Origin of the sequence: Arthrobacter sp. NPDC097144 (assembly GCF_044762205.1) — a bacterium.
Taxonomy (GTDB): domain Bacteria; phylum Actinomycetota; class Actinomycetes; order Actinomycetales; family Micrococcaceae; genus Arthrobacter_B.
The window spans coordinates 172,172-396,438 of the sequence record NZ_JBIWDW010000002.1; the positions used below are offsets into that span (position 1 = coordinate 172,172).

At 64.5% G+C, this 224,267-nt stretch carries 222 protein-coding genes, 2 tRNA genes, 3 pseudogenes and 1 riboswitch (2 of these 228 running past the window's edge); of the genes and pseudogenes, 140 read left to right on the forward strand and 87 right to left on the reverse strand.

What is annotated here, in order from left to right; all coding sequences use genetic code 11:
* From ACIQXM_RS04390 to nhaA, 14 genes are all read left to right on the forward strand, one after another.
* Positions 1 to 2,807 carry the 3' portion of an Rne/Rng family ribonuclease gene (locus ACIQXM_RS04390; protein ID WP_400928161.1) on the forward strand. Its footprint begins 844 nt before the window's first position, so 2,807 of the gene's 3,651 nt are visible here — the last part of the coding sequence; its start codon lies off the left edge, out of view; the stop codon is at positions 2,805 to 2,807.
* Between the two features lie 361 nt (positions 2,808 to 3,168).
* Positions 3,169 to 3,480, forward strand: coding sequence for a 50S ribosomal protein L21 (gene rplU / locus ACIQXM_RS04395; RefSeq protein WP_104053917.1), 312 nt, complete (start codon positions 3,169 to 3,171; stop codon positions 3,478 to 3,480).
* 91 nt (positions 3,481 to 3,571) lie between these two features.
* A complete protein-coding gene (rpmA, locus tag ACIQXM_RS04400; protein ID WP_104053918.1) occupies positions 3,572 to 3,835 on the forward strand; it encodes a 50S ribosomal protein L27 in 264 nt (87 codons plus the stop codon).
* Between the two features lie 107 nt (positions 3,836 to 3,942).
* Positions 3,943 to 5,517 (forward strand): GTPase ObgE, encoded by a 1,575-nt coding sequence (obgE, locus tag ACIQXM_RS04405; protein WP_400928164.1) that lies wholly within the window; start codon positions 3,943 to 3,945, stop codon positions 5,515 to 5,517.
* 51 nt (positions 5,518 to 5,568) lie between these two features.
* Complete coding sequence (gene proB, locus ACIQXM_RS04410; protein WP_400928167.1) at positions 5,569 to 6,825, forward strand: glutamate 5-kinase; 1,257 nt, start codon at positions 5,569 to 5,571, stop codon at positions 6,823 to 6,825.
* A 77-nt stretch (positions 6,826 to 6,902) separates the two neighbouring features.
* Positions 6,903 to 8,204 (forward strand): glutamate-5-semialdehyde dehydrogenase, encoded by a 1,302-nt coding sequence (locus ACIQXM_RS04415; RefSeq protein ID WP_400929503.1) that lies wholly within the window; start codon positions 6,903 to 6,905, stop codon positions 8,202 to 8,204.
* A 146-nt stretch (positions 8,205 to 8,350) separates the two neighbouring features.
* Positions 8,351 to 8,590 (forward strand): hypothetical protein, encoded by a 240-nt coding sequence (locus ACIQXM_RS04420; protein ID WP_400928170.1) that lies wholly within the window; start codon positions 8,351 to 8,353, stop codon positions 8,588 to 8,590.
* A complete protein-coding gene (gene nadD, locus ACIQXM_RS04425; RefSeq protein ID WP_400928173.1) occupies positions 8,562 to 9,281 on the forward strand; it encodes a nicotinate-nucleotide adenylyltransferase in 720 nt (239 codons plus the stop codon). Before ACIQXM_RS04420 ends, nadD begins: the two co-directional genes overlap by 29 nt.
* A 23-nt stretch (positions 9,282 to 9,304) precedes the next feature.
* The gene (locus ACIQXM_RS04430; protein ID WP_400928175.1) at positions 9,305 to 10,087 is read left to right on the forward strand and encodes a hypothetical protein; all 783 of its coding nucleotides are present in this window, start codon (positions 9,305 to 9,307) and stop codon (positions 10,085 to 10,087) included.
* Between the two features lie 21 nt (positions 10,088 to 10,108).
* Positions 10,109 to 10,507 carry a ribosome silencing factor gene (gene rsfS, locus ACIQXM_RS04435; RefSeq protein WP_400928177.1) on the forward strand — a complete coding sequence of 133 codons (399 nt, stop codon included), beginning with the start codon at positions 10,109 to 10,111 and terminating at the stop codon, positions 10,505 to 10,507.
* Between the two features lie 13 nt (positions 10,508 to 10,520).
* Positions 10,521 to 11,204 carry a histidine phosphatase family protein gene (locus tag ACIQXM_RS04440; RefSeq protein ID WP_400928180.1) on the forward strand — a complete coding sequence of 228 codons (684 nt, stop codon included), beginning with the start codon at positions 10,521 to 10,523 and terminating at the stop codon, positions 11,202 to 11,204.
* A gap of 165 nt (positions 11,205 to 11,369) precedes the next feature.
* Positions 11,370 to 11,445: transfer RNA gene (locus ACIQXM_RS04445), tRNA-Ala, on the forward strand.
* Positions 11,446 to 11,514: 69 nt separating this feature from the next.
* A tRNA-Ala gene (locus tag ACIQXM_RS04450) sits at positions 11,515 to 11,590 on the forward strand.
* Between the two features lie 187 nt (positions 11,591 to 11,777).
* Entirely contained in the window at positions 11,778 to 13,544 is a 1,767-nt protein-coding gene (gene nhaA, locus ACIQXM_RS04455) for a Na+/H+ antiporter NhaA (RefSeq protein WP_400928182.1), read from the forward strand.
* Between the two features lie 38 nt (positions 13,545 to 13,582).
* On the opposite strand, the gene ACIQXM_RS04460 is transcribed toward nhaA, so the two are convergent.
* Positions 13,583 to 14,182, reverse strand: coding sequence for a DUF1349 domain-containing protein (locus tag ACIQXM_RS04460; RefSeq protein WP_400928185.1), 600 nt, complete (start codon positions 14,180 to 14,182; stop codon positions 13,583 to 13,585).
* 180 nt (positions 14,183 to 14,362) lie between these two features.
* Between ACIQXM_RS04460 and ACIQXM_RS04465 the strand changes: the two genes are divergently transcribed.
* On the forward strand, positions 14,363 to 15,286 hold the full coding sequence (locus ACIQXM_RS04465; RefSeq protein ID WP_400928188.1) for an NUDIX domain-containing protein: 924 nt from the start codon (positions 14,363 to 14,365) through the stop codon (positions 15,284 to 15,286).
* Between the two features lie 19 nt (positions 15,287 to 15,305).
* Here ACIQXM_RS04465 and ACIQXM_RS04470 read toward each other — a convergent pair whose 3' ends face one another.
* From ACIQXM_RS04470 to ACIQXM_RS04480, 3 genes are all read right to left on the reverse strand, one after another.
* Positions 15,306 to 16,043, reverse strand: a complete 738-nt coding sequence (locus ACIQXM_RS04470; RefSeq protein ID WP_400928191.1) for a lysoplasmalogenase — start codon at positions 16,041 to 16,043, stop codon at positions 15,306 to 15,308.
* 87 nt (positions 16,044 to 16,130) lie between these two features.
* Complete coding sequence (locus ACIQXM_RS04475; RefSeq protein WP_400928194.1) at positions 16,131 to 17,438, reverse strand: D-arabinono-1,4-lactone oxidase; 1,308 nt, start codon at positions 17,436 to 17,438, stop codon at positions 16,131 to 16,133.
* Positions 17,435 to 18,712: an amino acid deaminase/aldolase gene (locus tag ACIQXM_RS04480; RefSeq protein WP_400928197.1), complete on the reverse strand. Its 1,278-nt coding sequence runs from the start codon at positions 18,710 to 18,712 to the stop codon at positions 17,435 to 17,437. Before ACIQXM_RS04480 ends, ACIQXM_RS04475 begins: the two co-directional genes overlap by 4 nt.
* A 225-nt stretch (positions 18,713 to 18,937) precedes the next feature.
* Here ACIQXM_RS04480 and ACIQXM_RS04485 point away from each other — a divergent pair, with 225 nt between their 5' ends.
* Together ACIQXM_RS04485 and ACIQXM_RS04490 are read left to right on the forward strand one after the other, a co-directional pair.
* The gene (locus ACIQXM_RS04485; RefSeq protein WP_400928200.1) at positions 18,938 to 20,020 is read left to right on the forward strand and encodes a fatty acid desaturase family protein; all 1,083 of its coding nucleotides are present in this window, start codon (positions 18,938 to 18,940) and stop codon (positions 20,018 to 20,020) included.
* A gap of 104 nt (positions 20,021 to 20,124) precedes the next feature.
* Complete coding sequence (locus ACIQXM_RS04490) at positions 20,125 to 21,234, forward strand: App1 family protein (RefSeq protein WP_400928203.1); 1,110 nt, start codon at positions 20,125 to 20,127, stop codon at positions 21,232 to 21,234.
* Positions 21,235 to 21,281: 47 nt separating this feature from the next.
* Here the strand turns inward: ACIQXM_RS04490 and ACIQXM_RS04495 are convergent, their stop codons facing one another.
* A complete protein-coding gene (locus tag ACIQXM_RS04495; protein WP_400928206.1) occupies positions 21,282 to 22,358 on the reverse strand; it encodes an aromatic acid exporter family protein in 1,077 nt (358 codons plus the stop codon).
* A 143-nt stretch (positions 22,359 to 22,501) separates the two neighbouring features.
* Positions 22,502 to 23,434, reverse strand: a complete 933-nt coding sequence (locus tag ACIQXM_RS04500) for a LysR family transcriptional regulator (RefSeq protein ID WP_400928209.1) — start codon at positions 23,432 to 23,434, stop codon at positions 22,502 to 22,504.
* Positions 23,435 to 23,827: 393 nt separating this feature from the next.
* Between ACIQXM_RS04500 and nrdH the strand changes: the two genes are divergently transcribed.
* From nrdH to nrdF, 4 genes are all read left to right on the forward strand, one after another.
* The gene (gene nrdH / locus ACIQXM_RS04505) at positions 23,828 to 24,073 is read left to right on the forward strand and encodes a glutaredoxin-like protein NrdH (RefSeq protein ID WP_400928212.1); all 246 of its coding nucleotides are present in this window, start codon (positions 23,828 to 23,830) and stop codon (positions 24,071 to 24,073) included.
* A 61-nt stretch (positions 24,074 to 24,134) separates the two neighbouring features.
* On the forward strand, positions 24,135 to 24,644 hold the full coding sequence (gene nrdI / locus ACIQXM_RS04510; RefSeq protein WP_400928215.1) for a class Ib ribonucleoside-diphosphate reductase assembly flavoprotein NrdI: 510 nt from the start codon (positions 24,135 to 24,137) through the stop codon (positions 24,642 to 24,644).
* On the forward strand, positions 24,641 to 26,779 hold the full coding sequence (gene nrdE, locus ACIQXM_RS04515) for a class 1b ribonucleoside-diphosphate reductase subunit alpha (protein ID WP_400928217.1): 2,139 nt from the start codon (positions 24,641 to 24,643) through the stop codon (positions 26,777 to 26,779). Before nrdI ends, nrdE begins: the two co-directional genes overlap by 4 nt.
* 60 nt (positions 26,780 to 26,839) lie before the next feature.
* Complete coding sequence (nrdF, locus tag ACIQXM_RS04520) at positions 26,840 to 27,814, forward strand: class 1b ribonucleoside-diphosphate reductase subunit beta (RefSeq protein WP_400928220.1); 975 nt, start codon at positions 26,840 to 26,842, stop codon at positions 27,812 to 27,814.
* 99 nt (positions 27,815 to 27,913) lie between these two features.
* Here nrdF and ACIQXM_RS04525 read toward each other — a convergent pair whose 3' ends face one another.
* From ACIQXM_RS04525 to ACIQXM_RS04535, 3 genes are read right to left on the reverse strand one after another with little or no spacing between them, the layout of a single operon-like run.
* Positions 27,914 to 28,480, reverse strand: coding sequence for an MOSC domain-containing protein (locus ACIQXM_RS04525; RefSeq protein WP_400928223.1), 567 nt, complete (start codon positions 28,478 to 28,480; stop codon positions 27,914 to 27,916).
* 60 nt (positions 28,481 to 28,540) lie between these two features.
* Complete coding sequence (locus ACIQXM_RS04530; protein WP_400928225.1) at positions 28,541 to 29,086, reverse strand: DUF1697 domain-containing protein; 546 nt, start codon at positions 29,084 to 29,086, stop codon at positions 28,541 to 28,543.
* A 1-nt stretch (position 29,087) separates the two neighbouring features.
* Positions 29,088 to 29,468, reverse strand: a complete 381-nt coding sequence (locus ACIQXM_RS04535; RefSeq protein WP_400928228.1) for a serine/threonine protein phosphatase — start codon at positions 29,466 to 29,468, stop codon at positions 29,088 to 29,090.
* A 100-nt stretch (positions 29,469 to 29,568) separates the two neighbouring features.
* On the opposite strand from ACIQXM_RS04535, the gene ACIQXM_RS04540 reads away from it, so the two are divergent.
* Both ACIQXM_RS04540 and ACIQXM_RS04545 read left to right on the forward strand, forming a co-directional pair.
* Positions 29,569 to 30,312, forward strand: coding sequence for a D-alanyl-D-alanine carboxypeptidase family protein (locus tag ACIQXM_RS04540; protein ID WP_400928231.1), 744 nt, complete (start codon positions 29,569 to 29,571; stop codon positions 30,310 to 30,312).
* 9 nt (positions 30,313 to 30,321) lie between these two features.
* On the forward strand, positions 30,322 to 30,522 hold the full coding sequence (locus tag ACIQXM_RS04545; protein WP_400928234.1) for a hypothetical protein: 201 nt from the start codon (positions 30,322 to 30,324) through the stop codon (positions 30,520 to 30,522).
* Here ACIQXM_RS04545 and ACIQXM_RS04550 read toward each other — a convergent pair.
* On the reverse strand, positions 30,519 to 30,932 hold the full coding sequence (locus tag ACIQXM_RS04550) for a MarR family winged helix-turn-helix transcriptional regulator (RefSeq protein WP_400928237.1): 414 nt from the start codon (positions 30,930 to 30,932) through the stop codon (positions 30,519 to 30,521). The genes ACIQXM_RS04545 and ACIQXM_RS04550 overlap by 4 nt on opposite strands.
* 283 nt (positions 30,933 to 31,215) lie before the next feature.
* Between ACIQXM_RS04550 and ACIQXM_RS04555 the strand changes: the two genes are divergently transcribed.
* Both ACIQXM_RS04555 and ACIQXM_RS04560 read left to right on the forward strand, forming a co-directional pair.
* Positions 31,216 to 32,199: a hypothetical protein gene (locus ACIQXM_RS04555; RefSeq protein WP_400928240.1), complete on the forward strand. Its 984-nt coding sequence runs from the start codon at positions 31,216 to 31,218 to the stop codon at positions 32,197 to 32,199.
* Positions 32,200 to 32,268: 69 nt separating this feature from the next.
* Positions 32,269 to 33,651 carry a CoA transferase gene (locus ACIQXM_RS04560; RefSeq protein ID WP_400928243.1) on the forward strand — a complete coding sequence of 461 codons (1,383 nt, stop codon included), beginning with the start codon at positions 32,269 to 32,271 and terminating at the stop codon, positions 33,649 to 33,651.
* Between the two features lie 19 nt (positions 33,652 to 33,670).
* Here ACIQXM_RS04560 and ACIQXM_RS04565 read toward each other — a convergent pair whose 3' ends face one another.
* A complete protein-coding gene (locus ACIQXM_RS04565; RefSeq protein ID WP_400928246.1) occupies positions 33,671 to 34,504 on the reverse strand; it encodes an SDR family oxidoreductase in 834 nt (277 codons plus the stop codon).
* Between the two features lie 627 nt (positions 34,505 to 35,131).
* On the opposite strand from ACIQXM_RS04565, the gene ACIQXM_RS04570 reads away from it, so the two are divergent.
* A complete protein-coding gene (locus tag ACIQXM_RS04570; protein WP_400928249.1) occupies positions 35,132 to 36,700 on the forward strand; it encodes a GH25 family lysozyme in 1,569 nt (522 codons plus the stop codon).
* Between the two features lie 164 nt (positions 36,701 to 36,864).
* The gene (locus ACIQXM_RS04575) at positions 36,865 to 38,247 is read left to right on the forward strand and encodes an S-layer homology domain-containing protein (protein ID WP_400928252.1); all 1,383 of its coding nucleotides are present in this window, start codon (positions 36,865 to 36,867) and stop codon (positions 38,245 to 38,247) included.
* A 70-nt stretch (positions 38,248 to 38,317) separates the two neighbouring features.
* Here ACIQXM_RS04575 and ACIQXM_RS04580 read toward each other — a convergent pair whose 3' ends face one another.
* Together ACIQXM_RS04580 and ACIQXM_RS04585 are read right to left on the reverse strand one after the other, a co-directional pair.
* Positions 38,318 to 39,298 carry an NAD-dependent epimerase/dehydratase family protein gene (locus ACIQXM_RS04580; RefSeq protein ID WP_400928255.1) on the reverse strand — a complete coding sequence of 327 codons (981 nt, stop codon included), beginning with the start codon at positions 39,296 to 39,298 and terminating at the stop codon, positions 38,318 to 38,320.
* Positions 39,299 to 39,412: 114 nt separating this feature from the next.
* Positions 39,413 to 39,751, reverse strand: coding sequence for a hypothetical protein (locus ACIQXM_RS04585; RefSeq protein WP_400928258.1), 339 nt, complete (start codon positions 39,749 to 39,751; stop codon positions 39,413 to 39,415).
* A gap of 73 nt (positions 39,752 to 39,824) precedes the next feature.
* Here ACIQXM_RS04585 and ACIQXM_RS04590 point away from each other — a divergent pair, with 73 nt between their 5' ends.
* Positions 39,825 to 40,562, forward strand: a complete 738-nt coding sequence (locus ACIQXM_RS04590; RefSeq protein WP_400928260.1) for an SOS response-associated peptidase — start codon at positions 39,825 to 39,827, stop codon at positions 40,560 to 40,562.
* A gap of 10 nt (positions 40,563 to 40,572) precedes the next feature.
* Here the strand turns inward: ACIQXM_RS04590 and ACIQXM_RS04595 are convergent, their stop codons facing one another.
* The gene (locus tag ACIQXM_RS04595) at positions 40,573 to 41,541 is read right to left on the reverse strand and encodes an aldo/keto reductase (RefSeq protein ID WP_400929506.1); all 969 of its coding nucleotides are present in this window, start codon (positions 41,539 to 41,541) and stop codon (positions 40,573 to 40,575) included.
* Positions 41,542 to 41,692: 151 nt separating this feature from the next.
* Between ACIQXM_RS04595 and ACIQXM_RS04600 the strand changes: the two genes are divergently transcribed.
* From ACIQXM_RS04600 to ACIQXM_RS04615, 4 genes are all read left to right on the forward strand, one after another.
* Positions 41,693 to 42,529 carry an aldo/keto reductase gene (locus tag ACIQXM_RS04600; RefSeq protein ID WP_400928263.1) on the forward strand — a complete coding sequence of 279 codons (837 nt, stop codon included), beginning with the start codon at positions 41,693 to 41,695 and terminating at the stop codon, positions 42,527 to 42,529.
* Between the two features lie 94 nt (positions 42,530 to 42,623).
* The gene (locus ACIQXM_RS04605) at positions 42,624 to 43,412 is read left to right on the forward strand and encodes a thioesterase family protein (protein WP_400928266.1); all 789 of its coding nucleotides are present in this window, start codon (positions 42,624 to 42,626) and stop codon (positions 43,410 to 43,412) included.
* 27 nt (positions 43,413 to 43,439) lie between these two features.
* A complete protein-coding gene (locus ACIQXM_RS04610; RefSeq protein ID WP_400928269.1) occupies positions 43,440 to 44,219 on the forward strand; it encodes a biotin/lipoate A/B protein ligase family protein in 780 nt (259 codons plus the stop codon).
* Between the two features lie 63 nt (positions 44,220 to 44,282).
* Positions 44,283 to 45,077, forward strand: a complete 795-nt coding sequence (locus tag ACIQXM_RS04615) for a winged helix-turn-helix domain-containing protein (RefSeq protein ID WP_400928272.1) — start codon at positions 44,283 to 44,285, stop codon at positions 45,075 to 45,077.
* Here ACIQXM_RS04615 and ACIQXM_RS04620 read toward each other — a convergent pair.
* From ACIQXM_RS04620 to ACIQXM_RS04650, 7 genes are all read right to left on the reverse strand, one after another.
* Complete coding sequence (locus ACIQXM_RS04620; protein ID WP_400928274.1) at positions 45,074 to 45,940, reverse strand: alpha/beta hydrolase; 867 nt, start codon at positions 45,938 to 45,940, stop codon at positions 45,074 to 45,076. The genes ACIQXM_RS04615 and ACIQXM_RS04620 overlap by 4 nt on opposite strands.
* An 89-nt stretch (positions 45,941 to 46,029) precedes the next feature.
* Entirely contained in the window at positions 46,030 to 47,460 is a 1,431-nt protein-coding gene (locus ACIQXM_RS04625; RefSeq protein ID WP_400928276.1) for a lipase maturation factor family protein, read from the reverse strand.
* Positions 47,461 to 47,524: 64 nt separating this feature from the next.
* Positions 47,525 to 48,148, reverse strand: coding sequence for a 3-hexulose-6-phosphate synthase (hxlA, locus tag ACIQXM_RS04630; RefSeq protein WP_400928279.1), 624 nt, complete (start codon positions 48,146 to 48,148; stop codon positions 47,525 to 47,527).
* A gap of 47 nt (positions 48,149 to 48,195) precedes the next feature.
* Positions 48,196 to 48,798, reverse strand: a complete 603-nt coding sequence (gene hxlB, locus ACIQXM_RS04635) for a 6-phospho-3-hexuloisomerase (RefSeq protein WP_400928282.1) — start codon at positions 48,796 to 48,798, stop codon at positions 48,196 to 48,198.
* Positions 48,798 to 49,625 (reverse strand): SDR family oxidoreductase, encoded by an 828-nt coding sequence (locus ACIQXM_RS04640; RefSeq protein WP_400928285.1) that lies wholly within the window; start codon positions 49,623 to 49,625, stop codon positions 48,798 to 48,800. The genes hxlB and ACIQXM_RS04640 overlap by 1 nt, the downstream gene beginning before the upstream one ends.
* Before the next feature lie 74 nt (positions 49,626 to 49,699).
* On the reverse strand, positions 49,700 to 50,365 hold the full coding sequence (locus ACIQXM_RS04645; protein WP_400928288.1) for an SDR family NAD(P)-dependent oxidoreductase: 666 nt from the start codon (positions 50,363 to 50,365) through the stop codon (positions 49,700 to 49,702).
* A 102-nt stretch (positions 50,366 to 50,467) separates the two neighbouring features.
* On the reverse strand, positions 50,468 to 50,890 hold the full coding sequence (locus ACIQXM_RS04650) for a winged helix-turn-helix transcriptional regulator (protein WP_400928291.1): 423 nt from the start codon (positions 50,888 to 50,890) through the stop codon (positions 50,468 to 50,470).
* Positions 50,891 to 51,002: 112 nt separating this feature from the next.
* Here ACIQXM_RS04650 and ACIQXM_RS04655 point away from each other — a divergent pair, with 112 nt between their 5' ends.
* Positions 51,003 to 51,875 carry an oxidoreductase gene (locus ACIQXM_RS04655; protein ID WP_400928294.1) on the forward strand — a complete coding sequence of 291 codons (873 nt, stop codon included), beginning with the start codon at positions 51,003 to 51,005 and terminating at the stop codon, positions 51,873 to 51,875.
* Here ACIQXM_RS04655 and ACIQXM_RS04660 read toward each other — a convergent pair.
* The 10 genes from ACIQXM_RS04660 to ACIQXM_RS04705 all read right to left on the reverse strand — a co-directional run bounded on the left by ACIQXM_RS04660 (position 51,872) and on the right by ACIQXM_RS04705 (position 58,110).
* The gene (locus tag ACIQXM_RS04660; RefSeq protein ID WP_400928297.1) at positions 51,872 to 52,456 is read right to left on the reverse strand and encodes a recombinase family protein; all 585 of its coding nucleotides are present in this window, start codon (positions 52,454 to 52,456) and stop codon (positions 51,872 to 51,874) included. The genes ACIQXM_RS04655 and ACIQXM_RS04660 overlap by 4 nt on opposite strands.
* A gap of 483 nt (positions 52,457 to 52,939) precedes the next feature.
* Complete coding sequence (locus ACIQXM_RS04665; RefSeq protein WP_400928300.1) at positions 52,940 to 53,227, reverse strand: helix-turn-helix domain-containing protein; 288 nt, start codon at positions 53,225 to 53,227, stop codon at positions 52,940 to 52,942.
* 7 nt (positions 53,228 to 53,234) lie between these two features.
* The gene (locus ACIQXM_RS04670; RefSeq protein ID WP_400928303.1) at positions 53,235 to 53,486 is read right to left on the reverse strand and encodes a hypothetical protein; all 252 of its coding nucleotides are present in this window, start codon (positions 53,484 to 53,486) and stop codon (positions 53,235 to 53,237) included.
* Between the two features lie 471 nt (positions 53,487 to 53,957).
* Complete coding sequence (locus tag ACIQXM_RS04675; protein WP_400928306.1) at positions 53,958 to 54,509, reverse strand: GNAT family N-acetyltransferase; 552 nt, start codon at positions 54,507 to 54,509, stop codon at positions 53,958 to 53,960.
* 266 nt (positions 54,510 to 54,775) lie between these two features.
* Positions 54,776 to 55,294 carry an RNA polymerase sigma factor gene (locus ACIQXM_RS04680; RefSeq protein ID WP_400928309.1) on the reverse strand — a complete coding sequence of 173 codons (519 nt, stop codon included), beginning with the start codon at positions 55,292 to 55,294 and terminating at the stop codon, positions 54,776 to 54,778.
* A 2-nt stretch (positions 55,295 to 55,296) separates the two neighbouring features.
* The gene (locus tag ACIQXM_RS04685; RefSeq protein ID WP_400928311.1) at positions 55,297 to 55,893 is read right to left on the reverse strand and encodes a hypothetical protein; all 597 of its coding nucleotides are present in this window, start codon (positions 55,891 to 55,893) and stop codon (positions 55,297 to 55,299) included.
* A gap of 157 nt (positions 55,894 to 56,050) precedes the next feature.
* Complete coding sequence (locus tag ACIQXM_RS04690) at positions 56,051 to 56,491, reverse strand: cytidine deaminase family protein (RefSeq protein ID WP_400928314.1); 441 nt, start codon at positions 56,489 to 56,491, stop codon at positions 56,051 to 56,053.
* A gap of 184 nt (positions 56,492 to 56,675) precedes the next feature.
* A complete protein-coding gene (locus ACIQXM_RS04695; RefSeq protein WP_400928317.1) occupies positions 56,676 to 57,131 on the reverse strand; it encodes a cytidine deaminase in 456 nt (151 codons plus the stop codon).
* Positions 57,132 to 57,292: 161 nt separating this feature from the next.
* Entirely contained in the window at positions 57,293 to 57,616 is a 324-nt protein-coding gene (locus tag ACIQXM_RS04700) for a hypothetical protein (RefSeq protein ID WP_400928319.1), read from the reverse strand.
* A gap of 317 nt (positions 57,617 to 57,933) precedes the next feature.
* Positions 57,934 to 58,110: a hypothetical protein gene (locus tag ACIQXM_RS04705; RefSeq protein WP_400928322.1), complete on the reverse strand. Its 177-nt coding sequence runs from the start codon at positions 58,108 to 58,110 to the stop codon at positions 57,934 to 57,936.
* Positions 58,111 to 58,924: 814 nt separating this feature from the next.
* Here ACIQXM_RS04705 and ACIQXM_RS04710 point away from each other — a divergent pair.
* Both ACIQXM_RS04710 and ACIQXM_RS04715 read left to right on the forward strand, forming a co-directional pair.
* A complete protein-coding gene (locus ACIQXM_RS04710) occupies positions 58,925 to 59,962 on the forward strand; it encodes a hypothetical protein (RefSeq protein WP_400928324.1) in 1,038 nt (345 codons plus the stop codon).
* Positions 59,963 to 60,205: 243 nt separating this feature from the next.
* The gene (locus ACIQXM_RS04715; protein WP_400928327.1) at positions 60,206 to 61,216 is read left to right on the forward strand and encodes a hypothetical protein; all 1,011 of its coding nucleotides are present in this window, start codon (positions 60,206 to 60,208) and stop codon (positions 61,214 to 61,216) included.
* Between the two features lie 124 nt (positions 61,217 to 61,340).
* On the opposite strand, the gene ACIQXM_RS04720 is transcribed toward ACIQXM_RS04715, so the two are convergent.
* The 4 genes from ACIQXM_RS04720 to cynR all read right to left on the reverse strand — a co-directional run bounded on the left by ACIQXM_RS04720 (position 61,341) and on the right by cynR (position 65,615).
* Positions 61,341 to 61,817, reverse strand: a complete 477-nt coding sequence (locus ACIQXM_RS04720) for a hypothetical protein (RefSeq protein ID WP_400928330.1) — start codon at positions 61,815 to 61,817, stop codon at positions 61,341 to 61,343.
* A gap of 1,809 nt (positions 61,818 to 63,626) precedes the next feature.
* Positions 63,627 to 63,965, reverse strand: a complete 339-nt coding sequence (locus ACIQXM_RS04725; RefSeq protein ID WP_400928333.1) for a hypothetical protein — start codon at positions 63,963 to 63,965, stop codon at positions 63,627 to 63,629.
* Positions 63,962 to 64,426 (reverse strand): type II toxin-antitoxin system Phd/YefM family antitoxin, encoded by a 465-nt coding sequence (locus ACIQXM_RS04730; protein ID WP_400928335.1) that lies wholly within the window; start codon positions 64,424 to 64,426, stop codon positions 63,962 to 63,964. Before ACIQXM_RS04730 ends, ACIQXM_RS04725 begins: the two co-directional genes overlap by 4 nt.
* 232 nt (positions 64,427 to 64,658) lie before the next feature.
* A complete protein-coding gene (gene cynR, locus ACIQXM_RS04735) occupies positions 64,659 to 65,615 on the reverse strand; it encodes a transcriptional regulator CynR (RefSeq protein WP_400928337.1) in 957 nt (318 codons plus the stop codon).
* Between the two features lie 123 nt (positions 65,616 to 65,738).
* On the opposite strand from cynR, the gene ACIQXM_RS04740 reads away from it, so the two are divergent.
* The 4 genes from ACIQXM_RS04740 to ACIQXM_RS04755 all read left to right on the forward strand — a co-directional run bounded on the left by ACIQXM_RS04740 (position 65,739) and on the right by ACIQXM_RS04755 (position 68,248).
* A complete protein-coding gene (locus ACIQXM_RS04740; RefSeq protein ID WP_400928339.1) occupies positions 65,739 to 66,326 on the forward strand; it encodes a carbonic anhydrase in 588 nt (195 codons plus the stop codon).
* An 82-nt stretch (positions 66,327 to 66,408) separates the two neighbouring features.
* A complete protein-coding gene (gene cynS, locus ACIQXM_RS04745) occupies positions 66,409 to 66,879 on the forward strand; it encodes a cyanase (protein WP_400928341.1) in 471 nt (156 codons plus the stop codon).
* A gap of 512 nt (positions 66,880 to 67,391) precedes the next feature.
* Complete coding sequence (locus tag ACIQXM_RS04750; protein WP_400928344.1) at positions 67,392 to 67,859, forward strand: GNAT family N-acetyltransferase; 468 nt, start codon at positions 67,392 to 67,394, stop codon at positions 67,857 to 67,859.
* 11 nt (positions 67,860 to 67,870) lie between these two features.
* Complete coding sequence (locus ACIQXM_RS04755) at positions 67,871 to 68,248, forward strand: GNAT family N-acetyltransferase (protein WP_400928346.1); 378 nt, start codon at positions 67,871 to 67,873, stop codon at positions 68,246 to 68,248.
* 220 nt (positions 68,249 to 68,468) lie between these two features.
* Here ACIQXM_RS04755 and ACIQXM_RS04760 read toward each other — a convergent pair whose 3' ends face one another.
* From ACIQXM_RS04760 to ACIQXM_RS04775, 4 genes are all read right to left on the reverse strand, one after another.
* On the reverse strand, positions 68,469 to 69,032 hold the full coding sequence (locus ACIQXM_RS04760; protein WP_400928349.1) for a hypothetical protein: 564 nt from the start codon (positions 69,030 to 69,032) through the stop codon (positions 68,469 to 68,471).
* Between the two features lie 457 nt (positions 69,033 to 69,489).
* Positions 69,490 to 70,050, reverse strand: coding sequence for a hypothetical protein (locus ACIQXM_RS04765; RefSeq protein WP_400928352.1), 561 nt, complete (start codon positions 70,048 to 70,050; stop codon positions 69,490 to 69,492).
* Positions 70,051 to 70,204: 154 nt separating this feature from the next.
* The gene (locus ACIQXM_RS04770) at positions 70,205 to 70,825 is read right to left on the reverse strand and encodes a hypothetical protein (RefSeq protein WP_400928354.1); all 621 of its coding nucleotides are present in this window, start codon (positions 70,823 to 70,825) and stop codon (positions 70,205 to 70,207) included.
* A 175-nt stretch (positions 70,826 to 71,000) separates the two neighbouring features.
* Entirely contained in the window at positions 71,001 to 71,225 is a 225-nt protein-coding gene (locus ACIQXM_RS04775) for a hypothetical protein (protein ID WP_400928357.1), read from the reverse strand.
* 354 nt (positions 71,226 to 71,579) lie between these two features.
* Between ACIQXM_RS04775 and ACIQXM_RS04780 the strand changes: the two genes are divergently transcribed.
* From ACIQXM_RS04780 to ACIQXM_RS04795, 4 genes are all read left to right on the forward strand, one after another.
* Positions 71,580 to 71,930, forward strand: coding sequence for a VOC family protein (locus tag ACIQXM_RS04780; RefSeq protein ID WP_400928359.1), 351 nt, complete (start codon positions 71,580 to 71,582; stop codon positions 71,928 to 71,930).
* A 621-nt stretch (positions 71,931 to 72,551) separates the two neighbouring features.
* Positions 72,552 to 73,562 (forward strand): NAD(P)-dependent alcohol dehydrogenase, encoded by a 1,011-nt coding sequence (locus ACIQXM_RS04785; RefSeq protein ID WP_400928361.1) that lies wholly within the window; start codon positions 72,552 to 72,554, stop codon positions 73,560 to 73,562.
* 58 nt (positions 73,563 to 73,620) lie between these two features.
* Complete coding sequence (locus ACIQXM_RS04790) at positions 73,621 to 73,953, forward strand: ArsR/SmtB family transcription factor (RefSeq protein WP_400928364.1); 333 nt, start codon at positions 73,621 to 73,623, stop codon at positions 73,951 to 73,953.
* 386 nt (positions 73,954 to 74,339) lie between these two features.
* Positions 74,340 to 75,854 carry a DHA2 family efflux MFS transporter permease subunit gene (locus tag ACIQXM_RS04795; protein WP_400928367.1) on the forward strand — a complete coding sequence of 505 codons (1,515 nt, stop codon included), beginning with the start codon at positions 74,340 to 74,342 and terminating at the stop codon, positions 75,852 to 75,854.
* 144 nt (positions 75,855 to 75,998) lie between these two features.
* On the opposite strand, the gene ACIQXM_RS04800 is transcribed toward ACIQXM_RS04795, so the two are convergent.
* Positions 75,999 to 76,391, reverse strand: coding sequence for a MerR family transcriptional regulator (locus ACIQXM_RS04800; protein WP_400928370.1), 393 nt, complete (start codon positions 76,389 to 76,391; stop codon positions 75,999 to 76,001).
* 190 nt (positions 76,392 to 76,581) lie between these two features.
* On the opposite strand from ACIQXM_RS04800, the gene ACIQXM_RS04805 reads away from it, so the two are divergent.
* The gene (locus tag ACIQXM_RS04805) at positions 76,582 to 77,244 is read left to right on the forward strand and encodes a GNAT family N-acetyltransferase (RefSeq protein ID WP_400928373.1); all 663 of its coding nucleotides are present in this window, start codon (positions 76,582 to 76,584) and stop codon (positions 77,242 to 77,244) included.
* On the opposite strand, the gene zapE is transcribed toward ACIQXM_RS04805, so the two are convergent.
* Together zapE and ACIQXM_RS04815 are read right to left on the reverse strand one after the other, a co-directional pair.
* A complete protein-coding gene (gene zapE, locus ACIQXM_RS04810; RefSeq protein WP_400928376.1) occupies positions 77,231 to 78,313 on the reverse strand; it encodes a cell division protein ZapE in 1,083 nt (360 codons plus the stop codon). The two genes, ACIQXM_RS04805 and zapE, sit on opposite strands and share 14 nt — an antisense overlap.
* A gap of 61 nt (positions 78,314 to 78,374) precedes the next feature.
* On the reverse strand, positions 78,375 to 78,959 hold the full coding sequence (locus ACIQXM_RS04815; RefSeq protein WP_400928378.1) for a TetR family transcriptional regulator: 585 nt from the start codon (positions 78,957 to 78,959) through the stop codon (positions 78,375 to 78,377).
* 276 nt (positions 78,960 to 79,235) lie between these two features.
* Here ACIQXM_RS04815 and ACIQXM_RS04820 point away from each other — a divergent pair, with 276 nt between their 5' ends.
* From ACIQXM_RS04820 to ACIQXM_RS04855, 8 genes and pseudogenes are all read left to right on the forward strand, one after another.
* The gene (locus ACIQXM_RS04820) at positions 79,236 to 79,679 is read left to right on the forward strand and encodes a nitroreductase/quinone reductase family protein (protein ID WP_400928380.1); all 444 of its coding nucleotides are present in this window, start codon (positions 79,236 to 79,238) and stop codon (positions 79,677 to 79,679) included.
* On the forward strand, positions 79,676 to 80,416 hold the full coding sequence (locus tag ACIQXM_RS04825; RefSeq protein ID WP_400928383.1) for an SDR family oxidoreductase: 741 nt from the start codon (positions 79,676 to 79,678) through the stop codon (positions 80,414 to 80,416). The genes ACIQXM_RS04820 and ACIQXM_RS04825 overlap by 4 nt, the downstream gene beginning before the upstream one ends.
* A gap of 222 nt (positions 80,417 to 80,638) precedes the next feature.
* Complete coding sequence (locus tag ACIQXM_RS04830; RefSeq protein WP_400928386.1) at positions 80,639 to 81,076, forward strand: hypothetical protein; 438 nt, start codon at positions 80,639 to 80,641, stop codon at positions 81,074 to 81,076.
* Positions 81,077 to 81,347: 271 nt separating this feature from the next.
* A pseudogene (locus tag ACIQXM_RS04835) lies at positions 81,348 to 82,278 on the forward strand (NAD(P)-dependent oxidoreductase); the annotation flags it as partial.
* 1 nt (position 82,279) lies between these two features.
* Positions 82,280 to 83,125: pseudogene (locus tag ACIQXM_RS04840) on the forward strand (D-alanine--(R)-lactate ligase); the annotation flags it as partial.
* Positions 83,122 to 83,790: a D-Ala-D-Ala dipeptidase VanX gene (gene vanX, locus ACIQXM_RS04845; protein ID WP_400928388.1), complete on the forward strand. Its 669-nt coding sequence runs from the start codon at positions 83,122 to 83,124 to the stop codon at positions 83,788 to 83,790. The pseudogene ACIQXM_RS04840 and the gene vanX, both read left to right, overlap by 4 nt.
* Positions 83,791 to 83,819: 29 nt before the next feature.
* A pseudogene (locus ACIQXM_RS04850) lies at positions 83,820 to 83,963 on the forward strand (UDP-N-acetylglucosamine--N-acetylmuramyl-(pentapeptide) pyrophosphoryl-undecaprenol N-acetylglucosamine transferase); the annotation flags it as partial.
* Positions 83,964 to 84,102: 139 nt separating this feature from the next.
* A complete protein-coding gene (locus ACIQXM_RS04855; protein ID WP_400929509.1) occupies positions 84,103 to 84,180 on the forward strand; it encodes a hypothetical protein in 78 nt (25 codons plus the stop codon).
* An 84-nt stretch (positions 84,181 to 84,264) separates the two neighbouring features.
* Here ACIQXM_RS04855 and ACIQXM_RS04860 read toward each other — a convergent pair whose 3' ends face one another.
* Positions 84,265 to 84,981: a DUF998 domain-containing protein gene (locus ACIQXM_RS04860; RefSeq protein ID WP_400928391.1), complete on the reverse strand. Its 717-nt coding sequence runs from the start codon at positions 84,979 to 84,981 to the stop codon at positions 84,265 to 84,267.
* 53 nt (positions 84,982 to 85,034) lie between these two features.
* Here ACIQXM_RS04860 and ACIQXM_RS04865 point away from each other — a divergent pair, with 53 nt between their 5' ends.
* Positions 85,035 to 85,661, forward strand: coding sequence for a TetR/AcrR family transcriptional regulator (locus ACIQXM_RS04865; RefSeq protein ID WP_400928394.1), 627 nt, complete (start codon positions 85,035 to 85,037; stop codon positions 85,659 to 85,661).
* Here ACIQXM_RS04865 and ACIQXM_RS04870 read toward each other — a convergent pair.
* Positions 85,658 to 86,497, reverse strand: coding sequence for a MerR family transcriptional regulator (locus tag ACIQXM_RS04870; RefSeq protein WP_400928396.1), 840 nt, complete (start codon positions 86,495 to 86,497; stop codon positions 85,658 to 85,660). The genes ACIQXM_RS04865 and ACIQXM_RS04870 overlap by 4 nt on opposite strands.
* Before the next feature lie 212 nt (positions 86,498 to 86,709).
* On the opposite strand from ACIQXM_RS04870, the gene ACIQXM_RS04875 reads away from it, so the two are divergent.
* Entirely contained in the window at positions 86,710 to 87,093 is a 384-nt protein-coding gene (locus ACIQXM_RS04875) for a cupin domain-containing protein (RefSeq protein ID WP_400928399.1), read from the forward strand.
* A gap of 47 nt (positions 87,094 to 87,140) precedes the next feature.
* Here the strand turns inward: ACIQXM_RS04875 and ACIQXM_RS04880 are convergent, their stop codons facing one another.
* Entirely contained in the window at positions 87,141 to 87,482 is a 342-nt protein-coding gene (locus ACIQXM_RS04880) for an NUDIX domain-containing protein (RefSeq protein WP_400928402.1), read from the reverse strand.
* Positions 87,483 to 87,583: 101 nt separating this feature from the next.
* On the opposite strand from ACIQXM_RS04880, the gene ACIQXM_RS04885 reads away from it, so the two are divergent.
* Positions 87,584 to 87,931: a hypothetical protein gene (locus tag ACIQXM_RS04885; protein WP_400928405.1), complete on the forward strand. Its 348-nt coding sequence runs from the start codon at positions 87,584 to 87,586 to the stop codon at positions 87,929 to 87,931.
* A gap of 196 nt (positions 87,932 to 88,127) precedes the next feature.
* On the opposite strand, the gene ACIQXM_RS04890 is transcribed toward ACIQXM_RS04885, so the two are convergent.
* Positions 88,128 to 88,901: an SAM-dependent methyltransferase gene (locus tag ACIQXM_RS04890; RefSeq protein ID WP_400928408.1), complete on the reverse strand. Its 774-nt coding sequence runs from the start codon at positions 88,899 to 88,901 to the stop codon at positions 88,128 to 88,130.
* A gap of 79 nt (positions 88,902 to 88,980) precedes the next feature.
* Positions 88,981 to 89,505: an AAA family ATPase gene (locus ACIQXM_RS04895; RefSeq protein ID WP_400928411.1), complete on the reverse strand. Its 525-nt coding sequence runs from the start codon at positions 89,503 to 89,505 to the stop codon at positions 88,981 to 88,983.
* Between the two features lie 40 nt (positions 89,506 to 89,545).
* Between ACIQXM_RS04895 and ACIQXM_RS04900 the strand changes: the two genes are divergently transcribed.
* Positions 89,546 to 89,983: an MmcQ/YjbR family DNA-binding protein gene (locus ACIQXM_RS04900; protein WP_400928414.1), complete on the forward strand. Its 438-nt coding sequence runs from the start codon at positions 89,546 to 89,548 to the stop codon at positions 89,981 to 89,983.
* Positions 89,980 to 91,320 (forward strand): replication-associated recombination protein A, encoded by a 1,341-nt coding sequence (locus tag ACIQXM_RS04905; protein ID WP_400928417.1) that lies wholly within the window; start codon positions 89,980 to 89,982, stop codon positions 91,318 to 91,320. Before ACIQXM_RS04900 ends, ACIQXM_RS04905 begins: the two co-directional genes overlap by 4 nt.
* Before the next feature lie 51 nt (positions 91,321 to 91,371).
* On the opposite strand, the gene ACIQXM_RS04910 is transcribed toward ACIQXM_RS04905, so the two are convergent.
* Positions 91,372 to 91,956 (reverse strand): ArsR/SmtB family transcription factor, encoded by a 585-nt coding sequence (locus ACIQXM_RS04910; RefSeq protein WP_400928420.1) that lies wholly within the window; start codon positions 91,954 to 91,956, stop codon positions 91,372 to 91,374.
* Between the two features lie 74 nt (positions 91,957 to 92,030).
* On the opposite strand from ACIQXM_RS04910, the gene ACIQXM_RS04915 reads away from it, so the two are divergent.
* Positions 92,031 to 93,284 (forward strand): MFS transporter, encoded by a 1,254-nt coding sequence (locus tag ACIQXM_RS04915; protein WP_400928422.1) that lies wholly within the window; start codon positions 92,031 to 92,033, stop codon positions 93,282 to 93,284.
* A gap of 85 nt (positions 93,285 to 93,369) precedes the next feature.
* Here ACIQXM_RS04915 and ACIQXM_RS04920 read toward each other — a convergent pair whose 3' ends face one another.
* From ACIQXM_RS04920 to ACIQXM_RS04950, 7 genes are all read right to left on the reverse strand, one after another.
* Positions 93,370 to 93,822, reverse strand: a complete 453-nt coding sequence (locus ACIQXM_RS04920; protein ID WP_400928425.1) for a hypothetical protein — start codon at positions 93,820 to 93,822, stop codon at positions 93,370 to 93,372.
* A gap of 112 nt (positions 93,823 to 93,934) precedes the next feature.
* Positions 93,935 to 95,209: an MFS transporter gene (locus ACIQXM_RS04925; RefSeq protein WP_400928428.1), complete on the reverse strand. Its 1,275-nt coding sequence runs from the start codon at positions 95,207 to 95,209 to the stop codon at positions 93,935 to 93,937.
* A gap of 32 nt (positions 95,210 to 95,241) precedes the next feature.
* A complete protein-coding gene (gene argE, locus ACIQXM_RS04930) occupies positions 95,242 to 96,414 on the reverse strand; it encodes an acetylornithine deacetylase (protein WP_400928430.1) in 1,173 nt (390 codons plus the stop codon).
* Between the two features lie 169 nt (positions 96,415 to 96,583).
* Positions 96,584 to 97,213 (reverse strand): hypothetical protein, encoded by a 630-nt coding sequence (locus ACIQXM_RS04935; protein WP_400928432.1) that lies wholly within the window; start codon positions 97,211 to 97,213, stop codon positions 96,584 to 96,586.
* A gap of 56 nt (positions 97,214 to 97,269) precedes the next feature.
* On the reverse strand, positions 97,270 to 97,977 hold the full coding sequence (locus tag ACIQXM_RS04940) for a sortase domain-bontaining protein (protein ID WP_400928435.1): 708 nt from the start codon (positions 97,975 to 97,977) through the stop codon (positions 97,270 to 97,272).
* Between the two features lie 24 nt (positions 97,978 to 98,001).
* A complete protein-coding gene (locus tag ACIQXM_RS04945; RefSeq protein WP_400928437.1) occupies positions 98,002 to 98,778 on the reverse strand; it encodes a hypothetical protein in 777 nt (258 codons plus the stop codon).
* Positions 98,779 to 99,095: 317 nt separating this feature from the next.
* Entirely contained in the window at positions 99,096 to 99,992 is an 897-nt protein-coding gene (locus ACIQXM_RS04950; RefSeq protein WP_400928440.1) for a LysR family transcriptional regulator, read from the reverse strand.
* 165 nt (positions 99,993 to 100,157) lie between these two features.
* Between ACIQXM_RS04950 and ACIQXM_RS04955 the strand changes: the two genes are divergently transcribed.
* Complete coding sequence (locus ACIQXM_RS04955; RefSeq protein ID WP_400928443.1) at positions 100,158 to 101,039, forward strand: DMT family transporter; 882 nt, start codon at positions 100,158 to 100,160, stop codon at positions 101,037 to 101,039.
* Here ACIQXM_RS04955 and ACIQXM_RS04960 read toward each other — a convergent pair.
* Positions 101,016 to 101,270, reverse strand: a complete 255-nt coding sequence (locus ACIQXM_RS04960) for a hypothetical protein (RefSeq protein WP_400928446.1) — start codon at positions 101,268 to 101,270, stop codon at positions 101,016 to 101,018. The two genes, ACIQXM_RS04955 and ACIQXM_RS04960, sit on opposite strands and share 24 nt — an antisense overlap.
* 179 nt (positions 101,271 to 101,449) lie before the next feature.
* On the opposite strand from ACIQXM_RS04960, the gene ACIQXM_RS04965 reads away from it, so the two are divergent.
* On the forward strand, positions 101,450 to 101,911 hold the full coding sequence (locus tag ACIQXM_RS04965) for a hypothetical protein (RefSeq protein WP_400928448.1): 462 nt from the start codon (positions 101,450 to 101,452) through the stop codon (positions 101,909 to 101,911).
* Here ACIQXM_RS04965 and ACIQXM_RS04970 read toward each other — a convergent pair.
* Entirely contained in the window at positions 101,815 to 102,390 is a 576-nt protein-coding gene (locus ACIQXM_RS04970; RefSeq protein ID WP_400928451.1) for a GNAT family N-acetyltransferase, read from the reverse strand. The two genes, ACIQXM_RS04965 and ACIQXM_RS04970, sit on opposite strands and share 97 nt — an antisense overlap.
* A gap of 83 nt (positions 102,391 to 102,473) precedes the next feature.
* On the opposite strand from ACIQXM_RS04970, the gene ACIQXM_RS04975 reads away from it, so the two are divergent.
* Together ACIQXM_RS04975 and ACIQXM_RS04980 are read left to right on the forward strand one after the other, a co-directional pair.
* The gene (locus tag ACIQXM_RS04975) at positions 102,474 to 103,094 is read left to right on the forward strand and encodes an ArsR/SmtB family transcription factor (RefSeq protein WP_400928454.1); all 621 of its coding nucleotides are present in this window, start codon (positions 102,474 to 102,476) and stop codon (positions 103,092 to 103,094) included.
* Positions 103,091 to 103,303, forward strand: coding sequence for a hypothetical protein (locus tag ACIQXM_RS04980; RefSeq protein ID WP_400928457.1), 213 nt, complete (start codon positions 103,091 to 103,093; stop codon positions 103,301 to 103,303). The genes ACIQXM_RS04975 and ACIQXM_RS04980 overlap by 4 nt, the downstream gene beginning before the upstream one ends.
* 24 nt (positions 103,304 to 103,327) lie before the next feature.
* On the opposite strand, the gene ACIQXM_RS04985 is transcribed toward ACIQXM_RS04980, so the two are convergent.
* The 3 genes from ACIQXM_RS04985 to ACIQXM_RS04995 all read right to left on the reverse strand — a co-directional run bounded on the left by ACIQXM_RS04985 (position 103,328) and on the right by ACIQXM_RS04995 (position 105,496).
* Positions 103,328 to 103,975: an MBL fold metallo-hydrolase gene (locus ACIQXM_RS04985; protein ID WP_400928460.1), complete on the reverse strand. Its 648-nt coding sequence runs from the start codon at positions 103,973 to 103,975 to the stop codon at positions 103,328 to 103,330.
* Entirely contained in the window at positions 103,976 to 105,061 is a 1,086-nt protein-coding gene (locus ACIQXM_RS04990; RefSeq protein ID WP_400928463.1) for an S-(hydroxymethyl)mycothiol dehydrogenase, read from the reverse strand.
* Between the two features lie 162 nt (positions 105,062 to 105,223).
* Entirely contained in the window at positions 105,224 to 105,496 is a 273-nt protein-coding gene (locus ACIQXM_RS04995; RefSeq protein ID WP_400928466.1) for a mycoredoxin, read from the reverse strand.
* A gap of 97 nt (positions 105,497 to 105,593) precedes the next feature.
* Here ACIQXM_RS04995 and ACIQXM_RS05000 point away from each other — a divergent pair, with 97 nt between their 5' ends.
* Positions 105,594 to 106,394: an SOS response-associated peptidase gene (locus ACIQXM_RS05000; protein WP_400928469.1), complete on the forward strand. Its 801-nt coding sequence runs from the start codon at positions 105,594 to 105,596 to the stop codon at positions 106,392 to 106,394.
* A 25-nt stretch (positions 106,395 to 106,419) separates the two neighbouring features.
* Here ACIQXM_RS05000 and ACIQXM_RS05005 read toward each other — a convergent pair whose 3' ends face one another.
* On the reverse strand, positions 106,420 to 106,914 hold the full coding sequence (locus tag ACIQXM_RS05005; protein WP_400928472.1) for a VOC family protein: 495 nt from the start codon (positions 106,912 to 106,914) through the stop codon (positions 106,420 to 106,422).
* 133 nt (positions 106,915 to 107,047) lie between these two features.
* On the opposite strand from ACIQXM_RS05005, the gene ACIQXM_RS05010 reads away from it, so the two are divergent.
* The 3 genes from ACIQXM_RS05010 (at position 107,048) to ACIQXM_RS05020 (ending at position 110,360) form a co-directional block, all read left to right on the forward strand.
* Positions 107,048 to 109,288 carry an MMPL family transporter gene (locus tag ACIQXM_RS05010; RefSeq protein ID WP_400928475.1) on the forward strand — a complete coding sequence of 747 codons (2,241 nt, stop codon included), beginning with the start codon at positions 107,048 to 107,050 and terminating at the stop codon, positions 109,286 to 109,288.
* 9 nt (positions 109,289 to 109,297) lie between these two features.
* Positions 109,298 to 109,639 (forward strand): chorismate mutase, encoded by a 342-nt coding sequence (locus ACIQXM_RS05015; protein ID WP_400928478.1) that lies wholly within the window; start codon positions 109,298 to 109,300, stop codon positions 109,637 to 109,639.
* A gap of 127 nt (positions 109,640 to 109,766) precedes the next feature.
* Entirely contained in the window at positions 109,767 to 110,360 is a 594-nt protein-coding gene (locus tag ACIQXM_RS05020) for a DUF2087 domain-containing protein (RefSeq protein WP_400928480.1), read from the forward strand.
* On the opposite strand, the gene ACIQXM_RS05025 is transcribed toward ACIQXM_RS05020, so the two are convergent.
* Positions 110,361 to 110,855: a DUF2776 family protein gene (locus ACIQXM_RS05025; RefSeq protein WP_400928482.1), complete on the reverse strand. Its 495-nt coding sequence runs from the start codon at positions 110,853 to 110,855 to the stop codon at positions 110,361 to 110,363. It lies immediately after the preceding gene.
* Between the two features lie 167 nt (positions 110,856 to 111,022).
* Between ACIQXM_RS05025 and ACIQXM_RS05030 the strand changes: the two genes are divergently transcribed.
* From ACIQXM_RS05030 to pdxS, 8 genes are all read left to right on the forward strand, one after another.
* Positions 111,023 to 112,732, forward strand: a complete 1,710-nt coding sequence (locus tag ACIQXM_RS05030; RefSeq protein WP_400928485.1) for an MDR family MFS transporter — start codon at positions 111,023 to 111,025, stop codon at positions 112,730 to 112,732.
* Positions 112,733 to 112,759: 27 nt separating this feature from the next.
* Positions 112,760 to 114,397, forward strand: a complete 1,638-nt coding sequence (locus ACIQXM_RS05035) for an MDR family MFS transporter (RefSeq protein WP_400928488.1) — start codon at positions 112,760 to 112,762, stop codon at positions 114,395 to 114,397.
* Positions 114,398 to 114,557: 160 nt separating this feature from the next.
* Positions 114,558 to 114,869: a DUF6504 family protein gene (locus ACIQXM_RS05040; RefSeq protein WP_400928491.1), complete on the forward strand. Its 312-nt coding sequence runs from the start codon at positions 114,558 to 114,560 to the stop codon at positions 114,867 to 114,869.
* A gap of 12 nt (positions 114,870 to 114,881) precedes the next feature.
* The gene (locus tag ACIQXM_RS05045; protein WP_400928494.1) at positions 114,882 to 118,328 is read left to right on the forward strand and encodes a DNA polymerase III subunit alpha; all 3,447 of its coding nucleotides are present in this window, start codon (positions 114,882 to 114,884) and stop codon (positions 118,326 to 118,328) included.
* Between the two features lie 79 nt (positions 118,329 to 118,407).
* A complete protein-coding gene (gene thrS, locus ACIQXM_RS05050; protein WP_400928497.1) occupies positions 118,408 to 120,420 on the forward strand; it encodes a threonine--tRNA ligase in 2,013 nt (670 codons plus the stop codon).
* An 18-nt stretch (positions 120,421 to 120,438) separates the two neighbouring features.
* Positions 120,439 to 121,041 (forward strand): HIT family protein, encoded by a 603-nt coding sequence (locus ACIQXM_RS05055; RefSeq protein WP_400928500.1) that lies wholly within the window; start codon positions 120,439 to 120,441, stop codon positions 121,039 to 121,041.
* A 3-nt stretch (positions 121,042 to 121,044) separates the two neighbouring features.
* Positions 121,045 to 121,647, forward strand: a complete 603-nt coding sequence (gene pgsA / locus ACIQXM_RS05060; protein ID WP_400928503.1) for a phosphatidylinositol phosphate synthase — start codon at positions 121,045 to 121,047, stop codon at positions 121,645 to 121,647.
* A 148-nt stretch (positions 121,648 to 121,795) separates the two neighbouring features.
* Entirely contained in the window at positions 121,796 to 122,737 is a 942-nt protein-coding gene (pdxS, locus tag ACIQXM_RS05065) for a pyridoxal 5'-phosphate synthase lyase subunit PdxS (protein WP_400928505.1), read from the forward strand.
* 57 nt (positions 122,738 to 122,794) lie between these two features.
* Here the strand turns inward: pdxS and ACIQXM_RS05070 are convergent, their stop codons facing one another.
* Together ACIQXM_RS05070 and ACIQXM_RS05075 are read right to left on the reverse strand one after the other, a co-directional pair.
* Positions 122,795 to 123,535, reverse strand: coding sequence for a GNAT family N-acetyltransferase (locus ACIQXM_RS05070; RefSeq protein ID WP_400928507.1), 741 nt, complete (start codon positions 123,533 to 123,535; stop codon positions 122,795 to 122,797).
* 47 nt (positions 123,536 to 123,582) lie between these two features.
* Positions 123,583 to 125,601: a M3 family metallopeptidase gene (locus ACIQXM_RS05075; protein ID WP_400928510.1), complete on the reverse strand. Its 2,019-nt coding sequence runs from the start codon at positions 125,599 to 125,601 to the stop codon at positions 123,583 to 123,585.
* A gap of 113 nt (positions 125,602 to 125,714) precedes the next feature.
* On the opposite strand from ACIQXM_RS05075, the gene ACIQXM_RS05080 reads away from it, so the two are divergent.
* Positions 125,715 to 127,001, forward strand: coding sequence for a CapA family protein (locus tag ACIQXM_RS05080; RefSeq protein WP_400928513.1), 1,287 nt, complete (start codon positions 125,715 to 125,717; stop codon positions 126,999 to 127,001).
* A 250-nt stretch (positions 127,002 to 127,251) separates the two neighbouring features.
* On the opposite strand, the gene ACIQXM_RS05085 is transcribed toward ACIQXM_RS05080, so the two are convergent.
* Entirely contained in the window at positions 127,252 to 128,022 is a 771-nt protein-coding gene (locus tag ACIQXM_RS05085) for a type 1 glutamine amidotransferase (RefSeq protein WP_400928515.1), read from the reverse strand.
* Entirely contained in the window at positions 128,019 to 129,290 is a 1,272-nt protein-coding gene (locus tag ACIQXM_RS05090; RefSeq protein WP_400928518.1) for a MurT ligase domain-containing protein, read from the reverse strand. The genes ACIQXM_RS05085 and ACIQXM_RS05090 overlap by 4 nt, the downstream gene beginning before the upstream one ends.
* Before the next feature lie 116 nt (positions 129,291 to 129,406).
* On the opposite strand from ACIQXM_RS05090, the gene pdxT reads away from it, so the two are divergent.
* The 9 genes from pdxT (at position 129,407) to ACIQXM_RS05135 (ending at position 139,653) form a co-directional block, all read left to right on the forward strand.
* Positions 129,407 to 130,093, forward strand: coding sequence for a pyridoxal 5'-phosphate synthase glutaminase subunit PdxT (gene pdxT, locus ACIQXM_RS05095; protein ID WP_400928520.1), 687 nt, complete (start codon positions 129,407 to 129,409; stop codon positions 130,091 to 130,093).
* A gap of 3 nt (positions 130,094 to 130,096) precedes the next feature.
* The gene (locus ACIQXM_RS05100; protein WP_400928523.1) at positions 130,097 to 130,852 is read left to right on the forward strand and encodes a YebC/PmpR family DNA-binding transcriptional regulator; all 756 of its coding nucleotides are present in this window, start codon (positions 130,097 to 130,099) and stop codon (positions 130,850 to 130,852) included.
* Between the two features lie 7 nt (positions 130,853 to 130,859).
* Positions 130,860 to 131,465 carry a crossover junction endodeoxyribonuclease RuvC gene (ruvC, locus tag ACIQXM_RS05105; RefSeq protein WP_400928525.1) on the forward strand — a complete coding sequence of 202 codons (606 nt, stop codon included), beginning with the start codon at positions 130,860 to 130,862 and terminating at the stop codon, positions 131,463 to 131,465.
* Positions 131,466 to 131,550: 85 nt separating this feature from the next.
* A complete protein-coding gene (gene ruvA, locus ACIQXM_RS05110) occupies positions 131,551 to 132,180 on the forward strand; it encodes a Holliday junction branch migration protein RuvA (RefSeq protein WP_400928528.1) in 630 nt (209 codons plus the stop codon).
* 1 nt (position 132,181) lies between these two features.
* The gene (gene ruvB, locus ACIQXM_RS05115) at positions 132,182 to 133,261 is read left to right on the forward strand and encodes a Holliday junction branch migration DNA helicase RuvB (RefSeq protein ID WP_400928531.1); all 1,080 of its coding nucleotides are present in this window, start codon (positions 132,182 to 132,184) and stop codon (positions 133,259 to 133,261) included.
* Positions 133,262 to 133,519: 258 nt separating this feature from the next.
* The gene (yajC, locus tag ACIQXM_RS05120) at positions 133,520 to 134,014 is read left to right on the forward strand and encodes a preprotein translocase subunit YajC (protein WP_400928534.1); all 495 of its coding nucleotides are present in this window, start codon (positions 133,520 to 133,522) and stop codon (positions 134,012 to 134,014) included.
* Between the two features lie 89 nt (positions 134,015 to 134,103).
* The gene (gene secD, locus ACIQXM_RS05125; protein ID WP_400928536.1) at positions 134,104 to 135,819 is read left to right on the forward strand and encodes a protein translocase subunit SecD; all 1,716 of its coding nucleotides are present in this window, start codon (positions 134,104 to 134,106) and stop codon (positions 135,817 to 135,819) included.
* A gap of 2 nt (positions 135,820 to 135,821) precedes the next feature.
* Entirely contained in the window at positions 135,822 to 136,862 is a 1,041-nt protein-coding gene (gene secF / locus ACIQXM_RS05130) for a protein translocase subunit SecF (RefSeq protein WP_400928539.1), read from the forward strand.
* Between the two features lie 475 nt (positions 136,863 to 137,337).
* Positions 137,338 to 139,653 carry a RelA/SpoT family protein gene (locus ACIQXM_RS05135; protein WP_400928541.1) on the forward strand — a complete coding sequence of 772 codons (2,316 nt, stop codon included), beginning with the start codon at positions 137,338 to 137,340 and terminating at the stop codon, positions 139,651 to 139,653.
* A gap of 38 nt (positions 139,654 to 139,691) precedes the next feature.
* Here ACIQXM_RS05135 and ACIQXM_RS05140 read toward each other — a convergent pair whose 3' ends face one another.
* The 3 genes from ACIQXM_RS05140 to ACIQXM_RS05150 all read right to left on the reverse strand — a co-directional run bounded on the left by ACIQXM_RS05140 (position 139,692) and on the right by ACIQXM_RS05150 (position 142,713).
* The gene (locus tag ACIQXM_RS05140) at positions 139,692 to 140,327 is read right to left on the reverse strand and encodes a hypothetical protein (RefSeq protein ID WP_400928544.1); all 636 of its coding nucleotides are present in this window, start codon (positions 140,325 to 140,327) and stop codon (positions 139,692 to 139,694) included.
* 83 nt (positions 140,328 to 140,410) lie between these two features.
* The gene (locus ACIQXM_RS05145; RefSeq protein WP_400928547.1) at positions 140,411 to 141,859 is read right to left on the reverse strand and encodes a DUF349 domain-containing protein; all 1,449 of its coding nucleotides are present in this window, start codon (positions 141,857 to 141,859) and stop codon (positions 140,411 to 140,413) included.
* Between the two features lie 53 nt (positions 141,860 to 141,912).
* Complete coding sequence (locus ACIQXM_RS05150; RefSeq protein ID WP_400928550.1) at positions 141,913 to 142,713, reverse strand: peptidylprolyl isomerase; 801 nt, start codon at positions 142,711 to 142,713, stop codon at positions 141,913 to 141,915.
* Between the two features lie 188 nt (positions 142,714 to 142,901).
* On the opposite strand from ACIQXM_RS05150, the gene hisS reads away from it, so the two are divergent.
* Positions 142,902 to 144,248 carry a histidine--tRNA ligase gene (gene hisS, locus ACIQXM_RS05155; RefSeq protein ID WP_400928553.1) on the forward strand — a complete coding sequence of 449 codons (1,347 nt, stop codon included), beginning with the start codon at positions 142,902 to 142,904 and terminating at the stop codon, positions 144,246 to 144,248.
* A gap of 61 nt (positions 144,249 to 144,309) precedes the next feature.
* Here the strand turns inward: hisS and ACIQXM_RS05160 are convergent, their stop codons facing one another.
* Positions 144,310 to 145,044: a response regulator gene (locus ACIQXM_RS05160; RefSeq protein WP_400928556.1), complete on the reverse strand. Its 735-nt coding sequence runs from the start codon at positions 145,042 to 145,044 to the stop codon at positions 144,310 to 144,312.
* Positions 145,041 to 146,399: a histidine kinase gene (locus ACIQXM_RS05165; RefSeq protein ID WP_400928559.1), complete on the reverse strand. Its 1,359-nt coding sequence runs from the start codon at positions 146,397 to 146,399 to the stop codon at positions 145,041 to 145,043. Before ACIQXM_RS05165 ends, ACIQXM_RS05160 begins: the two co-directional genes overlap by 4 nt.
* 134 nt (positions 146,400 to 146,533) lie before the next feature.
* Between ACIQXM_RS05165 and ACIQXM_RS05170 the strand changes: the two genes are divergently transcribed.
* Both ACIQXM_RS05170 and ACIQXM_RS05175 read left to right on the forward strand, forming a co-directional pair.
* Positions 146,534 to 147,109: a hypothetical protein gene (locus ACIQXM_RS05170; protein ID WP_400928562.1), complete on the forward strand. Its 576-nt coding sequence runs from the start codon at positions 146,534 to 146,536 to the stop codon at positions 147,107 to 147,109.
* A 31-nt stretch (positions 147,110 to 147,140) separates the two neighbouring features.
* Positions 147,141 to 148,154: an adenosine deaminase gene (locus tag ACIQXM_RS05175; RefSeq protein WP_400928565.1), complete on the forward strand. Its 1,014-nt coding sequence runs from the start codon at positions 147,141 to 147,143 to the stop codon at positions 148,152 to 148,154.
* Positions 148,155 to 148,169: 15 nt separating this feature from the next.
* On the opposite strand, the gene ACIQXM_RS05180 is transcribed toward ACIQXM_RS05175, so the two are convergent.
* Entirely contained in the window at positions 148,170 to 149,480 is a 1,311-nt protein-coding gene (locus ACIQXM_RS05180; RefSeq protein WP_400928568.1) for an APC family permease, read from the reverse strand.
* 165 nt (positions 149,481 to 149,645) lie between these two features.
* Here ACIQXM_RS05180 and aspS point away from each other — a divergent pair, with 165 nt between their 5' ends.
* Positions 149,646 to 151,442 carry an aspartate--tRNA ligase gene (gene aspS, locus ACIQXM_RS05185; protein WP_400928571.1) on the forward strand — a complete coding sequence of 599 codons (1,797 nt, stop codon included), beginning with the start codon at positions 149,646 to 149,648 and terminating at the stop codon, positions 151,440 to 151,442.
* 110 nt (positions 151,443 to 151,552) lie between these two features.
* On the opposite strand, the gene ACIQXM_RS05190 is transcribed toward aspS, so the two are convergent.
* Both ACIQXM_RS05190 and ACIQXM_RS05195 read right to left on the reverse strand, forming a co-directional pair.
* The gene (locus tag ACIQXM_RS05190; RefSeq protein WP_400928573.1) at positions 151,553 to 152,206 is read right to left on the reverse strand and encodes a hypothetical protein; all 654 of its coding nucleotides are present in this window, start codon (positions 152,204 to 152,206) and stop codon (positions 151,553 to 151,555) included.
* A 279-nt stretch (positions 152,207 to 152,485) separates the two neighbouring features.
* Positions 152,486 to 152,992 (reverse strand): flavin reductase family protein, encoded by a 507-nt coding sequence (locus tag ACIQXM_RS05195; protein WP_400928575.1) that lies wholly within the window; start codon positions 152,990 to 152,992, stop codon positions 152,486 to 152,488.
* A 56-nt stretch (positions 152,993 to 153,048) separates the two neighbouring features.
* Positions 153,049 to 153,167, reverse strand: a riboswitch (SAM riboswitch).
* 105 nt (positions 153,168 to 153,272) lie between these two features.
* Here ACIQXM_RS05195 and ACIQXM_RS05200 point away from each other — a divergent pair.
* Together ACIQXM_RS05200 and ACIQXM_RS05205 are read left to right on the forward strand one after the other, a co-directional pair.
* Positions 153,273 to 154,109 (forward strand): PhzF family phenazine biosynthesis protein, encoded by an 837-nt coding sequence (locus ACIQXM_RS05200; protein ID WP_400928577.1) that lies wholly within the window; start codon positions 153,273 to 153,275, stop codon positions 154,107 to 154,109.
* A gap of 9 nt (positions 154,110 to 154,118) precedes the next feature.
* Positions 154,119 to 155,195 (forward strand): nitronate monooxygenase, encoded by a 1,077-nt coding sequence (locus tag ACIQXM_RS05205; protein ID WP_400928580.1) that lies wholly within the window; start codon positions 154,119 to 154,121, stop codon positions 155,193 to 155,195.
* 18 nt (positions 155,196 to 155,213) lie between these two features.
* Here the strand turns inward: ACIQXM_RS05205 and ACIQXM_RS05210 are convergent, their stop codons facing one another.
* The gene (locus ACIQXM_RS05210) at positions 155,214 to 155,849 is read right to left on the reverse strand and encodes an acVLRF1 family peptidyl-tRNA hydrolase (protein WP_400928583.1); all 636 of its coding nucleotides are present in this window, start codon (positions 155,847 to 155,849) and stop codon (positions 155,214 to 155,216) included.
* Positions 155,850 to 156,081: 232 nt separating this feature from the next.
* Here ACIQXM_RS05210 and ACIQXM_RS05215 point away from each other — a divergent pair, with 232 nt between their 5' ends.
* The 13 genes from ACIQXM_RS05215 (at position 156,082) to nusB (ending at position 168,510) form a co-directional block, all read left to right on the forward strand.
* The gene (locus ACIQXM_RS05215; RefSeq protein ID WP_400929512.1) at positions 156,082 to 157,371 is read left to right on the forward strand and encodes a replication-associated recombination protein A; all 1,290 of its coding nucleotides are present in this window, start codon (positions 156,082 to 156,084) and stop codon (positions 157,369 to 157,371) included.
* A 288-nt stretch (positions 157,372 to 157,659) separates the two neighbouring features.
* Positions 157,660 to 158,286, forward strand: a complete 627-nt coding sequence (rpsD, locus tag ACIQXM_RS05220; protein WP_152227785.1) for a 30S ribosomal protein S4 — start codon at positions 157,660 to 157,662, stop codon at positions 158,284 to 158,286.
* A 173-nt stretch (positions 158,287 to 158,459) separates the two neighbouring features.
* Complete coding sequence (locus ACIQXM_RS05225; protein ID WP_400928586.1) at positions 158,460 to 158,834, forward strand: DUF948 domain-containing protein; 375 nt, start codon at positions 158,460 to 158,462, stop codon at positions 158,832 to 158,834.
* A gap of 27 nt (positions 158,835 to 158,861) precedes the next feature.
* Positions 158,862 to 159,116, forward strand: coding sequence for a hypothetical protein (locus ACIQXM_RS05230; protein ID WP_400928589.1), 255 nt, complete (start codon positions 158,862 to 158,864; stop codon positions 159,114 to 159,116).
* Between the two features lie 83 nt (positions 159,117 to 159,199).
* Complete coding sequence (gene alaS / locus ACIQXM_RS05235) at positions 159,200 to 161,893, forward strand: alanine--tRNA ligase (RefSeq protein ID WP_400928592.1); 2,694 nt, start codon at positions 159,200 to 159,202, stop codon at positions 161,891 to 161,893.
* Between the two features lie 2 nt (positions 161,894 to 161,895).
* The gene (gene ruvX / locus ACIQXM_RS05240; protein WP_400928595.1) at positions 161,896 to 162,477 is read left to right on the forward strand and encodes a Holliday junction resolvase RuvX; all 582 of its coding nucleotides are present in this window, start codon (positions 161,896 to 161,898) and stop codon (positions 162,475 to 162,477) included.
* The gene (gene mltG, locus ACIQXM_RS05245) at positions 162,474 to 163,700 is read left to right on the forward strand and encodes an endolytic transglycosylase MltG (RefSeq protein WP_400928598.1); all 1,227 of its coding nucleotides are present in this window, start codon (positions 162,474 to 162,476) and stop codon (positions 163,698 to 163,700) included. The genes ruvX and mltG overlap by 4 nt, the downstream gene beginning before the upstream one ends.
* Positions 163,701 to 164,591, forward strand: a complete 891-nt coding sequence (locus ACIQXM_RS05250; RefSeq protein WP_400928600.1) for a shikimate dehydrogenase family protein — start codon at positions 163,701 to 163,703, stop codon at positions 164,589 to 164,591.
* Positions 164,592 to 164,623: 32 nt separating this feature from the next.
* Entirely contained in the window at positions 164,624 to 165,838 is a 1,215-nt protein-coding gene (aroC, locus tag ACIQXM_RS05255) for a chorismate synthase (RefSeq protein ID WP_400928602.1), read from the forward strand.
* A complete protein-coding gene (locus ACIQXM_RS05260) occupies positions 165,822 to 166,346 on the forward strand; it encodes a shikimate kinase (protein WP_400928605.1) in 525 nt (174 codons plus the stop codon). Before aroC ends, ACIQXM_RS05260 begins: the two co-directional genes overlap by 17 nt.
* A 4-nt stretch (positions 166,347 to 166,350) precedes the next feature.
* Entirely contained in the window at positions 166,351 to 167,472 is a 1,122-nt protein-coding gene (gene aroB, locus ACIQXM_RS05265; RefSeq protein WP_400928608.1) for a 3-dehydroquinate synthase, read from the forward strand.
* A gap of 67 nt (positions 167,473 to 167,539) precedes the next feature.
* Entirely contained in the window at positions 167,540 to 168,103 is a 564-nt protein-coding gene (gene efp / locus ACIQXM_RS05270; protein WP_400928610.1) for an elongation factor P, read from the forward strand.
* The gene (nusB, locus tag ACIQXM_RS05275; protein ID WP_290167614.1) at positions 168,100 to 168,510 is read left to right on the forward strand and encodes a transcription antitermination factor NusB; all 411 of its coding nucleotides are present in this window, start codon (positions 168,100 to 168,102) and stop codon (positions 168,508 to 168,510) included. Before efp ends, nusB begins: the two co-directional genes overlap by 4 nt.
* Positions 168,511 to 168,636: 126 nt before the next feature.
* On the opposite strand, the gene ACIQXM_RS05280 is transcribed toward nusB, so the two are convergent.
* A complete protein-coding gene (locus ACIQXM_RS05280; RefSeq protein ID WP_400928613.1) occupies positions 168,637 to 169,866 on the reverse strand; it encodes a PrsW family intramembrane metalloprotease in 1,230 nt (409 codons plus the stop codon).
* 236 nt (positions 169,867 to 170,102) lie between these two features.
* Here ACIQXM_RS05280 and pyrR point away from each other — a divergent pair, with 236 nt between their 5' ends.
* From pyrR to ACIQXM_RS05345, 13 genes are all read left to right on the forward strand, one after another.
* Positions 170,103 to 170,684 carry a bifunctional pyr operon transcriptional regulator/uracil phosphoribosyltransferase PyrR gene (gene pyrR, locus ACIQXM_RS05285; protein WP_400928616.1) on the forward strand — a complete coding sequence of 194 codons (582 nt, stop codon included), beginning with the start codon at positions 170,103 to 170,105 and terminating at the stop codon, positions 170,682 to 170,684.
* On the forward strand, positions 170,681 to 171,679 hold the full coding sequence (locus ACIQXM_RS05290; RefSeq protein WP_400928619.1) for an aspartate carbamoyltransferase catalytic subunit: 999 nt from the start codon (positions 170,681 to 170,683) through the stop codon (positions 171,677 to 171,679). The genes pyrR and ACIQXM_RS05290 overlap by 4 nt, the downstream gene beginning before the upstream one ends.
* Positions 171,676 to 173,034, forward strand: a complete 1,359-nt coding sequence (locus ACIQXM_RS05295) for a dihydroorotase (RefSeq protein ID WP_400928622.1) — start codon at positions 171,676 to 171,678, stop codon at positions 173,032 to 173,034. Before ACIQXM_RS05290 ends, ACIQXM_RS05295 begins: the two co-directional genes overlap by 4 nt.
* The gene (locus tag ACIQXM_RS05300; protein WP_400928625.1) at positions 173,022 to 173,540 is read left to right on the forward strand and encodes a hypothetical protein; all 519 of its coding nucleotides are present in this window, start codon (positions 173,022 to 173,024) and stop codon (positions 173,538 to 173,540) included. Before ACIQXM_RS05295 ends, ACIQXM_RS05300 begins: the two co-directional genes overlap by 13 nt.
* Before the next feature lie 38 nt (positions 173,541 to 173,578).
* Positions 173,579 to 174,715, forward strand: a complete 1,137-nt coding sequence (gene carA, locus ACIQXM_RS05305) for a glutamine-hydrolyzing carbamoyl-phosphate synthase small subunit (RefSeq protein ID WP_400929515.1) — start codon at positions 173,579 to 173,581, stop codon at positions 174,713 to 174,715.
* A complete protein-coding gene (gene carB / locus ACIQXM_RS05310; protein ID WP_400928627.1) occupies positions 174,715 to 178,011 on the forward strand; it encodes a carbamoyl-phosphate synthase large subunit in 3,297 nt (1,098 codons plus the stop codon). Before carA ends, carB begins: the two co-directional genes overlap by 1 nt.
* Positions 178,004 to 178,942, forward strand: a complete 939-nt coding sequence (gene pyrF / locus ACIQXM_RS05315) for an orotidine-5'-phosphate decarboxylase (protein WP_400928630.1) — start codon at positions 178,004 to 178,006, stop codon at positions 178,940 to 178,942. The genes carB and pyrF overlap by 8 nt, the downstream gene beginning before the upstream one ends.
* 189 nt (positions 178,943 to 179,131) lie before the next feature.
* Positions 179,132 to 179,449, forward strand: a complete 318-nt coding sequence (gene mihF / locus ACIQXM_RS05320) for an integration host factor, actinobacterial type (protein WP_400928633.1) — start codon at positions 179,132 to 179,134, stop codon at positions 179,447 to 179,449.
* A gap of 65 nt (positions 179,450 to 179,514) precedes the next feature.
* A complete protein-coding gene (gene gmk / locus ACIQXM_RS05325; protein ID WP_400928636.1) occupies positions 179,515 to 180,084 on the forward strand; it encodes a guanylate kinase in 570 nt (189 codons plus the stop codon).
* A gap of 39 nt (positions 180,085 to 180,123) precedes the next feature.
* Complete coding sequence (gene rpoZ / locus ACIQXM_RS05330) at positions 180,124 to 180,384, forward strand: DNA-directed RNA polymerase subunit omega (RefSeq protein ID WP_152217989.1); 261 nt, start codon at positions 180,124 to 180,126, stop codon at positions 180,382 to 180,384.
* 59 nt (positions 180,385 to 180,443) lie between these two features.
* Positions 180,444 to 181,706, forward strand: coding sequence for a bifunctional phosphopantothenoylcysteine decarboxylase/phosphopantothenate--cysteine ligase CoaBC (gene coaBC, locus ACIQXM_RS05335; RefSeq protein ID WP_400928640.1), 1,263 nt, complete (start codon positions 180,444 to 180,446; stop codon positions 181,704 to 181,706).
* An 82-nt stretch (positions 181,707 to 181,788) separates the two neighbouring features.
* Positions 181,789 to 183,015 carry a methionine adenosyltransferase gene (gene metK / locus ACIQXM_RS05340; protein ID WP_400928643.1) on the forward strand — a complete coding sequence of 409 codons (1,227 nt, stop codon included), beginning with the start codon at positions 181,789 to 181,791 and terminating at the stop codon, positions 183,013 to 183,015.
* A 13-nt stretch (positions 183,016 to 183,028) separates the two neighbouring features.
* Positions 183,029 to 185,137 carry a primosomal protein N' gene (locus ACIQXM_RS05345; RefSeq protein ID WP_400928646.1) on the forward strand — a complete coding sequence of 703 codons (2,109 nt, stop codon included), beginning with the start codon at positions 183,029 to 183,031 and terminating at the stop codon, positions 185,135 to 185,137.
* 14 nt (positions 185,138 to 185,151) lie between these two features.
* On the opposite strand, the gene ACIQXM_RS05350 is transcribed toward ACIQXM_RS05345, so the two are convergent.
* Positions 185,152 to 185,559 carry an Hsp20/alpha crystallin family protein gene (locus tag ACIQXM_RS05350; RefSeq protein ID WP_400928649.1) on the reverse strand — a complete coding sequence of 136 codons (408 nt, stop codon included), beginning with the start codon at positions 185,557 to 185,559 and terminating at the stop codon, positions 185,152 to 185,154.
* Positions 185,560 to 185,707: 148 nt separating this feature from the next.
* On the opposite strand from ACIQXM_RS05350, the gene ACIQXM_RS05355 reads away from it, so the two are divergent.
* On the forward strand, positions 185,708 to 186,139 hold the full coding sequence (locus tag ACIQXM_RS05355) for a MarR family winged helix-turn-helix transcriptional regulator (protein ID WP_400928652.1): 432 nt from the start codon (positions 185,708 to 185,710) through the stop codon (positions 186,137 to 186,139).
* Between the two features lie 110 nt (positions 186,140 to 186,249).
* The gene (locus tag ACIQXM_RS05360) at positions 186,250 to 187,269 is read left to right on the forward strand and encodes an NADP-dependent oxidoreductase (RefSeq protein WP_400928655.1); all 1,020 of its coding nucleotides are present in this window, start codon (positions 186,250 to 186,252) and stop codon (positions 187,267 to 187,269) included.
* Positions 187,270 to 187,359: 90 nt separating this feature from the next.
* On the opposite strand, the gene ACIQXM_RS05365 is transcribed toward ACIQXM_RS05360, so the two are convergent.
* The 3 genes from ACIQXM_RS05365 to ACIQXM_RS05375 are packed head-to-tail and all read right to left on the reverse strand — an operon-like array spanning position 187,360 to position 190,228.
* Positions 187,360 to 188,439, reverse strand: a complete 1,080-nt coding sequence (locus tag ACIQXM_RS05365) for a glycosyltransferase family 4 protein (RefSeq protein WP_400929518.1) — start codon at positions 188,437 to 188,439, stop codon at positions 187,360 to 187,362.
* A 2-nt stretch (positions 188,440 to 188,441) separates the two neighbouring features.
* Complete coding sequence (locus tag ACIQXM_RS05370; RefSeq protein WP_400928658.1) at positions 188,442 to 189,392, reverse strand: alpha/beta fold hydrolase; 951 nt, start codon at positions 189,390 to 189,392, stop codon at positions 188,442 to 188,444.
* Positions 189,392 to 190,228: an aldo/keto reductase gene (locus ACIQXM_RS05375; RefSeq protein ID WP_400928661.1), complete on the reverse strand. Its 837-nt coding sequence runs from the start codon at positions 190,226 to 190,228 to the stop codon at positions 189,392 to 189,394. Before ACIQXM_RS05375 ends, ACIQXM_RS05370 begins: the two co-directional genes overlap by 1 nt.
* A 287-nt stretch (positions 190,229 to 190,515) precedes the next feature.
* Here ACIQXM_RS05375 and ACIQXM_RS05380 point away from each other — a divergent pair, with 287 nt between their 5' ends.
* Complete coding sequence (locus ACIQXM_RS05380) at positions 190,516 to 191,256, forward strand: MIP/aquaporin family protein (RefSeq protein WP_400929521.1); 741 nt, start codon at positions 190,516 to 190,518, stop codon at positions 191,254 to 191,256.
* 61 nt (positions 191,257 to 191,317) lie between these two features.
* Positions 191,318 to 192,838: a glycerol kinase GlpK gene (glpK, locus tag ACIQXM_RS05385; RefSeq protein WP_400928663.1), complete on the forward strand. Its 1,521-nt coding sequence runs from the start codon at positions 191,318 to 191,320 to the stop codon at positions 192,836 to 192,838.
* 110 nt (positions 192,839 to 192,948) lie between these two features.
* Here the strand turns inward: glpK and ACIQXM_RS05390 are convergent, their stop codons facing one another.
* The gene (locus ACIQXM_RS05390) at positions 192,949 to 193,116 is read right to left on the reverse strand and encodes a hypothetical protein (RefSeq protein ID WP_400928666.1); all 168 of its coding nucleotides are present in this window, start codon (positions 193,114 to 193,116) and stop codon (positions 192,949 to 192,951) included.
* Positions 193,117 to 193,260: 144 nt separating this feature from the next.
* Here ACIQXM_RS05390 and ACIQXM_RS05395 point away from each other — a divergent pair, with 144 nt between their 5' ends.
* The 3 genes from ACIQXM_RS05395 to ACIQXM_RS05405 all read left to right on the forward strand — a co-directional run bounded on the left by ACIQXM_RS05395 (position 193,261) and on the right by ACIQXM_RS05405 (position 197,602).
* Complete coding sequence (locus ACIQXM_RS05395) at positions 193,261 to 193,830, forward strand: GNAT family N-acetyltransferase (RefSeq protein ID WP_400928669.1); 570 nt, start codon at positions 193,261 to 193,263, stop codon at positions 193,828 to 193,830.
* A gap of 232 nt (positions 193,831 to 194,062) precedes the next feature.
* Complete coding sequence (gene leuS, locus ACIQXM_RS05400; RefSeq protein WP_400928672.1) at positions 194,063 to 196,561, forward strand: leucine--tRNA ligase; 2,499 nt, start codon at positions 194,063 to 194,065, stop codon at positions 196,559 to 196,561.
* Positions 196,562 to 196,624: 63 nt separating this feature from the next.
* Positions 196,625 to 197,602 carry a DegV family protein gene (locus ACIQXM_RS05405; protein WP_400928674.1) on the forward strand — a complete coding sequence of 326 codons (978 nt, stop codon included), beginning with the start codon at positions 196,625 to 196,627 and terminating at the stop codon, positions 197,600 to 197,602.
* A gap of 38 nt (positions 197,603 to 197,640) precedes the next feature.
* On the opposite strand, the gene ACIQXM_RS05410 is transcribed toward ACIQXM_RS05405, so the two are convergent.
* Positions 197,641 to 198,135 (reverse strand): hypothetical protein, encoded by a 495-nt coding sequence (locus ACIQXM_RS05410; RefSeq protein WP_400928677.1) that lies wholly within the window; start codon positions 198,133 to 198,135, stop codon positions 197,641 to 197,643.
* Between the two features lie 367 nt (positions 198,136 to 198,502).
* Between ACIQXM_RS05410 and bsh the strand changes: the two genes are divergently transcribed.
* From bsh to holA, 5 genes are all read left to right on the forward strand, one after another.
* Positions 198,503 to 199,450, forward strand: coding sequence for a choloylglycine hydrolase (gene bsh / locus ACIQXM_RS05415; protein WP_400928680.1), 948 nt, complete (start codon positions 198,503 to 198,505; stop codon positions 199,448 to 199,450).
* A gap of 305 nt (positions 199,451 to 199,755) precedes the next feature.
* Positions 199,756 to 200,541: a helix-hairpin-helix domain-containing protein gene (locus ACIQXM_RS05420; RefSeq protein WP_400928683.1), complete on the forward strand. Its 786-nt coding sequence runs from the start codon at positions 199,756 to 199,758 to the stop codon at positions 200,539 to 200,541.
* Between the two features lie 385 nt (positions 200,542 to 200,926).
* Positions 200,927 to 203,476 carry a ComEC/Rec2 family competence protein gene (locus ACIQXM_RS05425; protein WP_400928686.1) on the forward strand — a complete coding sequence of 850 codons (2,550 nt, stop codon included), beginning with the start codon at positions 200,927 to 200,929 and terminating at the stop codon, positions 203,474 to 203,476.
* A 140-nt stretch (positions 203,477 to 203,616) separates the two neighbouring features.
* Positions 203,617 to 204,459: a transporter substrate-binding domain-containing protein gene (locus tag ACIQXM_RS05430; RefSeq protein ID WP_400928689.1), complete on the forward strand. Its 843-nt coding sequence runs from the start codon at positions 203,617 to 203,619 to the stop codon at positions 204,457 to 204,459.
* A 119-nt stretch (positions 204,460 to 204,578) separates the two neighbouring features.
* Entirely contained in the window at positions 204,579 to 205,613 is a 1,035-nt protein-coding gene (gene holA / locus ACIQXM_RS05435; RefSeq protein WP_400928692.1) for a DNA polymerase III subunit delta, read from the forward strand.
* Between the two features lie 128 nt (positions 205,614 to 205,741).
* On the opposite strand, the gene rpsT is transcribed toward holA, so the two are convergent.
* Together rpsT and ACIQXM_RS05445 are read right to left on the reverse strand one after the other, a co-directional pair.
* Complete coding sequence (rpsT, locus tag ACIQXM_RS05440) at positions 205,742 to 206,002, reverse strand: 30S ribosomal protein S20 (RefSeq protein WP_400928694.1); 261 nt, start codon at positions 206,000 to 206,002, stop codon at positions 205,742 to 205,744.
* A 240-nt stretch (positions 206,003 to 206,242) separates the two neighbouring features.
* Complete coding sequence (locus ACIQXM_RS05445) at positions 206,243 to 206,875, reverse strand: type II toxin-antitoxin system PemK/MazF family toxin (RefSeq protein WP_400928697.1); 633 nt, start codon at positions 206,873 to 206,875, stop codon at positions 206,243 to 206,245.
* A 174-nt stretch (positions 206,876 to 207,049) separates the two neighbouring features.
* On the opposite strand from ACIQXM_RS05445, the gene lepA reads away from it, so the two are divergent.
* Positions 207,050 to 208,903 (forward strand): translation elongation factor 4, encoded by a 1,854-nt coding sequence (lepA, locus tag ACIQXM_RS05450; RefSeq protein ID WP_400928700.1) that lies wholly within the window; start codon positions 207,050 to 207,052, stop codon positions 208,901 to 208,903.
* Entirely contained in the window at positions 208,900 to 210,132 is a 1,233-nt protein-coding gene (hemW, locus tag ACIQXM_RS05455) for a radical SAM family heme chaperone HemW (RefSeq protein ID WP_400928702.1), read from the forward strand. The genes lepA and hemW overlap by 4 nt, the downstream gene beginning before the upstream one ends.
* Before the next feature lie 136 nt (positions 210,133 to 210,268).
* On the opposite strand, the gene ACIQXM_RS05460 is transcribed toward hemW, so the two are convergent.
* The gene (locus tag ACIQXM_RS05460; protein ID WP_400928705.1) at positions 210,269 to 210,694 is read right to left on the reverse strand and encodes a DUF4870 domain-containing protein; all 426 of its coding nucleotides are present in this window, start codon (positions 210,692 to 210,694) and stop codon (positions 210,269 to 210,271) included.
* A gap of 150 nt (positions 210,695 to 210,844) precedes the next feature.
* On the reverse strand, positions 210,845 to 211,687 hold the full coding sequence (locus ACIQXM_RS05465) for a DUF3097 domain-containing protein (protein ID WP_400928708.1): 843 nt from the start codon (positions 211,685 to 211,687) through the stop codon (positions 210,845 to 210,847).
* 201 nt (positions 211,688 to 211,888) lie between these two features.
* Here ACIQXM_RS05465 and hrcA point away from each other — a divergent pair, with 201 nt between their 5' ends.
* The 3 genes from hrcA to ACIQXM_RS05480 all read left to right on the forward strand — a co-directional run bounded on the left by hrcA (position 211,889) and on the right by ACIQXM_RS05480 (position 214,946).
* Positions 211,889 to 212,902 carry a heat-inducible transcriptional repressor HrcA gene (gene hrcA / locus ACIQXM_RS05470; protein ID WP_400928711.1) on the forward strand — a complete coding sequence of 338 codons (1,014 nt, stop codon included), beginning with the start codon at positions 211,889 to 211,891 and terminating at the stop codon, positions 212,900 to 212,902.
* Positions 212,903 to 213,034: 132 nt separating this feature from the next.
* On the forward strand, positions 213,035 to 214,180 hold the full coding sequence (gene dnaJ, locus ACIQXM_RS05475; RefSeq protein WP_400928714.1) for a molecular chaperone DnaJ: 1,146 nt from the start codon (positions 213,035 to 213,037) through the stop codon (positions 214,178 to 214,180).
* Between the two features lies 1 nt (position 214,181).
* Entirely contained in the window at positions 214,182 to 214,946 is a 765-nt protein-coding gene (locus tag ACIQXM_RS05480) for a 16S rRNA (uracil(1498)-N(3))-methyltransferase (protein WP_400928717.1), read from the forward strand.
* An 82-nt stretch (positions 214,947 to 215,028) separates the two neighbouring features.
* On the opposite strand, the gene ACIQXM_RS05485 is transcribed toward ACIQXM_RS05480, so the two are convergent.
* Positions 215,029 to 215,970: a GerMN domain-containing protein gene (locus tag ACIQXM_RS05485; protein ID WP_400928720.1), complete on the reverse strand. Its 942-nt coding sequence runs from the start codon at positions 215,968 to 215,970 to the stop codon at positions 215,029 to 215,031.
* Between the two features lie 327 nt (positions 215,971 to 216,297).
* Between ACIQXM_RS05485 and ACIQXM_RS05490 the strand changes: the two genes are divergently transcribed.
* From ACIQXM_RS05490 to recO, 7 genes are all read left to right on the forward strand, one after another.
* Positions 216,298 to 217,347, forward strand: a complete 1,050-nt coding sequence (locus ACIQXM_RS05490; RefSeq protein WP_400928723.1) for a PhoH family protein — start codon at positions 216,298 to 216,300, stop codon at positions 217,345 to 217,347.
* Positions 217,344 to 217,817: an rRNA maturation RNase YbeY gene (gene ybeY, locus ACIQXM_RS05495; protein WP_400928726.1), complete on the forward strand. Its 474-nt coding sequence runs from the start codon at positions 217,344 to 217,346 to the stop codon at positions 217,815 to 217,817. The genes ACIQXM_RS05490 and ybeY overlap by 4 nt, the downstream gene beginning before the upstream one ends.
* Positions 217,814 to 219,151: a hemolysin family protein gene (locus ACIQXM_RS05500; RefSeq protein ID WP_400928729.1), complete on the forward strand. Its 1,338-nt coding sequence runs from the start codon at positions 217,814 to 217,816 to the stop codon at positions 219,149 to 219,151. Before ybeY ends, ACIQXM_RS05500 begins: the two co-directional genes overlap by 4 nt.
* A complete protein-coding gene (gene era / locus ACIQXM_RS05505) occupies positions 219,144 to 220,073 on the forward strand; it encodes a GTPase Era (RefSeq protein ID WP_400928732.1) in 930 nt (309 codons plus the stop codon). The genes ACIQXM_RS05500 and era overlap by 8 nt, the downstream gene beginning before the upstream one ends.
* 124 nt (positions 220,074 to 220,197) lie before the next feature.
* Complete coding sequence (locus ACIQXM_RS05510) at positions 220,198 to 221,727, forward strand: LCP family protein (RefSeq protein ID WP_400928735.1); 1,530 nt, start codon at positions 220,198 to 220,200, stop codon at positions 221,725 to 221,727.
* 166 nt (positions 221,728 to 221,893) lie between these two features.
* The gene (gene leuA / locus ACIQXM_RS05515) at positions 221,894 to 223,636 is read left to right on the forward strand and encodes a 2-isopropylmalate synthase (protein ID WP_400928737.1); all 1,743 of its coding nucleotides are present in this window, start codon (positions 221,894 to 221,896) and stop codon (positions 223,634 to 223,636) included.
* Between the two features lie 76 nt (positions 223,637 to 223,712).
* Positions 223,713 to 224,267, forward strand: partial view of a DNA repair protein RecO gene (gene recO, locus ACIQXM_RS05520; RefSeq protein ID WP_400928740.1) — the 5' portion only. It continues 198 nt past the right edge of the window; only the first 555 of its 753 coding nucleotides appear in the window; its start codon is at positions 223,713 to 223,715; its stop codon lies off the right edge, out of view.

A 224,267-nucleotide genomic window follows, 5' to 3' on the forward strand; every position in this document is an offset into this window, starting at 1 on the left:
TTGTCCGCCCCGCCCCGGTGCATGACGCCGGCGAGGCCGCAGATGAGGACGAGGATTCCGAAGAGAACCGCAGCCGGCGGCGCAGCCGGCGCGGGCGCAACCGTACCCGCACCGACTCCCAGCACGCTTCCGCAGGACACGCTGCAGAAGCCGAAGGCTCCGCCAAGGAAGCCCCGGAGGAAGCTGCAGCCGGACCGGAAAAGCCCGCCGGAGAGGAAGGCCACGAGGGCGTGACCTCGCGCCGCCGTCGCCGCCGCCGCCGCGGTGACGCCGATCTGGAACTGACCGGCGGAGCCGACGACGATCCGCCCAACACGGTGACCCGCGTCCGTGCGCCGCGTGCCCACGCCGACGCTCCGGTGTCCGACCGCGTCACCAGCGTCAAGGGTTCCACCCGGCTCGAAGCCAAGAAGCAGCGCCGCCGCGAGTCCCGCGAGTCCGGCCGCCGCCGCCACGTGATCACCGAGGCGGAGTTCCTTGCCCGCCGCGAGTCCGTCGACCGGCAGATGATCGTCCGCCAGCGCGACGAACGGATCCAGATTGGCGTGCTCGAAGACGGCGTCCTCGCCGAGCACTTCGTGTCCAACACCCAGCAGGACTCGCTGATCGGCAACGTGTACGTCGGTAAGGTCCAGAACGTGCTGCCCAGCATGGAAGCCGCCTTCGTGGACATCGGACGCGGCCGCAACGCCGTGCTGTACGCCGGTGAAGTCAACTGGGACGCAGCGGGCCTGGACGGCCAGCCGCGCCGCATTGAACTGGCACTGAAGTCCGGCGATTCCGTCCTGGTGCAGGTCACCAAGGACCCGGTGGGCCACAAGGGCGCCCGCCTGACCAGCCAGATCTCCCTGCCGGGCCGGTACCTCGTCTACGTGCCGGGCGGTTCCATGACCGGCATCTCCCGCAAGCTGCCCGACGTAGAGCGCAACCGGCTGAAGAAGATCCTCAAGGACCACCTGCCCCAGGATGCGGGCGTCATTGTGCGCACCGCGGCCGAGGGAGCCAGCGAGGAAGAGTTGATGAATGACATCAACCGCCTGCGGGCACAGTGGGAAACCATCGAGGCCAAGGCCAAGTCCACCAAGACGCTGGCGCCGGAACTGCTGTACGGCGAGCCGGATCTGACCATCAAGGTGGTCCGGGACGTCTTCAATGAAGACTTCTCCAAGCTGATCGTTTCGGGCGAAGAAGCCTGGGACACCATCGAGGCCTACGTCACGTACGTAGCGCCCGATCTGGTGGGACGTCTCGAGAAGTGGACCAAGGACGAGGACATCTTCGCTGCCAGCCGCATCGACGAGCAGATCGCCAAGGCACTGGACCGCAAGGTGTTCCTGCCCTCCGGCGGTTCGCTGGTCATTGACCGCACCGAAGCCATGACCGTGGTGGACGTCAACACCGGTAAGTTCACCGGCTCCGGCGGCAACCTGGAAGAAACCGTCACCAAGAACAACCTGGAAGCGGCCGAGGAGGTTGTCCGCCAGCTGCGCCTGCGGGATATCGGCGGCATCATCGTCATCGACTTCATCGACATGGTGCTCGAAGCCAACCGCGACTTGGTGCTCCGCCGCCTCGTTGAGTGCCTGGGCCGAGACCGGACCAAGCACCAGGTGGCCGAGGTGACTTCGCTGGGTCTGGTCCAGATGACGCGCAAGCGCATGGGAACCGGCCTGCTGGAAGTGTTCGGAGAAGAGTGCGAGGCATGTGCCGGCCGCGGTGTCATCACCCATGACATCCCCGTCGAGCACCGCCGCAGCACCAGCTACAACGGCAACCCCGCAAACAGCGTGGTGGCGCACGCCGTGTCTGAGGAGAACCACCAGCAGCACCTGAAGCAGGAAAAGCAGTCCCGCGGTGACCGCAAGCGCAACCGCAGCCGCGGTTCCGGTGCTCCGCAGCAGGCCTCCGCCCCGGCCGTTGAAGCCCCGGCCAAGACGGAGGAGCCGGCGCAGGACGACGCCGAGCGGTTGGCGAAGGCCGAAGCCGCGCGTGCCGCGCTGGCAACCATTGCTGCCGCCACCGCTGCCGCCCACGACACCGTTGAGGCGGGGGAGAGGTCTGCGGGCCGCAGCAAGCCCGAACAGGCTGCAGCGGCTTCGGCCGACGAGGCTTTGGCTGAGCCGCTGAATCCCGATGCGGGAGCCGTCCTGAAGATCCAGGGCGAAACCGTGGTGGTTCCGCGCCGTGACCGTCGTGAGCCGGTACGGGAAGAATCCCGCTTCACGCTGGAGAACCTCGCCGAGGCCTTCAACGATGTCGCTGCCGCTGCGGCACCGGAGCAGCAGAAGTCCCAGGGGATGCAGTCCCAGGAGAAGAAAACCCAGGAGCAGAGTTCCCGGGAGAACAAATCCGAGGACAAGCAGGCTGAGGCCGGAAACGGACAGCCTGCAGCCCGGGCACCCCGCCGCTCCCGCCGGAGCAGCGCTGCCGCACGCAGCGTCCAGGCTCCTGCAGCCGCGGAAACACCGGCTGCAGCCAGGGAAGTTCCGGCTGCCGTCCAGCCTGCGGCAGCAGCCCCCGCGAAGTCTCAGGCTCCCGAAAGGGCAGCCGCACCCGCGGCTTCGGCAGCTCCCGCTGCGGCACCCACGCGGACGCCCCGCCGTCGTCGTGCGGCGGGCAGCCCCCAGGGAGCGGCCGGTGCCGATGCCATCCACACCGGCCCCGCCGAGTCCGCACCTGCGCTTCCCGTGGCCGTGCGCCATGCTGCTGCCGCTCCTGCGGCAGCGCAGAAGCAGGAGAAGCGCCGCGAGTCCGCCGGTGCCGCTCCGGTGATCCTGGGTGTCGGCGTCCCGGCGTCCGAGCTGTAGGCTCCGTTTCGGAGCCTTGCCGGCCCGAATACTAGGAGGCGGCCATCCCCGCAGCGGGGGTGGCCGCCTCTTTCTCTGCCCTTGGGCTGTCCTCAGCCCGCTCTCCGCCTGCCTTCCGGCGACGGTCAGGCGGAAAATGCTATAAAGTAGTACAAGAGCAGTGACGTCCGAAAAGGCGGCGCGCCTGGAAGCCCCCAGCATTTGCGGGTTATCGGTTGCGTAGCGTAACCTTGAACTTCGGTGCGAACGCCTTCGAAACCGTTTTCGGTACAGGGCGTGACTGCATGGCGCAAGGCGGGCAAATATCTAGCCCAGCCAAATGCGCATCCAAGTATTAACGTCGAGAGAAGTGAGTTCCCAAGTGGTGTACGCGATTGTCCGCGCTGGCGGCCGCCAAGAAAAGGTTTCCGTCGGAGACCTCGTAACCCTGGACCGCGTCCCCGGTGGAGCCGGCAGCACATTTGAGCTGCCCGCCCTGCTTTTGGTTGATGGCGACCAGGTCACCTCTTCCGCACAGGACCTGGCCAAGGTCACCGTGACGGCAGAGATCGTTGAGAATTTTCGGGGTCCGAAGATTGTCATCCAGAAATTCAAGAACAAGACCGGCTACAAGAAGCGTCAGGGCTACCGCTCCTCGCTGACCAAGGTCAAGGTTACGTCCATCAACTCCTGATTCTCGTGCCGGCTCCACTGGGAGCCGGGAACGCGGGAAGCATCCCGCCCCTGAGTTTCATAATCAGTAAAGCAAAGGCAGGCAGTAGAAAATGGCACATAAGAAAGGTGCGAGTTCCACTCGCAACGGTCGCGACTCCAACGCCCAGTACCTCGGCGTAAAGCGTTTCGGCGGCCAGGTTGTCAAGGCAGGCGAAATCATTGTTCGCCAGCGCGGCACCCACTTCCACCCGGGCGAGGGCGTTGGCCGCGGAGGCGACGACACACTGTTCGCCCTCGAAGCAGGCGCAGTTGAATTCGGCAGCCGTCGTGGCCGCCGCGTCGTGAACATCGTGGCTGCTGCAGCCGCCGAGTAATCACCGGCAAATTAGCTTTTCCGACGGGGCGGGCCTGATGGTCCGCCCCGTCGTCTTTTAAGCCAAGTAGAATTGGCATGATCAAGTAGTTCCTTTGAAGGAGAACCATGGCCAGCTTTGTAGACCGCGTAGTGCTGCATGTTTCGGGCGGTACAGGCGGCCATGGTTGCGTGTCCGTCAAGCGTGAAAAGTTCAAGCCCCTGGGCGGGCCCGACGGCGGAAACGGCGGCGACGGCGGCGACGTCATCCTGCGTGTTGACTCCAGCGCCACCACGCTGCTCGACTACCACCACGTCCCGCACCGCCACGCCACCAACGGCGGCAACGGCATGGGTGACTGGCGCAACGGCAAGACCGGCGAAACGCTGATCCTGCCGGTGCCGGACGGCACCGTAGTGAAGAACAAGGACGGCGAAGTCCTCGCCGACCTCGTTGGCGAAGGCACCGAATACATTGCCGCTGCCGGCGGCCAGGGCGGCCTGGGTAACTCCTCGCTGTCCTCGCAGAAGCGCAAGGCTCCCGGCTTTGCCCTCCTCGGCATTCCCGGCGACGAGCGGGACATTGTCCTGGAGCTCAAGTCCATTGCCGACATTGCCCTGGTGGGCTTCCCGTCCGCCGGCAAGTCCTCGCTGATCGCCGCGATGTCCGCTGCCCGGCCCAAGATTGCCGACTACCCGTTTACCACCCTGATCCCGAACCTGGGCGTGGTGGAAGCCGGCGATGTCCGCTTCACCGTTGCCGATGTTCCCGGACTCATCGAAGGCGCCTCCGAGGGCAAGGGCCTGGGCCACAACTTCCTGCGCCACGTAGAGCGCTGTGCCGCGCTGGTCCATGTGCTGGACTGTGCTGCCCTGGAAACAGACCGCGATCCGCTCGGTGACCTGGACATCATCGAAAAGGAACTGGACAAGTACACGGTGGACATGAGCTTCGCCGGCACCGACGGAGACGTTGTGCCGCTGAACCAGCGTCCGCGCCTGGTGGCCCTGAACAAGGTGGACGTCCCCGACGGCCGCGACATGGCCGAGTTTGTGCGCCCGGAACTGGAGAAGCGCGGCTACCGCGTCTTCGAAGTCTCCGCGTCCAGCCACGAGGGCCTGAAGGCCCTGGGCTATGCCATGGCGGAAATCGTCCGTGACGCCCGCACCGCCGTGAAGGCTGCCCCGCCGCGGGTCAAGACCCCCACCCTGCGCGTACGCAACGCTGACGCCAAGGGCGGCTTCACCATCCGCAAGGAAGAGCGCAACCTGGAACCGCTGTTCCGCGTCCTCGGTGACAAGCCGGTGCGCTGGGTGCAGCAGACCGACTTCACCAACGATGAAGCCGTGGGCTACCTGGCCGACCGCCTGGCCAAGCTCGGTGTGGAAGACAAGCTCTTCAAGGCCGGCGCCAAGCCCGGCGATGCCGTGGTGATCGGCGAGGGCGACGGCGTCGTCTTCGATTGGGAGCCGACCATGATCGGCGGCGCGGAACTGCTTGCAGCTTCCCCGCGAGGCTCGGACATCCGCATCGAAGAGTTCTCCCGGCCCACCCGTGAAGAGAAGCGCGAAGACCACCAGCAGCGCCGCGATGCCCGGGCGGCAGCGCGTGCAGAGCTGGAAGCCGAGCGCAAGGCCGGAATCTGGACCGAATCGGTGAACTATAAGCACAATCCGCCGGCAGCGCCGAAAGACGGCGAATAGCGGCTTAACACAGCCCGCAGGGGCGCGGAGTACGCATAAAGTGGTGGGGACATGACTGACAACACAGCCTCCCCCCTCACTGCTTCCGCGCCCCGGCGTTCGCTTCGATCCCGCAGCGGGCTTGCCCGCGCCCGGCGCATAGTCGTGAAAGTGGGCTCATCCTCCCTAACCTCCGTTGCCGGCGGCATCTCCGATGAAGCGCTGTCCCGCCTCGCGGATGTCCTCGCGGCACGCCATGCCAGGGGCACGGAAATCATCCTGGTGTCATCCGGTGCTATTTCCGCAGGCCTCGCACCGCTGGGACTGACCAAGCGTCCCACCCAGCTTTCCTCCCAGCAGGCCGCGGCCTCCGTGGGGCAGGGACTGCTCATGGCCCGGTACACCCAAGCCTTCGGAAAACACGGAGTCACTGTGAGCCAGGTCCTGCTCACTGTTGAAGACCTGATGCGGCGCACCACCCACGTCAACGCCAACCGCGCCATGGAACGGCTGCTGAACTTCGGCGTCGTGCCCATTGTGAATGAAAATGACACCGTGGCCAGCCACGAGATCCGTTTTGGCGACAATGACCGCCTGGCCGCCCTTGTGGCCCACCTGGTTAAAGCCGACGCGCTGATCCTGCTCTCCGATGTCGACGCGCTCTATGACGGCCCGCCCTCCGAGGGCGCCGTGCGGATTCCCGAAGTCACCGGCATGCAGGATCTCGAAGACGTGCGCATCGGCAAGGTTGGCGGCGCCGGCGTGGGGACCGGCGGCATGGCCACCAAGGTGGAAGCGGCCACCATCGCCGCCCAGTCCGGTATTCCCGCCCTGGTCACGTCCGCGTCCAACGCCGGTGCCGCCCTGGCCGGGGAGGACGTGGGAACCTGGTTCACCGGCCGCGGCCGCCGGCAGCCGGTGCGGCTGCTGTGGCTGGCCCACGTGGCCCGGATCCAGGGCACGCTGGTGGTGGACGACGGCGCCGCCAAAGCCGTGGGGGACCGGCGCCGGTCGCTGCTGGCCGCGGGAATCACGTCCGTGGAAGGACACTTTGAGCCCGGCGATCCAGTCGCCATTTCCGATCAGGCGGGCAGCGTCATTGCCCACGGCCTGACCAACTACGGGTCCGATGAGCTGCCGCAGATGCTCGGCCGGTCCACCCGCGAACTGTCCAAGGATCTGGGCCGCAGCTATGAACGTGCGGTGGTGCATGTGAACGACCTGGTTCTCCTGCAGGACCACGGGTCCGGTGCGCCGGCCCCGGAAGTCCCGGGGCCGGCGTCCTCCGCCGTTGCACCCGCCGCAACCGCCAATACACTGGGAGCATGAGCGCCGTGAATGCACGCACTGGGACTGTTGAAACTGAAACTGCTGAAGCCGCGGCTGAGGCACCTGACACTGCCGGAATGGATGCTGCCGCAGTTGGTGCAGCCGGAACCGGCAACGCCGAGGAGGTCGAGTCGGGCGTTCATGCCCTGGCAGACCGCGCCCGGACCGCCGCCCGCCGCCTGGCCCGGGCAAACCGTGCCGTCAAGGATCTGGGCCTGCTGGAGATTGGGCGCAACATCGTTGCTCAGCGGGACCTCGTGCTTGCCGCCAACGCCCGGGACCTTGCGGCCGGCCGGGACAAGGGAACGTCTGCAGCGCTTCTGGACCGGCTGACGCTGACCCCTGAGCGCCTTGACGGGCTGGCGTCAGCTCTGGAGATGCTGGCCGGACTGCCGGATCCCGTGGGTTCCGTTGCCCGCGGACAGACACTGCCCAACGGACTGCGGCTGCGGCAGGTGCACGTGCCGCTGGGCGTGGTGGCGGCCATTTATGAAGCCCGTCCCAATGTCACCGTTGATATTGCCGGCCTGGCGCTGAAGAGCGGCAACGCCGTCCTCCTCCGCGGCGGAAGTGCAGCTCAGAACACCAACGCGGTGCTCGTGGACATCATCCGGGACTCGCTGGACGCCGTCGGCCTGCCGGCAGATGCCGTGCAGAGCGTGGATGCGTACGGCCGTGCCGGCGCCAATGTCCTGATGCGGGCCCGCGGAAAGGTTGACGTCCTGATTCCCCGCGGCGGCCGCGACCTGATCCAGACGGTGGTGGCCAACGCCTCCGTTCCGGTGATTGAAACGGGTGAAGGCAACGTCCATATTTACCTGGACGAGAGTGCGCCGGCGGAAATGGCCGTGGACATCCTGCTCAACGCCAAGACCCAGCGCCCCAGCGTCTGCAATACGGTTGAAACCCTCCTGGTCCACCGCGGTGCCGCCGCTGCCGGCGCCGTCCTGTCCGCGCTGGCCGCGGCCGGTGTCCGCCTGCACGCCGATGAGCGGATCCGTGCCGTGCTTCCCGCAGGAGTAATGGCCAGCGAGGCCGGCGAGGATGACTGGGGGCGTGAATACATGGATCTGGACCTCGCTGTGGCAATGGTTGATGACCTGGACGAAGCCCTTGCCCACATCCGCCGCTGGACCACCGGCCATACCGAAGCCATCATCACCAATGATTTGGCCAATGCCGAACGTTTTATCGCGGAAATTGATTCAGCCGCGGTAATTGTGAATGCGTCCACCCGGTTTACCGACGGCGGCGAATTCGGCCTGGGCGCGGAGGTGGGCATCTCCACCCAGAAGATGCACGCCCGCGGGCCGATGGGGCTGCGGGAACTGACCACCACCAAATGGATTGTCCAGGGCGACGGGCAAATCCGGACCTGAGCCGCGGCGGGGGAAGCCGGTGAGGGCTGTACCCGCCGCGGCGGCGGGTACAGGGTGCCTGCGCTTACGCGTAGACTTGGAGGAAACCATTACTGTGCCTGCTGACGCGGGCGATCTGATTATTCAAAGCTCCTGAGGGGAAATCCATGCTGATCCAGCTTTCCAGCGCTGTACTTGCTGCCAGTGAAACGGCCGAAGAACACGTGTCCATTCCGATGGACCCGGTCATGTACGGCGTCATCATCATGGGCGTCCTGCTGGTTCTGATGTTTGCCACCATTTCCTTCACGAGCGTGGGAAACCGGCACGACGCACCTGCCGAGCACATCGATCCCCAGCGGCAGTTCCCGAACAAGCATGACCACGGCCAGGGCATCGAGGGCTGATTCCTCCGTGGAATCAGTGGGAACGTTCATCTCGGCGGCACCGCCGGAGCAGGATTCCGAGAACCGCCGGGTGCGCCTGGGAGTGATGGGTGGAACCTTCGACCCGATCCACCACGGCCACCTGGTGGCAGCCAGCGAAGTGGCGTCCGTCTTTGACCTGGATGAAGTGGTATTCGTGCCTACGGGGGAGCCCTGGCACAAATCATCGCGGGAAGTCAGCCCGGCGGAGCACCGCTACCTGATGACCGTCATTGCCACGGCGTCCAATCCGAGGTTTACCGTCAGCCGGGTGGACATTGACCGTCCCGGGCCGACGTACACCATTGATACCCTGCGGGACCTGCGCGAATCCCGCCCGGAAGCGGAACTGTTCTTCATCACCGGAGCTGACGCCATGGCCCAGATTCTGTCCTGGAAGGACATCCAGGAGCTGTGGTCGCTCGCCCACTTTGTTGGCGTTACGCGTCCGGGCCACGTACTGGAAAACATGGGCCGCGACGACGTCAGCCTGCTGGAGGTTCCGGCCATGGCCATTTCGTCCACAGACTGCCGGGAGCGGGTGGCGGACGGGGAACCGGTTTGGTACCTCGTCCCCGACGGAGTGGTGCAGTACATCGCCAAACACGGACTCTACGCGGCTGAACCCCAGCAGGCCGAGCAGTCTGCAGCCACCTCCGAACCAGTAGCTTGAACAACAAAACCGATGGGCAGGAAATGACTAAGGGTCAAAAGTCCGCCGACGCACCGCCGCGCAGCAGCGGTGCGTCTGACGTACCGGTGGACGCCGCTCCGCCGACCCGCCGCCAGCTGAGGCTCCAGCAGCAGCAGCAGCAGCAGCGTGCCGGTGCCGTGGAGGAGACCACTGCCGCGACCGTCGTCGATGCTCCGCCTGCAGCCCTGAACCCGGTGCGGGAGGGCGGGCGCCGGGACCGCCGCCGTCGTGCGGAGCTGGAAGCGCGGGCGGGACTGCAGGCGCAGGCCCGCAACCAGGCCGCAGCAGTGGAGGCCATCCAGGCCAAGGCTTCCGGGGCCGGCCCGGAACGGCCCGCCGGCGGCAGCGAGCCCATGGCGCCGGTCAATGACCCCGCCGCCGCGCATAACCTGGCCATGGTGACACCGCTGGAATTCGTGAGCGTCCCCGGAATGGACCGGCCCGTCATGAAGCGGCCGCCAACCTCGCATATTCCCGTTGTCACTTCGGCCATCCCGGTGCAGTCAGCCAAGGCGGGACCAGGCACGGCGGCCGGGACGGATTCCGGAGGCAGTGCTGCCGCAGACGGCAGTGTGCCCACCGATGACAGTGCACCCATAGATTCTGCCGGCGGAGCAAAGCCCGTCGGTGCAAGAAGCGCTTTCGGGCTTGACCCGTTGGACGTGTTGACGGCCGGACTCGGCCGTACCCGGCGACTGCGTTTTGTATCGCTGGGCATTGGTGGTTTGGGCATTCTGGCCCTGATCATCGCAGGAGTAATAATCGTCGGCGGCTCCGGCAGCTGATGTTAAACAAGGAGACACACTTTGAGTGCCACTGAATCATCCATTGACATTGCACGGGTGGCCGCGCAGGCAGCCTCCGGGAAGCTGGCCAACGACATCGTTGCCATCGACGTCAGTGACCGCCTTGCCATCACGGATATCTTCCTGATCGCTTCGGCTTCCAACGAGCGCCAGGTCAACGCCATTGTTGACGGTGTTGAAGAAGAACTTGCCAAGAAGGGCCTGAAGCCGGTCCGCCGTGAAGGCCGCAGTGAGGGCCGCTGGGTCCTTCTGGACTACGCGAACGTTGTTGTCCACGTCCAGCACGAGGAAGACCGTGTCTTCTATGCGCTGGAACGCCTGTGGAAGGACTGCCCCGCAGTTGACCTGCAGATCGAGGGGGCAGCCGTCTCGGCTCCCGCCGCTCCGGACGCCGAGTAGTTCCGGACTTCCAGTGACTTCCTCCGCCGCCTGGGACCCCGCCCGTACGGGAAAACGTGTTGTCTTTTGGCGGCACGGCCGTACGGAGTGGAACCGCGCCGGCAGGTTCCAGGGCCAGCAGGACATTGCCCTGGATCCGTCCGGCGCCCACCAGGCCGTAGAGGCGGCTGCGGTACTGAGGCATCTGCATCCCGACGTCGTCATCTCCTCGGATCTGGGCCGTGCACTCGCTACGGCCCAGGCGCTGGGGGAGGCCGCGGGGAAACCCGTGGGTACGGACCGGCGGCTGCGGGAAACTTACGCCGGAGCCTGGGAAGGGATGCTCTTTGCGGACATCGCCGCACAGTTTCCCGAGGAACAGGCCGGGTGGGCGGCAGGCAGCGGTGATGTGCGTGCAGGCGGGGGAGAGAGTCGCGTTGATGTAGGCCGGCGCGTAGCGGAAGCCGTGACCGACGCCGCCGACGCACTGGCACCCGGAGGAACACTCGTGGTGGTAAGCCACGGAGGTGCCATCCGGGCCGGGATCTGCGCGCTGCTGGGGTTGCCCACCGATTCATGGACCGTTATCAGCGGCGTGTCCAACTGCCACTGGTCTGTCCTTGAGGAGCGGGATACCTCAGGCGGAGGTGTCCGCTGGAACCTGGCCCAGCACAACGTGGGGCTGGATTCCGTTCCCAGCGGACCGCTGGAAGGGTAGCTCTCCGGAAGAGCATCCCGCCAGGCTGAATGGACGGTCCAGGGGTGCGAATTTCACCGGTGTAGTTCGATTTTGCACTCTGTTATTTCTGTACTAAAGTAGAGGAGTTGCTTCGGCCCGGGGGATACAAATTCCAACGGTTCGGGCATAGTTGAAATAGATTTTGGGGCTGTGGCGCAGCTGGTAGCGCACCTGCATGGCATGCAGGGGGTCAGGGGTTCGAATCCCCTCAGCTCCACCAAAACTTTCGGGTAACCGGAAGATTTGCGGTGGAAATCCGATTGCGAAAGCATAGGACAGCACTTGTTTTGGGGCTGTGGCGCAGCTGGTAGCGCACCTGCATGGCATGCAGGGGGTCAGGGGTTCGAATCCCCTCAGCTCCACCAAAACGAATAAATGAAATGCCCCGCCTTCCGGCGGGGCATTTTTTATCTCTGCTTTTCAGGCGTCACCGGGAACGAAGTCCATGGTTTTGACTGCTGCCGGTGCTGGTCCCGGCGGCCGTCACGGCGCAGAATGCTTGGATGGGTAAATTCTCGGAACTTCCACGCCGCCCCCGCGGGGCGGCCTGACGTGGAAAAGGTCTCCGCTTCTCTGCTCCTGGCATTCACCGCACTGGCGCTGATCTGGGCCAACCTGCCGTTCGGGGACTCCTACGCGCAGTTCTGGGCCACCGCCGTCGACCTCCGAATCGGCGGAACCTCCGTGGAAATGTCCCTGCATGACATTGTGAATGACGGTTTGATGGCGTTTTTCTTCTTCACCGTCGGTCTTGAAGTGAAGCGGGAATTCACCATCGGCGAGCTGACTGAACCCGCGCGGGCTGTGGTTCCGGTGGCGGCAGCCCTGGCCGGACTCGTGGTTCCGGCAGGCATCTTCCTGCTGCTGAATCCCAGCGGTGAAAACGCCGCGGTATGGGGCGCCGTGATTTCCACTGACACCGCCTTCCTGGTGGGTGCGCTGGCGGTGGCCGGGCCCAAATTTCCCGGCCGTCTGCGGGTGTTCCTGCTGACGCTGGCCGTGGTGGACGACGTCGGTGCGCTGGCCGCGATTGCCGTCTTCTACACCGCCGGCCTGGAGCTGATTCCGCTGCTCGCGGCGGTGTTCCTCCTGATACTGGTGGGACTCGTGCGATTCCTCCCGCTGGGCCGCGGACCCGCTTACGCTCTGCTCAGCCTGGCGGCGTGGGTGGCGCTGTACGCCTCTGGAGTGCACCCCACACTCGCCGGAGTGGCCGTAGCCCTGCTGATTCCCGTCTATCCGCCGCGGCGCGGACACGTGGAACGGACAGCTGAACTGGCACGGGCATTCCGGCAGTCACCAAACCCCGAGTATGCGGCCGCCACGGCCAAGAGCCTGAAAGAGTCCATCTCCATTAATGAAAGGCTCCAGCGGTCCTACGGTCCCTATGTGTCCTTCCTCATTCTGCCGCTGTTTGCCCTGGCCAACGCAGGCGTCCGCTTGGACGGTGCCACTCTGGCAGCGGCGGCAACGTCCCGGCTCACGTGGGGCATCATCATTGCCCTGGTGATCGGAAAAGCAGTGGGTATCACCGGGGCCACCGCGCTGTTGCGGGTCACGGGCATCGGGCAGCTGGCGCCCGGGCTGACCTTGGCCCGGGTGGGCGGGGGAGCGGTGCTGTGCGGAATCGGCTTCACCATCTCCCTGTTCATTGTGGGGCTTGCCGTGGAGGACCCCGCGCTGCAGTCGCAGGCCCGGGTGGGGATCCTCGCCGCTTCCGTTATTGCCTTTGCAGTGGGTTGGGCCTGGTTCCGCGTCGTTGACCGGCTGCAGCCGCCGTCGTCCGTTGGGCGCTTCCTGGTGCGGCCCTTCGACCCGGAACGGGACCATTTTCGCGGTGATCCCCGGGCGCCCCTGCAGCTCATTGAATACGGGGACTTCGAATGTCCCTTCTGTTCGCGGGCCACCGGTTCCATCGACGAGGTGCTGGAACACTTCGGTCCCCGGCTGGTCTACGTGTGGCGGCACCTGCCGCTCACCCGGGTCCATCCGCACGCGGAGGAAGCCGCGCGGGCCAGCGAAGCCGCAGACCGGCAGGGGGCCTTCCGGGAATACGCACAGCACCTCTTCCGGCACCAGGACCAGCTGGAGGCCGAGGACCTGATTGGCTACGCGGGGGACCTGGGACTGGACATGGAGCAGTTCCGGGACGATCTGCAGTCTGCCGCGGTCCACAACCGGGTGGAGGATGACGCGTTGGACGCGGAGTTCATGGACCTATCCTCCACACCCACGTTTTTTGTTGGTTCGGCACGGCACACCGGCCCGTTTGATGCCGCCGCGCTCATCAGTGCGCTCAACGCGTTGCCGCAGCGGTGACATCCGCGGCGGGAGGGCTCGCATCAGGGCGTTCAGGATCAGTGAAGCGAAGCATCGGCATCCGTCACCTCCCAGGAATGGAACCGTACAGTGAGCCCGGCCCGGGTGGGAGCACACAGGAACGGGCCGGCCTCGGCCTTTCGATCAGCGGTGAACGGGACCACCCGCACAAACTGCAGCGGTGCTTCCGCGATTCCGGCCCGGATAATGAGGGCGTCGGCGGTGCGGCTGACCCGAACGGTGACTTTGTGCCCGTCCCAGTCCTGGACGGGGGCAACCGACCAGTCCGAAGCACCATAGGTGACGACGGCGCCCACTTGGAGCACCCCGTCCGAGCGTTCGAGTCCGGCTTTGATCCATGTGGAGCCGTCCACGCGGACGAACACACCGGCCTGGTCAAACTGGGCGGGGAGGTTCGCGGTGAAAGTAACTTCCACGGCGGAGCCGACACCAAAGGCCGACAAAAGGGCGTGCTCGGATTCATGGATAAAGCCGTAGGCCGTTGTCCGCCACGCATCGGAGCCCTCGGCAGCCTCCGCCAGCAGATCGGTCCCGTCCTCCACGGCGTGCAGCGGCGGATGCGTCCACCGGCCGGCAGACCAGGGGATTGGGCCGCGCTGAAGTTCATTGTCTGACAAGGTTGTCCTCCGTGGAGTGTTGGCGTGCCCGTGTGGGCCGGGGCTGCTGACGGCCATGATTTCATTCCCCGGTTCCGGCGCCGGGAAGTGCGGTGGTGTGTCGCGGCGGGACCGCGTTTCAGCTCCGCATCCACCGGATGCGCCGTGCTGCTTCTCATCCCGTGTGGCAGGCTGGGGCACATGATGACTGAGCACCCAGCTTCGGATAAGCCGCCCCGCCGTGCCGGTCCGGGGAACCCCGGTGACGCCTGGGTCACCGCACCGGACGGCCAGCGGTATTGGGGCCGGTTCGGTGCCGCCGGGCTGCTGGCGGTCGACCCGGGACGTGGAATACTGCTGCAGCACCGTGCGTCGTGGAGCCATCACGGAGACACCTGGGCCCTGCCCGGCGGCGCCCGGCATGAAGGGGAGTCAGCGCTGGCCGCTGCACTGCGGGAATCAGCAGAGGAAGCGGGGGTTCCAGCCGCAGCCATCAGGCCGCGGCTGATGAGCGTGCTGGATCTGGGGGTCTGGAGTTACGCCACCGTGATTGGTGACGTCGTGGAGCCGTTTGAGCCGGTTATCAGTGATCCGGAAAGCCTGGCGCTGGCTTGGGTTCCCCTGGAAGAGGTGGAAAGTTTTCCGCTGCATCCGGCATTCCAGAGTTCCTGGCCGGAACTGCGGCCGCTGCTGCAGGTGCGGCCGGCAGTTGTGGTGGACGCGGCCAATGTTGTTGGCTCGGTTCCGGACGGCTGGTGGAAGGGCCGGGCAGGGGCGGCAGCGCGGCTCATCACGGCAGTGTCGGCCCTGGCTGCCCGGGGAATCCCTTCCGCCTTCCTGGAGCTTCCCGGGGAGACCGCGTTTCCCGAATACACGGTGGTCCTGGAGGGGCGGGCCCGCGGTGTCCCCGCCCCGGAGCAGCCCGGGGTGCAGCTGCCGCCGGTGAAGGTGCTCCGTGCCGCAGGTTCGGGCGACGACGCCATTGTCACCCTGACAGGGCAGCTGGCCTCCGCCGGGCTCACAGTCACGGTTGCCACCAGCGACCGTGAGCTCACCGACCGCAGCCGCCGGATCGGAGCATCGGTGGTGGGCGCCGGCCGGCTGCGGGAGCTGCTGGGCTACTGACCCGGGTCGCTGAACCGGACTACTGACGCGGATGCCCCGCGGCCCGGGTGCGGAGTACCCCGGCCACAATCAGGCCCTGCCCGGCGCAGTAGGTCAGCATCACCACGGCACTGGTCCAGTCCGGCATGGAGTCGGGCAGGAAGATGCGGAGGGACAAAATAGTGTCCGACGCCAGGAACAACACCCCGCCGGCCGCCACTGTTGGGCTGCACCGTGCGGCAGTGGCTGCCGTTCCGGCCAGTACGACCCCGTAGGCGGCCACGGCCAGTGTCAGGCTGCCGAGGGATGGCCACAGCACCACGAGCATGAGGACCCACCACAGCGGAAAGACCAGTGCCCACCGGGGGAACCGGCGGCGGGCCACGTAGCCGGCCAAAAGCATGATGTAACAAATGTGGGCCGCGCCGAAGGATGCCAGCATCACCGGAAGCTCCGGTGCGAACGGGAAGAAGGCAGCCGCGCCGTCACCCAGCCAGGAGAAGAAGAGCGCAGCAAACAACAGAACCGAGGGCAGGGTACTGCCGGGAGCAGCAGAGCCGATACCGCCGCGGCTTTCGGAGCCGCTCCCGCGGGCCGCCCACAGGACGGCAACGGCAAGCAGCGGCATCAGCGTGAGCTTGGTTGGCTCCGCTATGTCGGCGGAGCCGGCAAACCGGGCGCCGACGTGGACCGCGGAAACGGCGGCGAAGGGCAGGAAACCCCACCACCATGATCGGGGCAGCGCGATGGTTCGATTCCGGGCGGGGACGGCTGTCACGGGACTCCTTCGGTTTGGCAGGAGCCCATCCTATGGTGGAACGGGCGCCGCACTGCGCGGGCCCGCCGGGCGGGCGCAATCCTGCTTTTACGGCCCCAGCACCTGGTCCAGGTACTCGTTGGCGAAGATCCTGTCCGGGTCCAACCGGTTCCGCACGGCGAGGAAGTCATTGAAGCGGGGATACCGGGGAGCCAGCGATGCGGCGTCTAGGGAATGCAGTTTGCCCCAGTGCGGCCGACCGCCGAAGGCCAGCAGGATCTCCTCCACAGCGGTGAAGTATTCGCGGTGGTCTTCGCGGTAATAACGGTGGACGGCTATGTAGGCGGTGTCCCGGCCGTACGCAGTGGACAGCCAGCGGTCATCGGCGGCAGCCCAGCGAACCTCCAGCGGAAAGGAAATCCGCCACGCCCGTTCCTCAACCAGTTGCCGCACCGCAGCGAAAGCCGCCGGCAGACGGTCGGCGGGAAGGCCGTACTCCATTTCCCGAAAGCGGACAGTTCGGTGCTGGGTAAAGACCCGGTGTGAGGCCTCCGTGTAGCCGTGTCCGCCCAAAAGGCGGGCGGCTGCCCGGTTCACCGGCGGTATGAGGGCCGGGACGGCAGCGCCGGCAGCACAGGTGGCCCGGAACAGGGAGTTGGATAACAGCGACTCTTCAATCCAGCGGCTCAGGGGCGGGCGCGGGTGAAGGGGAGCTGACCCCGGCAGCCGGGTATTGGACTTCGTTGCTGCGCGGTCCGTGTGCGGGAACCAATAAAACTCAAAGTGGTCGGTGGAGCCAGCCCGCCGGTCGAGAGCGGCCAGCGTATCGGCCAGAAGCTCGGACTCCTCCTGTGCCTGCAGGGCGAAGGCCGGTACACATTGCAGCGTGACGTCCGCAATGATTCCCAGGGCCCCAAGGCCAAGTGCGGCGGCAGGCAGCAGCGGATCGCCGTCGTCCACGGTGAGCAGGCCGCCGTCGGGCTGGATCAGGGTCAGCCCCGCCACCTGCGTGGCGAGCCCGCCAAAGCCGGCGCCGGTCCCGTGGGTGCCGGTGGAGATTGCTCCGGCCAGCGACTGCCGGTCAATGTCGCCCAGGTTCGGCATGGCCAAGGTGAGCCCGGACAGCAGGCCGGGAATACGGTAGAGGCGGGTTCCGGCCTGGAACCTGACGCGCCGGCGCTCGCGGTCGACGTCGATGATTCCCTGCAGCTTGTCCAGCTGCAGCAGGACATCCGGAGCGGCTGCAATGCCGGTGAAGCTGTGGCCGGCGCCCACAGCCTTGACCCGTCTGCCCGCCGCGGCTGCTCTCTTGACGCTCAGCTGCAGGGCCTCGACGGATTCGGGGCGCTCAACGGATAGGGGAGTTACCGCGACGGACCGGCCCCAGTTCCGCCAGGTCCGGTTTGCGGAGTTCACAGGAACGCCTTTCCCTCACCGCGGTAGGTGGCCAGCATGGCCACAACACTTCCGCCGTCCACCACCGCGTATTCGTTGACTCTCTCCGATAGTTCACCGCTCTTGGCATGGCGGAGCCAGACGCGGTCGCCCACGGCAAGACTCGACGCCGCCCGTCCGGCCAGCGGAGTCTGCACTTCGCCGGCCCCTTCGCGCGGCAGCAGAACCAGCCCCGGCGGCCAGGCCACCTGGGGGACCCGGGACGTCCCGGGCGGCCCGGAGGCTATCCATCCGCCGCCGAGGACGGTGGCGATGCCCGCGGCGGGGCGGCGCACCACATCGAGCGCGACTGCGGCGGCCGGTGCCGGAGTAAACGCACGGTAGGAGTCGAAGAGGTGGCCTGCGAACAGTCCCGACCCCGCGGTGATCTCGGTGACCGACGGGTCAGCCGCGGTGGCCTCAACGGATCCCGTGCCGCCGCCGTTCACGAATTCCAGGTCCGCCAGTTCCGCCAGAGCCCGGGCAATGGCGCCGCGGCGGCTGCCGAGCTCTTTCATTGAACGCGCCTGTACCCAGCGCATCACGGTATTCATCACCGCAGCACCGGGAACAGCATCGCCGACCCCGGCGATCTGGCCCTCGTACATCATCAGTCCCACCAAGATAAATCCGGGCCGGGCAACAATGCGGCGGGCGAGGCTCACGGCGTCGGCCTCGCTGTGCAAGGGAGAACGGCGCGTGCCGATGAACCCCAGGACCGGCGCCCGCCATGAGGCGTCCGCATCCAAGCACACCCGCACCCCGGGCCGCCGGCCTGCGGGTGCAACGGCATCGACCAGGTCCAGCTGGGACTCGTCGTCAATCATGAGCGTCACCCTGGAAGCAAGCCGCTCATCGGATAAGAGCCGGGCCAGGGCGGCGCGGTCCGCGCTGGGATAGCCGACGACGACGTCGTCACAGGTTTGGGCGAGCCACAGCGCTTCAGCGAGGGTGAAGGCAAAAATGCCGCGGAAACCCGGAAGCTCCAACAGGGCATCCAGAACGCTGCGGACCCGGATGGATTTGCTGGCGACACGCAGGGGAGTGCCGCCGGCACGCCGGAGCAGATCCCGGGCGTTGAAACGCAGGGCTCCGGCATCAAGTGTTGCGACCGGTGCGCCCAGATGGGCAACGGCTTTGCTGCGGGCCGGCCAATAGGCTGCCGGGTCCTGCCACGGCCCGGGCCCGCCGATATCCGCGGACCCGCCCAGACGCAGCGCGCCGTACCCGGGCCGGGGAGTTTTCGGGAACGTCATTTCATCAGTCCAATCCGGGGCGCTCTGCTGTCTGTGTGGCTTGCACCGGATACTAGCTGCCGAGGGGCGGGAACGGCGGACGAACACCTGCGCGGCGGACACAGATGACGAACCTGTGCAAAGGGTCACACGGTTGTTTCAGGGATACAGGTTACGCTGGGGTATCCGCAGAGCAGATTTGCTCGATTACCGCCGGCCGGGATGCCGAAGATTCCAGAGGTTCGCATGAGCGCAACTGCACAACCAGCAAAGACAGCCGTACCGAGGACCCGCACCAACTCCGTCGTCAGCAGCTATTCAGGCTTGCTGAAGGCTGTTCGTGAGGAAGGGCTGCTGAAGCGCCGCCGTTCTTTCTACATCACGACCTTCGTTTTTCTGTGCGCCGGCCTGGTAGCCGCAGGCACCGGGTTCTTCCTGATCGGTGAAAGCTGGTTCCAGCTGCTGATCGCCGCTGCGCTGGGAGTGCTGCTGACCCAGTTGGCCTTCATTGCCCACGAGGCTGCCCACAAGCAGGTTTTTGAATCCGGTCCCGCGAATGACCGCGCAGGGCGCTTTGTTGCCAACGCCGTCGTCGGCATCAGCTACCAGTGGTGGATGAACAAGCACAGCCGGCACCACGCGAACCCGAATACCATCGGCAAGGATCCGGATATCGACATGGATACGATTTCCTTCCTTCCGGAGCAGGCGGCACGGCAAAAGGGCTTCATGGCCTGGTTTGCCCGCCGTCAGGGATGGCTGTTCTTCCCGCTGCTGATGCTTGAGGGCATCAACCTGCATGCCACCTCCATCAAGCACCTCTTTGCCAACAAGCAGATCAAGGGCCGCTTCACGGAGCTGACCATGGTGTTCCTGCGCCTGGGACTGTACATCGGCGCCGTCTTCTTCTTCCTCCCGGTGGGCATGGCGTTTGCCTTCCTCGGTGTCCAGCTGGCTGTCTTCGGCGTGTACATGGGTGCTTCCTTTGCTCCCAACCACAAGGGCATGCCCATCCTGCCCAAGGACTCCAAGGCGGACTTCCTCTCCCGCCAGGTCCTGACTTCCCGCAACATCAAGGGAAAGGGCATGAACACCCTGATGGGCGGACTCAACTACCAGATTGAGCACCACCTTTTCCCGAACATGCCCCGCCCGCACCTGGCCCGCGCGTCGGAAATCGTGAAGGCCTACTGCGCCGAACACAAGATTCCCTACACCGAGACGTCCCTGACGCAGTCCTACGGAATTGTTGTCCGTTACCTGAACACGGTGGGCCTCTCCGCGAGGGATCCCTTCGACTGCCCCCTGACTTCGCAGTACCGGCGGTAATCCGCCGCCCGCAAACCCGGCAGCAGGAAAGCCGGCAGCACTGTCCGAGGACGGTGCTGCCGGCTTTTTGCTGCCGCTGCGGCTGCATCTGACACACTGGAGCCATGTCTCCGACACCAACCGACCATTCCGCCAGCACTTCCGCTTCCGACGGTTCGTCCTCCCCAGCCAAGGGGCAGGCAAGCCACATCGGCATGCGTCTGGAAGACGCCCTCCACAGCTACCGCGAAGGACGGGCCCGCAAGCGGGGCGAAGTCCAAACCGTCCTGCCCTTCACCGGCTACGGCAGCACGGAATGGGTCCGGGTATTGGGACGCGTTATCCTCGCCAAGCCGGGGTATGCCTCACCGGATGAGAATTCTGCCGGGGCCAAGGCCATCCGTGACGGGATCCGCGGCTGGCGCAACTTCATGAGCCCCCCGATCAACAAGGCCGCCGTGACTGTGGAAATCAACGGCGAACAGTACCCCGTCACCGCGGACCGCGGCGGCGTTATCGACGTCGTCATTCCGGTGAATCTTGCACCGGGCTGGACCACCGTCACGCTGCGCTCGGAAGATTCGGAAGCTGCCGTCGCACCCGTGTACATCGTGGATCCGAGCGCCCGGGTGGGAGTGGTCTCCGATATAGATGACACCATCATGGTCACCGCGCTGCCGCGTCCGTTCCTCGCCGCCTGGAATACGTTCGTGCTTGATGAGCACGCGCGCACTCCTACCCCCGGCATGGCCGTGACCATGGACCGGCTGTCCCGGGAGACCCCCGGCGGCCCCGTCCTGTACCTGTCCACCGGTGCCTGGAACGTGGCCGCGACGCTGACCCGCTTCATCACCCGCAACCTGTATCCGGCCGGACCGCTGCTGCTGACTGACTGGGGGCCCACGAGGGACCGCTGGTTCCGCAGCGGTCAGGAGCATAAGAAGACGCAGCTCGAACGCCTGGCCAAGGAATTCCCGCAGATTAAGTGGCTGCTGATTGGTGACAACGGGCAGCACGACGAAGCGATCTATGCAGAGTTTGCCAAACGGCATCCGGAGAATGTCCGGGCCATCGCCATCCGTCAGCTTTCGGTTGGCGAGGCCGTCCTGGCCGGCGGCCGCTCGCCGTCGCGTTCGGGTGAGCGGCCGTCGGAGATCCCCTGGATCTACGCTCCGGACGGTGCAGGGATGTCGCGGCAGCTGAGCGAACTGGGACTGCTGCCCGACGCCGGTTAGCCTCCTGGCCGGTTAGCCGCCTTGGCTGCTGTCCGGCCGGGCAGCAGCTAGGGCTGGTCCCTTTCGGTTTTCACGGTGCGCAGTATCCGGCGCATGCTCATCGCCAGGGAGGCCGTGACATCCACGGGGCTGTCCGGGGATGCATGGGAGTTCATATCGATCTGGAGCTTGTGGACGGCCTCACGCGCCTGGGCATACTCTTCCGTGTCCGCATCCCATTTCTCCACCGCTTCACCGCAGGCCAGCATTGCTTCGGAAAGCTGTTCGGAGAGCTTGTCCTGCACCGGCATATCCTTGGGCAGGGTCCAGATGGCGGTGGCAAGGACCTCGGTCATGTCCTCCACATACAGCGTCACCCGCTCCATGGCCCGCAGTGCCCGGTAGTCCCCGTCAAGATCGCGGGTGTGGCGGCGGCTGCGCAAGTTGCCGAAGCGGCTGCGTTCCGCGAGCTGGACGGATTCACGCACTTCCTTGCTGAAGGAGATGAGTTCGCTGCGGCGGTTGGACCAGTCCTCATGTTTCGGGGGCCAGGATTCTGTAATGGCGGTCCCCATTTCCTTGAGCTGGCGGGACAGGGCCAGGCGCAGGGATGCCAGTCCGTCCACGGCGCCGTTCAAATGCAGCGGCGGGAAGACAACGGCGTTGATGCTCAGGCCTACGGCTACGCCCACCAGCATCTGCACGGTGTATCCCAGCGAGTAGCCGTCCGGATCATCACCGCCGACCACCAGCACAAAGAGGGCTGCCATGGGAAGGTAGTCCTGTCCGGCACCCAGCTTGGGGATGCCGGCGAGCAGGACTCCAACGCCCACAATGAGGGCGATGGTCCAGGTGGTGGGGCTGCCGAGGAGCAGGCCTGTCAGGGCCAGGGCAATGCCTGCGACGAGCCCGATCAGGGTTTGAATGCCGGCCTTCGCGGAACCCGAGACGGTGGGGTACATGCTCACCAGCGCGCCCAGCGGGGCGTAGTACGGGTACTGCGCGGCGATTCCGGGGACCATCGGAGCCACGGTCCAGGCAACGGCCACGGCAAGGGCTGCCTTGATGGAGAGCTGCAGGCGCGTGTAGCGCAGGATGCCCTTGAGGCGGCTGGAAACGCCGGAGAGAGTGGTGCCGCGAAGCATGCTCCCTGTTCGGCGAAAGAGGGTTCCGGTAGAAGGCATTGTTACATTATGGTCACGGGCTCAGGCGGGAGAGGCATTCTGTAGCCCCGGTCACAGTCCCGGCTGGCCGGAGGATTCGAGGTGCCGTGCACTTCGCCGTCATTTCAGGCGCCGGCGGCTGCGCGGGGTGCAATGCTGTGGGTCCGCAGGACTTCGGCGAGCTGGTCGAGGAACAGCCGCACCTGCGGATTTTCGCGTTCGTTGATGATCAGCGCGAAGATGCTGCGGGCAAGCCGGATTTCCGGTACGTCCAGCACGACCACGCCGTCGTGCCGGTTAAGCATGGCCAGCTCCGGAACCAAAGCGGCCCCGAGCCCTGCCGCTGCCATCTCCAAGCTGGCATTGAAGTCATCGCAGTAGGCCGCCACGCGGGGGTGCAGGTTGCAGCCGGCAAAGAGCCGTTCAATCACCAGGGCATCCGGGGTTCCCGGGTGATGCATGATCCAGGGCATGTCCGAAAGCTGCTCGGCGGAGATCTGTGATCCTTCACGGATGCCCCAGGCCCGGGGGAGGACCACCCGGAAGTCGTCGTCTCCAAGCCATTGGCGGCTGATGGTGGAGGGCCAGGCCAGCCCGCCCTGGCCCACCTGGTAGATGAGCGCGACGTCGAGCTCTCCGCCGGTGCGCAGGCCCTGGATGGTTTGGCCGGGCTCGGCGACGTGGATCTTCAGGTTGATGCCCAGGTCCTGCCAGCCGGGGGAGCCCACCAGCCTCGGCAGGGCGAAAGTGGCCAGGCTCGGAAAGATGCCCAGCCGCAGCTCATGTGTGGTTCCGGCCTCCACCCGGGCGGAGGCTGCCATGAGCGCATCCATGTCCGTGAGGACCTTGGCTGCGTGCCGGGCCATGACCAGGGCTGCCTCCGTGGGGGCTGCGGTGCGTGCGGAGCGGACAAACAGGTGGGTGCCCGTGGCGCGTTCCAGGGCAGACATCTGCTGGGAGACGGCAGAAGCGGTGTAGCCAAGCCGGAGGGCGGCTGCGGCAAAGGAACCTACCCGGATGACTTCAAGGAGCGTCTTGAGGTGAATCGGATTTACCACTGCTGCCGCCTTCCGGAGCCTTGATGCGGCCGGCCTGATACCGGAACCGCAGTCGCCCACTTTAGCCGGTTGGCACCGGCGCCCGGGTACCCGCGCGCGGGCGGCGGGGCGACACGCCGGGGTGAGCGCGACACGCGCTCAATTTGTGGCCTTCACTACGCAGCCCGGACTGTGCACTCGGTCTGCACAGCCTGTGGAGAACCTCCGGCCGACCTGCGGAAATCCACGGAATCTTCCTGCCTGCCCTGTGCATTAACTGTGGACGACGGCTCAGGGGAATGACATACTTGTAATACATCATCTTGGGGTTACCCCGGGGGCTGTGCACTAGATGTAGTGTCTGGATGTAGTATCAAGGAACAGACTTCAAGGCTTCACAAGGGGAGACCAACCATGACCGTTACGGTTTACACCAAGCCCTCCTGCGTTCAGTGCAACGCTACTTACCGGGCGCTGGACAAGAAGGGCATCACGTACCAGATCGTGGATATGTCCCAGGATGCCGAGGCCCTGGAACGGGTCCGCGCACTGGGTTTCATGCAGGCTCCCGTCGTTGTCACCGAGCAGGATTCCTGGTCCGGCTTCCGGCCGGACAAGATTGCCGAACTGACCCAGTCATCGGTCTCCTCGGTAGCCTAAAACGGCTTCAGCAGCACCCGCACCACACCCGCAATACCCGCACCGTCAGGAGCGCAGGACCATGACACTGGGGATAGCAGACCGCACCGGGACTTCCCCGGAAGCGGGATCCGCAGCACATGAGCATCCAGTTACCGATGCGCCCCTGATTTTCTTTTCATCGGCGTCCGGTTATACCGGCCGCTTCGTTGCCAAGCTGGATACGCAGGCGGGAAAGATCCCGCTGCACACCTCAGAGCCCACGTTGTTGGCCCAGCGGCCGTATGTCCTGCTGCTGCCCACTTACGGCGGCACCGCTGCGCAGCCGGGGGCAGCAGCACGCGGCGCCGTTCCCAAACAGGTCATCAAGTTCCTGAACAACGAGCACAACCGCTCCCTGATCCGGGGAGTAATCGGTGCAGGCAACACAAACTTCGGGGAATCCTATTGCCTTGCGGCGGACATCGTCTCCGCAAAGTGCAAGGTCCCTGTTCTCTATAGATTTGAACTCATGGGCACGTCCGACGACGTTGCCAAAGTTAACGAAGGATTGGAAGAGTTTTGGACGCATCAGTCGCAGAAGCCGGCATGACGGACTCGAAGGAGCTCCCCGCGGCCTATAAGGATCTGGGCTATCACGAGCTCAACGCCATGCTGAACCTGTACGGCAAGAACGGCGAAATCCAGTTCGACGCCGACCGCGCTGCTGCGCGTCAGTACTTCCTTGAGCACGTGAACAACAACACCGTGTTCTTCCACGACCTGGAAGAGAAGCTCGAATACCTGGTCAAGAACGAGTACTACGAGAAGGAAACTCTCGAGCAGTACTCCATGGACTTCATCAAGGACCTGTACCAGCGCGCCTATAAGAAGAAGTTCCGCTTCGAAACCTTCCTCGGTGCCTTCAAGTTCTACACCTCGTACACGCTGAAGACTTTTGACGGCAAGCGTTACCTGGAGCGCTACGAAGACCGCGTCTGCATGGTTGCCCTGCACCTGGCGCGCGGCGATGAGAAGCTTGCCACGCAGATGGTGGATGAAATCATCGGCGGCCGCTTCCAGCCCGCCACCCCCACCTTCCTGAACGCAGGCAAGGCCCAGCGCGGCGAGCTCGTCTCCTGCTTCCTGCTGCGCATCGAAGACAACATGGAGTCGATCGGCCGTTCCATCAACTCCGCCCTGCAGCTGTCCAAGCGCGGCGGCGGCGTGGCCTTCGCCCTGACCAACATCCGCGAGGTCGGCGCTCCGATCAAGCAGATCGAGAACCAGTCCTCCGGCGTCATCCCCGTGATGAAGCTCCTCGAGGACAGCTTCTCCTACGCCAATCAGCTCGGTGCCCGCCAGGGTGCCGGTGCCGTGTACCTGCACGCCCACCACCCGGACATCAACCGGTTCCTGGACACTAAGCGCGAAAATGCCGACGAGAAGATCCGCATCAAGACCCTCTCCCTCGGCGTCGTCGTTCCCGACATCACCTTTGAACTGGCCAAGCGCGACGAGGACATGTACCTGTTCTCCCCGTACGACGTCGAAAAGGTCTACGGCGTCCCGTTCTCCGACATCTCGGTCACCGAGAAGTACTACGAGATGGTGGACGACGCGCGGATCAAGAAGACCAAGATCCGGGCCCGCGACTTCTTCCAGACCCTCGCCGAGATCCAGTTCGAGTCCGGTTACCCGTACATCATGTTCGAGGACACGGTGAACCGGGAAAACCCGATCGAGGGCAAGATCATCATGTCCAACCTGTGCTCCGAGATCCTCCAGGTCTCCGAGCCCACCACGTACAACGATGACCTCTCCTACGCCGAGACCGGCAAGGACATCTCCTGCAACCTCGGTTCGCTGAACATCGCCAAGACGATGGACTCCCCGGACTTCGGCCAGACCATCGAGACGTCCATTCGCGCCCTGACTGCTGTGTCGGACATGAGCCACATCGGTTCTGTCCCGTCCATTGCCAAGGGCAACGACGCCTCGCACGCCATCGGCCTGGGCCAGATGAACCTGCACGGCTACCTGGCACGGGAGCGGGTGTACTACGGCTCCGAAGAAGGCATCGACTTCACGAACATCTACTTCTACTCCGTGGTCTACCACGCTGTGCGTGCCTCGAACCTGCTCTCGATCGAGACTGGCCGCAAGTTCGCCGGCTTCGACCGCTCCAAATACGCCACGGGCGAGTTCTTCGATAAGTACGTCAACCAGGAATGGGTTCCGAAGACGCAGCGCGTGCGTGAACTCTTCGAGGGCATCCACATCCCCACGCAGGCTGACTGGGCCGCACTGCGTGCTTCGGTCATGGAGCACGGCATCTACAATCAGAACCTGCAAGCGGTGCCGCCCACCGGCTCCATCTCCTACATCAACAACTCGACCTCCTCCATCCACCCGGTGGCAGCGAAGATCGAGATCCGCAAGGAAGGCAAGCTGGGCCGCGTTTACTACCCGGCTCCGTACCTGACGAACGACAACCTGGAGTACTACCAGGATGCGTACGAAATCGGCTACGAGAAGATCATCGACACCTACGCCGCTGCCACGCAGCACGTGGACCAGGGCCTGTCCCTGACGCTGTTCTTCAAGGACACCGCCACCACGCGTGACATCAACAAGGCCCAGATCTACGCATGGCGCAAGGGCATCAAGACCATCTACTACATCCGCCTGCGCCAGCTCGCGCTTGAGGGCACTGAGGTGGAAAACTGCGTCAGCTGCATGCTGTGACGTTGACGTTTCCGACTGCTGCCTAACCTCTCGCACTCTTTTCAAGACAAGGAACCATTCATGACCGAGAAGCTGAAGCTGATCGACAGCGTCCAGGCGATCAACTGGAACAAAATCCAGGACGATAAGGACGTAGAAGTCTGGAACCGCCTGGTCAACAACTTCTGGCTGCCGGAGAAGGTGCCGCTGTCCAACGACGTGCAGTCGTGGAACACGCTCACCCCGGACGAGCAGCAGCTGACCATGCGCGTGTTCACCGGCCTGACCCTGCTGGACACCGTCCAGGCCACTGTTGGCGCCGTCTCCCTGATCCCCGACGCGATCACCCCCCACGAGGAAGCGGTCTACACGAACATCGCGTTCATGGAGTCCGTGCACGCCAAGAGCTACTCCTCGATCTTTTCCACGCTGGCCTCCACCAAGGAGATCGACGAGGCGTTCCGCTGGTCCACGGAGAACGAGAACCTCCAGCGCAAGGCCCATATCGTCACGGACTACTACCGCGGCGATGATCCCCTGAAGCGCAAGGTCGCCTCCACCCTGCTGGAGTCCTTCCTCTTCTACTCCGGGTTCTACCTGCCGATGTACTGGTCCTCGCGGGCCAAGCTCACAAACACGGCTGACCTGATCCGCCTGATCATCCGTGATGAGGCCGTGCACGGTTACTACATTGGCTACAAGTTCCAGAAGGGCCTGGAAGGCGAGTCCGAGGCACGCAAGGCTGAGATCAAGGACTACACCTTCGAGCTGCTCTTCGAGCTGTACGAAAACGAAGTCCAGTACACGCACGACCTGTACGACGGCGTCGGCCTGGCCGAAGATGTCAAGAAGTTCCTGCACTACAATGCCAACAAGGCGCTGATGAACCTGGGCTACGAAGCCATGTTCCCGTCCTCCGTAACCGACGTGAACCCGGCGATCCTGTCGGCTCTGTCCCCGAACGCCGACGAGAACCACGACTTCTTCTCCGGGTCCGGTTCCTCCTACGTGATCGGCAAGGCCGTGAACACGGAAGACGACGACTGGGACTTCTAGCTCGTTCATCCTTTTTCACCTGAAATGCCCCGCCTGCCGGCGGGGCATTTTTGCGTGCCGGGGCCAGCCTTCGGATCCAGGGCAGCAGGTTTCGCGGTGTTAGGGCAACCGGCCGGGACGCGGCAGGGAGGCCTTGCCGGCGCCGGCAGGATCCAGCGGCACCGGACTGATGAGCACTGCCGGACCGCGCTGGAGGATTCCACTGGTCAGCGGCCTGCAGCGCAGCCCGCCCCGGCCCCGCATCGCCTTATGCGCCCCGGGAGCCAGGACCGTATCCATCCAGGCGCACGGGTGCGCGTGCCGGCCGCCGTGGAAGGTTACGCTGCCTGCCGCTGATTGGAGGGTGAAGTCCTCTCCGATGAGCGGGACAAGGTCCGCGCCCCGGATAACCACATTGCGCCGGGGCAGCAGCGGATCGAAGGGTCCAGCCTCAAGTTCCGCAGCGATTGCCTCCAAGGATTCGACGGCGAACAGGGTGACGGCAGCGTCCATGTGGGCCGCCTTGCCGAAGAACCGGTCACCGACAATTCCCTTCCCGGCCACCACCTCCACCCGGTCGGCATCCGTGGTGGGGACGTCGGCTGCACCATCCCTGGCACGTCCAAAATAGGCGTGGCTGCCTGAGACGAGCAGGTGGAGGATCTCGACGTCGTACTTGTAGTCCATGCTTCCACGCTAGCGGTTCCCACGGCGGCAATTCCCCGCCCGGCAAACAGGAAATGTCCGCTACGGCTGAACGCGCTCGAACAGCTTCATGGTGGTGTTCCAGCTGCGGATGGTCATGGACTTGTACAGCGGCGAGGCCACAACCGCGCTCAACCGGCTTCGCGTGAGTTCCGAGCTGAGCCGCTGCGAATAGACGACTCCGTCGCCGGCCCAGACTTCGTCCACACCTTCCCTCGGACGGAACGCTGTCATGGCGGTTTCCGCGTCGATGTCCATCAGGAAAATCGCGTCGGAATGATACTTCTCCGGCTGTTCTCCGAACCCCTCCGGCTTGAGGCTGACTACGCTGTGCAGCTGTTCGGGAGTGAGTACCAGCACCTTGATGAGTTCGTCGTCGAGGTCGAATTTCTCCACCAGGGCCGCTTCGATCTCCTCTCCCACCTCTTCGGGTGAAGCCGATGCCGAGAGGAGGACGTTACCGCTGGCAATGTAGGTGGAGACCTGCTGGTACCCCAGATCCTCCAGATGCTCCCGCAGCGCCTTCATGGGGATCTTGTTCCTGCCGCCCACGTTGATGCCGCGCAGGAGGATCAGATAGGGATTCATGTCAGGGCTCCTTCCCCTCGTGCTGGTGCAGCCTGTCGGTCGGGAGAAGAACTTCCATGGAGGTGCTCATGTCGGCTGCCTTGGCGATGGCCCCGGCGGCAGTAAAAGCCACCGTTACCCGGTCGCGCCGGACTTCCTGAATGAGCACCGGCACCCGGTCGCCGTCGAGATCCAGCCACCAGTCCTCCGTGAACATCGCGAGTCCGAGGTCGTCCAGCACTTCCTCCGCCTCCTCCAGCTCCAGCGGCTTAGCGCGCCGGCGGTGCAGCAGATCAAACGGAATGAAGGTGCCGGCCTCGGTCATGTGGATGTAGCCCACATGTTCGCCGTCCAGGGAGCGTCGGTGATCGAAGGTGTTGTCCTGCGGGAGTGGCTGGGGCATGGGAGGACCCTAACACCGGCCGGCCCGTGGAGAACATGGTTTCGCGTCGCTCCTGTCCACTGCGCAAGCGGTATGGAAAAGTCTGGGGGAGGAGGTACATATGCCGCGTCAGCACGTCGCGACCCACATAGCCATTATCGCCGGCGTCTGCCTCTGCCTGCTGGCTTACCTTTCCTTTCTGGGGTCCACAGAGTCTCCGGCCCCGTCAGCGCAGCTCCCGGCCCAGGCCCAGGCTGCAGAGCTCCCGGAACTGCCGGCGCAGCCCCATGCAATGGATGTCGATTCCCCTGACAGCACTTTGGTGGTGGTCAACAAGCAGCGTCCGCTGCCGGTGGAGTACGTTCCGCAGGACCTTGTCGACGCCGACGGCGTTCCCCTGCGGCTCGAAGCGGCGGAGGCTTACCTGGAAATGGTTGCGGAAGCGGCCGCCGCCGGAGTACCCATTTCTGCCGTGAGCGGTTTCCGGACCGGAACCGAGCAGGACCAGCTGTACGTTTCCTACACGGAGAACTTTGGTCCGGAAACGGCGGACTCCATTTCGGCCCGCCCCGGCTACAGTGAGCACCAGACCGGGTTGGCCGTCGATATCGCCAACCCGGACGGAAGCTGCGCCCTGGAAGCCTGTTTTGGTGAAAGCCTGGCGGGTTCCTGGGCTGCAGCCAACGCCCATTACTACGGCTTCATTGTCCGTTATCCGGCAGGAGCCGAGCACATTACCGGGTACGCCCACGAACCGTGGCACCTTCGGTATGTCGGTGCGGAGCAGTCCCTTTCCATCCATGACGCGGGAACCACCATGGAAGAATTTGCGGGCCTTCCTGCTGCGCCGGATTACGGACAGTAAGGGCAGGCCGTGAAAACAGTGAGAGGCCTCCTTCGGGACTTCCGCGGTTCCGCTGCCATCTGGGTCCGCATTTATCGCGAGACCAGAGGCATTCCGGCAGGTGCCTTCTCCATGACCGATGTTCCCACCATCAAGGCGATGGGGTTCTTTTACCTCGTGATGGGGGTCATTTGGCTTGGCGGAGCCGGATGGGCCCTGCTGAACCCCTAGGCGTCCTCGGCGGCGTTGAAACGCTCCAAAGCGGCGGCGAATTCCGTGAGCTCGGATTCGCTCCACCCGTCCAGGCGGTGGCGCACAGCTTCGCGGTGAATGGCCAGGGAGCGCCGGAGGCGGTCTGCTCCTTCATCAGTCACCGAAAGGGCGCGGCCGCGGCGCGGCTGGTTGTCGCCGTCGTCGTCCTCCATCACCAGGCCAAGCTCCGCGAGGGCGTGCACCTGGCGGGAAACGGTGGAGCGGTTCAGTGAGAAGGCAGAAGCGATGTCCGTGGCACGGCACCCGGGGTTGCTGCCGATGAAGGCCAGGAGGGACTGCTCGACCTGCGTGAGAGGAGCATTGATCCGCCGCGAGCGGGCAACGGCCCGCCGGTAGATCGCATCGATCTGGTCGTAGACGTTTCCCACTGTTGTGTCCCTGGACCTGTCCTGTTGTGCCACTCCTCCAACTTACCCTCTTCGGCGGAAGCGGGGCCGCGGTCGTAAAAGGGTGTTGCACTATGCAACAATAGGATGTTGCATAGTGCAACTTACGTCGGAGTTTCCCCGTCATATCCAGAGAGGTCCCATGCCTGACCCGTCCACTGCCGTATTGTCACCTGAGCCCCTCCGCCCGGCGCGGACAAACCGGCCAACCCGGCCGGGACGTGCGGCTTCCGTCCCCGCAGCTTCTTTCTGGAAGTCACTGGGAATGCATCTCTTGATTCCGTTCTTCCTGGCCGCGGGCATGGGCCTGGCCTATCTGGGCGCCTTCCACGAGCCCGAACCCAACCATCTTTCCCTGGCCGTGGTCGGCTCCGGTGCCCCCGCCTCCGTCTTCGCCCAGCAGCTCAACGACGCCGAGCCCGGACGCCTGCAGGTCCGGGTGGTGGCTGACGCGGGAACGGCCCGCCAGCTTATGGAGGACCGGGAAATCTCCGCAGCTTATGAGCCGGCAGCGGACCAGGCCACGCTGTATGTCGCCTCGGCGGCGTCAGCGACGACCGCGGAGGTGGCGAAGAAGATCTTCCAGCCCCTGGCTTTTGACCAGCACCTGCCGCTGGACGTTGTGGATGTGATTCCCACGAACGAGCATGACCCCACCTCGCAGGGGCTCTTCTTCCTGCTCGTGGGACTGAGCGTGGGCGCTTACTCCAGCGCCGTGGCCATCTCGGCGGTGGCCGGACGGGTCTCCGTGCCGTGGCGGGCCGGCGTCGTCGTCGGCAGTTCCGCAGTGGTTGCGGCGATCGGCATCATCATTGCCGGGCCCATCTACGGCATCCTGGACCACGGACTCTGGGGTCTGTGGCTGTTGTCCTGGCTCTATGTCACCACCATTGCCCTGCTGGGCGTCGCCCTGCATCCGGTGCTGCGCAAATGGACCACTCCCACCCTCACCATGCTGTTTGTCATGCTGAACTTCACCAGCTCCGGCGGCATCTTCACCTCCGAAACCCTGCCGCCGTTCTTTGCGGCGCTGGGGACGTTCTGGAATGGCGCAGCCTGGCTGCACGCCGCACAGAGCATGGTGTACTTCCCGGGCCAGTCCTTCGGTGCCGACGGACTCAAGCTGACGCTGTGGCTGATTGTGGCGGCAGCCCTGCTGGTACTGACCCACCTGTGGAGCGTCCGCCGGACCCGCCTGTCCGACGAACTCGCCCGGGTGCGGGAAGAAGAAACAGTCGTAGCTGCCTAAGACTTTCCCCGGCAGGACACGTGAAAAGCACCGGTGCAAACCGGTGCTTTTCCCATGCATACTTCGTTTATGACGGATCAAACACCCCTGCCGGCACTCTGGCGCAGCCTGGAACCGCTGTTGCCCGAAGGCGTTGAAGCAGCTGCCTGCTCGGGACGGAGGTGGTGGTGGGCGGGCCCGCTCGACGTCGAAGGCCTCGGCCTGGGCGCCCTGCAGACGCTGGCAACCGCCGTGGCCGCCTATGCTTCCGCCGCCGGGCGCCGGGACCGGGTCAGCTTTGCCTCCGACGGGGCCGCGGCGTCATTTGCCTCCTTCACCCACCTGCGCATCGATGGAATGCCCGTGCAGGGATTCGCCCCGCTGTCCGGGTTTCGACGCAGCGCCGACGGCTGGGTACGGCTGCACGCCAATTATCCGCACCATGAACGTGCCCTGCTGGAAGCCCTGGAAATCGGCGGGCCAGAGGAAGTGGACCGTGCCGTGCGCCGGCGCACTTCGGCAGAAGTCGAGGACGCGGTTACGGAACACGGCGGTTTGGCCTCCGCGGTACGGACCCCCGAAAATTGGGCGGCTTCCGAGCCGGGACGCGCGGTGCGTCAGGAACCCTGGCTGCGGCTGGATATTGAAGAAGCTGCGGGGTCCGCGCCCCTGGCAAGCGGCGGGGGTATTCTGGCCGGCCTGCGCGTCCTGGACCTGACGCGGGTCATTGCGGGTCCGTCGGGCAGCCGTATCCTCGGCGCGCTGGGTGCGGACGTGCTGCGCGTGGATCCGCCGGCCCTTCCGGAAGTGGAAGGCCAATATGTGGACACCGGGTTTTCCAAGCGCAGCGCGGTGGCGGACTTCAATGACCCGCAGATCTTCCGGAAGCTGCGTTCGCTGCTGGAAGCGGCCGACGTCGTCCTCACTGCCTACCGCGGCGGGTCGATGTCCCGCTTTGGCCTCGACGCCGGCTCTCTGCGTGCCGACCATCCCGGACTGGCCGTGGTCTCCCTCGACGCCTGGGGAGATCGCGGGAGCTGGAACGGGCGGCGGGGTTTTGACAGCATCGTGCAGGCTGCCGTTGGTATCTCCCATCTTTACGGGAACACGGGGGAAGACGGCCGGTGGCGGCCGGGCGCTCTTCCGGTGCAGATCCTGGATTACGCCACCGGGCTGGGCATGTCCGCTGCCGCCGTCGCGCTGGCGGCAGCACGTGTGCGCGGCGTGAGCGGATCCGCTCATTTGTCTTTGGCGCGGACGGCTCTGGAACTGATGAACCTGCCCGGCCCGCCGCCCGGCGCAGAGGCCGTGGTGCCGGAACCGGCGCTGCGCAGCTGCCGAAGCGGCTACGGCGACCTGGTTTATGTGCCGCCGCCGCTGCTGATCAATGGAACACAGCTGGAGTACGGCTGGCCTCCGCCGCGCTACGGCAGCTCCGAACTGGCCTGGCGGACGGCAGAGCAGCCGGGCTGAGCGTTCCTATCGGGTGTGTTTAGCCGGCCACCCGGGCGCGCTGGGATGTGTCGACGGCGGCTACCACGCCGCCGTCCAGCAACAGGTCCGTTCCGGTGATAAAACTGGCATCCGTGCCCAGGAGGAAGGCTGCGGCGTTGGCGATGTCCCCCGGAGTTCCCACGCGCTTGGTGCCCGAGCCCTCGATCATGGCCCGCATTTGCGCGCCCGATTCGCCGGCCAGTTCCTGCTGGCCCATGGGGGTGGAAATGACCCCGGGGCTGATGCTGTTCACGCGCGCCCCGCGGGCACCCCAGGCAAGGCTCGCGGCCTGGACCCGCACCTGATTGGCGCGCTTGGCGATGCCGTAGGCATGTCCGGGGTTGTCAATGCCGCCGAGGAACGGGACGAGGAGCAGGTCATCTGTCGGCACTGCGGCAAGGCTGGCCAGTGCGTCGGCAGGAATTCCGCTGCCCACCATGTAGGCGGACATGCTGGAGATGAAGACCCCGGACCCTCCCGGAGCAATAACCTTTTCGAACTCATCAAGGACCACGGCGGTGCCGAACAGATCCACCTTCCAAATGGCATCAACGGGTGCCTGGACAGGGGAGAGCCCCGCGGTATGCACGACGCCGGTGACCTTCCCCAGCTCCGCAGCAGTTGCCGCCAGCGCTGCCACGGAATTGCGGGAGGATACGTCCACGCGCTGGGAAACGACGTCGTACCCGTCCCCGAGAGCGGTGGCCACGGCAGTCTCCAGGAGGGACTCGTCGAAATCGGCCAGCAGCACTTTGCGGCCGGCGCCCGAGCGGCGCAGAACGGCCTGTCCCATGCCGCCCATTCCAACAATTACCAGTACTTCGGCTGCCATGATGCTCCAATCTTCGCAGGCCCGGTCAGGAGAAGCCTGTCCGGGAGCTCTGAGACTACCGCGTGGCAGAGCTGGCGGGGTATGCATTCATTTGATCGGGTTTCCCCTAAGATGCACCGCGCCTGACGTATTAGCGGAAGCAGCTGCAGCGCATTTAGGCTCAATGCCCCGTCCGGGGAACGGTGTCCGCCCCGCGCCGTAACAATCCGGATGTCTTCCGTAAGGTAAGTAACCGCCCTAAAGGCGTCCGCCGGACCCGTTGAAGGGAAGGGAATTCACGATTCCCGGTACCGTACTTGTCTTTCTGGGGAGTTCAGCAGGATTTTCGTCCTGCGGCTCTGGACGAACGAAATGCGAGTATGTAACGATTTACCTGCAAAATACTCATTTCCCCTATGCCGGTCTGATGCACAGAAATATCGTGCCCTACGGTATAAGTAGCCCGCGGCATCCCATTGCCACGGTACTGAAAGCGGTTCCAGCATGCCGGTGCCTCATTAGTGCCGGGGCTTCGTCGCGGGCTTAGGTACAACTTCGCAGCATTGCAGAGCCTTAATGAAGAACCTGGGGGGTTTTTCATATCTGCGGACAACGCGGGATATTCATCCACTTCTCATCCAGGACATAATGAAAAAAACATTGCTTACAAGGGGACTGACCTCAGTGGCTCTCACCGCCGTCTTGGCGGTCTCAGCCCTGGCGGGCCCGGCCGGTGCTGCTGTGCCAGCCCTCACCGCTGATACCCCGAACAGCGGGCTCAGCGAGGCCGAGCAGGCCCGGATCATCGGAGAAAACGGCGCGAGCATGGGGCAGGGCATGCAGCGGCTCAGCATCTCCGGAGACGCACAGGTGCCGGCACCGAACGAAGGTGGCGCTGTCCCCGCCGCCGGAGCTCCGCAGCAGGGCCTCGATTCCGGCGCCGCAAACCCGCAGGCAGCTGACCCTGAGGCCGTCGATCCCGAGGCAGCCGAGGGCCTAGGGGGAAACTGGCGTCCAGCCGGCATCCAGGGCATGGACGTTTCCAGCCACCAGGGCAATGTTGATTGGAACCGTGCCTGGGCGCAGGGATCCAGGTTCGCCTATGCCAAGGCCACTGAGGGCACCGGGTACAAGAACCCGAACTTCGGCCAACAGTACGGCGGGTCGTACGGTGTGGGCATGGTTCGCGGTGCCTACCACTTTGCACTCCCGAACGTTTCTTCCGCTGTTGAGCAGGCAAATTACTTTGTCAACAACGGTGGAGGCTGGTCAGCTGACGGCAGGACGCTTCCCCCGCTCCTGGACATTGAATACAACCCCTACACTTCCCTGGGCAACACCTGCTACAACATGAGCCAAACCCAGATGGTCAACTGGATCAAGGCATTCTCCAATCAGGTCAAGGCCCGAACGGGCCGGGCACCGATGATCTACACCACCACGGACTGGTGGTCATACTGCACCGGAAACAGTGCCGCATTCGGCGAGAATCCGCTGCACATTGCCAACTACAACGAAGTTGGCGCCGGCCCCCTCCCGGCCAGCTGGGGTTTTTACAGCCTCTGGCAGTACAGCAGCACCGGTCCCTTCGTGGGCGATTCGAATGTCTGGAACGGCAATGCAGCAGGACTGACCGCTTTTGCCCGGGACAATCCCGCAGCCGCGCCGGCCGTACCTCAGGGACCGTTCCGGGATGTTCCCGCGAGCCGGGCCTTTGCCAAGGAAATCACGTGGCTCAAGAATGCAAAGATCACCACGGGGTATGCGGACGGCACCTTCCGGCCCCTGGACTCCGTCAGCCGGGAGGCCATGGCCGCTTTCCTCTACCGGATCAAGGGCAGCCCCGCCTATGCGCCGCCGGCCGCCTCGAAGTTTAGGGATATTGGCGGAAGCGAGTTTTACAAGGAAATCAACTGGCTCGCCGCCAAGGGCGTGGCGACCGGCTGGAACGGAAACACTTTCGGACCCAAACTGGACATCAACCGTGACGCTATGGCTGCTTTCCTGTACCGTTTGGCCGGAAAACCCGCCTACAACGCACCCAAGGTCTCACCCTTTAGGGACGTTGCAGTGAGCAACCAGTATTACAAGGAGATCAGCTGGCTGAATTCCACCGGGATTTCCACCGGCTGGACCGACGGGACATTCCGTCCGTACGAGCCGATTAAGCGCGATGCCATGGCGGCTTTCCTTTACCGCTACGACGCGAAGTTCTAGACCCTGCATGCAGCACACTGGCGCGGACGGCTTTGCCGTTCCGCCAGGTGCTGCTGTTTCCCGTCCGAATTCACTGAGGCACCGCCCTTATGACCGGTACATCATTTCTGCAGTGTGGCTTGATGAACGGATGTAACGGAAGTGCAGTTAAGAAAATGACAATCATGAAAAAGAAGCCTGTTTTCCGGACCTTCGCCGTCCGTGCCTCCTGCGCCCTGATCCTCGCCTCCGTTGCCGTTCCGGGCAGTGCTGCTGCCGCAACGGTCCAGCGCGTGCCGGCACTGGAGATGCCGGCGGTTGACGCCACCGCTCTGCCTGCTGGGGAGGAGGCGGTTGACGCGACCGCTCTTCCGGCTGAGGAGGAGGCCGTTGACGCGACCGCTCTTCCCGCTGAGGACCTTTCCGACGCCGCGCCGGTCATGCCCCACACGCCCCGGCCGGATCCCTCCCTCCTGTCACCGGAGGAGGCACAGGCGGCCGTAGAGGAAGAGGCCAGGGCACAGCTGCTCGGTTCCGGTGCCGCGGTACCCGACGGATCCGTGCAGTCGGTCCGCAGCGATGCCTACGCCGGACGGGTGTTCGACCTGATGAATGCCGAGCGACGGAAGGTGGGATCGGCCCCCCTCATCTGGAACCAGCAGATTGCCAATGGCTCCCAGGGCTGGGCCAACCATTTGCTCACGGCCACCGCTAATCCGAACTTTGATTGGGCCGGCATCCACCGGGCGGACGCCGGCCTGTCGATTATTCCGGCCGGCGCCAATTGGTACGGGGAGATCATTGCCTTCAATTTCACCCCGGAATCGATCGTGAACTGGTGGATGAATTCCCCGGCGCACCGGGCAGCAATGCTGGATCCGCGCGAGACGCACGCCGGCGTCGGCTATGTGGTGCCCACCAGCGGACCCTACCGGGGCTGGCACCTGGTGGTATCCAACCTGGCCGGCTATCCCAAGGCCGCACCCCTCGCCCCCGCGTCGCCCTTCGCTGACCTGGTGAACGGGCAGCAGTTCCTGGCGGAGATGAACTGGATGCATGCCAAGGGTATTTCCACAGGATGGACAGAACGCAACGGGACCAAGACGTACCGGCCTTTCCAGTCGGTCTCCCGCGAGGCCATGGCCGCGTTCATGTACCGGCTTTCCGGCTCGCCCAAATTCACCGTGCCGAAGAAATCCCCGTTCACCGACGTCCCCACCTCCCACCCGTATTACAAGGAAATATCCTGGCTTGCGGCCAAGGGCATTTCCACGGGCTGGATCCAGAAGAACGGAACCAAAGTGTTCCGTCCGTCTGCGGACGTCAACCGGGACGCAATGGCAGCCTTCCTGTACCGGCTGAAGGGCTCCCCGAACTACACGGCTCCGAAGACATCACCGTTCCGGGACGTGTCCAAGTCCAACCAGTTCTACAAGGAGATCTCCTGGCTTGAGGACCGCGGTGTGGCCGGCGGCTGGCCGGCCAGCGCCGGAGCCTCCGATTACCGGCCGGGCTCCACAATCGCCCGTGATGCCATGGCGGCGTTCATGAAGCGGTGGGCTTCCTAGGCCCAGCCGATGCATTCCGGGCGTCGCGGCCTGCTGTGGCCGCGGCGCCCGGATTGCTGTTTAACCGCCTTTAACCGGCGGCAGCCGTCAGCTTGTCGGAAAGGGCCATGAAGTCCTGGTCCACGTTCTGTTCCGCCGGATGGGCGTCGTACCAGCGGAGAATTTCAGCGGCACCGTCCACAAAGGGAATCCGGGCCTGATAATCCGGTACCAGGGACTTGATCTTTGTGTTGTCGAAAATGACCGAATGGGATTTGTCTCCCAGGAGCCCTGGCCCGCGGTCCGGATCATGGACGGCGATGGTCTCCGAGGAAACGTGCACCAGCTCCGGTTCCGGGACCCCGGCAGCGGCGGCCATGATCCGGTATATCTCGTTCCAGGGCAGGAATTCATCCGAGGTGATGGTGTAGGCGTCGCCCACCGCAGCGGGCCGGCCCAGCAGGCCGATGAAGGCCTGCGCAAAGTCTCGGCTGTGGGTCAGCGTCCACAGCGAGGTGCCGTCCCCGTGCACCAGCACCGGCAGCCCCTCCCGCATCCGGTGCAGGTCCGTCCATCCGCCGGTGAGCGGGATCATTGTCTGGTCGTAGGTGTGGGAAGGGCGCACCACGGTTCCGGGGAACCCCTCGTCCCGGTACGCGGCGGTGAGCAGTTCTTCGCAGGCAATTTTGTCCCGTGAATACTGCCAGTACGGATTGCGCAGGGGAGTGGATTCCAGGATGGGGAGTCTGGCGGGAGGCTTTTGGTAGGCGGAGGCTGAGCTGATGAACACGTACTGCCCCGTCCGGCCGCGGAACAGATCCATGCTCGCCTTGAGCTGATCCGGGACAAAGGAAATGAAGTCCGCAACGGCGTCGAACTCGCGGCCCTTCAGGACCTCCGAAGCAGCTGCGGCATCGCGGATGTCCGCGTGCAGGACCTCGGTCCCGGCAGGCGCCGGCCGCTTGGCAGAGGCGCCCCGGTTCAGCAGTGTGACCCGGTGGCCCAGCCCTGCTGCGTGCTCGGCAACGGCGGAGCTGATGACTCCGGTTCCCCCGATGAGAAGAATGTCCATGTGCTCTCCCTGAGTGGATGTATCGGCTGCAGCTGGTGCCGGCCGCACGGAGTTTGTTCCGCCGGGCCTATTCTGCAGGACGCGCGCGGTTCTGTCCCGTGCTGTTCCCGCGGGTTATGAAGTTTTCTGGGCTCCGCCTGAGGTGCGCTCGCCGAGGCCGCTTTTCCGGCCACCGCTGGTGCGCCGGGTGACGGCCGAAGCCCACACCCAGGTGGCCCGCCGAACGCCGGCGTCAGTCCACAGCACCTGCACCGCCCTGGCGTTCCAGGTGCAGGCCTCGCCCCTGACCCGTTCAGCCGAGCTGGGAAACCGGATCCAGGCCCACACCGGGATGCCCGGCAGCGAGGTGGTGGCCGGGTGATGCTCAAAGTCCAGTTCTTCGGGGGTGAGCTCGAGGGGCTCCGCGCGCCGTGCGTAGCGGGCGGCGATCCGTGCTGCCGCGTCCTGGTCCATGCTTAAAAGTAGAACACATATTCGAATTGCGGTGACCTCTGGAGTTCTCCGCTGCGGCAGGCAGAATGGGACTATGTGTGGACGATACGTGATGGCCAAGGCAACGTCTGACCTGGTGGCGGCCTTTGCCGCGGACCAGGCGGAGGGGGCGGAAACCGTCCCCTCCTGGAACGTGGCTCCCACTGACGATGTGCCCATTGTCACCGAGCGCGCCCGCCGCACGGAGAACGACGACGGCGGCCGGGCTGCGGCGGTGCGCCGCGTGACCACGGCCAAATGGGGGCTGGTGCCGGTGTGGGCCAAGGACCCCAAAATCGGATCGCGCATGATCAATGCCCGCCGGGAAACGGTCCTGGAGAAACCGGCGTTCCGCAAGGCTGCCGTCAAGCGCCGGGCGCTGGTGCCCGCGGACGGGTACTACGAGTGGGAGAAGTCCGGCGGCACCAAGATCCCCACCTACCTGTATTCACCCTCGGAGGATCCGCTGGCCTTTGCCGGGCTGTATGAATTCTGGCCTGATCCGTCCCTTCCCGAAGACCACGAGCACAAGTGGCTGCTGAGCTTCACGATTATCACCACCGAAGCCAGCGACGCCCTGGGCCATATTCATGACCGCACGCCGCTGATTGTTCCGCCGGATTTGTATGCGGACTGGCTGGACCCGAAGCTGACCGAGGCCCACGGCGTCCAGCAGCTGCTGGACGCCATCCCCGAACCGGTGTTGACCCCGCGGGTGGTTTCCAGCGAGGTCAACTCGGTGCGCAACAACGGACCGCAGCTGATCCGCCCGGCGGACACAGCGGCCGGGTGAAAGCCGCCCTTTACCAGGCGTAATCTTCCGGGGCCGTGCGGTGGCCGGGGAAAATGGTGTCGAGCTTGGCCAGCATCTCCGCATCCAGCTCCGTGTCCAGGGCCTTCAGTGCGTCGTCGAGCTGAGCCTGGATCCGGGGGCCCACAATCGGCGCGGTGACGGCCGGCTGGTGCAGCAGCCAGGCCAGGCCCAGGATGCCCGGAGCAATACCGATCTCATCCGCGTAGTCCTCATACTGCACCAGTGCGTCGCGGTGGGTTTCCAGCTCTTCCTTGGCCCGGCCTTCCGTGCTGCGCCCGCCCTGCTCGGTCTTCTTGAGGACCCCGCCCAGCAGCCCGCCCTGAAGCGGCGACCAGGGCAGCAGACCCAGCCCGTACTGCTGTGCCGCCGGAATGACTTCCAGTTCAACGGCGCGGTTGATGAGGTTGTAAATGGACTGTTCGCTGACCAGCCCGTTGAAGTTCCGCCGCTGCGCAGCTTCCTGGGCACGGGCAATGTGCCAGCCGGCAAAGTTGGAGCTGCCGTTGTAGATGATCTTGCCCTGCTGGACCGCCACCTCCATGGCCTGCCAGATCTCCTCCCACGGCGTGTTCCGGTCAATGTGGTGGAACTGGTACAGGTCGATGTGGTCGGTCTGCAGCCGGGTCAGGCTGGCGTCCAGTGCCTGGCGGATGTTCAGCGCGGACAGGAAGGTGTCATTGGGGCGCTCGCTCATGGAGCCGTAGAGCTTGGTGGCGATCACCGTGTCCTCGCGCCGTCCGCCGCCCTTGGCGAACCAGCGGCCCACGATTTCCTCGGTCCAGCCCTTTTTGTCCCAGCCGTAGACATTGGCGGTATCAAAGAAATTGATGCCCGCTTCCCGGGCGGAGTCCATGATCGCATGGGCGTCCGCCTCCTCGGTTTTCGGTCCAAAGTTCATGGTGCCCAGGCACAGGCGGGAAACGCTCAGGCCGGAACGGCCCAGATGGGTGTACTGCATGAAAGTCATTCCTCGTTCTGGATTGGCAACGGTGATGCGCGGCCGGGTTCGGCGGCAGCACCCATTCTGCGCGTCCCGGCCGTCCCCGCCTAGGGGTACCGGACACTTCCTGCGGGAAATAGGGTGGAGGCAACTCGACGAAAGGCAGCCAATGACGCACGAACACATTCCCGGACTTGACCTGAACAACGGAGTCCGCATCCCCCAGCTGGGGTACGGAGTTTTCCAGATTCCGGCGGAGCACACCCAGCAGGCTGTGGAAAGCGCCCTGGAAGCCGGATACCGCCACATCGACACGGCCGCTGCCTACCGCAATGAAGCAGCCGTGGGCGCCGCCGTCGCCGCGTCCGGCCTGGCCCGGGAAGACCTGTTCATCACCACCAAGCTGCGCAACGGCGACCAGGGGCGGGCGCGTGAAGCCTTCGAGGAGAGCCGCTCTGCCCTGGGCCTGGACCAGATTGACCTGTACCTGATCCACTGGCCGGTGCCGTCCCAGGGCCTGTACCTGCAGGCCTGGCGGGAGATGGAGCAGATCTACTCCGAGGGGCTGGTCCGGGCCATCGGCGTCTCCAACTTCCTGCCGGATCATCTGGAAGAACTCCTGGGGGAAGCCGCCGTCCCGCCCGCCGTAAACCAGATTGAACTGCATCCCACCTTCCAGCAGCAGGCGCTCGCGGATACTTCCCGCCGCCACGGCATGGCCGTTGAGGCCTACAGCCCGCTGGGCCAGGGCGAGGACCTGGACAACGCTGCGGTTGCGCAGATCTCCCAGCGGCACGGGGCCACGCCGGCCCAGGTGGTGCTGGCCTGGCATTTGGCTTCGGGCAACATTGTCATCCCCAAGACGGCAACCCCGGAGCGGATGCGGGAGAACCTGGGTGCACTGAGCGTGGAACTCTCGCCCCGGGACATGGAACAGATCAACGAGCTCGACGCCGGCAGGAGACTGGGAGCGGACCCTGCCACGGCGTCCTTCAGCCAGTACTGATCCGAACGGATCCGCTCCAAACGGTTCCGGCACGGAGTGTCCAAGCGCTCCTGTAGCCTGAGATCCAAATCCGAACCGCAAGGAGGGCACATCAGTGGCCGAGTCGTATTACCGCGCCCTGGGCGAGGAAACCTTTGAATCCACCGTCCACACCCAGGGCGCCTGGAATGAGCATGAGCAGCATATGGCGCCGGTATCCGGTCTCCTGGCCCACGCGCTGGAGACCTGCAGCCCCCGCCCGGACATGCGTATTGCACGGATCAGCTATGACATCCTGGGCGTCATTCCCGGCGGTACGTTCGACGTGCGGACCAAGGTCCTGCGGCCCGGCCGCACCATTGAGCTGCTGGAAGCGGAACTGATTGCCGGCGGCCGGACTGCTGTCCGGGCCACCGCCTGGCGGCTGGCGCTGGGATCCACCGCAGGGGTGGCCGCCCTGGAGGACGCGCCAATGCCCGGGCCCGACGGCCTGGCGGAAGTCCACGGGATGACCGAATGGCCGGGGGACTTCATCGGCTCACTGGATTTCCGTGCCGTCCCGGGCCTGCGGCCCGGCAGGGGCCAGGTGTGGGTGCGCACCCCCTACCGCATGCTGGAGGGGGAAACGACGTCGGACCTGGTGCGGATGGTGGGACTTGTGGATACCGCCAACGGCATTGCGGCCCGTGTTCCGCCGGGCGCGGACAGCTACATGTTCCCCAATGTTGACCTGCAGATTCACCTTCACCGCCCGCCCCGGGGCGAGTGGCTGGGCCTGGATACCAGGGTCACCTTCGGAACCGACGGCATTGGGCTGACCTCCTCCGTGCTGCATGACGCAGACGGTCCCTTTGGCCGCAGCGAACAAATCCTGACGGTGCGCCGGCTCGGCGCGCAGGCCTAGGGGACCCGCGTGCCGCAGGACCAGCCCGTGACCTCCCGTCCGGAGCTGCTGACCGTGGTGCGGCAGGAGCATCCGCTGGGCGCTGCAGCGGATCTGGACTTTGCGCTGTCCATGCTTTCGGCCGCCCGGACCGGAGGGCTGGGACCCACGCTCCGCGTGTACCGGCCCCTGCCCACCGTGGCGCTGGGACAGCGCGATGCCCGCCTTCCCGGGTTTGAGTCCGCCGCTTCGGCCTGCCGGGACCAGGGATTTGAGCCGCTGGTCCGCAAGGCCGGAGGGCGCGCTGCCGCCTATCATCAGGGCTGCCTCATCCTCGATCATGTGGAACCCGAGACAGAGGCGGTGGGCGGGTCCCGGCGCAGGTTTTCGGCCTTCGGCGAGCTCTACGCCTGCGCCCTGCGGGACGCCGGCGCGGATGCAGCAGTGGGGGAAATTCCCGGCGAATACTGCCCGGGGGAGTTCACCGTCCACGGCGCCACGGCCGCCGGCCGCAAAATCAAGCTGGTGGGGACCGCGCAGCGGGTGGTGTCCGGTGCCTGGCTGTTCTCCTCGGTACTGGTGGTTCAGGACGCTGCGCCCCTGCGGCGCGTCCTGACGAGCTGTTACTCCGCTCTCGGCCTGGAGTGGAATCCGGCAACGGCCGGCGCCGCGGAGGACACCGGGAACGTTGACCTTGATACGGTCGAAGAGGCCCTGATTAAGGCATACAGCACTTACGCGCCCCTGGCCCATGGGGAATTCGGCGCGTTGGCGGACGCCGTGCGCCCGGGCGGTGCCGCCGTGCCGCACGGGGCGTCGGTCCTGTAACCTGCCCGGTGGTCAGTAAGCTTAGAGAAGGATTTGAACAAACCGTTGTGAAAGGGTAGGACATTGGCCAAGAACACCGTCGAAAACACCGCACTGAGACTGAAGGCTGTCCTGGAGGTGCTGGCCGCTGAAGATCCGGCTGCCGAGCGCCGGATCAGCCGCGGGGAAGTCCTTGCCGCCGCCGTGTCCAAGGTGCCGCTGACCGGCAGCGAGGCCGAGGTCCTTCCCACCGGTGTTGTGCGCGGCGAACGCACCCTGTCCAACGCCAGCAGCAAACTCGTCAAGGCCGGCTGGATTACCAAGGAGGGGCGGGCAGGCTGGAGCATCACCGCCTCCGGCCGCCAGGCGCTGCAGGAATTCCCGGAAACTGCAGACCTGCTGGCTGCAATGAACGGCAAGGCTCCGGCAGCATCAGCTGTGTCGCCGGCTGCCGAGGAAGTGGAAGAAGTCGTTGAAGAGGCACTGCAGGAAGCGGTGAGTGTTCCGGAGGTCCCGCAGGAACGCCACGGCGCACACCAGGAACCGGAATTCTCCGAGCCCTCCTTCCCGCAGCCGGACGCCGTCGTTATTGCCGGAAACCTGGGCAGCGCGTTGGGTGCCGCAGACTGGGACCCGACTGACGCCGGCCTCCAGCTGACCTTCGACCGCAGCGATGAGCTGTGGAAGCTCACGGCTGACCTGCCCGCCGGACACTACGAATACAAAGTGGCGCTGAACGGTTCGTGGGAGGAAAACTACGGCCTGTACGGTCACCGGGACGGCGGCAACCTGGACATGGCGCACGACGGCGGTCCGCTGACGTTCCTGTACGACCACGCTACCCACACCGTAGTCACCAAGCCGGACGCCAGCGCCTAACCTTCCGGGGACAGACCGTGGCGGGTCAGGAAACCCAGCACCGTGTCCGCGACAATCCGCCAGTTGTGGTCAATCACCAGGGAGTGTCCGGTCCCGTCGATCTCCGCGTATTCGGTGGTCGACGCCGAGGAGCGGTACCGGCGGGCGGCTGCCCGGACCACCGAGGCCGGGACCACGCGGTCCCGGCCTGCTGCCAGCAACAGCAGCGGCCCCCGGTTTACTGACGTATCCACGCGCACCGGGGTGCGCCGAACCAGGTTCGCCGCCGCGGCCTGAAACAGCGGCCGCCCCGGGGCGGGCATCACGCAGGTGGCATGCAGGTCATTGGACTCGCGTTCGGTGACCTCGTTGGCGAAAGTCCGGCGGAAATGCTGCGGTGTCTGGCGGGTGATGCGGCGGATATTCAGCGGGTTGCGCAGCACCGGCAGGGTGGACCTGAGCTGCGCCGGAGGCAGCCGCAGCACACCCCGGAACTGTGTGGGTGCAATGGCCACCGCACCGGCGGCCGCTCCGCGTGCCAGGAGCTGCTGGGCCAGCAGGCCGCCGAAGGAATGGCCCACCAGCACCGGAGGCTGAGGCAGGCTGCTGATGAATTCTTCATAGTGCTCCAGGGCTTCCCGCACTCCGGTGCCGGCCATGGATCCCGGAAAGGCGTTGGCCGCCGGCAGGGTGTCCGGTTCCCCGGGCCAGCCGGGCGCAAAGGCCGCGTAACCCCGTTCCTCAAAAAGCTCCACCCAGGGGTCCCAGCTGGTGGAGTGCATCCACAGTCCGTGAATGAATACCGCGGGAGTGCGGTCCTCGGACTGGGTCTGGTCCGGGTCCAGCGTGGCCAGGGGAGTCAGCAGGCTTCCGACAGGGGTCATGGTTATGCTCCTCGCATCGGCGGTGATCCGGGCTGCAGGCTGGACGTTGCCGGCCAGTCTGCCATTCCCGGCCTGCCCGGCGGTAGGTGTCAGCCTTCGATTCGCCGGACCGGATCCATGAGGAAGCCCACGGGCTCACGGACCCACCACACGCCGTCGGCCCGGCGTTCTGCAGGTGTGGAAAACCGATAGCGGTACACCTTCGCACGCATCCAGCGGGGAGGTGTGCCGGCGAAGGGACCGGTGCGCAGCAGGGCCAGGGTGCGGGGGTCGCCGTCGAGCAGTTTCTGCAGCAGCACCGGAAACCACGAACCGCCCGAGGCACCCAGGGCCAGGAACCACATCAGCCAGTCCAGGCGCAGATGGTACGGGGCGAACTGGCGCGGCATCCGGGACGGGTTTCCGGGTTTTCCCTTGAACTCGTACTCCAGCCAGCGGGCATCCGGGCCGGGCTCATCGTTGGTTCCCTCGATGACCACCTCGTTCCGGGTCCGCGTGATGGAGCCGAACGCGCCGTAGGCATTGGACAGGTGCCAGCGGTTGAAGCTCGCGTTCATCAGCTGGTTCCGGCTGAACAGGTTCCGCAGCGGCTCCCACGCCCAGTAGATCATCAGCGCCGTCACTGCCAGCACGACGGCGGCAAACCAGGCCGGGGTTGCCTCCGGGTCCGGTGTGCTGAAGGCAGCTCCGGGCAGCAGCGCATGAAGGTTCGAATCGGCGACTGCGCTGAAGGCCAGCAGGACGGTCAGCACATTCAGCCAGGCGAAGTTGCCGGACAGGATGAGCCACAGCTGGGTGACGATGACGATCAGCGCCGCAATGCCGGCGACGGGCTGCGGAAAAAACAGGAAAAAGGGCACCACCAGCTGCGCAAAGTGGTTGCCGAGGACTTCGGCCTTGTGCAGCGGCTTGGGCAGATGGTGGAAATACCAGCTGGCCGGGTTGGGCATGGGCTGGGTCTCATGGTGGTAATACAGTGCTGTCAGGTCCCGCCACACCCGGTCCCCGCGCATCTTGATCAGCCCGGCGCCGAATTCCAGCCGGAACACCAGCCAGCGGAAGAGGAACAATACCGTCACCGGGGGAGCCACCTCGTTGGACCCCAGGAACGCAGCCAGGAAACCGGCCTCGAGCAGCAGTGACTCCCAGCCGAAGCCGTAGAAGGTTTGGCCGATGTTCACGATGGACAGATACAGCCCAAACAGCAGCAGGAAAGCGGCCATGGGCAGCCACGCCGGGCCATGCTGCGGCAGTCCGGCCACCAGCAGCGCGGCCACGGCGGCTCCGGTCCAGGCCACGGCGAGCAGGAGCCGGTCCGAGTAGTGCCAGCGGAACAGGGTGGGAATGCCGCGCCCCGCGGTCCGGGCCAGATACCGCGGCGCCGGCAGCAGCCCGTTTTCCCCCAGCAGCGCCGGGAACTGGTTGACGGCGGAGATGAAGGCGATCAGGTACACGGCGGCGATTCCGCGCTGCAGCACCTGCCGCGCAAACTCATATCCCTCGGCGCTGAAGAGCTCCATGCCTACCAACGGTAATGCCAGGGACAGCGGTTTGGCCGGAGTGCTTCAGAACCGGAACATCTGCTTACTGAATGGCGGCGCGCAGTTCCTTCGCAGCCTGGGCGGGGTCCTCGGCGCTGTAGATGCCGCCGCCGACGACGGCGACCTGTGCACCCGAGGCCTGCACATCGGCGAGGGTATCCAGCTTCACGCCGCCGGCGACGGAGAACGCCACGCCGGCTGCCTTGCCTGCGGTCAGCAGGGTGTTGAGGTCGTAACCGTCCTGGGCCTGCTCGTCGAGTCCGGCGTGGAACTCCACGAATTCGGCGCCAAGGTCGGTGACCTCCTTGGCGCGGGCTGCCTTGTCCCCGACGCCGATGAGGTCCACGACAACGCCCTTTCCGTGGGCCTTGCCGGCCTTGATGGCTCCGGCGATGGTGGAATCGTCCGCGACGCCGAGCACGGTCACGAGGTCGGCTCCCGCCTTGAACGCGGTGTCGGCTTCGAGCTCGCCGGCGTCCATGGTCTTGAGGTCGGCAAAGACGATCTTGTCCGGGTGGGCTTCCTTGATGGCTGTGACGGCGGAGAGCCCGGCGTTCTTGACCAGCGGGGTGCCCAGTTCAATGATGTCGACGTACTCGGCGACCTGTCCGGAGAGCTCAAGGGCATCTTCGACGGTCAGTACGTCCATGGCGAGTTGCAGTTTCATGGTGTTTCCTTTGATAGCTGGGAAGGGAAGCTTTTGGGTGGCACGCGCTATTCGAGGTTCGCGTGCCGGGGCCAGAGGTCCTCGGCGGGAGTGCCGTCGGACTTCCAGAGGGCGGCGAAGACGGCGTCCAGCACCAGGAGCAGGGCCTGCTCGAAGAGGCTGCCGGAGTACTGCCGGGAGGCAGTGCCGCTGTGGTCGGTCTTTTGTGCGGCGGGGATAACCACCACGCGGTGCGCGGTTTCCGCCAGCGTGGAACCGCCGTCGGTGGTCAGCGCAACCACCCGGGCGCCCGCCGAGACGGCGCTCTGTGCGGCCGCAACAGCGCCGGCCGTGGTCCCGGACCCGGAGGCGACAACCAGCAGGTCGCCGGATCCGATGGCCGGCGTCGTCGTTTCGCCCACCACATACACGGTCAGCCCGAGGTGCATCAGGCGCATGGCGTGCATCCGCAGTGCGAGTCCGCTGCGGCCGCCGCCGGCAACGAAGACGCGTTCGGCCTGCCGGATTTCGGCGGCCAGGGCTGCCAGCTGGTCCTCCCGGAGGCCGTCCGCCGCAGCGGAAAGTTCGTCCAGGATGAGCCGCAGGCTGTCCCGGACGGCAGGCTCCGCTGAGATCTCAGCGGCCGTTCGGGTGGTGTTTTCCGAAGGCATCAGTTGCTGCCGCCGTGGGCTTCGAGGGCCACCGGCTGCCACTGCTCCCAGGATGCCAGCCGGGACTCGTAGTCCGCTTTGGCGATGGCGAGCGGGGCTTCGCCGAAGAATGCCCGCAGCGGCGGGTTCTCGGAGTCGACGATTTGCAGGATCGGTCCGCGGGTGGCGTGCGGGTCCCCGGGCGTCCCCTTGCGGCTGGGGCGGTTCGCCGCCTGCTCCCGGACGCCGTCGTACGCGGGGATGGCCGTGGCGTGCTTGGCGGAGCTGCCGCTCCAGTCGGTGGAGAACCCGCCGGGTTCGATCAGGGTGACGTGAATGCCGAAGCCGGCAACCTCCTGCGCCAGCGACTGGCTGAGTCCTTCAAGCGCCCACTTGGAGGCGTGATAGATGCCCACGGACGGGAAAGCGGAGATGCCGCCGATGGAGGAAACCTGGATGATGTGGCCGCTGCCCTGCTCGCGCAGGAACGGCAGGGCCGCCTGGGTGACCCACAGGGCACCGAACAGGTTCGTCTCGATCTGGCCGCGCGCCTCGGCCTCCGAAAGCTCCTCGACCATGCCGAACTGGCCGTAACCGGCGTTGTTGATAACGACGTCGAGGCGTCCGAAGTGCTCCTGCGCCTGCTGGACGGCGGCGAAGACTGCGTCGCGGTCCGTGACATCGAGCGACAGCGGCAGCACCCGGTCGCCGTAGGTATCCACCAATGCCCTCAGGCTGTCGGTGCTCCGGGCGGTGGCGGCAACGGAGTCCCCGCGTTCCAGGGCGGCTTCCGCCCATTCGCGGCCGAAACCGCGCGATGTTCCGGTAATGAACCAGACCTTGCTCATGCTGTGCTCCCTGCTAAGTGTTGGATCGAATCCGTGACGGATCGAATTGGTGGTGTCCGTGTCTGCCGGTTGGGTCAGTCCGCGCTGATCTGGCGGCGGAACGTGTCGCGGCTGCGATGCAGATCCCACAGCACGCCGGCGAGGACATCGGGATCCTTTTCCGGATCGCCCTCGATGATGCGGCCGCCGATGATCAGCTGCGACACGTGGATGCCTTCCTCGGCGAGGACCTCGTTAAGCAGCTGGGCATAGGCGGCCTGGCCGGCGAACGCCACTGAGGTTCCGGTGACGTTGCGCCCGGGCTTGACGGCTGAGCCTCCGTTGACGAAGAGGATGGTGCCGCGGTTTTCGCCGAGGAAGCGCATGCCGGGAAGCACCTGGTGGACGGCGGCAACCGGGCCGTAAATGGAGAATTCGACAGGTCCCACGAGGTCTGCCGGGGTGGTCTCGAGGACGGGCCGCATGAAGTCCTTCTGCGGCAGCGGGCTGTACTGCAGGACCTCGACCGGACCGAGGCTCTCGGCGGCGGCCTCCAGGGCTGCGGCGATCGATTCCGGCTTGCGAACGTCGGCAGCAAAGCCGCGTGCCTTGATGCCGGCCTTGCCAAGGTCCTCGGCAAGTGCGTCCAGCTTGGCCTGGTTCCGGGAGATCAGGGCCACGGAGAATCCTTCAGCACCGAATCGTCGTGCGACGGCGGCCCCGAGGCCCCGCCCTGCTCCAATGATCGCGATTGTTGTCATGGTGGAGGGAACTGGTGTGACCGCCAAATAATTCCGGATCGAAAATCTGGCACACGGGTCTCTGTGTGGTGCGGCTCGGTGCGGCAGCGCTGCCGCGGGTGGTTAGCGCGCGTCGTCGAACCGCGCCTGATGCGCTGAGACCTCATCCCGGTGAGTCTCGGACCAGAGCTTGAGCTGCCGGACCGTTTGATGCAGGGATAATCCGAGGGCGGTGAGCTCGTAGGTGACCGTGACGGGAACAGTTGCGGTTGCCGTCCGGGAGATCAGCCCGTCCCGTTCGAGGGTTCTCAGCGTCTGCGACAGCATTTTGGGACTCACACCAGCGAGGACACGCGCCAGCTCGGAGTAACGCATGGGCCGCGGCTCTCCGTCACAGTCCGGGCCGCTGCCCAGCGCAGAAAGCACGAGGGTCACCCATTTGCCGGAAACCTGAGCCAGTAACTGCTGGCTGGGGCACGCGGCGAGGAACGCGTTGTACCGCGTTTTCGCTTCCGCTTTCTTCTGTGCCGCCGTCATCGTCGCCATAGGACCTCACTTTGGATATCAACGCACTTTAAAGTAACTACTTCCCGATGGGTAGCAGCTCCTTCAGGATGGTGGAGATCACGCAGTTCCACAAGCACTGAAAGGCTCCATCATGAACAGCACCATTCCAGCCCTGCCGGGCGGCATCTGGGCCCTCGGCGACACCACTGTGTCCCGCTTCGGATACGGCGCCATGCAGCTCTCCGGTCCGGGGGCTTTCGGGCCGCCGAAGAATCGCGAGGAGGCACTCGCCGTCGTCCGCTCCGCAGTGGACAGCGGCATCACCCACATAGACACCGCGGAAGCCTACGGCCCCCGTGTTGTCAACGAACTGATCCGCGAGGCACTGCACCCGTACGCCAAGGATCTGTTCATCGCGACGAAGGTTGGGGGACGGCGCGACGGCGACGGCGGCTGGCCGCCCGCCCGGAGGCCCGATGAACTGCGGGCACAGATCGATGACAACCTTGAAACCCTTGGGGTCGACGTCCTTGACCTCGTGCACCTTCGTCTCGGCGACGCCAACGGGCCGGCACCGGAAGAGATAGGTGCAGCGTTTGAGACCCTCGTTGACCTGCAGCAGCAGGGCATCATCAGGCACCTCGGCGTCAGCAACGCCACCGCCGAACAGGTTGAGCAGGCCCAGTCAATCGCACCGATCGTGTCAGTGCAGAACATGTACAACCTCGCCAACCGGTGGGACGACTTGCTCATAGACCGCCTTGCCGCAGAAGGGATCGCCTACATTCCCTTCTTTCCGCTGGGCGGCTTCACTCCGCTGCAGTCAGACGCTCTTTCCGCCGTCGCTGAGCGTCGCAGCGCGAGTCCAATGTCGGTTGCCCTGGCCTGGCTGCTGCAGCGTTCCCCGAACATCCTGCTGATTCCGGGCACGTCCTCCGTGTTGCATCTGCGCGAAAACATCGCCGGAGCTGCCCTCACCCTTTCCGATGCCGACCTCAGGGAACTTGACCTGATCACCGTCTAGCTTGGCGCAGGGGGCGTTCGTTGGACAATGCGGTAGACCGTGCTGCGGGCGACCTTGAAGAGCTCGGCGATCTCTGTGGTGGTGTGTTCTCCGGCTTTATACAGGGACACCACATGTGCTTCCTGCGCTTTGGAGAGTTTGGGCTGCTTGCCCCGAAGCCGGCCCTTGGCCTTGGCGAGCTGCATGCCTTCCCGGGTGCGGGCCCGTATGAGGTCGGATTCAAACTCGGCAACCATGGCGAGGACATTGAACAGCAGCCGTCCAACCGGGTCCGACGGATCGTGGATGGATCCGCCGATACTCAGCTTCACGTTTTTCTTCGTGAGTTCTTCGAGGATGTCGCGGGCGTCGGGCAGGGAGCGGGCGAGGCGGTCGAGTTTGGTGATAACGAAGGTGTCCCCGTCACGGACCGCTGCCATGGCCTGACGCAGGCCCGGCCGGTCACGGTTGGTGCCGGTCAGCCCGTGGTCGGTATAGATCAGGTCCTCGGGGACACCGAGAGCCGCGAGTTGGTTCTGCTGAACCGTGAGGTCCTGCTCGTTGGTGGAAACGCGGGCGTAACCGACGATGTGGGCACTCATGGTTCTGAATGTAGCGGTTGGGCGACCTTCACCGGGAATATGCCCGGGCGGGGTATACGCGAACCACCAGGTCAAGCATGGGCGTATTCTTCGTGGCCGTGGGGATAGGTTTATCGATTTCATAGCCCGGCGCTGTTCTCGCCAGCCGAGCATGAGTGGTGACGCCCCATGGCCGGTAAAGGACCGGCTTGCGGACGCCATACAAGTCTTGAATTGGATGGCACTACATTTGGCACATGACTGACACCACGATGACGTTGCGCCCATTGGAACGTGCTGATGCGGCGAGGTAGTGAGCCAAGATGCAACGGTGGGCGTGGTCCGTTGGCGTCGTGGCCTCCCAACATTCCAGGAGGTGCCGGCGTCCGCGGACCCTTTCCCCGCTGAGGGCTGCTCCTATAGCCGTTGTAATCGTCATCCAGTCGTTCATCCCTCATCCTTAACCGTTGGTTCTCATAGCTCACCCGAGGCTATAGTGCGCCTTCATCGCGGGTATTGGACGAATCGGACATTGGAGGCGACCGCGAAGGCTTTACTTACCGGATCACCGACGAGTTGACGGACCTCGCGGCAGAGATGGGCCTGGTCGAAGTAACCAGTGCTCACAGCGAGCCCAGCTAACCCCGCATTCCCGTCACGTCGGACGCGTGCAGCTACCTGATGTAGTCGATTGATGCGCAGCAGAGTGGATGGAGCAAGGCCGAAGGAAGTGAGGCAGCGTCGATGGAACTGGCGAACCGACAGTTCTGACCGATTAGCCAGGTCGGCCACTGTGAACTCACCGGGTACGAATCAAGACCGCCGTGTTTTCCGCGAAGGGATCAAGTGTCTTCTGGAAAACCCGGTGATTGAGCGCACGCTTCAGTTTGTTCAGTGGCACTTCATCTAAAGGACCTGAAAGGGCATCGAGGGCGGGGTCTGGTGGCCAGAGTTCGTCAACCGGAATCCGGGCATCCCGGTAGGCGTGCAGCGATTCGCCCAGAACGGCGTGGCCCCACTGCAGCGCGATGCGTATCCCGACGACCTCCACCCCACCACGTTCAGGTCGCCAGGGGCGCGTTTGAGGCCCCAGCCACCAAAGACGTCCGTCAACGAAGACAAGGCCGGTCAACCCATCCGGAGGTACCGCTTGATTCGCGAGGGAGCCTGTATTCAGCCCGTAACTCACCGCAGCTGCCCTTGATGCCCCGGACTCCTGCTGATTCATCTGCAGTAGTGGGGAGAGACCCACCGTTTCGTTGCCTACTGCCCGAGTCCCGTTCACGTATGTCACGATAACGGCTCAAGTCCCATGATTAGTTGGTCCCCACATCGTGACCGATCACCCCGTCTTGTAACCAGATCCCTCTGCGTAACAACCAAAGCGTTGACTTGGACGCCAGCCTCGTCGCTCCCCAATGGCTGTCCCTCACGCGACCAGAGCATCCGAGCAAGGACCTCCAAGCCGCTTTGATGCGAGCAATTTCTTAGCAAATGGATCGAATAACTCTCTTGGTGATGGTTAGTGAGTTAGCGTCAAAATTTGTTCAGGGGATAACACTCGGTCGGCATACAGCAACATCATTGCCCCTGGGTCAGGGTCATAGTTGTCCGGCCCCTCCCATTGTTTGTGAAGCCCCAATCGTTCGATCGCACGTTGGGAGCGCGTGTTGCGCTTCGCGACAACAGCCGTTACGGGAAAGTCTGGACGTGTCACCTGTGCATATTCGATGCCAGCTGTGGCGACTTCCTGAGCGTAGCCGCGCCCCCAGCTCTGGGGTCGCAGACTAAAGGATAGATTCCACGCGCTGGCTGTCAGCAGCTGACAGCCACCCATGCCGACCAGCTCGCCCGATGAGACGCCTTCCAAGGTTTCCAGTACCCACAATCCGTGCCCATGCTGTTGCCACTCAGCGATCCGGCGTTGGAGGACTGCTTGTGTATGTGTGATCGAGTTGTGAGCGAGCATTGGGTCACATTCAATGAGACGAGTGTCTGAGTACATCCGAAACAGCTCGTCCGCATCGCTAGGAACAGGTCGACGCAAGGCCAACCGACCACTTGAAGTTCGCAAGACCTGTTCGATGTTGGCTCTCCCTTTAGGCGTCTCTTCTTAAATCTGTACGGTGTCCCAGTATGGATCCCTGAATGCTCACAGTGTTGATCGTCCAGGACCCTGAGGATCACGTCCTCGCTCTTTCCAGTAGTCGTCCCGTTGGCCTCGAACAATCGAGACAAGGCAAACCACGAGGGTGACAGCTGCTACGACCTGGACTGCGACACCAATCCACCACCACGAACCAGCGCCATCATCTAGTGCCCTCGTCACGACGGCAGCCACTACGGTTGGTGTGCGAGATGCTCTTCGAGTTGTGTTCGGAGCGCCAAGCGAGCACGGTGGTATCGACTGCGAACAGTCCCTTCTTTCATCCCAATTATCCGGCTCACCTCGACCAACGAGAATCCGTCCCAATGAACCAGGCCAATAATGTCCTGGTCGATCGGGTCCAGCCCCGCAAGGGCGCGGTGAAGGGAGTCGTGTTCGACGGCTTCGGCGAAACCGGAACGCGGGGTTGTTGACAAGATGTTTCGTAGACGGTCGGAGACGGCTCGCTGTCGAATCGCCCGCCGTCGATGATGCATCAGCACATTACGGCCAATGCCGAACATCCACGGTCTAACTTCTGCGTCATCAGTGGGCAGGGATGACGCCCTCCGCCAAAGGATCAATAGTGTCTCTGCCAGCAGGTCGGCTGCGTCGTGGGACTGATCTACACGCCTCGCGAAGTATGCAAGTAATGCGGGCGCATGCTCTCTTGTGGCGTTCTCGACACGCGCCGCACGGTCCTCGGTACCCATGATCACTCGGCTTCGGGAGCGCAGGTCATGCCCCAGGCGTCGACGGCACGTTCGGTTGTCGGCTCACCTATGCCGAGCCAGTAAATCCCCGGGAAGGTGTTGCTAGTGAAGCGCTGCAGCACAGGAGCAAGACTACCCACGACGCGTATTTCTCCTTCTGGATCGTCAGGTGGAGTGTCAGCTGCGTCGTAGAGCTGCTGACCCAACCCGGACCAGTCGTGAGCCTGGATAGCGGAATCGAGCTGTGTAACGTCTTCTCGGCCGGGGTTGCGTAGCTCAATCCATACCCGGCATGTTTCTGCGTGGCCCGTCTCGGTCATCCAAGTCACCGGGATTGGCTCGATATTGCGCACGTTCTCAGGAGGCATGCTCACGCCGCCCCAGTGAAACATCGCAACGGTCGCCGTGCCCGCTCCCGCTGTCAGCGCTACGGCGGCACTTGCGATCACCGGAACCGCCCAACGGGAGCGCAGAGATCTCCCCTTCCTGAGCCGGTGCCTCGCGGTCGCTTCCGCGATGTGTCGCGCTTCGAGTTCTGCCACTTGCGGCAGGGGCTTCGCCATCGATGAGAGCTGGTAATCGAGATCTGTGGGATCCATCACGCCTCCTAAGTGTTTACCTACTCATTCCCAGCGCGAACCGAACCGTTGCACAATCACCTGAGAACTTTTAGAAACATATCGAGAGGACGCCCGTGTACGATCCCTGAATGGGCACAAGACTGGTGCGCGTCAAGGGCCGTCCGTGAGCTTTCAGCTAGACCTGTTCGGCGTGATAATCGAAGGCTAGCGGTAGCAGGTCGCTGGCAAGAACGCTCACGAGCCCCTCAGGCGACGGCACGATCACACGCACCTCAGGGTAGTGATCGGCGAGGATTTGCCGATCCCGCCCACAAGGGCTCTTCACGCCACGGCCATGGTTCCCCACTGCAACAATGTGTGTCAGTTCTGTAGCTCCCGCGGCGCGGGCAGCTCCGAGCGCGACCAGCTCTGCGCAAGGCCCACCGGTGAAGTGATAGAGGTTCACGCCCGTGAATATCCGCCCGTCCGCGGCTCTCACGGCAGCACCCATGGTGTGTATGCCGTCTTCGCCAGGACCGGCGTCGGTGGCCGCATCGATAGTTTCCCTCGCGTGGTCGACTAGTACCAGCTCGATCTCTGAAATGATCAGCGCGGATGGAGGCAGCGGATTTGTCATATCGCGATCGTAGAGACTTCACCGGGTTCGACCAAGTCAGTATCCGTTAGCTGATCCTCCCTTGGGACACGTGGCCGCCCGAATGATTGGATAGCTATCGGTATCGGGCTTCACCCACAGCGCAGGTCGCCGAAAACACCGAGCGCGAATTCCCTTCGGGAGCTAGCCCAGGTCGGCAGCGTGTTCACCAACCGACCAGTTCTTCGGGAAAAGCCAACATCCAGTAATGCGGGAGAGCTGCCCTCAGAGTGATCCATTGGACCTCTTTCACGTCAGTTGGTTGAGGGGCGGCTACCAGTACGTCCGCGCCGTGGACCGCTAACCGCTCAAGACAGACCCCACAGGGGCTCAGCACGCGAAAAGTGCCTTCGGGGTCTCTATGTAGGCACACCGAGGCGACTACCGGCTGGCCCAGCCGGAAGGCATCGCAGTACGGGCCGACCTCGTGGCAGAGATTCACGGTGGGATTGGTCGCATCTGGAGAGGTTCCGGTGAGCACAGTCCCGTCGGCCAATAGCATTGCGGCAGCGCCGCGATGTGACGGCTCAGGGAACCTGACCTCGATTAGTTTCCTGCAGGCAGCGACTGCAGCGGAGAGCGCGGGTTCGGACGGCCTGACCTCGGGCACATTGTTTTCCATTCGCTAATACTCACAAGGAGACATACAGAAACCAAGCCACACACGTGCGGCGTTGAGGCTCACTGAGCGGGGCATTCGGAGGGACGCCTACGACAGAGTCCCGTAGCCGATCCCTCAGCGTGCGCAGTTGACCGATGCGATTGGTTGACCGCAACGTCCCCTCAGATCGGGACGAAGGTGGCGATATGGACAGATTCTCCGGCGTTGTGATTCCTTCCGAGCAGCCGGATAAGGTCACTCTTGCGCGGACTGGTGAAAGGACCCAGGGGCTCCTCCTGCATCTCAACGAAGAGCTCAAATCGACGTCCACGAGCGTGTTCTTCTATCCACTGGTACACCTCCGTCAGATCATCGACTTCACTCAGGATGTAGGCATCGAGCATCCAGCCGCGAGGCGGTGATGCTTGTTCCCAGAAGTTGACGCGATAGAACGGTGAATCGACGGTGTATCGGTTTTCGGCATGGACAGTCTCAGATATGCGCATGCTCTACACGGTAGACATCTAGGTGGTGGCACGTGACCGATGGCCGGAGAACGTGATTCAGTCGCAACAGAGAAAATCCCTAAGCGGATCCCGTTGGAGGACGCCTAGAGGCCCCTTCGGTCATGCTCTTCGGCCACCAGCCGCTGACCACCATCGATGCAGACCCGGTTATGTCCGCGATGGCACGTCGGGCACTCTGCAGTTGCTGACGGTTTTGAGTTTCTAGCTAATGTCGCCTGTAGCAGACAGGCTCCGAGCTGTTGGCTGAGGGAGCGAAACGAACCTATGTCTGTCCTGGCTAAGCAAAGCCGCCAGATTTAGCATCCGGCCTGGCTATGGAAGGCACGGGCGTCGGAGAAGAACTCATTGGCACCTGATGATCCGCAATTGCTGGAAATTAAGTAGCTGTAGCCGACGGCCGCTACAGCGAGACCGACGAGGGTAATGGCGAGCAGGATCCAACGGGCATGCCTACGGTTGATGTGATCGGTCATTGGTCTCCTTGGTCGGTGGATTCTGTCCGTTCGGAGTGCTACACCGTAGCAGCACCGTGCATAGTGGCCCGCAATATTATTCGCGCATCCACCTGTGTCAGGAGGATGCGCATCGTTTTTATGTCCGTAAGCCGATCGGTTACAAGACACTCGCACCAATCCCAGAGTCTCTATCTCTGGTGCAAAAGCGACATGCTACGGCCCCTCACCGTATGGACGTGACTGGATGGAAAGGCACCAACTTCTGAGTAGGGTGGGGTGATGACAACAGGACTCTCGCGTGTTTTGGCGGCCGCCACAGCCGTTGTACTGGGGGCACTCCTGCTGATCTCGATACTGGACCAAGCGACTGAGGCAGACCTGGGGCTGTGGATCAGGTCGCTCGCAGCAGCCCTCGGGGTATTTATCCTGATTCGCGTACTATCCGGTATCCGTTCTTGGCGTTCGAGGATTGCCGCTCCAATTATCGGTTCAGTGTCCGTTCAATCAAGAATCTTCGGCTTCGCTCCGGGAGGCTCAATGGTTGAGTCTTCCAGCGGACCAACCGCCACAACATCTCATGTGGAACCTGATGCAGATCTTCGACGGAGTCGAGGTGCGGATCCCGAATAACGAGCCGACGCTCTGGCTGAAGACTTGTTGGGTTTGCGAGCCACGCGGCCAAAACACTCCGAATGCGCCATCTGCTGGCGTCGAAATGAGGAAAGGTGGCGTGCACTAGGGCACCGGCTAACGGGCAGCTTCCCTAGCCCGCTGCGATGGATGGAGCATTGATGCAACGGACGTGGCTAGCACTGGGCCTTAGGGTGTAGTGATGACGGTCCGAATAGACGAAGCCCAAACCATCTCCTCTATTCTCGACGGACTGGATGATGCGGGCGTGCGGACGCTTATCAATGATGCTGATGAAGTGGGCATCGGCATTGGGGGAACAACTAAAACAGTGCGCATCGGTGAAACCACTGTCTTCGTGAAACAGCTCCCACTGACAAGCATCGAAGAAACGGATCCAACCGCCACTACGAGCCGGCTCCAACTTCCCTTCGTTTCCCACTACGGGGTAGGAAGCCCTACCCATGCGGTCGGACGGGAATTGGCAGCACACCAGGTGACGTCCGAATGGGTTCAAACGGGAGTGGTGGATTTCTTTCCGCTTCTGCTCGGTTGGCGCGTCGTTAATCTGAAGTGCGAGGCAGACCTTAGCGAGTTCGACGGCGATGCTTCTCCCCGTCAGTGGGGCCCATATTGGACTCAGGTCCAAAGCAAGCTCGATGCTATGAGGGACGCGTCCAGAAGCATGGTGTTCTTCCTTGAGTACGTGCCCGAGACTCTTGGCGCCTGGGTGCGCCGTAGCCTGGTGGAGGGTACCGGGGCAACCGTCTTTCCTGAAGTTATCGACCAGCTCCTGAAAGCCACGGCATGGATGAACAGCCAGGGTTTCCAGCACTTTGACGTGCACCCGGGAAATATCCTCATCAAGGACGGCAGGCTGCTCTTCACGGACTTCGGCTTGGCGCTTCACCGCGACTTCGAACTCACTGCAGAGGAAGAAGCATCTATGCCTACCCATGAAGGCTTCGACCGTGATTCTGCCCTGATGCACCTGTTTCACTGGACGTTATTTGAACTCGGCTACACCTCCGGCCCAGAGCGCCTGGACCTACTCGGTGCTGCCGCAGCTGACGCAACCACCCCCGTGCTGGACCCGGTTCGAGCCGCCCTCGGGGACGGTACTGACCTAATGGCGGAATATGCGAGTGTCGCTGTCGATATGACCGAGATGTTCCGAGCCCTCTCGCAAGATGCTCTGGCAGTGCGATACCGACGCCCGTATGCCTCAAGGCCAAGATAGATGACCCGGTGAGTGACCGGCTTACGGAGGACGTGTTCGACTGCGAGCTACGCCATGCGTGATGATGATTCCATGGGGAAAAAATCACGTCGACCATCCCGTCGGAATCGTCACGCGCTTGAATCCAACAGTTTCGGACTGACAGTCACCGTTGGGGCCAGCCCGCGCGTGAAGAGTAGTGGTCAGCCAGCATTAGATAACGAGTTGCGACTACTGCGTAGTTCACTCCTATACGCGGATCACGTGAATCTGATCGCACCCAGCGCGGCTTGGATGCGTACTTTCTCTCCATTGCTCGACACGGACCCGGAAGATCCATTGCGAACGATCGCGGATCTACCGGCTGTGACATTGGAACGCTTGGGAGTCGAGGCAGTGACGCCCCAACAGTTCAGCGCCGCGATGCGCGCGCTAGGCGCTAGACCCAATGATGACCCGTTGCGCCAACAGGCCGAGGCTCTGTGGCGCCCAGCGATCATGAGTTTTAGGCAACAAGCAGTAGAGGTATTCGACAGTCATGAGGCGCTGGAACTGGACATGGCGTTAGACGCAGGTTTTGTCACTCTCATTAGCGACGGAAGTCGTCTGGAGGACAGCACTGCTGAACAAGTCAAATGGTTCCGCGACCGCCTCACGCAAGCACTGGCTGATTCCAGCTCATCAGTTCTTCTAGATGAGGTCACCACTGAATTCTTGCGTGAGGCAGGAGGCTATGCCGATGGGTTGCCTGCGGTCGTTGACGACCGATCTCGTCGGACGGCCGTCGGCGCAGGTTTGGTTGAGCGGCTACCCACCTTTCCAGACGCCCCTATGAGTCACATCCTGGAAGCCCGCGAAGAACTGGGCGAGGACAGAGCCGCGTATAGAGAGGCGGTGAAGGAGCTAGCCAGTAAGCTTCAGTCTTCGGCTCTGGAAGAAACTCTTTCAAGCGAGATTGACGAATTGTGGCACGATGCAGTTCGCCCAAAACTGGAAGACCTGCGCAAAAGTGCTGCGGCGACGCGTGTGGGAGCGGAGACGGCCAAGCGACTGTTCACGGAAGGATACGGCCTGCCGACATTGCTGGTGGCTGTAGCAAACTTCACCGACCTCGCCGCAGCACTCCCTACTCCTGCTGCTGCGTTGGCAGCCGCAACCCGCGTCGCAGCTGCAGGTGCCCAGGAAGCGTTCCGAACTCGCGCCACGGTGCGACGACACGACCTTGTATACCTGCTTGACGTCAATACGAAACTCAGCAAGAAGGCACGTCGCTGATGGATCCCAGATCGGACGCCAGAGCGTCCGAGGAACCACCCCTCAGCGGGCGCTCTGAGTTGTCCACTCAAGGATGACCAGTTGAAGACCAAGCCGAGCTGGAAAGTCGTGAGGCGCAGGTCGATCAGAATTCATACATTATGGCCAGGTCATCAGATAGCAGCACCGTGTTCGGGAGATCGCGCAGTGCCTCGGCGTCAATTGAAATTCCTCGCAGTCGTGCGGCCTGCGCGTAGTGTTCCCACGGAAATGAACCGGGCTCGCTCGCATCCGCTTGCACCAGCGTGAGAACTTCTGAGATCACGTCAGCTGCGGAGCGTTTCCAGGAGACGGCCTCGATCCGCCCAAGCTTGAACGTGGATACTCCACGATCCATATCTAGACGAATCATCGATTCGTCCGATAGGCGCAGATACTGGGTCATTTTCATGTTCATTGATGGTCTGGAGTTTCCTGGAGTCGGATCATCAAGTTCGCAGATGATGACCAGGCCGGTGACCGAAAGGCGGGAAATGTCGAACGGCAGGCGCTGGACGGGCTCTGTATGGGCCGCTCCTCGTCGGATCGGTCCATACTGGGGCGACTCATCGTTATCTGTCATGTTGTAGAACAGCTTAGGTCGCAGCTACCGGCACGACCATCTCATGATGGTGTCCGTAAGCCGGCGGGCATACGGGGCTGGTCGGAGAACAAGAGGTGTCGCGCCGGTCGATCCTTATCCGGCTACCAGGATGGCTAGGTGGCTACCGGTCACAGTCTTCTTGTGATCGTGCTAACGGGCAGGATCTTATTTCCATTCAAACAAAACTCCAGTTAGGAATAGTGCGGCACCTACCAGCAGACTTCCCAATATTATGGCTGCAAACTTTGCGCCCTTATCCTCATCTAGGATCGCTCGACGGCGAACTATTGTATACACGGAAGCTCCGATCGAAATTGTGATCAAAATTGCACCGAAGGTAATTAGGATAATCATAGTTATTATTATCCATGCCGTTGCTTTGAGCGCATCCGCGGCGGCCCGGCGGACGAAAGCCTGGGGCAGGCCCTAACGGATCGACCCAGCCAGAGCCCTGATTGGGACGGGTAAATAGGAGTTAGCTCAATTGACGAGGGTCACCATCGGGGACGGTTTTGTTATGGATCCTTATCTGGGACATTTACTGACTTCCGATCAGAAAAATTCCTGGGTGGGAGAACTAACGTGGATTTCCATGAAGATGTGCCCGTGTCTCCCGTTCTAGGGTGGCTGCGCGCCCGATCAAAGCCCAGAAGCTCCCACCAATGACGATCGCAGGCAGACTTAGAAATAGCGATAAGGAGTAAAGAATTTCTAGATTCGCGGACTCCGCGCTCGACGATGCGTCAAGCCTGCCCTGGACCGTCACCAGGACGACCCACGCGATGACGGCAAGGCCCACCATCCACATGTATCGCACCCAGGCTCGCATGCCGGGTTCCCTCCAGAGAACGAGGAGCCCGACGATTAGAACGCCGGCTGGCAACGCGGCGAATCCTACGATGAACCAGATGGCTTCCATTGAATTCATAGTTCACCATATCTATACCGGTCTGCAGGCGACGTTTTCCTAGTGCCCGCATGCCGGTCCCTCCGCGGGACGCTTACATGTTTATTCAGTCGTCCGGGGTCCGACCTGGAGTCAACAAAAGCAGGGGCAGTCCATTCAGATTCTTTCCAACTCTAGTTCAGTCCTAGGGGTCGATCTGGCAGGCGATTCCCGCTTAACCAGCAGCTGGATCACTAGTCCGGTCAGCATAAGGAATAGACCGAACGGGCCCCAGAAATTCGAGATGGCGACCATCGTAACAGTGCAGACGACCGCTCCGGCGAAGAGTAGTGCGGCGCTCAGAGCCACCTGACCCTTTGTTATTCGGACAACTCTGATTATCTCCTTGTTCCGTGCGGCTTTGCGCCCATTCATGACCATACCCAGCACCGATAGAGCGCCCACGAATATCGGGCCCCTGCCCCCGAAGGGAAGCGCACCAGGTGCTAACGCGATGCACAGCGCCGCGAAAGCGAGCAGCCCGGCACCTGCGTCGCACTGGCGCACTGTAAGCCTAGTATTCATTGATGCTGCCGTCTTTGCAGTTGCGTAGCAGGTGCGTAAATGTGTTCGATTTCCTCGGTTCGGGCTGCCAAATACTCACGTATACCTTCTTCTCCTCATTCAGCGGATGATGGCATCAGATCGCCATAGCCAAGCAAACATCCGCCGATTCCTCCACAGTGGCGCACCCATGCGCAGTCTGCCAATTGCTGGCAGTGGGCCGTAAGCCGATCCTTCACCGGTACACCCTCCACTGCCGGCAGGCTTTGCGTTCATTCCGCGCATCCACCACAGCATCCGAGGGGCACCATAACCTAGCGCCCCAAACTTCTAGGCGATTACTTCGTGCTGTTCGGGTGGTGAGTATGGACGTCTGTAAGGACCACTGACCGTTCATCCACGTAGAACCAGATCCGGGCTCCGCTGCTCAGTTCGTACTGTCGTCTCCGGTGCGTCTTTCCGGCGCGGGTGATGAATTCCAAGTCTCCCTTCATACCGTGACAGGTCGTGTCATCTGCCAGCGGATCGACAGTAAGACGTTCCCAGGCGGCCACGACAGCGTTGCGCTGGGTGGCCAGAACATCCGTCCAACCCTTTTGGGCGTTGCTCGTGCCGAAAGTGATCTGGTACTCGCTGCGCCGCAGCGGGCGGGGTACGGATGTTTGCCGCGGACTCATCCGCGGGGATCTTCGACGGTTCCTGGTTCATCCAGCCAATCAAGCTCGTCGTCATGCGTGTAGCCGGCAGCGACAGCCTCGGCAGTGGCTTTCCACTCGGCGAGAACAATAAAGAGCCGGTCAAAACTGGAAATCGCGGCACAGGCACGGGAAACCTCCACGATTTCCGCCGCGAACGCCTCTCGCTGTGCCTCGGGCAGGAAACCCAGCCAGGGGAAGGGGCCCAACAGGCGAGATGTGAAGCTTTCCTCCCCTGGAGCCAGCGAGGCTGCCACCAAGTGGGAGGCGAGCCGGAGGGCTTCGTGCTCACGCTCGACAATGCGGGAGGGAAGCAGGGTCAGCGGTTCCCCGTCGCGCCGGGTAATCGTGACCGGACCTTGGTCGGCGGCGCGGAAGACCTGTCCCGGGTTGCGGGACAGGTCAGATGAAGTCGCCGTCCGGGAGGTGGCTATAGTACTCATGTCTTCATTATTCTGAATATGTTCAGAATAAGCAATCGTCCAGTCGCGCAACGCAGGTGATTGTGCAACGGTTTGGGTCGGGCTGGGAATGAGTAGGTAAACACTTAGGAGGGCGCCTACGGTGTCTCAAAGGGGTGCAATGGCAGGGCAGGGGACTTCGCTGCCCCGTGTTCCTGGCGGGCCCGGGTCCGCGTCCGTCGTCGGCCAGCCACTCGCCGTCGGCGGCGGCTTCTCAGTTCACCGGCACTCTTCCGTTCACTGACATTGCGCCTGCACCGGACCCGCGGGGCGGCGGGGCGTAATCGCGCCGGGCAACCTCATGAGCGAGATCTGAAAAGGCCCGCGCGGCGGCACTTTGATATGCGTCCTGCCGGAACAGCAGGGCAGCCGTCCGCGACGGCAGGGGCGGATCGAGGGCAATGGGAACAAGCGCGGTGTGATCGTGCGTAATGGCGTCCGGCAGAACCGTGGCCAGCGGGCTGCGCTTGACGATCTCGGCCAGGGCTTGAATCGAGTTCGCTTCCACCGTGATTTTCGGCTCGATGCGGTGCTGCGCGAGATAGGCATCGATATGGTTGCGGGTGGCAAAATCACCGCTGAGCAGCGCCAGACGAATGTCCTGCAGGGCCCGCACGGGCAAACTTGTCGCGGCAGCCGGTGATTCCGCGGCGCGGATGACAAGGCTGAGGGTTTCCGTGAAGAGGGCCGAGGTGCTGATGCCGGCCGCGGGACTACCGGCAAACGCGATTCCCACATCCAGGTCGTCGGTGACCAACGCGTCCTCGATCCGGTCCTGGGTCATCTCCGTGACGGTCAGGCCGATGCCGGGATATCGGGAGTGGAACTGTGCGGTCAGCGGTCCGATCAGGTACGCGGTGAACGTGGGGGTCGCGCCCAGCCGCAGATGGCCGCGGGAGAGCTCTTCCACGTCATTCAGGGCGCGGTCGGCCGCGGCCAGGTCAAGCAGGGCCCGGCTGGCATGGTCGGCATACACCTCCCCGGCGTCCGTGAGCCGAACAGTGCGTCCGCTGCGGTCCAGCAGCTGAAAGCCCACCAGCCGCTCCAGCTGCTTGATCTGCTGCGAGAGGGTGGGCTGCGAAACGCGCAGCTCTTCGGCCGCATGCGTGAAATTCGCATGGTCGGCAACAGCGAGCAGATAGCGCAAATGACGGAGTTCAACAGTGGCCATTTCCTAACTATAGATGCCAACAATGGACTTCATGCATAACACCTCTTGGACTCTATAGGCGTAGCTGGGGCAAAGTGAATGTTGCCAGCCCAAAAGGGTCGGAAAGCACTGAAGGAGCAACACATGCAGGTCCTTACTGACGGAATCAACCGTTTCCAAAAAAACGTGTTCCCGGCCAAGGCTGAACTCTTCGCCCATTTGGCCACCAGCCACACGCCGAGCACACTGTTCATCAGCTGCTCCGATGCCCGGGTCGTGCCGGAACTCATCACCGGCACCGAGCCCGGCGAGCTCTTCGTCATCCGCACCGCCGGCAACCTGGTGCCCGCCTTCAGCCCCGAAGCGGACGGGATCGCGGCAAGCATCGAATACGCCGTCACCGCACTCGGCGTCCGGGACATCATTGTGTGCGGACACTCAGCCTGCGGCGCGATGACAGCGCTTGCCCTGAACCAGGATCTGAGCGGCGCTCCTGCAGTCGCCAAGTGGCTGCGCCACGCCGACGCTTCCCGGGCCCGGACTTCCACGGCCGGCGACGTTTCCGCCCTGGTGGAACAAAACGTCCTCGCGCAGCTCGCAAACCTGGCAACGCACCCCTCGGTGGCCAAAGCGATGGCGGCGGGCAAGATCACCCTGCACGGGTGGGTCTTCGACATCGCCTCCGGCGGCGTCACGGACCTGACCGAATCCTCCGTCGCGCTTTCAGCCTAGTTCCGTCCCCCAAAAGGCCCATTTCTCCCCTCCACGCTTACTTACCGGTGGCGTGGTCCATCACAGAAGAAAGATCCACATCATGCTGCACTCCCAGTTCGACCCCGCTGCCCGCCAGGCACTCGCCATCGCCGCCGTTGACTCCAAGACCCGGAAAGACCTTTCCTGGCAGCAGGTCGCGGACGCCTCGGGGCTCTCCGTCGCTTTCACCACGGCCGCCGTCCTTGGCCAGCACCCGCTGCCGGAAAACGCCGCAAAGGCAGTGGCTGAGCTCCTGGACCTGGACGAGGACGGTGCCATGCTGCTCCAGGCTGTCCCCACCCGCGGCTCGATCCCCGGAGGCATCCCCACCGACCCCACGATCTACCGCTTCTACGAGATGCTCCAGGTGTACGGGACGACCCTCAAGGCCCTGGTGCACGAGGAATTCGGCGATGGCATCATCTCGGCGATCAACTTCAAGCTCGACGTGAAGAAGGTCGCCGACCCCGACGGCGGCGAGCGCGCCGTCATCACCCTGGACGGCAAGTACCTGCCGACCAAGCCGTTCTAATCCATTTATGCGCCGGCACCCAGCCGGCGACCAGCAGGGCAGGTCGGAGGAATTCCTCCGACCTGCCCTGCTGCGCGTCCAGGGCCCGACGGCGGCGCTATGCCCGGCCGGGTGTGGTTACCGCCGTCATCCTTGCGGCGATTTCCGTGCTGCAGCGAACGGGCCTCGGGTGGCCCTGGATAGTCCTGATCGGTCGTCATGGTTTTCGCTGTGCTGAACACAAGGGTGCAGTTCTTCGAGCCGGCTGCTGCCACTGGTCGCGGCGGTGCTGAGGTCGCGTTCTGTCCCCGGCGCCGCCGTGCTCCGGGGTACTACTTCGACGCGAGCAGTTCCGTCGGGTCGATGACCGAGTCCCGGCACAGCGACCAGAAAGCGCAATGGAATATCGGTCCACGGTAGGGGGGCGGCGAGATGACCCGGTGGATGGCCGCGGTGGAGTACAGCCTGTCTCACACGCTCTCCGTGAGTATCTCGGTAACGGCTTTTGCCGCTCCTGCTGTCAAGCTGATCGCATGACTCTTCAGCTCATTCCAATCAGCGCCCAACAATTCCCTGCCTGGATGGAACGAAGCCGCACCGAATACGCATCTGATCTCATTACGACAGGCGAATCCCCGCAAGAGGCACATCGGCAAGCTTATGAGAGTCTCGAAGCCGCGTTTCCTGAGAACCTTCCAACCATTGATAATGCCGTGTTCGATGTTCTTGACGGTACTGGCATAACCATTGGCTACCTCTGGGTTGGAACTGACAGTTCTGAAGATCATCGCTCTTGGTGGGTGTGGGACATGGTCGTTGAGGAGGAGCATCGCGGCAAAGGGCTAGGCAGGAAGGCAATGAAGCTAGCCGAAGACTACGCACGTTCCCAAGGCGCCCACACTCTTGGACTCAGCGTTTTCGGATTCAACCACGGCGCCCGAGGCCTCTACGAATCGATGGGTTACGAAATAGTGACCACGAAAATGAAGAAGCACCTCTAAACCTTGAATCTGTGCTCCATCGAAGGATCTTTCGACGGGACGCCAGCGGCTTCTTCAATTACGGCGTGGCCACAGTCCTTGGGTGCTCACTGGACGGAGATTTGTTCGCCACCGCGATGGTGGGGCACGACGGGCACCGAGGCTGGGTCTATTACCTCGCGGTCGCCCCTGACAGGCAGGAATCCGGATTGGGGCGCTCGATGATGGAGGCCTGTGAACAATGGTTGATTGACCGCGGTGCTATAAAAGTGCAGCTCATGATCCGCAGCGACAATAGTCCGGTTATCGGGTTTTATGACCAGCTCGGATACGAGCTCTCAGACGTTCAGGTGAGGGCTAAGTGGCTCAAGGCTGATGCTCACGCCCACACAGGTTCGGCTGCCCTCTGAGGGATGGGCGCTAAGGGAGGGCCTAGCGAGGCGATGCAAGACGAAGAGTCCCACCGGTCTATGTATATCGAACGCGCTTTCGGCCCTGATGGGCGTCGACGCTGGCTCGCGGCGGACACGGTGAAACCTATGAAGTTTGATACTCGTCGTACTCGCCGAAAATTCTGCTCCTGGCTCGAGAATACTTCTCAGCCGGCACATCCCTTCGAATGAGGACGAGTTACCGGATCTCGCTCACGTGTTTGCCACCGCCAGAGAAGTGATCGATCAGTGCTTCAAGCTTCACCCGCCGCCGGCGAACCCATCTCGGATACCAAATTGCGGTGGCGGCGAAAATCCCAGTGACAAGAACCCAGAACCAAGGGTAGTCAGGGTTCGTCACAGCCAGGAAGATGCCCATCACCGTGAACCCGCCGAACAGGAGAGGCCCCGCCCAAGCCATGATTCGCTCGGTTCGGATCGCTCGGTGCAACTTCGGAACCCAATCGTCGGCTTCCGCGTCCCCTGGTAGGTTGCCCGATGCCAGGGCTCGCTCGAAGTTGGTCGCAGTAAGCGACCCCGGCGGCTTTTTGCTATCTCTGCGACTCTGCCACCGGACAGTCAAGAATCCGGCAGCAGCAACCACTACACCGGCGAACACTGCACCTACAACGTGTCCTGGCCTCACCTGCTCACCGGTGAGTAACTTCTCACCGAGCGAATAAAGTGCGTACAGAGCGGCGGCGACGAGGAGGAGAACCCATTTGGGCGTGCGCCTGAGCGTTCTAACCCAGAACTCCTTCATATGACTCTCCTCTTGATTCCGATTCTGCTATCAGGTCCATCGACCGGCTCAGCAACCGATGATGATTCTGCGGCTGTATGTTGCTCGTTTAGCGTAAGCGTGTGGTGCGTTTTTCAGGGGATCCGATGGACATCGAAATCTTCTGGTGAGACCCAACTACCGTTCTAGCGTCGTCAAAGAACCCCCAATGGGAAGTGGGGGCGTTGGCTATAGCATTCGGCCCCGGTTTTTACGCAAGTAACGACCAATGCGGACCGTGCCGACAAACATCAAACTGCATAACACTGCTAGAGCTACGACGAGAACCACTGCGCTCTGCCATCCGGCCGGTACCGGCGGCGGCTCTGCATCACCTGATCCTAAAGAAGTAGGGAACATAAGGCGTACCAGCTTTCCGGGGTTTCGAAGATGCGCTGCCATCCGGACCCATCAAGGGGCCCTCCAGCGTTATGGAAGCCTAGAGCAGCTCACCGTAGACAGTCACGGTGTATTCGGTATCTTCAGGGACTTCAATCCGTAAGCTCACTATCGGGCCATTATCGAACGGAACGGTTCCGTGGTTGAGAAAACCCGGGCCGCAGCTATCGCTACCGTACGAGTACTGCTCGGCATCGGTTTCTGTTCCTGCTCGAACTTCGTAAGGAGCGTCGTTGGCGCACGTCACAAATATGGTTACATTGCTGTACTTGGAAGTGGCTAACTTGGTGAAGTCCTGTGTACCTTTTCCTGAATACTGACCTACAAGTTCAGAGGCCCGAATGACGGCCGGTATTCTGTCGGGGTATTCCTCATAATATGTAACGGGGTTAGCAATAAGAATGGGTGACCCAGAAGGGCTGGGTTCAGAGTCTGGTCCCGACTGAGCGACGCTGGGAGTTGATGCAATCTGAGCCTCGTTGATATCGTTGCCACTGCACGATACAAGTCCGGTGGATAATCCACCTACAAGTGCCAGGCGCACCAACCGTGAAATATTATCCGTGTGTGTGACGAAATTTTCACCAACTGGTCGTTTCATCGTATCAACTCCATCCGAGCGTTCCCGCCAGTAGAAATTTCCAATTATTTCGGAAATAATTCCACTTCAGGGATAGGTTAGCCAAAAGATTAGCGTAAATATGTTGGGTAAATATCAAACGACGCGGTTGGTTGTAAAGCGTTTTATCAAGCGGTCAATCGTCGGCACTCGGCGGCAGATCATCTCGATCAGCTCTCACTGACATAGTGTCGAGGCGGGGATCTTTTATCAGTTGCCGAAAGATGGGCGGCTCGGCGGCCACGATCAATGAGTCCGGATACAGGCGGCCGCCCCATGCGAGACGCCGTCCGGCATCCCACGCGAACTCAGGGATTCTTCGCCCGGCCTTCACATCGTCAAGACTGAGGCGTGCCTGAAAGTATTCCTCACCGAACACTCGCCTGGGAGAGCGTGTGTGTGGTGCTTCGCCGTAGCCCATCCAACGAAGACATTGGAGCTCGACAACGCCAATCGCTTCACGAAGAGCGTTCGCGGTTTCTTCATCCAACACACCCATGCAGGAGACGAGACCGCGCACGGAAGGCTGCTCCTCGGCGATGCCGGCGGTCGCTTCGAACCAATCCAGAGAGGCAGAGTGATCTTCTACCGAGACGTACCGGGACCATCGCACAATGTTTTTGCCCTCATCGAAAGTGGGATCTCGAAAAGGAAGGTAAAGGCGCAGCATCGATAGGCCACGATGCGTTGACGGGATGAAATCGCGGGCGTGAGTGGCCCACCCTGTTTCTTCCAGGCCGGTGCTCTCTCCTCCCATCCTGGAATCTTAGCTGGGCGGGTGTGTCATGTTCAGAAGACGAGTCCCTAGATATCAGGAGTGGTTACTGGTCTGAATTGTCAGAAGTCCTCTGCTGAGCGTCTCAGAAGGAGCCCAGCAAAGACAGCTCTGTTCGGAGGGGAACGTCAGGAGGGACACTGCGGACCGGCCAAGGTCATTGTCTCTCGGCCTTGCCTGATTCCGGAGGATCGGGTGATTCTTGATTCTCCTCGCGAGCGAAGATCTCACGGCGCACCTCACGGGCTTCAATCAGATTACTGATCGCGAAATAGCTCAGAGCAACACCGGCAGGAATGGCCCCTGCCCACCAGATGTCTGGGAATACTTGCGGCAAAGTTACATAAGCCAGAAAACAGAGAGAGAACATCCAGATCTTCATTGACCTGCGAACCATAAAGATCTGCCACCGCTGGACCGGGCTCATATCGTTGCTGCTGATGACGTCTCCTTGTTGGTTGAGCCTGTGACGTGCAGTCTAGTCAGGCCGCTCAGGAGGCTCCGCCTTATTCTGCTGGTGCTCGCCCCACCATGCAGTGTCCTGAGCTGGGCCGGATTTTTGATTGTTCTCGCTCAGCAGGCTATCCCTGGTTGGATGATCTTTCCGGCGCCAAGTACTACGTCCTGCCACCGGCCAACAGCGATGGTTGCGGCTTTGCGCGAGATCAACTGCTAGCCGGCATCTCTGTATCGCGGTTTCGTTCCCTTTGAACCTGGGCGCCAATAGGGTGACACCATGACACTCACATTAGGCATGGTCACGATCAACACCGCAGACGCCGAACCGCTCGCCCGCTGGTGGGCCGAGCAAACCAACGCACAGATCACCCAGACCAACGAGGGCTGGTTCGTGGTCCTCGAGGGCGGCGGGCTGCCAGTGATGCTGGCATTCCAGAGGGTTGACGACCAGTCCGTCGCAAAGAACAGTATCCATCTCGATCTCGCTGCTCCCGACCTCGACGCCGAGGTCGATCGCTTGCTCACCGCCGGGGCGACCCTCGTCGAGCGCCGGGGCGAGAAAGACTTTCGCTGGGTTACGCTCGCTGACCCTCAAGGCAATGAGTTCGACGTAGCCGAGCACGTCTGAGTGCTGGCATACGCCCGCCCGACGTCGGTCATCGCCTCGGACACAGCAGCGGGACCAGTGGGAGTTACCCAGGACACCGTGTGACGATTTCGCATAACCCGTTGGGCTGGACAAACTTGACCCGGCCGTCTTGGTTCGAGGCTCCAGATGAGGCCGTGACGGTGGACCAGGCACCGATTCCGAAGGAGCCGACATGAATAATGATGCAGCTGATTTACTCGCCATCTTGATTCCGCTGGTCTTAGTTCTTTTGATAATTGCGTTCGTGCTTTGGAGCAACCGAAACAGGAGCATAGAGCGGAAGGCGGGGGAGCCTTGGATTCGAATAATTCGAGATAAACCTGACGAGGATCCAAACACGCGTCCCCGCTAGTGCCTTGCCACGCCAAACGCCGGAGTCTCCGTCCGATCACCACAGGTGCCGCCAGCGGTGCCAAGCCCCGTCCTTCGAGGCGCTCCAGTTCGACCGCGCATATCCGCAGAAGGGCAGGTGCTTCGGCAGGCCTCGGCTAGGGCGCGATATTTCGATGACGATCAAGTTTGATGTTCATCGAAGTAACACATATCGTTGTTGGTGCCGCCGCATCTGCCCGGAACTCCCCGACCTAAGATTGGACCCTCATGCGCGCTTGGACGCTTGACGATTTCGGCTTTGATAACCTCACCCTGCGAGACGTGGAAGTGCCTTCCCCCGGTCCCTGCGACCTCCTCGTGAAAGTGTCCGCAGTGTCCCTGAACTATCGCGACAAGGCTTTGGTAGAGGGCGTCTACGCACCCGAGAAGATGCCTAAGGGGCTCATTGTCGGGGCGGATTCCGCCGGCGTTGTCGCGGCCGTGGGATCCGAAGTGACGCGATACCGGGTGGGGGACCGCGTCACCTCGCACTTCTACTCGAAGTGGATCGACGGCCCCTGGGAAGAGGAGTACCCGGACTCGATGATCGGCGGACCGATCGACGGCGGCTTGGCCGAGTACATGCTTCTCCATGAAGAAAGGGTCGTGAAGAGCCCCGATTCCCTGTCTGACACCGAAGCCGCAACACTGCCCATTGCGGCTCTGACCGCATGGTTCTCCTTGTTTGAACACGGACACCTCGATCCTTCCGGCAGTGTCGTTGTCCAGGGGACCGGCGGGGTATCCATGTTCGCCATCCAGATCGCCTCGGCGCTGGGGGCACGCGTCATCGCCACGTCCAGCAGCGATAAGAAACTCGCCACGGCCCGGTCACTGGGTGCGACGGACACGATCAACTACCGCACGACGCCCGATTGGGCTGCGAAAGTACTCGAACTGACCGGCGGGAAAGGCGTTGATGTGGTCGTCGACGTCGCAGGAGGTGACGGCCTCAATGATTCCGTCAGGGCAGCGAAGGCCGGCGGTGTGGTCGCTCTCGTAGGCTTCTTGTCGGGGCAAACCTCAAACCTTGACGTCATGAACGTGCTCTTCCGCCAAACAACCATTCAAGGCGTCGCTGTGGGACACCGCCGCGCCTTCGAGGAACTCGTGGCCTTCCTTGATGAACACCGGATCAAGCCCGTCCTGGACTCGGCCTTCCGCTTCGAGGACGCAAAAGAGGCCTATGACCGCCTCGCACAAGGCCCCCTCGGCAAGGTCGTCATCGAGATCGCATAAAGGCCTGCATTGGGTGGCGACGGTACCATTGACTTTTGACCAGTAACAGGAGGACGGTATGGCACGAGCAGCAATCGATGACGAACCCGCCGTCGTCGACATGCGTTTTCCCCGCATCCTCGAAGCCGTCGCCGACCCGATCAGGCTCAGTATCATCTCCCAGCTCGCCGCCGCGGAAGCCGCCATCAGCTGCGGCTCCTTCGACCTGCCGATCAAGGCATCCACGGCCACTCACCACTTCACCGCGCTCCGGCAAGCCGGAATCATCCATCAGTACTATGTGGGCACTTCGCGGATGAACACCCTCCGTGCGGACGATCTCCAGCTCGCCTATCCCGGCTTCCTCACCGCAGTCATCAACGGGGCACAGAGAGAAGCCCGCACCGGCTAGACCCGTCCAGCCCCCTGGAATTCCAAGCCTGCACCCTCGCTGTGGACAACATCTTGACGGTGCTGGTAGCTAGACGGTGGTGCGACGACGACGACCGCCAGATGCGCCCGGATCCTCGGCCCGTGCCAGGAGTCAGAAGTGAGCCGGCCTCGCCGGCGTCGAATCCGATGTCCTCCACTAACGCCATCGCAGCGCGTGTTCTGGTCACATTGACCTCAACGGCCTTGACCTTACCACTAGTGAGAAGGTTGCACGATAGACCTGTGAGTCCTATTGCCGCCCGGCCTGTTTAGAGGCGTTGTTGTGCGCTCGGACTCACGCCCTTACCCAGGACGTACTCGGGACAGGTCCCGTCGTCGAACCCATTTCACCAGCAGGAGAGCCACATGGCGGCAACTGGCCCGCACAAATCCACATTGGAAGCCGCTCCCCAAGGGGCAGCCGACAGCACCCGGGCAACCCCGTCGGATGACCGGATGGCACCGGGCGGTGCGATGATCATCGGGCTGCTGATGGTCTCGACCTTCGTCGTCCTACTCAACGAGATGATGCTCGGCGTGGCCCTGCCGACCCTGATCAGCGACCTGGACATCACCCCGACGACCGGTCAGTGGCTCACCACCGGGTACCTGCTGACCCTGGCCGTGCTCATCCCTGCCACCGGGTTCGTGATGCGCCGCTTCCATACCCGAATCATCTTCCTGACCGCCATGACGATTTTCCTCATCGGCACGATCATCGCAGCGACCGCTCCGGGCTTCGGAGTGCTCTTCTCCGGCCGGATCATCCAGGCAATCGGTACCGCAATATTTCCAACCCTGCTCATCACGACCACCATGCGACTGGTGCCCGCCGCACGCCGCGGCCGGATGATGGCACTCGTCACCGCGGTTCCCGCCATCGCACCGGCCGTCGGCCCCGCCGTCTCCGGCCTCGTCCTGTCCCAGCTGTCCTGGCGGTGGCTGTTTATTCTCATGCTGCCGATCATCGTCGCGACGCTGGCTCTTGCCGCCCTCAAGCTGCGGAACGTCACCACTCCTGAGCGGGCAACCCTGGATGTGCTCTCCCTGCTACTGTCCGTCGTGGGCTTCGGCGGGCTGGTCTTCGGACTCGCATCCATCGGCGAATCCGTGGCAGGTCACGCACCCGTCGCCCCCTACATTCCGATCCTGATTGGCCTGATCGGTGCGGCAGCATTCGTTCTCCGGCAGATCCGGCTGCAAAAGCGCGGAGACGCGTTCCTTGACATGCGGATCTTCCAGACGAGCGCCTATGTCCTGCCGGCGACCGTAATGGTCTTCGTTGCGATGAACGGCTTCGGCGTGGTTCTTATCATGCCTCTTATCCTCACCGCGGTCCTTGGGCTGGACACCCTGCAGATGGGTCTGTTCCTCTTCCCCGGCGGAGCGATGATCGCGATCGTCTCTGCCCTCGGCGGACGGATCTACGACAAGGTCGGGCCGAAACCCCTGGCCATTCCCGGGTCGATGATCTGGGCGGCGGCCATTTGGTTCCTGACCACCATCGACGAGAACACCAGCCTCTGGCTGGCCCTGGGTACGTACCTGGTGATCACCGGAACACAAGCCATGATGTGGGCCCCCATGACCACGTCGGCACTCGGTGCTCTGCCGGCCAACCTGTACGCCCACGGCACCGCAGCGTTCTCCACCGTCCAGCAGCTCGCCGGCGCCGCAGGAGGTGCGATCCTCATCTCCGCCTTCACCATCGGAGCGAGCGCATCCGAAACCGGAGCACTCAATGCCACCCAGAGCATCGACGCCGGACAGGCCGCCTTCACCGTCGCCGCGATCCTCGCCCTCGGAGCAGTCCTTGGCTCGCTCTTCGTCAACAAGCCCGCACCGGTCCCGGAAACGTCCGATGCCCGGATGGAGCAATAACAGCGGTCATGCGGCACTTGGGGCTCGACTTGGGTTGAACCACAGGCACCAAGAGGTGGAGACCGGGCGTTTTAGCCAGACTCTTCCGTCCCCGTCGTCGAGGCATCCAATGCGTAGTTACTGGCGCTGATATCGCGAATGCGGCTAGCTGGCCCGCGGTGTCTGGCGCGAAGAGCTCGCAGCATGGTCGATTGCTTCAATGTACCGGGTGATGGAATCACGGTTGTGGATGAGGAAGTCGATCTTTTCTGTCATCCGGTCTCGCTCTGTGACCAGGAGATCCCGCAACCCGGGCTCTGCGTGCTTCACGACGATGGTCTGCGGCTGGTCCAGGCACGGAAGGATGCTCGAGATGATCCGCGTCGGTATCCCGGAATCCACCAACCCGCGGATCTTCCGCACCCGGTCGACCAGATAGTCGTCATACGTCCGGTATCCGTTAGCCAGCCGGCGCGGGGAAATCAGGCCCTGCTCCTCGTAGTACCGCAGCATGCGAGCAGGAACCTCCGTCTTCTTCGCCAGCTCACCAATACGCATATAACTCTCCTCCATCACCTGTCTACCTGATTTGACCTTCACACTAATGTAAATGTTGAGTCGGATAAGTCACTGCATGTCACCATGTCGCCCGGTGGGCCGCCCGCGATGGCATCCCTCACCGGGCCGCGCCCTTGAGGTTACGGATTTCGAACCGGATCAACGTCACAACGCCTGGTTAGGATGAGGGGTGACCAGCCTAGCCACCTTGTGGCCACCCTTCGGATTAGTTCTCTCAACTCCACGTTTGGTTCTGCGACCGATCCAAGATGCGGACTTGCCCGCTGCCGTGGAAGCCGCGGAGGCCGGCATCCATCCGCCAGGGCAGATGCCCTTTTCCCATCCGTGGACCGAGGCACGCCCTGAAGATCTTCCCGCAAACTCTGCACGGCGAATTTGGCGGGCACGTGCAGAATCGACACCGGAGAAGTGGTCACTCCACTTCGGAGTCTGGAGAGGCAACGACTTTGTCGGGTGTCAGGACTTGAGTGCCGAAGGGTTTGGCACTCTCAAGACAGTGTCAACGGGCTCCTGGCTCCGCCAAGATGCTCAGGGCCAAGGCCTCGGCAAGGAAATGCGAACAGCAGTCCTCCTCTACGCATTCGATTGGTTGAAGGCGAACACTGCTGTCTCCGAGGCAGCAGTCTGGAACTCGGCTTCTCTGGGTGTGTCAAAATCTCTGGGCTATGAACCCAATGGGATTTTCAGGGAATCATGGAAACCTGCGGAAGTAACAGAGGTTCAGTACCTGCGCCTTAGCTCAGAAAGGTTTATACGGCCTGCCTGGAACCTTGATGTGAGAGGACACGAACGTTCCGCAGACTATCTTGGGATTCTCCTTAGCGACGGCTAGATTTACCCCAGAGTTGAGGCCGGTGCTGTGTCTGTAGTAGCTGTAATCGGCTCATCATTCTGAAGGCGTCGGGTCGGTTCTGCGTGGTGGCCCGGAACTCCTCGAGAGTGAGGGGGGACCGTATGGTTGTTCGCACATCGGCGTCACAGAGAACGTCGATGACGTTGATAAGCCTCTGTTGCGCCTCCGGGTCAGTGTCGGCAAATGAGGGCAGATCCAGTAGCACCCAGTGATTGAACTGCTGCGCCCAGCGCAGATACTCCACGGACGAAGTCTGCGCCCCGCATAACTGCTCGAAGGTGATCCACAGTTCGGTGCCACGATGTGCAACCACGGGGAATCGCCTGCTGCCCGCTATCAACTCCACAGCGTCGGATGCTTGAGGGTCCTGCGGGGTGTGGCGGTCCTGCTGAACGCTGGGGTCCGGGCTGATCCATCGCCCACTCCTGAATCCAGTGACCGATGATTGCGGCCTGGCTCTGTAGTCTTCCGTTCCCTCGAGCTTGATGATGTCCATGTTGGTCTGGATCAGTTCGATGCCTGGTTCGAACAGGTGATGCCAGATCGGATTGGGCAGCAAGGACGCGGGGGCGTAGTTGGAGCTTGCGAGAAGGACGACGTTCGCGGCGAAGAGTTGTCTCAGGAGCCGGGTTAAAAGCGCGGCGTCGCCAGAGTCATGGACATGAAACTCGTCAAAGTACAGGAGTTTCACACCGTCAGTGAGCTCACGGACAGCACTCTCGACGGCGCTGGTTTCTCCCTGGTGTTCATGGATGCGGCCATGAAGTTGATCAAAGAATCCGTGGAAGTGGACTCGCCGTTTCGACTGGATTGGGAGCGCACGGAAGTAGGCGTCGAGCAGCCAGGATTTACCGCAGCCGGCCTCACCCCACACATAGAGACCCCGGAGCTGGGCCCGCCTCCACCGGGATGCGAGCAGATCCTCACTGAGTCCGAGAAGCCTGTCCCGTACGAGGACTTGAGCATTGTCTAACCGAAACCCAGCGCTGGCAGCAGACTCCTCGATAGCTGCTGCCAGGTCAGTTCTTATGCTTTTGCTCCTCGCCACAGGGTAGATTATGCCCCTCTTCGGTGTGTGCCTAGGCGCGGTCGACTCAGTGACGTCGCGGTTAGCGAGCGGATGTGGAGAACGCTCCGCGCACAGTCTTTACGAGCGCGCTTTTCCGACGTGTGTGCACTGTTTCGGGATCGTTTGCGCTGGCTGCGATGAGCGGGCTGGCCGGGGACCATGCCATCGACATGGCCGTCACGATTGAGAGGATGTCCTCTGGGGCAAGCTCGGGGTCGATGTCGCCGGCTCTCTGGCCTTCCCGGATCGCGTCGGTCTTTTCCCGGTTGTGGTCCTTGCCGTCATTGTAGAGGTCGCCGACGGGGCGGCGTTCAAGGCGTGCCCATGTGGTGAGACGGACGACTTCCGGGTGGGCGAGGTATGCGTCGTACAATTCGGCGGCGTAGCCCGGGAGGTCGTCTCCGCGAAGGGGGACGGAGTTGATCATCCAGCCAATGTGCTCTGCGTAGACCGCGTCGAAGAGAGCGTCCTTGTTGCCGAAGTAGCTGTACATCTGGGCTTTGTTGGAGTTTGCCGCGGCAGCGATCCGGTCAACCCGGGCCCCGGCGATCCCATACTGGGCGAACTCCACGGAAGCGGCGTCGAGGATGCGCCGCATGGTTGCTTCGCCCTTGGTCGTCGTCATCCCACCAGCCTAACTACTAACTAGTTCGTTTGACGAAGTGGAATGTCAGGGCTATGTTAACTACCAACCAGTTAGTATTTTTTGAGGATGAACGCCATGAAGGCTGTTCATAAAGACAATGTACCCGCGAGATCACCACCTACCGCAACATGTTGCCGCTTCCATGGAACACGAAACTCGGGAGGCTCAAGCAGCCGAATGGACCTGACCGTCTAACCATCTATTCCGTCCTCGCTCTGCCCGGAAGCCCGGTGCGGGCACTCTCAAGGAGCAACCGTGGCCAGCACCACTGAAATCCTCGCAGCGCTGAACATCAGCCGCGATTCGACGGCCTGGCAGCGCACCGTCGATATCACCACGACCGGCGCACGGTCCGGGAAAGCCCGCCGAATAGAGATCTGGTTCCATCACGTCTACGGGCGGTGGTACCTCAGCAGCACCCCGGCACGCCGCGACTGGTACTTCAACCTGCTGGCGAACCCCGAGTTCGTCTTCCACCTCAAACACGGCATCCGGACCGACCTGCAAGCGACCGCCGTACCAATCACCGATCCCAGCCAGAAGCGGACGATCTTCGAGTACATCGTTGACGACTTCAACCAACCCCACAACCCCGCAATAGTTCACCAGCCACAGCACGTCGAGGACTGGATGACCGGAAGCCCCCTCATGGAAATCGTCTTCACCGACATCCCCACAACAACGGAGAACTCCGCATGACCACGAACACAACCACCCGCACCGCGATCGTTACTGGCGCATCCAGCGGCATTGGCCGCGCGACTGCCACCGCCCTGGCAACCGCCGGCTTTAACGTCGTCGCAATCGCCCGCCGCGCAGATCAGCTCGACAGCCTCACCATCGATTCGGCCGCCATCACCGCATTACCGCTAGACCTGACTACAGATGGAGCCGCAGCACAGGCGGTCCAGCACACCCTCGCCGCCTTCGGCCGCATCGACGTTCTCGTCAACGCTGCCGGCTACGGTGCGAATGCTCCCTCGGAGAGCGTCCCGCCGGCTGAATGGGATCGACTGTTCGCGATCAACGTCAACGCGGTAGCGCACCTCACCTCCGCCGCACTCCCACACCTGCTTGCCTCAGCCCGCGATAACCAAGTCGCTGACGTAGTCACTATCTCTTCGACCGCCGGGCTTTCCGCCGAGCCCGGCGCTGCCGCCTACAGCAGTTCGAAATTCGCAGTGCGGGGCCTCATGGAGGCCTGGCGCAAAGAATATGCCAGCCGCGATATCCGGTTCTGCACCATCTATCCGGGCGCCGTCGTCACCGAATTCGGCAAAGATCAACAATTCATCCGAGACTGGTACGCGACGATGAAGACCCAGGGCGCCGTCGCCCACCCCGACGACGTCGCCCGCGCCGTGCTCTTCGCAGCCACCCAGCCCGCCCACGCGTCCGTCTCCGAACTCACGCTGCGGCCGACACGGCAGATCTGAGGCCACGGGAGCACCAAAACATACGAGAACGATGGAATTAGCGACACCGGGGACTGTGATGGGCCACGCCAGGAGAACCCGTCTCGTTGTCCGTGTCCGGGGCGGCAGATCTGCATGGGTAGTCCCGTCGAACAGCCGTCGGACCTGTTCACGCCGAATGGCTTCAGGGAACGCCTGCGCAGCAGGGCGGACGTTCCTAGGCACGAGGGCCTAGGATCGAGAATGACGTCAACTCGTGTAGAGGAAAAACGTGCGCGCCGAGCACTGCTGCTGCTTCCAGTCGCTACCCTTTCCGGCGCTGTGCTCGGTCCCCTTCAATACCTGCTCTTCTACTCGGCGTCGGACTCACCCGAGGTCACCCTCGGCGTTGCCCTGACGTCGCTGGCCGCAGGTGCGGTTTTGGGGGTGTTTATCGGAGGAATAGCAGGAGTCGTCGGCTACCTTCTCGCCGGCAGCCGCCATGGCGTCAGGGCTTCGGCTCTCGGGGTGACACTGACCGTCGCCGTGGTCTGGGCCCTTATCCTTCACCCCGACACAAGTTCGACTATCACCGTAGGGCTAAGCGACCTCGTGATACCGGCGTGCACAGCACTCGCTGCAGGACTCTTCATCCTGACCTTCCTGCGGACTCCCGACCACGGCGATGCCCGTGGCAATTGACCTGACCAGCAACGGCCCTTTGGGTGCGTGAGGAACAGCCAATGGGGGAGCCGACGAGGCTGACGTCCAAGTCAACGCTTTGGCTGTTACGCGGAGGGAATGGCTTTTAGGACTGGGAGCGAATTGGTCTTGCCGCTTGCTTTCGTCTCATCTCACCAAGACTTGTCCTGTCTCATCAGCAAGCAGATAACCCCGCCTTGCGCCGAGTATATGGTCCGTATATCAATAACCGCATACATGCCCGCAACAACCTCTTGGCTTGACTGGAGGCATGACCTACAGCGAACCGGCGCGGCCAGCAACACGACCTGGCGTCCTGCCTGCATCTCCTTCCTCATCTTTCGCGGCCGCCCCCGGCGCAGCAGGCGCCGTTGTCCAACAACTCGGCATCACTGTCTATGACAGCGGGCAGGACGAAACAGCCCTGTTCCGGGAGATGGGCCCAACCTGGGGCGTGACGCCGACTGTTACCAGCGCACCGGTTGGGGAAGAAGCGTGGGATACGACCATATTGACATGGACTATGCCGAGCGCATCGGACTTCGCATAGGCAACGTCGCCTATTCCCCGGATAGCGTGGCTGATCACACCCTGATGTTGATGCTCATGGCGATCAGGCACGCCAAACCCACTATCCAGCGCAGCGATCTTCACGATTACCGGTTGAGCAACGTACGCGGGAAAGAGCTTCGGGACCTGACCGTCGGAGTAGTGGGAACAGGGCGAATCGGCACCGCCGTCGTAGAAAGACTCCGTGGTTTTGGATGCAAAACACTGGCCTATGACAGGCGCCCGAAAACACCCGCAACCTACGTTCCCCTGGATGACCTGCTGCAGCTGAGCGACATAGTGACGCTGCATACGCCATTGAGCGCGGACACCCATCACCTCCTGGACCGCCGACGGATCCAGCAGCTGAAGACGGCGCCGTCGTTGTCAACACCGGACGCGGCTCCCTTCTTGACACTGATGCCCTTCTTGCAGAAATAGAAAGCGGCCGGCTCGGCGGTGCGGCACTGGATGTTATCGAAGGTGAAGAGGGGATTTTCTACGCTGACTACCGCGACAAACCGGTTGAAAACAAACACCTGCTGCGGCTGCAGGAACTGCCGAACGTGCTGGTCAGCCCCCACATCGCGTACTACACCGACCACGCACTGCGCGACACCGTAAAGCAATCAATCATCAATTGTCTGAAATTTCGGAATTACCCGGAGCGGCGAGTGGAGGTCCTGCGACGGCCCGGATACCGGCTGGGAGAAAGGCAACGGCAAGGCTGTTGTATTGTCCCCGGATCGAAGTCTCCGGGGACTGCTTGTTTTGGACCAGGGGAAGTACGAGTCCATTGACGTGGACGTGGTGTTTCCCGTCCTGCACGGCAGGCATGGCGAGGACGGCGCGATGCAGGGTTTGCTGGAACTCACCGGCATCCCTTATGTGGGATGTGACGTCCAGAGTTCCGCGCTGTCCATGGACAAGTCCCTTGCCTATGCCGTGGCCGGAAGCGCAGGGATTGCCACGCCCGGGTTCCGGGTTGTCCCGCCGCAAAGCACCGTTGATCCGGACCGGTTTACCTACCCCGGCGCTGTGGAAACAGCGCGGCAGTATGACTCGAAGGTCCTCATCGAAGAGGCCGTCGTCGGCAGTGAAGTGGGATGTGCCATCCTGGGTGACAAAATGGAACTGAGGGCCGGTGAGGTGGATCGGATTGCCCTGTCCCACGGGTTCTTCAGGATCCACCAAGAAACTGAGCCTGAACGCGGTTCGGACAACTCAAAGACGATTGTTCCCGCAGACATCACGCCGGAATCCCGTGCACTGGTCCAAGCGACCGCAAAGGCCGTATACCGACCGCTGGGATGCACCGGGCTGGCACGAGTGGACCTGTTCCTTAAGGAGGACGGAAGCGTGGTTCTCAACGAGGTCAACACCTTGCCGGGGATGACCTCATACAGTCGCTATCCGCGAATGATGGCGGCGGCAGGACTGCCGCTGACCGAAGTCATTGACCGGGTCATTTCGTCGGCCTTGGCAGGGGATAAACGATGAAGGCTGACTTCGTTTTCGTTGATGAGTGTGTTCCCGGAATCCGGTGGGATGCCAAATACGCCACATGGGACAACTTCACCGGCAGACCCGTGGAGGGATATCTGGCCAACCGGATTGTCGGGACCAGGGCTTTGTGCTCAGCGCTGGAAAGCGTGCGGCGGCGGGCTGCATCCCGCGGTTTCGGGCTGCTGCTGTGGGACGGCTACCGCCCGCAGCGTGCCGTGGATTCGTTCCTGCACTGGTCGAAAAAACCAGAGGACGACGCAACTAAGCGCCGCCACTATCCAAATGTTTCCCGAGCGGAAATCCTCGAAAGAGGATACGTAGCCTCCAAGTCCGGCCACAGCCGGGGCAGTACCGTCGATTTGACCCTGTACGACCTGGCTACCGGTGACCTCGTTCCCATGGGCGGCGGCCACGACTTGATGGATGAAATTTCGCATCACGGAGCGCCCGGCATTACCCGGGCCGAGACCAGCAACCGCCACACGCTGCGTTCGCTCATGGAGGCCTGCGGCTTCAGTTCCTACGATTCCGAGTGGTGGCATTACACCCTGAAGAACGAACCCTATCCGGACACTTATTTCGATTTTCCCGTTACGGATCCGCTTCCATCAGACGAGTTTCGAACGACGCCCAGGTCCCTTGCCGCACAGGGTGCCTAGGCAAAGTTCTCCAGCGAAAAGGATTGCTGATGAGCGTTTCGATAGTAGTGGCCGGCGGGTACTCCGCCGGTCACATCGAGCCCGCACTTTCGGTTGCCGACCCATTTCGCAGGCTCGAGCCGGATGCGGTGGTCACCGCGCTGGGCACAGTCCGAGGCCTGGACACCCGGCTGATCCCGGGCCGTGGATACCCGCTGGAGCTGATTCCGTCCGTGCCCCTGCCGCGGCGCAGGCCGACGTCGTCGTCGGTTTTGGCGGCTGCGTTGCGCTGCCGCCTACCTGGCCGCCCGGAAACAAAAGGTGGGGATTGTGGTGCACGAAGCCAATGCCCGTCCGGGAATCACGGATAGGGTCGGTGCGCGGCTCACGGCCAACGTGCTTACCGCATAGGAGAGAGGAAGCGCTCTTCGTCTTCGCGCCGTCGTAACCCTCTTTCCACCGCCCGAGGCGCCGGGGGCCCGATTTATCGTCGGCTTATGCACCCTGGGACGTTGCCGGCGCGGAACGAAGAATCGCTTCTTGGTTTGAGATGGTGCTCCGGTGTCCGAGTGTCGTCATCAGCAGGATCACGCCCAGCACGGCGCCCCATACGGTGAGGGTATCGAAGGCGAGGCGCTCGGTAACGCCGAGGCCCAGTGAAACCGCCGGACCACCACTGATCGCATCGATGAAGAGACCAAAGCCTGCGATTGAGAGTGCGAGGCTCGCCAAGGTCAGGGCTGACGCCCATCGTGCTGCCGTGCTGCCTTTGAGTGCGTAGGCGAGGAAGGCCATTCCGATCCACTGCATCAGGGCCTGGGCAAGGGCCACAGCGTCATGAGTCCCCGGGTAAACATCCCAGGCCAGGAAGCCGACCAGCATCACAAGTACACCGCCCGCTGCGAGGAATGACATCGCGGCTTTCCCTGTCCGCTGCCGAGGCCAGGCCGACCACAGAAGGATGGCTCCGACAGCCATGAGGGCTCCGTTGGCAACCGTGGAACCGTTGGCCAGCAGATGGCCGGGGGAGCAGATGTAACGCTCAACGCGCGTGCCGGCGTCGAACGTCCTGCAAGCGGTCACGCCGAGATCGCTGATGAAATTTGAGGACCAGGAGTACGGGTTTGGCCACTGCGCGGCCGCAATTACCTGAGCCGGAAAGGTCAGCAGGCACAGAGTCCACAGCGCGGCGCCCCAACGAAGTCGTGTCATGCCCCCGAGCATACAATACGAACGTATGGTTTGGTTCGGAGTAATCTCGAATCATGACTTCGGCGGGCGCGCAGCGCATTCTTACGGCTGTGCAGGACATTCTGGTGGAGCGGGGCCTTGAAGACGTGACGATCCGCAATGTCGCTGCAGCCGCCGGCCTCTCGATTGGCGCTGTTCAGCATCACCATAAGACGAAAGACGATTTGATCATGGCGGCCATGAACGAGGTCTCCAGGAACTTCATCGAACGGGTGGGCTCCGCAGTGCACCCGGAGGCATCAGCGCGGCAGAATCTGGGCGCGGTGTGCAGGATTCTCGGAGGGGTGGACGACGAATCCCGCACCGCTTCGGTCATTTGGTTGTCCTACGCCTCGAAGGCGACAACCAGCAGTGCAGTTGCCAGCGCCCATCAGGCATCCTGGCGCCTTATGGAAGAAGGCCTGACAGCTCTGCTCCGGCAATGGAATCCGGACCTCGCCCGGGATGACGCCGCCACGCTCATGGCGCTGCTCGACGGCCTAGCCATCGCCAGGGTAACCGAGACCGACCGGATGACATCCGAGCGGGCTCAGCGCCTCATCGACCAATACCTCAACGGACTTGAGCCTCCGTCCGGTCAGGGATCCTCGAAGGACTCGCCGGACAACGGCTTCATGGCTCAGGACACAGACCTTACTTAGGACGCGGTTGACTCGTGGGCGGCGAGTTCTTGGACCAATTCCATGCAACGCAGTCGGGCCGGGGAGTAGTCGTAGGGCATCATTCCAATGGCCTCGATGAGGCTCACGCGCTTTTCCCCTCTGCCAGCGTCCTGGCCCGCCCCGTCCTCACCTTCAGCTGCGGTAACTGGGTGTAATGCCCCCCAAGAGTCGAAGAGTGCTTCGTCGCTCTGCGCCAGGCCGGAGTCCTCAACGACGGCGTCCAGCACCAGTTCGAGGGCATGCCGTTTGGCAGCCACCTGTGCCACGCGGGGATCGTCGACGGCGACCGTGTCATCGAGTGCCTCTTCGGCGGCATCAACGCGGTCGGATTCCTCCCGCAGACCCGGGTGGGTGGCCAAGGCGATGTAACGGCCGGCATTGACAGCCGCACCGAGCGGGCCGAAGATCCGTTCCATGACCAGCAGGTTGTCCACGTCCGCCTGGCGCAGCAAGCCCTCGGGCAGGCCCTTGAGGCGATCGGTGACGAAGTCAGAGAGTAGACCCATCTTTCCCTCCGGGGTGCGCATGCACTGCACGACCGCGTCGTCGTGGCCGCTGGAGGAACCGGCAGGAGCCGCGTCAGCGAAGGCGTCATGGATGTCGTCCGGGGCGATCCCGGCGTCGACCATCTTGTGGATCCACAAGAGCCGGATCATGTCTTCGTGGCCGTATCGGCGGCGGTCGTCACTGCCTCGCGCCGGCTCGGGGAGCAGGCCAGTCTTGTGGTAGTCACTGATCGCATGTGGTGTGATGCCGACGAAGGATGCCGCGTCATCGATTCCGACCTGACGCGGCGGAGTAAGGGACGGATGCATGAGCGGGCCTTCCTAGCGGGGCGTGAGTCCATAGGACCACATATCGCTATGGAAGGTGAAACCCCAAATATCTCACCGCCGGAACCTCAACCGCCTGGCCCGCGCAGCCGTATTTCGAACATAGCCAATCCATACCCCCAGAGATTAACGAGGCATCTACCGTCGGTGGGATCGATTCGTTGTAGGCGCGTCCTTGGGCCGATGATGAACCCATGACTTCTCTCCACGGAATCGATGTCACCGCTGAGCTCCGGCAGGTCCATGCTCATTGGACCCCACGGGTCATTGGGCGCGTGAACGATCAGTACGTGAAGGTCGCGAAGCTGCTCGGTGAGCTGGTCTGGCACACCCACGACGCGGAGGACGAGATGTTTCTCGTCATCTCCGGTCGGTTACGCATCCAGCTGCCCGATGCTGAGGAGGTCGTACTCACGCCTGGCCAGTTCTACGTCGTTCCCCGCGGGGTTCAGCACAATCCGATCGCGGACGAGGAGGTCGAGATCGTACTGATCGAAACCGTCAGTACCGAGCACACCGGCGACGTCGTCGTCGAGGGCACCGTTCCCGTCGTGAGCCAGGTCGGCGACTTCCGCTGATCTACACCTAAAACTTCGCGACTGAACGTGTGCAATAAGGCGATCCCTCAGGGCGAAACGCTCAGCGCGCGCTTGATCGAAGGCCAAAGCGTGTCCAGCCTGGCAACCCAGGGATCTGCCATTAGGCCCGCAGTCAGCCGTTGTTCGACCACCTCCGGTATCACCCACTCGGCGGCTATGACTTCGCTGCGCTGCAGAGCCAGCCGCAGATTCGACCTCACACGCGCGACGTAGAAGTCCAGAAGAGCTGATGTCTCGACGAACCGGCCAATTGGTGTCAGTGCGGATGGCTCCACATGTAGACCCGATTCCTCCCGCAGTTCCCGGCTCGCTGCATCCGCACCCGATTCACCAGCCAGAGCACTTCCGCCCGGTGTGCATCGCGTCATTGTGCCATTCTCGACGACCAGTCAGGGAAACGTCTCGGGAGTCTCATCCCAGGTCTCGCGGGCGGGGGTGGGGTCATATTGTTGCCTGACGGGAATTACTGATGAGCAAGCTCTTCCACGAGGTACCGGTTCCTCGTTTCGATGAGCTTCTTCAGATACCGGGCGAGTACAAGCTTCTCAACGACTCGGCCCAGCGCGCCCAAGGGTGCCTCGAACTCGATCCGGTCGGTCATTGTTGCCATTCCGGCGACCTGACTGAATTCGTGAACGTGCCGAAATCGCCGGAACGGACCCTTGATTTGCTGATCCACGAAGTAGTTCGGCGCTTCCATCTCGGTGATTTGGCTTGTCATGCGCAGCGGGATGCCGAAGTGCCAAGCTCGCCACGTCACCTGTTCTCCCAGAGCAATCAAGCCCGTAGTGGCGCCCGCAACAGCTTTCTCTCGTGATTGGGCCATGGAACTCACGTGCGCATCGATGCTTCGGGCACGGTCAAACAGCTCTAACTGGGATGTGAACGCTTGAGTAGTGCACTCGAAATAGACGGCCATCTCACTAGTGTCGCAGTCCATCCAGTGTTGCTCACCTTGGCATGATTACGAGCGCCGTCATGCTGATGCAGTGAACGTGAGTTGCTGTGGACTCCTATCCCCGGAGGCAGAAATACGCCATCCCGAGGACGCCCCGGTAGCCCTCTTCATAGGCAGCGCGCTGTTCCTCATATTGCCGGCGGACCTGCCCTGCGTCGGGATGGTCGGCATCATGTGCTTCCAGCCAACGGGTAAACCGGTCGCGATATCCGGCCTCGAAGACGTCCCACTCCTGAATGGTTGCAAGGCCGTCCTCCACCACCTCGAATCCAGCGGCGCGGATCTGCCCGCGCAATGCATCTGCGCTCAGGTACTCGTCATCACGTCCAGCCAGAGGGGCGGTAGCAGCCGGATGGGGTGGTGCTGACCAGATCGCCTCGCCGTAGACGAGTCGGCCGCCGGGGATCACCAGCGCTCGAAGAGCGCGCAGAGCTGCGGCGTAGTCGAGCGGCTGCGCGTCCTCTACCGGCGGCCCCCAGATCTGGCTCGCGCCGATGCAGATGACGGCGTCTGCGGGGCGATTCTGGGCTTCTGCTCCGGGCGTCGAATCAAACGTCGCCCTGTTGAGCAACCCGCGAGCCAACGCCTGCTGTCTGGCCCGGTCGATGGACGCGGGAGCACTGTCCACTCCGCGTCCGTGTGCCTGCGGGGCAGCCGTCAAAACCCGAAGCAGCAGTTCGCCCCATCCGCAGCCCATGTCCAGAACCTCGGCCGGTGCCGGGTCGGACAGGAACGCCACGAGGTGTGCGGCACGTTCCTCGGAAAGCGGGGTCAGCCAGGTCAGGGACTCATGCAGGGGCGGCAGCTCAAGCGCAGTGTCGTCGGTCATTCTGTGATGTTCTCACGCATGGAAGCGACTGCTGCGGATATGGAAGCTCTGGAATCCTTCTTCCGTGACGCGAGTGGTCTCAGTGGCCAAGCACCGAATCCGCGATCTGCCGTGCGGCCTGGTTCGCGGTGATGTGCGTGTTGTCGATGACCTTGGCTGCATCGTGCAGCCAGGTACTAGCCGCCTCGGCGTAAGGCTCCACGTATGCGAAGCGGAATGTCGAGGGGCCGAGAACCTTGTCATTCTCTATGCGGTCACGGAGCGTCTCCTGGTCGGTGTGGAGCACGAAGTGCTGGATCGGTATGCCGTGCTCTGCCAGGCCACCGCTGATCTCCCGCCAGTAACGCTCGACCAGGACGGTCATCGGCATCACAAGTGTTCCTCCTGTGTAGTCGAGTACGCGCCGAGCGGTTTCGACAACGAGGGCCCGCCACGGATCCCAGTGCTGGAAGTTGTCGGTGGCAGGAAGTCCCGGTTTGATGTCCATCAGCACCTCACCGACCTTCTCAGCGTCGAGGACGCGGGAGTGGGGCAGCATTTGCTGCAGGAACACGCTCGTTGTTGTCTTTCCCGCTCCGTGGGTGCCGTTGAGCCAAATGATCATGGAGCGAACTCTAGTGCCAGCCTGATGCGTAGACTCGTACGTGTCAGGGCAGTTTCCCGGGGCCAGTCCGCAGCAGCGGTTTAGGGCGGACAAGGAGGTCTTCAACGTGCAGGGCAAGCGATGGGCGCTCTCCGGGGCTCGGCTGCAGCAGATTGCCCGCGAAACAGCGGTGTCGCTCGACGATGTGAGCCACGGCCGTCCGTTTACCCCGCATCTGGATGTGTGGAAGGTGCGGGACAAGGTCTTCCTCATCATCACCGACGACGACCCTGATCTGCAGATCATCACCGTGAAAGCCGACCCGCATTATGGGGACGCACTCCGCCGCGACCATGAGTCGATCACGCCCGGGCATTACCTGGACAAACGGCACTGGATTTCCATTGGTCCCGGCACCGGTATCACCCCGGAGCTGGTCGAGGACCTGGTCTACACGTCCTACGACCTCGCCGGCGGCCGTAAGGCGGAACACTCGTGAACCGCACGCCATCCCTGTTCGACGTCGACGACGTCTCGCGGCCCCTGGCTGACCGGCTTCGTCCCCGCACCCTGCGCGACGTCGTCGGGCAGGACCATCTGCTCGCACCGGATGCTCCGATTGGCCGGATGGTGGAGGCGCACCGGTTGGCATCGATGGTGTTGTGGGGTCCGCCGGGGTGCGGGAAGACCACGATTGCCAGGCTCCTCGCAGAGCAGACCGATCTCGCGTTCGAACCGCTCTCCGCTACCTTCTCCGGCGTGGCTGACCTCCGGAAGGTGTTCTCCGCGGCGCAGCGCCGACGTGAGATCGGTCAGGGCACGATGCTGTTCGTCGATGAGATCCACCGGTTCAACCGCGCCCAGCAGGACTCGTTCCTGCCTTATGTCGAGGACGGCACCATTGTCCTCGTGGGCGCGACGACGGAGAACCCGAGCTTTGAGTTGAACGGGGCGCTCCTTTCCCGGACCCAGGTCTTCGTGTTGAAACGCCTCGACGACGGCGCACTGGAGACCCTCATCGCCCGCGCCGAGGACCTCCTCGGCGCACCGCTGCCGCTGACGGATGATGCACGGCAGGCGCTGGTTGCGATGGCGGACGGTGACGGCCGGTATCTGCTGAACATGATCGAGCAGGTCCATGCCCTTCCGGGGCCCGTGGACGCTGCAGCGCTTGCTGCGGCGGTGCAGAAACGGGCACCGCAGTATGACAAGGGGCAGGAAGGCCACTACAACCTGATCTCCGCGCTGCATAAGGCCATGCGCGGCTCGGACCCGGACGCGGCACTGTACTGGCTGGCGCGGATGCTCGACGGCGGGGAGGATCCTCTGTTTATCGCCCGCCGCATCACCCGGTTCGCAAACGAAGACATCGGCATGGCCGACCCTCAGGCGGTGCAACAGGCCCTCGCAGCCTGGGACGTGTACGAACGCCTCGGCTCGCCTGAAGGCGAACTCGCCATCGCGCAGGCCGTCGTCTATCTCGCAACCGCACCGAAGTCCATCGGGGTGTACCGCGCATTCAACAAGGCGCGTGCCGCAGCGAAACGAACCGGGTCGCTGATGCCGCCGGCGCACATCCTGAATGCCCCGACCCGGCTGATGAAAGACCTCGGTTACGGCGACGGATACCAGTACGACCCCGACACCGACACTGGATTCTCCGGCGCGAACTATTTCCCCGAGGGCATGCCCAGGGAAACTTTCTACCAACCCACCGCACGCGGATACGAGCGGGCCATTGCCGAACGGCTGGCCTATTGGGCGCAGCTCCGGGCAGCGGGCGGATCGTCTGAACCGGATCCCCCCGCTGCCTCCGCAAAAGGACCAGACGCCTGACCAGCGCTCCAGCAGACCCGGTGCCCGCCCGTCACCCGTAGGTGCAGAAACTCAGCGCACCGGTTCAGGCCCGACTTCGCCGTGGCCATCACTTCGATCCGCTGTCTTATGCAGAATGAACAGGCCTCCGTACGAGGGCTGACCGGAACGCTGCCGGTCGGTGTCCGTGTAGTCGCTGAGCACCGCGTGGACCCGGGTGGCGAGTTCCTCGGCGTCTTGCGGGGAGAGATGCAGCACGAAGCGTGAAAGGTTCGCGAGTGCGCCCGGACCGGCTTCGGTCAATTCCTCCCGCAGCGCGTCCAGCGGGGCGAAGGGTCCCTCCGGGCCGGCATCATGCAGCGCCGTATCCAGGTTCCATGATCGTCCTGTCGAGCGGTATGGCTTTTCCAAGGCGCCGCTGACGCCTGTGCGGACCTCGGCGGGCTCAAGGAATCCCGCGGCGAGCAGCTGCCGCACGTGATAAAGAACGGTCCCCGGATCGTGTCCCAAGCGGTCAGCCAGCTGTTTGTTCGTCAGCTCGTCCAGCCCGCACAGGCGAAGTATCCTCAGCCGCAGCGGATGAGCCAGCGCCTTGATTTCCTGAGCGTTGGCAGCGGGCTTCTTCCGTTTCGCGTCCGGCTGTTTCGAGTCGGTCATGGGTCCATCCTACGTGCTGTTTATTAAAATCAATCCCCTTGAATTTTCTAAATCACTGTGTCATCGTTCAGCCCATGACGAATAGCGCCCAGCAGGCGAAAACCACGGACGGGGTGCCCCTCGGTGCTTCCTTTTGGAAGCTGTGGACCTCATCGGGGCTGTCCAATCTGGCGGACGGGGTCTTCAAGATCGCCCTGCCGCTGATGGCGATTCAGCTCACGCAGTCTCCGACGCTAATCGCCGGGCTCAGTGTCGCCGCAACCCTTCCGTGGCTTCTCTTCGCGTTGACCGCCGGAGCACTGGCAGACCGATTGGACCGGCGGAAGCTGATGCTGTGGGCCAACTTCAGCCGCGCCGTCCTGCCCGCTTTGCTGATAGCGGTGATCCTCCTTGACCTCGGATCCATCTGGGCTCTGTACGTCATCGCCTTGATGGTGGGGGTGGCGGAGACCCTGTACGACACCTCAGCTCAATCGATCCTGCCCCAAGTGGTGCATAAACATCAGCTGTCACGCGCCAACGGGCGGCTCTACGCCGTCGAACTCACCGCCAATCAGTTCATTGGACCGCCATTGGGCGGGCTGCTGGTGGGCATTGGCGTGGTGGCGGGCTTCGCCGTTCCGGCAGCCCTGTGGCTTGCAGCAGTCGGCGGTTTGCTCCTGCTGCTAGGCAGCTTCCGGATAGAACGGGACGAAAAGACGACGCTGCGGTCCGACATTGGGGAAGGACTGAAGTTTCTCTGGAATCAGAAGATTCTTCGCACACTCGCCGTGATGACCGGGGTCGTCAACTTCACGTCCAGCGCGGCCTTCGCCGTCCTCGTTCTGTTCGCCGTGGGGCCCGGCTCAGAAATGGGGCTGTCCGAAGTCGGGTTTAGTGTTCTTCTGACGACATCTGCTGTCGGTGCCTTCGCGGGGTCATTCATTGCGGAGTCAGTGGAGGCGAAACTGGGCCGGTCAAAGTCCCTGGCGCTCGCTGTCCTTGGCTGCGCTCTGTTCGTGGGCGCACCGGCACTAACCAGTAACGCTTATGTTCTGGGGCTCGTTCTCTTCGTGGGCGGCATGCTGATTGTGCTCTGGAATGTCATTACGGTCTCGCTGCGTCAGCGCATCGCCCCCAACCGGTTGTTGGGCCGCGTCAACAGCGCCTACCGTCTTCTCGCTTGGGGAACCATGCCCCTTGGGGCGGCAGCCGGGGGAGTGCTGGCCCAATGGTTCGGTCTCCACATCATGTTCGGCGTCATGGGACTGCTCACCCTCGCGCTGTTGGTGATGATGCCGCTGCTCAAGGACAAAGCCATCACCGCCGCTGAGACGGACCACGGCTAAACCGGGTTGAGGTGAATGCTTCGGAAACAGCAGGCGGGTGAAAATCCTGGTGCGGATGAGGAAGCCTCCCGTGATACGAACCGCGTTAATCGGCGGTTATGCTCACTTCTCGGCCAAGGATCATGGTGATCAGGTCCTCTAGAGTTCCGTGGCACTTCTCCACTTCAGGGAGGTGGTAGAACGTGCTGGTGGTCCCGGGATTGTTGATGACTTCGGCCGGGGAATGCAGAATTATCCTTCTGCCTTGAGCGATCGCGATGCCAAGCTCGACATGCGTGCCCTTCCCGCCCGGAAGGAGGACGACGACGACGTCGGCGCCAATCACTGCCGCCAGCTCATGTTGACCGATGGAGCTCAGATTATCGAGGGTGACGGAACTCCCATCGAGCGCAGACGCGTTCTGGGTCCAGTCGTAGGTGTTGACGTAGCCCTTGCTTTCCAGGGTTTGCGCGATGTACCGGACGTTGACGATATTCCTGAAACTCGACGCAACATAGAATCTTTGCAACTTCTGCCTCCTGGTGGGAATTGCGACCATTGTTCCTCACTGAGCAGGCCCCCCAACGGCGAAGGCCCCGCTTCGCTGCGAATTGACAGAGAAGCGGGGCCTACCGGGGATTGGAAGTGAACCAATCCTTGATGCTCAGTCCTTAGGGCTGGTTGTAACGCGTTCGCACGAAGAACAAGCCGACCAGGGAAATCACGGCGATGGCCATGTAGTAAAAACCCGGTGCGCTCAGGGACCCGGTGATATCCAACAGCCATGTCAGCACGAGCGGCGCAATACCACCCAGCAGCGTCACTCCGACGTTGTAGGTGATGGCCAGCCCGGTTCCCCGAATTGCTGCCGGGAACAGCGAGGAGAGCAAAGCAGGAAGCGGTCCAAAGTAGAACGCCATAATCACGCCAAGCAGGCCGATGACGATCACAAGTGTTGGAACCGTTGGGTTGGTGACCAGGAGCTGGAACAGCGGCCAAGCAAGGAGCAGGGCACCTACGGCGGCATAGGTCATCACCTTTGCGGGTCCCACCCGGTCCGCCAGATGGCCGACAAAGGGCACGCCCACGAGGGTAACAAGACCGGCAACCACGCCGCCGAGGAATGCCGCGGTTGCGGGTATTTCCAGGTTCGTCACGGCAAAGGTCGGCATGTAGAGAATCATGTAGACGGAAATGGTCGCAACACCGATCACGGCAGCACCGGCAAGCAGGCGCCCATAATGATCGACGATCAGTGTCTTCACCGGAGAGGAAACCTTTTCACTGTGAATGAAATCCTCGGTTTCCGAGAGCCTGGCGCGGATATAGAGTCCCACCGGGCCAATGAGCAGGCCGACGAAGAACGGCACACGCCAGCCCCAGCTGTTCAGCGCATCTTCGGAGAGCCCCTCGGTCAGTGCGAAGCCAAAGGCTGAGGCCAGCACCATCGAGGCGCCCTGGCTTGCTACCTGCCAGGAGGAATAGAACGCCTTCTTATGCGGTGCGGTCTCAATCAGAAATGCTGTCGCAGTGCCAAATTCGCCGCCGGCGGAGAAACCCTGGATGAGGCGTGAGAGCAGGATAATGACCCCGCCCCACATGCCCACCATTGCGTAGGTGGGTGCCACCGCCATGATCAGCGTGCCGACCATCATCAGCATCAAGGTCAGCGTCAGCGCACTCTTGCGTCCCTTGCGGTCCGCGTAGCTGCCCAGCACCATGCCGCCCAGCGGGCGGACGAGGTAGGAAATGGCAAAGGTGGCAAAAGTGAGGATCAGTGCGAACGCAGGATCCGAATCCGGGTAGAAGTTTTTGGCAATGACGGTTGCGAAGGTTGCGTAGACGATGATGTCGAACCACTCAAGGGCGGCACCAATCGAGCTGCTGATCACCGCCTTCTTCGCGTCTTGAAACTGTTTCGGGGTAATTGTTGCTGTTGCGCTCATAAGGTGCTCCTGGCGGGCGTAAGGGCTGCAGATTATGCGGTGAGTGATTCCACAAGGCTGTCGATGAATGATTCGCACGCGGCGATCTGTTCCAGATCGATGAATTCATCAGGTGCATGCGCCTGGGCAATGTCGCCGGGACCGCAGACAACCGTGGGAATGCCCGCGTTGAAGAACAGCCCCGCCTCGGTGCCGTAGGTTGCCTTGTCCGGGCTCGGCGTTCCGCCAAGTTCAGCCGCCAGGGAGACTATCGCGGCCTCGGCGGGGGTATCGAGCCCGGGAGTCTGGGCCAGCACGGTGAATTCGACGCGCGCTTCGGGGTTCTGGTCCTTCATAAGGGCTTCAATGCGCTGTGCCTCGGCACGGAAGTTCTCAATGAGCTCCACCGGGTCATCGGCACCGATGGAACGGAATTCAAAGTGAAGCGTGCATAATGCCGGGATGGTGTTAACCGCGATGCCGCCCTGAATCTGGTTTACCGTGGTGGTGGTGTAAGGGACGATGAAGGCTTCATCAGAGGCACCGGCGCCGGCGAAATCCTTGGCCTTGGCATCAACAAATGCCGCAAAGTCGGCGGCGGCGGCAATCGCATTGACGCCCTGAGTGGTCAGTGAGGAATGTGCTGCAATACCGTGGAAATCCACCTTGATGACATTGACCGATTTGTGCCCCCGGACCACGCGCATGGAGGTGGGCTCCCCGACGATGGCACCGCGCGGCTTCAAGCCGCCGGCAGTGATGGCCGCTACCAGATCAACCGCTCCAATGCAGCCGACTTCCTCATCATAGGAGAAGGCCAGGTGGATGGGTTCACTGAGTTTGGCCGCGACCATAGAGTCGAGCCTGGTCATCACCACGCCAATAAAGGCTTTCATGTCACAGGCGCCCCGGGCATAAAGCTTGCCGTCGCGGATCTGCGGGGTGAACGGATCGGAGCTCCAGTCCTGTCCGTCGACCGGAACAACATCGGTGTGTCCGGAGAGCACAATGCCGCCGGTCCGCGTGCCGTCATCCGCGGGAATGGTGGCCAGCAGATTTGCCTTTTGCCCAGTCGCATCGTGGATGAGCTGTGATTTGATGCCCAGAGCATTGAGGCGTTCACCCACATAGCCGATCAGCGGAAGGTTGCTGTCGCGGCTGACTGTTTCAAAATTGATCAGTTTGGTAATTTCCTCAAGCGCTGCATCGCTCGGTGTGGGTGACATGTTTTACTCCTGGTATTCATCGAGCAACTGCTCAGATGTCCGCATTTCAGCGAACGGCTAGCCGAGAGTCTTTCATTTTGCGCGATCCTTGTCACACTGCCCTGGATTCGTGACGTCATACTGTCCTTGAGCATCACGGACTTTGCCTTCTTCTGCAGCAGTTCCCACGTCAGTGGTGTTCAACCCAGCAGGCCAGAATGGTCGTGGAGAGCTGGTAGGCCAAAGCGTTCCTGGTGATGCCCTCGGGCCCCAAAGTGGCGGGCAGCCCTGAGGCATCGACCTTGAGAACGAAGCTGTCTTTTTGGAAAACAGCGGATCCGTCGGCAGTTTCATAGGCCGGGAATCCAAGGTTGGCGAGGCCCTCGATGGGTGTGGCATCCCGGGCCAGAGCCTGCATCGCCTCAAAATAGGTCAGTGCCATCGTCTGGTCGGGGGCTTCCTGAACGGAGATTTCCAGTGCCCCCTCCTGCAGATGGTAGGTGCAGGTGAAGGTGTCATCGACCCAGTCGTCGACGGTGTGCGGGTCCTGCTCCAGGTCCAATATGGAGGTGAGTCTTTCCATGGGCTGATCTCCGCAGACCATCAGTGCGGCGTCACTGGGACCGTCGATCGTGGGGGATGCCAGGGAAGGGGAGCCATGCTGGTGGCCGTCCCCGTGTCCGGGGTCAGCGGCAGCCGAGGCGGTTGCCGAACTTGCGGCGGGGGCATTTTCACCGTTGGTTCCGGCAGCCGGCGCACAGCCGAAGAGAAGCAATGATGCGAAGGCCAGGGATGGCAGCGCGAGGGACCGATTGTTCATTTTCCTGTCCATTCCTGCCTGCTTTGCGCGTTCCAAAAGAGGGAAGCGTTTAGTCGTCAGGCTTTTAATGTGGCGTAGATGACGTAGTTATCGTCGAAGAGTCCGGTGTCGGGGTCATAGCCGTCACAAGTAATAAGCCGCAGCTCGGCTCCCGGAGTATTGCCGTAAACCTCAAGGGTGGGGAATTCATTCTTGCTGTAGAGGGCACCGCGCTCCACGGTAAATACTGCGACGCTCCCGTCGGCTCGATAAACATCGATTTCAGTTCCGGGCGTGAGCTTTCTGAGATCTGCAAAGACTCCCGTATTCCCGCCGAGCGCATTCACATGACCCAACATCACGGACGGGCCGCGCTCTCCCGGGGTGGGGGAACCGTTGTACCAACTCGCAGGTGCCCCGTTGCCGGTGTCCTCCGGGACCTCCAAAGAACCGTTGTCGCGCAGCCCAAGATGGAGAAGATCCGTCCGGACCCCGATTGAAGGAATACTCAGGGTTACCGGAGCGGACTCGCCCAGTACCGGAAATTGTTCCTGCGCCGGGACACTCGGAGTGACAGACGGCGGGACGGAAGGGGCCTGCGGCGGGGACGTGCTGCCCGCTTCCGCCGAAGCAGAAGCAGAAGCAGAAGCCGAAGCCGGCGCAGAAGGTGAGGGTCCGACGTCGGCAGTTCCGGAGGCGCATCCGGCCAGCGACAGCAGGAGCAGAATCCCGGACGCCGCGAATGCCAGAGGGCCTCCGCGGCGTCCGGGCTTCTTGATGGTCATCGTATGGAGCCAGTCAGCCCGGACTTAGGCTGCTGTGCCGTTGCTGCGACGGCGAATGACATAGGCTCCGCCTGCGAGGGCTACGAGGGCCAAGCCGCCGCCGAGGGCGAGAGCTCCGGCGTCGCTACCCGTTTCCTGGGCGACACCGGTGTCAGCGCCGCCTGAGGGCATCTCCATCTGCCCCGCCGTCAGCGTCCCGCACAGGGCTGGAGACGTGGCGGCCAGGGGAAGCGTGGGAGCCAGATCGCTCATAGCTGCCTGGCCCGCGGGACTCAGGGTTGCCGGATCAAGACCGTGGACGACGACGACAGCAGTGCCTTCCTCCAAAGAGGCCTTGGTTGCGGCGTCGATGTCGAAGGTGCGGTCAACCGTGTAGGCGCCGCCTTGCCCGCCGACCTTGAGGTCAAGTCCGGCGGCGGGACTGGTGTCACCACTGGTGGACAAGGTGGTGAGGATGTCTCCGTAGAACGGAGCACCTTCAGTAGTTGAGATGACGCCGTCGCCGTCTTTGTCTGCCGAAGGTGCAGGGCACAGGCCCTGGGACCCGCCGTGGATGTGCTGGACGTGGGGATAGGGGGCATCCATGAAGGTCTCGGGCATCCCCGAAACGTTCAAGACAACGTGGGCCTGGTTGCCCGTAACGTCAACAGTGATGTTTCCGGAGCCCGTGCTGCCGTTGAGCTGGCCCAGGGTGGACTGGTAATGGTCGGCACCGTCATGAGCCATGGCGGGGGAGCCCGAAAGGGCGAGGGCAGCCAAAGCCAGAGTGGGAACTGCCATAAGCCGAAGTGACTTATTCATGGAAAATCTCCTTATTCAGGGGCGTGTGATGCTGGGTGCCCCCGCAAAGGGGACATCCATGCTTCGGAACCACGCCTGAAAAGGATGGGTGCAAATATGATGCAAACCACAAATGCTCCTGAGGGCTCCTCGTCCGGGAGGAGGCGGCAAGGGAAAGTGGAGGCGCTGACCCGGCCGGGCCTTGGGCGACGAGCAGCATTACTGCCATTCACCGGCAATGGAAAGGGCTTTATGCAATGCAGAAATATGGTGTCTGCAAATAATCCTCAAACAACACCACCGTGAGCCAGCTAACTGCGCACCTTTGATACCCACGCTCAGGTGGAGGTCACGATATGTTTCAGAGCGGTGACAACCTGCTGGACCGCGGTCCTGTGGAGGGTCTCCGGGCGACAGAGGAGGTCTACGTGTCTGGCGAGCGGCAGATCGTGGATTGGCTTGAGCAGCACGCCGCTGCCTGGAGGCGGGGATGCGGTGCGCCGGGGCATCAGCGCGATGGCAGGGCCGGCAGCCACGATCGCGGCTGCGATGAAGAATTCATTGATCCGGTGCGTGATGTTGAGGGGACGCCCTGCGTGAACGGCAATAGCCTGCAAAGCCGGCATGAGCGGAAAACCGTCCTGGACTGACACCCAGTCTTCATCGACAAGGTCAGCGACGCTGACGCTTGGTGCCCCGGCGAGCCGGTGACGGTCCGACATGGCAACGTCCAGGGGCTCCCGCAGCAGCGGAAGGACGCTGATTGATTCCGGCCAGGGTTCGCTGTGCTGAAGGCGGTGCGCGATGACCAGGTCATAGTCGGCAGCGAGGGCAGGGAAGCCCTCCTGGCCCACGTCGCGGTCGTAGCAGATCAGCCGCGGGTTTCCTTCTTCAGACAAGGTTTGCAGCAGGGGGCGGAAGTAGGTGAGACCCGCGCTGTTGAACGCGGAAATGCTGACGGTGGCACGGGGGTCTTGCAGGTAGCGGGCTACGGCCTGCTCGGCGGAGCTCATGGCAACGCTGATTTCCGCTGCCGCCTGAGCCAGGGCCTGACCGGCATCCGTGAGGACCAGGTTCCGTCCCCGCCGTTCGGTCAGGGGAACCTCCACTCGACGCTGCAGCGCTGTGAGCTGCTGGGACACAGCTGACGCAGAGACGTGGAATGCGCGGGCGACGGCGGCGAGACTGCCCCGCTCACCCAGCTCCCTCAGTAGTCGCAGCTGATGTAGATCCATAAGGATAAGCTAAACCAAGATTTCAGAATTTGCCCTCTTGTCTTACGAATTGGTTGATATGAGACTCGAGTGGTGCCTTCTTTGATACTTAATGCAGCAGCGAGCGTACGCGGCGAACGACGACGCAGGGTTTTCTCACTTCTTGCTGCGCGCAAAGTAGACCTGTTGCTGCTCCTGGTCGCTATCGTGTGGGGCAGCAGCTATCTGGCAGCAAAAACCCTCACCGAGACGGTTGGCGTGACCGTACTTCTCTCGCTGCGTTTCCTGATCACCACCCTTGCGCTGGTGGTGATCTGGCTGATCTGGAACCGCCGCCGGACGACACGCCGCGAAGCTGCGGTCGGCGTCGTTCTGGGCTTTACCCAGGCGGCAGTGCTCATCCTCGAAACCCACGGGATTGCAGGCACCAGTGCCACCAACGCCGGACTGATCATCAGCCTCGTCATTGTTTTCACTCCCGTCACCGAGAGCATTGCCTTTCGGGTGAAGGTGCCGCGCACGGTATTCGTTGCCGGCGTCATCGCGGTGGTAGGGGTCTGCCTGCTCGTCTCCGGCAGCGGGTTCGCCGCACCCAGCCCGGGGGACATGCTCGTACTCGCTGCAGCTGTGGTGCGCTCCATCCACGTCACCGCAGTCTCAGGTCTCACCCGGGGGCGCGGTTACAGTGCCCTGAACCTGACCGTAGCTCAAAGCGCGGTCTGCGCCGTCGTCTACACCGCCGCAGATTATCGAGGTGTATTCAAGGCAGTGCAGGGCTTCGACGCACATGAATGGATGGGCGTGCTCTACCTCGGGCTGGCGTGCAGTGTCTTCGCGTTCCTGGTCCAGACGTGGGCCATCCAACAAACATCAGCATCCAGGGCCAGCCTGCTCATGGGAACCGAACCCATTTGGGCCGTCCTCATAGGAATCACCCTTGGCCGGGAGTCCCTTGCACTGCTGGGCTTGATCGGGGCAGCGCTCATCATTGCCGGCACGCACCTGGGCCTCAGAGCGGAAGCACGTCACCGAACCCGGACAGGACTAGCGGACGCCCCGGTCATTTAGCTGCAGGCGCCGGGGACGCCGGGCCTGACGCAGCGGCGGAAGCTTCCCGGCGGGCCCGAAGATGCAGAACCCGATCATCAGGTAGGCAGCTCCATAGCCGGGCAGCAGCCTGAGCGGCGGCACCTGCGACAGCCCGAACAACAGCAGTGCCACCGAGACGACCATGACGCACACGGCGGCGAAGGTCCACGGGCGCTGGCTATGGTCCGGTGCGGCATCCTCCAATGTCATATGTGGCAATCTACCGGTTTCGATGCTGCGGGGATGGCCGCGTCCTTAGCGGCCCAGGTGCAGGAGTGGATGAACGCAATGCGCGGAGGGGTGCACTCCGCTATTGGGCCCGTGGGCTGGGTCCTTCTCAGCTGATACCGGATGTGCCATGATGACCAGCAAAACATACGGGGGATGCAATGACGCGAAAGAACCGAGTTGCTGTAACCGCCGCTTTTCTCATGCTGGTGCTGGGAACATGCTCGGCCTGCAGCGCCGAGGAGGCATCCGCTGACGGTTTGCCCTCCGTCAGCTCCTTGGAAGAGGCCCGGCAGGCCGTGTCCGGTCAGCTCGAGTGCCAGTCAGACCCGCCGCCGCCCACTGCTGCTGTTATGGGCGCGGACGGACAGGTGCCGGCTGAAGCGGTGAAGTGCACTCAAACCGTGGAGATCTTTTACTTTGACTCATCAGGTGCACGGGACGAGGCCTACACGGTGCTGGCTGACGCCGCGGGCAGTGCTGGTTCCGTCTATTTCGCAGAGGGTAAAAACTGGTTTGTCGTTGACTACTCCGAGGTGGGGATCGGTGCCGCAGATCCTGAACCCATGGACCTCTCAGCCCTGTCCGAGCCGCTCGGCACCCGTTTCACTGAGGTGAAATAAGGATGCGCGTGTAAGAGGTTCGGGGGATCTCCAAGCGCCTTGCTGAACAGCACATAGTCGCCGTCCCGGCCCGTGGCTTCGTAGCCCGCTGCCTCGTAGAGGAGGCGGGCCTGGTTGTTCCGATGAACACCAAGCTTCGCCACGCGTGCTCCGGTCGGGTGAGCACTTTGCTCGAATGCCTCCAGCAGCAACCGCCCGAGCCCCCGGCGGCGATGGCTGTCAAGGATATGGATCGAGGCCAGGGTGGCACTGTCACCCTCGAGAGTCCACATCGCATACCCGAGCTGCCGCCCGTCGTCGTCGACACAGAACAGCGTCCGGGGAAGGCACTCTATCCAGAACTCAAGGTTCAGGTCCAGGGCTGCCAGCCACCCCTGATGCGCATCCGGCTCGACGGTCTTCATGTACTCGAGTTCCTTGCGGAGGATGAAGGGCAAATCGGATACTTCAGCGGGCCGAAGGCGCGTTGGTGCGGTCATGAAACTGAGCATCTCACAGCTGGCGCCGCAAGCTATGCAAAGAAAAGTTTGCAAATAAACCTTTGCACTGGCATGCTGTCTATATGAACGCAGATCCAGAAGTCGGACAACCCCCGGCCCACCTTGGGGACCGGGCTATCGACGGCCCCGTCCTTAAGGCCCTTGCGCATCCGCTGCGGGTGCAGTTGCTGGACATTCTTTCCCAGCACGGGCCCCAGACAGCGAGCAGCATCGGCAAGCGTCTCGGGGAATCCAGCGGCGCAACGAGCTACCACCTGCGGCAACTGGCCCGGCACGGTCTTGTCCGCGAAGTTCCGGACCGGGGTTCGGTACGCGAACGGTGGTGGGAACGCACACCGGGCGCACTGACGATCAGCACGCCCGGTGCGGAACAGGACCCGGCGGTGCGGGAAGCGGCCCGGCAGGTCAGCGGCTACTTTGAGCGCGGACGCGCGGAATCACTGGCTGCTTTCATGGCGAGCGACGCAACGGAGCTGCCGGACGAGTGGTCCCAGGCTGCGACGATCAGCACGCTCAATGCCTACTTCACCGCGGACCAGCTCAGGGCGCTCACCCGGGACATGGAAGCGGTCCTGCGCGAGAAACTCGAGACCTACCGGAACGATCCGGCAACACCCGGGGCGCGCCCCGTTCAGGTGCACTTCAATGCATTTCCACTCATCGATACACAGGAGCCCGCATGAGTTCCACAGTCCTCGCGTACTCCCGGCCCGTCTCTTCCCATGCGGGACTCACCGCCCGCGCCCTGATCTGCCTGGGCACTGCTTTCATTTCTGTTGGCTCCTGGCTCGCCCGCCCGGAGCCACCCGAAGCAGCACTCTTCCGGGAGCATATTGAGCGCCGGACCGATGCCCTTGCCGCCGCCCACAGCGGCCAGTACCTGCTGCTGTAGGAACCGGCCGCGCAGGGCAGCGGATCAGTGGCCGCGGGCGATCCATTCCTCCAGCTGCGGCGCCTCGGCGCCAACGGTGGTGGCGTCACCGTGGCCGGTGAGCACCCGGGTCTCCGACGGCAGGGTCAGCAGCCGTTCCCGGATGGACTTGATGATGGTGGGGAAGTCGCTGTAGGACCGGCCGGTGGCGCCGGGACCGCCGGAAAAGAGCGTGTCCCCGCTGAAGACCACCGGGGAACCGTCACCGGGCGCACCGGCAGCCAGCAGGAAGCACACTGATCCGGGGGAGTGGCCGGGGGTGTGCAGGGCCTGCAGCGTAATCCCGGCCACCTCGTAGATGTCGCCGTCCTGGATTTCGTCGTCGGGCGCTTCCTCGGGGAACACCGCATCCCAGAGCATCCGGTCCGCAGCGTGCAGGAAGACCGGGGCGCTGAAGCGTTCCCGGGCTTCGCCCACGGCACGGATGTGGTCGTCATGGCCGTGCGTGAGCAGGATGGCCATGACTTCCCGGTCGCCGACAGCGGCAGCCACGGAGTCGACGTCGTGCGCGGGATCGATAATGATCACCTGCGAGTCGTCACCGACGATCCACACGTTGTTGTCCACCTCCCAGGTGCCGCCGTCCAGGGAGAACGTGCCCGAGGTGATGACGTTGTCGATGTTCACGGCCATTTAGAGGACCACCACGGAGCGCAGGACCAAACCGTCATGCATCTTGGTGAAGGCTTCTTCAATGTCGCCCAGGCCGATGCGCTCGGACACGAAGGCATCCAGGTCCAGGCGGCCCAGCTTGTACTGCTCCACCAGCATCGGGAAGTCACGCGACGGCAGGCAGTCGCCGTACCAGGAGGACTTCAGCGAGCCGCCGCGGCCAAAGACATCGGCCAGCGGCAGTTCAATCTTCATCTCCGGGTTGGGCACGCCCACCAGGACCACGCGGCCGGCAAGGTCACGCGCGTAGAAGGCCTGCTTGTAGGTTTCGGGGCGGCCGACGGCGTCAATCACCACGTCTGCGCCGTTGCCGCCGGTGAGGGCACGGATGGCCTCGACCGGATCTTCTTCCTTGGAGTTGATGACGTGGGTGGCGCCCTGCGCCTTCGCCAGTTCCAGCTTCTTCGCGTCAATGTCCACGGCGATGATGGTGGTGGCTCCGGCGAGCTGCGCGCCGGCAACAGCGGCAATGCCCACGCCGCCGCAGCCGATGACGGCTACGGATTCCCCGCGCTGGACCTCGCCGGTGTTGATGGCGGCACCGATGCCGGCCATCACGCCGCAGCCGAGCAGGCCCACTGCGGCGGCATCGACGTCGTCGTCCACCTTGGTGCACTGGCCGGCAGCCACGAGGGTCTTCTCAGCGAACGCGCCGATGCCCAGGGCGGCGGTCAGCTCGGTGCCGTCCTCCAGGGTCATCTTCTGCGTGGCGTTGGCAGTGTTGAAGCAGTACTGCGGCTGGCCCTTGCGGCACGCACGGCACTCGCCGCAGACGGCGCGCCAGTTCAGCACCACGCGGTCGCCGGGGGCAACTTCGGTGACATCGGGGCCGACGGCGGAAACCACGCCGGTTGCCTCGTGGCCGAGCAGGAAGGGGTAGTCATCATTGATGGCCCCCTGCTTGTAGTGCAGGTCCGTGTGGCAGACACCGCAGGTAAGGATATCCACCAGTGCTTCTCCGGGGCCGGGATCCGGAACCAGGATGGTCTCCAGCGAGACCGGGGCGTTCTTTTCCTTGACGACTACTGCCTGAACCTTGTGAACCATATGCGTTGTGCTGCCTCTCGGGGGTGTCCGGGCGGGACACCGATATCCGGCATCCCGCGTTCCATCCTATGAAGCGGGACGGATTTGCGCGAAGTTGACGTGGGCTGAGCTTGGAGGCTCAGGGGGTCTGCCAAGCATCGGGAAGCGGTAGGGGCCGGGCGCCTAGAGGCCCAGGCGGGACTTTACCTCGGCTGCGGACGGGTTCGTGGCTGAGGAGCCGTCCGGGAAGATGACGGTGGGCACGGTCTGGTTTCCGCCGTTGATCTCGGCCACCAGCTCCGCGGTGCCCTCCACGTTTTCGATGTTGACCTCGTTGTAGCCGATGCCGGCGGCTTCCAGCTGGGACTTCAGGCGGCGGCAGTAACCGCACCAGGAAGTGGAGAACATGGTGATGGAACCGGCGTCGGGGGTAAAGGCTTCTGCGGTGGCGGCCATGGAAGGCTCCTTCTGCGTAGGGAATACAGGGACTGCCGGGTACAACCGCCGGGCTGCCGGTTCAATTCCCCGGCCGGCGGACTGGCACACTGGACGCATGTGCGGACGTTACGTGATGGCCAGGACGACGGCGGATCTGGTCGCGGAGGCCGAGGCGGAAGCCGACGCCCATCTGGAGCTGCGGCAGTCCTGGAACGTGGCGCCGACGTCGGACGTGCCGGTGGTGCTGGAACGCTACGTCGGCGGGCCGGCGGCAGGCCGGGCCGCGGTTCGGGAAATACATGTGGCCCGCTGGGGACTGGTGCCCGGATGGGCAGCAGATGACTCGGTGGGGGTCCGGGCCTTCAACGCGCGCAGCGAAACGGTGCTGGAGAAGCCGACCTTCCGCGACGCAGTGTTCTCCCGGCGCTGTGCAGTGCCGGTGCAGGGATACTACGAGTGGAAAACCGGGCCGGGAAAAACCAAGCAGCCCTTCTACGTTCACCGCACCGACGGCGCCTTGACGTTTTTCGCCGGCCTCTACGAGTGGTGGCGGGACCCGGCGAAAGCACCGGGGGAGCCGGGCAGCTGGCTGCTCTCGACGTCGATCCTCACCGCGGCAGCGCCGGACCCGGCGGAAATCCGCGGTGCCCGGCAGCCGGAGGTGCTGGGAGAACTGGGGGAGCTGCATCACCGGATGCCGGTGCCGCTCACGCGGCAGGGCATGGACGCGTGGCTGGACCCCGCGGCACGCAACGCCGGGGAGCTGGTGCACCGGGTGGTCGGCGAAGCCCGCACCGCAGCGGCCCAATGGACTCTTAAGGCGGTGGATCCTGCCGTGGGCAACGTCCGCAACGACGGTCCGGAACTGCTGGCAGCCCCCGCCGCTGAACCGGATTCTGAGCCCGCCCTGTTTTAGCGCCCTGCCACTGCCCCCCCCTGTTTCAACCGCTGTTCCGGGAGGACAGTTCGGTGAGTGCAACCTGGGCCGGGTCGGTTTCGATCGGCTCAATGATCTCAAGCGTGACATTGCCGTTCGCGTCCATGGAGAGTCCCGGGTTGTGACAGACCTCCCAGCGGTAACCGTCCGGATCCGTGAAGTACCCGGAGTAGCCGCCCCAGCTCATCTGGGTTCCCGGGGCCGTAATTGATCCTCCCGCTGAGGCTGCTTCCGCCAGCACGGCATCCACTTCCGCCGCTGAGCCCACGTTATGGCCCAGGGTTACGGGAGCAGCTGCGGCCTCACCCATGGCGCCGGCTTCGGCCGCCAGATGATCGCGCCGGAAGAAGGCCAACAGCAGGCCGGGGCCCACCTGGTAGAAAATCACTTCCTCCGGGACGTGCTGGACGGCTTCCCAGCCGAGCCGGGAGGAATAGAACGCGTAAGTTACCTCGAGATCCCGCACGCCTGCGGTGATCACGGATAGAGAAGGTTTCACAGTGATGATCCTGCCACTGCGGGGCGGGTAAGTTCCTCTGTGACGCGTTTGAACGCGTTTGAACTGTTCAGCAAAACGGCCCGCACGCGGCTGGACCGTTGACGGCACCTCCGCACGGGGCTGTCATGGACCTATGCCCCGGAATGCTCCAGCACCCCGTAACCCGGACGGAAGTCACCGGGCCGCCAGCACCGAATCAAGGCAGAGCCCCGCCGGCAAGTCCGGTGGACGCAGCGGCTGGGCCCGGTTCCTGATTCCGGTGGTGCTGATCATCGTCTGGTTCGGAGTGGGCGGGATTGGCGGGCCCTACTTTGGCAAGATCAGTGAAGTGGCGGACAACAACCAGACCTCATATCTTCCCGCCAGCTCTGCGTCCACGCAGGTGGCCGACCTGCAGCAAAAATTCACGGACAGCGACGCGATCCCCGCCGTCGTCGTCTATGTGAACAATGCCGGCCTGACCGAGGAGGACCGGGCCTTTGTCACCGGCCGGGTGTCCGAGTTGTCGAAGGTCAGCGGCGTTGCGGGGGATGTTTCCCCGCCTCAGTTCTCCACCGACGGCAAGGCAGCGGAAATCTTTGTGCCGGTGCAGGACAATGACAGCGCCACGGCCACCGTGGAAGATCTGGGCAACGAGGTGCGGGACGGGATCCCCCAGGGGCTGGAGAGCTACGTCACCGGACCGGCCGGGCAGCTGGCGGACATCACCGAAGCGTTCGGCGGCATCGACACCTCGCTGGTCCTGGTGGCGGCACTGGCGGTGCTGGTGATCCTGGTGGTGGTCTACCGGTCACCCCTGCTGCCGTTCCTGGTTCTGCTGACCTCGATCTTCGCCCTGTCCGCGGCCATCCTGGTGGTCTTCTACCTGGCAAAAGCCGGAACGCTGACCCTGAACGGACAGGTCCAGGGCATCCTGTTCATCCTGGGCATCGGTGCCGCAACGGACTATTCGCTGCTCTATGTTTCCCGCTACCGGGAGTCGCTGCGGGACCACGAAGGACGGTGGGACGCTACCTGGGCGGCGCTGAAGGGAACCTTTGAACCCGTCCTGGCCTCGGCTGCCACGGTGACCGCCGGGTTGCTCTGCCTGCTGCTCAGCGACCTCAATTCCAACAAGGCGCTGGGACCGGTGGCGGCGATCGGCATCGGATTCGCTTTCCTGGCCGCGATGACCCTGCTCCCGGCGCTGCTCTTCCTCTTCGGGAGGGTGGCCTTCTGGCCGCGCCGGCCCGCATTCGGGTCCAAGCATCCGGACCGGGACGGGAACTCACCCAAAGGGTTCTGGCCCCGCGTGGCCCGGACCGTCAAGGCACATCCGCGCCGCACCTGGGTGATTCCCACACTGGTGCTCCTGGTCGCGGCCACAGGCCTGCTGCAGCTGCGGGCCTCCGGGGTGCCGCAGAGCGACTTTGTGCTGGGGCAGACCGCCACCAAGGAAGGCCAGCAGGTCCTGGGTGAGCATTTCCCCTCCGGATCCGGCAGCCCGGCACTGATTGTCGCCCCGGAAGGCGAGATCGACGCCGTCGCCCGCGCAGTGCTGGCCGTGCCCGGCGTGGATGCGCTGGCCGTGGACGCCAACGGCACACCGGCCGGGGAGCTGCCGGTGACGGCCGACGGCGTGCAGGCCTCTCCTATTCCCGGGACCTCGGGCGCGCCAAAGGTAGTGGACGGAAAAGTCCTGCTGGAAGCCACGCTCAAGGAGGCTGCGGAGTCCGACGCCGCGGAGCAGACGGTCTCCACCATGCGGGAGAAGGTGGCCGGGATCGGGGATGTGCTGATCGGCGGGGTGACGGCCACGACCATCGACACCAACGCTGCGGCGGCCCACGACCGGGACCTGATCATTCCGGTGGTGCTGGTGGTGATCCTGTTCCTGCTGATGCTGCTGCTGCGCGCGGTGCTGGCACCGTTCCTGCTGATCCTGACGGTGCTGCTGTCCTTCGGGGCCACCATGGGTGTTTCCGCCCTGGTCTTCAACCATATTTTCCGTTTCCCGGGCGCCGATCCAGCCGTTCCGCTCTTCGGATTCATCTTCCTGGTGGCCCTGGGCGTGGACTACAACATCTTCCTGATGACCCGCGTCCGGGAGGAGAGCATCCTGCACGGCACCCGTGAGGGAGTGGTCCGCGGCCTGATGATCACCGGCAGCGTCATTACCAGCGCCGGCATTGTGCTGGCCGCAACCTTCGCCGCCCTGGGGGTGATCCCGGTGCTCTTCCTGGCACAGCTGGCTTTTATTGTTGCCTTCGGTGTCCTCCTGGACACTTTGGTGGTGCGCTCGCTGCTGGTGCCGGCCCTGTCCTATGACATTGGCCGCAGGATCTGGTGGCCTTCGAAGCTCTCACGGAGCCGTGCGGATTCTGCGGGCGGCTAATCTAAAGGCATGGAAACCTCTGATCATCACCGATCCATGTCCTGCCAGCTGGACGATGTCCGCACCGCCATTGACGAAATTGATGAAGAGATCGTGGCGCTGATCTGGCGCCGGGAGCGGCTGGTGCGCCTGGCCGGTCCTCTGAAGGACAACGACGCCGAGGTGAAGGCTCCCGCGCGCGTCGAAGAGGTCCTTGAACATGTCCGCGCCATGGCAGAGGCCCAGGACGGGGATCCCACGGTGGTGGAAGCAACGTACCGCGCGATGATCGACGCCTTCATCGACTATGAGCTGAAGGTGCGGCATGAGGCCGAGGCCCAGGCCAAGCTGGACGCTTTTTCGCGCAGCTAGGGGACCTCCTCCGCTTCCCCGGGACAATTGCGCTGCTACTGGGTGGAAGGCTGGCGGCGTGGGGTACGGTACTCACACATCAGGTGCCCGCACCGGCACACTACGCACTCAGGGGGAAGAGGCAGGAATGGACCAGGAGCAGCCGGGACCGGCTATTGCTGCGCCGGAACAAGCGGCATCGGAGCAGTGGCGGGCCGTCGCTGCTGCGCTCGCAGATGAGCGCAGGCTGCGGCTGTATGCCCGCATCATCACGGCGGCGGAGCGCGGAACGCCCCTGGACGGGCAGAACCTCGAGCCGAAGGAACGCAAATCCCTGGCTGCCCTGCAAAAGGCAGGACTGGTCTCCTCGGGGGTCTGCGATGTGCAGCCGATCAGCGGTGTTTTTGCCCGCCTGCTGGCCAGCGGCAAGCAGCCGCCGGAAACTTCGGCACAACGGTTCCTGGTCAACGGGAAAATCTCGGCCTACCCCCGCCGGTCTGCCGACCGCCTGGAACTGCTCCACTACGTGGCCGGGCACGTCTTTGAAACGGTCCCGGCCCCTCCCGGAGAGGTGCCGGTGCTGACGGAGCGCGAGATTACCGGCCGCCTGGGCAGCTATTCCACGGATCCGGCAGCCGTTCGGCGCTACCTGGTGGATGAAGGAATAGTGGCCCGCAGCACCGACGGATCCCGGTACTGGCTGACGTCTCCGCGTCCTGCGGACGGAATGGAATTCGCGTAGCTACGACGTGCCCTCTTCGAGGATCGACACAATTGAAAAGAGCGTAAAGCAGATGGCTCCGAGCCCCACCAGCACATGAGCGCCGACGAAGAACGCCGGCTCGGTGCCTGCAGCTTCAAAGATAGTCCAAGCACCAGGTTGACGGTGCCCGCAGCAGCGACGAGCCACGCCCAGGCGAAACGCTCGCTGTCGCTGAATTCGTTGCGTATCTTGGCGGACGATGCTCGCGACCAGAGCGATCAGCGCCGTGCAGATCGCCGACAGGCCGACCATGACGTGGCCGGCGACGAATCCGGGAGTGTCCCCGCGCGTTAACAGCCCGGTTGCGAGGGAGAATCCGACGACGGCGGCTGCAGCAGCAACGTAGCCGGAGAGCGGCAGGATGATCCCCCAGGCGCGTCCGTAGCGGTTGATGAGCTGCCTGATGATGGTGGCCGCCGTAGTGAACAGGGCATAACAGATGGCGGTCAGCCCAACGTTGACGTGTCCGGCCACAAAATGGCCGGTCCGCGTTTAGTGCCAGTTTGTGCCGGTATCACCCGCGGAACAATGCCGGAGGCCTGCCGGGGGCGGGCGGCCGTTGACTCGGCCGCGGGCGGAGCGTCGAATGGAAAGTGCTGTCTGGTCCGGCACTATTCACGACGAGCTCCCAAGGAGCGTCCATGGCCGCCAAGTTCACCGCCCACGGCGCAGAAGCCACCCACCCGGGAGCGCGCGCCGCCACCGACCTGGGTTCACCGGCGTCGTCCCATCTGCTGACGTCCTCCGGCGCTGCCCCGGTGCTGGACCCGCGTACTGCCGCTGGCGGCAACGGCGGCGAGCCGCCGGCGCGGCACAGTGAAGGAGCCCCGGCACCCCACTCCCAGAGGCAAATTGCGCTGGTCTTCGCCGGACTGATTCTGGCCGTCCTGATTTCCGCACTGGACCAGACCATCGTGTCCACGGCACTGCCAACCATCGTGGGCGACCTCCAGGGCCTGGACCACCTGTCCTGGGTCATTACCGCCTACCTGCTGACCTCCACCATCGGGCTGCCCATTTACGGCAAACTCGGCGACCTGCTGGGACGCAAGAACATCTTTGTCTTCGCGATTGCCGTGTTCCTGGCCGGATCCGCACTGTCGGGACAGGCGCACAGCATGACTGAGCTGATTACCTACCGGGCAATCCAGGGTGTGGGCGGCGGCGGAATCATTATCGGCGCCCAGGCCATCATCGGGGACATTGTGTCCGCCCGCGAGCGCGGCCGGTACATGGGCCTGATCGGCGCCGCCTTCGGCCTGGCCTCGGTGAGCGGACCACTGCTGGGCGGGTATCTGACCGAGTACTGGTCCTGGCGGTGGGTGTTCTACATCAACCTTCCCCTGGGCATCCTCGCGCTGGCCGTCATCGTCACCTCGTTGCATCTGCCGGTGCGCACCGGGCCGAGGCCCCCGCTGGACTACGCCGGTGCGGCCCTTCTGGCGATCATCAGTGCCGCGCTGGTGATGCTGACCAGCTGGGGCGGAACCACCTATGCCTGGACCTCCTCCACCATCCTGGGGCTGGGAGTGGTTGCCGCCGTCGGCATCGCCGTCTTTATTCCGGTGGAGCTGCGCGCCAACGAGCCGATCCTTCCCCTGCGGCTTTTCCGCAACCGCAACTTCCTCGTCTGCACGCTGGTGGGCCTGTCCGTGGGGCTGGCCATGTTTGGCAGCATCTCCTATCTGCCCACCTTCCTGCAGATGGTCAACGGCGCTTCAGCCACTATGTCCGGACTGATGATGCTGCCGATGACCGCCGGCCTGCTGCTGACCTCGATCGGCACCGGGCAACTAATTTCCCACACGGGCAAGTACAAGATCTATCCCATTCTTGGTTCGGCCGTAATGATCGTCGGGCTGGTGCTGCTCTCCCGGATCTCCAACACCACGCCGTACTGGTTCACCGCCCTGGGCATGTTTGTCCTCGGCCTTGGCATCGGTGCACTGATGCAGAACCTGGTGCTGATTGTGCAGAACAGCGTTCCCCCGCAGAACATGGGCACCGGGGTCTCCTCCGCGAACTATTTCCGGCAGATGGGCGGCTCGCTGGGGATCGCGGTGTTCGGCTCCGTCTTTATCAAACGGCTCAATGACCAGGTGGGGGACGCCCCCGCCTCTGCCGCCGGTGTGCTCCGCAACGGGGTGAACTCGATCAGCCCGTCCGAGCTGAAAACGCTGCCCGCACCGGTGCGCGACTTTATTGCCCAGGCCTTCGGGGATGCGCTGCCGCCAATTTTCCTGCTGGGCATCCCGGCGCTGGGTGCAGGCCTGGTCCTCACTCTGTTCATCAGGGAGATTCCGCTGTCAGAGACCGCCCGGGTGCAGCCCGGCGAGAAGCAGCAGACGTAGGAAACCACTGCAAGGAGACCGCACCCCATGTCCCACAGAGCTCTTACTCCGAGGATCGCTGAGGCTCCCGTCCGGCCGGGGCCGGCCGGGCCAAAACACCGCGTGGATGCGGTCCGGAATGAGCCCCGGACCGGCCTCCACGACGAAGCGCCGAACCGAAATCTTCCGCTGGTCTTCACCGGCCTGGTGCTCTCGGTGCTGCTGGCCGCCCTGGACCAAACCATTGTTGCCACTGCACTGCCCACCATTGTGGGGGACCTTAACGGGCTGGAGCATCTGTCCTGGGTGGTGACCGCGTACATTCTGGCAGCCACCATCGGGCTGCCGATTTACGGGAAGCTCGGTGACCTCTTTGGCCGCAAGAGCATTTTCGTCTTTGCCATTGCGGTGTTCCTGCTGGGGTCCGTCCTCTCCGGACTGGCCCGGAACATGGGTGAGCTGATCGGTTTCCGCGCCCTGCAGGGCCTTGGCGGCGGAGGCCTGATGATCGGCGCCCAAGCCATCCTCGGGGACCTCGTCTCTCCCCGGGAGCGAGGCAAGTACATGGGCCTGATCGGAGCAGCGTTTGGGCTGGCCTCCGTGGGCGGACCGCTGCTGGGCGGCTGGATCACGGACGCCTGGTCCTGGCGCTGGGTGTTCTACATCAACCTGCCCATCGGGGCGGTGGCGCTCGCCGTCGTCATTACGTCCCTGCACCTGGTCAAGCCGCAGGGGGCCCGCCCCAAGCTGGACTACTCCGGCGCCGCACTCCTGGCTGTCGCGAGCGCCGCACTGATCATGCTGACCAGCTGGGGCGGCACCACCTACGCGTGGTCAAGTCCGCAGATCCTCGGCCTGGCCGTGGTGACACTGGTTGCCGGCACCGTGTTTGTCCGGGTGGAGAAGCGGGCTGCGGAACCAATCATGCCGCTGGATTTGTTCCGCAACCGGAACTTCCTGCTGCCGGTGCTGGTGGGCATCTCAGTTGGCATCGCGATGTTCTCCACCATTTCCTACCTGCCAACCTTCCTGCAGATGGTCAACCGGGCCACCGCCACCGAGTCGGGGCTGATGATGCTGCCGATGATGGGCGGGCTGCTGCTGACCTCGATCGGCACCGGGCAGCTGATCTCCCGGACCGGGAGGTACAAGATCTATCCGATCCTGGGCTGCGCCGTGATCATGGCCGGCTTGGTGCTGCTGTCGCGGATTTCGGATACGACGCCGTACAGCTTCACCGCCGCCGGCATGCTGGTGATGGGACTGGGGATCGGGATGCTGATGCAGAACCTGGTGCTGATTGTGCAGAACAGCGTGCCGGGCCGGTCGATGGGGGCCGCGATTTCCGCAGCCAACTATTTCCGGCAGATCGGGGCCTCTTTCGGCATCGCATTGTTTGGCTCAATTTTCATCCATCGGCTGGGCAACGAAATCTCCTCCGCTCCCTCCGGTGCGCCAGGGGCGGGGGAGGCCCTGGGCGGCAACATCAATTCCCTGAGTCCTGCCATGCTGCGCGGGTTGCCCGCTCCGGTGCAGGATTTTGTTGCCGCGGCCTTCGGCCATGCGCTGCCTCCAATTTTCCTGCTGAGCGTGCCCATCGTGGCGGCGGGCCTGGTGCTGTGCCTGTTCATCAAGGAGACACCGCTCTCCACTTCGGTGCGTACTGAGGCGAAGGAGGAAGCCTAGAAAGACAGGTGCCCGGGAGAGGTGCCGATTGTCAGCTGCTGGCCGTACACTGGACTCTGTTCGAACATACGTTCTAATCGATTGCCGTTCCGGTAATCAGTCCAAGCACAGGGCCGGCGTAACCGCGGGTACACGCCTGCCGGCGGGAAGGAATCGGAAAATGGGTGTCTTCAGCGAGGCAATAGAGGTGGTGTGCTCGCCCGCAGGCCAGCCCCTCCGGCTCGTCTGGAGCGGCCATACCTACAAGGTGGCAGCGGATCCGGTGCGCTGGTATGAGCGCCGGAACTGGTGGGAGGAAGAATCCCGGGCAGAACGCGGACGCGGCCCCGGGCTGGTGGACTCTGAGATTTGGCGGGTCCAGGCCCGGCGAACCCCGCGCTCGCCGCTGCGGACCCTGGACATCTCCCATGACATCCGTTCCGGCCGCTGGCGGCTGATCCGCATTCATGACGCCCTGCGGGAAAGTGCCTAGGAACCGCCTGCCATGAGTTTCACCCATCTGCACGCCGCCACCGCCTTCAGCGCCCACTACGGGGTGTCCTGGCCGGAGGAAATGGCGCAGGCCGCCGCAGCAGACGGGGCGGACGCACTGGCCTGCACCGACCGTGACGGACTGTACGGAACAGTGAAGCACCTGCGCGCCTGCATGGATGCCGGAATTGATCCGATCGTGGGAGTGGACCTTGCCGTGCTGGGCGAGCCGGATGCCGGCGGTGCCCCGCCCGTTACCGGCCGCGTGGTGGTTCTGGCCCGCGGCGGAAACAGGGGCGCAGGCTACCGGGCGCTGTGCCGGCTGATCTCCGACGCCCACGCCGGCACCTCGCCGTCGGCGGCGCGCAAGGGCAGCAAACCGGTGGGAGTGACCACGGCGCAGCTGGCCTCGCGGGCTGCATCCGGGACCGGCGGTGAACCGGTCCTGACCGTCCTGGTGGGCCCCTGGTCCGACGTCGGGCAGGCCATGCGCAGCCGCAGCTACGCCGTTGCCCGCACGCTTTTTGCCCGCTGGCAGGCCGCCCTTCCACGCGAAGCGCTCGCCGTGGAGGTGGTGGCCCACCTCAGTGCCCCCGGAGCCAACCTCAGCCTGGCCCACGCCGTACGCATGTTCCGGCTGGCGGATGAAATGCGGCTGCCGGCCATCCTCACCAATGCGGTGCGCTACGTGGATGCCGACGGCGCCGCCACCGCCGATGTTTTGGATGCCGCCCGGGCGCTGACCTCCCTGGCACGGCTGCCGGACCTGCAGCCCAACGGGCAGGGGTGGCTCAAGAGCGCGGCGCAGATGAAGTCACTGGCCCGGGAGATCAGCACCGAGGCGGGCTACGGGGCGTCGGGTGCATCGCGGCTGCTCCGCGCAACCGAAGCGCTCGCCGATGCCTGCCGGATGGATCCGGTCCGGGACATGGGCTGGAAGCAGCCGGTGGTTCCGGAAGCCTCGGTGATCGGTATTGCCGCCGAGCCCATGACCGAGCTGGTGAGCCGCTGCGAAGCGGGCATCGGCCGCAGGTTTCCGGCACTTGACGCCGGCGGTGAAGCGCGCCTGCGCAACCGGCTGGCCCACGAACTGGGCATCATTGAGCGGCTGGGATTCGCCTCCTACTTCCTGACCGTGGCGGAGGTCTCCGCGATGATCACCGGCATGGGGGTGCGGGCGGCGGCCCGCGGATCAGGGGCGTCCTCCCTGGTGAACTATCTGCTGGGCATCAGCCACGTCAATCCGCTGGCCCATGACCTGATTTTTGAGCGCTTCCTCTCCCGCGACCGCTCCACCCTGCCGGACATCGACATAGATGTGGAAAGTGCCGAACGGCACAACGTCTATCACCGCATCTTTGAACGTTTCGGGGCCGAACGCGTCACTTTGATGAGCATGCAGAACGGTTACCGGGCCCGCGGCGCGGTGCGCGACGCCGGCATGGCCCTGGGCCTGGCCGAAGAGGACATCGGGGCAGTGGCCAAACAGCTGTGGCGATTCTCCGCCCGGAAGTTCCGTGAGGCGCTCGCGGAAAAACCGGAGCTGCGGGATATTGCCGGACGGGTGGAGGGAAACCGGCAGCTGGATTTGCTGGTGGACCTGACCGAGCGCCTGGACCGGCTGCCACGGCACATTTCCATGCACCCCTGCGGCGTGATCCTGGGGGACACCTCCCTGCTGGACCGCACCCCGGTGCAGCCCTCCGGCCTGGGGCTGCCCATGTCCCAGTTCGACAAGCACGACATGGATCCCATGGGCATGCTCAAGCTCGATGTGCTGGGCGTGCGGATGCAAAGCGCCATGGCCTACGCCCTGAAGGAAGTGCGCCGGCTGCATCCCACCAAAGCGGACACGGTGCGTGCCGGAGCGCATCCGGCCGGTCCCGACGGGAAAGGTCCGGACTATGTGCTGGCGGACGGTTCCATCAACCTTGACGCAGTACCGCTGGATGACGCGCCCACCTATGACCTGATCTGCAGCACCTACACGCTGGGCTGCTTCCAGATTGAATCCCCGGGACAGCGCGAGCTGATCGGCAAGCTCGAGCCCCGGGAATTCAATGACCTGATCATCGACATTTCCCTGTTCCGGCCCGGCCCCATGAAATCCGACATGGTCCGTCCGTTCCTGGAACACCGCCACGGCTGGGCTCCGGAGGTGTATCCGCACGAGGCCCTGCGGCCGGTCCTCGCGGAAACGCACGGGGTGACAGTGTTCCACGAACAGGTCCTGCGCACCTTTGACGTCTTCACCGGCTGCGGGCTGGCCAAAGCCGATGAACTGCGCCGGCTGCTGGGCAATGAAGACGCCGAACAATCCGTGGAGGATTTCTTCCGCACCGAGGCAGCCAAGCGCGGTTACACCGCAGACGTCATCGACAAGGTTTGGGGCACGCTGAAGGCGTTCGGCAGCTTTGGCTTCTGCAAGGCGCACGGCGCCGCATTTGCCGTGCCCACTTATCAGTCCGCCTGGCTGAAGGCACACCACCCCGAAGCTTTCCTGGCCGGGATCTTTGAACACGATCCGGGCATGTATCCGCGCCGGCTGCTGGTGGCCGAGGCCCGGCGGATGGGCATTCCCATCCTGCCCCTGGACATTAACCGCAGCGGCGCGCAGTACCGGGTGGAACGGGTGCCGGCGGTTCCGGCCTCGCCCGGGCCCCGGGCGCGTCCGGAAAAGCTGGGCATCAGATTGAGCCTGGCCGGGATCTACGGTCTCTCGGCAGCGGAACTGCGGCGCATCACTGCCGGCCAGCCCTACGATTCCCTGGCTGACCTGCGGGCCCGGGCCAAAGTGGGCCGGGCGACCCTGATGCGGCTCGCCTCGCTGGGTGCCTTCGATTCACTGGCCCGGGACACCGGAACAGCCGCTTCCCGCGCTGATCTGCTGCGCCACCTGGACGCGGCACCGCCCCGGCCGGCGCCGCGGAAATACGATCCCATTCCCGGTCAGCTTGCCCTGCCGCTGGGGGACACCGAATTGGAAAACCTGCACCCCGAACTGCCCGAACCCACCCTGCGGGAGAAGGTGCGCACGGAACTGGACCTGCTGGCGGTGGATGTCAGTGCCCACCTGATCGACAGCTACGCCCCGCTGCTGGCGGAATTCGGGGTCACCAAGGCCCGGGACCTGATTGGACTGCGCAACAATTCCGAGGTGTGGGTGGCCGGCATCCGCGTGGCCACCCAAACTCCGCCCATGCGCGGCGGGCGGCGCGTGGTGTTCATCAGCCTCGACGACGGGACCGGCTGCGTGGACTGCACGTTCTTCACCGAGGCCCAGGAAAAGACCGGCCCCCTGCTCTTTGGCACCGAGCTGATGCTCATCCGCGGACTCACCCGCCGCACCGGTCCGCGCGGCATCAGCATGCAGGCGCTGGAGGCCTGGGACCTGAGTGACACCGCATCCCTGCCCCGTCCCCAGCGCGGCAGGTTGGTGGGGCCGAACTCCAGCGGATAACATCGAAGGGGCGCAGAAGCAGCCGGCCACGTCCTGGCCGGCCCAAAAAACGCCGTACAACGAAATCTAGGAGACAACCGTGTCAGTGCCAGAGAAGTTCACCCTCATCGTCGACGGCGAAGAGACCACGGTGGATACTGGCACCACAGGTGCGCAGCTCTTCTTCGACCGCCGTGACGTCGTCGTCATGCGCGTGGACGGCGTCCTGAAGGACCTGGACGCCGAACTGGCTCCCGGTTCCGCCGTCGAAGCCGTGACCATTGACTCCGAAGACGGACTCAACGTCCTGCGCCACTCCACCGCCCACGTCATGGCCCAGGCCGTGCAGCAGCTGCGCCCGGACGCCAAGCTGGGCATCGGCCCGTACATCAAGGACGGCTTTTACTTCGACTTTGACGTGGCCGAGCCCTTCACGCCCGAAGACCTGAAGACCCTCGAGAAGATGATGCAGAAGATCATCAACTCGAACCAGAAATTTGCCCGGCGCGTGGTCACCGAAGAAGAAGCCCGCGAAGCCATGGCCAACGAGCCGTACAAGCTGGAGCTGCTCGGCAAGAAGGACGGCGCGGATGAAGCCGGCGAGGGCGCGAACATCGAGGTCGGCGCCGGCGAAATCACCATTTACGACAACGTGGACCGCAAGTCCGGCGACGTCGTCTGGTGCGATCTGTGCCGCGGCCCGCACCTGCCCAACACCAAGCTGATCTCCAACGCCTTCGCGCTGACCCGCTCCGCCGCCGCCTACTGGCTCGGCAACCAGAAGAACCAGCAGCTGCAGCGCATCTACGGCACTGCCTGGCCCACCAAGGATGCCCTGAAGGCCTACCAGGAGCGCCTGGCCGAGGCCGAGCGCCGCGACCACCGCAAGCTGGGCACCGAACTGGACCTGTTCTCCTTCCCCGATGAGCTGGGTTCGGGCCTGCCGGTGTTCCACCCCAAGGGCGGCATCATCCGCAAGGCCATGGAGGACTACTCCCGCCAGCGCCACACCGAGGCCGGCTACGAGTTCGTTTATACCCCGCACATCACCAAGGGACACCTGTACGAGGTCTCCGGCCACCTGGACTGGTACCGGGACGGCATGTTCCCTCCCATGCACGTGGACGAGGTGACCGATCCGGAGACCGGCGAGATCACCAAGCCCGGCCAGGACTACTACCTGAAGCCGATGAACTGCCCCATGCACAACCTGATCTTCCGCTCCCGCGGACGGTCCTACCGTGAACTGCCGCTGCGGCTCTTCGAATTCGGTTCGGTCTACCGCTATGAGAAGTCCGGTGTGATCCACGGCCTGACGCGCGTGCGCGGCATGACCCAGGACGACGCCCACATCTACTGCACCCGCGAGCAGATGAAGGACGAGCTGACCACAACCCTGCAATTCGTGCTGGACCTGCTCAAGGACTACGGCCTGGATGACTTCTACCTGGAACTGTCCACCAAGGATCCGGAAAAGTACGTCGGCTCCGACGACGTGTGGGAAGAAGCCACCCGCACCTTGGCCGAGGTTGCCGAGGCGTCCGGACTGGACCTGGTTCCGGATCCGGGTGGAGCTGCCTTCTACGGCCCGAAGATCTCCGTCCAGGCCCGCGACGCCATTGGCCGCACCTGGCAGATGTCCACCATCCAGCTGGACTTCAACCTGCCCGAGCGCTTTGAGCTTGAATACCAGGCTGCCGACGGCACCCGCCAGCGCCCGGTCATGATCCACCGCGCCCTGTTCGGCTCCGTGGAACGCTTCATGGCCGTGCTCACCGAGCACTACGCCGGCGCGTTCCCGGCCTGGCTGGCACCGGTCCAGGTGGTGGGCATCCCCGTAGCCGAAGCCTTCAACGACTACATGTTCGACGTCGTGGACAAGCTCAAGGCCCAGGGCATCCGCGCCCAGGTGGACACCGGCACCGACCGCTTCCCGAAGAAGATCCGCACCGCTTCCAAGGACAAGATCCCGTTTGTCCTGATTGCCGGCGGCGACGACGCCGAGGCGGGGGCTGTTTCCTTCCGCTTCCGCGACGGCAGCCAGGACAACGGCGTGCCCGTTGAAGAGGCCGTCAAGCGGATCGTCGAAGCCGTCCGCAACCGGGACAAGTAGACGGCGGCGGAGGCAGGCATGCAGACGGAAAACGGCGGCCGGGACGGCAGCGGCAGTCCCTATTCCGGGGACGCTGAAGTCACCGACTCATTTGAACTCCCCGGCGTGCCGGATTCCTTTGCACGCCTGTGGACACCGCACCGCCTGGCGTACATCAAGGGCGGGCAGGAACAGGTCTCCTCGGAGCACAACTGCCCGTTCTGCGCCGCCCCGGGCCGCAGCGACGAAGAGTCGCTGATTGTCCACCGCGGCAAGCATGCCTTTGTCATCCTGAACCTGTTTCCGTACAACGCCGGACACCTGCTGGTCTGCCCGTACCGGCATGTGCCGGACTACACGGACATTGACGAGCAGGAGACAGCGGAGATTGCCGCCCTGACACAGACCGCCATGCGCGTGCTGCGGAAGGTCTCCAATCCCAGCGGCTTCAACCTGGGCATGAACCAGGGCGTGACCGGGGGAGCGGGAATCGCCGCGCACCTGCACCAGCACATAGTGCCGCGCTGGGGCGGGGACGGAAATTTCCTGCCGATCATCGCCCAGACCAAGGCAATTACCCAAACCCTGGGGGATGTCCGCCAACAAGTGGCAGACGCGTGGCCCCAGGCCAGCGAGGACTGAGCAGTGCTGAACAAATATGCAAGAGGCTTTTTCACCAGCGTCTTTACGCCGCTGGCGGCCTGGCTGCTGAAGCGCGGCGTCTCACCGGACGCAGTGACCATCCTGGGCACCCTGGGCGTCATGGTGGGCGGCCTGGTCTTCTATCCGCTGGGCCACCTGTTCTGGGGCACCCTGTTCATCACGGCGTTCATCTTCTCCGACGTTATTGACGGAATCATGGCGCGCCAGCAGGAACGCACCGGAAAATGGGGCGGTTTCCTGGATTCCACCCTGGACCGCTTCGCCGACGGCGCCCTGTTTGCCGGCGTGAGCATCTGGTATTTCACCGGCGGGCAGAATGACGCCATTGGCATCGCAGCCATCATCGCGCTGGTGCTGGGAATGCTGGTGTCTTACATCAGGGCCAAGGCCGAGTCCCTGGGCTTTAACGCCAACGTTGGCATTGCCGAGCGTGCCGAGCGTCTGGTCTCCCTGCTGGTCGCTACCGGACTGGTGGGGCTGGGCGTCCCCGAGGTCCTGCTTCTGGTGGTCCTGCTGGCGCTGTGCGCAGCCAGCTGCGTGACCATCGGGCAGCGGATGCTCGCGGTGCGCCGGCAGGCCATCTAGGCCCGATCGGCCCACAACTACGGGACAACTCACAGCTGCGCGTCACCGGAAGCAATCCGGTGGCGCGCGTCGCTCTTTAAAGCGCCGGGAAGCCCTAGGCTGGGACCAGCAGCATTTGCTGAATCGGTTTCCCACGAAGGTGAGTTCTATGCACAACCCCCAGTCCCAGGGCGCGGCTGCGCCCGTTTCCGCGTCCGGATCCCTTTCTCCGGTCACCGGCAGCAGCCGGGTCAAGCGCGGTATTGCCGAGATGCTCAAGGGCGGGGTGATCATGGACGTGGTCACCGCCGAGCAGGCCCGCATTGCCGAAGACGCCGGAGCGGTGGCAGTCATGGCGCTGGAGCGCGTTCCGGCCGACATCCGCGCCCAGGGCGGAGTTTCGCGCATGAGCGATCCCGACATGATCGACAGCATTATCAATTCGGTCTCCATCCCGGTCATGGCCAAGGCCCGGATCGGCCACTTTGTGGAGGCCCAGGTCCTGCAGTCGCTCGGGGTGGACTACATTGACGAGTCCGAAGTCCTGACCCCGGCCGATTACACGAACCACATCGACAAGTGGAAGTTCACCGTCCCCTTTGTCTGCGGTGCCACCAACCTGGGCGAAGCCCTGCGCCGCATCAACGAGGGCGCAGCCATGATCCGTTCCAAGGGTGAAGCCGGCACGGGAGACGTCTCCAACGCCACCATGCACATGCGGGCCATCCGCTCCGAGGTGGCCCGGCTGTCCTCACTGCCCGAGGACGAGCTGTACGTGGCCGCGAAGGAACTGCAGGCCCCCTATGAACTCGTGAAGGAGGTGGCTGCCGCCGGGAAGCTTCCCGTGGTGCTGTTCACCGCCGGCGGCATCGCCACACCCGCGGACGCAGCCATGATGATGCAGCTGGGCGCGGACGGCGTGTTTGTGGGCTCGGGTATCTTCAAGTCCGGCAACCCCGCCCAGCGCGCGGCAGCCATCGTGAAGGCCACCACCTTCTTCGACGACGCCGATGAAGTTGCCAAGGCTTCACGCGGCCTGGGTGAGGCCATGGTGGGCATCAACGTGGACGAAATTCCGCAGCCGCACCGGCTGGCCGAGCGCGGCTGGTAGCACCGGCCGCACCCTTGCAGTCCGTCCCGGGCATACCTGCCCGGGACGGATTGTGCGTCAGCGCAGGTCCAGGCTGAGGTACTGCCCGCGGCCGATGAGTTCGAAGCCCCGTGCCGCCAGGAACTCGGCGCCTGCAGGAGCAGCGTTGACGGCCAGCCGGTCCGCCCCTGCAGCTTCCGCCACGGTTGCCGCGCGGCTCAACAGCGCCGTTCCGTACCCCTTGCGCCGGCTGGAAGGACCAACCGCCAGCCCGAAAACGCCGGCGAGCGAACCCTTGCGGGGTTTGCGTGACGGCTCGTCGGAAACCTGCGGCTTGCCGGTGATCGGATCCATGGGCGGCGGCTGCTGATCGACGGCGGACGGGACATACACCCACGCCCGGCCCGTCAGCTTTCCGTCGCCACGGGTGGTGAGGTGCCAGGCGGTGCGCGGGTGGCTGCGCCCGGCGGCGAGTTCATCGGCGTCGGGCCCGGTGACCTCAGCGGGCTCCGGATCGACGCCGGCGGTCCCGGCGTCGTAGCGCTCCGGCACACTCACCGGGGCGCTCATCCACTGCGGCTGCGGGCCGCGGCGGAACCCGAAAGCCTCCAGCGGTGCGTAGTTCACTGCGTTGTTCATCCAGACGGACACGCTCTGCGCGCCGAGCCGGGTGGCTTCGGTCAGGCCGGGCCGGATGCCGGCGGGCGCAATCCGCTGCGGGTACAGCAGGACCAGCTGACGCCGCGCTGGCAGCCACAACCACTCCGACTCATGGGTGGAAAAGGTATTGCCGCCAGTGACTCCGGCGAGTTTAGTCAACCAATTCCGGTGAAGGTCCTGACAAGCTGCGATGGTAACCATTTAAATTAGTCTAATCCGCGGCGGTGCAGCAGCGGTTCAATGGCTGCATCACGGTCCCGGAAGTTACGGAAAGCCTGCAGCGGGTCGATGCTGTTGCCCCGGGCGAGCAGCTCGCGGCGGAACCGGTCTCCGTTCTCCCGGGTCAGGCCGCCGTTCTCCCTGAACCACTCCACGGTGTCCGCGTCCAGGACCTCGCTCCAGATGTAGGCGTAATAGGCGGCGGCATATCCGCCGGCGAAGATGTGCTTGAAGTAGCCCGAACGGTAGCGCGGCGGCACCAGATCAAGTGCCACGCCGGCGCGCTGCAGGGCCTCGGCCTCAAAGGCCTCCGGATCCTGCACGGTTTCGCCGGGAGCCAGTTCGTGCCAGGCCAGGTCCAGCAGGGTGGCACCGAGGTATTCCGTGGTGCCGAAGCCCTCGCCCCAGGTGGAGGCGGCCTCGATCTTGTCGATCACATCCTGGGGGAGCGGCTCACCGGTGACGTGGTGCTTCGCGAAGTTGGCAACAACTTCCGGCCACAGCATCCACATCTCATTGACCTGCGAGGGGTACTCCACAAAGTCACGCGGAACGGCCGTACCGGAGAACTGCGGGTAGGTGACTGAGGAGAACAGGCCGTGAAGTGCGTGTCCGAACTCGTGGAAGGCCGTCACCACTTCATCGAAGGAGAGCAGGGTGGGCTCTCCCTCCGGCGGCTTGGGGATGTTGAGGTTGTTGATGACCACCGGCTGCATGCCCAGCAGGGCGGACTGGTGCACCAGCGAATTCATCCAGGCCCCGCCTGCCTTGGTGTCGCGGGTGTAGTAGTCGCCCAGGAACAGGCCCAGCCCGGACCCGTCCTCATTCTTCACTTCCCAGATCCGGACGTCCGGGTGGTAACCGGACAAATCCGGGCGTTCGGTGAAGGTCACTCCGTACAGCCGGTTGGCGGCGTAGAAAACGCCGTCATGCAGGACCCGCTCCAGTTCGAAATAGGGCCGCAGAGCCGCGCGGTCCACGCTGAACTTTTCGCGGCGCACCTGCTCGGAGTAGTAGGACCAGTCCCAGGCCTGCAGTTCCTCGATACCGTCCCGGGCGGCGGCTTCGCGCAGCAGTTCGGCTTCGGCCTGCGCGTTGCGGACAGCGGGCGGCGCAAGCTTGCCGAGCATGGAATGGATGGCTTCCAATGACGGAGCCGTCTGGTTGTCCGTGGCGAACTCCGCGTGGTTGGCGAAGCCCAGCAGGGCAGCGCGGTCGGCGCGCAGTGCGGCCATTTCCGCGGCGAGGCCCAGCGTGTTTTCCTGGTTGTCCCGGAAACCGCGGTTCAGCGAGGCTTCGAGGAGGCGGCGGCGGGTTTCCCGGTTGGTCAGCGAGGCCAGCGCAGGCTGCGAAGTGGGCAGGACCAGGGACAGCAGATAACCCTCCTTGCCTGCCTCGGCGGCAGCGGCGGCTGCCGAGGCGACGTCGTCGTCGGAAAGACCGTCCAGCTCAGCCGCATCGGTGACCAGCAGGGCCGACTCGTTGGTGTCCTTAAGCAGCTTCTGGGCGTACTCGGTGCCCAGCACGGACAGGCGCGAGTTCAGTGTCCGCATGCGTGCCTGGCCGTCCTCATCCAGCTGGGCCCCGGCCCGGATGAAGCTGCGGCGGTATTCGGCGACCAGCCGCGCGGATTCCTCATCCAAACCCTCGGTGGAAACGGCATTAACCCGCTCGAAGAGGTCCTTGTTCAGGTAGATGGCGTCTTCGTGGGCGGCCAGCTGCGGGCCCACTTCCTGCTGGATGGCCTGAACTTCGTCAGTTGCATCCGCTGCCGTCAGCGTGAAGAACACCAGGGCCGCGCGTTCGAGCATCTGGCCTGACCGCTCCATTGCGGCGATGGTGTTCTCGAAATCAGGTGCCGCGGAATTGGCGGTTATCGCGTCGATTTCCGCGAGGTGCTCCTCAAAGCCGGCCTTGAAGGCGGGCCGGAAATCATCCGGGGTGATGTGCTCAAAAGGCGGGAGCTGATAGGGCAGGGAGCTGATACTTCCGAAAGGGTTACTCATAATTGTCAAGACTCGCATACCGCTGCTGAGCCGAACAACAGAAACGCCGTCGTAGGCTGGCCGCGGGCTGCGAGGGGCCTCCTTTGTGCCGAATATGACGAACGGGAGCGCCAATGACCAGACGCAGGCTCGGATTTTTGCCCGGGACGGGTTCGACGGCGAAGGCTGCCGCCGCTGTGCTGCTGCTGGCCGTGGCCGGATGTGCGCCGGCATCGGGTCCGGATCCGCAGGCCACGCCGTCGGCCTCCGCCGGGTCCGCTTCCAATTCCGCCCCGGCTCCCGATTCCGGAAGCAGCGGGACGGCGCCGCAGGCATCTCCGGCTCCCGCTGCGACCCCCGGCGTGGGAGCGGAATGCGCCGCTGAGCGGTGCTTCTCGATGATGGTTGCGGGAGACCTCCTGGTGCATCCGCAGCTGTGGACCCAGGCCGGAGCCGACGCCGCCGTGACCGGAAAGATGCCGCTGGACTTCGGACCGCTGCTCGAGGGCAAGCGGGCTTATCTCGACTCCGCGGACCTTGGCCTCTGCCACATGGAAACGCCTGTTGCCGAGACTGACGGGCCCTACACGGGCTATCCGCTGTTCAACGTTCCGCCGCAGATCCTGACCGCGGCCAAAGACGTGGGTTACGACGCCTGCACCACCGCCAGCAACCACACGGTGGACGCCGGAACTGAAGGACTGAACCGGACCCTGGCCGTACTGGACGCCCTGGGACTGCCCCACACCGGGTCCTACGCCACCGAAGCCGACGCCGCGAAACCCCTGATCCTGTCCACGCCGGCCGCGAAGGTGTCGGTGATCGAGGCGACCTACGGGCTGAACGGGATGAGCGCCGAGTTCGGCTGGCAGGTGGACCTGCTCGATCCCGCAGTGATGATCGCCAAGGCGAAGGCAGCCCGGGCAGCCGGCGCCGACGTCGTCGTGGGGGCGGTCCACGCCGGTGAGGAGTACGCGTCCGCACCCAACCCGCAGCAGGTGGAAGCAGCACATGCCCTGGCGGACAGCGGGGAATTCGACTTCATTTACGGCCACCACAGCCACTCCGTGCTGCCGATCGAGAACTACAACGGAACCTGGATCGCCTACGGCCTGGGCAACTCCGTCACCGAGCTGTCCCCCTGGTACGACGTGAACAACGAGGGACTGATCCTGCGCGCCCAGTTTGGCCAGGACGACGACGGCGGCTGGGACGTCACGGATCTGGCCTGGGCTCCGTCCGTCATCGTTCGGGACCCCTACCGCTGGTGCTCGGTGGCGACCGACCTGCCGCAGGGCCAATGTGCGCCGCCCGAACAGCAGGCGGCCGTGCGGGAGCGAACCATCGGCGTGGTCGAATCCATGGGCGCAGCGGATGCCGGGGCGCATGAATGGCTCGTGACGAAGGATCCGTTGCGCTGACTCCAGCTCCGGAGGTGCTGGGCTGGATTCCGTCGTGCAGATAACGGGCCTAAAAGCGGTTTCCCGGATTCCTTCGTGCAGATAGCGGGGCTAAAGGCGGTGTCCTGGATTCCTTCGTGCAGATAACGGGCCCAACGACGCGGATTCGGCTGTTTTGAGCCCCTGATCTGCACGAAGGATTTAGGCAAAGCCCGTTAGCTGCACGAAGGATCAGCTCCGGAGCACAGTAGCCCTAGCGCAGGGCAGCAGCCTACCGGGGGCGCTGCGAAGCGTGCTGCCGCGCCAGCTCGGAGAGCTTGGCCAGCTCCGCCAGATCCTTCGCGGATTCCGGCCGCGGCTCAAAGCTTCCGAACTTGCGGATCACGGCCTGCTGCAGCAGGAAGTCCGCAATGGCCGGGTTCTTGGGCAGCAGGGAGCCGTGGAGGTAGCTGGCCACCACGTTGCGGTAGCGGGCTCCCTCATAGTTGTCCTTGGAGTTGTTGCCCTCGCCCTTGCGCACCTCGGCCAGCGGCTTTACGCCTGAGCCAAGGAACGTCTGGCCGGAGTGGTTCTCGTAGCCGTGGATTTCGCCGAATTCCTCGCTGACGGAAAGCACGTTGCCGATCAGCCGTGCGGTGCCGCCGTGGGTTTCCAGGTCCAGCAGTCCGATGCCCGGAATCACCGTTCCGGTGTGCGTCTTGAAGAAGTTGCCGAACAGCTGGTACAGCCCGCAGATGGCCAGCATCGGCAGGTCGTCTTCGGCCATCGCGCGCAGCGTCGGAGCAATTGCCTGCAGGTCGTCCTGAATGACCACCTGGCCGCTGTCCTGACCGCCCCCGCCCACCAGCAGGTCCACGTCCGCCGGGAACTCGTCGCCCGGGTTGTACTCCAGGACGTTGGCGGTGTAGCCGTGCCATTTCAGGCGCTGCTTCAGGACCAGGACGTTGCCCCAGTCGCCGTAGATGTTCATTTCCCGCGGATACAGCTGCAGGATGTTGATGCTCCGGTCTTCGCCGGCCTGCGGATTACGCGGCTCGCTCATGAGACCACCTCTACTGTCGTGATCTTGGAAAGTTCCCGCCGCACGGCCAGCATGGCCGTGTACGTGCAGAAGATGCGCATGGGGGAGCATCCGGCGGATGCGATGAACTTCTTCAGCGCGTCGGTGATGTCCGGGTCGATGTCCGCCACCGGCACGTCGTCGTACTTCAGCCGCAGCGCCATGTCATAGGCGCGCACGCCCGTGACCATGTCCACGCCGTTTTCGGCGAGGGTTTCAAAGTCCACGTCCCACAGCCAGGACATGTCCCGGCCGTCGGCGTAGTTGTCGTTGATGGCGATCATGGTGGAGTAGCCGTGGGCGGCAAAGGATTTCAGTCCCAGCCGGAATCCGCTGGGGTTCTTCACCAGCACCAGTTCCAGCGGCTGCCCGTTGACCACCAGCGATTCGCCGCGGCCAAAGGCGGGTTCCACGTTGGACAGCGCCGTGAACAGGGCCTCCGAGTTGGCCTGCGGCCCGGCGATGACCCGTGCCAGGGTGAGGGCAGCGGCGGCATTGAAGATGTTGTAGACGCCGCGCAGCTTGAGCGAGGTGTTCACTACGGTGTCATCCACGCGGAAATCGGCGTCCGTTTCGGCAACGCGCTCCAGCACGACGTCGGCGGGCAGCACGGCTGCGGCGGCTTCGGCCGAGGAGCCGCGCATCTCGTCGTCGTTCGGGAAGGTGCTGCGCAGCGACGCGTCGAGGCCGAAGTAGCGCACGTCCTGCTTGTCCAGGGATGCGGCAATACCGGCCACCCGGGGGTCTTCGCGGTTCAGGACCACGGTGCCGGTGGTGGCCTGGGCAATGGTTTCCAGCAGCCGGGTGGTCTTGTCGATTTCCCCGAAACGGTCCAGCTGGTCGCGAAGCACATTCAGCAGCAGCGAATAGCGCGGCTGGATGAGTTTCACGAAGTGCGTTGCGTGCGCTTCGTCCAGCTCCAGGACGGCGACGTCGGCGTCCAGCCGCCCGCGCCAGTCCACCTCACCGAGCAGTGCGGCAGCGACGCCGCGGGTGAAGTTGCTGCCCGTGCGGTTGGTGAAGACCTTCAGCCCCTGGCTTTCAAGGAGCTCGACCACCATTTTGGTGGTGGTGGTTTTGCCGTTGGTGCCGGAGACCACGGCAACGCCAAGGGGGAGATCGGCCAGCGTGCGGCGGATGAAATCAGGATCAATTTTCTCCACCACCAGTCCGGGCAGTGCGGAGCCGCCGCCGCGCAGTTTGGAGGCACTGCGGACCAGCTTGCCTGTCAGGACGGAGAAAGAACTCATGGTGTACGAATATATCGCAAGCAGCTGCGCCGGGCTGATTCCGGCACCGCCGGCAGCATCGGGGGCGGCGGGGGCGGCGGAAGACGTTGCTCCTCTCGGGTCCGTAGACTGGCCCGATGACACAGGAGCGTAAATTGCGGGTGGGAGTGCTGGCACTGCAGGGCGGCGTCCGCGAACATGCAGCAGCGCTGGAGGCCGCGGGTGCCGCGGCAGTTCCGGTTCGGCGGCCGGGTGAACTCGACGGGCTGGGCGGCCTGGTGCTGCCGGGCGGTGAGTCCACCACCATTGACAAGCTCATGCGCACCTTCGGCGTGTACGAACCCCTGCAGGGGCGCATCCGGGAAGGCCTTCCGGTCTACGGTTCCTGTGCCGGAATGATCCTGCTGGCGGACCGCATCGCAGATCCGGCGCGCAACGCCTCCGGCGAGCCGCAGCAGACCCTGGGCGGGCTGGACATGGTGGTCCGCCGCAACGCCTTTGGCCGCCAGCGGGAATCCTTTGAAACACTGCTGGATTTCAAGGGCCTCGAAAATCTTCCGTCCGCCCGGAAATCCGGCACCGGCGCTGCTCCCGTACACGCGGTTTTTATCCGTGCACCCTGGGTGGAAAAGACGGGTAATTCGGTCCAGGTCCTCGCCGAGGTCCCGCCGCAGGGAGGCGGTCATGCGTCTGCTGAGGATTTGGTCGCTAGAATTGTGGCAGTGCGTTCGGGAAACCTGCTGGCCACCTCGTTTCATCCGGAGGTAACGGGGGAGAGCCGGGTCCACGAACTTTTTATCCAGATGATCAGAGGAGAAGCGTAGAGCATGTCGGGCCACTCTAAATGGGCAACCACTAAGCACAAGAAGGCAGTCATTGACGCCAAGCGTGCAAAGTCGTTCGCCAAGCTGATCAAGAACATTGAAGTTGCGGCCCGCGCAGGCGGCGCCGACATGGCCGGCAACCCCGGCCTTGAACTGGCTGTCGCCAAGGCCAAGAAGACCTCTGTTCCCATTGACAACATCAACCGCGCCGTCAAGCGCGGCGCCGGCCTCCTGGGCGAGGCCGTCGACTACCAGACCATCATGTATGAGGGCTACGGCCCCCAGGGAACCGCCCTGCTGATCGAGTGCCTCACGGACAACAAGAACCGTGCCGCCTCCGAGGTTCGCCTTGCGGTAACCCGCAACGGCGGCAACATGGGAGACCCCGGGTCCGTGGCGTACATGTTCACCCGCAAGGGCGTCGTCACCCTGCCCAAGAAGGACCTCACCGAGGATGACCTGCTGATGGCCGTGCTGGACGCAGGTGCAGACGAGGTGAAGGAATCCGGCGATAACTTCGAGATCATTTCGGAAGCTGCGGACCTGCGCGCCGTGGTCGCCGCACTCGAAGAAGCCGGCATTGAGTACGAGACCGACGAGGCCGAGTTCCTGCCCTCCATGCACGTGGAGCTGGACGCAGACAACGCCCGTAAGTTCCTGAAGCTCGTGGACGCCGTGGAGGACCTGGACGACGTCCAGAACGTGTACTCCAACGCTGACATCCCCGCCGAGGTCTTCGCACAGCTCGAAGACGACTGAGCACCCGGTGAGCCTGCGCGTCCTGGGCGTTGATCCGGGCCTTACCCGCTGCGGGCTGGGAGTCGTTGAAGTTGAACGCAACCGCCGTGCCACCCTGGTGGCTGTTGGCGTGGTGGGCACGGAAGCCGGAACCGCCCTGGACGCCAGGCTGCTGGTGATCTCCAATGCCATTGAGCTGTGGCTGGACACCCACAAACCGGATGTCCTGGCCGTTGAACGCGTCTTCAGCCAGCTCAACGTTTCCACGGTGATGGGCACCGCCCAGGCGTCCGGCGTCGTCATTGCGGCGGCGGCACGCCGCGGCATTCCCGTGGCCCTGCACACGCCCACCGAGGTCAAGGCAGCGGTGACGGGTTCCGGCTCCGCCAACAAGGACGCGGTGGGCAAAATGGTCACCAAGATCCTGCGGCTGGATGAAATGCCCAAGCCCGCGGACGCCGCCGACGCCCTGGCGCTGGCCATCACCCATGCCTGGCGGCGCGGCGTGGCCGGTCCGGGGCAGACGACGGCGGGATCGGCCTCCGGAGCGCGGGCCGCGGTTCGCCCGCCGAGCAACGGGCTGACGCCTGCCCAGCGGCTGTGGGCCGAGGCGGAAGCCCGGGCCCGGCGTTGACTGCAGCGTGCCGGAACCGCGGATTCGGGCCGGCACACAGTAGGGTATTCGTAGATATGTTCTACACAGCCCCTGGAGTTTTGTCATGATTGCATCCCTGCGCGGGACCGTAACGCACGTTGGCCTGCACTCGGCGGTGATCGACGTCAACGGCATGGGCATGCTCATCCAGGCCACGCCGCAGACACTGAGCTCCCTGCACGTGGGCCGCGAGGCCGTGGTGCAGACGGCCCTGATTGTCCGCGAGGACTCCATGACCCTCTTCGGCTTCACCGACGCGGACCAGCGTGAAGTCTTTGAGACGCTGCTGAGTGTCAGCGGAGTGGGCCCGCGCATTGCCCTGGCCGTCCTGGCCGTCCACACCCCCGAAGCCATCCGCGTTGCCGCTTCCTCCGGCGATGACAAGGCGTTCAGCAAGGTCTCCGGCATCGGCCCCAAGGGTGCCCGGCGGATTGTGCTGGAGCTGGCGGACAAGCTGGTGCCGCTGGGCACCGCAGACAACCCCGCCGCAGCGCGCTGGCAGGACCAGGTCCTCGCCGCTATGACCGGTCTGGGCTGGTCCGAGAAGGACGCCAACGCAGCCATTGACGTGGCCGTCGCCGAAGCTCCCGAGGTTGCCGCAGGCGGCAACGTAGGCGAAATCCTGAAACTGACGCTCCGCCGGCTGGGAACCGACGGTGCCCGTGCCCGCGCTCCCCGCCAGCAGGTGGGCTGAGGTGTCGGTCCTTCCCGGCGACGGGCTCGTAGCCGCCGCCGGCGACCCGGATGATAAGGCGATTGAGGCGGCCCTGCGGCCCAAGAACCTGGATGACTTTGTGGGCCAGAAGCGCGTCCGCGAGCAGCTCTCGCTGGTCCTGGAAGCCTCCCGGCTCCGCGGCCGGAGCGCGGACCACGTGCTGCTGTCCGGGCCTCCCGGCCTGGGCAAAACCACCCTGTCCATGATCATCGCGGCCGAAATGAACGCGCCGCTGCGTATTTCCTCCGGCCCCGCCATCCAGCACGCCGGAGATCTGGCGGCCATCCTGTCCTCGCTCACCGAGGGCGAGGTGCTGTTCCTCGATGAGATCCACCGGATGTCCCGCCCCGCCGAGGAAATGCTTTACATGGCCATGGAAGACTTCCGTGTGGACATCATTGTGGGCAAGGGGGCCGGAGCCACCGCCATTCCGCTGGACCTGCCGCCCTTCACCCTCGTGGGTGCCACCACCCGGGCCGGCCTCCTGCCGGGGCCCCTCCGTGACCGTTTCGGGTTCACCGGACACCTGGAGTTCTACTCCACCGCCGAACTGGAGCTGGTGCTGCGCCGCTCCGCCATGTTGATGGACATGAAGGTCAACTCCGCCGGCTTCGCCGAGGTGGCCGGCCGCTCCCGGGGTACACCGCGCATCGCCAACCGGCTCCTGCGCCGGGTGCGTGACTGGGCGCTGGTTCACGGCGTGGACCAGATTGACGCCCGCACCGCCGGGGCCGCCCTGGACATGTATGAGGTGGATGCCCGCGGCCTGGACCGGCTGGACCGTTCGGTGCTCCGCGCGCTCGTCACCAAATTCAACGGGGGACCGGTGGGCCTGTCCACCCTGGCCATCGCCGTCGGAGAAGAACCGGAAACTGTGGAAACGGTGGCCGAACCGTACCTGGTGCGCGAAGGGCTCCTGGGCCGCACGCCGCGCGGGCGCATTGCCACCCGGGCCGCCTGGGAACACCTCGGCCTGGAAATGCCGGAGAATGTTGCGGCGGGTCTGCCGGAGAACATGTTCTCCGGCCCCGGAACCAACACATCCGCGGAGGACGGGTAAGGGTTCCACTAGGCGGGCGCCCGGCGCGGTTCGGAGCGGCTTGAGGATACCGGCCGCTGGAGAGAAAATGCAGTGCAGGAAGAAACTTTTCTGCCGTCGCGGACGTTTTACCTTTAGACTGGTCACTTGTTGTGCCGCACCTTTGTGTCGTGGTGCACAAAAGACTTCAGCGCAAGCGACTGCGGACACCGCCGGCCACGCCGGATAGCGTGTCCCCATACCTGCACACCATCTCCACAACAGAAACGGAACCACTCTGTGTTCTTAAACGTCTTGGCCCAAAACACCGCCGACCAGCCCCAGGGAGGCTTCAGCTTCAGCAGCCTGCTGCTGCCCATTCTGCTGGCGTTGTTCATCTTCATGATGTTCCGCAAGCAGAAGAAGACGCAGAAGACGGTTCAGGATCAGCGGACCCAGATGGTTCCCGGCACTGAGGTGATGACCCAGTTCGGTCTGTTTGGAACTATCCTCTCGATCAACTCCGAGGAAAACAAAGCGGTCCTGGAGCTCTCTCCCGGCAACACCGCCACCGTGCACCTGCAGGCGCTGACGAAGGTTGTCACGCAGCAGCCGGCAGCCGCCGAAGACGCCCCGGTGGTTCCGGATGATGCTTCCTCGATCACAGCCGGAGATTCCAGCGACGCAGCGCGCACCTCGGATCCGATGAACCGGGATGACTCCGCTGCCCACGCCGGTGAGACGGCCGAGGAAACGCTCGATCGCCTGAACCGCGAAAACAATAAAGAGAACTAGACTCTCCACGGGCCTGCGGAGCCAGACTCTCCGCAGGCTGCCCGGGGTCACCTGGCCTCCGGTGTCTCACGCTAAAAGGAATATCCCCTATGCCTCGTACCGGCCCCGGCTCGGCCGCAAAAAAGACGCTCCTCTGGTTGGGCGTCATTTTTGCTGCTCTGGCCCTTTTACTCGGCGGCGGTTCCATGTGGAGCAACGCCAGCTGGACCCCGAAACTTGCCCTTGACCTGGAGGGCGGCACCGAAATGATCCTTGCGCCCAAGGTGCAGGGCGGTACCGAAATAACGCAGGAACAGCTGGACCAAGCTGTGGAAATCATCCGCCAGCGCGTGGACGGCAGCGGTGTTTCCGAAGCGGAAATCACCACGCAGTCCGGCCGCAATGTAGTGGTCTCACTGCCAGGCGTCCCGTCGGCGGAAACCCGTGAACTGATCCAGGCCTCGGCCGCGATGGAATTCCGTCCGGTCCTTTCCGTTGGCGCTGCGGCAGCCGCCGCCGAGCCGGTCCCGGATGACCAGCTGCCGAAGCCGGCCGCTGAGCCGGCCAACGCCTCCGACGACAACTGGATCACTCCGGAGCTGTACCGCGAATTCGAAAGCACTGACTGCACGGATCCGGCCACCCTGGAAGCTTCAGTGGAACCGGCACCGTCGGACAAGCCCATGATCGCCTGTGAACCCGGCTCCGGCGCCAAATACATCCTCGGCCCCGTCGAGGTTCCCGGCTCGGACATTGAAGATGCCACCTTTGGCATGTCCACCAGCAGCCAGGGCGCCTCGATCAACGAGTGGGGCGTGAACATCAAGTTCAACGGTGAAGGCACCGACGTCTTCAAGACTGTGACGGAACGCCTCTTCGCCTTCCAGCAGGGAGATCCGCACAACCAGTTCGCCATTGTGCTGGACGGCCAGGTCATCTCCGCCCCCACCGTTCAGGGCGTCATCACCGACGGCCAGCCCCGCATCACGGGCAACTTCACGCAGGAATCGGCAAAGGCGCTGTCCGAGCAGCTGAAGTACGGCGCACTGCCCATCAGTTTTGATATCCAGAGCGAACAGCAGATCTCGGCAACGCTCGGCGCAGACCAGCTCAAGATGGGCCTTATTGCCGGCGTCATCGGCCTGGCACTGGTAGCTGTCTACTCACTGTTCCAGTACCGCGCCCTGGGCTTCGTCACCATCATCTCGCTGGTGGTGGCCGGCCTGCTGACCTACCTCGCCATCTGCCTGCTCGGCTGGGGACAGAACTACCGGCTCTCGCTCGCCGGGGTGGCGGGCCTGATCGTGGCGATCGGCCAGACCGCCGACTCCTTCATCGTCTACTTCGAACGAATACGTGATGAACTGCGCGACGGGCGCGGGCTCGCGGCTGCCGTGGACAACGGCTGGAAGCGTGCCAAGCGCACGGTGCTGGCGTCCAAGGCAGTGAACATCCTCGCCGCCGTCGTGCTCTACTTCGTGGCTGTGGGCAACGTGCGCGGCTTCGCCTTCACGCTGGGCCTGACCGCAGTTGCCGACCTCATTGTGGTGTTCATGTTCACCCACCCGACCATGGTGCTGCTGGCCCGCACCAAGTTCTTCGGCGAGGGCCACAAATGGTCCGGCCTGGACACCACCCGCCTGGGCGCCGTGCCGCTGTACCGCGGTGCCGGACGCATCCGCGAACCCGGGTCGGCTCCTGTGCGGGTCAAGAACAAGGCAGCTTCGAAGGAAGCCGAACGCCGGATGACCATCGCCGAGCGCCGCCTCGCGGAGAAGCAGGATTCACTGGCCGGATCCGGCCGCAGCACTGAAAAGGAGGGCTAGGAATGAGTAAGCTCCCAAAGTTTGCCACGTTCGGCAACGAGCTTTACACCGGCAGGCGTTCCTACCCGTTTGTGCCCAAGGCCAAGCTCTGGTTCATCATTGCAGCCGTCGCCGTGGCCATCTCCATCCTCATCCCGGTGGCCAAGGGCGGATTCAACCTGGGCATCGACTTCCGCGGTGGCTCCGAATTCACCATCTCCGGAACCGAGAACAGCGAGGTCAGCCCGGGTGAGGAAGCCGTGGGCGACGTCGCAAGCGAGTCCCGCGTCACCAACATTGCTCCGGGCACCATCCGGGTGCAGACCGAACAGCTCAGCGATGACCAGACGCTGGAGGTCAAGGCCAACCTGGCCGAGGCCTACGGCGTCAACGAAGACCAGATCACGTCCACGTACATCGGCCCCACCTGGGGGCAGGATGTCAGCCGGCAGGCGCTGATCGGCCTGGTGGTGTTCGTGGCGCTGGCGGCAGTGCTGATGGCCCTGTACTTCCGCACCTGGAAGATGTCCGTGGCTGCCATTACCGCCCTGCTGGTGGTGATGGTGACCACCGCCGGACTCTACTCGCTCAGCGGGTTCGAAGTGACGCCGTCGGCCATCATTGGTTTCCTGACCGTGCTCAGCTACTCCCTCTATGACACGGTGGTGGTCTTTGACAAGGTTCGGGAAAACACCAAGAACCTGGACAAGAGCACCAAGCGCACGTTCATGGAGCAGGTGAACCTGGCCGTGAACCAAACCCTGGTCCGGTCCATCAACACCTCCGTGGTGGCAGTGCTTCCCGTGGCATCGGTGCTCTTCATCGGCGCTTTCCTGCTCGGGGCCGGCACGCTGAAGGACCTGTCGCTGGCGCTGTTCATCGGCATCATCCTGGGCACGGTGGCCACCGTGTTCATCGCCGCACCGCTGTACGCCGTGCTCCGCCGCAACGAGCCGGACATCGTGAAGCAGGCAAAGCGCGTGAAGGACCGCAGGGCGCAGGAAGCCAAGGAAGCAGCCGCGGCATCGCCTGCGGGTGCCACGGCGGTCTCCTCCGGCAGCTAGCTGCACGGAAGCCGGCTCGGAGAATATCCGGACAGGCAGCCGGCAAAAGAAGGTCTCCGGACGGGGCTGTTCGCAGTATTCGAACACCTCGTCCGGGGGCCTTCTGCGTCATCCGCGGCTCCTCCGCGCAGCGGAAGGAAGCGCGGATGACGCAGTTTAGGAGAAGACATGCATAGGCATAGACTTGATGCAAAGACCGGTACATTCAGCGCTCCCGTGACTTGGGGGAATAGGAGCGCCTAAGGTGGAAAAGGTCGAATACGTCTCAGAGAGGGCAGTAGTGGGAGAGAGCGCGACACCAGCCGATAAGGCAGGCGCAGAAAGGGCTTCCGGGAAACCCGTCACGGCAGATCCGGTAGCTCCGGTTTCCGCTGCCCCCCGGCCGGCCGATTCCCGGAAATCTTCCACGGCCCCCGTGCCGGTGAAGCCCCGGGAAGCTTCTTCTGCCGCCAAATCCGCGCGTGGCCCGCAGGCCTTGCCTGAATCCGGCCCGAACGCTTCGTCCGTGCCGGCAGGCGCGGGAAGCGCTGCGCCGGTCCGTCCGGCGCCGGCCCGCCGCACCTCCACCAGGGCGCGCCTGGCACGTCTTGCCGGACGCGGCTCCACCGGTTATTCGCCCATGCTGGAGCCGTTGCTTCGCACCGTCCGGGCCAACAATCCCAAAGAGGACCTGGACCTGATCCAGCGGGCCTACTTGGTGGCCGAACGCAGCCACGATGGCCAGAAGCGCAAGAGCGGCGATCCCTACATCACTCATCCGGTTGCCGTGGCAACCATTCTTGCCGAGCTGGGCATGACCGGCACCACCCTTGCTGCCGCACTCCTGCACGACACCGTGGAGGACACGAGCTACACGCTGGACGAGCTCCGCCGCGACTTCGGCCCCGAAGTTGCCATGCTGGTGGACGGCGTCACCAAGCTGGACAAGGTGACCTTCGGAGACGCCGCCCAGTCCGAAACCGTGCGCAAAATGGTCGTTGCCATGGCGAAGGACATTCGGGTCTTGGTCATCAAGCTCGCCGACCGGCTGCACAACGCCCGCACCTGGCGCTTCGTGTCCCCGGAATCCTCCGCCCGCAAGGCACGCGAGACCCTGGAAATTTTCGCTCCGCTGGCCCACCGGCTGGGTATGAACACCATCAAATGGGAGCTGGAGGACCTGTCCTTCGCTGCCCTGCATCCGAAGGTGTATGACGAGATCGTGCGGATGGTCGGGGACCGGACCCCGGAACGCGAAAAGTACCTCTCCACCGTGCGGAGCCAGATCGCCGATGACCTGCATGCGGTGAAGATCAAGGCGACCATCACCGGCCGGCCTAAGCACTATTACTCGATCTACCAGAAGATGATTGTCCGGGGCAAAGACTTCGACGACATCCATGACCTGATGGGCGTGCGCGTCCTGGTGGACTCGGTGCGCGACTGCTATGCCACCCTTGGAGCCCTGCATGCACGGTGGAACCCGCTGCCGGGGCGGTTCAAGGACTACATCGCCATGCCGAAGTTCAACATGTACCAGTCGCTGCACACCACGGTGATCGGTCCCGGCGGCAAGCCGGTGGAAATCCAGATCCGCACCCATGACATGCACCGCCGCGCCGAGTACGGCGTGGCGGCCCACTGGAAGTACAAGGACGGCTCCCGCACTCCCGTGGGACCGGAAAACAATGACATGGGCTGGCTCAGGTCCTTGGTGGACTGGCAGCAGGAGACATCGGATCCGGACGAGTTCCTGGACTCGCTGCGCTTTGAAATCAACGCCCGCGAGGTCTTTGTTTTCACCCCCAAGGGCGAGGTCATGGCCCTGCCCGCCGGGTCAACCCCGGTGGACTTCGCCTACGCGGTTCACACCGAGGTGGGGCACCGGACCATCGGTGCCCGCGTCAACGGAAAACTGGTGCCGCTGAACAGTGAGCTCCAGCACGGTGACTGGGTGGAAATCTTTACCTCCAAGGCTGAGGGTGCCGGCCCGAGCCAGGACTGGCAGGGGTTCGTCAAGAGCCCCCGCGCCCGGAACAAGATCCGCCAGTGGTTCACGAAGGAACGCCGTGAAGAGGCGATCGACAAGGGCAAGGAACTGCTGACGCGGGGGATGCGCAAGCAGAACCTTCCGCTGCAGCGCCTGATGACCCACGACGCCCTGGTAACCGTCGCCCAGGAGCTGCACCACCAGGACATCTCGGCGCTGTATGCGGCGGTGGGAGACGGGCACACGTCGGCCCAGAATGTCATCGAGCATCTGGTCTCGCTCATGGGCGGACACCAGGGTGCCGAAGAGGATCTGGCCGAAACACCTGTCTCGACGGCGGCCCGCCGGCCCAAGTTCTCCGATTCGGGAGTGACGGTCCGCGGAGTGGGCGACGTTTGGGTCAAGCTGGCCCGGTGCTGCACCCCGGTGCCGCCGGATCCGATCATCGGTTTTGTCACCCGCGGTTCCGGGGTGTCGGTGCACCGCAGCGACTGCCGCAACGTTTCCGAGCTTCGGGACCAGCCGGACCGGATTGTGCCGGTGGACTGGGCTCCCACCCAGTCTTCGGTCTTCCTGGTGGAAATCCAGGTGGAAGCACTGGACCGCAAGAGCCTGCTCTCCGACGTCACCCGGGTGCTCTCGGAGAACCATGTGAACATCCTCTCCGCCAGCGTGAATACCTCAAGCGACCGGGTGGCGATGTCCAAGTTTGTGTTTGAGATGGGCGATCCCAAGTATCTCGACCACATCCTGGGTGCCGTGCGCCGGATCGACGGCGTATTTGACGTCTACCGGACCACGGGTTCCCAGCGGCGCGTCTAACCCGGCCCGGGCCTCCTGCCGCAGGCGGCCCGGGTGCTTCAGGCATCCCGGCGGTCCGGTGCGGACTGCCGGAGCAAAAGATCCAGCCGCCGCAGGGCGGCGGACTTTCCCGGCTGCCGGCCTCCCGCGTCCACTGCGCTGCGGACCCGTGGAAGGGAACAATCCAGCACCGGGTTGGCGGCGATGGCCAGCAGCGCCTGCCGTGCTTCTTCCTCCGGACCGTGCAGGGCCAAATCCACGGCCGTGCGCAGGGGAGTGCTAACCCTTATCCCGGCAATATCCATGCCGTCCGCGGGCGTCAGCCGGACCTCGTGGAGGACCGCGGGGCTGAAGGGCGGCAGGGCCGTGGTCCGGCTGCGGTGGTCAACCAGCAGCTGCAGGCGCCGGGGCGGGGGCGCACAGCCGTACACCCAGGCCGCCGTCAACCGTCCGAGCATGGCCTTGGCACTCAGCCGCTGCGGAAGGGTATGCAGGGCTGCCAGCGCACGGCACACCGGGTCGAGCTGGACGTCCCAGCGCACATAGGTGCCCGCATAGACCCAGCGCAGCAAACCGTCAGCTTCCATCGCCTGCAGTTCAGGACTGGAAAAGTCGCCGCCGGCATAAAACAGGGCTCCGCCGGTGGAGGTGAACTCCGGCAGCACACCCGGGTAAGGAAACAGTGTTGCCGGCATGAGCCAACCCTGACCCACTTCCGGAAAAAGCAAAAGGCCCGGCATCTTCCCTGTGGACAGGGTAGATGCCGGGCCTTTGGAGGCTAGGAGAAGTCCTGTGCAGACTTCTGCAGCATGGCCAGCCACTGCTGGCGGGCTTCAAGGGCTTCACGGGCATCGGCGATTTTCTTTGCGTTGCCGTCCTTTTCAGCTGCGGCCAGATCTTCTTCAAGGGAAGCGATCGTGGCTTCGAGCTGGCTCAGGGCGCTGTTGGTGCGGGCCTTGGTTTCCGGGTTGCTCTTCTGCCAGTGCTCATCCTCGGCGGCCTTGACGGCCTCCTCGACCTTGCGGATCCCGGCTTCCATCCGTCCCATGTCCGCCCGCGGAACCTTGCCGGCCTCTTCCCAGCGGTCCCGGATGGAGTTCAGCGCCCTGCGGGCTGCAGTGAGGTCGCGGACCGGAAGGATGGCCTGGGCTTCCTTCAACAGCTCTTCCTTGACCACGAGGTTGGCTGCGAACTCTTCGTCAATTACCTCATTGGCTGCCTGGCGGGCGGCAAAGAACGTGTCCTGTGCGGCACGGAATCGTCCCCACAGGGCGTCGTCATCCTTGCGGCTGGCGCGCTTGGATGCTTTCCACTCGTCCATGAGCCGGCGGTACTCTGCAGCAGTGTTGCCCCAGTCGGTGGACGTAGCCAGTTCCTCGGCGCGGGCAATCAGTGCTTCCTTGGCCTGCTTGGCAGCGGTGTTTTCGCTGTCCAGCTGCGAGAAGTAGGCGCGGCGGTGGCGGTCAAAGACGGTGCGGGCGGAACGGAACCGCTTCCACAGGCTGTCCTCATTGCTGCGGCCAAGGCGGGGCCCGTTCTTCTGGGCCGCCTTCCAGGCCTCGAACAGCTCATTCATCCGGTTGCTGCTGGTCTTCCACTGGATGGTGGCGGGATCCTTGGCGGCAATCTCTTCGGCCTCGGCCACAATGGCTTCACGGGCGGCAAGCTCGCGGGCCCGAACGGCCTCGGCTTCGGCACGCTCGGCTGCTTCAGCTTCCTTGATGCTGCTGCGCAGGGCTTCGATCTGTGCGTCAAGAGCCAGCACGTCACCGACCATCTTGCGTTCGGCAACCTGCTCGCCGAGGTGCTTCAGGGTCTTGAGCATGTCCGTGGTGGGGGCCTTGGCCTGAACCCGGGCCTCCAGCAGCGCAAGCTGGCTGGCGGCGTCGTCGTACTTGCGCACAAAGTAGGCCAGCGCTTCATCCCGGCTGGCATCGGGGTACTGGCCCACCGGGAATTCTTCGCCGTTCACGATCAGGAAGACGTGGCCGTCCTCCTCCACCCGCGCAAAGCGGGCTGCTTCCTCAAGGGAGGTGGAGTGCACCGGGGGTGCACTGATGACAGGCTTGGGCGCGGCGGCAGGAGCCGAACCTTCTGCATCAGGCGCTGCGGGCGCCGGACGCCGTGCAGCGAAGGCTGCCGGGGTAGGCGCTGCGGGCCGCAGGGTTTCGGAAGTCTCCGAGCCGGGGCCGGGAACTGTTTCGTCGGATTTCTGACTGTCTGTCACCGCTAAAAGTCTTTCACTCGAGGTTTGGCAGTGCGCGAAGCCCGCGCTGCCATTTACTTCAGGGTAAACGAGTCTATCGTCACCGGGGTTTTCGGTGTTCCGTCCTGGACAGCGGCACCGTCTTTGACGGCTCCCTGTGCAGCGACGGATTCCAAAACATCCAGCCCTGACGTTAGCTTACCCATGATCGTGTAACCGCCCGTATCCTGCGGAATAACGGAGTCTTTGTACACAATGAAGAACTGTGTCCCGTTGCTGTCCGCGGAGGCGCCGCGGGCCACCGCGAGGGAACCCGCCGGATACTTTCCGTCGGCGGGCGTATTCTCCACGGGTCCCCACTGGTAGCCCGGATCTGCGGCTCCGTCACCGTTGAGGGAACCGCACTGCAGCACGCCCATGGTCTCGGCAGTGGTGAGCCGGTGGCAGGTCTTACCCTCGAAGAAACCCGACTCAGCCAGCGACGAGAACACGGCCACTGCCTGCGGTGCTGTATTTCCGTCCAGCTCCACACCCAAATCCCCGGCGCTGGTGGCAAGCGTTCCGGTGAAGACCCTGCCTTCGGCAAGCGACGGATCCGGGACCGCCGGTGCGGTGGCTGGATCCGAGGGTGCGGCTGGATCCGAGGATGCGGCTGCGGCCTGCTGCTCGATGAGCCGGGATTCCTCGGGGGTGGGATTGGAGGAGAACCAGGCCACCTGCAGGGCCAGCGCCAGCGCCAGTGCCAGGGCAGCTGCCGCGCCGGCGAAAACATTGTCCCGTTTCCTGCGTTTGGCCTGGCTTTGCTGCAGAGCACGCTTCGCCTGGATACGGGCAATGCGCCGCCGTGTTTCGCGGTCTTGGCGGGGAGCAGCCACAGGTTCTCCTCATGCAGCGGATGGACGTCGTCGGCCGGGCTGGGGCGCCGGCCGCAGCAATGCTGGTTCTTCCGGTTCGCCTTGGCGCGCGCGGACGACCTAAAATGAGTGCCGCACTTAGTTTAGGCATGCCGCCAGGCGAATCCCCTGCAGCAGACCGCCTCAATCCCCAGAAGGAGCTCGCCCTCATGGCACGCAAGGCCTCACTGTCCGGTTTCCCCGAATGGCTGCCGCAGGAACGCCTCGTTGAACTGCATGTCCTCGACGTCCTGCGGCGCACTTTTGAACTGCACGGGTTCACGAACATCGAAACGCGCGCCGTGGAAACCGTGGGACAGCTGCTGCGCAAGGGCGAGATTGACAAGGAAGTCTACGCGCTGAGCCGGCTGCAGGCTGAAGAAGGCGAAGCTGCCGGCAAGACGGATCCCAACTCCCTGGCCCTGCACTTTGACCTCACCGTTCCCTTTGCCCGGTATGTGGTGGAGAACGCCGGACACCTGGCGTTCCCGTTCCGCCGCTATCAGATCCAGAAAGTCTGGCGCGGCGAGCGCCCGCAGGAAGGCCGCGCCCGCGAATTCACGCAGGCGGACATTGACGTGGTGGGCGACGGCGAACTCCCGTTCCGGTACGACGTCGAGCTGGCGCTGGTCATCGCCGAGGCGCTGGGCGCCCTGCCCATTCCCGACTTCAAGATCCGGGTCAACAACCGCAAACTGGCCGAGGGCTTCTACCGGGGCATAGGCCTGGAAGACACCGCGGGTGTGCTGCGCAGCATCGACAAGCTGGAAAAGATCGGTGCTGCACGGGTGGCTGAGCTGCTGCAGGAAGAACTCGGCGCCAGCGCCGAACAGGCCGACGCCGCCCTGAAGCTGGCCTCCATCCGCACTGAGGACATGTCCTTCGTGGAGCAGGTCCGAGCCCTGGGCGTGTCCAACGAACTGCTCGAAGAAGGATTGGACGAGCTTTCCCAGGTCATCGCCGAAGCCGTCAAGCGTGCCCCCGGCCGCGTGGTGGCGGACCTGAGCATCGCCCGCGGCCTGGACTACTACACGGGCACTGTGTATGAAACCGTGCTGGTGGGACATGAGTCCCTGGGCTCAATCTGTTCCGGCGGGCGCTACGATTCGCTGGCTTCCAAGGGCAACCGCAAGTTCCCCGGCGTCGGTCTCTCCATCGGCGTGACCCGCCTGGTGATGCGCATCCTGAGCCAGGAGTTCGCCGCAGCCAACCGCAGCGTTCCCACCGCCGTCCTGGTGGCCCTCACCAGCGACGACTCCTGGTCCGCCGCCCAGGACATCGCGGCGGACCTGCGTTCGCGCGGCATCTCAGTGGAAGTGGCCGCAAAAGCGGAGAAGTTCGGCAAGCAGATCAAGTACGCGGACCGCCGCGGGATTCCCTTTGTCTGGTTCACCTCAGAGGACGGCTCGCACGAGGTCAAGGACATCCGCTCCGGTGAGCAGGTGCCTGCCGATCCGCAGACCTGGACGCCGCCGGCCGAGGACCTGTTTGTCCAGGTAACCCCCGCCCAGCAGTAAGTCCCAGGCCCGGCTGCCGCACTGCCCGGGGGTGAAGAATTTGGTCCCGGCTGCCGCGCTGTTAGCGGTGCTCTCGAGCCCGGTAGGCGAGCGCCGCCTGCACCCGGGAGGCAACCCCGAGCTTGGCCAGCACCCGGGACACATGGGTCTTCACCGTGGTTTCCGCGATGCCCAGCCGGCGGCAAATCTGCTGGTTGGACAGCCCTTCGCCGAGACAAGCCAGGACCGCTTCTTCCCGGGCGGTCAGCGGGTCCGCCGTCGGCCCGTCAACCAGTTCGGCAGGCAGTCCGGGACCGTTTCCCGGGCCTGGCCCCGGCCGTGTCCTGCCGGCGGTCCCTGCGCCGTGCTGCCCCTGCACGAAGGCCGAGATCAGCGCGCCGGTGACTTCGGGGGAGAGGACGCTGTCGCCGTCGGCCACGCTGGAGACTGCGCGCACCAGATCAGCCGGTTCCACGGACTTTAGGAGGAATCCGGCAGCCCCGGCGCGCAGGGCGGCGTAGACGTATTCGTCGATGTCGAACGTGGTCAGCACCAAGACGGCGGCGAGCTTCTCTCCGGTGATTTCGGCCGTGGCGGCGATACCGTCCATGCCCGGCATACGCAAATCCATGAGGACGACGTCGGGGCGCAGGGCCCGTGCCATGCTCACCGCCGTGGCCCCGTCAGCTGCCTCGCCCACCACCGTGAAACCGCCGACGGACTCCAGGATTATCCGCAGTCCGGCGCGAATGGCTGAATGGTCATCCGCAAGCAGGATGCTGAGACTGGTTCCTGTGGTTTGTGTGCCTGTGGTCACTGGATCTCCCGGGCCTGGATGGAATGCTTCGGCCGAAGCCCTGCAGGCCCGGTTTGTCCTGCCGCCCCGGTTTGCCCTCCCGGCCCCGGCATCCCTGCGGGTCCTGCCGGAAGGAGCGCCTGCACTACCCATGAACGCGCAGTCGTCCAGCCGTCCGGTTCCGTGATGCCCGCGCTGAAGCTGCCCTGCAGCTGTCCGACCCGCAGGAACATGTTCCGCAGCCCTGTCCCGTTGCCGCCGGTGCCGTTCCCGCCGGTGGTTTCCCCGCCGGTGCCCTCTCCGTTTGCCTCGGGCACCGCGTTGCTGATCTTCAGGTCCACTGATCCTTCGCGCTGCCGGACCGTGACGCAGATGTGGGTGCCGGGCGCATGCCGCACTGCATTGGTCAGGGATTCCTGCACAATCCGATAGGCGCTGCTGCCCACCAGGGCGGGGACTTCAATGCCGGGCTCCATCTCCAGCTCCACCGGGTTGCCGGCCAGCCTCGCGGATGCTGCCAGCGTTTCCAGCTGCTGCAGTCCGCCGGCCGCGGTCTCCGCAGGCGCCGTGTCTGGTCCGCCGTCGGCTTCAAGCAGGCCGATCAAGGACCGCATTTCCTGCAGGGCCTGCACGCTTTCGGTGCGCACCTGCGCCAGTACCCGCCGGTCCAGGTCCGGGTTTTCGGCAGCCAGGGCGGCTGCCGACTGCAGCGCCACAGCGGAAAGGTGGCCGGCAATGGCGTCGTGAAGTTCGCGGGCCATGGCCCCGCGCTCAGCGGTCACGGCCATCCGCAGGTTCAGTTCGGCCAGTTCTTCGGTGCGTTCGGCGCGGAGCCGCTCGGTCTCCGCGCGCTGCCGCTCCTGTTCCGCGCGGTCGCTTTGGTGCCGGACGGAGCTGGCCCACCACAGCGGCATGAGGCAGATTAGGACAGCCTGAAACAATCCGAGCAGGGCCGCCGGCCAGCCTCCGTAGCTCAGCCCCACGGCCAGCGGAAGGACCACGGCACCGGCAACCGCGGCGTTCTGGACGGCCCGGCTCAGGCGCGGTGAGCCGTAAAGAATGCCGGAGTAGAAGAGTTCGAACACCAGCAGATAGGTGATGATGCCGCCGCCCAGCAGTACGCTGCCCACGACGGCGGAACCTGTCACTGCGAGCATCACCGGCACGCTCCGCCGTCGGAATACCAGGCCGGCGCACCCAAGCAGCAGCAGCGGCAGCCAGCTCCAGTCCGGAGCCCCGGGCAGGGGCGGCACCAGGTCGGCGCCGTTGACGCCGATGAGCGTCAGGATGCCGCCGGCCAGCAGGTATCCCACGGCGGAGGCGAAGCCGGACTCCCAGATTCCGTCCAGGGAATAGCGGCTTTTAGAGGCAGGCATGCCTACAGCGTAGCCATCGGAGCGGCCTGCGGAGCGGCGCCGGGGCGTTGGTCCTCCAAAGGGATGACGGCGGCCGCCCGGGATGGCACCAAGTACCGACGACGGCGCCGGGCTGCGGGGGCTTAGCTGGTGTCATGGACGTTTTGGTATATCTCATCATCGGCTGCGAAATCGGCTTCTGGGTGCTGCTCGCCGCGGGCCTCGGCACCCGGTATCTGCTGCATCAAAAGCGACTGGGGCTGGTGCTGCTGGCCTGTGTTCCGCTGCTGGACGCGGTGCTGCTGGCGGCCGCAGGAACCAACCTCGCGCGGGGCGGCACCGCGGAAGCGGTGCACGGACTGGCTGCCTTCTATCTGGGCTTCAGCGTGGCGTTTGGCCATACCCTGATCCGCTGGGCCGATGTCCGGTTTGCCCACCGCTTTGCCGGCGGCCCGGCCCCGGTCAAACCGGTGAAGGGCACTGCCGCTTACCGGCACTCGCTCTGGGTGGAATACGGGCGGGTCCTGATTGCCATGGCCATTGCGGTTGCCGTGCTGCTGGTCATGATTCAGTTCCTGGCTGCCCCCGGCGAGGCGGGCGAACTGTGGAACTGGGTGAAGCGGGCCGGCGTGGTGGCAGGCATCTGGCTGGCCGCCGGTCCGGTGTACGGGATGTTTGAACGGCCGGCGCAGACTGCAGGGGCACAGGGCGGGCCAACCGCCCGGAGCTGAAGGCGCCTTCGGCATCGCCTAGGCTTAAAGCATGTCGACTGCACCCATCGAGCCTTTGCTGCCCTCCGCTGAACTCCACCTGCACATTGAAGGAACCCTGGAGCCGGAGTTGATTTTCGAACTGGCGGACCGGAACGGAATCACACTTCCCTACGCGGACCTCGAGGAGCTGCGCAGCCGGTACGAGTTCACCGACCTGCAGTCCTTCCTGGACCTCTACTACTCCAACATGGACGTGCTGCGGACCGAAGCCGACTTCGCCGACATGACGCGGGCCTATCTGCGCCGGGCGGCAGCAGCCGGAGTGCGCCACGTGGAAATGATGGTTGACCCCCAGGCGCACCTGCTCCGCGGTGTTCCGCTGGCGGACTGCATTAACGGGGTGGCGGGGGTGCTGGCCACCAGCCTGGAGGATTACGGCATCTCCACCGAACTCATTGCCGCGTTCCTGCGGGACCGGCCGGCCGCCGAGGCCGAGGAAGTCCTGGCCCGGCTGATTGAGTCCAAGGCGCCGATCGCCGCCGTCGGCCTGGACTCCGCGGAGATGGGCTACCCGCCGGAAGGCTTCATCCAGCTGTACCGGATGGCCCGCGAAGCAGGCCTCAAATGTGTGGCCCACGCCGGTGAAGAGGGACCTTCGCATTACATCGAGCAGGCGCTGGACCTGCTGCTGGTGGACCGGATTGACCATGGCCTGCGCTGCCTGGACGACTCCGAACTGGTGGAACGCCTTGTCCGGGACCAGGTGCCGTTGACCCTCTGCCCGTTCTCCAACGTGCGGCTGCGTTCGGTGGACACGCTCGCGGACCACCCGCTGCCGCAGATGTTGGCCCGCGGGCTCAACGTGTCGGTGAACTCCGACGACCCGGCCTACTTTGGCGGCTACGTGGACGATATCTTCGCCCAGCTTCGGCAGACCTTCGACCTCACCCCTGACCAGCTCGCAAAGCTGGCGGCCAACTCGGTGGAGGCCTCCTTTGCCCAGCCGGACCGGAAGGCCGAGCTGCTGGATCTGATTCGGAACTGGCGGCGGGCCCAGGACTGAAGGTCCGGCCTTGCACTAGGCCTGGTTGGGCGGGGCGGGCGGCCCTGCACCCGGGGGCGGGCTGCCGGACCGGTGGAACGTCAGCCGCACCACCAGGCCAAACACCAGCACGATCAGCATCATCAGGACCGCCGCCAGCGGCAGGCTCAGCGCCGTCACCAGGGCGCCGGCCAGTCCGGCCAGGTTAACGGCCCGCGGCGTGTACCAGCGCCGCTGTTCCAGCGCATAGCCGCACAGATTGGTCATGGCTGCGTGCAGCAGCAGCGCAAAGCAGGCCAGGGCCAGGAGCGTTCCCAGGCTGGCGGTCAGCACCAGCACGACGACGACGGCGCCCGCCGCGGCGGCAGCCGGCCACGGCACCCGCCGGGTTTTGCCCGTGCGGGCGAAAACCCGGGGGAGGTCGCCGTCGTCGGCCATGGCAGCCGCCGTATGCGCGCTTCCTTCCGTGAGCAGCCACACGCCGGACAGGCTGGCCGCACCGGCGGCGATGGCCACGGCCCCGGTGCCGATCCCCAGACCCACATTCGCCACCGGTTCACGCAGCGGAGCCAGCGACGCCGCCAGGCCCGCCGGCCCGGAGAACCAGGCCAGCAGGGACTGGTTCACCAACAGATACAGCCCGAGGGCCACCAGGATGGACGCCGGAATGGCACGCGGAAGGTTCCGGTCCGGGGCGCGGACCCGGAAGCCGCCCGATGCCAGGCGGGCGTACCCCGCAAAGGCAAAGAACGCGAAACCCGCTCCCTGCAGCAAACCGGCGGTGGACTCGGTCTCCTCCAGGACGCCCGGCGGCGGGGGAGGACCTCCGGCCTCGTTGAAGGCCACCACCACCCCAAAGCCCAGTACGCCAATCACGAAGGCCAGCACAAAACGGATCACCCAGGTGCTGCGCTGCAGGCCGAACAGATTCAGCGCGGTTGCCGCCGCCGCAGCTCCAACCGCCGCTGGACGCGCCTGGCCGGGGAGCACATACAGGCCAAAAGCCAGGGAGAGGACGGCGGCGGAGGTCACCAGGGCACACACCATGGTCCAGCCGGTGAAGAAACCCGCATGGGTACCAAAAATGACTCGGGCTGCCGAGCGCGTTGTGCCCCCGGCATTCGAGTGGCCGCTGGCGCGAAGACCGGCGCCGAGCAGGAAAGTTGATGCGGCCGAGCAGTACGCCACCAGGGCGGCCAGGACGAGGGATGCGGCCGTCGCGAAACCGGCGGCTGCCGCAACCGGGGGCAGGACCACGAAGATCCCCCCGCCCACCATGCAGCCGATGCCCACCGTGGTGGCGTCGAAGCCGCCCAGCGGAAGTTTCACGTCGGAGCTTCCGGACACGCGTCCCTCCGATCAGTCGGGCCCGGCCGGCAGTGCGGCCGCAACGGCTGCGCGCTGGGGTCCTTGGCTGGGAAAGGAAGTGAACACCGGTAAACTTCTATAGAGACCTTGTATTCACAATGAGCGGGAACAGTGTTTTCCGCAAGCAATCTTGAAAGGACTGCTGTGCTGCGCACTCATGCCCTTGGTTCCCTGAGGGCCGAGCATATTGGACAGACCGTCACCCTCGCTGGCTGGGTGGCCCGACGCCGGGACCACGGCGGCGTTGCCTTCCTCGACCTCCGCGATGCTTCCGGGATCGCCCAGGTAGTGGTTCGGGAAGAAGACGTCTTCCACGGACTGCGCAACGAATACGTACTGCAGATCACCGGCACCGTGCAGAAGCGCCCCGAGGGAAATGAAAACCCCTCACTGGCCTCCGGCGAAGTGGAAGTCATTGCTGACGAAGTTGTGGTCCTGAACACGTCCGACCCGCTGCCGTTCCAGATTGACGAGCATGTGGAAGTTGGCGAAGAGGCCCGCCTGAAGCACCGTTACCTGGACCTGCGCCGTCCCACTCCCGCACGCAACATGCGCCTGCGCTCCGAAGCCAACCGGGTGGCCCGAAACCTGCTGCACGACGAAGGTTTCGTGGAAATCGAGACTCCCACGCTGACGCGCTCCACCCCTGAAGGCGCCCGCGACTTCGTGGTTCCGGCACGCCTGGCACCGGGGTCCTGGTATGCCCTGCCCCAGTCCCCGCAGCTCTTCAAGCAGCTGCTTCAGGTGGGCGGGTTCGAGAAGTACTACCAGATTGCCCGCTGCTACCGCGATGAAGACTTCCGCGCCGACCGCCAGCCGGAATTCACCCAGCTGGACATTGAAGCCAGCTTTGTCGAGGAAGATGACATCATCGCTCTCGGTGAGTCCGTGGTGAAGGCGCTGTGGAAGCTGATCGACGTCGACATCACCACTCCGATCCCGCGCATGACGTACGCGGACGCCATGGCCCGCTACGGATCCGACAAGCCGGACCTGCGCTTCGGCCTGGAGCTGACGGACCTGACGGAATTCTTCAAGGACACGACCTTCCGCGTGTTCCAGGCTCCCTACGTGGGCGCCGTCGTGATGCCCGGCGGTGCCTCGCAGCCCCGCCGCACGCTGGATGCCTGGCAGGAATGGGCCAAGCAGCGCGGCGCCAAGGGACTGGCCTACGTGCTGATCCAGGAAGACGGCACGCTGACCGGCCCCGTTGCCAAGAACCTCACCGACTTTGAGCGCGAAAACCTCGCGGAAAAGGTTGGCGCCAAGCCCGGAGACTGCATCTTCTTCGGTGCCGGCGAGACAACCGAAGCCCGTGCCCTGCTCGGCGCAGCCCGCGTGGAAATCGGCCACCGCACCGGCCTGATCGACCCCAACGACTGGGCCTTCGTCTGGGTTGTTGACGCACCCATGTTCGAGCCGGCTTCCGCTGCCGTCGCCGCCGGTGACGTGGCAGTGGGCGGAGGAGCCTGGACGGCCGTCCACCACGCCTTCACCTCCCCGAAGCCCGAGTTCATGGACACCTTCGACACGGATCCCGCGTCGGCGCTGGCCTACGCCTATGACATTGTCTGCAACGGCAACGAAATCGGCGGCGGCTCCATCCGTATCCACCAGCGTGACGTACAGGAACGCGTCTTCAAGGTCATGGGCCTTTCGCAGGAGGACGCACAGGAGAAGTTCGGGTTCCTGCTTGAGGGCTTCAAGTACGGCGCACCGCCCCACGGCGGCATCGCCTTCGGCTGGGACCGCGTGGTTGCCCTGCTGTCCGGCAGCGAGTCCATCCGCGACGTCATTGCCTTCCCGAAGTCCGGCGGCGGCTACGACCCGCTGACCCAGGCACCGGCTCCGATCACTGCCCAGCAGCGCAAGGAAGCCGGCGTGGACTTCAAGCCGGAGAAGAAGGCTGAGGCCAAGAAGGACGACGCCAAGAAGGACTAGGTCTTTCGCAGGATTCCAGAATGATGAAAGTGCCCGGCCGTTGATGCGGCCGGGCACTTTCATGTTTCTGCGCGCCGGTAATTCTCGGTAATTTATTCCGACAGCCTTTTTTAGCCCGGTGCGGGTGCCGTAGTTGCGGGCCCCATGGACGTTTCGGGCGCCATAGTGGGGACCGGCAAATTGTAGACAACAAGCCAGTAATCTCCGTCCGGGCCGTCCACTGTGATGGATGCCGGGGTTTGATCGGGTGTGACGATGTGTTCGAAAGACGTCAGAACCGGCCAATTGCAGTTGTTGCTGCTGGCAGCGGTAACCGGGCCAGAACCAGCGTCCAGGACCTCGATGCTGTAATCCCCGGGCTGGTTGCAGGTGAGGAACACGCTGAAGCTGGTCCCCGGTTCCACCCGGGGCAGATCGAAGGTACTCCTCCCGGTGCCGCGTTCCTCGAGTACAAGGTCGGCGTTGAGTGGACGCCACTTGGGGTTTTGCTGGAAGTAGCTCTCAAGACTGATGGGATTGTCCGCCCGGAACAGTGCCGTCATGGCCGGGTCATTGGGGACAGGAGGCTCCGTGCTTCCGGGGGGCACTTCCACGCCGATGCTGCTCCGGCTGGAAGAACGGGCTGAGGGGGACGCCGTGGCGGTCTCCTCGGCAGTGGCCGCCGATGTGGCCGGTTGAGAGGAAACGGCCTCGGGCTCCTCCTGGGCGCTGCACCCTGTCAGCACCATGCCCAGCGCCGCTGCGGGAAGCAGGGCCTTCTGCATAAACGGCAAATCCGACGCGCTGCCGGGCCTTGCCTTATTCCGTGATGTTCCATTGGCATTTCTGTTTCTGGCCATCTCCGCTACTTCCTTCCGAAGTAATCCGAAGAACGATAGTGGCCCCGGCTACAAATGTAAAGGATTGGTAACGGACGGCCGCTGTCATAAACCCGTGGAATATCAGGTCCGATTTCGTGCGGTTTGGGAAAATCCGGACGGTCCGCAGCGGCCGGAATTTCCCAAAGTGGCCGGAATTTCCCAAAACGGTGGTGCCGCGTGAAGTCAGGCGAAGGACGGGACGCCCAGATGCCGAAAGGCTGAGCCGTGGAAGACCAGCGGCTCGCGGGCATCGTCATGGGCGGCATGGCCGTGGACGCGCAGCAGCACCACGGCATGGTCTCCGGCGGGAATTTCGTTCTCCACGGAGCATTCCAGCCACAGGGCAGCCCGGTCCAGGAACAGGGAGCCGGAGTCGTCAGTGTGCAGGCTAAGGCCGGCAAAACGATCACCGGACTTGGACGCAATTTGCCGGCAGATGCCCTCGTGCCCGGAACCCAGGACAGAGACTCCGATCCTGGCTGCGCCCCGCAGAAGCGGCCAGGTCCGGGACGTGTTCTGCACGGCAAACAGCACGAGCGGCGGATCCATGGAAACGCCCACGGTGAAGGAGGAAGCAACAATGCCCTGCGGTTCGCCGTCCACCACGGCACACAGAGCGGCAATGCCGGAGGGGAATCGGGAGAAGGCCCGGCGCAGGGCGGCCGGCTGAAGGTCGGTTGTGAGCGTCATGCGGAAAAGGTCCTCTGCCTCAAGCGCCCGGCGGCCGTGACCAGCACGGCAGCGAAACGCGGTACTTGCCGGACCGGTTGGAAGAACCGGCGGCCGAATCGTCACCTGGAGCACCCCGCTACGGCGAGAGGGTTGCCGCCCAGCCGGCCAGGGCCTGTGGCTGGGACTCATGATTCTGGTTCCACGGTAGGCCCGGCTGCACCGAGGCGCAAACCCCCGCCACAGTTCGTAAAACTCCGCTTCATAAAACTCCCGCAACCGAAGGGATACAGTTTTCACCATGAGACAGCGGTGGTTTAAACAGGTGGACGTTTTTGGCAGCGAACCGTATTTGGGCAACCCCCTGGCGGTGGTGCTGGAAGCGGAGGGCCTCACCGACGCGGATATGGAGTCCTTCGCGCGGTGGACCAACCTGTCCGAGACAACGTTCGTGCTGCCGCCCACGGTGGACGGCGCCGACTACCGGGTGCGGATCTTCACCCCGGGCGGGGAACTCCCGTTCGCGGGACATCCGACCCTGGGAACCTGCCACGCCTGGCTGGAAACCGGGGCCAAGCGCCGCTATCCCGACGTCGTCGTCCAGGAGTGCGGCATCGGCCTGGTGACGCTGCACGCCAATGCCGGCATCGCCGCGTTTGCCGCCCCGCCGCTGCAGCGCTCGGGTCCGTTGGAGGAAGAAATCCTGGACCAGGCGCGGCGGGCCCTGCACCTGGAACCGGGACAGGTGCTGGCTTCCAACTGGATTGACAACGGACCCGGCTGGCTCGGACTCCTGCTGCCCGACGCCGCGACTGTCCTGGGTCTGTCACCGGACCCTGCCGTCATGGGCAACCTGCGCGTGGGCGTGATCGGAGCGCAGCCGGCGGATGCTGAAACGGACTTTGAAGTGCGTGCCTTTGTGCCGGGACTGGGCGTTGCCGAGGATCCGGTGACGGGAAGCCTCAACGCCGGCCTGGCCCAGTGGCTGATCGGAGCGAATCTGGCGCCGGACCGCTACGTCGTCACGCAGGGAACTGCCGTCCAGCGCTCCGGGCGGGTGCGGGTCTTCACGCGCGACGGCAAAATCTGGGTGGGCGGATCCACGGTCACCTGCATCGACGGCACCGTGACGCTCTAGGCCGGAACCATGTTCACCCTGAATTCGCTGTCGCTTCCGGTCCTTGGCGCGCCGATGGCCGGTGGACCCTCCACGCCGGAGCTGGCCGCAGCGGTCAGCAACGCCGGAGGGCTCGGATTCCTTGCTGGAGGGTACAAGAGTCCCGACGCTGTCCGCGGTCAGATCACCCGGACCCGCGAACTGACCCGGCGGCCTTTCGGCCTGAATATCTTTGTGCCCGATCATGCCAACACGTATGCCGATACGTCGCAGGAGAAGCAGGCCGGTAAGCTCGCGGCCTCGCTGGCCTACCGCGAGGCCCTGGCCGCCGCGGCACAGGAGGGTCCGGCCGGAACAGTAATCCCCGAACCGGGATTTCCCGATCCGCAGGACGACGACTGCTGGCAGGCCAAACTGGAGCTGGTCCTGCGGGAACGGGTTCCCGCCGTGTCCTTCACCTTCGGGCTGCCGGGGCCGGATGTGTTCGCGGAGCTTGCCGGACAGGACATCTGCACCGTGGTCACGGTCACCAACGAACAGGAGGCCAGAGCCGCTGCAGCAGCGGGTGCGCACCTGCTGTGTGTGCAGGGTCCGGAGGCCGGCGGACACCGCGGAACCCTGGACAGCGGGAAGACACCCGGAGAAGCCTCACTGACGGACCTGTTGGATGAGGTTCGACAAGCCTGCCCGCTGCCGCTGGTGGCTGCCGGCGGAATTTCCACCCGGCACGATGCCGCCGCTGCCCTCGCCGCAGGAGCCTCGGCGGTTCAGGTGGGAACCCTGCTGCTGCTGGCCAATGAGGCAGGCACCTCGGCGGTGCACCGGACTGCCCTCCGCGATGCCGTCCTAGGACGCAGGGACCCGCGCACCTCGGTTACCCGTGCCTTCTCCGGCCGTCCGGCCCGCGGGCTGACCAACGGCTTCATGCGCGCCCATCCGGATGCCCCGGACGCCTATCCGTTCCTGAACCAGATCACCGGGCCGCTCCGTGCAGCAGCAGCGGCATCCGGGAACCCCGAAGCAGTGAGCCTGTGGGCGGGAACCAGGTACCGGCACGCGGCTGAAGAACCCGCACAGGCCAGCGTCCGCAGGTTGTTCCCCGGGTGAAACTGCAGTACGGAACCCTCAGGGCACCGTAATCCGGATGGAAACCGAGCAGGCATCCTTCGCCGCCTGAGCCAGCACGGCCAGCTTGGGGTCCTGGACATCGAGGGGCTGCAGCCGCGGCAGACTGCTCCACGGAGCAAAAACCTTCTGCCGGGCCAGCAGTTCAGTCAGCGTCCGGTCTCCGCCGAATACGAGGTACTCCGGCGGATGGCCGGCGAAAAGTCGCGCGGCCTGCTCGGCGGCGGTCTCCACCAGCGCGTCCGCCTGGTTGGCCCGGCGCCGGGCAAAACGCTGCTGCGACCCGCCGCCGGCCGCGGTTCGGGACTGCACGTACCGGTTGCCGGCCTTGGACGCGAGCAGCAGCCCCTCTCGGGCCACACCGGCGGCGTACCCTCCGCGGCGCAGCAGCACGATCCCGAGGGTGCGGGACTGGCCGGCCAGGGAGGCCAGGCGTTCGACGTCGCTGGTCCCGCGTCCCGGGCGTCCGTCGTCGGGCCAGGGCGCCCGCAGATCCGCTTCGGTTCCGTTGGCGGCGCGGACGTGCAGTCCGCCGTGTTCGGGTGTGATGTCCAGCTCACCGTTCCCGGCGGCCAGGCGGTCCAACCAGCCCGGCAGGCGCTGCGCAGAAACGAAGGTGTGGCGTGTGGCGGGCATATCGCGATTCTCCTGGTGATGCTGCCCACCGAGCGTGTCGCAGCGGCCGGCACCTGCCGGACCAACTCCCACGCTACGGCACGAGTAGCCTTGGGACGTGAGTGATTTGTTCAGCAGCGACGACAGTGACAGTGCCACGGGCACGGACAACCAGTACGACGACGGCGCAGGTTTCGGTGCAGGCGAGGACGACGGCGCCCCCAAGCGTCCGCGCAGCCCGCTGGCGGTGCGGATGCGTCCGCGCACCCTCGATGAAGTTGTGGGCCAGCAGCACCTGCTCGGCCCGGGATCACCGCTGCGCACCCTGGCGGAGTCAGCCGATGACCGCGGTCCCGCCGGGCCGTCGTCGGTCATGCTGTGGGGGCCTCCGGGAACCGGCAAAACCACGCTGGCGCATGTGGTGGCGCGAGGATCCGGACGGAAGTTCGTGGAACTGTCCGCGATCACCGCCGGCGTCAAGGACGTCCGCCGGGTCATGGAGGAAGCGCTCACCAACCGCGACCTGCACCGCATCACCACCGTGCTGTTCCTGGACGAGATCCACCGCTTCAACAAGGCACAGCAGGATGCCCTGCTGCCGGGCGTGGAGAACCGGTGGGTGGTCCTGGTGGCCGCCACTACGGAGAACCCGTCCTTCTCAGTGGTCTCCCCGCTGCTCTCGCGTTCCCTGCTGCTGACCCTGAAGCCACTCACCGAGGATGACATTGCCGCCCTGCTCAAGCGCGCCGTGGAAGATGAGCGCGGCCTCGCCGGCCGGGTCCGCCTCAGCGACGAGGCCCTGGAACACCTGGTGCGCCTGGCCGCCGGGGACGCCCGGCGCGGCCTGACCGCACTGGAAGCCGCGGCCGGCGTCGCGTACTCCGAACGCACCGCGGGTGCGGACATCCCGGAGGTCACCCTCAGCGATGCAGAGAAGGCGCTGGACGTGGCGGCGCTGCGCTATGACCGGGCCGGAGACCAGCACTACGACGTCACCAGTGCCTTCATCAAATCCCTGCGCGGCTCCGACGTGGACGCGGCCCTGCATTACCTGGCCAAGATGCTCGAAGCGGGGGAGGACCCGCGGTTCATCTCCCGCCGCCTGATGATTTCCGCCGCCGAGGACGTGGGCATGGCGGATCCCACCGCGCTGCAGACCGCCGTCGCTGCCGCCCAGGCGGTGCAGATGATCGGCATGCCGGAGGGCCGGATCATCCTGGCCGAGGCAGTGGTCCACATTGCCACCGCACCCAAGTCCAACGCCGCCTACAACGGCATCAATGCCGCCATCGCTGACGTGCGGGCCGGCCGGGGACAGGGGATTCCTGCCCACCTGCGGGACGCGCACTATCCCGGAGCCAAGCAGCTCGGGCACGGCAAGGGATACATCTACTCCCATGACTCACCGCACGGCGTGGCCCGGCAGCAGTACCCGCCGGATGACCTGGTGGGCCGCAATTATTACGAGCCGACGGTCAACGGAGTGGAACGCGACATCGCTGCGCGGCTGGAGCGGCTGCGGGGGATTGTCCGCGGGAAGTGAAGCGGCGGGAAAATGGAGGGTGCAGTACAGGCGGCGCGGGCACCCCGCGGCGGACCCGTGCGCCTGCTGCTGCGTGCTAGCATTGATGGTTGACTGGCAAGTGCGACGCCAAGCCCCCTTTTCGCTTTTACGAGCGTCAGGTGTGCCCGGCGCCGTTTCTGTAGCAGAAGGCAGCGGTTGGCCCGAGCTCTCCCTAATGGAGGCCAGTACTTACGTATCAGTCATCGCGGTATCCCGGCGCAAGCCAGGGCCATGGTGGCCAAACCGCCAAAACAGTGAAAGGTGAACGTGGCTAACAACACACGTGCACGCCGTCAGGCCCGCGCTTCGCGCGCCCTCGGCATTGCTTTGACCCCCAAGGCAGCCAAGTACTTCGAGCGTCGTCCTTACCCGCCGGGTGAGCACGGCCGCGCACGTCGCAAGCAGGACAGCGACTACGCGGTACGCCTGCGTGAAAAGCAGCGTCTGCGCGCCCAGTACGGTATCCGCGAAGCACAGATGACCCGTGTCTTCGAGGAAGCCCGCCGCACCGCCGGTCTGACCGGTGAAAACCTGATCGAGCTGCTCGAGATGCGTCTTGACGCCCTCGTGCTGCGCGCCGGCTTTGCCCGCACGATCGCCCAGGCCCGCCAGCTTGTTGTGCACCGTCACATCATGGTTGACGGCGCCCGCGTGGACCGCCCGTCGTTCCGCGTTTCCGAAGGCCAGCTCATCCATGTGCACCAGCGCAGCGAGACCATGACGCCGTTCCAGGTTGCCGCTGCCGGCGCCCACCGCGACGTCCTGCCTGCTGTTCCGGGTTACCTGGATGTTTCCCTGGACAAGCTGCAGGCACGCCTCGTGCGTCGCCCGAAGCGTTCGGAAATCCCCGTGACCTGCGAAGAGCAGCTCGTCGTGGAATACTACGCACGCTAATCTCGAGTCTTCTCGATTTTTGCAACAGCCCGCGGCCCGTGCCGCGGGCTGTTCGCTTAAGCGGCCCGTTTTGCCGGTGCACTGCGCGCCGCGGAAGCAAGTAAGTGCTGTGGCCTTGAAGTAGGTAAGGTACATAGCGGAAGTTTTTAGTTTTTAACCCAAAGAGGAGAACCATGTCGGGTGGAGATATTGCCGGTCTGATTGCGGCCGGTGTGTTTGCGGTGCTGGTGGTGCTGCTGGCCGTCCCGATCTGGAAGCTGGGCAAGGTGTTTGATGAGCTGCGCGGCGCCATCCGCACGATCAGCGACGAAACGACTCCGCTGATCGAGGAAGTCACCACCACCGTGTCCACCACCAACCTGCAGCTGCAGAAAGTGGACGGCATTTCCTCCAACGTCTCGGACGCCACGGCGAACATCTCCGCGCTGTCCTCCCTGGTGGCCGCCACCGTCGGTTCGCCGCTGATCAAGGTCTCCGCCTTCAGCTACGGCGTCCGTTCGGCCATTTCTGCCCGCGGCAAGAGCCGCGGCCGCCGCAGCAGCCGCTAATCCGCCACCAGCACAGGAGCGAAGAGAATGATCAAGCGAGTCTTTTGGATGTCCATCGGTGTCACCATCGGGGTCATCGCCGTCCGCCGCCTCTCGGACGCCAAGAACACCCTGGGTCCGGCCGGACTCAACAAGGCCGTCGGCACCGCCGCCGACGCCCTGCAGAACTTTGCCGATGCGTTCCGTGAAGGCATGACCGAACGGGAAGGCGACCTGCGCACCGCCCTGGGCGTGGAAACCGGCGACACAGTTGCCGGCACCATGGCCGCCGCCCGCCGCTGAACCACCGGCCCGCACCGCCGCGCACTGCCTGCCCGCAGCTAAATGCTGCAAACACCTGAATTACCGGAAGGGTAAAAAGCACCATGAAGTCCCACGAGATTGCACGCCGCTGGCTGGATTTTTTCAGCAAAAAGGGCCACACGGTGGTTCCCTCCGCGTCGCTCGTCACCAATGACCCGTCGCTGCTGTTCACCGTAGCCGGCATGGTGCCCTTCATCCCGTACCTCACCGCACGCGAAAAGCCGCCGTACAGCCGGGCCACCAGCGTCCAGAAGTGCATCCGTACTGCGGACATCGAAGAAGTGGGCAAGACCGCACGCCACGGCACCTTCTTCCAGATGGCCGGAAACTTCTCCTTTGGCGATTACTTCAAGGAAGACGCCATCACCTTCGCGTGGGAGCTGCTGACGTCCGACGTCGAGAAGGGCGGCTTCGGCCTGGACCCTGAGCGTCTCTGGGTCACCGTCTACGAAGACGGCGACGAGCGCGACGACGAAGCACGCGCCATCTGGCGGGACAAGATCGGCATGCCGGACGAGCGCATCATCGGCACCGGCAAAGCCGACAACTACTGGAACACCGGACAGGCCGGCCCCGGCGGCCCCTGCTCCGAGATCTATTACGACCGCGGACCCGAGTACGGACTCGAAGGCGGCCCCGCCGTCGACGAGACCCGCTACATCGAAATCTGGAACCTGGTCTTCATGCAGTACCAGCTCTCCGAGGTCCGGTCCAAGACCGACTTTGACGTGGCCGGCGAACTGCCGCAGAAGAACATCGACACCGGCCTTGGCCTGGAGCGTCTGGCCATGATCCTCCAGGGCGTGGAAAACATGTACGAGACGGACCAGGTCCGTCCCGTACTGGACAAGGCCGCCGAGCTCTCCGGCAAGACCTACACTTCGGCCGAAGATCCCTCGGATCCGCACCACGCCGATGACGTCAAGATGCGCGTTGTTGCCGACCACGTCCGCTCCGCGCTGATGCTGATCTCCGACGGCGTGAGCCCCTCCAACGAAGGCCGCGGCTACGTGCTGCGCCGCCTGATCCGCCGTGCGGTGCGCAGCATGCGCCTGCTGGGCGTGGAGACCGCCGTCCTGCCCGAACTGCTGCCCGTCTCCCGCGACGCCATGAAGGGCACCTACCCCGAGGTGGAGACCGACTTCGCCCGGATCAGCCGCATTGCCTACGCCGAGGAAAAGGCGTTCCTGCGCACCATCGCCTCCGGCACCGAACGCCTTGAAGAAGCCGTGAAGGAATCCCAGGCCGCCCACAAGCCGCTGTCCGGCGAAGACGCCTTCACCCTGCATGACACCTACGGCTTCCCGATCGACCTCACGCTCGAGATGGCCGAGGAAGCGGGCCTGAAGGTGGACGAGGCCGGGTTCCGCGCCCTCATGCTCGAACAGCGCCAGCGCGCCCAGGCGGATGCCCGGGGCAAGAAGCACGGCCACGACGACGTCTCGGTGTTCAACGAACTCCTGGCCGCCGGACAGACCGTCTTCACCGGCTATGACGAGCTGACCAGCCAGTCTTCCGTCCGCGGCATCATCTCCGGCGGATCCCGGGTGCCGTACGCCGGCCAGGGCACCGAAATCTCCCTGGTGCTCAACGAGACCCCGTTCTACGCAGAAGCAGGCGGCCAGGCCGCAGACACCGGGCTGATTACCGGTGACGGCTTTGTCCTGGAAGTCTCCGATGTCCAGCGCCCGGTCAAGGGACTGAGCGTGCACAAGGCCATTGTCCGCGAAGGCGAAATTGCCGAAGGCGCCAATGTCCTGGCCGCCGTCGACGCCCAGCGCCGCCACGAGGCGGAGCAGGCGCACTCCGGTACCCACATTGTGCACGCCGCCCTGCACCAGATTCTGGGCCCGGAGGCCCTGCAGCGCGGGTCCTTCAACAAGGCCGGCTACCTGCGCTTCGACTTCTCCTGGGGCGAAGGTCTTTCCGACGCCGCGAAGTCTGAAATCGAAGAAGTGTCCAACCTGGCGATCCGCAGCAACTATCAGGTGGAAACAAAGATCATGTCCCTGGCTGATGCCAAGGCACTGGGCGCCACCGCGCTGTTCGGCGAGGCCTACGGCGATACCGTGCGCGTGGTGGAAATGAACGGCGACTGGTCCCGCGAGCTCTGCGGCGGCACCCACGTGGAATCCACCTCCCGGATTGGCAGCCTCACCCTGCTGGGCGAACAGTCCGTCGGATCCGGCAACCGCCGCGTGGAAGCTTTTGTTGGCATGGACGCGTTCCGCCATCTCGCCGCCGAGCGCGCACTGGTCAATGAACTGTCCGAAATGCTGAAGGTCCCCTCCGTGCAGCTGCCGGACCGCCTGGCCGCCACCCTGGCCAAGCTGAAGGCAACGGAGAAGGAACTGGAGCGCCTGCGCCGCGAGCAGCTGGCTGCTTCAGCCGCGGCCCTGGTTTCCAAGGCCGTGGACGTTGACGGCGTGCGCGTCCTGGTGCACGACGCCGGAACCGGTGCCGGCGCGGATGACCTGCGCACCCTGGCGCTGGACCTCCGGTCCCGCCTGGGAAGCGGTGCAGCCGTTGTTGCGGTTGCGGGCGTCGCCAACTCCCGCCCGGTAGTGATCGTTGCCACTAACGAGCAGGCCCGGGCTGCGGGCATCAAGGCCGGCGCGCTGGTCAAGGTTGCTGCCGGAGTCCTCGGCGGCGGCGGAGGCGGCAAGGACGACGTAGCCCAGGGCGGCGGCTCGGACGCCGCCAAGCTCGGCGACGCCCTCACCGCCGTCAAAGCCGCAGTAGCCAACCGGGGCTAATGGTGGAACAGCAGGTCTACCCCCGCGGGGTTAAGCTGGGGGTAGATGTGGGCCAGGTCCGCGTGGGCCTGGCTGTCAGCGATCCCGACGGCATGCTGGCCATGCCGGTCAAGACTTTGAAACGGGACGCTAAGAAGAACAGCGACATTCGAGTGGTCGTCCGCGAGGCGGAAACCCGGGGAGCCGTCCAGGTTTTTGTGGGTCTGCCGCGGAGCATGCGGGGAACTGAAACCGCATCCACTCAAATGGCACGCGACTACGCAGACACCCTGGCGGCGGAGCTGGAACGCAGTGGAAATCCCCTTCCGGTTTCCCTTGTGGATGAGCGCCTGACCACGGTGTCTGCCCACCGGTCTCTGCACGAGGCTGGCTTGAACAGCAAAGATCACCGTAGAGTGGTTGATCAGGCGGCGGCTGTGGCGATTCTGCAGCACGCTATTGACATGCAGCGTTCCCAGAAACGCGATGTGGGGGAACCGGTTACAACGCGCCGGCAGCAGCGTCCCAGCGACGCACTGCCGGCCCCGACACAGGAGCCAATCATTTCCCAGGACAACAAGCGCGGAAACGGCTCTGCGCTGTGAGCCACAGGTACCCGGACTACCCTTCGATGGGAACGGACCCGGACTCTGACCCGGCACTCCAGCAGGACGCGGGTTATGCCCCTGACGGTACAGCCCCCGTGGCCGAACTTTTCGAAGAAGCTGCGGAGACGCGCAAGACCCGTCCGTCACCCGCCACACAGCGCCTTCGGCGCCGCCGCACCATTGTCATGGTGGTGGTTGCGGTGATTTTCGCCGGCGTGGTGTTCGGCCTGACCGTGTTCGTACGGGACCTGCTGGGACTGAACGAAATCAAGGATTATGAAGGGTCCGGAACCGGCAGCGTGAGCTTCACCGTTGCCGAGGGCGACGGCCCCATGGTTATCGGCACCAATCTGGAAGCGGCGGATATTGTTGCCACCTCCAAGGAGTTTATTAAGGCGTTCCAGGAAGAGTCGGCCGGGCGCGAGATCCAGCCGGGCTCCTACGAGATGAAGCAGCAGATGTCCTCATCCTCGGCGGTCGACGCGCTGCTGGGTGAAGAGGATCCCGGCGTCCACTACGCCGCCGTGGCTCGTGACCTGCGCCAGGGCGAAGTGTTTGAAATCCTCAGTAAGTCCACCGGGATTCCGCTGGCCGAGTTCGAAGCCCTGGCAAAGAACCCCCAGTCGTTTGGCCTGCCGGCGGCAGCGGTGAGCCTTGAAGGTTATCTGCATCCGGGTGAATACCGCTTCCCGCTGGACCAGGACGCAACCGAGATCGTCACGGAAATGGTGAACAGCACCTTCACGACCCTGGAGGACGCAGGCATCACCGATCCGGATGAGCAGTACCGGACCCTGACCAAAGCCAGCATTGTCCAGGCCGAAGCCGGTGAAGCCGACTACGCCAAGGTGGCCGGAGCGATCGAGAACCGCCTGCGCGCCGACAACGTGGAAACGTCCGGGCTGATCCAGTCCGACGCGACGGTAACGTACGGCCTGGGCCGCAAGAGCTACGAGCTGACGCCGGAAGAGAAGGCGGACACCTCCAACCCGTACAACACGTACGCAAACCCGGGGCTGCCGGTGGGACCCATCGGTTCACCGAGCACCGAGGCCGTTGACGCGGCGGCGAACCCTGCCGACGTTCCCTTCTATTACTGGGTGACCGTGAACCTGGATACGGGCCAGACCGAGTTCTCCAGCACCTTGGCTGAACACGCCAAATTCGTGGAGCAGTACCAGCAGTGGTGCGGTACGCAGAAGCCGGGCAGGTGCGGGTAGTTGAACGGTTCCGCCGCACGGGCAGCCGTCCTGGGGCATCCGATCAGCCACTCGAAATCTCCGCTCCTGCACCGCGCCGCCTACGGATATCTCGGCTTTAGCTGTACGTATGACGCCGTCGATGTTCCCGAAGAGGACGCCGCCGCCTTCGCGGCGGCCCTCCGGGAACCGGATCCGGCCCAGCCCCGCTGGGCCGGATTGTCCGTGACGATGCCGCTGAAGACAGCGCTGCTCCCCGCCATGGACCGGCTGACGCCCATGGCACAGGCCCTGCAGGTACTGAACACCGTCACCTTTGAGTACACGGACCGCGGAGTGCTCCTCACCGGGCACAACACCGACGTCGAAGGAATCGTGCGCGCGCTGACCCACGCCGGCGCGCGCCCGGCACCCCGGGTCGCCGTCTTGGGTTCCGGCGGCACGGCCTGCGCAGCGGTGGCTGCGGCAGGACTGCTCGGTGCTTCCTCCGTGGACGTCTATGCCCGCCGCTACCCGGAATCCGCAGACGGAACAGTTGCCGTGGAAGCAGCCGGAAGCCGCACCGGAACCGCGCTTACCCTGCATCCGTGGGCGGACGCCGCTCAAGCCTGTGCAGGCGCCGACGTCGTGATTTCCACCCTGCCGCCGCATGCCGCGGATTCCCTGGCCGAGGCCGTTGCCGCGGGCACCGCGGATCTTGCCGGCACGGTCCTGCTGGATGTCGCCTACGATCCGTGGCCCAGCCGCATCGCCCGTGTCTGGGAGGACCGGGGCGGTCGGATTGTCCCGGGCCTGGAAATGCTCCTCTACCAGGCGGTGGAACAGGTACGGCTCTTTACCGGAGACCAGTTCCGTGACGGGCAGGCCGTCACAAATGTGATGTGTGACGCAGTGGGAGCACCGCGGCGCTGAACGCGCGCACCGAACATGGCAGTATTGAAACCATGTTGCGTTGGTTGACCGCCGGTGAGTCCCATGGGCCTGCACTGGTAGGAATAGTTGAGGGCGTCCCCGCTGGCGTCGAAGTGGACACGGCCCTGATCCAGGAAGCCCTGGCGCGCCGCCGTCTCGGCTACGGCCGCGGTGCCCGGATGAAATTCGAACAGGACCAGGTCCGGATCCTCGGCGGTGTCCGCCACGGCCTCACCCAGGGCGGTCCGGTGGCCATCGAAGTCGGGAACACCGAGTGGCCCAAATGGCAGCAGGTCATGTCCCCGGATCCGGTGGACCCCGCACTGCTGGCCGATTCCGCCCGCAACGCCCCGCTGACCCGGCCCCGACCGGGACACGCCGACTTTACCGGCATGCAGAAGTACGGTTTTGACGAGGCCCGTCCCGTGCTGGAACGTGCCAGCGCCCGCGAAACCGCTGCCCGCGTGGCCCTCGGCGCCGTCGCGTCTTCCTTCCTGAAATCCCTGGGCATTGACCTGGTCTCGCACACGGTAAGCATCGCCGGCGTGGCCAGCCCCGAGGGATCTGCCCTGCCCGGCCCCGGCGACGTTGCCGCGCTGGACGCTGATCCGCTGCGCTGCTTTGACCCGGAAACCTCCGCCGCCATGGTGGCCGAAGTGGACGCCGCCCACAAGGACGGCGAAACGCTCGGCGGCGTGGTGGAGGTTGTGGCCTACGGCCTGCCGCCGGGACTGGGCAGCTACGTTCACTGGGACCGGCGGCTGGATGCCCGCATCGCCGGAGCCCTGATGGGAATCCAGGCCATCAAGGGTGTTGAAATCGGAGACGGATTCCTCACTGCCGCACGCCGGGGCTCCGCTGCGCACGATGAAATCCTGCAGGATGCCAGCGGACGGGTCATCCGCTCGGGAAACCGCGCCGGCGGCATTGAAGGCGGCATGAGCATCGGCGAGGTCCTGCGCGTCCGGGCCGCCATGAAGCCCATTGCCACCGTGCCCCACGCGCTGCAGACCGTTGACGTGAGCACCGGCGAACCCGCACGTGCCCACCACCAGCGCTCCGACGTCTGCGCGGTTCCGGCTGCGGGAGTCGTGGCCGAGGCAATGGTGGCCCTGGTGCTGGCTGAAGCGGTCACGGAGAAGTTCGGCGGGGATTCGGTGGCAGAAACCGCCCGCAACCTCCGGACCTACCTGGAGAACATTCCGTCTGCCCTCGAGTCGGCTGGCACCAATGTCCGGCAGCCGTGACTCTGCGCACATTGTCCTAATCGGCTTCATGGCCGCCGGCAAGTCGGTGGTGGGGCGGGAACTGGCGGGCCGCCACCGGCTCAAGTTCGTGGACACGGACCAGCTCATCGTGGAAAAACACGGTCCGATTCCCGAGATCTTCTCCGCACGCGGCGAATGCGGCTTCCGTGAGCTTGAGGCCCGCAGCGTTGCCTCGGCACTGGCGGAAAAGACCCGTTCCGTCGTCTCCCTCGGCGGCGGAGCGGTCTTGGACACCGGCACCCAGCAGCTGCTGCAGCGGACCACCGTGGTGTTCCTGGACACGGACCTGGAGACGGTCCGCCCCCGCATCCTCCGCTCCGGAAACCGCCCCATGCTCGCCGGCGACCCGCTGCGCCGCTGGGAAGAGCTGGCCAAGGCCCGGCGCCCCGTTTACGAATCCCTGGCCGACATCACCATCGACACCAGGGGACTCACCGTCCCGGCCGTCATCAACCGGCTGACAACTGCCCTCAATGAAGGAGCTTAACCCCATGGCCTCCGATCCCACCGTTATCCCGGTGACCGGCGAAATCCCCGCCAACAATTACGACGTCGTCATCGGCAACGGGCTGCTTGACCGCCTCCCGGCCATGCTGGGGGAGCGCGTGCGGCGCGTCCTGGTCATCCACCCGCGGGCTCTGCGCGCCACCGGCGACACCGTCCGCGACGAACTGGCTGCCATCGGCCTGACGGCCGTGACCGCTGAAATTCCCGACGCGGAAGAAGGCAAGCACATCCAGGTTGCCTCCTTCTGCTGGCAGGTCTTGGGCCAGAACGACTTCACCCGTTCGGACGCCATTGTTGCCGTGGGCGGCGGCGCCGTCACCGACCTGGCCGGCTTTGTGGCCGCCACCTGGCTGCGCGGCATCAAGGTAGTGCACATCCCCACCTCCCTGCTGGGCATGGTGGATGCGGCCGTGGGCGGCAAGACCGCCATCAACACTGCCGAGGGCAAGAACCTGGTGGGGTCCTTCCATCCGCCGGCAGGCGTGCTCGCGGACCTGGACGCCCTGGGAACCCTGCCCAAGAACGAACTGCTCAGCGGCATGGCCGAGGTGGTCAAGTGCGGCTTCATCGCCGATCCGGCCATCCTGGACCTCATCGAAGCGAACACGGAAGCTGTAGGGGACGGCGCCTCCGACGTCGTGCGTGAACTCGTGGAACGCTCCATCGCCGTCAAGGCCGAAATCGTCTCCGCGGACCTGCGTGAAGCCGGCCGCCGGGAGTTCCTGAACTACGGGCACACGCTGGGCCACTCCATCGAACTGGCCGAACGCTACCAGTGGCGCCACGGTGCCGCAGTCTCAGTGGGTTTGGTTTTTGCCGCCGAACTGGGGCGCATGGTTGGACGGCTTGATGACGCCACCGCGGACCGGCACAAGGAAATCCTCCAGTCCCTGGGTCTTCCCGTGACGTACCGGAAGGACCGCTGGTCGGCTCTGCTGGACGGGATGCGCCGGGACAAAAAGTCCCGCGGAGACCTGCTCCGTTTCGTGGTCCTGGACGGACTCGCCAAGCCGTCCATGCTTGAGGTCCCCGACACATCGCTGCTGTTTGCGGCCTATCAGGAAATCGCTTCGGAGCCGCAGGGCGGCATCCGCCTCAGCTTGTAGGTGCCGGAGCAGGTAGAATGGTCGACGGACTTAAAACGAAACCTGGCGAATCAACGAAAGAGAAACTGTGGCGACGACCAACGACATCAAGAACGGCACCGTGCTGAAGCTTGAAGGCAACCTTTGGAGCATCATCGAGTTCCAGCACGTGAAGCCGGGCAAGGGTGGTGCGTTTGTCCGTACCAAGATGCGTAACGTGCGTTCGGGCAAGGTAGTGGACAAGACGTTCAATGCCGGCATCAAGATCGAAACGGCATCCGTTGACCGCCGCGATTACCAGTACCTGTACCAGGACGGCGAAGACTACGTCTTCATGGACACCTCCGACTACGATCAGCTGACCGTACCGGGAACCATCGTGGGCGACAACGCCAACTTCATGCTCGAATCCATGATGGTCACCATTGCCATCCACGAGGGCTCCCCGCTGTACATCGAACTGCCCCCGTCGGTGGTTCTGGAAATCACGTACACGGAGCCGGGCCTGCAGGGCGACCGCTCCACCGGCGGCACCAAGCCCGCCACCGTGGAAACCGGTTACGAAATCCAGGTTCCGCTGTTCCTGGAACAGGGAACCAAGGTCAAGGTAGATACCCGCAACGGCGATTATTTGGGACGCGTTAACGAGTGAGTGCACGCACAAAGGCCCGGACCCGGGCACTGGAAGTTCTGTTTGAAGCTGAACAGCGTTCAGCATCAGCCTTTGACATGATCAAGGCCCGCAGGGAGCAGACCGATCAGACGATCAACCCCTACACCATGGACCTGGTGGAGGGTGTGGTCTCCATGCAGGAGACCATCGACGAATTCCTCAGCACCTATTCGCAGGGCTGGCCGCTGGAGCGCATGCCGTCCGTGGACCGCATCATCCTGCGGATCGGCGCCTGGGAGCTGCTGTACAACGACGACATCCCGGACAAGGTGGCCATCAGCGAAGCCGTTGAACTCGCCAAGACCCTGTCCACGGACGAGTCACCGTCTTTCGTCAACGGACTGCTGGGACGGCTCCACCAGCTCAAGCCCTCGCTGCTTGCCTGATCGGGAGCTAACCGGCCGCAACCTGTGCACAGTGCAGGTTCCGGCACCCAAAACCCGTCCGGCTCCCCTTGGGGAGCCGGACGGGTTTTTTGCTGTCCACGCGATGACCACTGAGTGGCCCGGACGCTAATAGGCGGCCGCGGAACGTGCCAGCATCATGCTGCGCGCCCGGGTGACGTCATGCAGGAGGGTCCGTTCTGTAGCTTGGTTGGCCGGCACATCCCTGCCGGCGGCAATTTGCTGCCGCGTCAGGGCAAGCCGGGTGGCATCGGAGATAAAAGTCTTCATGGTGCGCCCCGCACCGAACCCGGAGGCCCATGCCATTGCCTGGTGTCTGCCGGCACGGGTGGAAAGCATCAGCACTTCCTGCGGAGTGAACCACCCGGCCGCCGCGTATTCGCCCAGCCGCTGCCGGGTCAGGCGCTGCTCCCCGCGGCGCAGCAGGATCACTCCCGTAACGGCCAGCGCAAACAACGGCACCTGAAGCAGGAAGTAGAAGGAAAAGAAGCTGCCGGAGGCCAGCGCCGTTCCGCCGTTCCACAACATGTGTGCCAGGACGGCAACCACCAGGCCGCCGAAAAATGCGCCGATAATCCGGGCTCTTCCGCCGCGCTGCACGGCGAAGCCCAGCGCCAGGCCAAGGGCCGAGGTGAACAGGACGTGGGCGAAGGGGGAGAAGATCCCGCGCAGCACGAAGACAAAGCCCAGATGCACGCCCAGGCCGCCGCTGCTGATCAGCGCGGAACCGAAGTACAGGATGTTCTCGGTAAACGCGAACCCGGCCGCCACCGTCCCGGCATAGACCACGCCGTCCACCGGCCCGTCGAAGTGGCTGCGCCGCACAAACACGAGGATGAGCACGCCCAGGCCCTTGGCTGTTTCTTCCACGATCGGAGCCTCGAAAACAGGCCCAATATATTCCGGCAGGATGCCGGGCAGAAGCAGGTGCAGGAGCTGGGCAAAGAAAGGCCCGACCAGCAGGCTGATGCCCACCGAGACGCCCGCACCCCAGAGGAGGGCGAACAGCAGCGCTGAGCGCGGTTCCGGCTCCCACCGGTCCACCCAGCGCAGCCCCAGCAAGCAGATTCCCAGCGGAACCAGCGCAAGGATGCCGCAGAGGGCAAACGCCGCGGTTCCCAGCTGCCACCACAGGAACCAGGCCACCGCCAGCAGCACGGCGGCGGCGGCGATGATGAGCACAACGGTGACGACGGTTCCCCTGCCTCCCCGCGGGGCTGCGGACCAGAGGGGCTGCACGGGAACCGGGCCGTGGTTCGGGGGTGGAACCTGCGCCGGCGGCGGGGTCCAGGGAACACTGGCCCGCTCCGGAAACTGGTCGGGACCGTAGCCGCTCATAAAAATCCGCCTGTCATAGGCCAACCATAAAAGGAAGGTGCACCATTGCGCCGGATCCGGCGCGTCGGCGGACCCCCATGTGGCTGAAATCGCATCTACCGGAACCCTGGCACCCCGGTCTCCGGATTTCCGGTTCGGCGTAACAGTTCACCGGGCGCACCGGTTGCCGTGATAGCTTGAACAGGCATTCACCCTTTAAATTCCGTCCTGTGAGGCGGGGAAGGAGGAGGCAGACTATGGACTTGTCCAACTTGCCGGGCGCACCCGTGCCCGCCCGCACAGTTCTGGCTTCAGCTGATATTGACCGCGCGCTTACCCGGATCGCACATGAGATCCTGGAAGCCAACAAAGGCGCCGAGGACCTCGTCCTCATGGGGATCCCGCGCCGGGGCTACCCGCTCGCCCGCCGGCTTGCCGCCAAGATTGCCGCCGCTGACTCGTCAGTGGATGCCGGCGCAATAGTGGGCCAGCTGGACGTCACGATGTTCCGTGACGACCTGGCCCGGCAGCCCACCCGTGCACCGCACGCCACCAAGGTTCCACTGTCCGGAATTGATGACAAAGTGGTGGTCCTCGTTGATGACGTCCTGTACTCCGGCCGGACCATCCGTGCCGCCCTGGACGCGCTGACCGAGCTGGGCCGCCCCCGGATTGTCCGGCTGGCCGTCCTGGTGGACCGCGGACACCGCGAGCTGCCCATCCGCGCTGACCATGTGGGCAAAAACCTGCCCACCGCCGCAGCGGAGAAAGTCCGCGTTCGGCTGCAGGAAACCGATGATCCGGCTGTGGATGAAGTGGTCATCGAGGCAGCCCCGTGAAGCATCTGCTCTCCACCCGGGACCTCAGCCGCACCGACGCACTGGCCATCCTGGACACCGCCGAGCAGATGGCGGCGGTTTCCCAGCGCGAGGTGAAAAAGCTGCCGGTGCTGCGCGGACGCACCGTGGTCAACCTCTTTTTCGAGGATTCCACCCGCACCCGCATCTCCTTCGAAGCGGCCGCCAAACGCCTCTCCGCGGACGTCATCAACTTCTCCGCCAAGGGCTCCTCTGTTTCCAAGGGCGAATCGCTGAAGGACACCGCGCAGACCCTGGCTGCCATCGGGGCGGACGCCGTCGTCATCCGCCACGGCTCCTCGGGGGCGCCGGCCCGGCTCGCAAGTTCCGGCTGGATCGACGCCGCCGTACTCAACGCCGGGGACGGCACCCACGAACACCCCACCCAGGCCCTGCTGGACGCGTTCACCATGCGCCGGCACTGGGCCAGGCTGCACGGCACGGCCTCCACCGGCACCGACCTCACCGGCATGCACGTGGTCATTGTTGGCGACGTGCTGCATTCCCGGGTGGCCCGCTCCGACCTGTGGCTGCTGCGCACGCTCGGCGCATCGGTCACGCTGGTGGCGCCGCCCACCCTGCTGCCCTTCGGCGTCGAATCCTGGCCCTGCGAGGTCAGCTATGACCTCGATGCCGCCCTGGAAACCCGGCCCGACGCCGTCATGATGCTGCGCGTGCAGGGCGAACGCATGCACTCCGCGTTCTTCCCCTCCGTCCGGGAATACTCGCGGCGCTGGGGCTTCGACGACGTACGCCTCGGCCGGCTGGACGCCCTGGGCCTGACCGACACCATCCTGCTGCACCCCGGACCGATGAACCGCGGCCTGGAGATCTCCTCCAGTGCCGCCGACTCGCCCCGGGCCACCATCCTGGAGCAGGTCAGCAACGGCGTGTCCGTGCGCATGGCCTCCCTTTACCTTCTGCTGGCAGGCGGGGACACCCCCGCTGCCGCCGCCACCTTGGAGAACGCACAGTGACAACCCCCCACGTCCGGGCAACCCCGGGCACCTACCTGATTCAGAACGCCTCCCTGCTGGGCAGGGAAACCGCCGACATCCTCATTTCGGGCGGACGGATCGACGCCGTCGGACCGGCGCTTGAGGCGCCGCAGGACGCCGTCGTCATCGACGCTGCCGGCCTGATTGCCCTGCCCGGCATGGTGGACCTGCACACCCACCTGCGCGAACCCGGCCGCGAAGACGCCGAAACCGTGGAAACCGGCACCCGCGCCGCCGCGCTGGGCGGCTTCACTGCTGTCCATGCCATGGCCAACTCCAACCCCGTGGCGGACACCGCCGGCGTGGTGGAACAGGTCTGGAGCCTGGGCCGCCGGTCCGGCTGGGTGGACGTCCGCCCCGTCGGCGCCGTCACCGTGGGCCTGGAAGGGGAGCGGCTGGCCGAGCTGGGTGCCATGGCAGATTCCCGCGCCCGCGTCCGCGTGTTCTCCGACGACGGCAAGTGCGTCTCCGACCCCGTGCTCATGCGCCGCGCGCTGGAATACGTCAAAGCGTTCGACGGCGTGATCGCCCAGCACGCGCAGGAACCGCGCCTGACCGAGGGCGCCCAGATGAACGAGGGCGACGTCAGCGCCGATCTGGGCCTGGCCGGGTGGCCCGCCGTGGCCGAGGAATCCATCATTGCCCGGGACGTGCTCCTGGCCCAGCACACCGGGTCCCGGCTGCACGTGTGCCATGTGTCCACCGCCGGCTCCGTGGAGATCATCCGCTGGGCCAAGGAACGCGGCATCAACGTCACCGCTGAAGCCACCCCGCACCACCTGCTGCTCACCGACGACCTGGTCCGCAGCTACGACCCGGTGTACAAGGTGAACCCGCCGCTGCGCACCGCGGCCGACGTCGAGGCCCTGCGCCGGGGCCTGGCCGACGGAACGATCGACATTGTCGGCACCGACCACGCACCGCACCCCTCCGAGCACAAGGAATGCGAATGGGCACAGGCGGCAATGGGCATGACCGGCCTGGAAACCGCGCTCTCAGTGGTCCAGCACGCCATGATCGATACCGGCCTGATGGACTGGGAGGGCTTCGCCCGGGTGACTTCCATCACTCCGGCGCTCATTGGCGGGGTGAAAACCCAGGGCCGGCCGCTGGCAGCCGGGGAACCGGCGAACGTCATATTGGTGGACCCGTCTGCGCGGCGGACGGTTGACCCTCATAGGATGGCTTCAAAGGGACGCAACTCACCGTTTGCCGGCCTGGAACTGCCCGGCGTTGTGCAGGCGACGTTCTTCGCCGGCCATCCCACGGTCCTGGCTGCCGCCCTGAATACGCCTTCCCCCGTTTCCACCGAGGAGTCCGCATGGATCGCCTGATGTTCGCCCTGGGCACGCTTGCCCTGGTCCTGGTGCTCCTGGGCCTTTTTGCCTGGAGCTGGCGCGGACGCCAACAGCGCCAGGCGGGCGTGCCGCGGCCGGTGCCGATGCCCGACGGCCTGGAAGTACCCCGCTTCCAGGCACTGGGCCAGTACGTCTGCACCACCACCGCCGGGGACTGGCTGGACCGCATTGCCGTCTACGGGCTGGGCGTGAAGTCCAATGCCACCGCCGCCGTCTTTGATGAGGGGCTGTTGTTTGTCCGCAGCGGCGCCCCCGACCTCTGGATTCCCCGCGAAGACCTGGAGAGCGTCCGCCTGGAGCGGGGCATGGCCGGAAAATTCGTGGAAAAAGAGGGCCTGGTGATCCTTACCTGGAAGCTGGGCAGCACCAAAGTGGACACCGGTTTCCGCAACCGAACCCCCGAAGAGAAAACACCGCTGGTAACAGCAATTACCGAAATCCTGCCGGCCGAGCCGTCAGAAACAAGCGAGGAACAACTGTGACCGTCTCAAACACATCCGCTCCGACCCCGGCTGTCCTGATGCTTGAAGACGGCCGAACCTTCCGCGGCCGCAGTTACGGCGCGCAGGGAACCGCCCTCGGCGAGGCCGTTTTTGCCACCGGCATGACCGGGTACCAGGAAACCATCACCGATCCCTCCTATGCCCGCCAGCTGGTCGTGCAGACCGCGCCGCACATCGGCAACACGGGCGTGAATACCGACGACGCCGAATCCCGGCGCATCTGGGTGGCCGGCTACATTGTGCGCGACGCCGCCCGCCGCCCGTCGAACTGGCGCTCCGAGCGAACCCTGGACGAGGAACTGAGCGTTCAGGGCGTCGTCGGAATCTCCGGCGTGGACACCCGTGCCGTCACCCGCCACCTGCGCGAGCGCGGCGCCATGAAGGCCGGAATCTTTTCCGGAGCCGACGCCGCCCGCCCGGACAGCGAGCTGCTCGCCGACGTCCTGGCCCAGGAATCCATGGCCGGCGCCCGCCTTGCCGAGGAAGTAAGCGTTGACGCCGCCTACGTCATCGAGCCCAAGGACCACGGCTGGGAGGGTGAGCCGCGGTTCACCGTGGCAGCACTTGACCTGGGCATCAAATCCATGACCCCGGTCCGCTTCGCCGAGCGCGGCGTGCGCGTGCACGTCCTGCCCGCCACCGCCGCACTGGCGGACATCACGGCGCTGGATGCCGACGGTGTGTTCATGTCCAACGGTCCGGGCGATCCCGCCACCGCAGATGTGCAGGTGGACCTGCTGCGCGACGTGCTGGACACCGGCATCCCGTTCTTCGGCATCTGCTTCGGCAACCAGATCCTGGGCCGTGCACTGGGCTTCGGCACCTACAAACTGCGCTACGGCCACCGCGGCATCAACCAGCCCGTGCTGGACCGGCGCACCGGGAAGGTGGAAATCACCAGCCAAAACCACGGCTTCGCCGTGGACGCGCCGCTGGACGGCCCCGTCACCGCACCCGTTTCCCGCTTCGGCCGGGTGGAGGTCAGCCACGTGTCCCTCAACGACGACGTCGTGGAAGGCCTGGCCTGCCTGGACATCCCCGCTTTTTCCGTTCAGTACCACCCTGAAGCCGCCGCCGGGCCGCATGACTCGGCGTACCTGTTCGACCGTTTCGTGGACCTCATGGCCGCCAGCAAGATCAAGGAATCCCACTAATGCCCCGCAGAACCGACCTCAAGTCCGTCCTGGTTATCGGCTCCGGTCCGATTGTCATTGGCCAGGCCGCTGAATTCGACTACTCCGGCACCCAGGCGCTGCGCGTGCTGAAGGAGGAGGGCCTGCGGGTCATCCTGGTGAACTCCAACCCCGCCACCATCATGACGGACCCCGAGTTTGCCGACGCCACCTACGTTGAACCGATCACCCCCGAGATCGTGGAAAAGATCATCGCCAAGGAACGCCCCGACGCGATCCTTCCCACCCTTGGCGGGCAGACCGCGCTGAACACGGCCATCGCGCTGGACAAGAACGGCGTCCTGGAGAAGTACAACGTGGAGCTGATCGGCGCCAACATTGCCGCCATTGAGCTCGGCGAGGACCGCGAGAAGTTCAAGGGCGTGGTGGAACGCTGCGGCGCCGAATCGGCCGAATCCATCATTGTGCACAGCATGGATGAAGCCTTTGCCGCCGCGGAGAAACTGGGCTACCCGATGGTGGTCCGTCCCTCCTTCACCATGGGCGGACTTGGCTCCGGCCTGGCCTACAATGCCGAAGACCTGCGCCGCATCGCCGGTGCCGGCATCCAGTACAGCCCCACCTCCGAGGTGCTGCTCGAAGAGAGCATCCTCGGCTGGAAGGAATACGAGCTGGAGATGATGCGGGACAAGAATGACAACGTGGTGGTTGTCTGCTCGATCGAGAACTTCGATCCGGTGGGTGTGCACACGGGGGACTCCATCACAGTGGCTCCGGCCATGACGCTGACGGACCGCGAGTACCAGAAGCTGCGCGACATCGCGATCGCCGTGATCCGCGAGGTGGGCGTGGACACCGGCGGCTGCAACATCCAGTTCGCCATCGAACCGGACACGGGCCGCGTCGTCGTCATTGAAATGAACCCGCGTGTCTCGCGTTCCTCGGCGCTGGCCTCCAAGGCCACAGGCTTCGCCATCGCGAAGATCGCCACCAAGCTCTCCCTCGGCTACACGCTGGACGAGATCCCGAACGACATCACGCAGAAGACCCCGGCCTCCTTCGAGCCCACCCTGGACTACGTGGTGGTGAAGGTGCCGCGCTTCGCCTTCGAGAAGTTCCCCGCCGCCGACCCCACGCTGACCACCACCATGAAGTCGGTGGGCGAAGCCATGGCCATCGGCCGCAACTTCAGTGAAGCCCTGCAGAAGGCGCTGCGCTCCCTGGAGCAGAAGGGCGCCTCGCTGTCCTTCGCCCCCGTGGATCCCGCAGATGTGCCCGCCCTGATCGAGGCCGCCAAGCGGCCGACGACGGACCGGCTCAAGCAGGTCCAGCAGGCCCTTCTGGGCGGAGCCACGGTGGAGGACCTCTACGAGGCCACCGGCATCGACCCCTGGTACCTGGACCAGCTGGTCCTGATCAACGAGGTGGCGGAGGAAATCCGCGGCGCCGGAACCGTGAATGCCGAGATCCTGCGGCTGGCCAAGCGCCACGGCTTCTCCGACGAGCAGATCGGTGCCCTCACCAACACCCCGGAGGCCGTGATCCGCGGGGTCCGGCACGCGCTGGACATCCGGCCGGTCTACAAGACCGTGGACACCTGCGCTGCCGAGTTTGCCGCATATACGCCGTACCACTACTCCTCCTATGACGAGGAGGATGAGGTGGCGCAGCACGAAAAGCCGTCCATCATCATCCTGGGCTCCGGACCTAACCGGATCGGGCAGGGCATCGAGTTTGACTACTCCTGCGTGCACGCCACCATGGCGCTGCGCGAGGCCGGCCACGAGACCGTCATGATCAACTGCAACCCGGAAACGGTGTCCACGGACTATGACATCTCCGACCGCCTCTACTTTGAGCCGCTGACCCTTGAGGACGTCCTGGAAGTCATTGCGGCCGAGCAGCGCACCGGGGGAGTGCTGGGTGTCTTCGTCCAGCTCGGCGGGCAGACGCCGCTGAAACTGGCACAGTCGCTGGCCGACGCCGGCGTGCCCATCCTTGGCACCTCCCCGGAAGCCATCGACCTGGCTGAACACCGCGGCGCCTTCCAGCACGTCCTCGACGAGGGCGGGCTGATCGCCCCGAAGAACGGCACCGCCGTGTCCTTCGACGATGCCAAGAAGATTGCCGACGAGATCGGGTACCCCGTCCTGGTGCGCCCGTCCTACGTCCTGGGCGGCCGCGGCATGGAAATCGTCTACGACGAAGCGAACCTGTCGCGCTACATCGCCAACGCCACGGAAATCACCCCGGACCACCCCGTCCTGGTGGACCGGTTCCTGGAAGACGCCATCGAGATCGACGTCGACGCACTCTTCGACGGCACCGACCTGTACGTGGGCGGCATCATGGAACACATCGAAGAAGCCGGCATCCACTCCGGCGACTCCGCCTGCGTCCTGCCGCCGATCACCCTGGGCACCGATGTCGTCGACCGCGTTCGTGAAGCCACCCGCGTGATTGCCGCCGGAGTGGGAGTGCGCGGGCTGATCAACATCCAGTTCGCCCTGGCTTCGGACGTGCTGTATGTCATCGAAGCCAATCCGCGCGCCTCGCGCACCGTGCCCTTTGTCTCCAAAGCCACCGGCGTGCAGCTGGCCAAGGCCGCGGCGCTCATCGGTACCGGGCACTCCATCGCGGAGCTGCGAGCGGCCGGCAAGCTGTTCCCCGTGGGTGACGGCTCCGTCCTGCCGCTGGACGCCCCGGTGGCCGTGAAGGAAGCCGTACTGCCCTTCAGCCGCTTCCGCACCCCCGAAGGCACCGTGGTGGATTCCCTGCTCGGCCCGGAAATGCGCTCCACCGGTGAAGTCATGGGCATTGACAAGTACTTTGACACTGCCTTTGCCAAGTCCCAGGCCGCGGCCAACTCCGCGCTCCCCACCGGCGGCAAGGTATTTGTCTCCGTGGCAAACCGGGACAAGCGCTCCATCATCATGCCGGTGAAGCTGATGGTGGACCTGGGCTTTGAGATCCTTTCCACCGGCGGCACCGCCGAGGTCCTGCGCCGCAACGGCATCCAGGCCACCACGGTCCGCAAGGTCAGTGAGGGCTCCGGCCCCGACGGCGAAGGCACCGTGGCGGACCTGATCACCGCAGGGGAGATCCACCTGGTGGTGAACACGCCTTCCGGCGGCCAGGCCCGCGGCGACGGGTATGAAATCCGCGCCGCCGCCACGTCCATCGGCTGCCCGGTGGTGACTACGGTTTCCGAATTCGGCGCTGCCGTGCAGGCGATTGAAGCCATGCGCTCCTACGAATGGGACGTCACCTCCCTGCAGGAGCACGCCGCCAAGCTCAAGGCTTCATCCGGTGCCTGAGCCTGAGCTGCCTGAGCCGGCGCGGGCGTCCTTCGGCATCCGGCTGCAGCAGGCCATGGACGTCCGCGGCCAGCTGTGCGTGGGTATTGACCCGCACCCGGCGCTGCTGGCCGCCTGGGGGCTGAACGACGACGCCGCCGCCCTGGAGCGCTTCTCCCTCACCGTCCTGGCAGCGGTGGGGGAGCAGGTTGCGGCAGTGAAGCCGCAGGTGGCCCTCTTTGAACGCCACGGCTCCGCGGGGCTGGCCGCCCTGGAGCGGGTGCTGGCCGCCTGCTCGGAGGCAGGCGTGCTGAGCATTGCCGACGCCAAGCGCGGAGACATCGGTTCCACCATGGCTGCCTACGCGGATGCCTGGCTGCGGGACGGCTCCGCCCTGGCCGCAGACGCCCTCACCGTCAGCCCGTACCTGGGGTTCGAGTCGCTGCGCCCCGCATTGGATCTGGCCCAGGCAACCGGGCGCGGAGTATTCGTCCTGGGGCTGACGTCCAACCCCGAAGGCCGGTCGGTGCAGCACGTGGGCGGTGACCACTCCGTGGCGGCCCGGATCGTGAACGCGGCCGCAGCTGAAAACAGCCGTGAACTGGGACGGGCAGCCGCCGCTGCCTCTGCATCCGCTGCCGGGGATCCTTCCGGCCCGGCATCAGGAGCGGCCTCTGCAAATCCGCGCCTGGGTTCCACCGGACTGGTAATTGGCGCAACGGTGGGAACAGCGCTGGCGGAACTGGGCATCCATCTGGCTGCGGCACACACGCCGATCCTCGCGCCCGGGCTCGGCGCCCAGGGTGCCACCGCAGCGGATCTGGCGGCCACCTTCGCCGCGGCCTACCCCAACGTCCTGGCTACCTCCAGCCGGGACATCCTGAAGGCCGGACCGGAACCGGCCGCCCTGCGGGACGCCGCCCGCCGGACCCGGGAGGAACTGGCCCGGTAGCGTGCATGCGGGGCCGCAATGCCTTGTGCGGCCCCGCATGAGGCGCGGATCGGGTAGTGCGGCACGTTGCAATTGCGGTTCGGTTGCGGCTACGGTTCAGACCGTACCCCCATACACCAAGCACCGCCCCAGCACCGCAGCTGCGCCACGTGCCGCAGTGCCGGGCCGGTCTCCGCCCGGGAGGGTCTCTTGAACCTCAAGCCACTGACTGAAGATGAACGCACCAAGGCGCGCGAAAAGGCCACCGCCGCCAGGTCCGTTCGGGCCGACATTAAGGCCAAGATCAAGACCGGAGAAATGTCCGTCGAAGAGGTCATTTTGTCCCGCTCTTCGGAGGAAGCCGTGGGCAGGCTGAAGGTGGTGGACCTGCTTCGGGCGCTGCCTGGCGTCGGAGAGCGCCGCGCAGCTGGAATAATGAATACCGTAGGCATTGCTCCGACCCGCCGAGTGCGCGGTCTGGGCATCCACCAGCGCAAGGCGCTGATAGAACTTTTGGCATCCGACTAGGGCCGCGCTTCGCTGCGGCCCGCACCCCCGGGGCCGAACCACAACGAGAGCAAAGAAGGTCCTCAGTGTCGCAACCGCGGCTGACAGTCCTGGCAGGTCCAACCGCAGTTGGCAAAGGCACGGTGTCCACGTTCATTCGGGACAATTACCCGGAGGTGTGGCTGTCCGTTTCCGCCACCACCCGGCCGCCGCGTCCCGGGGAAGAGCATGGGGTGCATTACTTCTTCGTGTCCCCGGAGGAATTTGATTCCCTGGTGGAAAAGGGCGAAATGCTGGAGTGGGCCGTGGTCCACGGCCGCAACCGTTACGGCACGCTGCGCAGCACGGTAGAGTCGGCCATGGCCGAAGGCCGGTCCGTGCTCCTGGAAATTGATTTGCAGGGTGCACGGCAGGTCAAAAAGACCATGCCGGAGGCCAATTTCGTGTTCCTTGCTCCGCCGTCGTGGGACGAAATGGTCCGCCGGCTGGTGGGACGCGGCACTGAAACGCCCGAAGAACAGCAGCAGCGGCTGGAAACCGCTAAACTGGAGCTTGCTGCCGAGCCCGAGTTCGATCACACCGTGGTAAATGATGACGTCCAGCGGGCAGCAGCTGAGCTTGTATCACTCATGGGAATCAGTCCGCGTCCGCGCTGACGTACCGCAATATCCCGTATCAAGAATTTTGGAGAATCTGTGTCTACTGTGTCTGAAGGCATCATCAACCCGCCGATCGACGACCTGCTGAACGTAGCTGACTCGAAGTACGCGCTGGTCATCTACGGCGCCAAGCGCGCACGCCAGATCAACGCTTACTACTCCCAGCTGCACGAAGGCCTGTTCGAGTACGTTGGCCCGCTCGTGGAAACCAAGCTGAACGAGAAGCCGCTGTCCATCGCCCTGCGCGAAATCAACGAGGGCATGCTGGTCAGCCGCCCCGTGGAATCCGCCGAATAACGTCGCCGGTAAACACCAGTAAAAGCTGACCCGAGCGGTCAGGGTCAGGAGCAGCAGCGGTGCGCATAGTTTTGGGTGTGGGCGGCGGCATCGCCGCCTACAAGTCCGCGTCGCTGCTGCGTCTTTTCACTGAAGCCGGACATAACGTCTCAGTGATTCCCACGGAAGCCTCCACGCGGTTCGTCGGCGTGGCCACCTGGGAGGCATTGTCCGGCAACCCCGTCTCCAGTTCGGTTTTTGATGAAGTGGAGAAGGTCAACCACGTCCGGCTCGGACACGAGGCAGACCTCATTGTGGTGGCTCCGGCCACCGCAGACCTGCTGGCCCGGGCGGCCTCCGGGCAGGCCAACGACCTGCTCACCAATACCCTGCTCATGGCACGCGGACCGGTCCTTTTTGCGCCCGCCATGCACACGGAAATGTGGGCGCATCCCGCCACCCGTGCCAACGTCCAGACCCTGCGCACGCGGGGGTCCCTGGTGATGGAACCCGGTGTGGGGCGCCTCACCGGCAAGGACTCCGGGGCCGGACGCCTGCCGGACCCCGAAGACATTTTTGCCGCTGCCATGGCTGCGGTAAACCCCCTGCCGGCCGTGCCGGAATCCGCGCCCGGTCCGCTGAGCGGCAAAACCGTCACCATCACAGCAGGCGGCACCCGCGAACCGCTGGACCCCGTCCGTTTCCTGGGCAACCGCTCCTCCGGCAAGCAGGGCGCTGCCCTCGCCCAAGCAGCCCTCGACGCCGGAGCGCATGTCCGTTTCATCGCTGCGCACATGGATGTTCCCGCCCCAGGCGGCGTTGAACTCATCCGCGTGGAAACGGCCCTGGAACTGCGCGACGCCGTGCACGCCGCCGCCCCCGAGTCGGATGTGCTGATCATGGCGGCCGCAGTGGCGGATTTCCGCCCCGACTCCCTCTCCGACACCAAGATCAAAAAGCGCGACGACGGCGCGGATCCGGTCATCACCCTGATCCGCAACCCGGACATCCTGGCCGAAGCCGTCCAGCACCGTGCAGCGAACGGAGGACCGGCCCGTCCGGCACTGATCGTGGGCTTTGCCGCAGAAACCGGAGACGGCAGCGCCGACGTCCTGGACTACGGCCGGCAGAAACTGCTCCGCAAGGGCTGTGACCTCCTGGTGCTCAACCGGGTGGGAACCTCCCTGGTCTTTGGCCAGGACAGCACCGAAGTGACATTGCTTTCACCGCAGGATTCCGAGACTGCTCCGCCGGCCACCTACACCGGCACCAAATCCGACGTGGCGCGCAGGATCATTGCCCGCGTCGAGCAGGAGTTTCAAGCAGTCCCTGCCGTCAGCTGAGCTTTCCCGCCCGGGCCTGCCGGTCCACAGCCTTCCCGCCCCCATTCGGAGGACCCGGCCCGGAACCAGTAGAGTAAATCCCGTGACTTCCCCAGATACTTCAGCACTTTCGGCTGCCCGCGACGGGCTGCGCCTATTCACCTCGGAATCCGTCACCGAGGGTCATCCGGACAAAATCTGTGACCAGATCAGTGACGCCATCCTGGACGGCATGCTCAAGGTGGACCCCGAGTCCCGCGTAGCAGTGGAGACCCTGGTCACCACCGGCCTGGTCCATGTTGCCGGTGAGGTAACCACCGAGGGCTACGTGGAAATCCCGCAGCTCGTCCGGGACACCATCCTGGGCATCGGCTACGACTCCTCCGCCAACGGCTTCGACGGAGCCCGCTGCGGCGTCTCGGTCTCCATTGGCCAGCAGTCCCCGGAAATCGCCTCGCGCGTCTTCAACTCCGTGGAGAACCGGGCCGGCACGTCCGACCCCCTCGACGCCCAGGGCGCAGGGGACCAGGGCATCATGTTCGGCTACGCCTCGGATGAGACCTCCGTGTACATGCCCACCCCCATCTGGCTGGCACACCGGCTCTCCGAACGGCTCACGGCCGTCCGCAAGGACGGCACGCTGGACTACCTCCGCCCGGACGGCAAGACCCAGGTCACCATCGGATACGACGGCGACCGCCCGGTCTCGGTGGATTCCGTGGTCATCTCCTCCCAGCATGCCGCCGACGTCGAGCTGGAGCAGCTGCGCGAAGACCTCGCCCTCCACGTCATTGAACCGGTCCTGGCCGGAACCGAGCTGGACACCTCCAAGGTCAAGCACATCCTGAACCCGGGCGGCCCGTTCGTCATCGGCGGTCCGGTGGGAGACGCCGGCCTGACCGGACGCAAGATCATCGTGGACACTTACGGCGGCTTTGCCCGGCACGGCGGCGGTGCGTTCAGCGGCAAGGACCCGTCCAAGGTGGACCGCTCCGCGGCCTACGCCATGCGCTGGGTGGCCAAGAACGTGGTGGCGGCCGGACTCGCCCGCCGCGCGGAGATCCAGGTGGCCTACGCCATCGGGATGGCACACCCCGTGGGCATTTACGTGGAAACGTTCGGCACGGAAACGGTGGACCCGGCCCGCATTGCCGACGCCATCCACGAAGTCTTTGACCTGCGGCCGCTGGGCATCATCAACGCCCTGGACCTGAAGCGCCCGATCTACCAGAAGACAGCCGCCAACGGCCACTTTGGCCGCGAGGATGCGGAATTCACCTGGGAGCGCAAGGACAAGGTCGGAGCCCTCCGCAGCTACTTCAACGCCTAGCCCGGAGGCTGCGATGCGCCAGGATCCCGCCGGAGACAACGGGCAGCTGTCCCTGCTGCACGGTTTTGTTGCCCCGGCCCGGAGCCTGGGCACGCAGCCGACGGCACCCGAGCTGCCCATAGCGCGGGTGCTGCTGGATTCACCGCTGCCGCACCTGGACCGGCCGTTCGATTATCTGGTCCCGGCGGACCTGGACCGGGACGCCGTGCCCGGCGCCCGGGTGAAGGTCCGCTTCGGCGGGCAGGAGCTGCCCGGCTTCATTATCGAGCGCACCGCCGAAGCGGACACCTCCGCACGACTGGTTCCGCTGGGCAAAGTCGTGTCCCCGCAGCCGGTCCTGGCACCGCAGATCCTGCAGCTTGCCGAGGCAGTGGCGGCCCGCTATTCCGGCACCGTCCACGATGTGCTGCGGGTGGCCGTTCCGCCGCGCGCCGCACGCGTGGAAAAGGAATTCACCCCGCAGGCACGCGAGGCTGCGGAGGCGGGCGCCGACGCGCCGGACGGCCCCGAAGGCTCCGGACCCAATCCCTGGGCCCGGTATGCCCATGGTCCGCGTTTCCTGACCCACCTGGCGGCCGGACACAGCCCGCGCGCCGTGCTGTCTTCACTGGGCGGTTACGGCCCCGGGGCATGGCCGGAGGAAATTGCCGCGGCGGTACAGTCCACCCTGCTCTCCGGGCGCGGCGCCGTCGTCGTCGTGCCCGATGCCAAGGACCTGGCCCGGCTGGAAACCGCACTGGCAGCGCGCATCGGCGCCGCTGCCTTTGTGCGGCTGACGGCCGACGACGGCGCAACGCCGCGCTACCGCGCTTTCCTGAAGGTCCTGCACGGGGATGTGCAGGTGGTGATCGGCACCCGGTCGGCCGCCTACGCGCCGGTGCGCAACCTGGGACTTGCGGTGATCTGGGACGACGCCGATGACCTCCACGCCGAACAGCGTGCGCCCTACCAGCACGTGCGCGATGTCCTGCTGCTGCGTGCGGCCGCGGAAAACACCGCACTGCTGCTGGCCTCGCACTCACGCAGCACCGAAGCCCAGCGGCTGGTGGCCAGCGGATGGGCTGCGAGCATCGCGGCTGACCGCAGCACTGTGCGCCAACTGGCTCCGCGCGTGGTCAGCACCGCGGATTCCTTCAACATGGAACGTGATCCGCTGGCGGCCCGCGCCCGGATTCCGCACGCTGCCTGGAAGGCGGCCCAGGACGGTCTGACCCGGGGCCCGGTGCTGGTGCAGGTGGCCCGCAGCGGCTTCTCGCCGGCACTGTCCTGCCAGGAGTGCCGGGAACCGGCGCGCTGCCGGGCCTGTGCAGGACCGCTGGGCCTGGCCAGCCGCAACGGCGTACCGGCCTGCCGCTGGTGCGGGCGCCCGGAACCAAGGTGGAGCTGCGGAAACTGCGGCGGCACCCGGCTGCGCGGATCTGCGGCCGGTGCCGGACGGACGGCAGAGGAACTCGGCCGGGCCTTCCCCTCGGTCACGGTGATATCTTCTGCCGGGGACCATGTCCGGGCCGAGGTTTCCGATGCCCCGGCACTGGTGGTGGCGACGCCGGGGGCCGAGCCGGTGGCAGCCGGGGGCTATGCGGCCGCCGTGCTGCTGGACGGCAACGCCATGATGTCGCGGGAATCCCTGCGCGCGGGGGAGGAGACGCTGCGGCGCTGGTTCAGCGCGGCAGCCCTGGTCCGGCCCGCCGGAGACAAGGGGCTGGTGGTAGTCACTGCCGACGACACGTCAACGGTGGGCCACCTGCTGCGCTGGGACCCGGCCGGCGCCGCTGAACGGGAGTTGGAGCTGCGCCGGGCACTGGGCCTGCCGCCAGCGGTGAGGTATGCCGAACTCACCGGCTCCCGCGAGGCACTCAGCGCCTTTGTGCCGCGGCTGGACCTGCCGCCGGAGGCCCGTGTGGTGGGGCCGGCACCGCTGGAGGATCCACCCGGCCCCGCACCCGTTCACCGGGACGGACAGCTGGGCGGCTCCGGCGGCCGCTACCGGACGCTGCTGTTCTTTCCCTATGCTGCTGCTCCGGCGGTGACTGCTGCCATGCGGGCCGCGAAGGCAGCAGTTTCGGCGAAGCGGACGGGAGACCCGGTGTACATCCGGGTGGACGGAACCGACGTCCTATAAGGACTGAGCAGTGCTCAGCGAACCCGCACGCCGATCTTCCGTGTGCGGTGTTCCGGCTTTACCGTAAGGAGCAGGCTCAGTATCCCGCAGTTGTACTGCACATTGATGCAGTCGGTGTTGATCCCCGTGCCGAGGAGGACCTGCCGCTGGACCGTGCCGCATCCGCGCTCACCAACCATCCAGCCGGGACCCGAAAAATCCCGAAGGGTACGGTGCGCCCGGATGGTCAGGAGCTGCCCCGCCAGGGTGATTTCCAGTGAACCCGGGTCCGCGCCGGGCAGATCCGCATTCAGGATGTAATGGTCCCCCTGGCGGTACAGATCAACGGGGACGGCGCCGTTCGAAGCAGCGGCGGAGGGGAATTCGGGGCGGTGGTGTCCGGAATCCTCCGAACCCGGCGGCCCGCCGAACCCGAAGGCCATGCGCATCAAACTCCTTCCTGCGCGGTGTACGGGTAGAAGTTGGCTACCTGCATTTTAAAACTGGACGCGGTGCACGGAAAAATCGACGGAAAACCACGCGAAGGCCAATTCGGTTGTGCACAACTAAATTGTGGACTAGGCTCGGAGCATGAACGACGTCCTCCACCGCCAGGTCTGCTTTTCGCTGTACTCGGCCTCCCGTGCCGCCACCGCGGTGTACCGGCCGCTGCTGGAAGAACTGGGCCTGACGTACCCGCAGTACCTCGTGCTGATGGTTCTGTGGGAACAGGACGGCAGGAGCGTCCGGGACCTGGGCCGCGCCCTGGAACTCGATTCCGGAACGCTTTCGCCCCTGCTCAAGCGGCTGGAAGCCGCAGGCCTGCTGCGCCGCCTCCGCTCCGAAACGGATGAGCGCCGCGTGGAAGTCCATCTCACCGCGGATGGGCGCAGCCTGCGGGAAAAAGCCCTGCCGCTGTCCCAGCACGTTGCCGAAGCAGCCGGCCTGGCGCCGGAAGAACTGCGGGCACTGCAGGAGACGCTGGTGAAAGTTACCCGCGCCCTGCGCACTGCCGCAGGCTAGCCTTTGCCGGACGCCGTCCAACTGACTCTCCCGTCCACCTGATTTCCCCGGATTTCCCCCATTTTTGTCCCCGGCGGGCCCCAGGCCCGCCTCAAGGAAAGGTATCGTCCATGACGAATTCCCCTCAGACCAGCCGCCAGATCCAGCTCGCCTCCCGTCCCGAAGGCTGGCCGACGGACGAGAACTTCCGCCTGGCCGAGGTGCCGGTGCCGGAACTCCAGGAGGGCCAGGTCCTGGTCCGCAACCTGTACATGTCAGTGGATCCGTACATGCGCGGCCGCATGAATGACGTCAAGTCCTACGTTCCGCCCTTCCAGATTGACGCCCCGCTCGACGGCGGCGCCATCGGCGAAGTTGTTGAGTCCCGTTCCGAGGACCACAAGCCCGGAGACAAGGTCCTGCACGGCCTTGGCTGGCGCGACTACGCCGTCCTGGACGGCGCCCGTGCCCGCATCATCGACACCGAGATCGCACCGGCCACCACCTACCTCGGCGTACTGGGCATGACCGGTTTGACGGCCTACGCCGGCCTGACCAAGGTCGCGGAGTTCAAGGAAGGCGACGTTGTCTTCGTTTCCGGTGCCGCCGGAGCCGTGGGTTCCCTTGTTGGCCAGATCGCCAAGGCCATGGGCGCCAAGAAGGTCATCGGCAGCGCCGGTTCCGCCGAGAAGGTCCAGCACCTGCTGGAGCTCGGCTTTGATGAGGCTTTCAACTACCACGACGGCCCCGTGAAGGAGCAGCTGAAGAAGGCTGCCGGCGAGGATGGCATTGACGTCTACTTCGACAACGTGGGCGGCGAGCACCTCGAAGCTGCCATCGCGGTGATGAACAAGGGCGGACGGATCGCCATGTGCGGTGCCATTTCCCAGTACAACACCACCGACGCTCCCACAGGCCCGCGCAACCTGGCCCTGGCCATCGGCAAGGAGCTGACGCTGCGCGGCTTCATCGTGGGCAGCTACAACCAGTACGCTGACGAGTTCGCCTCCCTGATGTCCGGCTGGCTGCGCGACGGTGCCGTCAGCTACGACGAGACCTTCGTTGACGGTCTGGAGAATGCCCCGCAGGCCTTCATCGACCTGATGAAGGGCGCCAACAAGGGCAAGATGGTTGTGACCCTGAAGGCCTGATTCCGGCCTTCCGGGGCAGTGCTTCCGCACCGACTCTCCAAAGCGGTCCCGGGCTCCAGGCCCGGGGCCGCTTTGTGCCGTTATTGCCGGTCAGCGCTTCCGGAACAGGCGGACGGCCTCACCGGCGGCGGCAAGGAGCTCCCTGGCGGAGGTCTCCCAGGAATACTCGGCAGCCCGCTTCAGCCCCGCCTTGGAGGCACTGCGCCAGTGCTGCGGATCATCCAGGGCAGAGACTGCCTCCGCAAAGGCTTCCGGGCTGTCCGGGTCCACCAGCAGGGCGGCGCCGCCGGCGACCTCGCGGAAAATCGGAATGTCGCTGGCCACCACCGGGGTGCCGGCTGCCATGGCCTCAATCATCGGCAGCCCGTACCCTTCGGCCCGGGACAGGGTCACGAGCGCGGTGGCCCTGCGCAGCAAATCACCGTACTCTGCGTCGGTGACGCCGTTGGAAAACACCACGCGGGCGCCGTCGGGCACCAGTGCCTGCAGTTCGCTGCGCCGCGCCGGAGAAATCCGGCTCAGCAGGTGCAGCGTATAACCGGGCAGGTGCCCCATGCCGCGCACCACGGTTTCCACGTTTTTGTACGGCATGAACGAGCCCATGTACAGCAGGATCTTTTCGGGGGCAGCCGCGGGGTCGCGCAGCACCGCGCCCGGCTGCGGAGCGTTGCCGACGATGCGCACCGGGCGCCTGGTGAGCCGGTGCCGCGCTATCAGCGACCGCGTGGTGTCACTGATCGTGGCAACGACGTCGGCCCGGTTCAGCAGCAGCCGCTGCGGCCAGTACGCGAGGTGGTACAGCCGCCACAGGCCCCGCACCGGGAACGGGAGGAAGCCCGGCGGCGTCGGGTTCGAGTAGTAAATCAGGTCATGCAGGGTCAGGATCAGCGGATACTTCCGTCCCCAGCTGCCCATGGTCTGCATGGGGGAAAAGACGACGTCGGCGCCAAACCGGTTCACGCGCAGAGCCACCAAAAGTTCGGCGGGGGAGAGCGGACTGTTGATCTTCACCCAGGGCAGGTCCGGCAGCAGCGCCAGCTGGCGTTCATCGGAGATCAGCATCAGCACGGACGCGTGTCGGGACACGGCCTCGATCAGGGAGGCACCGTACCGGCTGATCCCGTCGTGGTGATCCGTTCGGGTGAACCGTGCATCCATGGCTATGCGCAGGGTCATGAATGCCTCCGGCGCAGGAACTCGGAGATGAGTTCCGCCGCCTCGGCCGGCGCCTCATAGTGGACCAGGTGGCCGACCCCCGGCAGCACGTGCAGTTCCGCATCCGGCATCAGCGCTGCCAGCCTCTGCTGTCCCGCAACAGACCCCAGATCGTCGCGTTCGGCGGCAACCAGGAGCACCGGCATGCCGAGGGCGCCGGCGCTGTCCCGCACCGTGGAGGAGATCGATGCCCTGAAGGCATCCAGCACCACGTTCCGGTTGGCGAAGGCACTGAAATACGCGTCATGCTGTCCGTGGATCCAGCGCCGCAGTGAACGGTCCCGGGTCTTGGCCATGAAAATGCTCATGCCGCGGACGATGGCCGGATGCTGCAGCAGGGCCATGCCCAGCCGCTCTGGCAGCCGGGCAGCGGCCAGGTAGTACAGCTCCGCGGCCTTGCTGGTGATGCCTTTAGGGCCCTCCAACGCAGGTTCACAGATGGGGTTCACCAGGATGAGTTCGCTGATGAGTTCCGGATGCCCGGCCGCCACCCGGGACGCAATGATGGAACCGAAGGAATGCCCCAGCAGCACCGTGTCCGGGCCCAGATCCGGGAGCCCGCCTGAGAGGGCCGCCGCCACAAAGCCGGCGTACGCGCCGACGTCGTGCGTTCCCGGAAGGGGCTGGGCGGAGCCGAAGCCGGGCAGGTCCGGAACCAGGACCCGGTGCCCGGGGAGGGCCTCCACGATGCGCAGCAGGCCGTGATGGTCGCCGCGGAAGCCGTGGACCATGAAGATCGGCGGCGCCTGGGCCCCGGGCCCGCTGGATGCCGTGCCGTCCGCAGGGCCGGGTACTGCGGGAAAATCCCAGCAGCGCTGCACTGTTCCGTCCACGGCAAACGTCCGGACCACGGCCCGGCGGGAAAAGGCAATGTTCGCCGTCGTGCTTCCCCGAAAGGCGGTGCGCACTAGTTGACCGTGTCCGGATGCGAGCCGGAGCGCTGGTTCCGGTCCAGGCCGGCAATGGCGTCGCGCTGTGCGGGGCTCAGTTCAAAGGAAAAGACATCAAGATTCTCCGCCATCCGCTCCGGGGAGCTGGCCTTGGGAATTGCGACGTTCCCCTGCTCCATCTGCCAGCGAAGGATGACCTGTGCCGGGGAGACCCCCAGATCGGCGGCAAGGGACGTGATGACCGGATCGGCGAGGACGGCGCCGCGGCCCAGCGGACTCCACGCCACCGTGCGGATGCCCAGTTCCTCATGCAGCGCGGCCAGTTCGCGCTGCTGGAGCCAGGGATGCAGCTCCACCTGGTTGACCGCCGGAACCACGTCGGCAGCGTCCAGCAGGGTGCGCAGGTGGTCCGGCTGGAAGTTGGACACGCCGATTGCCCGAATGCGCCCGCCTCGGTACAGCTCTTCCATGGCCCGGTACGTCTCGACGAACAGACCCCGCTCGGGACACGGCCAGTGGATCAGGTACAGGTCCAGGACGTCCAGGCCCAGGCGGGACATGGAGGCATCAAAGGCACGCAGGGTGGAGTCGTAACCCTGGTCCGTGTTCCACACTTTTGACGTGAGAAAGATCTCATCACGGACGGTGTTGGTTCCTTCGGTGAAGGTCCGCAGGCCCTCGCCAACACCCTCCTCATTGCCGTACAAGGCTGCCGTATCAAGGTGGCGGTAGCCCGTTTTGAGGGCGTCCACTACCAGAGAAGCTGCATCCGGGGCGGGAACCTTGTAGGTGCCAAAACCCATCTGATCCATGTGAACGCCGTTATTGAGTGTAAGTTTGGGTGCCGGTTCCATGCAGAAGACTCTACCGAGGATGGCGCCCGCCGTTGGAATCGTTTCCAACACGCGGCACTGGATGAGGGGGCCGCCCGGCCCGGAAAAGTACCTGTACTTTCCGCACGCTGTGGCGTTTCGGGGGAGAACCTTGATTGCATGGGGCACGATGGCACCACTGCCTGCCCAAACGGGTCAGCGGAACATTCGCTTTCCGTGGCTGACTGGGGATGGAGTCATGGCAGAGTTAACCAAAACCAGCGAAAAATCTGCTGGTACATCAGATGAGAAGGATGGAGAAGTCAATGGTGACTCTCGGTGAGGTATTCCTCAGTGAGTTCGCAGGAACAGCAATGCTTATATTGCTGGGTTGCGGCGTGGTGGCGAATGTAGCCCTGCGCAAGACGAAGGGCAGCGGGGGCGGGACCCTCATGGTCAACTTCGGTTGGGGCCTGGGTGTATTCGCGGGTGTGTTCGTGGCTGTTCAGTCCGGTGCGCACCTCAACCCGGCAGTGACCTTCGGGCTGCTCTTCAACGGCAAGGATGAACTGGCACCCGGGGTGGAGACGAGTTTTGTCTCAGTGCTCGTGTACCTGAGCGCGCAGCTGCTCGGTGCAATGCTCGGTGCCGTGCTGGCCTGGCTGGCCTACAAGAAGCAGTTCGACGACGAGCCCGACGCCGAGAACATCCTCGGAGTGTTCTCCACGGGCCCGGCCATCCGCTCCTACGGGTGGAACGTCGTGACGGAGGTTATCGGCACATTCGTGCTGGTCTTCGTGATCCTGGCCTTCGGCGGAACTCCCAACGAGCTTGGCCCGCTGGCCGTGGGTCTGCTTGTGGTTGCCATCGGTGCTTCCCTCGGCGGCCCCACCGGTTACGCCATCAACCCTGCGCGTGACCTCGGCCCGCGCATCGTGCACGCCCTGCTGCCCATCCCCAACAAGGGCAAGAGCGACTGGGCCTACGCCTGGGTGCCGATTGTTGGTCCCATCATCGGCGGTTCACTGGCCGGCATCGTCTTCAACGGCATCCCGATGCCCGTTGTCTAAGACCGCACGCCGGTTGACTGACTCGAACCCCTCATCCATTCAGCAGTAGAAGGAGCGAACCATGCCTGACCCCACGTACATCATTGCCATTGACCAGGGCACCACCAGCAGCCGTGCGATCGTCTTTGACCATGACGGCAACATTGTCTCCACGGGCCAGAAAGAACACGAGCAGATCTTCCCCCGTGCAGGCTGGGTGGAGCACGATCCGCAGGAAATCTGGACGAACGTCCGCGAAGTTGTGGGTACCGCGCTGTCCAAGGCGAACCTGACCCGGCACGACATTGCCGCCGTCGGCATCACCAACCAGCGCGAAACCGCAGTGGTTTGGGACAAGACCACCGGTGAGCCCGTCTACAACGCCATTGTTTGGCAGGACACCCGCACGCAGCCCACCGTGAACGAACTGGCAGCCGACGGCGGCCTGGAGCGTTACAAGGACCGCGTTGGCCTGCCGCTGGCCACCTACTTCTCCGGCACCAAGATCAAGTGGATCCTGGACAACGTTGAAGGAGCCCGGGAGCGCGCCGAAGCCGGAGACCTGATCTTCGGCAACACCGATTCCTGGATCGTCTGGAACCTCACCGGCGGCACCGACGGCGGCGTGCACATCACCGACGTCACCAATGCCTCCCGCACGCTGTTCATGAACCTGGAGACCCTCACCTGGGACGAGGACATCCTCAAGGACTTCGGCGTGCCGCTGTCCATGATGCCCGAGATCAAGTCCTCCTCCGAGGTCTACGGCACGGTCCACACCTCGCAGCTGCTGCGTGAAACCCCGGTTGCCGGCATCCTGGGCGACCAGCAGGCCGCTACGTTCGGCCAGGCAGCCTTCGGACAGGGCAGCGCCAAGAACACCTACGGCACCGGCTGCTTCCTGATCTTCAACACCGGCGAAGAAATTGTCCGTTCCGAGAACGGCCTGATCACCACGGTGGCGTACCAGCTGGGCGACGCCAAGCCGGTTTACGCACTGGAAGGCTCCATTGCCGTCACGGGATCACTGGTCCAGTGGCTGCGGGACAACCTGGGCATGATCCAGAGCGCACCGGAGATCGAGGCCCTGGCCAATGAGGTCACTGACAACGGCGGCGTCTACATTGTGCCGGCCTTCTCCGGTCTGTTCGCTCCGCACTGGCGCTCCGACGCACGCGGCGCCATTGTGGGCCTGACCCGCTTTGTGAACAAGAACCACATTGCCCGCGCTGCCCTGGAAGCCACGGCGTTCCAGACCCGCGAGGTGCTCGACGCCGTGAACGCCGACTCGGGCGTTCCGCTCACCGAGCTGCGCGTGGACGGCGGCATGGTTGCCAACGAGGCACTCATGCAGTTCCAGGCAGACATCCTGGGCGTGGACGTAGTCCGCCCCAAGATTGTCGAGACCACGGCTCTGGGCGCTGCTTACGCAGCCGGCCTGGCAGTGGGCTTCTGGAACAACACCGATGAGCTGGAGACCAAGTGGGCTGAAGACAAGCGCTGGGCTCCGCAGATGGAAGACAGCGAACGCCAGCGCCAGATGCGTCTGTGGTCCAAGGCCGTAACGCGGACCTTTGACTGGGTTGATGAGGACGTGCTCTAACCCAGGCACTTGAGCGTCTGTGAACCGGCACCGCCCCTTCGGGCGGTGTAAGGACACAGGCCGTCCCGAAGGGCCCCGGCGGGTAACCGCCGGGGCCCTTCGCTGTTGGGCTAGAAGTAGCTCACGCCGCTGGTCTTGAACGGCAGGCCCAGTCCGCCGGCCACCTCCGCGACCACCTCGGGGCAGAAGTAGTACCCCTTCAGCTCGGCAATGAGCGGTGCCCCGTGTGCGCCGCGGAGGCGCAGGACGTCACTCACCACCTCGGGCCCGAGTGTCATTTTCGGTATCCCGTCTTTCGCCGCCGAGGCGGCGCCTGATGCAAAGCATGGCACTGCGCCATGTTCCTACCCGGTAGACGCACTGGCCGGCCAAAAAGATACGGGCCGGCCGGAACCTCGGTGAAGCCATGGCAGAATCGCCGGATGGAACTGCACACGCCCCGCCTTCTCCTGCGCCCTTACCGGGAAGCGGACCTGGCCGCGGTACACCGCTTCGCCTCCGACCGGCGGCTGACCGAATACGTTGAATGGGGCCCCAATACCCTGCAGGACAGCCGTGAGTTCCTGGCTTCCTGCCTCGCCGAGGAGCAGCAGGCTCCCCGGCTGGCCTTCACCTTCGCCGTGACAACCGACGACGACGGCGAAAGAGCCGACGGCGGGCAGGCCGGCGAGCCGTTCGGGTCCGTGGGGCTTACGCTGAACGGCTCCGGTTCCGGATCTGGAACTGCCGGGTCCGCGGGCGAAGTCGGCTATGTGCTGGCCGCCGACCGCTGGGGCAGGGGCTATGCCACGGAGGCCGCGGCCGCCGTCGTCGGCTTTGGCTTCGGCACGCTGGGGCTGAACCGGATTACCGCCACGTGCCGCCCGGCCAACGCGGCTTCATCCAGGGTGCTGGAGAAGACCGGAATGGTTCTGGAAGCCCGGCTGCCCGCCCATAAACTCATTCGGGGCCGGTGGGAAGATTCGCTGCTGTATGCGATCTCCCCGTCATAAGGCTGTGGCGCGGCTGCCGCAAAGGGGCGGCTGTTGTAAAGTGGAAAGATGAACGCTTCCCTCCTCCTTAGGTAGCCGCGCACCGTCCGTGCGCGGCCCAGCCCCTTGCCTGCCGAGGGGCTTTTGTGTGTCTGGGGGAGAGCATGGCGAAACGTGAGTTTTAAGCGGCGGGACCGGCAGGGACCGGCGGCCGCGGATCAACAGGATTTCTTTGAGGACAGAGGCGACAACAGTGAGTACGCAGTCACAGACGGATGAGTCTGAAGAGGCCGTCTACAGTTTTGCGGACATCGAGCAGAAATGGCCGGCGGTCTGGGACGAGCTCGGCGTCTTCCAGCCAGCCGACGACGGTTCCAAGGAACGCCGCTATGTGCTGGACATGTTCCCGTACCCCTCCGGTGACCTGCACATGGGCCACGCCGAAGCGTTTGCCATGGGCGACGTCGTCGCGCGGTACTGGCGCCAGCGCGGCTACGACGTGCTGCACCCGATCGGCTGGGACTCCTTTGGCCTGCCGGCGGAAAACGCGGCCATCAAGAACAATGCGCACCCCAGCGACTGGACCTACCGCAACATTGACACGCAGGCGGCATCCTTCAAGCGCTACGCCATTAGCGTGGACTGGTCGCGCCGGATCCAGACCTCGGACCCGGAGTACTACCGCTGGACGCAGTGGTTGTTCAAGCGTTTCTACGAGCGGGGCCTGGCTTACCGCAAGAACTCCCCGGTCAACTGGTGCCCCAAGGACCAGACCGTGCTGGCGAACGAGCAGGTAGTCAACGGAGCCTGCGAACGCTGCGGTACCCAGGTCACCAAGAAGTCGCTGAACCAGTGGTACTTCAAGATCACCGATTACGCGGACCGCCTGCTTGATGACATGGACCAGCTCAAGGGCCACTGGCCCGAGCGTGTGCTGGCCATGCAGAAGAACTGGATTGGCCGCTCCGAAGGCGCGCACGTCCGCTTCACCATCGAGGCCGACGGCGACAAGCCGGCCGAGCAGGTCACCGTCTTCACCACCCGCCCGGATACCCTCGCCGGGGCAACGTTCTTTGTGGTGGCAGCCGACGCCCCGCTGGCGGTTGAGTTGACCACTGACGAGAACATGGACGCCCTGCTGGATTACCGTGAGCAGGTCAAGGCGCTCTCGGACATCGAACGCCAGTCCACCGAGCGCACCAAGACCGGCGTTTTCACCGGCCGCTACGCCGTGAACCCGCTCAACGGCGAAAAGCTGCCCGTCTGGGCAGCCGACTACGTGCTGGCCGACTACGGCACCGGCGCCATCATGGCCGTGCCCGCGCATGACCAGCGCGACCTGGACTTTGCCAAGACCTTCGACCTGCCCGTGAAGGCAGTCCTGGACACCGGCGAAGAAGATCCGGCCGAGTCCGGCATTGCCACCACCGGTGAAGGCACGCTGATCAACTCCGGGAAACTGGACGGAATGCCGAAGTCCGAGGCCATTCCCGCCGCCATCGAGATGCTGCAGGAGCAGGGCACGGGCGAGAAGTTCGTGAACTTCCGGCTGCGTGACTGGCTGCTGTCCCGCCAGCGGTTCTGGGGCACGCCCATCCCGATCATCCACTGCGAGAAGTGCGGCGAGGTTCCGGTCCCGGATGACCAGCTGCCCGTCACGCTGCCCACCGGGCTGAAGGGCGAGGCGCTGGCACCCAAGGGCACCTCCCCGCTGGCCTCCGCCGAGGACTGGGTCAACGTTTCCTGCCCCAACTGCGACGGTCCGGCCCGCCGCGACACGGACACCATGGACACCTTCGTGGACTCGTCCTGGTACTTCATGCGCTTCGTTTCCCCGCACTACACCGACGGACCGTTCGATCCGGAAGCCGCGAAGAACTGGATGCCCGTGGGCCAGTACGTGGGCGGCGTCGAACACGCCATCCTGCACCTGCTCTACGCGCGCTTCTTCACCAAGGTGGTCCATGACATGGGCCTGCTGGAAGCAAGCGAGCCCTTCAGCTCGCTGCTGAACCAGGGCCAGGTCCTGAACGGCGGCAAGGCCATGTCCAAGTCCCTGGGCAACGGGGTGGACCTGGGCCAGCAGCTGGACAAGTACGGCGTCGACGCCGTGCGCCTGACCATGATCTTCGCTTCCCCGCCGGAGGACGACGTCGACTGGGCGGATGTTTCGCCGTCGGGCTCCGCGAAGTTCCTGGCCCGCGCCTGGCGCCTGGGCCAGGGTGTCACCAGCGAACCCGGCGTCGACTTCGCCAAGGGCGACAAGAAGCTGCGCGCGCTGACGCACCGCACGGTTGCCGACGCCACCGAGCTGCTGGAGAACAACAAGTTCAACGTGGTGGTGGCCCGGACCATGGAACTGGTCAACGCCACCCGCAAGGCGATCGACTCCGGCGTCGGCGGAGCGGACCCCGCGGTCCGCGAAGCCGCCGAAACCGTGGCGATCATCCTGAGCCTGTTCGCCCCGTACACCGCCGAGGACCTGTGGGCCCTGCTGGGCCGTCCGGCCTCCGTGGTCAACGCCGGCTGGCCCGCCGTGGATGAAACGCTGCTGGTCCAGGACACGGTTACCGCCGTCGTCCAGGTCCAGGGCAAGGTGCGCGACCGCCTCGAGGTGTCCGCGGACATCAGCGAGGAGGACCTGCGCGAACTGGCGCTGGCTTCCGACGCCGTGCAGAAGGTCCTGGACGGGCGCCGAATCCGCACCGTGATCGTGCGCGCGCCGAAGCTCGTGAACATCGTTCCGGCGTAGGCTGGCGCTTTTACAGGAAGTACGGCGCGGCCGCAGCGCGGAGCGCGGCGATACGAGGGGCGGATGAACGTGGACTGGCTGGACAAGCTGAGTGCGCGCGCGAAACGGAGGCGGCTCCGGGAAACCGGTGCCGCCCCCGTGCCCCGCGTTGGCGTGGTCACGGATTCAGCCGCCGCGTTGCCGGCTGGCTGGGCACGTTCCGCCGAGGTCACCGATCTGGTGCGCGTGGTATCCATGCCGGTCATGATTGGCGACCAGATTTACAGTGAGGGCACCGACCGCCTGGCCGGTGCCCTCGCGCTGGCTTTGGCACAGGGCTCCGATGTGCGGACCTCGCGTCCGGCTCCGGGCCAGTTTGAGGCTGCCTACGCAGAACTCGCCGCCCTGGGCTGCAGTTCAGTGGTGTCACTGCATATGTCCGGAGAATTGTCCGGAACAGTGGATTCCGCCCGGCTGGCGGCCCGCTCCGCCTCTCTCCCGGTCACCGTCGTCGATACGGCCAGCGTGGCGATGGGTCTGGGCTTCGCCGTGACGGCGGCTGCGGAAACAGCGCGGGACGGAGGTTCGGCTGCGGCGGTGGAGGCCGCGGCCCGCGCTGCCGCCGCCTCCAGTGCCATTCTCTTTTATGTACCCAGCCTCGACCAGCTGCGCCGCGGCGGCCGGATTGGGGCAGCGGCGGGCTGGTTCGGCACCCTGTTTGCCGTCAAGCCGATCCTGGTGGTGAAGGCAGGCAAGGTGGTTCCGCTGGAACGGGTACGTTCGGCGCCCCGGGCGCTGGCCCGGCTCACCGAACTGGTCCAACAGGAAATCGCTGCACGGCCCGGTCCGGTGCGGGTGGCTGTGCATCACTTTGGCAATGAATCCGAGGCCGAGCGGCTGGCCGGAGCCATCGAGGAGACATCTCCGGACGTTGAGCTGATGATCTGCTCGCTGCCGGCCGTCCTGGCGGCCCACGCAGGGCTGGGGGTTTTGGCGGTGGCGGTAGCCGGGGACTCCGGCGTTCCGCCGCAGATGCAGGCTCCCGGGCCGGAGACTGCGTAGGGCGCTCTGTCGCGGCCGCGGGCCTTCGGTCAGCGGTCCTAGCCGCGGGCTTGAACCGGGTTGGCGAACGGCAGCCTGCCGTGAACCTGCAGGAACTGCGCATGGCAGGCCGCCAGCGCAGCGTTGAGTTTCTCCGCCGGCAGTTCTTTCCACGCCAGCAGCAGGTCTTCCGCGTCGGCGAGCTGCCAGATCAGCCTCCCGTCCCAGTGCCCCGTGGGCCGTCCGTTTCCAAAGTCCACGAATTCGGAGATCTGGCGGCGAAGCCCGCGGTTCCCCTTGCTGCCGGGGCTGGCTTTGCCGATGAACAGGACATCTGCATCCGGTACCCATTCGGCCGAGAGCTGGTCCTTCGAAAGGGACGGATTTTTCTTCTTGAAGGTGCCGGCAGTGCTTTGGGGAAGGAACCGGGGCTCAAATCCGGAGGGCCGCAGCACCACGAAGATCCCCTGACGCTGCGGAATCCGGTTGATGTCGAGGGCCGCAATGGGCCGGAATCCGGTGAACCCGTCGGCAGTGAGGGATTTCTTGTTCAACGGCTGTGGGCTCCTGGATTTGTATGCGGTATCTTGCCGGCGGAGCACCCCTGCTGCGGGGTGATTCGCACCTTCGATAGTACCGGGCCGTGCTCTGGACGCTTCCACCGATTGCGCGCAGCTTCCTCTATGCCGGCTGCTGCAGTAACCACACAGGAATGCACTGGATGAATACGATCCGCCCGGGCCCGGATTGACTCATCCCCCTGACACCGGCAGGGGGTCCGGACCTAAGCTGAACGGGGCAGGGGGATACGGGTTGGACAACCGGCCCGGATCACTTCGGTTTACCCCTCGAGCGCCCCGCGCAGGGCCACCGGACAAGCGAGGCCTTTGGCAGAGTTTCGTAATAACAGGGAGCATCGATATGTGCACAGGCATCAGGTACACGGACGGCAATGACAACGTCTATTTCGCGCGCAACCTTGACTGGACCTCGGACTTCGGGGAACGGGTGGTGGTGACTCCCACCGGTTATGCCACCAAGTCTCCGTTCGGTGTGGTGCCGCGCATGCAGCACGCCGTAATCGGCATGGGCATTGTGCAGGAGGACACGCCGCTGTACTTCGACTGCGGCAACGATGTGGGCCTGGCTGTTGGCGGCCTGAATTTTCCGGGATACGCGCACTACGCTCCGGGGCCGGTTGACGGCAAGACGAACGTTGCCGCATTTGAGTTCCCGCTCTGGGTTGCTTCCCAGTTCAGCACTGTGGACGAGGTCGAGGCGGCACTGGAAAACGTGGTCATCGTGGACCGGCCCATCAATGACAAATATCCGAGCTCGCTCCTGCACTGGCTGATTGTCGACAAGACCCGTGCCATCGTGGTGGAGCATACGAGTGAAGGCATGAACGTCTTCCACAACGACGTCGACGTCCTCACCAACCAGCCCGGTTTCGGCTGGCACCATGAAAACCTCCGCAACTACCTCAACACGTCCCCGGACTTCCCGGAGGAGGTTGTGATCAACCAGGCGCATCTGACGCCGTTCGGATCCGGATCGCTCATGCGGGGGATACCGGGCGATTACTACTCTCCGTCCCGGTTCGTCCGCGCGGCCTATGTCAACGCGCACTATCCGCAGAAGACCACTGAGGAGGAGAACGTCAGCCGTGCGTTCCACACCCTGCAGCAGATTGCGATGGTGGAGGGCAGTGCCGCCATGGGGTCCGGCGAGTTCGAAAAGACCACGTACACCGGGCTCTTCTCCTCCCGGACCATGACCTATTACTGGAACACGTACGACGACCCGGCTATCCAAAGCGTCGCGATGGCGGATTACAAGGCAGATGGGACAGAGATCGCGGTCGTTTAACCTGGCTTCCTGGATTCAAGGCATCCTGCACAGGGTGCCTTGAATCCAGGCAGAGCAGTGGTTTTGCACAGTGCAGGTCCGCGCCGTTTGCAGCAGCCCGGAGCCGCCCTAACTTTGCCTGCATGGCAGAACACCGCTGGGACACCGCACCCTCCGCATCGAGGCTGAACCATCCGTGGCCGGCATCAGGGGCCCCGGAAGCGGAACCGCCTCCGGTCCCGGGAGCCGAGGGCCTTCCCAGGGAAGCTGGTGCCCCGGATAGAGCGGGCGAACGGGGCAGTCTTCCGGTGCCGCGGCGCTGGATGATGTCCTTTCGTGCTGCAGCCCTGGCGGTTTGCCTGCTGGTGGGGATTACCGCCGGCGTGGTGGTCTTCAAGGGGGCCGGGGAAGGTACCGAGGTCAGCAGTGTTGAGCTGGCTTCTGACGGTCCGAAGGGTGGAGATCCCTCAGCAGGTACCAGTGCAGGCTCCGCCGCAGATGCCGAAGACGATGGAGCCGTTGGATCTCCCGCCGGTTCGGGAGCCGGCGCTGAGGACGCGTCCCGGAAGGGCCCGGCGGGGGTTTCCGCTGAACCGGCAGCAGGGGAGTTACCCGCTGATCCGTCGGTACTGGTCATCCATGTTGCCGGGGCAGTGGGCCGTCCCGGCGTCGTCCACGTGCCCTCCGGCAGCAGGACCGTCGACGCCGTGGACGCGGCCGGAGGAGCGGCGGCTGATGCGGACCTCACCGCGGTGAACCTCGCGGCGCCGCTGCAGGACGGCATGATGGTCATCGTTCCCCGGGTAGGTGAAACTCTTGAAAACCCCGTACCCGTCGCCGCTCCGCCGGCCGGCGCAGCGGCGGGCGGAGGGACGGATCCAGGCGGAACCGGGGGGACGGCGCCGGTTCCCGGGTCGGGTGCCCTGATCAACATCAACTCGGCCTCCCTGCAGGAACTTGATGCCCTCCCCCGGGTGGGGCCGGTCATCGCGCAGCGGATCATCGACTGGCGGGCCGATCACGGGAAGTTTGCCCGCCCCGAAGATCTGGACGCAGTTCCCGGCATAGGAGAAGCGATGCTGGCCGCGCTGCTTCCTCTTATTGCGGTCTGACAGCTGCCCGGTGACGAGGGGACACGGGTCTCAGGGGCCGGGAGAAGCTGCCCGCACAGGAGCAGGGCAACCGCTGCGGCGTGATCTTCACCAGCCCGGCCGGTGGCAGCGATACACCAGTGCAGCTATTCGCGGTCCCGGATCGGGCGAAACAGGGCCGGGCGAAACAGGGCCGGGCGAAGCAGGATCGGGTGAAACACGAACGCCTTCTGCGGAGAGCCCGCTTCGCGCAAGACACCCTGGATCCGGCATCCGGCCGCCGCGCTTCCTCCATGGAGTACTTCCAAACCAAGACCGACTCGCGGGCCTTGGGCAACGCCTGCGCGGCCTGGTGCCGGAGCGGCCGGACGAGAGCCGAATCCGTCCGCTGCTGGAGTTGAGGCTTGTGCCGTCAGCGGCAGCGTCATGGGGCACGGCGGCGCTCGCGGTCCGTTCGGACAGCAGCGCCGCCAAGACGGTTGGGGCCGTCCTCGCCGTCGTGTCGCTGATCCTTGTGGTCCTCGTTCTCGTTTCGGGGAGAAACCGGGTCCCGGGTGGGAGAACCAGCGGCTCGCGTCTCATCTTCGGAACTGCTGCCCGGGCTGCCGCGGTTCCTCTGGCGGCCGCAGCGCTGGTCTGTGTGTGCTCCGGCATCCTGCTCGCTGAGCGCACTGCCGGTCCCGTCGCGGCCGCCATAGCTGACGGAAGTTCGATTACCGGCACATTCCGGGCGACCACGGACTCGCGTTCCGCAGCGGCCGACCGCTTCAGCGGCGGCCCCCGGTACGTCACGGAGGCCGTGCTGGAGGAAGCGACCGGAGACGGCAGGAAGTTCTCCGCCGCAGCAACGGTTCTGGTGATCGGCGGCAGCGGTTACGCACAAGTTCAGCTGGGAGACCGGTTCCGCGCAGCCGGGTCCCTGCAGGCCACCGATTCCGGGGAACGGTCGGTGGCCCTGCTGTACGCAAACGGGCAGCCGGAGGTGCAGGCGGCAGGCGGCTGGTATGGCGAAACGGCGCGCATCCGGGCAGCCTTCACCGCGGCCGCCCGGGAACGTGCGGGGATCATCGGCAATGATGCGGCCGGACTGCTCCCGGGTATGGTTCTGGGGGACCGGAGCGCCCTGGATGACTCGGTGGAATCCGCCATGAAAAACACGGGCCTGACTCATATTGTTGCCGTCTCCGGAGCCAACTGCGGATATCTGCTGGCCTTTGTTTTTCTCGTGGCCAGGGCGGCGAGACTGCCGCGCGGGGTGGCCGCTGCCGCCGGAGTTACAGCTCTGCTGGGATTTGTCCTGGTGGTACGCCCTGATGCCAGTGTCCTGCGGGCGGCAGTCATGGGCAGCCTCGGTACGCTCGCTGTGCTGTCCGGGCGGGGCAAGCTTCCCGCTGCACTGCTGAGCCTTTCCATCACGGTCCTGCTGGCCGTGGATCCCTGGCTCAGCGGCAGCTACGCGTTCATCCTCTCGGTTCTGGCGACGGCGGGGCTGGTGCTGCTTGGTCCGCGGCTGACCGAAGTCCTCGCCCGCGGCCTGCCGTGGCCGGTGGCAGCTGCCCTCGCCGTGCCGCTGGCCGCCCAGTTTTTCTGTTCTCCGGTCCTTGTGCTCCTGCAGCCGCAGGTACCGGCGTTCTCCCTGCCAGCCAACGTGGCTGTGGCACCTGTGGTGCCTCTGGTGACAGTGGTCGGCATGCTCGCAGCGGTTGCCGCGGCGTCGGTTCCGGCTGCGGCCGGGCCGCTGGTGGTCCTTTCAGGAGGCGGTGCAGCATGGATGGCCATGGTCGCGAAGTTCTTCGACGGCTTGCCCGGATCGCTGCTGCCGTGGCCGCCGGGGACTTCGGGGGTTCTCCTGATGGCGGCCGCCGCCGGTGCCGGTGTCTGGCTGTTGTGGCGAGTCGGACCGTCCGGTGAGGGGAAGCCGAGTGCTGTGGCCGTGGGGTCAAACACCCGCCGTGGGGGAGCTTCCGCGGCACGCCGGGTGCGCGGGACAGGAAACGCCGGGCAGCAGGCCATGGTGGGGGCAGCCCCGGCACGGATCCGGGAGGCACGCCCGCGCTGGCTCGCTTTCGCAGCAGTGCTCCTGGTCCTGCCTGCCCTGGGTGCCGCTGCGTGGACGCATCTGCACCCCGGTGCCGTATCCCCCGGATGGATAGCCGCCGCCTGCGATGTGGGGCAGGGGGACGGTTTGGTGGTGCGCACGGCGGCACACCGGGCCGTGGTCATTGACGCCGGGCCCGATCCGGAGATGATGGACCGCTGCCTCACCCGGCTGCAGGTGGAGGTTGTTGACCTGTTTATCCTTTCTCACGCCCACCTGGACCACTACGGCGGAGCCGCGGGTGTGCTGCGCGGCCGTACGGTTCAACAGATCGCCTATTCGTCGGCGGAGCCGGATCTGCCCGCCCCGCTCCAAGAGGTTCTGGAAGGTTCAGGAGCCGAAATGACCCGGCTGACCGAGGGTATGGGAACCCGGACCGGTGCTGCTGAATGGAACGTCCTTTGGCCGGAGGCGGGCAGTGCACCCGCGAACGAAAACGATGCCAGCTCCGTAATTTTGATGACCGTGGACCCTGTGGCGGCACTGACTGAGAACGGCCAGCAGACGCAGGCTGATGACGGCGCCCGATTAACCATTCTGCTGACCGGAGACATTGAAGAAGATGCGTCCGCCGTCCTGCTCTCCCGGCATGCCGAGTTACGACGTGTGGACGTGGACGTCCTCAAGGTTCCCCATCACGGTGCCCGCAACGGCGGTACAGCACTGATCGATGCGCTGGCCCCGCGGCTGGCGCTGATCTCAGTCGGTGCTGACAATGACTATGGGCATCCCGGACCGGAAATCCTTCAAGCCCTAGATTCCAACGGAACGGTTGTCGCCCGGACGGATCAGCTGGGTTCGGTTAGTCTCACCATGGATGGGTCTACGCTGCACATTGCCCGGACGGCCGGAAAGTAACGCCCGGGGTTCTCTTTCCTGTTTTGCCCAGAACTTTCCTTCTGTTCCGGACCTTTCCTTCGGGATCCGTGCGAAAGCTGGGTATGCTCGGCCCAGTGGCCGCAGGAGCCCCGAAGCTTCAGGAAGAAAGCAGGTCCCGCATGAAAATTAATCCCCTCAGTGCATTCATTGGTGTGTCCCTGGTTGTCCTTACCGGGTGTACATCTGCTGCGGAGCCGGGTGACAGCCCCAGTCCCAGCCCGAGCGCCGTCAGCAGCGGGGACGCCGCACCCGGGCAGGAATCCCGGCTGGATGCTGTGTTGGCCAACGGCACTGTGAAAGTCTGCACCACAGGTGACTACAGGCCTTTTACCTATCTCGATCCGGCAACAGGTGAATGGAGCGGTATCGACATAGAGATGGCCAAAGACCTGGCAGCCAAAATGGACGTGGACGTTGAGTATGTTCAAACCTCCTGGGCCACCTTGATGCCGGACTTCCTGAGCAAATGCGACATCGCCGTCGGCGGCATTTCCATCTCCATGGAACGCGCGGAGCAGGCTTTCTACACCACGGCTACGCTGGACGAAGGAAAGACCCCCATAACGCTGTGTGAAAATGTGGACAAATACGACACGGTCGAAGAAATAAATCAGCCCGGAGTACGGTCGATCACCCCTATCGGCGGCACCAATGAGAAGTTTGCTGACGCGAATTATCCGAACGGCGATATCATCCGTTTCGAAGATAACAATGCCATCTTTGATGAGATCATCGCCGGCCGTGCGGATGTGATGACTACGGATGCGTCCGAGACTCTGTGGGTTGCCAACGAACATCCCCAGCTGTGCGCAGTACATCCGGAAAACCCGTTCAACTTCTCGCAAAAGGCGTATCTCCTCCCGCGCGGAGACGCTGTCTTTCAGGAATATCTGAACCAGTGGCTGAACATGAGCTTCAACGACGGAACCTACGAAGCTGCAAAGGCGCCCTGGTTCGGGTAGGAGCCAGGGGGAAGGGCCGCGCTGCACGCTGCCAGGATGGCCGCGCCGTGAAGGCGGGCAGGTAATCTTGAAGTGTTTCCGTTTCCCTAAACGTTTCCCATCCCAGGAGTCTGTTCGCTGTGAATCCGGCCGTCCCGTCCAAGCGCAGCCCCGCGAAATCCGCCGGCAAGTCCGCAGGAAAGACCGTTTCCTGGCGTGAGGTGGAACCGGCGCCCGTGGTGCTGCTCAGCGGTCCCGAGGACTATCTGGCCGGCCGGGCCCTGGAACGGATCCGAACCACGCTCCGCCAGGCGCAGCCGGACACGGAGATTGTCCGGCTGGACGCTTCTGCCTACGCCGGCGGGGAACTGACGCTGCATTCCAGTCCGTCGCTGTTCGGTGAGGCAAAGCTGATCGAAGCCTCCAACCTGGCCGCGATGAACGATGAATTCCTGATGGACACCTTGGCCTACCTCACCGATACCGCACCCGATACCGTGCTGGTCCTGCATCATGGCGGCGGCAACCGCGGCAAGAAACTCCTGGATGCGGTCAAAGCCGCCGGCGCGCCGGTGGTGGACTGCCAGCCGTTCAAGAAGGACGCCGAGAAGCTGGACTTCGTCTCCCAGGAATTCAAAGCCGCACGCCGCCGCATTGATCCCGCTGCCGCGCGTGCCCTGGTTGCCGCAGTGGGATCAAAGCTGGCGGACCTGGCAGCGGCCTGCCGGCAGCTGATTAACGATGCCACCGGGGAGATCACCGAGGAGCTTGTCGAGAAGTACTACGGCGGCCGGGTGGAAGCCACAGCCTTCAAGGTTGCCGATGCGGCGCTGGCAGGCCGCGGAGGACAGGCTCTGTCCATGCTCCGCCACGCGCTGGACACCGGCGTGGACCCCGTGCCGCTGGTTGGTGCGCTGGCCATGAAGGTCCGTGCCGTCGCCAAGGTGGCAAACCTGCGCGGTTCCTCTGCCTCCATGGCCAAGGAACTGGGCATGGCACCGTGGCAGGTGGACCAGGCCCGGCGGGATGCCCAGCATTGGTCCCAGGAGTCGCTCATCAAGGCCGTGCAGGTGCTGGCCGAAGCTGATGCCCAGGTCAAGGGTGCCGGGCGCGATCCGGTATACGCCGTCGAGCACGCGGTTACCGTCATTTCCCTGGCCGCCGCCGGCCGCTAAAGCTGCAGGACCGGCGGAAGTGGCGGGGGCGGCGGTCCGCCCCTGTCTGCCCAACGGCCGGTTAAAGCAGTCTGGCCGGTCCCGAGGGGACCGGCCAGACTGATGAAGACTAAAGCAAAAACAACGGCTTAGAGCGCGCGGACCTTCTTGGAGATGGCCGACTTGCGGTTGGCAGCATTGTTCTTGTGGATGACACCCTTGCTGACAGCCTTGTCCAGCTTGCGGCTGGCAGTGGCCACCGCTGCGACTGCTGCATCCTTGTCGTTGGCCTTCAAGGCAACGTCAACGGAGCGGATTGCGGTCTTCAGCTCGGACTTCACCGAGTTGTTACGCAGGCGCGCCTTCTCGTTGGTGAGGATGCGCTTCTTCTGGGACTTAATATTGGCCACTTATATAAACTCTCTTTGTATTGCGGACTTGGTCGGTGAGGGAATTTCAGCGCAGACATTGACTGAGCGGCGTGGGGATACCGTAATGGCGCCTGAACTGAAGTGCCCGTCGACCTGCGCGGACACACAGCAATAAATGTTAGCAGAACTTGGGCCCGAAGGCCCATTGACGGTGGAGAGCGGCCGACGTTGTTTCCCCTCCCGGGTGCGCGGCCGGGCCCCGCGGTGCAGGTCTGCGGATCAGTTGCGGGTGGAGAAACGCCGGGCAACGCGCTGAAAAGCAGCTGCGGGCATAACGGACCCCTGCCGCCGGACAGCGCCCGGATCCAGCTGCAGCACGCGGTCCAGCTTGACCTCACTCGGCCGGCCCTGGTTGTCCCAGGGCCCGGATCCCACATCCACATAGTCCGGATCCGATTCCCGGGCATTGTTGCGGTCACGGGTGGTCATCATCAGGGCCAGCAGCTTGGATCCGCTGCGGCCGATCAGCAGCACCGGGCGGTCCTTGCCCTGCGAGTAGTCATCCTCGTAGGGCACCCAGGCCCACACCACCTCACCCGGATCGGGTGCTCCGTCCGGCGAGGGAGCATAAACGGGGGTGACCTTGCCCCGGTAGTCACCGGGGTAAGTGCCCAGGGCAGCAGGCTTGCCGGCAGGGGAGGACGTGGTGCCGGCGGATCTGCCGCCGGATTTTGGCGCAGACTTCGGCGGCGCAGACCTCGGAGATGCAGATTTCGGCCGGGCGGTCGTGTTCCGGGAACGGGGCTGCCCCGTCCGGGGAGAAGTCCCCGTCCCGGAACCGGGTTCGGGCCGGGTCAGCAGGCGGATGGCCGTGCGGGCCAGGGAAAGCAGGGAGCGGCTTGAGAAGGGCATCACCCCACGCTATTACGTTCTGCGGTTCCAGTGCGGGCTGGCATTCGTGGGAGACTGTTAATTCAGTAGATAACCCACCAGGAAAAACCGACGAACCGCGCCTTATCCGGTTCCGGCACGCGGCCTCCGCCGCGGCCGCCGTGAAGTCCTGTGAACAGTAAAGGAACCGCCACAGTGTCACCTATGGCCCGCTTCTCACCGGTGCCTGCCGCGACGGATCCGGCGATCATCAGAAACTTCTGCATCATCGCCCACATTGACCACGGCAAGTCCACCCTGGCCGACCGCATGCTCCAGTCCACCGGCGTCGTTGAGCATCGGAACATGAAGGCCCAGTATCTGGACCGCATGGACATTGAGCGTGAGCGCGGCATCACCATCAAGTCCCAGGCCGTGCGCATGCCGTGGGAGCTCGACGGCCAGTCCTACGCCCTGAACATGATCGATACGCCCGGCCACGTGGACTTCACCTATGAAGTATCCCGTTCCCTGGCGGCCTGCGAAGGTGCGATCCTGCTGGTGGACGCCGCCCAGGGCATCGAAGCCCAGACGCTGGCCAATCTGTACCTGGCCATGGAAAACGACCTGACGATCATCCCGGTCCTGAACAAGATTGACCTCCCGGCAGCGCAGCCGGAGAAGTACGCCGAGGAACTGGCGAAGCTGATCGGCGGCGATCCGGCGGACGTCCTGAAGGTTTCCGGTAAAACCGGTGTGGGCGTTGAAGCCCTCCTGGACCAGATTGTCCGCGAGATTCCGGCACCGCAGGGTGACCCCAACGCTCCCGCCCGCGCCATGATCTTCGACTCCGTGTATGACACCTACCGCGGAGTGGTCACCTATGTCCGCGTGATTGACGGCTCCCTGTCACCGCGCGAACGCATCCAGATGATGTCCACCCGGGCCAGCCACGAACTCCTTGAAATCGGCGTCAGCTCCCCGGAACCCACCCCCTCCAAGGGGCTGGGTGTCGGCGAGGTGGGCTACCTGATCACCGGTGTGAAGGACGTCCGCCTCTCCAAGGTCGGCGACACCGTCACCAACCTGGCCAAGCCGGCCACGGAATCGCTGCCCGGCTACGCAGATCCCAAGCCCATGGTGTTCTCCGGGCTGTACCCCATCGACGGCGCGGACTATCCGGTGCTGCGCGAGGCGCTGGAAAAGCTGATGCTCAACGACGCCGCGCTGGTCTACGAACCTGAGACGTCGGCGGCGCTGGGCTTCGGTTTCCGCGTGGGCTTCCTGGGCCTGCTGCACCTGGAAATCACCCGTGAACGGCTCGAGCGCGAGTACAACCTGGACCTGATCTCCACCGCGCCCAACGTGGAGTACGAGGTGACGCTGGAGGACAAAAAGGTGGTCACCGTGACCAACCCCAGCGAGTACCCCGAAGGCAAGATCAAAGAGGTCCGCGAGCCGATGGTCTCCGCCACCATCCTGGCGCCGAACGAATTTGTCGGCGCCATCATGGAGCTGTGCCAGGCCCGCCGCGGAGTCCTCGGCGGCATGGACTATCTCTCCGAAGACCGGGTGGAAATCCGGTACCGCCTCCCGCTGGCCGAGATCGTCTTCGACTTCTTCGACATCCTCAAGTCCAAGACCCGCGGCTATGCTTCGCTGGACTGGAAGGCCGACGGCGACCAGGTTGCCGACCTGGTCAAGGTGGACATCCTGCTCCAGGGCGAACAGGTGGACGCCTTCAGCTCCATCACCCACAAGGACAAGGCCTACGCCTATGGCGTGATGATGACCGGGAAGCTGCGCGAACTCATTCCGCGGCAGCAGTTCGAGGTGCCTATCCAGGCTGCCATCGGCTCCCGGATCATTGCCCGCGAATCCATCCGGGCCATCCGCAAGGACGTGCTCGCCAAGTGCTACGGCGGTGACATCAGCCGTAAGCGCAAGCTGCTGGAAAAGCAGAAGGAAGGCAAGAAGCGCATGAAGATGGTGGGACGCGTTGAAGTTCCCCAGGAAGCCTTTGTGGCTGCACTTTCCTCCGACGACTCCAAGGACAAAGCCAAGAAGTGACACCCAGCGCATTACCCCTCGGAGATCCGGCACCGGCCGACGGTCTCCTGCCCGCACAGGCCGCAGACGGAGCCGCAGACCGGAATTTTGGGCTCTACGTCCACATTCCGTTCTGCTCCGTCCGCTGCGGCTACTGCGATTTCAACACCTACACCGCCACGGAGCTTGGCGGCGGCGCCTCGCAGGCCGCCTACGGCGCTACGGCCGCACGTGAGGTGGTTTTCGCCGCGGACGCACTGCGCCGCTCGGGGATGCCCGAGCGGCCAATGGGCACCGTCTTCTTCGGCGGCGGCACGCCCACCCTGCTGCCCGCCGAGGACCTGGCCGGCATCCTGAAAACGGCTGTTGACGCGTGGGGCCTGGCGCCCGGCGCCGAGGTCACCACCGAAGCGAACCCTGACTCCGTCACTCCGCAGTCCCTGCAGCTGCTGGCGGATGCGGGGTTCACCCGCGTGTCCTTCGGCATGCAGTCGGCCGTTCCGCACGTCCTGGCCGTCCTGGACCGCACGCATACGCCGTCGCGCGTTCCGGAGGCCGTGAAGTGGGCGCGCGATGCCGGACTGCACGTGAGCGTGGACCTCATCTACGGGACGCCCGGAGAATCGATGGAGGACTGGAAGGTCTCCGTCAATGAGGCCCTGAGCTACGAGCCGGACCACATTTCCGCCTACGCCCTGATCATCGAGGAGGGCACCAAGCTCGCCGCGCGCATGCGGCGCGGCGAAGTGCCGCCCATCGACGACGACGACCACGCGGACAAATACCTGGCGGCCGATGAAATGATGGCCGCCGCGGGCCTGTCCTGGTATGAGGTCAGCAACTGGGCCCGGACTCCGGCTGACCAGTGCCGCCACAACCTGGCCTACTGGCGCAGCGATGACTGGTGGGGGATCGGCCCCGGCGCCCATTCCCACGCCGGCGGCGTGCGCTGGTGGAACGCCAAGCATCCCACCGCCTATGCCCAGCGCATCGGGGCAGGGGAGTCCCCCGCCGTCGGGCGTGAAACCCTCGACGCCGAAACCCGGTACGTGGAAGACATCATGCTGCGCACGCGGCTGGCCGAAGGGCTGGAACTGTCCCGGCTGAAGGAAACCGGCCGGCTGGCCGTTGCCGGCCTGATGGCGGACGGCCTGGTGGACGCGAAGGCTGCGCTTACGGGCCGGGTGCTGCTGACGACCAAGGGCCGCCTGCTGGCGGACGCCGTCGTGCGACGCCTGCTGCCGGACTGACCCGCTGGCGGGGATGCTGCGAAGGGCACGGAGCTGACACAGTCCTGAACGCGGAGAAGGGCCCCCGGGCCGGTACAAACGCCGGCCCGGGGGCCCTTTTTGTCAGCCGCCGGCATGTGACCGCCGGCAGCGCAGGCTAGGGGATGCGGCGCAGGTTCCAGCGGTAGCGGTACGGGCGTCCGCGGTTGACCTCAATACCGGCGATCATCGAGGACACTGCAATGGCAACCCACAGCAGGGCGTTGACAATGGCGAAGAACCCGCCGATCACCGGAATGAAGGAGAGCAGCCACGCCGCCAGGGCAATGAGGGTGGGAGGCAGGGTGAAGTTCAGTGCCTCCTTGGACTCCTGTGCCGTGAACGGTCCGCGGTAGCGGAAGACCAGGTAGATGATCAGCGACGGAATGAATCCCAGGATTCCGCCGAAGTGGGCCACGGTTGCCCACTGCCGGTCCTCGGACGCGGTCAGGGGCAGCGCATTTGCCGGGGCGCCCTGATATGCGGGACGCTCCCCGCCCCGTTCACTGGGCTGGGGGTGGGGATTGGAGCGGGTATTCGACACTGCTGTTTCCTTTTGACTCTGGACGCGTGGGTCTTCGCCTCTGGTTCCCGGTGAGACTGTACGGATCGGGGTCGGCCGGCTGGGGTATTTCTCATCTAGGGTACTGGTTCCGGAGCCTGGAGCCCGCAACGGCGCGGCGGCCGCACGCCGCTAGGGGACGGTCAGGAAGTCAATAACTTCCTCCACCCGCCCCAGCAGCGAGGGTTCCAGATCGGAATAGGAGCTTACGCTTCCCAGGAGTTTCTTCCAGCCAATCGCCACGTCCGTGTGGTCGCGGTGCGGCCAGCCCAGGCCCTTGAGAATGCCGGTTTTCCAGTCCTCATGGCGGGGAACCACAGGCCAGGCCGGCAGCCCGATGGTGCCGGGCTTGATGGCCTGCCACACGTCCACGTAGGGGTGGCCCACAATCAGCACGTTGCCGCGCGCACCCGGAACCGCCATGGCTTCGGCGGCAATCCGGGATTCCTTGGACCCGGCCACCAGATGATCCACCAGGATCCCCAGCCTGCGGCCCGGTCCCGGCGCAAAGTCCCGGACCGCCGCGTGCAGGTCATCCACGCCGTGGAGCGGCTCAACCACGATCCCCTCCACCCGCAGGTCATCGCCCCACACCTTTTCCACCAGCTCGGCGTCGTGCTTTCCTTCCACCCAGATGCGGCTGGCCCGGGCGGTCCGCGCCCGCACGTTGTCCACCCGCACGGAGCCCGACGCCGTCCGCCGCGATACGGGAGCCGCGGCCTTCACCGCGGGCACCACTTCCACCGGCTCGCCGTCGAGCAGGAACCCGAAGCCCAGCTCAAAGGACTTGGTCTTGCCGCGCCGGTCCTCCAGCACCATCAGGTGCAGTCCGCCGGATTTCTCCACCCGCACGACGGCGCCCACCCACCCGGTCTGCACGTCCTCGAGCACCAGGCCCATTTCCGCTCCCACCTTGGGCAGCACGCGCCGGGCCGGGGCGCTGATGTCCTGCGGCCCCCACGAAAAATTCGACACGGGTGTAGTCCTCACTCTGGGTGCTCCGGCTGGTTTCCGCGTCCGTTCGGCGGACGCGGGCACGGGAGCTTCAATGCTAGCAACGCCGCCGATCCGTATTAGACTTAGCACTTGAGCATGGTGAGTGCTAACCGTCATTCTTCAGTGCATGCAGTGATTCGGTGTGCAAAGCCGAAGGCCGTCAACGAGGGAGGGAAAACCATGAGTGAACCACGCAGACTCGAGGTGCTCCGGGCCATTGTTGAGGACTACGTCCATTCGCGGGAGCCGGTGGGTTCCAAGGCCCTGGTGGAGCGCCACCAGCTGGGCGTCTCCAGTGCCACCATCCGCAATGACATGGCCGCCCTTGAAGAAGAAGGCCTGATTGTTGCGCCGCACACGTCCGCCGGCCGCATCCCCACTGACAAGGGCTACCGCCTGTTCGTGGACCAGATTTCAGACGTCAAGCCGCTGTCCGCAGCTGAGCGCCGGGCCATCCAGTCCCTGCTGGAGGGCGCGGAAGACCTCGACGACGTCATGGAACGGACCGTCCGGCTGCTTTCGCAGCTGACCAACCAGGTGGCGGTCCTGCAGTATCCGCATCTGGGCAGCGCCCAGGTCCGGCACATCGAATTTGTCCTCCTGGCCCCGGCGCAGGTGCTGGTGGTCTTGATCTCCACCACCGGGCGGGTGGAGCAGCGCGTCATCACCGTTCCGGACCAGGTAACCGAGCCGGACCTGCTGGAGCTGCGCCAGCACTTCCTGTCCACGCTTGGCGGAACCCCGCTGACCCGCATCACCGGACAGCTGACCGACTGCCTGGCCCTGGTTCCGGCCCGCAAGCGCCGCAATGCCGCCGCCCTGGCCCATGCCCTGGAACAGCTGGCCGGAATCAACCGCGAAGACCGCATGGTGATGGCCGGCACCGCAAACCTGGCGCGCTCCACAGTAGACTTTCCCCTGACAATCGGTCCGATTCTGGAGGCACTTGAGGAACAAGTTGTCATGCTCCGGTTGTTGTCGGAAATGGAACAGGACGCCAGGGGTGTCTCTGTCCGGATCGGGCGTGAGAACCCGCACGGTTCCCTCTCCGAGGCATCGGTGGTTGCCACGGGTTACGGACCCGATGCTTCGGCAAAGGTGGGAGTGCTCGGCCCCACCCGCATGGACTACCCCAACACCATGGCCACGGTCCGGGCCGTGGCCCGTTATCTTTCCCGGATCTTGAACAACTAGAAAAGCGTTAGAGAATACATCAGCAGTACGCCGGCCGCGGCCGCCAGCGCGGCACCGGCCGGCGGACGCCTTCTCACCGAGGGCGGCGCGAAGAACGCGGCTACTGCCAATTACAGGAAGCGATGTGCACGAGTGAGCGATCACTACCAGGTCCTTGGCGTCGAACGCGATGCCACGGGAGAAGAAATCAAGAAGGCGTACCGGAAGCTTGCCCGCAAGCTGCACCCGGACGTCAACCCCGCTCCCGGAGCGCAGGACGAGTTCAAGGCCGTCACCCACGCCTATGAGGTCCTCGCTGACCCGCAGAAGCGCCGGATCTATGACACCACCGGAAACGAAAACGGCAATGACAACGGTTTCGGCGGCGGGGGTGCCGGCTTCGGCGGCCAGGGTTTCGGATTCCAGGACATCTTCGACACGTTCTTCGGCGGAGCAGCAGGCGGCGGCGGGCGCGGCCCCGCGTCCCGCACGCGCCGCGGCCAGGACGCCCTGATCAACGTTCGCATCGACCTGAAGGACGCCGTTTTCGGCACCAACAAGAAGATCGAAGTGGATACGGCCGTCACCTGCCCCACCTGCGACGGAAGCTGCTGCCAGCCGGGCACCTCGCCGCGCACCTGCGACATCTGCCACGGCACCGGCCAGGTGCAGCGTGCCGTGCGCTCCATCCTCGGCCAGGTCATGACCACCGCGCCCTGCGGATCCTGCCAGGGCTACGGAACGGTCATTCCGGACCCGTGCCACGAGTGCGCCGGTGAAGGCCGCGTCCGCAGCCGCCGCACCCTGAACATCAAGATCCCCGCCGGTGTTGCCACCGGTACCCGCATCCAGCTGGGCGGACAGGGTGAAGCCGGCACGGCCGGCGGACCCCAGGGAGACCTGTACGTGGAAATCCGGGTCAATGCCGATCCCACGTTTGTCCGCGAAGGCGATGACCTGCACGCCACCTTGACGGTTCCGATGACGGCGGCCGCCCTGGGCTCCAACATCAACTTTGAAACCTTCGACGGCGACCGCGAGATCGCGGTCAAGGCAGGTACCCAGTCAGGGGAGATCACCACGCTCAAGGGCCTTGGCGTAACTCACCTGCGCGGTTACGGCCGCGGAGACCTGCTGGTCCACCTGCACGTGGAAACCCCGCAGAAGCTGGACAGCGAGCAGGAGGAACTGCTGCGCAAGCTGGCACAACTGCGCGGCGAGGAATACGCAGAGGGCCGCCTGGCCGGAAACGGGACCGGCGTCTTTGCCCGGCTCCGGGACCGCCTGGGCAACCACTGAGATGACCAACCCCATTTTCTTCGGTGAACCGGACGCTGTCCGCTCCGCCGGGCCCGGGTCCGTGTTTGTGCTCGAAGGACCCGAGGCGCACCACGCCGTCGCCGTGAAGCGCCTGGCCCGGGGCGAGCAGGTGGACATTGTGGACGGCGCCGGCCGCCGGCTGACAGGCACCGTAGCTGCCGCTGAACCGTCCAGGCTGGAGGTCTCTGTGGAGACCGTCACCGAGGAAAATGAGGCCGCGGATACCCTGCTGCTCGTCCAGGCCCTCGCCAAGGGCGGCCGGGACGAGCAGGCCATTGAAGCAGCCACCGAGCTTGGCGTGCACGGGGTCATCCCCTGGCAGTCCGAGCGCAGCATTGTCCGCTGGCGTGCGGATAAGGCGGCCAAGGGCCGGATGAAATGGCAGGCAATCCTCACGGCGGCGGCCAAGCAGTCCCGCCGCTCACAGATTCCCCGGGCAGAGGAGATGCTGGACACCAAGGCCCTGGCCCGCAGGCTGGCGGACGTGGATCTGGTCCTGGTGCTTCATGAAGAAGCCGACGGCGCCCTGGTTCCGGCGGTGGACGAAGCGCGCCGCCAAAACGGCGGACAGCCGTTGAGCATCGCCGTCGTGGTGGGACCCGAGGGCGGCATCAGCAACGCCGAGGTTGACCTGCTCCGCTCAGGCGGGGCCGTGGCGGTTCGGCTGGGATCGCACGTACTGCGCTCTTCCACGGCCGGACCGGCGGCGCTGGCCGTCCTGAACCACGCGCTCGGGCGCTGGTAAGGCACCTTAGAGCCGCCGGTCCGGCGGCGCGTGTCACTGCCCTATTACTGGGTTAGTGGCCTGTTACTGGGTTACTGGCCTGTTACTGGGCCGGGGAGTGGATGGTGACGCGCTTGGAGTCCTCGTCCTGCCGGCCTGAGCCGTGGAAGACACTCACTTTGTATTCACCCGGCGGCAGCTCGGCGGTAAAGCTGAACAGGGAGGTTCCCCCTGCGGGGTCCTGCAGTTCCGCGTAACCGCTCTGCACGGCAGCCTCGGCGGGACGGCCGTCAACAATGGGTTCCGCCCGCCAGGAGAGCTGGCCGCCCTCGGATACGGCAGTGCCGTGGACCGTCAGGGCGGACTGTGACGCGGACCCTTCCTGCGGATCAATAATCCAGATGGGGGCCATTAGGGCCGGGTCACGCTCGAGCTGCCCTTCCAGGACTTCATGGCCGAAGGCCCGGTAGCCTGCCATCCCGTCCACCAGCAGCACCACCTGGGGGTCATGGCCCACCGTGGTGAGACCTGCATTTGATGCCGCAGCAGTGGCCGTGTACACGAGCTGCTGAACGGCACGGTGGGCGATTCCGGCATCAAGCGAAGCCTTGAAGGCATCGGAGGAGATGTCCACGGTAATGATGTTCTTGCCGGAGATGGAGGCGGTTACTCTTCCGGCCTTGTTCCAGGGGTTGAAATAGTCCGGGTCCAGCGGGCTTCCTGCCGTCATGGCCATGACCGCCTCCACAATAGGGTCACTGCTGGACTCGGCGGGCAGGAACTCGCGGTAGAGGAAGACATTGTCACCGTTCAGGCCCAGCCAGTACACGGGCAGGCGGCCCGGAGCAGGCTTTCCTTCTGACGGAGGAGTGGTGCCCAGCGGGGCGGCCAGCGAGCCCGCGGCCTCACTGAACTGGGTGGGCATGGTGGTGGTGGGAGTAACCGCAACCACCCCGCAGCCGCTGAGAAAAAGGGAGGAAGCGGCAGCCAGGCCCAGAAGTTTCCCGGGACGCAACAGATGTCGGTGCTGCGAAATTGCGCGCACGTATTTCCTCCTTTCGCCGATTGGTCGCTTTCCAGCTTGGCACACCCGAAAGCCCTGACCGGCGGTCTTAACCGTCCTGCGACCGGACTGAGACCTGATTGAGACGTGCCGGTTCCCGCCCGCAGCGGAATAAATGGGAGCAGACGAGCGCTGAGGCATCAAGTAATATTGAAGTGACTGTCTATTGACACGCCTGGATCTTCACACCGTTGCAAGCACACACTGTTACCAGCAGACTCTGCTTCTGCAACACTTCGTTTCCAGAACATACTGCTTCAACAACACACTCTGCAAAGGGGCGATGAAAGGCCTGGGAAGGCCGAACATATGACTGAATCCTCAGGAATTGGCACCATCGGGCTGGATCGCCAGACCATCATCTTTGATTCCACGGAGCACATGGTCCAGTCGCTGGGCGCCAATGACGAGGCACTCAAGATCATTGAGGCCGCTTACCCGGAGGCCAGCCTGCACGTGCGCGGCAATGAGCTTTCGATTTCTGGTCCGGCCCCGGTGGTTGAACTGACCCTCCGTCTCGTCAACGAAGTCCGGGTGCTTGCCCGCAGCCAGACCAAGGTCACGCCGCAGCTCCTGGAGCAGCTGATCACCATGCTCCGGGACCAGAGCGCCCAGCGCCCTGCTGAGGTTCTGACCCAGAACATCCTCTCCACGCGCGGCCGCACCATCCGGCCCAAGACGCTGAACCAGAAGAACTACGTGGACGCCATCGATGAGAACACCATTGTGTTCGGAATCGGCCCGGCCGGTACGGGAAAGACCTACCTCGCCATGGCCAAGGCGGTGCAGGCGCTCCAGCAGAAAGAAGTCAGCCGGATCATCCTGACCCGTCCCGCCGTGGAGGCCGGAGAGCGCCTGGGCTTCCTTCCCGGAACGCTCAGCGACAAGATCGACCCCTACCTCCGTCCGCTGTATGACGCACTGCACGACATGATGGACCCCGATTCCATCCCGCGGCTCATGGCAGCCGGAACCATTGAAGTTGCTCCGTTGGCGTACATGCGCGGCCGCACCCTCAATGACGCGTTCATCATCCTGGATGAGGCCCAGAACACCACCCCCGAACAGATGAAGATGTTCCTGACCCGCCTTGGCTTCGGCTCCAAGATGGTGGTAACCGGAGACGTGACGCAGGTTGACCTGCCCGGCGGAACCGCTTCCGGACTGCGGATCGTGCATGACATCCTCGGCGACATTGATGACGTGCATTTCTCCGAGCTTTCGGCGTCCGACGTCGTCCGGCATTCCCTGGTGAGCAGCATCGTCACCGCGTACAGCGAATGGGATGAGTCGCGCCGCGGCAGCGCGCAGGGCTCCGCCCCGGCCGGCCGCGGTGCAGGACGGGGAACCGCCAAATGAGCATCGAAGTAAACAACGAGTCCGCGGTTGCCGTGGATGAAGAGGAGCTGTCCCGGCTGGGACGCTTCCTCCTGGAAAACCTCTACGTGCATCCGGAAGCGGACCTGTCCATCATCCTGGTGGACGAGGAAGCCATGGAAAAGCTCCATATCGAGTGGATGGACATCCCCGGTGCCACCGACGTGCTGTCCTTCCCGATGGACGAGCTGCGTCCCGGAGTTCCCGGCCGTCCGACGCCCGCGGGAGTCCTCGGGGACATCGTGCTGTGCCCGCAGGTGGCTGCTGAGCAGGCCAAAACAGCCGGCCACAGCACGCAGGATGAACTGCTCCTGCTGACCACCCACGGCGTGCTGCACCTGTTGGGGTACGACCATGCCGAACCCGAAGAGGAAAAAGAAATGTTCGGCCTGCAGCGTGAGCTCCTGTCCTCCTACCTGGGTCATGACGCCCCGAAGGAGACCCGCAGTTGAGCGTTGCCCTGCTGATTTTCATGGCCGTGGCTTTCATGGTCCTGGCCGGGCTGCTGACTGCGGCGGAATCCGCCTACGGCTACCTGCCGCGGCATGAAGCCGAGGCTCTGCTGCACGGCAAGTCCGGCAAACCGCTGCGCAAGATCCTGCAGCACCCCGTAGCGCACATGCATGCGCTGCGGTTCTGGCGTGTCTGGTTTGAAATGGCCACCGCCGTCTCGGTGGCCACCCTGTTCCAGATGCTCCTGGACAACATCTGGCTGGCCGGCCTGCTGGCCACAGTGGTGATGGCCGGTATCGGGTTTGTCCTGGTGGGAGTTTCCCCGCGGCAGATCGGGCGCAAGCACGTCACGGCCGTCGTGGTCCTGACAGCAGGCATGGTGCGCTTCCTGCGGGTGGTCCTGGGCCCGGTTCCCGGCTGGCTCGTCCGGCTGGGCACCGCCGTGGCCCCCGGCACGCAGGGGCCGGACGCGGCCTTCTTCACAGAAGAGGAGTTCCGCGAACTGCTGGACCGCGCCTCCGAGGCGGACATGATCGAGAACACCGAGGCGGAGCTGATCCACTCGGTGTTCGAGCTCGGCGACACCAAGGTGCGCTCCGTGATGGTGCCCCGCACGGACATGGTCTGCATCGACGCCGGATCCAATCTTCGGCAGGCCATGTCGCTCTTCCTGCGCTCGGGCTATTCCCGCGTTCCGGTGATCGAGGACAGCGCAGACCAGATTCTGGGCATCCTCTATCTCAAGGATGTGGCTGCCCAGATGCATTCCAACCCTGCGGAGGCCTCCGTCAGCCGGGTGGAGGATTTTGCCCGCGGCGTCCGCTATGTGCCGGAGTCCAAGGCGGTCAGCGAACTGCTGCAGGAACTCCAGCGTGAATCCACCCATGTGGCAGTGGTCATCGATGAATACGGCGGCACCGCCGGCCTGGTAACGCTTGAAGACCTCATCGAGGAAATCGTGGGCGAGATCGTGGACGAGTACGACTCCGAGCGCCCCGAAATTGAAAACCTCGGCGAAGGCCGTTACCGCATCAGCTCCCGCGCCGGCATTGACGACCTCGGTGAACTGTTCGACGTCGACCTTGAAGACGACGAAGTGGACACCGTGGGCGGCCTGCTGGCCAAAGCCCTGGGCCGGGTGCCGATCGTTGGCAGCGAAGTGGTGATCGACGGCGTCGTCCTGCACGCCGAGCGCCTGGAGGGCCGCCGCAACCGGGTGTCCCACATTATTGCCTGGAAACAGCCCGGCGACACAGACACAGATATATCCTCCGACGACGGCAGGTCATCCTCCCGCGTCGCCTCAACAGAATTGGTACCACGCAATGACTGATCCACAGTTCCGAGCCGGCTTTGTCTCCCTGGTCGGCCGGCCCAATGCCGGCAAGTCCACGCTGACCAACGCCCTGGTGGGGCAGAAGGTTGCCATCACGTCGGCCAAGCCGCAGACCACCCGGCACACCATCCGCGGTATTGTGCACCGCGATGACTCCCAGCTGATCCTCGTGGACACCCCGGGGCTGCACCGTCCGCGGACCCTGCTGGGCAAGCGCCTGAACGACCTGGTGGCTGACACCCTGGCCGAAGTCGACGCCATTGGATTCTGCCTTCCGGCCAACGAGGCCGTCGGCCCGGGCGACCGGTACATTGCCAAGCAGCTTGCCGCGCTCAAGAAGAAGCCCGTGATAGCACTGGTGACCAAGACGGACTTGGTGGACCGTGCCGCGCTGGCCAAGCAGCTGATGTCCGTTACCGCACTGGGCAACGAGGTCCTGGGCGAAGCCGGCTGGGCCGACGTCGTTCCCGTCTCCGCTGCCGACGGTTTCCAGGTGGACACCGTGGCCGAGGTCCTGGCCGGTTACATGCCGTCCTCGCCGCCCCTGTACCCGGACGGAGAACTGACGGACGAGCCCGAGGCCGTCATGGTGGCCGAGCTCATCCGCGAAGCCGCCCTGGAGGGCGTCCGGGATGAGCTTCCCCACTCCCTGGCCGTGGTGGTGGATGAGATTGTTCCGCGCGAAGGACGCCCGGACGACAACCCGCTGCTGGATGTCCGCGTCAACCTCTACGTTGAGCGGTCCTCCCAGAAAGCCATCATTATCGGCAAGGGCGGCGCGCGGCTGCGCGAAGTCGGCACCAACGCGCGCCTGGCCATCGAAGCACTGCTGGGTACCCGGATTTACCTGGACCTGCACGTCAAGATCGCCAAGGACTGGCAGCGCGATCCCAAGCAGCTGGTCAAATTGGGGTTCTAGCTTCAGCTGCTGAGCCCGCCCCTGACTACGTTTTTCAGGGCCGCCGCGTACACTTTGAACAGTCGCTGACTGCAACACTGCCGTTTAGCAAGACCTAATCCGAATTCTTGAAGGGGACCGGCCCATGTCATTTCGCCCTGCCGACACGGGTGCCGGTGCCTCCGGAAACTCTGCTTCCGGATCCAAGGTGCCGTCCGCCCCGGGCGGGCGGCACCTAGGCCGCAGGAAAGCCCCGCACCCCGTGCTGCGGGCAGTTGCCCTGATCCTGTCCCTGACCCTGGTCTCCGGACTGGTGTTCGTGGGCGTGCAGCTGGTCCGGCTGCAGCAGAACTTCGAGACAAAGCCGCTGAACCTGGGCTCCAACCAGGAATCCGCCGCCCCCGTGGATACCAACACTGATCCGCTCCAGATCCTCATCCTGGGTACGGACAACAGGGAGGGTCAGGACAGCAACAACTCCGACGTCATGATGCTCGCCAACATGTCTGCGGACCGCTCCCACGTCACGGTGGTCAGTTTTCCCCGTGACCTGCTGGTGCCGTTGCCCGAATGCAAGGATCCGGAAAGCGGAAACACCTACCCCGCCGTCGAGCTGGGCCAGCTCAACGGCGCTTTGGGGAACGGCGGACCGGGCTGCACCGTCGCGGCCATCAACGAACTTACCGGCCTCAGCATTGACCACTTCATGATGGCGGATTTCAATGCCGTCAAGGAACTGTCCAGCACCCTGGGCGGCGTGGAAGTGTGCGTGAACCAGCCCATCGAGGACGATCTGTCCGGACTCAGCCTCCCCGCCGGGGTCAGCAGCATCAAAGGCGACCAGGCACTGGCCTTCCTGAGGACCCGCCACGGCTTCGGCAACGGGGGAGACGAGGGCCGCATCCGCGCCCAGCAGAGCTTCCTGGCCTCGATGGTCCGCAAGGTCAATGATGAAGGCACACTGAACAACCTTCCGAAGCTGTATTCCATTGCGGAAACGGTGACCCGCAACCTGACCGTCGACAAGGACCTGACAGACGTTTCCTCGCTCATCGCCCTGGCCGGACGGCTCAAGGAAGTCGACCTGAGCCGGGTCGCCTTTGTCACCGCTCCGGTGGTTCCGTACGAGTATGACAACAACCGGCTGGTCCTGGATGAAGCAGCCGCGCAGCCCCTCTTTGAAGCGCTGGTGGAGGACCGGGACATTACCGAGCCCGAGCCCGAACCCGCGCCGGAAAGCACTTCGCCGGGTGAAACGCCCGCACCGCCCGCTCCGGTGGAGGAAGCTCCGCTCTTCTCGGCGGCCGACATCCCCGTAACCATCCTCAACGCCACCGGGAACGCCAAGGGTTCCGAAACCCGCGACAAGGCCCTTGCCGCACATCTGCTGTCGCAGGGGTACACGCAGGCTGTGGCCGGCGGGCAGACGGACGCAGCCAGCCCGGCCACGCAGATCTTCTACGCCCCCGGATACCTCGAAATGGCGCAGCAGGTGGCCGAAGCACTGCGCATCCCCGCTGTCCAGGTGGTTGCCAGCAACCTGGTTCCCGGTGTCAGCGTCCAGGTGGGCCAGGACTTCACCAGTGGAACCGCCATGCCGGATGAAGGCGACGTTGGCGGTTTGTCCGGCCAGACAGCAGCCCAGGTTACGTGCCAGAGCGCCTTTGGCAATTAACAATTGGGTAGGGTCCACCTGCACTGTTAGGGTGGTCACGTGCGCGCAGAGCTCCTTCTCCTTAGCTGCCGTGGCGAGGCCATAACTTACGTATAGGCCGCCCCTCGCTGCGGAGTTTGTGTTGCCCGGCCGCTCTTCTGATCTCCTAGAAAAGGCCCCACCAAACATGCGAAATGCACAGCAGCCCTCGGGAATGCCCGTCTCCAAATACACGCCGTTCCAGGATCAAATCAGTTTTGAACTCCCCGACCGGACGTGGCCGGACAAAGTCATCACCAAGGCCCCGCGCTGGTGCGCGGTGGACCTGCGGGACGGCAACCAGGCCCTGATCGACCCCATGACGCCGGACCGCAAGCACAAAATGTTCGATCTCCTGGTGCAGATGGGCTACAAGGAAATCGAGGTGGGCTTTCCGTCCGCGTCGCAGCTGGACTTCGACTTTGTCCGCCAGCTGATCGAGGGCGACCGTATCCCGGATGACGTCACCATCCAGGTCCTCACCCAGTCCCGTGAGCACCTGATCGAGCGGACCTATGAATCCCTCGAAGGTGCGGACCGCGCCATCGTCCACCTGTACAACTCCACCTCCGTGCTGCAGCGCAGGGTCGTGTTCAACACGGACCAGGATGGAATCGTGGACATCGCGCTCACCGGAGCCCGGCTGTGCAAAAAGTATGAAGAGCAGCTGCGCGGCGTGGACGTCACCTACGAATACTCACCCGAGTCCTACACCGGCACCGAACTGGACTTTGCCCTGCGCATTTCCAACGCCGTCGCCGAAGTCCTCGAAGCCTCACCGGACCGGCAGATGATCCTGAACCTGCCCGCCACCGTGGAGATGGCCACGCCCAACGTGTACGCGGACTCCATCGAGTGGATGCACCGCAACCTGGCCAACCGCGATTCCATCATTCTGTCCCTGCACCCGCACAATGACCGCGGTACCGGCGTGGCCGCAGCGGAACTGGGCTACCTGGCCGGTGCCGACCGGATTGAGGGCTGCCTCTTCGGCAACGGGGAGCGTACCGGCAACGTGGACCTGGTGACCCTGGGCATGAACATGTTCAGCCAGGGCATCGACCCGGAAATCGACTTCTCCAACATCGACGAGGTCCGCCGGACCGTCGAGTACTGCAACCAGCTGCCCGTGCCGGAGCGTTCCCCGTACGGCGGTGACCTGGTCTTCACGGCGTTCTCGGGTTCCCATCAGGACGCCATCAAAAAGGGTTTCGAAGCCATGGAGAAGGATGCTGCGGCCGCCGGAACCACGGTGGACGGCATTCCCTGGGCGGTTCCCTACCTGCCGATCGACCCGAAGGACATTGGCCGCAGCTACGAGGCCGTGATCCGGGTGAACAGCCAGTCCGGCAAGGGCGGGGTGGCCTACCTGCTCAAGAACGAGCACAACATGGACCTGCCGCGCCGCGCCCAGATCGAATTCTCCGGCGTTGTCCAGCGCCGCACCGACACTGCCGGCGGTGAGGTCACCGGAGCTGAACTGTGGAAGGTGTTCCAGGACGAGTACCTGCCGCACACGCCGGAGTCCGACGGCGAACCCTGGGGACATTACGCTCTGTCCTCGGTCAACGCAGACACCGCTGAAGACGGCTCTTTCAAGCTGACCGCTTCCCTGCGGGCCGGCGGCGTGCAGCAGAACCGCACCGCGTCGGGAACCGGCCCGATTGATGCGCTGCTGAAGATCCTCAGCGAGGACGGCATCGACGTTCGGCTGCTGGACTACACCGAGCATGCGCTCTCGGCCAGCGGGAACGCTGCCGCGGCTGCCTACGTGGAACTGGCCGTGGGGGAGCGGGTCCTCTGGGGCGCGGGCATCGATTCCAACACCACCATGTCCGCGCTCAAGGCCGTGATTTCGGCCGTCAACCGGGCAATTCGGGACCGGGCCTAGGCTCTGAGGCCGGCACACCCGGGCCGAAGGGTCCGGGTGCGCCGCAGCAGGGGCAGGCCGTGGGAAAATAGGAGACGTGGCAGGAAAATCATTTGCTTCCCGGACCTACCGGGACGAGGGCGTCATCCTGCGCACCCACAAGTTGGGCGAGGCTGACCGCATCCTGGTGCTGCTGACCCGCAGCCACGGACAGGTGCGGGCGGTAGCGAAGGGGGTGCGCCGGACTTCGAGCAAGTTCGGTGCCCGGCTGGAACCTTTTATGGTGGCTGATCTGCAGCTCTCCTCCGGGCGCAACCTGGATATCGTCACCCAGGCGTCAACTCTCGGTGCGTACGGGCACGGAATTGTGTCGGACTATGCCCGGTATACGGCGGCCGCCGCCATCGCCGAAACAGCAGAGCGGCTCACCGACGTCGACGGTGAGTCCGCCAACGCCCACTATCATCTGGTCATCGGGGCGCTGGCAGCACTGAACCGCGGAGCGCACGCTCCCGAACTCATCCTGGACTCCTACCTGCTGCGCGCGCTGGCCACTGCCGGCTGGGCGCCGAGCTTCACCGTCTGCGCCCGCTGCGGCGCACCGGGACCGCATACGGCCTTTTCCGCAGCTTTGGGCGGCGCTGTTTGCTCT

What these genes read in the sequence shown, in the direction of transcription:
- rpmA (WP_104053918.1), top strand. Translation starts at nt 3,572, where the DNA reads ATGGCACATAAGAAAGGTGCGAGTTCCACTCGCAACGGTCGCGACTCC.
- obgE (WP_400928164.1), top strand. Translation starts at nt 3,943, where the DNA reads ATGGCCAGCTTTGTAGACCGCGTAGTGCTGCATGTTTCGGGCGGTACA.
- proB (WP_400928167.1), top strand. Translation starts at nt 5,569, where the DNA reads ATGACTGACAACACAGCCTCCCCCCTCACTGCTTCCGCGCCCCGGCGT.
- ACIQXM_RS04415 (WP_400929503.1), top strand. Translation starts at nt 6,903, where the DNA reads ATGGATGCTGCCGCAGTTGGTGCAGCCGGAACCGGCAACGCCGAGGAG.
- ACIQXM_RS04420 (WP_400928170.1), top strand. Translation starts at nt 8,351, where the DNA reads ATGCTGATCCAGCTTTCCAGCGCTGTACTTGCTGCCAGTGAAACGGCC.
- nadD (WP_400928173.1), top strand. Translation starts at nt 8,562, where the DNA reads ATGACCACGGCCAGGGCATCGAGGGCTGATTCCTCCGTGGAATCAGTG.
- ACIQXM_RS04430 (WP_400928175.1), top strand. Translation starts at nt 9,305, where the DNA reads ATGACTAAGGGTCAAAAGTCCGCCGACGCACCGCCGCGCAGCAGCGGT.
- ACIQXM_RS04465 (WP_400928188.1), top strand. Translation starts at nt 14,363, where the DNA reads ATGATGACTGAGCACCCAGCTTCGGATAAGCCGCCCCGCCGTGCCGGT.
- ACIQXM_RS04480 (WP_400928197.1), bottom strand. Translation starts at nt 18,712, where the DNA reads ATGACGTTCCCGAAAACTCCCCGGCCCGGGTACGGCGCGCTGCGTCTG.
- ACIQXM_RS04485 (WP_400928200.1), top strand. Translation starts at nt 18,938, where the DNA reads ATGAGCGCAACTGCACAACCAGCAAAGACAGCCGTACCGAGGACCCGC.
- ACIQXM_RS04490 (WP_400928203.1), top strand. Translation starts at nt 20,125, where the DNA reads ATGTCTCCGACACCAACCGACCATTCCGCCAGCACTTCCGCTTCCGAC.
- ACIQXM_RS04495 (WP_400928206.1), bottom strand. Translation starts at nt 22,358, where the DNA reads ATGCTTCGCGGCACCACTCTCTCCGGCGTTTCCAGCCGCCTCAAGGGC.
- nrdH (WP_400928212.1), top strand. Translation starts at nt 23,828, where the DNA reads ATGACCGTTACGGTTTACACCAAGCCCTCCTGCGTTCAGTGCAACGCT.
- nrdI (WP_400928215.1), top strand. Translation starts at nt 24,135, where the DNA reads ATGACACTGGGGATAGCAGACCGCACCGGGACTTCCCCGGAAGCGGGA.
- nrdE (WP_400928217.1), top strand. Translation starts at nt 24,641, where the DNA reads ATGACGGACTCGAAGGAGCTCCCCGCGGCCTATAAGGATCTGGGCTAT.
- nrdF (WP_400928220.1), top strand. Translation starts at nt 26,840, where the DNA reads ATGACCGAGAAGCTGAAGCTGATCGACAGCGTCCAGGCGATCAACTGG.
- ACIQXM_RS04525 (WP_400928223.1), bottom strand. Translation starts at nt 28,480, where the DNA reads ATGGACTACAAGTACGACGTCGAGATCCTCCACCTGCTCGTCTCAGGC.
- ACIQXM_RS04530 (WP_400928225.1), bottom strand. Translation starts at nt 29,086, where the DNA reads ATGAATCCCTATCTGATCCTCCTGCGCGGCATCAACGTGGGCGGCAGG.
- ACIQXM_RS04535 (WP_400928228.1), bottom strand. Translation starts at nt 29,468, where the DNA reads ATGCCCCAGCCACTCCCGCAGGACAACACCTTCGATCACCGACGCTCC.
- ACIQXM_RS04540 (WP_400928231.1), top strand. Translation starts at nt 29,569, where the DNA reads ATGCCGCGTCAGCACGTCGCGACCCACATAGCCATTATCGCCGGCGTC.
- ACIQXM_RS04555 (WP_400928240.1), top strand. Translation starts at nt 31,216, where the DNA reads ATGCATCTCTTGATTCCGTTCTTCCTGGCCGCGGGCATGGGCCTGGCC.
- ACIQXM_RS04560 (WP_400928243.1), top strand. Translation starts at nt 32,269, where the DNA reads ATGACGGATCAAACACCCCTGCCGGCACTCTGGCGCAGCCTGGAACCG.
- ACIQXM_RS04565 (WP_400928246.1), bottom strand. Translation starts at nt 34,504, where the DNA reads ATGGCAGCCGAAGTACTGGTAATTGTTGGAATGGGCGGCATGGGACAG.
- ACIQXM_RS04570 (WP_400928249.1), top strand. Translation starts at nt 35,132, where the DNA reads ATGAAAAAAACATTGCTTACAAGGGGACTGACCTCAGTGGCTCTCACC.
- ACIQXM_RS04575 (WP_400928252.1), top strand. Translation starts at nt 36,865, where the DNA reads ATGAAAAAGAAGCCTGTTTTCCGGACCTTCGCCGTCCGTGCCTCCTGC.
- ACIQXM_RS04580 (WP_400928255.1), bottom strand. Translation starts at nt 39,298, where the DNA reads ATGGACATTCTTCTCATCGGGGGAACCGGAGTCATCAGCTCCGCCGTT.
- ACIQXM_RS04585 (WP_400928258.1), bottom strand. Translation starts at nt 39,751, where the DNA reads ATGGACCAGGACGCGGCAGCACGGATCGCCGCCCGCTACGCACGGCGC.
- ACIQXM_RS04590 (WP_400928260.1), top strand. Translation starts at nt 39,825, where the DNA reads ATGTGTGGACGATACGTGATGGCCAAGGCAACGTCTGACCTGGTGGCG.
- ACIQXM_RS04595 (WP_400929506.1), bottom strand. Translation starts at nt 41,541, where the DNA reads ATGCAGTACACCCATCTGGGCCGTTCCGGCCTGAGCGTTTCCCGCCTG.
- ACIQXM_RS04600 (WP_400928263.1), top strand. Translation starts at nt 41,693, where the DNA reads ATGACGCACGAACACATTCCCGGACTTGACCTGAACAACGGAGTCCGC.
- ACIQXM_RS04620 (WP_400928274.1), bottom strand. Translation starts at nt 45,940, where the DNA reads ATGACCCCTGTCGGAAGCCTGCTGACTCCCCTGGCCACGCTGGACCCG.
- ACIQXM_RS04625 (WP_400928276.1), bottom strand. Translation starts at nt 47,460, where the DNA reads ATGGAGCTCTTCAGCGCCGAGGGATATGAGTTTGCGCGGCAGGTGCTG.
- hxlA (WP_400928279.1), bottom strand. Translation starts at nt 48,148, where the DNA reads ATGAAACTGCAACTCGCCATGGACGTACTGACCGTCGAAGATGCCCTT.
- hxlB (WP_400928282.1), bottom strand. Translation starts at nt 48,798, where the DNA reads ATGCCTTCGGAAAACACCACCCGAACGGCCGCTGAGATCTCAGCGGAG.
- ACIQXM_RS04640 (WP_400928285.1), bottom strand. Translation starts at nt 49,625, where the DNA reads ATGAGCAAGGTCTGGTTCATTACCGGAACATCGCGCGGTTTCGGCCGC.
- ACIQXM_RS04645 (WP_400928288.1), bottom strand. Translation starts at nt 50,365, where the DNA reads ATGACAACAATCGCGATCATTGGAGCAGGGCGGGGCCTCGGGGCCGCC.
- ACIQXM_RS04650 (WP_400928291.1), bottom strand. Translation starts at nt 50,890, where the DNA reads ATGGCGACGATGACGGCGGCACAGAAGAAAGCGGAAGCGAAAACGCGG.
- ACIQXM_RS04655 (WP_400928294.1), top strand. Translation starts at nt 51,003, where the DNA reads ATGAACAGCACCATTCCAGCCCTGCCGGGCGGCATCTGGGCCCTCGGC.
- ACIQXM_RS04660 (WP_400928297.1), bottom strand. Translation starts at nt 52,456, where the DNA reads ATGAGTGCCCACATCGTCGGTTACGCCCGCGTTTCCACCAACGAGCAG.
- ACIQXM_RS04680 (WP_400928309.1), bottom strand. Translation starts at nt 55,294, where the DNA reads ATGGGTACCGAGGACCGTGCGGCGCGTGTCGAGAACGCCACAAGAGAG.
- ACIQXM_RS04685 (WP_400928311.1), bottom strand. Translation starts at nt 55,893, where the DNA reads ATGGATCCCACAGATCTCGATTACCAGCTCTCATCGATGGCGAAGCCC.
- ACIQXM_RS04690 (WP_400928314.1), bottom strand. Translation starts at nt 56,491, where the DNA reads ATGACAAATCCGCTGCCTCCATCCGCGCTGATCATTTCAGAGATCGAG.
- ACIQXM_RS04695 (WP_400928317.1), bottom strand. Translation starts at nt 57,131, where the DNA reads ATGGAAAACAATGTGCCCGAGGTCAGGCCGTCCGAACCCGCGCTCTCC.
- ACIQXM_RS04700 (WP_400928319.1), bottom strand. Translation starts at nt 57,616, where the DNA reads ATGCGCATATCTGAGACTGTCCATGCCGAAAACCGATACACCGTCGAT.
- ACIQXM_RS04705 (WP_400928322.1), bottom strand. Translation starts at nt 58,110, where the DNA reads ATGACCGATCACATCAACCGTAGGCATGCCCGTTGGATCCTGCTCGCC.
- ACIQXM_RS04710 (WP_400928324.1), top strand. Translation starts at nt 58,925, where the DNA reads ATGACGGTCCGAATAGACGAAGCCCAAACCATCTCCTCTATTCTCGAC.
- ACIQXM_RS04720 (WP_400928330.1), bottom strand. Translation starts at nt 61,817, where the DNA reads ATGACAGATAACGATGAGTCGCCCCAGTATGGACCGATCCGACGAGGA.
- ACIQXM_RS04725 (WP_400928333.1), bottom strand. Translation starts at nt 63,965, where the DNA reads ATGAGTCCGCGGCAAACATCCGTACCCCGCCCGCTGCGGCGCAGCGAG.
- ACIQXM_RS04730 (WP_400928335.1), bottom strand. Translation starts at nt 64,426, where the DNA reads ATGAGTACTATAGCCACCTCCCGGACGGCGACTTCATCTGACCTGTCC.
- cynR (WP_400928337.1), bottom strand. Translation starts at nt 65,615, where the DNA reads ATGGCCACTGTTGAACTCCGTCATTTGCGCTATCTGCTCGCTGTTGCC.
- ACIQXM_RS04740 (WP_400928339.1), top strand. Translation starts at nt 65,739, where the DNA reads ATGCAGGTCCTTACTGACGGAATCAACCGTTTCCAAAAAAACGTGTTC.
- cynS (WP_400928341.1), top strand. Translation starts at nt 66,409, where the DNA reads ATGCTGCACTCCCAGTTCGACCCCGCTGCCCGCCAGGCACTCGCCATC.
- ACIQXM_RS04750 (WP_400928344.1), top strand. Translation starts at nt 67,392, where the DNA reads ATGACTCTTCAGCTCATTCCAATCAGCGCCCAACAATTCCCTGCCTGG.
- ACIQXM_RS04760 (WP_400928349.1), bottom strand. Translation starts at nt 69,032, where the DNA reads ATGAAGGAGTTCTGGGTTAGAACGCTCAGGCGCACGCCCAAATGGGTT.
- ACIQXM_RS04765 (WP_400928352.1), bottom strand. Translation starts at nt 70,050, where the DNA reads ATGAAACGACCAGTTGGTGAAAATTTCGTCACACACACGGATAATATT.
- ACIQXM_RS04770 (WP_400928354.1), bottom strand. Translation starts at nt 70,825, where the DNA reads ATGGGAGGAGAGAGCACCGGCCTGGAAGAAACAGGGTGGGCCACTCAC.
- ACIQXM_RS04775 (WP_400928357.1), bottom strand. Translation starts at nt 71,225, where the DNA reads ATGAAGATCTGGATGTTCTCTCTCTGTTTTCTGGCTTATGTAACTTTG.
- ACIQXM_RS04780 (WP_400928359.1), top strand. Translation starts at nt 71,580, where the DNA reads ATGACACTCACATTAGGCATGGTCACGATCAACACCGCAGACGCCGAA.
- ACIQXM_RS04785 (WP_400928361.1), top strand. Translation starts at nt 72,552, where the DNA reads ATGCGCGCTTGGACGCTTGACGATTTCGGCTTTGATAACCTCACCCTG.
- ACIQXM_RS04790 (WP_400928364.1), top strand. Translation starts at nt 73,621, where the DNA reads ATGGCACGAGCAGCAATCGATGACGAACCCGCCGTCGTCGACATGCGT.
- ACIQXM_RS04795 (WP_400928367.1), top strand. Translation starts at nt 74,340, where the DNA reads ATGGCGGCAACTGGCCCGCACAAATCCACATTGGAAGCCGCTCCCCAA.
- ACIQXM_RS04800 (WP_400928370.1), bottom strand. Translation starts at nt 76,391, where the DNA reads ATGCGTATTGGTGAGCTGGCGAAGAAGACGGAGGTTCCTGCTCGCATG.
- ACIQXM_RS04815 (WP_400928378.1), bottom strand. Translation starts at nt 78,959, where the DNA reads ATGACGACGACCAAGGGCGAAGCAACCATGCGGCGCATCCTCGACGCC.
- ACIQXM_RS04825 (WP_400928383.1), top strand. Translation starts at nt 79,676, where the DNA reads ATGACCACGAACACAACCACCCGCACCGCGATCGTTACTGGCGCATCC.
- ACIQXM_RS04830 (WP_400928386.1), top strand. Translation starts at nt 80,639, where the DNA reads ATGACGTCAACTCGTGTAGAGGAAAAACGTGCGCGCCGAGCACTGCTG.
- vanX (WP_400928388.1), top strand. Translation starts at nt 83,122, where the DNA reads ATGAAGGCTGACTTCGTTTTCGTTGATGAGTGTGTTCCCGGAATCCGG.
- ACIQXM_RS04860 (WP_400928391.1), bottom strand. Translation starts at nt 84,981, where the DNA reads ATGACACGACTTCGTTGGGGCGCCGCGCTGTGGACTCTGTGCCTGCTG.
- ACIQXM_RS04865 (WP_400928394.1), top strand. Translation starts at nt 85,035, where the DNA reads ATGACTTCGGCGGGCGCGCAGCGCATTCTTACGGCTGTGCAGGACATT.
- ACIQXM_RS04870 (WP_400928396.1), bottom strand. Translation starts at nt 86,497, where the DNA reads ATGCATCCGTCCCTTACTCCGCCGCGTCAGGTCGGAATCGATGACGCG.
- ACIQXM_RS04875 (WP_400928399.1), top strand. Translation starts at nt 86,710, where the DNA reads ATGACTTCTCTCCACGGAATCGATGTCACCGCTGAGCTCCGGCAGGTC.
- ACIQXM_RS04880 (WP_400928402.1), bottom strand. Translation starts at nt 87,482, where the DNA reads ATGACGCGATGCACACCGGGCGGAAGTGCTCTGGCTGGTGAATCGGGT.
- ACIQXM_RS04885 (WP_400928405.1), top strand. Translation starts at nt 87,584, where the DNA reads ATGAGCAAGCTCTTCCACGAGGTACCGGTTCCTCGTTTCGATGAGCTT.
- ACIQXM_RS04890 (WP_400928408.1), bottom strand. Translation starts at nt 88,901, where the DNA reads ATGACCGACGACACTGCGCTTGAGCTGCCGCCCCTGCATGAGTCCCTG.
- ACIQXM_RS04895 (WP_400928411.1), bottom strand. Translation starts at nt 89,505, where the DNA reads ATGATCATTTGGCTCAACGGCACCCACGGAGCGGGAAAGACAACAACG.
- ACIQXM_RS04910 (WP_400928420.1), bottom strand. Translation starts at nt 91,956, where the DNA reads ATGACCGACTCGAAACAGCCGGACGCGAAACGGAAGAAGCCCGCTGCC.
- ACIQXM_RS04915 (WP_400928422.1), top strand. Translation starts at nt 92,031, where the DNA reads ATGACGAATAGCGCCCAGCAGGCGAAAACCACGGACGGGGTGCCCCTC.
- ACIQXM_RS04920 (WP_400928425.1), bottom strand. Translation starts at nt 93,822, where the DNA reads ATGGTCGCAATTCCCACCAGGAGGCAGAAGTTGCAAAGATTCTATGTT.
- ACIQXM_RS04925 (WP_400928428.1), bottom strand. Translation starts at nt 95,209, where the DNA reads ATGAGCGCAACAGCAACAATTACCCCGAAACAGTTTCAAGACGCGAAG.
- argE (WP_400928430.1), bottom strand. Translation starts at nt 96,414, where the DNA reads ATGTCACCCACACCGAGCGATGCAGCGCTTGAGGAAATTACCAAACTG.
- ACIQXM_RS04935 (WP_400928432.1), bottom strand. Translation starts at nt 97,213, where the DNA reads ATGAACAATCGGTCCCTCGCGCTGCCATCCCTGGCCTTCGCATCATTG.
- ACIQXM_RS04940 (WP_400928435.1), bottom strand. Translation starts at nt 97,977, where the DNA reads ATGACCATCAAGAAGCCCGGACGCCGCGGAGGCCCTCTGGCATTCGCG.
- ACIQXM_RS04945 (WP_400928437.1), bottom strand. Translation starts at nt 98,778, where the DNA reads ATGAATAAGTCACTTCGGCTTATGGCAGTTCCCACTCTGGCTTTGGCT.
- ACIQXM_RS04950 (WP_400928440.1), bottom strand. Translation starts at nt 99,992, where the DNA reads ATGGATCTACATCAGCTGCGACTACTGAGGGAGCTGGGTGAGCGGGGC.
- ACIQXM_RS04960 (WP_400928446.1), bottom strand. Translation starts at nt 101,270, where the DNA reads ATGACATTGGAGGATGCCGCACCGGACCATAGCCAGCGCCCGTGGACC.
- ACIQXM_RS04965 (WP_400928448.1), top strand. Translation starts at nt 101,450, where the DNA reads ATGACGCGAAAGAACCGAGTTGCTGTAACCGCCGCTTTTCTCATGCTG.
- ACIQXM_RS04970 (WP_400928451.1), bottom strand. Translation starts at nt 102,390, where the DNA reads ATGACCGCACCAACGCGCCTTCGGCCCGCTGAAGTATCCGATTTGCCC.
- ACIQXM_RS04975 (WP_400928454.1), top strand. Translation starts at nt 102,474, where the DNA reads ATGAACGCAGATCCAGAAGTCGGACAACCCCCGGCCCACCTTGGGGAC.
- ACIQXM_RS04980 (WP_400928457.1), top strand. Translation starts at nt 103,091, where the DNA reads ATGAGTTCCACAGTCCTCGCGTACTCCCGGCCCGTCTCTTCCCATGCG.
- ACIQXM_RS04985 (WP_400928460.1), bottom strand. Translation starts at nt 103,975, where the DNA reads ATGGCCGTGAACATCGACAACGTCATCACCTCGGGCACGTTCTCCCTG.
- ACIQXM_RS04990 (WP_400928463.1), bottom strand. Translation starts at nt 105,061, where the DNA reads ATGGTTCACAAGGTTCAGGCAGTAGTCGTCAAGGAAAAGAACGCCCCG.
- ACIQXM_RS04995 (WP_400928466.1), bottom strand. Translation starts at nt 105,496, where the DNA reads ATGGCCGCCACCGCAGAAGCCTTTACCCCCGACGCCGGTTCCATCACC.
- ACIQXM_RS05000 (WP_400928469.1), top strand. Translation starts at nt 105,594, where the DNA reads ATGTGCGGACGTTACGTGATGGCCAGGACGACGGCGGATCTGGTCGCG.
- ACIQXM_RS05010 (WP_400928475.1), top strand. Translation starts at nt 107,048, where the DNA reads ATGCCCCGGAATGCTCCAGCACCCCGTAACCCGGACGGAAGTCACCGG.
- ACIQXM_RS05015 (WP_400928478.1), top strand. Translation starts at nt 109,298, where the DNA reads ATGGAAACCTCTGATCATCACCGATCCATGTCCTGCCAGCTGGACGAT.
- ACIQXM_RS05020 (WP_400928480.1), top strand. Translation starts at nt 109,767, where the DNA reads ATGGACCAGGAGCAGCCGGGACCGGCTATTGCTGCGCCGGAACAAGCG.
- ACIQXM_RS05030 (WP_400928485.1), top strand. Translation starts at nt 111,023, where the DNA reads ATGGCCGCCAAGTTCACCGCCCACGGCGCAGAAGCCACCCACCCGGGA.
- ACIQXM_RS05035 (WP_400928488.1), top strand. Translation starts at nt 112,760, where the DNA reads ATGTCCCACAGAGCTCTTACTCCGAGGATCGCTGAGGCTCCCGTCCGG.
- ACIQXM_RS05040 (WP_400928491.1), top strand. Translation starts at nt 114,558, where the DNA reads ATGGGTGTCTTCAGCGAGGCAATAGAGGTGGTGTGCTCGCCCGCAGGC.
- ACIQXM_RS05045 (WP_400928494.1), top strand. Translation starts at nt 114,882, where the DNA reads ATGAGTTTCACCCATCTGCACGCCGCCACCGCCTTCAGCGCCCACTAC.
- ACIQXM_RS05055 (WP_400928500.1), top strand. Translation starts at nt 120,439, where the DNA reads ATGCAGACGGAAAACGGCGGCCGGGACGGCAGCGGCAGTCCCTATTCC.
- pdxS (WP_400928505.1), top strand. Translation starts at nt 121,796, where the DNA reads ATGCACAACCCCCAGTCCCAGGGCGCGGCTGCGCCCGTTTCCGCGTCC.
- ACIQXM_RS05075 (WP_400928510.1), bottom strand. Translation starts at nt 125,601, where the DNA reads ATGAGTAACCCTTTCGGAAGTATCAGCTCCCTGCCCTATCAGCTCCCG.
- ACIQXM_RS05080 (WP_400928513.1), top strand. Translation starts at nt 125,715, where the DNA reads ATGACCAGACGCAGGCTCGGATTTTTGCCCGGGACGGGTTCGACGGCG.
- ACIQXM_RS05085 (WP_400928515.1), bottom strand. Translation starts at nt 128,022, where the DNA reads ATGAGCGAGCCGCGTAATCCGCAGGCCGGCGAAGACCGGAGCATCAAC.
- ACIQXM_RS05090 (WP_400928518.1), bottom strand. Translation starts at nt 129,290, where the DNA reads ATGAGTTCTTTCTCCGTCCTGACAGGCAAGCTGGTCCGCAGTGCCTCC.
- pdxT (WP_400928520.1), top strand. Translation starts at nt 129,407, where the DNA reads ATGACACAGGAGCGTAAATTGCGGGTGGGAGTGCTGGCACTGCAGGGC.
- ACIQXM_RS05100 (WP_400928523.1), top strand. Translation starts at nt 130,097, where the DNA reads ATGTCGGGCCACTCTAAATGGGCAACCACTAAGCACAAGAAGGCAGTC.
- ruvA (WP_400928528.1), top strand. Translation starts at nt 131,551, where the DNA reads ATGATTGCATCCCTGCGCGGGACCGTAACGCACGTTGGCCTGCACTCG.
- secD (WP_400928536.1), top strand. Translation starts at nt 134,104, where the DNA reads ATGCCTCGTACCGGCCCCGGCTCGGCCGCAAAAAAGACGCTCCTCTGG.
- secF (WP_400928539.1), top strand. Translation starts at nt 135,822, where the DNA reads ATGAGTAAGCTCCCAAAGTTTGCCACGTTCGGCAACGAGCTTTACACC.
- ACIQXM_RS05140 (WP_400928544.1), bottom strand. Translation starts at nt 140,327, where the DNA reads ATGCCGGCAACACTGTTTCCTTACCCGGGTGTGCTGCCGGAGTTCACC.
- hisS (WP_400928553.1), top strand. Translation starts at nt 142,902, where the DNA reads ATGGCACGCAAGGCCTCACTGTCCGGTTTCCCCGAATGGCTGCCGCAG.
- ACIQXM_RS05165 (WP_400928559.1), bottom strand. Translation starts at nt 146,399, where the DNA reads ATGCCTGCCTCTAAAAGCCGCTATTCCCTGGACGGAATCTGGGAGTCC.
- ACIQXM_RS05170 (WP_400928562.1), top strand. Translation starts at nt 146,534, where the DNA reads ATGGACGTTTTGGTATATCTCATCATCGGCTGCGAAATCGGCTTCTGG.
- ACIQXM_RS05175 (WP_400928565.1), top strand. Translation starts at nt 147,141, where the DNA reads ATGTCGACTGCACCCATCGAGCCTTTGCTGCCCTCCGCTGAACTCCAC.
- ACIQXM_RS05190 (WP_400928573.1), bottom strand. Translation starts at nt 152,206, where the DNA reads ATGCAGAAGGCCCTGCTTCCCGCAGCGGCGCTGGGCATGGTGCTGACA.
- ACIQXM_RS05195 (WP_400928575.1), bottom strand. Translation starts at nt 152,992, where the DNA reads ATGACGCTCACAACCGACCTTCAGCCGGCCGCCCTGCGCCGGGCCTTC.
- ACIQXM_RS05200 (WP_400928577.1), top strand. Translation starts at nt 153,273, where the DNA reads ATGAGACAGCGGTGGTTTAAACAGGTGGACGTTTTTGGCAGCGAACCG.
- ACIQXM_RS05205 (WP_400928580.1), top strand. Translation starts at nt 154,119, where the DNA reads ATGTTCACCCTGAATTCGCTGTCGCTTCCGGTCCTTGGCGCGCCGATG.
- ACIQXM_RS05210 (WP_400928583.1), bottom strand. Translation starts at nt 155,849, where the DNA reads ATGCCCGCCACACGCCACACCTTCGTTTCTGCGCAGCGCCTGCCGGGC.
- ACIQXM_RS05215 (WP_400929512.1), top strand. Translation starts at nt 156,082, where the DNA reads ATGCGTCCGCGCACCCTCGATGAAGTTGTGGGCCAGCAGCACCTGCTC.
- ACIQXM_RS05225 (WP_400928586.1), top strand. Translation starts at nt 158,460, where the DNA reads ATGTCGGGTGGAGATATTGCCGGTCTGATTGCGGCCGGTGTGTTTGCG.
- ACIQXM_RS05230 (WP_400928589.1), top strand. Translation starts at nt 158,862, where the DNA reads ATGATCAAGCGAGTCTTTTGGATGTCCATCGGTGTCACCATCGGGGTC.
- alaS (WP_400928592.1), top strand. Translation starts at nt 159,200, where the DNA reads ATGAAGTCCCACGAGATTGCACGCCGCTGGCTGGATTTTTTCAGCAAA.
- aroC (WP_400928602.1), top strand. Translation starts at nt 164,624, where the DNA reads ATGTTGCGTTGGTTGACCGCCGGTGAGTCCCATGGGCCTGCACTGGTA.
- ACIQXM_RS05260 (WP_400928605.1), top strand. Translation starts at nt 165,822, where the DNA reads ATGTCCGGCAGCCGTGACTCTGCGCACATTGTCCTAATCGGCTTCATG.
- aroB (WP_400928608.1), top strand. Translation starts at nt 166,351, where the DNA reads ATGGCCTCCGATCCCACCGTTATCCCGGTGACCGGCGAAATCCCCGCC.
- ACIQXM_RS05280 (WP_400928613.1), bottom strand. Translation starts at nt 169,866, where the DNA reads ATGAGCGGCTACGGTCCCGACCAGTTTCCGGAGCGGGCCAGTGTTCCC.
- pyrR (WP_400928616.1), top strand. Translation starts at nt 170,103, where the DNA reads ATGGACTTGTCCAACTTGCCGGGCGCACCCGTGCCCGCCCGCACAGTT.
- ACIQXM_RS05300 (WP_400928625.1), top strand. Translation starts at nt 173,022, where the DNA reads ATGGATCGCCTGATGTTCGCCCTGGGCACGCTTGCCCTGGTCCTGGTG.
- carA (WP_400929515.1), top strand. Translation starts at nt 173,579, where the DNA reads ATGCTTGAAGACGGCCGAACCTTCCGCGGCCGCAGTTACGGCGCGCAG.
- carB (WP_400928627.1), top strand. Translation starts at nt 174,715, where the DNA reads ATGCCCCGCAGAACCGACCTCAAGTCCGTCCTGGTTATCGGCTCCGGT.
- ACIQXM_RS05345 (WP_400928646.1), top strand. Translation starts at nt 183,029, where the DNA reads ATGCGCCAGGATCCCGCCGGAGACAACGGGCAGCTGTCCCTGCTGCAC.
- ACIQXM_RS05350 (WP_400928649.1), bottom strand. Translation starts at nt 185,559, where the DNA reads ATGGCCTTCGGGTTCGGCGGGCCGCCGGGTTCGGAGGATTCCGGACAC.
- ACIQXM_RS05355 (WP_400928652.1), top strand. Translation starts at nt 185,708, where the DNA reads ATGAACGACGTCCTCCACCGCCAGGTCTGCTTTTCGCTGTACTCGGCC.
- ACIQXM_RS05360 (WP_400928655.1), top strand. Translation starts at nt 186,250, where the DNA reads ATGACGAATTCCCCTCAGACCAGCCGCCAGATCCAGCTCGCCTCCCGT.
- ACIQXM_RS05375 (WP_400928661.1), bottom strand. Translation starts at nt 190,228, where the DNA reads ATGGAACCGGCACCCAAACTTACACTCAATAACGGCGTTCACATGGAT.
- glpK (WP_400928663.1), top strand. Translation starts at nt 191,318, where the DNA reads ATGCCTGACCCCACGTACATCATTGCCATTGACCAGGGCACCACCAGC.
- ACIQXM_RS05390 (WP_400928666.1), bottom strand. Translation starts at nt 193,116, where the DNA reads ATGACACTCGGGCCCGAGGTGGTGAGTGACGTCCTGCGCCTCCGCGGC.
- ACIQXM_RS05395 (WP_400928669.1), top strand. Translation starts at nt 193,261, where the DNA reads ATGGAACTGCACACGCCCCGCCTTCTCCTGCGCCCTTACCGGGAAGCG.
- ACIQXM_RS05405 (WP_400928674.1), top strand. Translation starts at nt 196,625, where the DNA reads ATGAACGTGGACTGGCTGGACAAGCTGAGTGCGCGCGCGAAACGGAGG.
- bsh (WP_400928680.1), top strand. Translation starts at nt 198,503, where the DNA reads ATGTGCACAGGCATCAGGTACACGGACGGCAATGACAACGTCTATTTC.
- ACIQXM_RS05420 (WP_400928683.1), top strand. Translation starts at nt 199,756, where the DNA reads ATGTCCTTTCGTGCTGCAGCCCTGGCGGTTTGCCTGCTGGTGGGGATT.
- ACIQXM_RS05430 (WP_400928689.1), top strand. Translation starts at nt 203,617, where the DNA reads ATGAAAATTAATCCCCTCAGTGCATTCATTGGTGTGTCCCTGGTTGTC.
- ACIQXM_RS05445 (WP_400928697.1), bottom strand. Translation starts at nt 206,875, where the DNA reads ATGCCCTTCTCAAGCCGCTCCCTGCTTTCCCTGGCCCGCACGGCCATC.
- hrcA (WP_400928711.1), top strand. Translation starts at nt 211,889, where the DNA reads ATGAGTGAACCACGCAGACTCGAGGTGCTCCGGGCCATTGTTGAGGAC.
- ACIQXM_RS05480 (WP_400928717.1), top strand. Translation starts at nt 214,182, where the DNA reads ATGACCAACCCCATTTTCTTCGGTGAACCGGACGCTGTCCGCTCCGCC.
- ACIQXM_RS05490 (WP_400928723.1), top strand. Translation starts at nt 216,298, where the DNA reads ATGACTGAATCCTCAGGAATTGGCACCATCGGGCTGGATCGCCAGACC.
- ybeY (WP_400928726.1), top strand. Translation starts at nt 217,344, where the DNA reads ATGAGCATCGAAGTAAACAACGAGTCCGCGGTTGCCGTGGATGAAGAG.
- era (WP_400928732.1), top strand. Translation starts at nt 219,144, where the DNA reads ATGACTGATCCACAGTTCCGAGCCGGCTTTGTCTCCCTGGTCGGCCGG.
- ACIQXM_RS05510 (WP_400928735.1), top strand. Translation starts at nt 220,198, where the DNA reads ATGTCATTTCGCCCTGCCGACACGGGTGCCGGTGCCTCCGGAAACTCT.
- leuA (WP_400928737.1), top strand. Translation starts at nt 221,894, where the DNA reads ATGCGAAATGCACAGCAGCCCTCGGGAATGCCCGTCTCCAAATACACG.